We start from the raw sequence: 230,686 nt of genomic DNA, 5'->3' as shown, positions 1-230,686 counted from the left end.
ACAGGCACCAAGGAATCTGTGGTCCAGCTCCAAACAGATGGATGGTCAAGTGGCAAAAATAGAATTAAAAAAAGGAACAGCCATTACGACTGAAATGGTGTACGAGGATAGCCCGGCGCCGCCGGATTTAAGAAACCGTGAACTACAGGTCGTTTTATTGCCATCTTCACTCGTCAAAGGAGATAACATTGATATTCGTATTCAGTTTCCAACGGGTCAAGACTACATTCTCCTGTCCAAAAAGAAAGTCGAAAGATTAAATGCAGCTACCCTATGGATTACGATGACAGAGGAGGAAATCCTGTCCCTTTCAAGTGCAATTGTAGATGCCTATTTACATAAAGCTTCAATCTATGCCTTAACCTATGTAGAACCACAGTTCCAGACTCCAGCAATCCCGACATACCCTGCCAACAATGAAGTGCTAAAACTGTTGGAGAGTGATCCTAATCTTGTGCGTCGGGCTGAAGTGGAGTTAGCGCGGCAAGTACGGAGTTCGCTAGAAAGCTCACTCGCCGCATCCATGTCAGCGCCATCTCAAGGCGTGGAGCAGGATGTTGCACAATCCTCTGTCTCTTACAATAACCGTCCTGGAGCCAATAACTCTTCTTCTGCGGATGGTGTCATCTGGAATGATGGTTCAGGCAACGCAGGAACGACAGGCAATGGGAGCGATAATGGTTCAGCGTCAGCTTCGAGTGCGGATGAGCAGAAGAGCTTGCTGACGGGCGGAGAGTAAAATATGCAGGGAAATCGATTGATAATTCATATAACAGTGAGTATTGGAACTTTAAGGAGGCTTTGATAGCTATGCAAACATGGATTTTTGCCGGGCTATGTGAGAAGAATGACCTGATGCTGTACCTTTGCAAAATACTGGCAGCCTCCGGTAAACATGTCTTGCTCGTTGACGGAACATTACAGCAGAAATATGGATACGGCGTTGGGGAAAGCCAGCAATCTCTGCGCATTACAGAGTTTGAAGGTTTTGATATCGCTTGTCAATTCGTAACTTCAACAGCGGTTGAGAGCCATCTTGAAGCGAGTGGCGAGCAATTGGAGACCTATGATTACGTTCTTTACGACATGGAAACATCACACTTTGCATCCCGTGATCTATGGCTCACGGCAGATATCCGTATCTGGGTTAGTGATTATGAACGCTACAATCTGGAACGGGGCAAAGGCTGGCTTATGCGGTTACTGGAAGAGCAGTCCCTGCCAGCAGAACTGCCGTTTCAGCGCATCTTGATCAATGCTGTTGATTGCAAACTGGAAGCTCGATATTTGTGGGCATATCTGGAAGATAGTCCGTTTGTATGGACAGGTGAATCGCTAATGTTGCCTTGGGATGAACTGACTGCGGCAGTCAAACTGGAGAACGAGCACCATCGTCGAATTCTCCTTGGGCCATTGTCACGGAACTATAAAAAATCGCTATGCAGATTAGTGGAGCAGTTGACCGGATGGGAAAATGTCCAGAGTCGCCGGGCCATGAAAGAAGCAGAAAGGATGAGGGCATGAGCACCATTACGTTTTGGAGTCCTTTTTCAGGAACAGGCAGCACCTCAAGTGCGTTAATCGGTGCCTATTCGATGGCACTTCAATATAGGACAAGAATTTTGCTTGTAAATACAGGTCCAGTCGGGAGCAGCACTGAAGCTGCACTTCCACCCAAAGAAATAGAGGATATGGGTTCAGTATTCACATTTGAGGAGGGGGGATGGGATGCTATAGAACGGCTGCATATAAGCGGGAGCCTGAACAAGCATAATTTGAGGGATTATACGAAGCCACTCCTTAAAGACCGTCTGGATTTGTTGACTGGCAGAATTAACCGGTTGGAGCGTACCTCACAAGAGCATGTGGAGACTTTAAAAAGGCTGCTGGATGTAGCCAATGAATACTATGATCTCGTTCTTCTGGATGCAGACCGCGCAGGCACAAGTGCCCAGATTCTGCTGGATCAAGCTGACTATGTTGTGGTAAACCTGAATCAAAATATGAGGGACCTGGAGCATTTTTTTGAAAAAATCAGACCTGAGAGTATGAGTGATCAAAAGCTGCATGTCGTACTGAATAAGTATGATCCACATTCACGCGCAACCATTACCAATATTCGTCGGCGTTTTCGATACAAGGGTTCGATATCGGTGCTGCCGTATACCACCGGATTTCTGGATGCCTTCAATCGTCGTGATGCGGCCGCGTACTTGCAATTGGAAGGTCTTAGCAACCATAAAGACATTCGTAAAGGGAGCTTTGCCGCAAGTATGGCTGAACTCGCTCGCCTCATTATGGACGGCGCAGGAATGCGTACCGTACTAAAGAGGTTGGAAAGGGGAGCCTGAACCTCCGATGCTCTGGAATTCCCTATGGTTAATATTAATTGTGCTGTTATGTCTTGCGTATGTTTGGTTCAAATATAGAGCTTTCCATCGTGAAAAGAATAACCGTGCTCCTGAGCGAGAATCCTTCACGATTGAAGTGCTGACAGAGAAAGTAAAAAACTCGCTTCATGAGCTTAGTCATAGCCAACTTGCTGATGCCGGGTTGCATGAAGAAGAATATCGTCGAAGAATCAATCAGCGTGCCGAGATGCGCAAGGCTCTTAAAGGTTGTGTATCAGGAAGCATCAGTGACAAAACGTATGTCAAAAATCTGATCGGTGATCTGCTCACTCGCAGCATAGGACTGAACAAGTCAAATATCGATGAAGTCATTTATTTTGGAGAAACGGAGTTGCTGACGATTCAGGATCAATTCGAAATCGTGTTTTATCTATACCGGCAGCAATTCGGTGTCGATGCCTTGTCACGCATGATTGATACTTATGACCTTGGCAGACTGAGGCTGGATGAAAATGCAGATGACGGAGGGAGTTATTATATCTCCGAAGAGGATATCCGATATGTGTTTGAGTGTGAGTATAGAGAGCTTGGATTTAGAGAAAAAACAGATATCATTGTTCAACGCATCTATCAACATTACAAAGGCTTCTCGGTTGTTGATGAAATAAGAGATCAACGGATAGATGGCGTTAGTGGTGGTGTTAGCGGCATGCTGGATGCAGTTCAGGATATGGGGCTACGACAGCCAGCTTCGTGGAACGATCTGTTGGAGGATGGACTTGAAGACGCTCCCCTCCAAGAACCACTTAGCGGAATGGAAAGTGTCTGGATTTTCTATAAAGGTAAGTCTATTCATCTGTCCTTCCTGTCATTTGGCAGTATCCGTGAACTGAAGAGGGTATGTCAAAATATTTATAAGTATAACTATCCGGGACAGCTTTCGGAAGCGAATGGGTACAAAGTGAACGAGATGAAGGACGGATCACGTGTCGTTGTTGTCCGACCTCCTTTTGCCGAATCATGGGCATTCTTTGTCCGGAAATTCGATATTCCCAATGCTTCACTGGAGCAGCTGATTACCGGAAACAACGCAGATCTGCCCATTACTTTGCTGCAATATTTGATGAAAGGCAGTCGAATAACAGCTGTAACTGGAGCACAGGGGTCGGGTAAAACGACGCTGCTTATGGCAATGGTGAAGCATATTTATGCTTCCTATACGCTGCGTGTACAGGAGATGGCTTTCGAGCTGCAGCTGCGGCGTATATACAGTCGGCGTAACATTCTAAGCTTCCGGGAGACGGAGCACATTTCAGGTCAACAGGGACTGGATTTACAGAAAAAGACGGATGGTACTGTTAACATTCTTGGTGAGGTTGCAAGTGACGAAGTAGCCGCGTGGATGATTCAGATGTCCCAGGTTGCCAGTCTGTTCACCCTGTTTACCCATCATGCCAAAACGTTTCGTGATCTGGTCTTCTCCCTCCGCAATTCACTGCTCAAAACAGGTATGTTCCAGCATGAACATATTGCTGAGGAGCAAGTAGTTAGTGTCATTAATTTCGATGTACATATGAAGAAGGATGCTGAGGGACGAAGATATATAGAACGAATCACGGAATGTCTGCCACGTGCGAATAAAGGAGACAGCGTTGAAGAACGGGCGGGTTTTACGTTTCGCAATGTAGTCGAATACAGGGATGGCAATTACGTCGTCACAGCTCCAATCTCAATGGGCAGTATCACAGATATGCGGGATCAGATGACACTACAGGACGCTGCGCTGTTCGAACAGTTCATCAAGCAACATTGGGGTGATATCTATGACTGTTAAGTTAGTTCTTCTTTTGGTGCTGGCGATATGTGCAGGTGGTCTGGTAATCACGCTACTTGTACTGAATCTGTTACGTCATAGAGGAGGTGATACTGCTAGTAAATCCATAGGGATCGCTACACTGAACGGAAATCGTACGCTGCGGTGGGGATCGTTCCTGCTACAGTCTTATCGCTGGGGCATGAAAGTGCCGCTGCTCTCTGTTTATATTTTACAAGTACAGAAACGAATCTCATATCGACATGTTGGCGACGAACCAGCATTAAGACGAATGACGATGAGTGTGGTTCTAATTATTTTCGCAGGATACGGGAGCATCAGTGTAATCCTGTTCCTTATGCAGCCGGGTATCGGCTTTGTCATATTGTCTGTACTCTGCGCTGTAGTTCTGAACAGTCTTGTGCTGGATATGTGTCTGAATCGTATGGAGAAGCGACTGTTGGTACAGATGCTGGATCTGTTTGCCGACGTGAGGCATCGGTACCACCAGCATGGAATGGTAGAGGAAGCACTGTATGAAGCAGCGGAAGCAGGTAAAGGAGAGGCTGCGGAGCAAGTGCTGTTGATCTATGAAGCATTGACTTCGCCGGACCCGAACGAAGCTTTGGAACGTTACTATGAGATTGCACCTAATCGTTTTCTTAAAGGTTTTGCCGGTATTTCATATATGGTGATGGAATTCGGTGATAAAGACAGAGCACAGGGTTCGATTTACTTGAAAGGTCTGGGGAATCTGACGCAGGAAATTCATCTGGAGATTTTGCGGCGGGACAAATTGGACTATCTGTTAAAAGGGTTAAATATCATTGCCCTAGCCCCCGTTCTGTTCACAGCTCCAATTGAACGCTGGGCCAGAGGAAGTTTTCCGACTATGGATGAATTCTATCGCAGCAAAATCGGGTTTGTTACCAAAATTTCAATCTATGTCATTATCATACTTGCCTATCTGCTTTTGCAAAGACTGCAGCAATATGATGAAACCCGATATCGGACTGGGCGCAAACACTCCAGGATCGATCAGTTCTTATACAAGCAGACATTCATCCGTAAAGTCGCGATGTTGTTCGCGGCCAAACCTGGCAGTACCAACTATAGTCAAACCGTAAGACTAATGCGGGAAAGCAGTTCGGAACTGAAATATGAATGGCTTGCAATACGAAGGCTGATGTTATTTGCAAGCTGTTTTGTCCTGACCATTGGCTGCGTCTTTCTGCTGCATCAGGTTGAACGAAATCATATCTTACATGATCCTGGGAGAGATGACCGGATGTTTGGCGCGATGGGAGAGGCGGAACTGAAGCAGGCTACGGAAAAGACAAACTTGGATCAAGCGGTACTTGAAAGCATCGAAATGAAGCGTGGAGCAACTTTTGATGAAGTCTCCAATGCATTGCAGTCTATGAATCCCGTGCAACTGGATCATGATACTCAGACGGAAACCGTTGCGCGCATCCTGCAGAAGCTGGAAGTATACAACAAGCAGTACCTCCACTGGTGGGAGCTGATTATTGCGATGATGATAGGTATAGCGGGTTATCACATGCCGATCTGGCTCTTGCTGTTCCAGCGCAAGATGCGCAGTATGGATATGAAACATGAAATCTATCAGTTTCAGACGGTAATCTCGATCTTGCGGGAAATGGACCGTATGTCTGTCGAGGAGATGTTGGAATGGCTCAATCGCTTTGCAGTCATTTTCAAAAGGCCGCTGCAAAAATGTTTGTTGCATTTTGAACATGGGCCGGAGCATGCACTTGAACAATTAAAAGAGGATGCAGGTTTACCTGAATTTCAGCGTCTGGTGGAAAAACTGCAACTTGCACTCGGGAAAATTTCAATTCGGGAAGCTTTTGACGATCTGGATAGCATGATGGCCTTTTATTTTGAACAACGCAAGCAGGAATATACCAAGATGATTGATGTCAAAGCATCCTGGGGTAGAATGATCGGATTTACACCGATGTATGCCTTGATCTTCCTCTATCTGGTCATTCCGTTGGTAGGTATGAGTTTCCTGCAAATGAACATTTATTATGAACAGATTCAGAAACTGTAACGGTCATGTACGTCACAGTCTGAAATAAATTAAAAACAATATATTTAGGAGGATTTATCATGAACAATGCATCAAGCGCTTTAAAGGTGGCAGCAGGCATCTTTCTGACCATCGCCCTTATTACGATTGTGGTTCTGTTGTTTATTTCGGCTCAGGAGGCGACCAAAACGGCACAAAACAATTTTGCGGATATTCAGACCGAGTTATCCCAAGCTGCATTTACGGTCTATGACGGAACTACCATTAGCGGATCACAGGTTACAAACGCGTTGCGTAAATATGCGGACAAGGATCAGTTCGGTATTCAAGTTATTACAGGTAAAAATAAAGGAGGCCAATGGTACGGTAATCAGTTAAACATCTCCCAGGATCTCAATAATGCGGATTATGGTTCAGTGATTTCTCCAGATGATAAAGTCGGCATTATTAATCAAACCATGAGTGAAAAAGATAATCAGTATGTCAATCCAAGCGGTAAATTCAAAGCGATTATTGTAAAAGACAGATCTAATGTGGTAAGAGGGCTTATTTTCCAGCAATCCTGACAGGAGTTGGTTTAAGATGTCCCAGAATACACAGCAGCTTATGTTGTTCTGTACGGCGGTTGTCCTTTTTGTGACAGCCTGCCTGTACGGGCAGCAAAATGTTAGGGGTCTATCAGACGCTCTGAGTCACATGGTGCAGACGACAACAGAGATGGAAGGGCGGCTGAACACTACTTTACGCATCAGTGAACCAACCCGTTATAGCGGTGCTGAGGTTTTACACACTGTGAGGCAGATGACAGGGACAACGGTCAGCGTAGAGGTAGACGGGAATGCATACGTCATTGATCCCCTTGTAAACAGAAGAGGAACCATACCTGTCCAGCTTGCAGCCTCGTATAGACCTGAGTTCATAAGAAGTGAGGCTGGTGAACTGCTGAAGATTGCATTTTGGAAGGAGGTCAGTACACCTTGATTAATGCCGCATCCAAGCTGCTAGCAGTTTTGCTGGCAGTGATTTTGCTTTATGTATACCCGGCAGCAGAGACTGCGGATCGACAGGATGACATGGCACGAATGACCGTTGTTCAGACGGTTACACGTTTTGTTGATGCGGTCAGAACAAAGGGATATATTTCACCTGGCATGTATGCAGAGTTCGAAGAGCAGATGGCTCGAACGGGTAACGTCTATGAGATTGCCATGGAGCATTTGCACAAAAAATATGTACCTCATTATTCAGATCCGATGGATCAGAGCACATTCTCAGGAACCTATGAAACTGTGCAGGATGGCTATTATTCAGCTCAGATTAAAGCAAAGCTGTTTCCTTCTTCTGGTTTGCTGGCTTCAGACGATCCAGGGCGTAGATATACACTGGCAATGGGGGATTTCTTCACAGTAACCGTCAAAAATACCAATCGTACACCTGCCATGCTGATTCGTGAGTGGTTGAACCGGTCTGCGCAGGCTGCAGCGGTGTTTACCACATATGGAGGTATGGTGCTCAATGAAGATTACGTGTGACTTGTTCCGCTATAACCGAACAATTCGGGAAAAGCGGGGACTTAACTAAATAAGTCCAACTTTGCGACCGAGAATTGGAAAGAGGGAACCATGTATCCTGAAACAATTCCGTTAATCTCCTGCGTGCGTGACACGGACAGCGTGTCGGGTATGAAGCACAGGTGAAGTCGGCAGAAGGGAAGCTGGAGCCACTCTATTGAGAAGGTATGCTAACTGATATGCCGGATGGCTGAAAAGCGGACTATGGTGAGAATGGTTGTAAAAAACCTGACGAACCTCCGAATGTACGGGTCTAAATTCATAACATATGGAAACATATGTACTGACAGAAGTCAGGGTGGATAGCGTAGAGTACGATTGTAGTCTAGGAAACACGCTATATCGAACAATGGCGATATCAAGTCCACAGGCTCAAAGGAGGCACCTAAGGTCTAGCAAGCATAGCTAGGTCACAAGGTACAAGGAAAGCAAGGAACGTCGATTTACAGGACTGTCATCCTAGACGTCTACTATAAGGCAGAAATTTGCTGAAATGTACTAATCCTTGTGAGAGTAGAGGCACGACCAATGAAGTGGCTGTAATGGCTACGGAGGAACAGCCTCAAGTCTTTTTAGATAATAAACAATTTTTCCGAAAAGTGAATTGCACCGATCAGGTAGGAACGTGGGGAATCACCGTAAGGAGGTGAAGCCACAGTGCAAACTCTTCGATACTGGGACTACTACGACATGACGAGTACTTTTACTGATTTACACGAAAAAGCACTAGGAAGAAAAAAGTTCGATAATTTATACGGGCTAATAAACTCACATCAGAACATCCTCCTAGCTTTTCGAACAATTAAATCAAACAAAGGCTCACTTACACCAGGAACAGATGGCAAAACCATAGAGAATATAAAGACACTAACAGAAGAAGAGATTGTGAGCCACGTAAGAAACAAGCTTTTGAATTATCAACCCAAAAAGGTTAGGCGAGTCCTTATACCAAAACCTAATGGAAAGAAAAGACCGTTAGGCATTCCATGCATAGTTGACAGAATCATTCAGCAATGTTTTAAACAAATTATTGAACCAATTGCGGAAGCTTACTTCTATAAACATAGTTACGGGTTTAGACCGGTAAGATCAACACACAACGCTCTAGCGAGAGTACAACATCTTATAAACACAACCAATCTCCATTATGTCGTTGATGTTGATATTCAAGGATTCTTCGATAATGTGAACCACACATTGCTTTTGAAACAACTATGGAATATGGGTATTAGGGATAAAAGAGTACTTCGAATCATCAGCAAAATGCTTAAAGCTGAAATTGAAGATGAAGGGATACCGTTGAAAGGCACACCACAAGGTGGAATCTTATCTCCTCTCCTGTCAAATGTAGTATTAAATGACTTGGATCAGTGGGTTGCAGGACAATGGACAAACTTCGAAACTCAATACGCCTATGCAGGAGACTATCACAGGATCAGAGCACTCAAGAAAACCAATCTTAAAGAAGGATATATTGTGCGATACGCCGATGATTTTAAAATTCTTTGTCGGGATTGGAAATCAGCTCAGAAGTGGTATCACGCTGTAAGACTCTATCTTAGAGACCGCCTTAAACTAGACATCTCACCCGAAAAATCACAGATTGTAAACCTCAGGAAACGTAAATCTGATTTCCTGGGATTCACAATATGGGCTGAGAAAAAAGGAAAAAGAAGAGTCGCCTATACGGGTATAAATGAAAAGAAGAGAGCAGAAATCAAGAAGCAAGCAAGAGAGCGCATTAAGAATCTGCACAAAGCACCAATTACTCAAAACGCTCTTCTCTTCAATAGCTTTGTACTTGGTTTACACAATTACTTTTCACGTGCAACACATGTTAGTGTAGAGTTCTCACGACTTGCCTTTGATCTGAAAGCATTCACATACAATCGTCTCAAAGTTATTGGTAAATACCAATATCCTGATAATGCCCCGCCAACCTTCAAGAAGTTCTACAGGAACAGATATAGAACCTTTAAGGTCGCAGGTGTATATCTCTTTCCGTTCAGAGATGTAAAAACGGTTAACAACCTATGCTTTCAGCAGACGTTAAATCCGTATACATCAGAAGGAAGAAAGAGACTTCATAGGGATTTAAAGACGGATATTAGATATGAACTAATTAAACTAATGCAGTCAAACATACCAAACCGTAGCATTGAATACCTGGATAACAGACTGAGTAGATATAGTATGCAGGGTGGCAAATGCGAGATATCTGGCATTTTACTAACTGCTGATTACGTGCATTGCCATCATCTTTTGCCAATCCATTTAGGTGGGACAGACGATTTTAGCAATCTACGTATTCTACACAAAGATATCCATAAACTTGTTCATGCTACAAAATCAGAGACGATTGTCAAACTCATGTCGCCGTTTGGATTTTCAGACTCTACGATTCAGAAAATCAACCTGTACCGAAAAATGAGTAACTTGGAACCTATTGTAATAAAAATCTAAAAAGATGGAGCGCCGTGTGCGATGAAAGTCGCACGCACGGTGTGGAGAAGGGGAAAAGGCGGTGATTATATCAAATCCTTACCTATTTCTATTGATCTTTCCATTGTGTTTGTGCTTATCTTTTTACCTATATTTTGGGTTATATCTCACCATACAAACAATGCCCAAGAGGCTCAATATTTAAGCAATCGATATAAGATGGCACTTCAGACTGCTGTACTGGATGCAGGGGCTGTGATGCATCAAAATGAGAAGCAAAACGATGAAGCAGGGTATGATTCAACCAAATTTGTTAAAGCGGACAAAGAGCTTGCTTTGACTACATTTACCCAAACCATGGCACTAAATATGGGGATTCAGGATGACCCTGCTGCTATACGAACCATGTTTAATTACATTCCTGCAATAGTCGTGCTGGATTATGATGGTTACTATATTTTGGCGAACGAAACAGAAATGACCGGTAACCTTGAGGATACCTTCCGACAGGTTTGGAGTCCCAAAAAGCCCTATACATATTCGGATTCAAATGGTAGCAGTATTAACTTCACACTCGATGGGTATGTGTATGCCTATGATGCAGGCATGGGCAAGTGGGTGGAGGGTTTCCAGAAAGAATTGGCCTCCAGCACGCAAATCCCTCTGCTTCAGAATTCCGAGACGTTTGAGCAGGTCAGACGAAGCCGGATCGTGACAAGTGTGCAGGAAGATTTGGCAGATGTTATTAACAGGCATAATGAGTTTGCAAGAAGGAATGGTGTTTCCTACACCTTTACGATGCCTTTGATTTCTCAGGAAGATTGGTACAACTCGATTAATGATACGGGACTTATGGCTTTTATCCAAGGAATACCTGTAGGTAACCAAAAGATTAACAATTATGCCATTGGTGGTGGCAGACTGGTGAAGAAAACAGCGATTGTTGGCGGAGTTGATCCGTTGAGTGGAATCAAATATTATTACCCTTCCACATGTAGCAATGGTTACAGAGCCGAAGAAGTATTTATAAGTGCCAAACAAGCGGCAGGGCAAGGTTATTTTGAGTATAACTGTTCCAAGAATTAAAGGCAGTTTGTTTGTAATATAAAAGCGAGGTTGCATGAGATGTTTACATTACTTTCAGAAAAGGCAACACCTGTGCTAAAATAGGGTTTCGGAACGATAGTAATGTCCAATAGATAGGAGCAACCTCATCTTATGAGTTTATTGTCAGTAGAGAACGTGAGTCACAATTTTGGAGACCGTACTTTATTTAAAAATGTATCTTTTCGTTTACTTGCCGGAGAGCGTGTAGGCCTTGTTGGAGCAAATGGTGTGGGCAAGTCCACACTAATGAACATCCTTACCGGGAAATTGTTAAAGGACGAAGGGAAGGTCGAATGGACCCCCAAAGTTCGTTATGGATATCTGGATCAGCATACCAAGCTCACGCCTGGAAAAACGATTCGTGACGTGTTAAAGGATGCGTTCCTTCCCTTGCTTGAGTTAGAGAAAGAAATGATGTCCATCACGGATCAGATGGCAGACGCCGATCCGGACAAGCTCGAATTGTTGCTGGAAGAAATGGGTGACATTCAGGAGCAATTGGAGCAAGGTGATTTTTATCTGATTGATGTGAAAGTGGAAGAGATGGCGAATGGACTTGGCTTGTCAGCCATCGGTCTGGATCGTGACGTGGCTGCGCTTAGTGGTGGTCAGCGTACAAAGGTATTGCTTGCCAAGCTTTTACTCGAGAAACCCACTGCTCTTCTTCTGGATGAGCCGACGAACTATCTCGATGTGGAACACATTGAATGGCTGACGCGCTACCTGAAGGATTACCCGTACGCGTTTATTCTGATCTCGCATGATACGGAGTTTATGAATGAGGTCGTTAACGTTATTTATCATTTGGAGTTTGCCAAGTTGACGCGTTATGCAGCCAACTATAACAAATTCCTTGAAATGGCTGACATGAATAAGGCCCAACATATTGATGCTTATGAGAAACAGCAGGAGTATATCAAGAAGCAGGAAGATTTCATTCAGCGGAACAAAGCCCGCGCTTCCACTTCCGGTCGTGCCAAGAGCCGTGAGAAGCAGCTCGGCAAGATTGAACGGATTGATCGTCCAGACGAAGCAGCCAAACCCACGTTTAATTTCAAGGATGCCCGTGCGAGCAGTAAAACGGTCTTTGAGGGTATTGATTTTGAGATTGGATATTCGTATGCATTACTGCCCAAAATGACGATGACGATTGAGCGTGGCGAGAAAATTGCCATTGTTGGATGTAACGGTGTAGGTAAATCAACACTGCTCAAGACCATTTTGGGGAAAATTCCACCCCTCAGTGGTAAGACTTTCTTGGGTGATTATCTGGAAACCGCTTATTTCGAACAGGAAGTACGTGCAGGTAATATTACCCCGATCGAAGATGTTTGGAATGAATTCTCTCATCTGACACAGAATGAAGTCCGGGGCCATCTTGCACGTTGTGGATTGAAAAATGAGCATATCACCCGTCCGCTTAACGCGCTTAGTGGTGGAGAGCAAGCGAAGGTTCGTTTGTGTAAGCTTCTGATGCGTGAAAGCAACTGGATTTTGTTCGATGAGCCTACGAACCATTTGGATGTGACGGCCAAAGCAGAGCTGAAACGTGCCCTGCAAGAATTCAAGGGTACCGTGCTGCTTGTATCCCATGAACCTGAATTTTATGAAGGCTGGGTAACCAAAACGTGGGATGTTGAGGCGTGGTCCGAGAAACAATAGTTACTTCATACCAGACGAGCTATTTCGATAACTAGATTGTCTTCAGCAATGGATAAAGAACGTAATAAATGGAAAATGTACGGTGACAAAAAAAGATGTCTATGGTAACATAGGCTACAGCTTCATATGAACACTAGGGGGGCCGCACGATGCGGCTGAGATGGAAGAATGCGATTCCGGACCCTTTGCACCTGATCTGGATCATACCAGCGTAGGGAAGTGGCGCGTTTCAGCTAATGACAAAGGGCGTTATCGTTGACTTTGCGATATTGCCTGCAAGATGAATCATGCGGTTTCTAGGTATACTACGTTGCGACTATGGATGGTTTTTATAGTTGGTTATACGTTATGTATAGAGTAATTGCATGCGACAGTCATTCAGTTGATCATGAATTTTAAATTCGTGGCCACTCCTCTACGGGAGTGGCTTTTTTTGTTGTTTTATACCAGCTTAAAGCACGCAAGAGGAGGGCGAACAGGACGGCAATCTTCCATGAACATGTAGGAGCACAATCATTTGAACTGCATGTCATTTCGCTAGGTAAGGGAGACATGTACTCTTTTCTAGATACGGCTAAGAAAGTATGGCGATGGATCGATTATATCCACATTCGGGAAAAAAAGCTGACCCTAGAGCAGCAGATGTATTGGGCGCAAAGTCTAAAAACACAAGGTGTTCCATCTAAACGAATCGTTATGAACGGCTTAGATCAGCTGGCTCAACATGCGTGGTTGGGTGGTGTGCATTGGGGTCAAGCAGCTATTGAAGGCTATGATCTGGCTGAGTTAAATCGACTGAACCGGCTTCGTGTAGGCGTGTCAGTTCATTCTCTGAAAGAAGCAAAAGTTGCAGAAGAACGTGGAGCCGATTATCTCTTTTACGGGCATGTATACGAATCCGATAGTAAACCGAATTGCGAACCTAGAGGTCTTATTGCGTTGGCTGAAGTATGCTCCAATGTTTCGATTCCAGTGATTGCGATTGGCGGGATTAGACCGGAGAATATCAGGGCTATTCGTACTGCGGGTGCCAAAGGTGCTGCGGTAATCTCAACCATTTGGATGAACAGCAAGCCGGAGCTGGCTGCCGCTTCATTGCGGCAGGCAATCAGGGATTCAGAGAACGCCGAACCAAGGAGATGAGAACATGAGAGAGGAAGCAAGAAGCCAGAGCAGGAATCGTTCGGGTTATCATCCAGGAACAGTATTCAGGAGTAAAGGTGGAACAGAGATTCGAGGCAAGCTTCATGCGGAAACGATTATTGTTGGTGGAGGAGTTATTGGTAGTGCCATTGCATGTGAACTCGCCACCCGCGGTCACGACGTTCTTCTGGTTGAGCGTGCAAGAATAGGCGGGGGAACTTCCTGTGCAGCTGCCGGGATGCTTGCTGCGGACAGTGAGGAATTCACTCATGCTGTGATGGCGAAGCTTGCGCGGCAGAGCAGAGCATTACTTCACGAGCAGAAGGAGCGAATCCATTCACTTAGCGGAGTGGAAATGGGTTTGCAACAGCATGGATTTATTACTCCTTTTCGTTCATACAGTGAGGTCAGCAGCTACAAGAATAAACGATCGTCTTCCTTTTCTACAGAACATATTTGGTGGGATCGAGTGGCTGTCCAACAAGAAGCATCATGGTTAAACAGGGATACGTATGGCGCATATTACAGACCTTCCGAGAGCGAGGTTCTTCCTGTCAATCTAACGCAGGCTTATGTCAGATCGGCTCAGGCACTGGGTGCCAGGGTGATGGAAGGTGTACAGAATGTCTGTTTGCATACGGACATGAATGGAGTGCAAGGTATTGAGACTTCAATTGGAACAATGACTTCGAGAAATGTCATTATCGCTACAGGGTTACAAGGCGAAGAATTGATGAGACAAGTGGGCCTTGATACACCTGTTTTGCCTGTGAAGGGTGAAATTGCAGCCGTGCAGTTCTCACCCCACCATGTCGGTTACAGACCTGACAAAACGGTGTATGCAGAGGATATATATATTGTTCCCAAAGCGAATGGAGAAGTGTGGATTGGTGCAACAAGTCTTCCTGGAAGAACCGACATAAAGGTCTCCGTTCAAGGGATTCAGAAGCTGCTTTCAGCCGCGACAAATTGGCTGCCTGGTATGAAGGAAGCGCATTTTATCCGAGCGTGGGCGGGAGTACGTCCTTCGACTCCGGATGGGTTGCCTTATGTGGGTGCTTGTGAAAGTGTTCCGGGTTTATTCGCTGCTTTTGGACACTATCGTAATGGCATACTGCTTAGTGCGATCACGGGCAGCTTAATGGCTGACTTAATTGATGGTAAAACCTCGGAAGAGCTGGGTATTCAGGACCTAAGTCCGGAACGGTTACACCGAAAGGAGATATTGCAGTGAATATCATTGTCAACGGACAAAGCATGCATATTGAGGATCGTTTAAATCGTGTGGACAAATTACTCCATTCGTTTAATCTGCAAGTGAAAACCGTGGTAGTTGAATTGAATCGGCAAATTTTAACACGTGAATATCATGAAACGACAACGTTAAGAGACGGAGATCGAATTGAAATTGTACATTTTGTGGGAGGCGGTTGAACCATGTTGAGGATTGGAAAGTATACGTTTGAGTCCAGGTTACTGCTGGGTACAGGCAAATTTTCGGATTTGGAAGTGCAGAGCCAAGCGGTTGAAGCCTCGGGAACGGAAGTATTAACGTTTGCAGTTCGGCGTTTGAATCTGGAAGATCGCAACAAACAGCATTTTCTGGATACACTGGATTTGAAAAAGTATACCCTGCTTCCTAATACAGCGGGTGCTTCAACGGCAGAGGAGGCGGTGCGAATCGCTGAATTAGCTCGGGCTTCAGGACTTTGTGATATGATAAAAGTGGAAGTCATCGGCGATGGAATCACATTGCTTCCTGACCCGATTGAAACCTATAAAGCTTGCGAGATCTTGCTTGAAAAGGGCTTTACGGTACTGCCTTATATCTCGGATGATGTTATTCTGGCCAAACGATTGCAACTACTCGGCGTACATGCCGTTATGCCTGGGGCTTCGCCCATAGGGGCGGGGAGAGGAATTATTAATCCCTATAATCTGGAGATTATTATTGAACAAGCCGTCGTTCCTGTCATTGTGGATGCAGGACTTCGTGCACCAAAAGACGCTGCTCATGCGATGGAGCTGGGAGCTGACGGTGTATTGTTGAATACGGCTGTCTCCGGATCTGGGGACCCGGTAAAGATGGCAAAAGCAATGCTAATGGGGGTTGAAGCAGGCAGACTGGCTTATGAGGCAGGCATGATTCCCGTCAAGCGCTATGCAGCGGCGAGTAGTCCGGCGGAAGGAATGGTTCATACATGACTAATCAGACACAATCCTCTGAGCAGGGAGACCGCTATTCCAGACAGGAACGGTACACACCTATCGGTAAGGAAGGTCAGCATCGATTGAGTAACAGCAGAGTATTGATTGTTGGAGCTGGTGCGCTTGGCACGGGGATTGCAGAAACACTGGTGCGTTCGGGAATTGGCCATATTACCATTGCAGATCGTGATTATGTGGAGTGGAGCAACCTGCAGCGACAACAGTTATATACAGAGCAAGACGCCACTGAGCGAATGCCTAAAGCGATGGCAGCGAAGAAGCGCCTATCGGAGATTAACTCTACTGTTGAAGTTGTAGGTAGAGTGATGGACGTTAGAGTGGATGAACTGGAAGAATTGGTTCAGAATGCAGACTTAATCATGGATGCAACAGATAATTTTGATACCCGGCTTTTAATAAATGACATGTCTCAGAAGTATCGCATTCCCTGGATTTATGGCGGATGTGTGGGCAGTTATGGAATCACCTACACATTTCTGCCTGGAGAAACCCCTTGTCTAAACTGTTTGTTGGGTGAGGTTCCGTTAGGTGGGGACACCTGTGATACGTCAGGCATTATCCCTCAGGCAGTGCAGATGGTTACGGCGAATCAGACTGCTGAAGCGATGAAGTTTCTTAGTGGTAATCTAGATGCGCTTAGACGCAAATTGCTATCATTCGATGTGTGGAGAAATGAATATATATCCATTAACGTTGACGGTGCCAGAAAAGAAGATTGTCCTTCCTGCGGAGTAAAGGCAAATTATCCGTACCTCTCAGCCTCAAACCTGGAGAAAACAGATGTATTATGTGGCAGGGATACAGTACAGATTCGTCCTTCCCGGCGAATGAAACTGGATTTGCAGCATACGGCTGATCGCCTCGGCAAGCTGGATGAGGGCAAAGTGGAGGCCAATCCATTTTTGGTTTCTTTCACAACTGGAGCGTACAGGATGGTTATTTTTCAGGATGGGCGCGTCCTTGTTCATGGAACAAAAGACACGGCAGAGGCGCGTACGCTGGTTCATCGGTACTTTGGTTAAAGATAAAAACAAATGAATTCTTCGAGTCCGTTCCTTCCGGGAATGGACTTTTTCATTTTACGGCATGATAAACATACAAGAATGCTGCGATGCACAGTGGTCACAAGTATGTGGAGACCAGCTGTAGTTGAAACTAACCAAGGTAGCAGCGTATAAGACAGGCCGGGTGAAAACATGAAAACATCCATATTACTGGTTGGCAGGGGTGATCTGGTTTCTTTTATTCAAGGCATATTGGGTGCTGAAGGGTACCAAGTCGAGCAAATGGAATGGACCAAACTGCACGATCTTTCTGAACTAACACTAACGAATCTCAATATGATCATATTAATAAATGAAGGCTGTCATGAAGATAACCTGAAGAGTGGACTGGAATCTTTGGTACACATGGGTGTCACCTCTCCATTACTTGTGATTACTCCCAAGATATCGCCTGAATTAATTGTGGAATTACTCGATTACGGGGCTAATGATGTGATGGAAGCACCTATTCATGGTAATGTGATGATGGCCAGAATACGAAATCTTTTACGTGTGTTCTCACATGCTGCACAGGAAGATGAAGAAATCATTGTTGTGCATGATCTCAAGGTCAATCTGCGTTCACGTCGTGTAAGTCGTGCAGGTGAATATCTGGTATTGACTCCGAAAGAATACGAATTGCTGGAGTTTCTGGCCCGTCATGTGAACGAGGCATGTGCCCGGAGCGTTATTTTAAGGGAAGTGTGGGGGTATGATTTTGCAATGGATACCAATGTGGTGGATGTGTATATCAAACATTTGCGGGTGAAGGTGGATAAGGGGAGGAGCGTCAAATTAATTCATACCGTTCGGGGGATCGGCTATATGCTTCATTCTCATTAAAAAGGGTCGTAGCGGCGAACTCCATTTCTGTTTTCCACATTACTCCTGTTTGAACAGAGAACTTTATCGGGTAAATATAAAAGGACCGGATCATCAGATCCGGCCCCACTCGCTCGTTTTTTCTGAAATGTGAACTACAGTACGCGGCGAGCTTTAATATATGTTTTTTTCCAGTTTCCCGAGTTTAAGTCGGAAAGAGTAACACCTGGTGATCCGTACGTGTGCAGAACTTTTCCGTCTCCTGCGTATACGCCTACGTGAGTAATATTGGACCCTGTGGAACGACTGCCGCTGGAGAAGAAGACCAGATCTCCCACTTGCAGATTAGCTTTGGATACAGCTACGCCTTCTTGGGATTGCTTAACGGATGTACGTGGCAAATCAACACCATACTTTTTGAAGATGTATTTCATAAAGGAAGAGCAGTCAAAATTTTTGGTTGTAGAAGTTGACGCCCCAAATTTATATGGAGTTCCTGTAAAGGTTTTACCATAGTTCACGATTTGTTGTCCTGTGGATACAGAAGCGCTTGCTGCTTGTGCAACAGGTGCGTTAGTCATTAATACAGCTCCAAAACCTAGTGTAGCGCACAACCCGACGGTTACGGCCTTTTGGACAAAGATGTTTGTTTTCATGTGAGTACCTCCAAAATTCGTTTTCGTTTAGTTGCTAGAGCGAGTATAACAGCTTTGTAACAGCCTAGAAATTGGATGGAACCTGTTCGTCCTTAGAGCCGCAACGGTTTGGGTTTGTTTATTAAAATACCATTAAAAATGTCAAAAAATTAATCATTGACGAATCTTGAACATTATAAACATAGAAAAGACCCTTGATATATCAAGGGTCTTTGTTGTTTTATGCGATTATTTTTGATCTAAATCACAGGTTACAAAAACGTAATAAGTCTGCGCTAAAGCTTAATCTTTGCTCTGAATAATGAGTAACAACCCACTATCGATCGAGACGGTTCCAGACTTTCCGAGCAGTTTGTTGCTAATCCCCAAAGATTGCCCCATACGTATAGTGGCTTGCTCCAGCGGGTACATGAAACCTTCCAGCGTGATACCTGTAACTTCATTGGTGAGAGGGAGCAGGGAGACGTACTCATATCCACGGTCCTCCACAAAAGCTTCGGAGGTCGTTAGCATCATATAATTGTGTTCATCCTGCAGAGTACAGGAAATATGATGCTGCATAGCGCGGACCATAATATGTACGTTAGCCAGTGTATGATCCATGCGTGTACCCGTTGCGCCCAACAAGAGAATGTCTGTAGGCTCAAAATCCAGTGCTGTTTCGAATGCCATCTCGGTATCCGTCAAATCCTTATGCACAGGATCACAGGTGATTATCCGTTCGCTGTTATCTCGTACACTCTCCCGTTCCTGTTTGGTAATGGAATCAAAATCTCCTACAGAAATATGCGGCTGGATCCCATGTTCTATTAAAAATAAAGCTCCACGGTCGGCCGCAATAATGATGTCATCCTTACCGATTTCTTTCAGAAATTGAGGAGATAGGGTTCCACCCGTAAAAATAACAACTCGTTTCTTAGTCATTCTATTTCATCCTTCCTGATCAATGAAGAAACTAAATCACTTCTAATAATGTGATGAATTGATGTAAATATCATTCACAAAACCAGTATAATCCACAAAATGTGGTTGCACAATTTCAGCCTGCGCGGATACAATGGGTAGAGCAACATGGAGATGACTTGAAAAGTGAGGTTTGGACGGGTTGGACTTGCACATTTTTGAAGTATTCAGCATTATAGGTACCATTGCATTTGCAATGTCCGGTGCTTTCGTGGCAATGGAAGAGGAATATGATATTTTGGGCGTTCTGGTATTGGGACTCGTGACTGCATTTGGAGGCGGAGTTATTCGTAATGTTCTCATTGGTGTTCCTGTAACCATGCTGTGGAGCCAGGGAGCGCTGATTATGCTTGCCTTAGTATCTGTAGCGATCGCGTTTGTATTACCTCTTAAGTGGATTGGTCACTGGAAGCGAACAGAAGCGCTGTTCGATGCGATCGGACTTGCAGCATTTGCGATTCAAGGGGCGTTATATGCGGCAAATATGGGACATCCCATTAGTGCGGTGATTGTTGCCGCAATGATGACTGGTATAGGCGGTGGGATCATTCGTGATTTGTTGGCAGGCAGGAAGCCACTGGTACTGCGGGATGAAATCTATGCCGTTTGGGCAATAATCGCTGGTTTTGCCGTAGGCATGGGCTGGTTCACAACGAACGTTGGACTGTTAATATGTTTCGCTGCTGTTGTGTTTTTCCGGATGTGTTCTGTTCATTATAAATGGAAGCTGCCCCGTCGTTCTCTGGTACAAACGGAGAGTGTGAAACCTAAGACAGCAACAGCGCCACTTAACCGCACCTTGAGTAAGGGGGAATAACATGATTAACGTTTTGTTTGTATGTTTGGGCAATATTTGCCGATCGCCGATGGCTGAGGCCGTCCTCCGCCACAAAGTTAATGAAAGAGGACTGGCTCAACAAATTCGAGTGGACTCGGCAGGTACAGGCGACTGGCATGTCGGTAAACCTCCGCATGAAGGGACTCGGAAATTGCTTGATTCACGTCAAATTTCTTATGCAGATATGGCTGCAAGACAATTTGAGAGTGAAGATTTCGTACAGTTTAATTACATTATATGCATGGATGATTCCAACGCTGCTAACGTAAGAAGTGTTACCGGTGGTGAAGAAGCAGAAATTATCAAGATGATGGATATGCTGCCGGACGAGAAACTTCGTGAAGTTCCAGACCCGTATTATACGGGGAATTTTGAAGAAGTGTACAGGCTGCTTGATGCGGGCTGTGACGTGTTGCTGGATCGGATTGCGAAGGAGCATTCACTGGTATAACCAATGTGATATTTGCTGAACATTGACACATGTAATACAGGAGAAGAAGCTGGACGACCAAGCAGGAGAGCCTGCTTCTTTTTTGAATGTTTATGTAAGCGATATCATTGGATTGTAAAACAAAAGCGGCATTTCAGCCGCCTGTTCTATGATTGTGTTAGTTTTCCTGAAGAAAGTAAAGCAAAGCTTCCGGCAGTTCATTCTGCCAGAATCCCCATTGGTGACGCCCGTCTTTCTCCTGATAGGAGACGAGTGCACCTCGTTTTTCCAGCAAATCACGGGTATCCCGGTTTAATTGAACGAAATTATACGTTCCGGTGTCGGCTTCAAAAGCCGTCTCCTGCAAACCAACAATCATCCAAATGGATAACCAGGACAAGTCTTCAGCTGCAGCGTAGATTTCCTGAGAAGCGGAGTAGTAAGCACCAGACATGCTGATGACACGTGTGAACAGGTTCGGATAGAGTAGAGCAAGGTGAAGTGAGACGCTGCCACCCAGTGAGTCGCCGGCAAGAACACGTTCCTGCGGAGAGCGGCGCACAGGATATTTCTCTTCTACATAGGGAATAATCTCTTCAGCGAAGCATGCGGTATACGCCTTGAACCGATCGCCGAAAGGGGCGTATTCCTGAGTTCTTACAGACACGTCGACCTGAACTCCTACTATAATGAAAGGTTCGGCTCCCTCGTCGAGAATGATTCGGTTGGCCGTGGTGGCGATACGTCCAAAGTTGAAAAATTCTTCACCGTCCTGACAATAAACGACAGGGTAGCTAAGCAACTCGTTATAGCCAGGCGGAAGATAAATTCGAAGTGTGCGCTTCTCTCCGAGATAGCGGCTCTCAATCTCTTCCTTTACAATCGTGCGTTTCAAATAGCGGGAATCCGTCATAAAACGTCACCTTTCTCGGTAAATTTTTGCATTCGACCGCGCAATACGGTAAGATTAACCTTGTGCGAAGATGGGTCAAACACGCAAACATGTATTATGCTGTTATACCAATATTAAGCCCCTGTTATACATACAATCCGGAAGGAAACATAAAAAAATTACGGATATCTTTGACGTATGCAGTGAAACAGGTGTATAATAATATTATAACAGCGGAACTTGATATTCAAATTTTTTGTTGAGGTGAAGAAAAAAATGAGCAAGGTTCCTTATGAAGTATATACGGAGGATGTAGAAGCTCTGTCCGTGCTGTCTCCTGACGGCGAAATCGTTAACAAAGACATGATGCCTAAACTTTCCGACGATCAATTAAAAGAAATTATGTACCGCATGGTATTTACCCGTACTTGGGATGACCGTGCAGTAAACCTGGGCCGTCAAGGTCGTCTTGGTTTCTATGCTCCAGTATCTGGTCAAGAAGCTACAATGGTTGGTAGTGAATTTGCAATTGAAAAAGAAGACTTTGTATGTCCTGGCTATCGTGACATTCCGCAACTCGTGTGGCATGGACTTCCTCTTTATCAAGCGTTCCTGTACTCCCGTGGACACCAACATGGTGGACAAATTCCGGATGGCGTTAATGTATTGATGCCGCAAATCATCATTGGTGCACAAATCCTGCACGCAATGGGTATTGCTATGGGTTACAAGTTGAAGAAACAAAAACAAGTAGTTATTACGTACACAGGTGATGGCGGTTCTTCTGAAGGTGACTTCTATGAAGGTCTCAACTATGCTGGCGTTTACAAACTGCCTGTTATTTTCTTCGTACAAAACAATGGTTATGCCATCACAACTCCTTTTGCTAAACAAACGGCAGCTCTGTCCATCGCTCACAAAGCGGTAGCAGCAGGTATCAAAGGTGTTAAAGTTGACGGTATGGACATCTTTGCAGTTATCAAAGCGGTTCAGGAAGCTGCTGAACGCGGTCGCAACGGCGAAGGCGCAACATTGATCGAGGCTGTAACTTACCGTTTCCGTCCTCACTCCCTTTCTGATGATGCTTCCAAGTATCGTACAAAAGAAGAAGAGGCAGAATGGAACACTAAAGATCCAATCGCACGTTTCGCTAAATATCTGGAGAAAAAAGGTCTTTGGACTGAAGAAGATACAGCACGTGTGAAAGAAGAAGCAAAAGCTAAAGTGAACGAAGAGATCAAAAAAGCGGAAAAAACCGAGAAAATGACGATTTCAGGCTTGATCGACAGCATGTTCGAACAAACGCCTAAGCACTTGGAAGAGCAAAAAGCTGATTTCCAATAAGTTTTTTCCGATAAAGCATAAACATCCGGGACGGGTTCCGGTGTCCCGGTATACATGTATGAATTCAAATGTGAACTGTCAATGTTTAAGGAGGAAATGAAGCAAATGGCACAAATGAACATGAAAGAAGCAATCCGTGATGCGCTTCGCGTTGAGTTGAAACGTGATCCTAACGTTCTGCTTTTCGGTGAAGACGTAGGTAATGTAGGCGGCGTTTTCCGTGTAACGGAAGGTCTGCAAAAAGAGTTTGGCGAAGAGCGTGTATTTGATACTCCACTCGCTGAGTCCGCTATTGGTGGTCTGGCTGTAGGTTTGGGTGTTCAAGGTTTCCGTCCGGTTGCCGAGATCCAATTCGTTGGTTTTATCTTCGAAGCACTTGACCAAATGGTAGTTCAAGCCGCTCGTATGCGTTTCCGCTCCGGCGGTAAATACAATTCTCCAATCGTATTCCGTACACCATTTGGTGGCGGTGTAAAAGCGGCAGAATTGCACACAGATTCCCTGGAAGGTCTGCTTACGCAAACTCCGGGTATCAAAGTGGTAGTTCCTTCTAACCCTTACGATGCAAAAGGTCTGATGATCGCTTCTATTCGCGATAACGACCCTGTATTCTTCATGGAGCACTTGAACTTGTACCATGCATTCCGTGCAGAAGTACCTGAAGAAGATTACACTGTTGAGCTGGGCAAAGCGAACGTTGTTCGTGAAGGCTCTGATGTAACTATTATTACTTACGGTATGATGGTTCACACTTCTGTGAAAGCAGCAGATGAGCTCGAAAAACAAGGAATCAAAGTTGAAGTTATCGACCTTCGTACGGTTAGCCCGATCGATATCGATACCATCGTTGCTTCCATTAAGAAAACAAACCGTGCAATTGTTGTGCAGGAAGCTCAAAAGAGCGCAGGTGTTGCAGCTGAAGTCATTGCCCAAATCAATGAAAAAGCAATCCTGCACTTGGAAGCACCGGTTCTGCGTGTAGCTGGTCCGGACACTGTATATCCATTTGCACAAATCGAAGATACATGGCTGCCTAACCCGGCTCGTATCGTTGCCGCGGTTAATAAAGTCGTAAATTTCTAATTTAATCATCTGACATGCCGCAAGGCGCAGTATGGTGATCCACACCGCAGCGCAAGCTGCACTGTAAACAGCCATTAGCCCCTTGAGTAACAGTTTATTGCACTAGCAGTAACGGTTGTTTCTTGGAGTTAAGGGTTGTTTTCAGGATTGAGACATAATCAAGGAGGTTTTTCAGTTGGCTAAATTTGAATACAAATTCCCTGAACTGGGCGAAGGCCTTCACGAAGGCGAAATCATCAAGATGCACATCAAAGTCGGTGACAAAGTAACTGACGACGACATCATCATGGAAGTACAGAATGACAAAGCGGTCGTTGAAGTACCTTGTCCAGTTAACGGCACAGTAACAGAAGTATTCGCAAAAGATGGTCAAGTTTGCCACGTAGGCGAAGTTGTTGCAATCATTGACGCTGAAGGCGAGCTTCCTGAGCAAGACGATGCTCCTGCTGGCGATCAAGGCGAGCAAGAAAAAGATGCAGCTCAAGGCGGAGCTGACACAAGCGGTTCTTCTGCAGCAGCTTCTAGCTCGGATGCAGCTAAAGAAGGCGGCAACAACAGCGTTCCGGCAGTACCTGCTAAAGACGTTCTGGCAACACCAAGCGTGCGCAAATTTGCCCGCGAACAAGGCGTAGACATCGCTCAGGTTAACGGTACTGGCAACAACGGTAAAGTTACCAAAGAAGATGTTGAATCCTTCAAAAATGGTGGCGGTTCTTCCGCAGCGGCATCTTCCGCAGCTCCGGCTCAAGAAGAGAAAAAATCCGCAGCACCAGCAGCAGCTGCAGCTGATCAACGCCTTGAAGAAGAGCGCGTACCATTCAAAGGTATCCGTAAAGCGATCTCTAACGCAATGGTTAAATCGGCGTACACAGCACCTCACGTTACAATCATGGACGAAGTGGACGTAACTGAACTGGTTGCTTTCCGTACTCGCATGAAACCAATTGCTGAGAAAAAAGGAACAAAAGTTACTTACTTGCCATTTATCGTTAAAGCATTGGTTGCGGCTTCCCGCCAATTCCCTGCTCTGAACGCAATGATCGATGAAGAAGCTAACGAAATTGTTTACAAAAAATATTACAACATCGGTATCGCTACAGATACAGAAAACGGCTTGATCGTTCCTGTTATCAAAGACGCTGATCGTAAATCCATCTGGATGATCGCTGATTCCATTCGTGATCTGGCAGCTCGTGGCCGCGATGGCAAACTGAGCGCGAACGAAATGAGAGGAAGCACAATCTCTATCAGTAACATTGGTTCTGCTGGCGGTATGTTCTTCACTCCGATCATCAACTTCCCTGAAGTTGCAATTCTCGGAACTGGACGCATCAGCGAAAAAGCCGTTATCAAAAATGGCGAAGTTGTTGCAGCACCTGTAATGGCTCTTTCCCTGAGCTTCGACCACCGTATTATCGATGGCGCAACAGCACAAAACTTTATGAATTACATTAAACAGCTGCTCGCTAACCCTGAGCTGCTTGTTATGGAGGTGTAAGATATGGTAGTAGGCGACGCTTCTCTCAATATCGACACATTAGTAATTGGTGCGGGTCCTGGTGGCTATGTAGCTGCCATCCGTGCCGCTCAACTGGGCCAAAGCGTATTGATTGTAGACAAATCGGAACTGGGCGGCGTTTGTTTGAACCGCGGATGTATTCCATCCAAAGCTCTGATCTCGGCTGCACATCAATATGAGTCTGCACTTCACGGTGAAGCATTTGGTATTTCTGCTGAGAACGTAAAAGTGGACTTCAGCAAAACTCAAGAATTCAAAAACGGCGTTGTTAAGAAAATGACTGGCGGCGTAGCTGGTTTGCTCAAAGGCAACAAAGTTGAAGTTTTCAACGGTGAGTGCATGTTCATCAACGAAAACGAAGCTCGTGTATTTAACGATCACGAGTCACCACGTTACAAATTTAAAAATGCAATTATTGCAACAGGTTCCCGTCCAATCGAACTGAAACCTTTCCCGTTTGGCGGACGCATTCTGTCTTCAACAGAAGCTTTGAACTTGCCTGAAGTTCCAAAAAGCATGATCGTTATCGGTGGCGGTTATATCGGTGCTGAGCTTGGTCAAATGTATTCCAAATTCGGTGCAAAAGTAACAATCATCGAAGGTTTGGATACAGTACTGCCAGGTTTTGATAAAGACATGACTAGCCTCGTAGCTAAAAACATGAAGAAAACAGGCATCGAAATCGTGACGGGTGCAAAAGCTGAAAGTGCTGAGCAAACGGATAAAGATGTAACTGTTAAATATTCCGTAAATGGTGAATCCAAAGAAGTAACTGCAGATTACCTGCTCGTTACTGTTGGACGTCGTCCAAATACGGACGGAGAGCTTGGTCTGGACCTGATTGGCGTAGACGTTGACGAGCGTGGATTCGTTAAAGTTGATCACCAAGGCCGTACCAGCATTCCTCACATCTTCGCAATCGGAGATATCGTATCCGGTCTGGCACTTGCCCACAAAGCTTCTTATGAAGGTAAAGTGGCTGCTGAAGCGATCGCAGGACAACCATCTGTAGTTGACTACAAATGTATGCCGGCAGTTGTCTTCACAGATCCTGAGTGCTCCAGCGTAGGTTACACTGAGAAAGAAGCTAAAGAAAAAGGCTACAAAGTAAAAGCTGGCAAATTCCCTTATGCGGGTAATGGCCGTGCTGTATCTTTGAACCACGCTGAAGGCTTCGTGAAAATCGTAGCTGACGAAGAAAGCGGCCTCGTATTGGGTTGCCAAATCGTAGGTCTGGAAGCTTCCAACCTGATTGCTGAGCTTGGCCTTGCAATCGAAATGGGTGCTACTCTGGAAGATTTGGCGCTGACTATTCACGCTCACCCTACTTTGGGCGAAATCGTGATGGAAGCTGCGGAACTGGTTATGGGTCACCCGATCCACATCATTTCCCGCTAATATCGTCTAAGCTTCGGATTCGTCCGGCATTATACGTAAATCAAGAAGGGATGGATAACGTGTTACAGCGTTGTCTATCCCTTTTTTTGTATAAATACCTCAAGTGAGTCTGTTAAGACTCAAAATTACGGGTTTTACGTATATCTTTTTATCGATGAAGCATCATGCAATCTGAATCTCAATGTGGTACACTGTAACAACGAATATGACAGCATTGACCTTAACTCTGTGCTGTTTCAATAAGGCAAATTGGAGCAAACACAACCACTGTGAATGTTCTCGTTTGTTTTTATTGCTGTGAAATAAGAAGTGCGAGGGGATTATAATTTGAAGAACTATCTTGATTTATTACAGGATATCCTGGATAACGGCGTGCATAAGGGAGACCGCACCGGAACGGGAACCCAATCCGTTTTTGGCAGACAGCTCCGATATGACCTATCCGAAGGGTTCCCGCTTGTAACAACCAAGCGAATCCATCTGAAATCAGTCATTCATGAGTTGTTATGGTTTTTGAGCGGGGATACGAATATATCCTATCTGAAGGAAAATGGTGTGAAGATCTGGGATGATTGGGCTGACGAAAATGGTGATTTGGGTCCGGTATACGGATCTCAATGGCGTACTTGGGAAGCACCCAATGGAGAGAAGATTGATCAGATTGCAGCTGTTATTGATTCAATTAAAAACAATCCGGATTCACGACGTCACCTCGTTAGCGCCTGGAATGTGGCGGAGATTAACAACATGAAACTGCCCCCTTGCCATTTCGCGTTTCAGTTTTACGTGGCTGAGGGTAAACTATCATGTATGCTCACAATGCGTTCCGTGGATACGTTCCTGGGGCTGCCATTTAACATTGCCAGCTATGCATTGCTGACACATATGATTGCCCAGCAGTGTGATCTTGAAGTGGGAGAGTTCATCTGGTCCGGTGGGGATGTACACATCTACTCAAACCATGTGGAACAAGTGAAAACCCAGTTGGAGCGTGAACCATACGCATTGCCTAAACTGGTCATCAAGCGTAAGCCGGATTCCATTTTTGATTATACGTTTGAAGATTTTGAGTTTGAGAACTATCAGCACCATCCGGGTATTAAAGCCCCGATTGCAGTATAAGTACATGCTCAAATAGTCTGGTTTTCAGTGCCGAGAAGATGGAATGAAGCTAGAAATGAAGTAGCGGAGCGTAGGGAAAACTACGTTAGCAACGGACATTTCGGCTGAATTTCCATATTCGATGCTGATGATGCCGCTAGGCATCATTCGTAATCAAAAGTGGACTTTTTGAACAACCTATAAACAGACTGAAGGAGTGTGTAATCTTTGAGCATAGAACTGGTATGGGCGATGGGCGAGAACAACGTCATTGGATTGAATAATTCCATTCCATGGCGTTTGCCTAAAGATATGGCCTTTTTCAAGCAGCGTACGCTGAACAAAACGATTATTATGGGACGTAATACATGGGAGTCCTTTGGGGCCAAGCCACTTCCACAACGTCGAAATATTGTCGTAACCAGAGATCTGAACTACAAAGCGGATCAGGCTGAAGTGGTGCATACGATCGAAGAGGGGCTGGAAGTGACAAAAGGCGATGAGCTTTGCGTTATTGGCGGTTCCCAGGTCTATCGTGAGTTTTTGCCGCTCGCAGATCGGCTGGTGGTGACCAAAATCCATGAGGATTTTGAAGGGGATACCTTTTTCCCGGAAGTGGATTGGTCGGAATGGGAGCTAAAGGAACAGATTGAAGGCGAGCAAGACGAAAAAAATGTTTATGCGTATACGTTTGAGTTCTATGAACGAAAACGGTAACAGGGACATAAGATGAAGTAGAAGAGCCCAAACATATGCTGTAAACGAAATATAAGGGCGCTGATTTACGAAATATTCGTGAACAGCGTCTTTCTTTTTGAAAATAAAATGAAATATATGTGGAGTAACATATAAATAACACAAATATGACGTTAAAATAACGAACAATATAAATATAATACATAACAATAATCACGAAGTGGTAAAAAAGTATAAAAGTTATAGGGTTTCACCGTTGTAAAGCCCTAAAATGGAATGATATTCGGAATTGATCCCGCAAAGCTGCAAAATTTGTTGTATTAAATGGCAAATTACCTCACATTTAAATGACATTTTGTCGGTTTCTCCATTAATTAAAGACTTAATTTTGTGTATCCATACCTGATAAATAACCAATTTAAGGGTATTGACCATGGGTAGACTTGGGCGATATGATGTATAAAATACAAATAATTATGCGGATAATCCATTTAATATTCAGCAAGCAAAGTGCTACTATAATTGAAATATCTTCGAGAAGCTTTTGTGATACAATATACAAAAAAACTCAAACATGAGTAATCCATTTCATATAGAACCATGCAGATGAAGGGATTAAGACAAGAACGGATGGGGGAAAACGTAAGATGTCTACACCTACTGGATTTATGGAATACAAACGGCAGCTGCCTGCGGACCGCCAACCAGCGGAGCGGGTCAAGGATTGGGAAGAGTTTCATAAACATATGGCTGAAGAAGAGCTCAGAACACAAGGTGCGCGATGCATGGATTGTGGCACCCCGTATTGCCATACTGGTATAGATATGACTGGCGGAACGTCGGGCTGTCCTGTGCACAACCTGATTCCAGAGTGGAATAATCTGGTGTATCGCGGTTTGTGGAGAGAAGCGCTTGATCGTCTGCATAAAACGAATAATTTCCCTGAGTTTACAGGTCGTGTCTGTCCTGCTCCTTGTGAAGGATCATGTACAGTAGGTCTTATCGGTGAACCTGTAACCATCAAAACAATTGAAGAAGCAATAATTGAAAAGGGTTTTGAAGAAGGCTGGGTTGTTCCCCAACCTCCAGAGAAACGTACGGGTAAACGTGTAGCAGTTGTAGGTTCAGGTCCTGCGGGACTGGCTACGGCAGCTCAGTTGAATAAAGCAGGTCATTCAGTAACGGTATACGAGCGCTCTGATCGTGTAGGCGGATTGCTGATGTACGGTATTCCTACGATGAAATTGGATAAAAACGTCGTTCAGCGTCGTGTTGATTTGCTGGAAGCAGAAGGCATTCAATTTGTAACCAACACAGAGATCGGCAAAGATATTGCTGCACAGCAGCTGGTAGATGATTATGATGCAGTTGTCCTGTGCGGCGGTGCAACCAAACCACGTGAGTTCAACATTGAAGGCAGTGATCTGAAAGGTGTGCACTACGCCATGGATTTCCTGAATGGCAGCATCAAAAGTTACCTGGACTCCAATCTGGAGGATGGTAATTACCTGTCAGCACAGGACAAGGATGTTATCGTAATCGGTGGCGGGGATACAGGTTCCGACTGTGTAGCTACATCGCTTCGCCACGGTTGTCGGAGCATTACCCAATTTGGTACACATACTCAAGCTCCTATGGAACGTGATCGCATTAACAATCCTTGGCCGCAATTCCCGAACGTATATACTCTTGATTATGCACAGGAAGAAGCGAAAGCACTGTTCGGTGACGATCCGCGTGAGTTCTCCATTATGACGACCAAATTTGTGGGTGATGACGAAGGTAATCTCAAAGAACTTCATACCGTTCAAATCGAGCGTATTGTAGATGAGACAGGGCGTAAGATCTATCAGCCGATTCCGGGTACAGAGCGCGTGTTCCCAGCTCAAATGGCAATGATTGCTATTGGCTTTGACGGACCGGAACAGACTCTTGTGGAGCAACTTGGACTTGCAACAGACCGTCGTACCAACGTTAAGGCACGTTACGGCAAATACAATACCAATGTGGATAAAGTATTTGCAGCAGGTGACATGCGTCGTGGTCAAAGTCTGGTTGTATGGGCAATTAATGAAGGACGTGAAGCTGCCCGTGAAGTGGACAAATACTTGATGGGTGCTACAGTTCTCGTATAACGAGTCGATAAGACACAGATCAGTATGGATTTGCAATATATGAATAAATTATAAAATTGATAAAGTGGAAGTCCTCGCAGTTTGCGGGGGCTTTTTTGTTATTTTATGATATTCAGATAAAGAACATTGACATTTATTTAGGCAAGTGTGCGGTATAGCATTGCTTTTTAGCTCCTAAAGATTTATTATTAGATTATAATGATTATAAATAAGAAACGCCATGACATTTAAAAACGACACGAATTGTGAAATGATAATATCTGGAGGTGCAACCTTATGACAAGTAACCGGGGCAAATCCATTTCAGAACAGATTGATGACATTAAGAAACAGTTGGTCGCAAAAGGTTATAAGCTGACACAGCAACGAGAAGTTACGGTACGTGTATTGCTTGAACATGAAAAGGATCATTTTAGCGCAGAGGAAGTATTTCTGCTAGTCAAGGAACAATTCCCCGAGATTGGCTTGGCTACGGTATATCGTACGCTTGAACTGCTTAGTGACCTTCAGGTCGTAGAAAAGATTAACTTTGGGGATGGTGCTGCGCGCTTCGATCTGAGAAGTACGGATGGCTCACATCACCATCATCATTTGATTTGCACGGAGTGCGGCACTGTGGAAGAGATTATGGAGGATGGCTTGCTTCGTCTGGAACAACAGATCGAGCGTCAGTACGGCTTTGCCGTTACAGACCACCGGCTTGATTTTCAGGGCGTATGCAAGGAGTGCAGAGCGAAGCAAGCTTTGAATGAACAGGCAGCTGGGTAAATGCAGCGGGGAGGATGCTCCCGCAACCAAAATCTGATATAATAAGTTTTAGAAGCAAGGGGCTTCCGTGGGCGGAAGGCCCCTTTTTGCCGTCATGCGGACGGTGAAGGAGGAGAGATGGACGGATGAAGACACTGGTTATAGCGGAAAAGCCCGACATGGGCCGAACCATTGCCGCCGTCATAGAACCAAGAGCCAAGAACAATCGCAATTATTTGGAAGGTGAGCATTACATTATCACCTGGGCGATTGGTCATCTATTGGGACTTGCTGAACCGGATGCCTATGATTCAAAGTACAAGCGCTGGAATATCGGCGATTTGCCGATCATTCCGGATCAGTTCAAGATTGTGCCCAACCCCAGAACGAAAGATCAACTGAAAATGATCGGAGAACTTGCAAAAAGGGCATCGGCCATCGTTAATGCTTGTGATGCAGGACGAGAAGGACAGTACATTTTTGCCTTAATTCAACAACAGTTGAAACTGCGTCAGCCTGTAAAGCGTCTGTGGATATCGGATCTGACCGCAGAGAGTATTAAACGTGGTTTTGATGGTTTGAAAGATGCCTCGGAATTTGAGAATTTGACTCATGCTGCCCGGGCTCGTAGTGAAGCGGATTGGCTGATTGGTATGAATGCATCCCGGGCTTTTACGACTCGACACAATGCCTTACTTTCTGTAGGCCGGGTGCAGACTCCCGTGCTGGCTTTGATCTATGATCGGGAAATTGAGATTGAAGCGTTCCAGTCCCAGACCTTTTATGAAGTGGCCGCATGGTTTCGTCAAGAAGGAGTGGAGTACAGGGGATTACGTCAAGGGGACAAGCTGACCGACCCCGCCGTTGCTGAGTCGATTGCTGCCAGTGTGAAGGGGAAGACGGGACAGATTACCAAGTACGAAGCAAAACAGACCAAGGAGTATCCATTCCGATTATATGATCTGACCCTTTTACAGCGTGAAGCTAATGCCAAGTATGGTTATGGGGCGAAGAAAACGCTGGATATTGCGCAGGCGCTTTATGAGAAACATAAGGTGATCTCTTATCCACGGACCAATTCGAACTATGTTACGGAACAGAATATTGAAGGTATGCACAAAACGCTGAATTTGCTTAAAAATGGATCTTACAGTGAATTGGCGCTAGGAGCAAAACCTGAACTCGTTCATAAAAATAACAAGGGTGTATGTAACCCGTCCAGAGTTGAAGATCACCATGCGATATTACCTACTTTGAAACGACCAGGTACGTTATCCAAGGATGAACAAAATATCTATGACCTGATCGTAAGGCGTTTCTTATCCCATTTTTATCCACCAGCAGAGTACAAGCAGCATACCGTGCTCACGGAAGTGGAGAAGCACCAATTCAAGACATCTGTGAAAGAACTGCTCTCGCTGGGTTGGAAAGTGGTATTGGGATCTGCGGATCAGGAGCAGACAGGCAAGAAAAAGACGAAGAAAAACAGCAACGAAGAAGAGGAAGCAGAAGAATGGACGGACAAGGCATTTGCCGTTCAACCTGAATTGCCTGTTCAGTGTTCCAAAAGTGAATTCAAGGAGAAGGCGACACAGCCTCCTAAAAGTTATACCGAGGGTACATTACTGAAAGCGATGGAAAGTGCAGGTAAGCAGATCGAGAATGAAGAGCTGCGTGATGCAATGAAGGACAGTGGACTGGGTACACCAGCGACTCGTGCCGCAACGATTGAAAGACTTAAAAACGTGGGTTACATTACGATGCAGGGTAAAAAGATGCAACTGACGCTGAAGGGCCGGACAGCCATTGAATTGATCCGTAAGGCAGGTGTAGATTTGTTGACTTCGCCTGAGATGACGGGCCAGTGGGAAAGAAGATTGTATCAAATTTCCAAAGGTGAAGCCGGCCAGGACAAGTTTATGGAGAACGTCAAGAAATTTACCATGTCCATCATTGATAAAGTACGTGTGCAGGCACCGGCACCAGCTGATGCTTTTGGGGAAGATACGCGTGGGGGGCGGGGTAAAGGCAAGGGAGCCGGAGCCCAGAGAACCAGCGCCAGAACATCCGCCAAAACATCAGGTACCGGCGCGGGCACAAGTGTAGGTGCGAAGACTACACGTCAAACGTCGAGAGCGTCATCCAAGACTGGCAGTACCGCGAACTCGACAGCACAAACACGATCTTCGACTTCTAGCCAACCGGGTGTCCGTGAAATGCTGGCCTCCTGTCCATCACCGGGTTGCACGGGTCAGATTATTGAGGGCAAGAAAGGTTATGGATGTACACGTTTCAAGGAAGGCTGCGGGTTTGTCATTTGGAAAGAGTACGTCGGCAAGAAAATCACAAGTACGATGTTGAAAGCGTTGATTGAAAAGGGGAGTACTCAAGTACTTGCTTTTAAACGAAAAGACGGAAGTACGGTGAAGGCGCGTATTATTTTGCAAGATAAGGTAACAGGCAAACTATCCGCGGAGAAGCAAGATGCATAAGTTTTTGGATGTAATGTCTGAAAGAAGAACGAGAAGCCTAATGTACTAGTGCCACGTTCAATCATCATTAAATAAAACAAAAAATGACCCTTATCCAAGGGTCATTTTTTGTTGCTGCTGTTGTATATTTTCATGGATGACCTTCGGTACCTCTTCTAGAGCAGTGATGGTATACATCGATGTCTCGGGATTAGGTTGAAGCTCGACCATGTTGTATTGCCACTCGTTCGGCTGTTTAATATAGATGCTATGGATGCCGGCCGTCACGGCTGGCATAATATCCGTACGCAGTGAATTCCCAATCATCCACGTTGCACGACGCTCAAACGGGCCAGTAGAGAGAATACCTTCAAGTGCCTCAATGTTCTTATGTTGCCGAATGTAGATTCGGTCATCGAAATAAGCCGATAGCTTCATCTGATCAATCTTCCGCTGCTGAATGACAGTTTCTCCGCCCGTGTACAGGTAGAGGGCATGTCCAGCTGATTTAAGATTCTCTAGCGTTTCCACCATATGAGGATAAGGCTCAACCTCTTGGTCATATACACTCATTCCTAATTTGGTGAGGTAAGATTCCTCTTGGGGAGAGGTGGGTTTTGCGAACATCTGGGAGAAGTAACGGTAGGTATCAATAAGGGATTGCGGGAAATGGTGACTTGCAAATCCCAGTTTATTGACCCCGGTTACATCGATCTCCAGCTGTTTCTCCCTAATTTGTTGAACCGTCAGGGCATGTCCGTCAAACCACTCCTGCATGTTCTCGAAGAATTCACCAAGCACCAGATTGAAATATTTATTGCAGTACACAAGTGTATCATCGAGATCAAACAAAATATGTTGTTTTATTATTTTCATATCCAATTCACTCCTTGCAGCCAGCAGCACAGTTGTTCATATTTTATATGCGAATATAAGATTCCAGGAACATGTTCAACTCCGATACGCCATCTGGTCGAATACTGTACTTCTCTTTGCGATTACTGCCGAGCAGATGGGTTCGCAGCAGTCCAGCGATGCGCAGTGCCATAACCTGATCTTTAACCATATCCTCGTCCTTGCCCAGCTCTTCACACATCTCAGCGAGCGACTTTGGTTCACCTGACACGTAACGGAGCAGACGAAGTCTTTCCGGATCGGCCAGGGCATGTGTGAAACGAAGCAAACAGGTTGGTGGTTGGTCTTCATCCTCTTCAGGTGCATCCACAGGATACTGCATAATCATCATGCCCTCATAGAAGCAGTACATATTAATGGGACGGTTGTGAACGGTTGGAAACAGGATAACTTCATCCAGTCCAGGCATCGGTTCAACCAGAACACCCGCAGTAGCGTATTCAATAAGTAATTCAGGTCCCATTTTATCCAGCAGTATGCGCTTCTCTTCAGCATCTTCCTCCAACCAGATACGATAATCCTCACTCATATGCTGGCAGTAATGCTGATCCCAGAGTCGCAAAAGTGGTACATAGCTGTCCCGAATACGTGTAGATTCTTCTATTGTAAGATGGGGTAGCAGAGCAGAAATACGTGCGAACAGCTCTTCGGCTGTCTGTCCTGCAAGCATATCCAGAAAATCAATATTTTCATTGGAATCGTTCCGATAGGCCGCCCATGCAAACAAAACGTCAAAGTCATCAAAAGGCCATGTGGCAGCAGGTGCGAGCGCAGCTCGAACATTGGAACTTAGTTTGCCTTCCACCTCAATGATCCATTCAGGGCCAACATCCAGATGTTGAATCCACTTCTTCGTTACATATACCAAAAAGCTATTGAGCATTTCATATATCGGCGAAACATCGATTTTAACATGATAAGCCATATGATGCAGAATCCTCCCGTCACATCTAAATGTACGCAGCGACTTAAGTACTATTATGGCTTGTTTTGCAGGGCGTTGTCCACTATAATGTTCAAGTCCAGGGCAAAACCCCTGGCGTAACCATGCATGATCATCAGAATAGTTATAACATGCGAAAGGTCGTCAGAGATGGCGATTTTTCTTTGTATGCTTGCAGGAGGAATGATTCTTGTGTCATTGATAACCACCCCAAAATTGTCACATTCAACATCTAACTATCTTATCCTGATAACCGTTATAGTTGTGGCGGGGATCAGCCAGGGGCTTTTATTGCCTGTGCTATCCATATTTTTAGAGCAAAAAGGAGTCTCACCGGGTTTAAACGGATTGAATGCTGCCGCATTGTACGTGGGGTCCTTTGCGATGACCTTGGTGGCCGAACGACTGCTGGGAGCTATCGGTTTCAAAAAGCTGATTATTGGCGGACTGTTATTTGTCATGATTCCCCTAATCCTGTTTCCTTATTTTCCGGATATCAAAATTTGGTTCATTTTACGTCTCGTGGTCGGGATTGGTGATAGTGCACTCCATTATTCTGCCCAGTTGTGGGTACTTCTGGTGACCGCACCCGAAAAACGAGGACGATACATTTCTTTATATGGCATGTCCTATGGTTTGGGATTCAGTATCGGGCCACTGGGAATCAAGCTGCTCGGGTTTGGTGCTGCTGTTCCATTCTGGGTATTGTTTGTTTGTATGGCCGCAGTGCTGGTCCTTGTATTATTGAAGCTTCCCGATACGAAGCCGGAGAAGGCAGAGCATGGACAACTGCCTGAACGCCGTTTCCGTCGCAGTCTGGCCTGGGCATGGTATGCACTGTTGCCTGCTTTATTGTACGGGTACATGGAAGCCGGGATGAACAGCAATTTTCCCGTATACGGACTGCGTATTGGTTTGGATGCCAATCAGATATCGTCTTTGCTGCCATTTGTCGGAATCGGGGGTCTGTTCCTGCAATTACCTCTAGGCATGTTGAGTGACCGTTATGGTCGAAAGCAAACGTTGATGTTTGCCGGTATTACTGGTGGGATCATCTTCATGCTCGTACCATTGGCCGGCACACATTTCTGGTGGACGCTTGTGCTGTTGACCATAGCAGGAGGTCTCGTAGGTTCATTTTTCTCGCTAGGCCTGGCTTATGCCGCAGATATTTTGCCCAAAGCGCTGCTGCCCGCAGCGAACGTTGTGGCCTCATTTCATTTTACAATAGGAAGCATTATTGGACCGAATCTGGGTGGGCAAGTGATCAACTGGATTTCACCCGGAAGTATGTTTATTTTACTTGGATTCATGTATCTTCTTTTTGGTGCAGCAGGTGTATTATTTCATCATAAACCTATGCTTGAATCTGTGGTAAAATAGAAGCTGGTGTTCGCATGGAAATTGATGTCCATTTCCGAGTACACTAGTAGTAGGGAAAAACATGGACAAGAGGAGACATCGCGATGATCAGAGTTGAGGGTTTAAGCAAATCCGTTGGAGCGGATCGGGTTCCGGTTCTGCGGGATATACGATTCGATATGCAACAGGGAGAAATGATCGGCGTAGTAGGCTCAAGTGGAAGCGGAAAAAGCATGCTGCTTAAATGCCTTGCTATGATGGAAAAATGGGACAGTGGTCGATTTACGGTGGATGGAGCCGAGATTATAAAAGAAGGTTGGTCCGGAAAACGGAAAATTAAACGGGAATGGGCATACTTGGAGCAGAATCCGCAATTGTATCCGAGACGTACAGCTTTGAAAAATGTATTGATCGGTCGGTCTGGTCAAACCCCTTTATGGAGAATGGTGACAGGCATGGTTCGTTCCGATGATTATATGGGAGCAATGGATTATCTGGAAGGACTGGGGTTGCTGGATAAAGCACACCAGACGGCAGAGAAGCTCAGTGGTGGCGAGAAGCAGCGTGTTGCGATTGCCAGAGCGCTTGCACATGGTGCAAAAGTTGTTTTGGCGGATGAACCTGTCATTGGGCTTGATCCTCATACAGCAGATACGGTGCTGGAAACGCTGCGCAAATTGTGCGAAGAGGAACGTGCTACCGTAATTGCAGTATTGCCAATTGAATTGGCAGAGAAACATGCAACCCGCATCTGGGGTCTAGCGGAAGGCAAGATTGCTTTTGATATACGGGGACGTCGGTTGACACAGCAAGAAAAAAATATGATTTAAACTATTGAAAAGAGTGATGAATTTGCTTAATTCACGGTGGGGGCGCCTGTTAGCGGGGGGAGCATTAACGATCCTGCTCGGTTCAGTCCTTAGCGGATGTACTGTCATAAGCGATCCTAAGGGTTTGATGAGAAAACCAATGATGTCTACAGATAAGGAAAAATTATTAAATGTGGTTCAGCGGGAACAGCCACCAGAAAGCAAATTAATTCGTCCCAAAGACATGAATAACACCAGTATGATTCGTGTTGAAGACTTAAACGGAGATGGTACTCGGGAAGCCATCGTTTTCTATGAGACCCCGAATGAGAATGTGCGAATTCATGGCATGTTATTGGAGGAGCAGGGGGATTCTTGGGTAAAGAAATTGACATTTGATGTTCCAGGAAATGAACTTCAATCGTTCAAAGTTTTGGACATTACCAATGATGGGAATCCGGATATCATCCTCGGTGTAAGTTTACAAGAACAGAGAGCGTTAACTGCTTATTCTTATAAAGCTGGGGCACTTGAACAAGTATTGGGTGGTGTTCCGTATAACCAATATATTATAGATAATGTTCAAGGGAACACCCTCGACTTAAACGGGGACAAGAAAAATGATTTCGCAATCGTATCTCTGAACAATAGCGGATTTGCATCTATTGCGTTGTATCAGTACGACGAAGGCAGCTTCAAGGAAGTTGACAGAATGCAGACGGATTACACTGTGAAAGAGATATATAATGCTCTCGGTGGTCAGATTGCCAAAGATAAAGTCGGTATCGTACTGGATTCGGAGCTGGATGACCGGAGTACATTCTCACAGATCATATACGTTAAAGATAACAAACTAGTGAATGCTTTTAAATCGCCTGATCAAACCTACAGAGATGACAAAATTTTAAGCGGTGATGTCGATAATGATGGTATTATTGAGTTTGGATTAAAGGAATCGCCAAAAGGATGGGAGCATTATGTATTTGATTCCCGGATGTGGTTTTATACCTTTTATCAATGGGATGGCAAGGATGATAAGAAATTTGTGTCATTCCAATATCGGGATGATGCTGATTTATTCCACTTGAATCTGAAGCCCGAGTGGTATGGGAAGATTACCATTGATACCAAATCGGAAAAAGAAAAATACATTCGTTTCAAAATGATTGATACCGATGAAACCGTAGGTGAAATTAAATATTTCACACTTTCCCAGTGGGAACAGGAAAAAGGAAAAGGTTGGAAGGAGATTACCCGGACAAATGATCGGGTTATTGCTTCGCGCGGTGCACAACTGGATGCCAACGATGGATTGCTTGACAATATACCGCAACTGAATAGAAAGGAAGAACTTAATGAGTAAAGTACTTATTCTTGAGGATGAAGAATCCATCCGCAGTTTTATTGTTATTAATTTGAAGAGAAACGGGTTCGAAGTGCTCGAAGCGGGAGACGGACACGAAGCGCTTCGTATTCTGCAAACCGTTCCAGATATTGATCTAGCTTTGCTGGATGTTATGGTTCCTGGCATTGACGGATTTGAAGTGTGTCGTCGCATTCGTGAAACGAATGAGCGGTTGGGTATTATTTTCCTGACAGCCAAAGTGCAGGAGCAGGACAAGGTATATGCACTCTCGGTTGGAGCAGATGATCACGTAAGCAAGCCGTTCAGTCCCACCGAGTTGATTGCACGCATCCAGTCCTTGTTGCGTCGGGTGAACGTTCACCGGGAGACGGCTGCCAAGGTAACGTTCCAATCGGGACCATTTTCACTGGATTTGATCTCCAAGCAATTCAAGAAGCAGAATGAATTAATTGAGTTAACACCAACCGAATTTTCGTTGATTCAATTCTTCCTGGAGAAAGAAAACACACCGCTTAGTCGAGATGTACTGCTGGATCATGTGTGGGGCAAAGAGTATATGGGTGATCCCAAAATCGTGGACGTAAACATCCGCCGCTTGCGCCAGAAAATTGAAAACAATCCTTCCGAACCTGAATACCTGCAAACTGTATGGGGTCACGGTTATAAATGGAAGGGCCGGGATCAATGATCAAAAAAGGCATCACACGGCAGATCGTACTACATTACTTTATTGTAGTTTTTCTAGCTCTGCTGTTGGTCGAATTCGTATTTATGCTGGCGGTGCAAAGATATTATTACGAAAGTATTTATAATACAATCAGTACCCATATCTCCAATTCAAAGGATTTTTTTGAGCCTCTAGCCCGAGAAAGCAATTCAGAAGATGGGAATAATCTGTCCAAACTACTTGTAAATTTGGAATTATCTAATACAGAACTTGAGATTCTAGATCTGAACGGTCATGTGCTGGCTAGTTCAACTGCTTTTGAATCTGACCGTGCCGTTCTGCAAACGAGTGATATTCAACAGGCTTTAAATGGCGCTATGGGACGTTGGGTAGGCAGACAACCAGCCACAGGGGAACAGGTCATGGCCGTTTCCCACAAGTTTGATCTAGGCGGCGAAAATACGTACGTTGTTCGATACCTAACATCGCTCGAAAATGTAAATTCCAAGTTGTGGTTCATGGGAATGCTTGCGATTGGAGTAGGTGTTGGTGTACTTGCAATTGTCTTGATCATTAGTATTGGTATGGCAAATTCCATAGTACGTCCAATCAACAACATTACGGCAGTGTCCGCTCAGATGGCCCGAGGACGTCTGGATGTTAGAGTTAAGGGGAATTACAAGCATGAATTAGGCGAACTCGCATCCACTCTGAATTTTATGGCACATGAAATTGTGCGCAGTAATCAGATCAAGGACGATTTTATCTCTTCGATTTCTCATGAATTGCGGACACCTCTGACCAGTATCAAAGGGTGGAGCGAAACCCTGGATTCTGGCGGATACGATCCGGATGAGACGAGAATCGGGATGAGTATTATTTCCAAGGAAACCGAGCGTCTGATCGGTCTTGTTGAAGAAATGCTTGATTTCTCCAAGTTGCAGCAAAATCAGATGAAGTTGGTGAAAGGGACAGTCAGCATTCGTGAGATTGTTCAGGAAACCATGTTGAATGTTTGGGCAAAAGCTGAACAAAAACAGATACACCTCAAGTTGGAAAGTGATGAAAATCGGGCTTTCAATGTTTTTGGGGATGGCAATAGGCTGAAACAAGTCTTTCTTAATTTGGTGGATAATGCAATCAAGTTTTCACATGAGAATTCCTGGATCTTCTTAACCGTTAAAGAAGAAGAGGGTCAGATTTTGGCCTCTGTGCAGGATACGGGGATTGGAATCAGTGAAGAGCATCTCATTAAAGTACGTGACCGATTCTTTCAGGTGAATCATCAGAACGGGGGAACAGGGCTGGGACTTGCGATAACTCAGGAACTGGTCGAATTGCATGATGGAACAATCACAATGCAAAGTGAACTCGGGACGGGTACAACTGTCACGGTGTCGTTACCAGCTTTACCGGAGTATGAGACGGTGGTAGATCCCATTTTGCAGAATGATGAAGCCGAAGTGATTGTCGATCCGACAATAACTCAAGCAGAGTCTAATGAGAAAAAGCTTTGAATTCTTTATAAAGATTGTTTTTACATCAAAAAGGCGAGCCATAATGGCTCGCCTTTTCTTTATGTTATGAAGAAAGTTCACCTGTGCGCAGGCGTCCGCTTTTTTCATAAACATCTTTTAGCATACGTACCGGTTGTGTGCGTACAGCCGGTTTGGCGGAAACAATCTCATTAGGTCCGACAACCATAATTTCATCTGCTGTACCTTTGACAATGGCGCCGTCTTTGATAATGGCACCTTCACCAATAATGGCGCGTTCGATATGAACACCACGACCTACCCGTGCATTTGGCATGATCACACTGTCTTTCACCTCAGAACCTTTACCAACTTCGGCTCCGCAGAAAATAACAGAGCGTTCAGCACGGCCATCCATGGCGCAGGATTCATGTATCATGGATTGCAGAAGCTCAGCACGTGTATGACGCGCTTTATATGCACTCGGTTTGGTTCTCCAGTCACGAGTATACATCGGCCAGTCTTCTTTTTGCAGGCTCCAGCCTTCCTCATTGTGAAGCAGATCCATGTGTGCATCCCATAAACTTTTCACCGTACCCACGTCTTTCCAATAACCATTGAAGTTATATACGAAGAGGGGAGTGTTTTCATTCAACATTTGAGGAATTACATCTTTACCGAAGTCATGGCTGGATTCCGGATTAGCGGCATCTTCGAGCAGGTGGCGCTTCAGATATTCCCATTTGAACATGTAAATTCCCATCGACGCCAGATTGCTTTTTGGTTCGGCCGGTTTCTCGGCAAATTCCGTTACTCTCAGATTTTCATCAGCTGCCATAATGCCGAAGCGGTGAGCTTCTTCCCAAGGAACTTCCATAACGGAGATGGTCGCTACCGCTTGGTTAGCTGTATGAGCTTCCAGCATTTCACGATAATTCATATGATAAATATGGTCACCCGACAAAATTAGAACATTTTCGGGGTTTTGTTGGTCGATATAGTCGATATTTTTATAAATAGCATCCGCGGTTCCCAAGTATTCGTCATTTCCTGTATGATAAGATGGAAGTAAGGAAATTCCTGCCTCACTTGAAGTCCCATGTCCCCAAGGTTCTCCGCCACCAATGTGATCATGCAATGAATCAGCTTGGTACTGCGTCAAAACACCTACAGTATCGATGCCTGAGTTTACGCAGTTGCTGAGGGGAAAATCGATAATCCGGTAGTGCCCGCCAAACGGTACAGCGGGTTTTGCGATACTTGAGGTTAAAGGGGCTAATCTCTTCCCCTCTCCTCCCGCCAACAGCATAGCGATGCAATCTTTATTAAACATAATCGTTTCCCTCCCAAGATATTTGTCCAGTGTAGTACATACATAAACGCAATGCGGAGCTATTGAAACGATGTATACTGTAAAAATCCTGAAAAATTACAACATTTTTTTACACACCGCATTTTTCTTTTCAACTTGGCTAGAATGGGGTAATGGTTACTGTTAAATCTATTTTCTGGAGAAGAAGGTGATCTCTTGGCCATTCAACCGTTAGCAAATCCGGAAATTTCGCCGGAGCACATTTATTTATTTCATGAAGGAAACCTTCATCACAGTTATCGAATAATGGGCGCACAGCCTGCGTTCGAAGATGATCGTCAGGGGTACCGTTTTACTGTGTGGGCTCCGAATGCCACAGAAGTAGGCCTGGCTTTAGACCGAAATGGATGGAAAGGTGAACAGGAACCTTTATATAAGATACCCGATTCTGGATTTTGGAGTCGTTTTATTCCGGAAATCGGTGAAGGAACTTTATACAAATTCCGTATATTAACGGAAGATGGTACAGAATTGCTTAAAGCTGATCCTTATGCTTTTCAGGCAGAAGTTCGCCCACGTACGGCATCTGTCACCAGTTCCATTGAAGGTTACAAATGGAATGATGGAGCATGGAGACGCAAACAACGAGGCGTGTATAACAAACCTCTACATATTTATGAAATGCATGCTGGAACCTGGAAAAGGAAAGAAGACGGTTCTCTTTACAGTTATCGTGAAATTGCGGACTTGCTTGTTCCTTATTTATTGGAGATGAAATATACCCATGTAGAGATGATGCCCCTGAGTGAACATCCTTACGACCTTTCGTGGGGATATCAGAACACAGGTTTTTATGCACCAACAAGCCGTTACGGGCAGCCTAAAGATCTGATGTATCTGGTGGATACTCTACATCAGGCGGGAATAGGCGTATTGCTCGATTGGGTCCCTGCACATTTTGCCAAGGATGCTCATGGCTTGCGTTTGTTTGATGGAACCCCTTTGTATGAATATGCTGATCCGCTGTTAGCAGAGAGACCAGGCTGGGGCACCCTCAGCTTTGACTACTCTAAACCCGAGATACGTTCGTTCTTAATTTCCAATGCGCTATACTGGATGGAAATGTACCATTTCGACGGACTCCGGGTCGATGCAGTAACTAGTATGCTCAAATTGGATTTCGAAAAGCAGCCAGGACAATACCGAACCAACAACGAAGGTGGCCTGGAAAACAAGGAAGCTGTTGCTTTTTTGCAGCAGTTGAATGAAACAGTCTTCAAGTACTTTCCATATGCACTGATGATGGCAGAAGAATCCAGTGCATGGCCGATGGTTACGTCGCCAGTGGATCAGGGCGGGCTGGGTTTCAACTACAAATGGAACATGGGTTGGATGAATGACACGCTCGATTACATGGAATCGGATTTTCACGAGCGTCCTTCCAAACATCATTTGCTGACATTCCCGGTCGTATACTCCTTTGCTGAAAATTACGTGCTTCCTCTGTCTCATGACGAGGTCGTTCATGGCAAAAAGTCACTCCTAGACAAGATGCCAGGAACATACGAGCAGAAATTTGCCGGCATGCGTGCCTTTATGGGGTACTTTATGACATTCCCAGGCAAAAAACTGCTGTTTATGGGTGGAGAATTCGGCCAGTTTATCGAATGGAAAGATGAAGATCAACTGGACTGGTTTTTGCTGAACTATGACAGTCACCGTAAACTCCACAAGTTTGAACGGGATCTGTCTGAGCTATACTTGGGCGAAAAAGCTTTGTGGGAGCTTGATCATTCCTTTGACGGTTATGAATGGATCACTCCGGATGATCAGGACCAAAGTGTCATTTCATATGTGCGCAAAGGAAAAAAACCTGCGGATACACTCCTTGTGCTCATTAACTTTCAGCCGATCAAGCGGGAGCGTTACCGGATTGGTGTCATGCGTCCCGGTATGTATACCGAAGTTCTGAACAGTGATCATTCCGATTACGGCGGATCAGGCATTATCAATGATATGCAGCTCACTACTGAAAAGATTCCTTTTCATGGGCAACCACATAGTCTGGAAGTTGTTTTGCCACCGCTAAGCGTAGTTATTTTAAAAAAGAACACACGTCGGAAAACGGATGCATCACCCCTTGAAGTTCAATCCGTCAGATCAAAAGCCAGTACAACTAAAACCAGTAAAACGAAGGATAGCACTGCAGTTAAACCCAAAAGGAGGACGAAGGCATGAATATTCTATTTGCTGCTGCTGAAGTACATCCATTTATTAAAACCGGAGGTCTTGCTGACGTCATTGGTGCGTTGCCACAGGCACTAAAGAAGAGTGGAGCAGATGTTCGTGTCATTTTACCCAAATACAAAAGCATTCCAGATGAATACAAAGAAGCGATGGAGCCTGTCATTACAACGGATGTGCCGCTTGGCTGGCGCAGACCTTATTGTGGAATAGAGATGCTGGTCCATGACGGAATTCCTGTTTATTTTGTGGACAATGAATACTATTTTGGACGGGATGGCGTGTACGGATATATGGATGATGGCGAGCGTTTCGCCTTCTTCAATCGTGCTGTACTGGACGTGTTGCCGCAAATCGAATTCAAGCCGGATGTGCTACACAGTCACGATTGGCATACAGGAATGATTCCTTTACTGCTGGAGGCTCACTACGCACATGATCCGTTTTACAGTGAGATGAGAACCGTATTTACGATACATAACCTGTTATATCAAGGTGTGTTTCCACATGATTTATTCAGTGATCTGCTTGAGCTGGACGATCGCTATTTCACGGCAGATGGCGCAGAATATTACGGTAACGTCAATTTTCTGAAAGCTGGAGTCGTTTTCGCGGACCATGTAACGACCGTCAGCCCTACCTACGCCAAGGAAGTACAAACCTCCTATTATGGCTATGGTCTGGATGGATTGCTCAGTTCTCTGGGGGATCGTTTCACAGGGATTGTCAACGGTATTGATACCAAGAGTTACAACCCGGCAGCGGATAACAAAATTGCAGTTAAATACAGAACGAGCCTGTCCAAGAAAATCGAGAACAAGATCGAACTGCAGAAGGAGTTAGGTCTGCCTTTACGTCCGGATGCCCCACTTATGGTGATGGTTACAAGGCTGGTCGATTCCAAAGGACTGGATTTGGTCTGTCGTGTATTGGATGAATTATTATATTATGATGACATTCAATTCGCAGTATTGGGCACGGGAGATCCGGCTTATGAGCACTGGTTCCGTGAAGCGGCTAATCGTTATCCACTGAAAATGTCTGCCCAGATTACATTCAACGATGGGTTATCCCGCCGATTCTATGCAGGCAGTGATCTGTTCCTGATGCCATCAAGGTTCGAGCCATGTGGTATTAGCCAGATGCTAGCACTCCGTTATGGCAGCGTACCGCTTGTCCGGGAAACAGGGGGTCTGAACGATACGGTGCAGGCATACAATGAATTCAGCGGTGAGGGGAATGGGTTCTCTTTCACCAGCTTTAACGCCCATGACATGATGAATACAATCCGCCGCGCCGAGGCGTTTTACCGACAGCCCGAGCACTGGAAAAAGATCGTGAAAAATGCAATGAGCGGAGACTATAGCTGGAACGTCTCAGCTGAAGAGTATATGGGTATTTATCGCCGCATAACGCTTGAATCTGTGAAATAGTTTGGGACAAATGAGCCGCAGTATATTCGTACTGCGGCTTTTTTGTACGATCATAAGAGGAGGCGAATTTAAAATGAACAACTACATTAATTTTACCTCTACTTACAATCCTAATTTGCAGGCTTTAAGCAGTTCCGACGGTTATGATGCCGTCAAAATGAATGACATGTTTGGTCAGATTATGGGCAATATCGCAGCCGTCCAATCTACGCTGACAGGCAGCATTATTGATGTCAGGAATTTTGCTCCAGGAGATGGAAGTGATCAGACAGCCCAGATCAAAGCTTTTTTTGACTCGGCACAGGAAGGGGATGTTTTATTATTAACGCCAGGGCATTATAAAGTCGTCAAGACGGGCTGGTTCTATACGTTTAGCGGCAGATCCGTGATCATTAAGTCCCTTCCAGGAGCAATCTTGGAGGTCTCGGATCAGGGAATCCGGATTGAAGGCAGCAATCATGTAGAGATAAGTGGTTTGACCTTGGTACGCACGACTCAAGCAGCTTGGAGTAAGAACAAGACAGGGCTGCAGATCGAAAATTCGAGCAATGTATTATTGCAGCACAATGATATCAGCAAGTTTACGGATGGGATCGGAGTCAATGGTTCAAGCAGTCAAGACAATCCCGCCCGAAATGTCGTTATACGAAACAACAAGCTGCATCACTTGGGAGAAGAACCGATTGCAGTTCGGAGTCATTTGGTTTTTGTGGTAATTCGTGAGAATGATTGTCACAGATATCTTGGGGATGGCATTTTGGTCAAGGCAACATGGCATGTTTCGATCACCGACAACTTTCTGCACACCCCTGTATTATCGAGTGATCCAGATTATGCTGCTTTTTCAGGCGGACAGCAAGTGAATAATATGCCTAAAGTCGGTGGTGGGATTACCTGTAACAATGAGGGAGGAGAGACCGGAGCCAAAAACCTGCATATTCATGGCAATAGCCTGATCGGAACAGCATTTGGTGTGGGGCTTATCGGATTCGAAGGCACGTTTGTGACCTCCAATTATTTTTATGATATCAAATTAACTTCTGTCATCTCCGTGTCTTTCTCCTCATCCATATATAATCCAAATAACGTAAGCAACCATCTCTTTGTAATCCAGGGTAACCTGATTGATACCATCACCAGACCAAGTGCTACCGCTGCCATTGAAGCAAAAACGAGTACGGGTGCAGAAGGCATGGACATCGGAATAATATCAGATAACATCATCATTCCAAGAGGGAAACACTGGGGAATTGTCGCGGATGGTCATATTATCGTAAAAGGCAATTATATTGCCGAAGCGGGCATAGCCATGGATATTGCCAATGGAGTGATTGCATCAAGCAACATCATCGAGCCTGGTTTTGAAACGACCAATCCTGACCGAATGGTGAGTTTGCATAATGACTGTACATTTTCTCATAATTCAATTACTGGAAAAGGTACGTGTCTTCAATTACGAGGCTCCAACAATATCATTACTGGAAATCGCTTGAAATATGAAGGGACATGGTGGGCGGTGCATCTGGACATTGTGAATAACACGGTGGAAGGCAACCTCATAAGAGACAACATGCTGATGGTTACCGCAAGTGCGGCGGGACGTTATCTCTTTGGCGCAACTCCTTCGAATAATGGGAAAAACGTAGTGGTTGATTTGGTTAAGGATACTAACGGGACGTTTTATCAGCTCGTCAATGAAATTGTTATGACGGGTGCGAATTCTACGCGATGGAGAATAACCGTGGATGCAAAAGGGGATTTGAAAACGACAAAGTTATAGCTAAGTTCAGTTCTTTGCTAGAAAACTCCTGAAGTATCCGAAGATCATTGAAGGTGTTTTCAATATTTCAGGAGTTTTAGGCATATGATCAGCTCGGTTCCAATTGTCTATACAAAATGCGGTAGCCGTAAGGATCAAGTTTAATATTCATCATGCCATTGGTAGGAACAACGGCATCCTCGGTAAGGGCATCCTTCCAGTCTTTGGTTTCCATCGGATGTGACAGGGTACGTTCTTGCGGAGTATTGTTCATCCACACCGTAAAGTGGAGAGTGTCATCCATACGCTCGTAAATGATGCATGGATCATTGTGATCGGCCTTCAGGAAACGAAAGCGACCTTTGCGCAGCGCTTCATTACTTTTTCGTAAATCAATCATCAGGCGGTAGAAGTCATATAGCTCCTGATCTTGCTTGGCAGGGTCCCACTGCATACATTTGCGGCAATCCGGATCACCTTCTCCACGTAGACCAACCTCATCCCCATAGAATATACAGGGCGTACCAATATAGGTGAAAAGAAATACAACCGACAATTTTAATCTGCGTTTGTCTTCTCCAGCCCGAGTTAGCAGACGTGGGGTGTCATGACTGCACAGCATGTTAAAGATGACTTCATTGGTTTGTTGCGGGTAACGCATAATGAGTGATCCCATCTCGTTTGCGAAGTTATAACCATCCATAGAACCGCAGAAGAATTCGAGTACTTTGTCGGCAAAAGGGTAGTTCATCACGGAATCAAATTGATCCCCCATGAGCCAGGTCAGGGAATCACTCCATACTTCGCCTACAATGTAGGCTTCCGGATTGGCGGTTTTGACCACTTTGCGGAAATCGCGCCAGAAGTGATTATCCACTTCATTGGCTACATCCAGACGCCAGCCGTCGAGTTTAATTTCCTTGATCCAGTATTCAGCGACATCGAGCAGGTATGCTTTGACCTCGGGGTTGGCGGTGTTGAACTTGGGCATATTGCCATAAAATCCAAATGTATCGTAGGTAGGAATACCATCTTTAATCCGCACTGGATATTCATTGATATGAAACCAGTCTGCATATTTGGAGTTTTTGCCGTTCTTCAGTACGTCCTGAAAAGGAGGGAAGTCTTCGCTGCAGTGGTTAAAAACCGCGTCAAGCATGACACGAATCCCACGGCGATGACATTGTTCGGCCACTTTTTTGAGCATATCATTGTCCCCGAAATGCGGGTCTACTTTTTTATAATCAATGGTATCGTATTTGTGGTAGGAGTTTGCTTGAAATAGCGGGGTAAAGTAAATCGCATTGACACCGAGTTTAGTTAGATCGTCCAGGTGATTGAGCACACCTTGCAGGTCTCCGCCAAAGTAGTTATCCAGTTCAGGTCGGCCACCCCATTCCTGGGTTCCTTCCGGGTTCAGATCGGGATTGCCATTGGCAAACCTTTCCGTCATGATCTGATAGAACACGGCTTCCTTGGCCCATTCGGGAACTTTAAATACATCAATTTCATGAATGTAGGAAAATTCATAATATCCTCCGGTAGCATATGGGAGAGCATAATGAATTCCGTTGTCAGCGAGATAAATATTCTCGGTACCGGCGGTAATGCGGAAGATGTAAGTCAGACGTTTGAATTTGGGCTTAACTGCAGTTTCCCAGTAATCAAACATACTGTCGGAAGCAGCTTTCTCCAATTGAATTTCCTTATAGGTTCCATTCCAATCGTATTTATCACCAGTCAGTGCAGTCACATATTGTACATCGTCTCTCTTCGTTCGTACACGCAGGTGGATTGTCGAGGGATTATAAGCATAAGCCCATTTATCGCGGGGAACGTGATACATCGCTTCGAGCAGCATGACAACACCTCCTGATTTTAAGATAAAGTTATAGCTATAAATAACCAAGTTAGACAGCATTTGAACCATGTAAACAGCGTGGGATGCAAAAATTTCAACATTTTTCAACGCTTTCTTTTCACAGCATTTCCAGCTGGTGTCCGTATATACGTGTTTATTATAAACCAAAAGGGTGCTCCTTAAGACCTTATATGCAGGTCTTGCGGAACACCCTAGTAATATATACAGTAGTTTGCGAAAAACTTAGCGACTTGCTTGCTTAAACTCGGTTTGAATGGTTTGCAGCAGCTCAGGCTTTGTAAGAACATCATAAGCAGTTGCAGCAATTGCCTTGGCTCCAAGAATCATGCCATCCAAGGCCCGTTCCTGTAGTGCCAAATCACGGAATTCAATGGAATGGAGGGTATGAACTTCGTCCACAACACGAATATAAGGGTGAATTGCAGGACAGCGCAAGGAAACGTTGCCGATATCCATGGAACCATGATCGTTACCCGTTACGATTTCCTCTTGAGAAATACCGAGCTCTAGCAGATTAGCACTGAAAGCGGCAGATAACGTTTCATTTGTAACCATTTCATCATAGGAAGTCTCGTAATTGGATGTAACCAGACGGCACCCGGTTTGGAGAGCAGAGCCTTCGGCAATCTGAATCACACGTTGGGTCAGGATATTTAATTCTTTTCTGGTCGAAGCACGTACATAGAACTGGGCCGAAGCATAATCAGGAATGATGTTGGCTGCCTGTCCTCCGCTATTAATAACCCCGTGGATTCGAACCGTACTCTTCACTTGTTGGCGGAATGCATTAATCCCATTAAACGTCTGGATGACCGCATCCAGTGCATTGATGCCTTCATGTGGACTTGCAGCAGCATGTGAAGATTTCCCATGGAATTCAAATTGTACGGCATCAATAGCCAGGGAACTGCCCGATTTCTCATAGGCGTAATAAGGATGAGCCATCAGCGCAACATCACAGTCATCAAATAACCCTGCCTCAGCCATAGGCACTTTGGCGCCCCGGGTTTCTTCCGCTGGTGTACCGAATACTTTCAATGTACCGCCTACTTCATCGAGTATGGACTTCAGACCTACCGCAGCTCCGAGGCTCATCATGCAGATTAGATGATGGCCACAGGCATGACCGATTTCAGGCAGTGCATCATACTCACAGAGAAGGGCAATAGTCGGACCAGGTTTGGATGCAGCATATGTACCGATAAATGCAGTGTGCAAGCCAAGAACAGGAGCTTCTACGGAAAAACCATGGAAGACAAGTTCTTCCCTTAACCGAGCAGAGGCGAGATATTCTTCATTACCAAGTTCGGGATTGGCACCGATGTATGATGAAATCTCCTTAAAACGGGAAGCATATTGATCAATTACAGTTAGAATTTGAGTTTTGGTATGTGTCATGGTGGACTCCTTAAGCAAAAATGAAAATAATTTAATAATTATATCATAGATGCAGTTATTTTTCAGAAACTAGTCAAGATTTATAATGTCGAAATGCATTGCATAATCATGCATTCTACTTTATAATGACTCAGGCATCAACAACAGAAAGCATACAAAGTATTATAAGGGGAGAACAGGGTTGAAATTGATTAGTCGTTACACCATGATGCTGATAGCTCTTGTGGTTTTGCTAACTACGGTTACACCGGTTGCGTCGGCAACGGGAACTACAGGCGACTCAGGCAGTAAAAAGCTGGTGCTCGGTACAAGCGCCGATTTTGCACCATATGAATTCCATAAAGTCATTGATGGTAAAGATCAAATTGTCGGCTTTGATATTTCGATTGCCAAAGAAATTGCTGCCGATCTTGGGGCAGAACTTGTAATAGAGGATATGGGTTTTGACGGACTTCTTCCTGCATTGCAGAGTGGTCGTGTGGATATGGTCATCTCGGGAATGACGCCAACGGATGAGCGTAAAAAAAGCATCGACTTCTCCGATACCTATTATAAATCGAAACAAGTTATCATGATTCGCAATGAGGATAAAGACAAATATTCAACCATGGCTGATCTGGAAAATGAAAAAATTGGAGTCCAAAAAGGTTCCATTCAGGAAACGATTGGTCAGGGAATCCCAGGCGCCAAACTGACAGCACTTGATAAAATATCTGATATCGTACTGCAATTACAGACCAATCGTGTGAATGCTGCGATCGTCGAAGATACAGTAGCTGCCGGCTATCTGGATGATGTTATCGGACTATCTGCTGCGATCCCGGATGAAGAGCAGGTCGAAGCGGCGATCGGGATTCGCAAGGGCAATACGGAATTACTGAATGCAGTCAACGGAACGCTCGAACGTCTGAAAAACGAAAATAAAATCGATCAGATGGTTACAGAAGCAAGCCAGTTGATGGCAGACAAGGTTAATAAAAGCCAAAACATTTTTGAAGTGTTCTGGCAGTACAAAAGCTTCTATGCGACAGGTGTGGGCTATACGCTCTTACTGTCTGCTCTCGGTGTAATATTCGGGGTCATTATTGGTTTGATCATCTGTCTGTTCCGTCTGCATGACGTCGCAATTCTGCGCTGGCTCGGAACAGCTTATGTTGAGGTTATTCGTGGTACACCAATGCTGGTTCAATTGATGATTATCTACTATGGACTTGCGTTGACACTTGGTATTAATTTTACGCCGCTTCAGGCGGGTATTATTACCCTTTCCATTAATAGTGGTGCCTATCTTGCCGAGATTTTCCGTGCAGGTATACAGGGTGTGGATCGCGGCCAGCTGGAAGCAGCCCGTTCCCTGGGGATGGGAAGAGGCGCCGCAATGCGCTACATCATCCTTCCACAAGCGTTCAAAGCGGTGTTGCCGGCGATCGGTAATGAGTTCGTGACAATTATCAAGGAATCCTCCATTATCTCGGTTATCGGTATGGTGGACATTATGTACCAGGCAAGTGTGGTCAAAAACATTACGTACCAAGGAATGAACCCATTCCTGATTGCAGCAGCCATTTACTTTGTGCTGACGTTCATTTTGTCCAAGCTGATGGGTCGACTGGAAAGGAAGTTGAGTGCAAGTGATAGACGTTAGACAATTACACAAATCATATGGAAGCAACGATGTGCTTAAGGGCATCAACGTAACAATAGGCAAAGGTGAGGTTGTCGTGGTCATCGGTCCGTCCGGATCTGGGAAAAGTACCTTCTTACGTTGTCTGAATCTACTGGAGCAGCCTACTTCTGGGGAGATTGATTTTGAGGGAGTATCGATCACGGGTCCCAAACATAACATTAATGCGACTCGTGAAAAAATGGGGATGGTATTCCAGCATTTCAATCTGTTTCCACATAAAACGGTGCAGCAGAACATTACGATTGCTCCCATTAAAGTGAAAAAACAGTCTGCACAAGAAGCGGAACAAATCTGTGAAGATTTGCTCAAAACGGTTGGCTTGTCCGACAAAAAAGATGCCTATCCAAACCAGCTGTCCGGTGGACAGAAACAACGGATAGCTATTGCAAGGGCACTTGCGATGCAGCCGCATGTTATGCTGTTTGATGAACCTACCTCTGCACTGGACCCTGAAATGGTCGGTGAAGTGTTGGATGTCATGAAACGCCTTGCAGTAGGCGGCATGACCATGGTCATCGTGACTCATGAAATGGGCTTTGCCCGTGAAGTAGGTGACCGCATTCTGTTTATGGATGGCGGGGTTATTGTAGAAGAAGGAACGCCGGATGAAGTGTTTGGTCAACCCAAACATGCACGTACACGTGACTTCCTCGCTAAAGTGCTTTAATACAACCAAATCCTAAAGGATGATGGTCAAGGTGGAAACAAAAATTCGTTCTGCGGATGAGAGTTCATCCGATTCATGCATCCCTGTCGACGCCCAGTCGGCAGGGATGTTTTGTTATGTGAGGATACGAACAGATTTACATAAAAAGTAACGTTTCTGTCATCAATGATTTAAGTCCAAATAGACAATTTATTGAAAAAAGTCGCTTGAATTCAGCATAAAAGTTGAAGTGAATTAGCCAGATGGTAACATTTACTACGACTCTTGGTTACAAAATTGTGATATATTTGTTCCTGCCGAAACTTCCGGAGGTGGGAGTGTGGGGGATGTAACGATGCAGAGTGTGCTTGGGGAAGAATCATTTGCACACGGCTTGGGGTGAATTAGGGCTACATAAATTATTCATGTAATTGAACCTATAGGGTGGTTTCCTCCATCCGAATCCGACAACTAACTTCGCAGGCATAATGAGGGAGGAAGACCATGATTAACAAGAAACGTATAGCCAAAACAGCAACAGCTTTGCTGACAGCAGCAATGCTCATTCAAGCCGTTCCGGCTCATGCTGATTCAGTTCATGTGGCCAAAGAGGGGGATACCTTCTACACCTTATCCAAACAATATGGAGTTGGACTTAACGCACTTATTAAAGCTAACAATGACATTTCAGCCTACAACATTTATGGGGGATTGAAAATTACGATCCCTGGTAACACAACGAACACAGCTTCTGCTGCAGCAGCAAAAACAGAGGCCAAAACGGTGACTGCCGCAAGTCTTGACGTAAATTCGGATAGCAAGGTGGTACAGGCCTGGGGGAAAACGTTTGATTACAGCAAAACTGTCGACGTAAAAGCAACAGCATACTCCGCGGATGCTTCCGAAAATGGAGGATGGGGTGCAGTAGATTACTTCGGTAATCCGCTCGAACTTGGCACGATCGCAGTAGACCCTAGTATCATTCCACTGGGTACAAAAGTACTGGTAACGGGTCATACACATCCAGGACTACCTAAACAGGCATTTGTTGCTACAGCCCGTGATGTGGGTGGTGCCATCAAAGGCCATAAAATTGATATCTTTATTCCTGGCAGCAAGCAATCCGTGAACACATTTGGTATTCAGGATGTTGAACTTTACATTTTGAAATAAAATCAAAAGAGTAGCTGCACATGAACATGTGAGACTACAACTGAACCTACATCAAACCGTAAAGGGTGTCCTTCAATCACAATATTGTGATTGAAGGACACCCTTTTGCATATCCGATTTCTGTAGCAACCCAAGCTGCTGGCGCTGCTGCTGAACGCGCTGCGCAGCGAATCTTGATCCTACTTGCCCTTGGGCAGTTCCAACAGTTCATCCAAAGTTACGAGCTCATACCCGCGGTTTCGCAGCTCCTCGATGACTTCAGGCAACGCCTCAATAGTACCATTTAATATCGATCCGACCCCGCCTCCTGCATGCTGCAGAACAATGGAACCAGGTTTGACGGCAGACAGGATGTTTTGTTTGACTTCCTCTTTGGAGAGACCCTTCCAGTCCAGGGAATCGACGTTCCAGTTCACAATGCTGTAATGTTGTTTGGCCGCCCATTGCAGCTGCTGCTCGTTAATGTCGCCATAGGGTGGACGAATCATTTTGGGTGTGTAACCTACCAGATTGCGAATAATATCCCCGGTATGTAAGATTTGTTTGCGAAATGCATTCATGGATAGCTTACTGAACTGGGGGTGATTGTAGCTGTGATTGCCAACAATATGCCCTTCCTTCACCATGCGTTTCACCAAATCCGGATGTTTCTCAGCGCGATGTCCCACGATGAAGAAGGTAGCCCGTACCTTGTATTTTTTTAAAATATCCAGCACTTGAGGGGTGAACCGCGGATCAGGTACATCATCAAAAGTCAGTGCGACCTTTTTTGTTGAAGGGCCGTTGGTTTTGAACGTATCCGCATATTTCTGTCTGAGCTGTCCCAGTGTCAGCTGTTCCTCTTCGGAAGAATCAGACTTCGAAGCAGGTTCGGTTTGCGGGCTTGTAGATGCCCATATCTGAGCAGGGGCGTAACTTCCTCCCAGAAGAATGAACATGATGGATATCATTATGAGGCGTATGCGCATGTTAGTGCCTCCTTTTCCCAAATTGCGTTCTCTTTGGTATGCCCGGGGGGATCCGTATTTATGCATGATGTGAGATGTTTCATTGTTGATTCATTAAATTGTAGCCATAATTCCACCATATATATTACATATAGAAAAGGACAGGTGGAGCAGGATGAATACATACGATTTAAATTCCGTTCGTTTACAGGTGATTGAGGCAGGGGAAGACAAAGTGTTTATGGTAACTGGAGGAAGATCACATATTGGGGCGGTAGCAACATTTTATCCGGACCGGGAACGGGTGAACGGGGCTACGGTGCATATCCCTGGGCATAAAGAACAAGAGCTGTGCGAGAGACTTGCACGTAGAGCTTCTCTGCATTTAAAGGTAACCGTGACTGTGATTATGGGCATTCACTTTGATGCTATTACGCGAATGCAGATTGATGAGATTGTGCAGACTGCAGAGAAGCTGCTGGATGAAGAGCTGTTGAGCCAAACCGGTCCACTGATCCAATAGCTCCAGGTAGGCTAAGTAGCTAAAATCGTTTTTTAAGATTTTTTTTGTTAAAATTGAAACGAGTAGAACATTGCCACGTATGTATGATTATATACAAGGATGAACTATCGACTAGGAGGAATACCATAATGTCCATTTTCAAACGATTGCGCGATTTAACGATGTCTAACATTAATTCCATTATTGACAAGGCAGAAGATCCAATCAAGATGACAGATCAATATATCCGGGATATGCAGGAAGATCTGGAAGATGCGGAGAAAGCTGTTGCCGCACAGATTGCTATTGAGAAGAAATTTAAGCAACTGTTCGAAGAACAGGAAGCTCTCGTGAAGAAACGTGAAGAGCAAGCACATACAGCTGCGCGTGCACAGAATATGGATCTGGCCCGTCGGGCACTGGAAGAGAAAAAAGTCGCTGAAGAGAAGATGGCTGAATACAAAACAAGCTATGATCAAAATAAAGCGTCTGCCGATAACCTTCGTGGCAAGCTGGACGAAATGCGCAAACAATTGACGCAAATGAAAAATAAACGCGAAACATTGGTTGCGCGCTACAATGCAGCAAAAGCTCAAACCGAAATCAACAAGGCACTGAACGGATTTGGTTCAGATACTGCTAGTGCCGGCATGAAGCGTATGGAAGAAAAAATGATGCAGATGGAAGCTCAGGCTGAAGCCAGCAATGAAATGTCGTCCAAAGGAAAATCGCTGGATGATGAGTTTGAGAAGCTGGGCAAGGATCAGGCTGTTGAGGATGAACTGGCAGCGTTGATGAAGCAATACGAAAATAAGAACTAAACCTTGTATGTAAGCAGGGCACCAGCGGAGGAGAGACCAGCGTTTCTCCTTCGCTTTTAATTGCGGTTCATGTTGATATGTGGGGGCTATGGTAATGGATTTGAACATTTTGGCAATGCTGGTCTGGACGTTATCGGGTTCGGTTTTGCTGTTTGTCTTGATGTATGTGGATTCGTTGTTCACGAAGTATAAGGATTTTGCCGAAGTAAAGGCGGGCAATATGGCTGTTACGACACGTATGGTAATGAAGCTGTTTGCTCAGGGTTATGTACTTGCTACCTCCATTTCGACAGCGGGTCACCTTGGAGAAGCGTTGTTGGTATCCGTAGTTTCATTTATTATTTTGCTTATTCTGGAGAGTGTGGTTCACTATATGATTCGGAGATGGGCGAACCTGGATCTGGATACGGGAATACAGCAGGGCAAGACAGGTTATGGCTTGTTCTCGGGTGCACTTCATATCGTGGGCGCATTAATTATTGCAGCTTGTTTATAAGATAAAGAACAGGAGTAATGGGCATGAGTGTGTGGAAACGGATTAAAGGAATACTAGCCAAACCTGAACCGCCCCAGGCAGAGAAAACAATGCTTCAGCTGGCACCTGGTGATATCTGTGAGGTTTCGCTGGTTACTTATGAAGTTGTTGGGCGGGTACATCATCGAGCACGGAATGCGGCAGTCCTCACGTTGCAGGATGGTACGTCTATCCGACATTTGCATATAGAAGAACGGGAAATGACCCGATATGCCCTCTATACACCAATTGATGGTCGTCTTGATGCACCGGATGAGGTGCCTACGTTACTGGATCTGGATGGACGTGCGTATCATCTGGAGGAAGAATACGGAGGAATGGTAACCACTACTGGCAGGACACCCTATGGTCAGGCTGGCGAACAATTAGTATGGCAATATCAGTCTGATGATAACATGCTTTTGCGTGTGGAGTGGCAAGACAGAAGATTTACGCTGTATGAGGGTGAGTCCATTCTTCCTGCGGATATCAAAGTGATTCGTTCGAGCTAGGAGAGGTTCCAATGAAAAAGCGCTTGGCACATGGATTAAAATTAATGCTGGTCCTCAGCCTTGTGATGTCGCTGCTGTCCGCGTGCGGAGCACCTTCCGTTCAGGACACATACCCGCTGGAATCGGTCAGCGGCAGTGGTAACACGACATCCTATGTGTACCGAGCTGCCGATCGTACCGTTCCAGAGGTCGCGCAGGAATTATCTGAACAGCGGAAGCCGGATCAGATCTCGGCGGAAAATACAGAGCGGATGTTCCTGGTATATCAGGACCAGTATTATCATTTGCAGCAAGATCCGAATAAAGCGGAAGACACCTTGGTTGAGGTGGATTCCAAGGAATATGTTCGGCAGAATTATGATTCGTCCTTTTTGCAAGGGTACTTAACCGCAACATTAATCGGTAGCTTGTTTGATTCTTTTGGGGGCAGCGGGTCTGGTAAGTATCGGGGATATACGAATAAAGACACGTACAAACCGAGTGCAGGTTCCTATCGAACACCGACGAGCAGCGATAAAAAGGTTGCCCCGCCCATTACTGTTGACCGTAAAGGGTCGATTACCCGGCGAGGCAGTGACAAGGATTCGAGCGTAGGCTCCGGTGGTGGATTATTCAGCCGAAATAAGGAGCAAAGCAAAGGCACAATTGATCGCAATAAAAGCAGTGGTGGCCTTGGCGGATTGTTTGATTCACCGAAGAGCTCTTATAAAAAGCCCAAAACGAGGGTTGGGGGCGGCCGAATTATGAGGCGTAGGTAGTACTACTCATAATCGGCGGTCCGCAATATTATTCGCAGAAGAACAGTGAAAAGGTAAAGTGGAGCGAGCTCTGCCACTGCAATATTACCTTGGCAGCTGTTCTTTTTGTTTTATGATTTGCGGACATGATGGGACTTTCGCACACGAGGTATGGTTGTAGCCGGCTGTTTGCGAATCCAGCGGATATAAGGAGCGATGCGCTCATCTTGCCTCAGTGCCTGCACGTCAGTTAAACCGTAGGTTATTATATCGCGATTGGTATATAGAGAATGAATTTGTTTATGGCAAGGGATACAGAGGTTGGCCTTAGGCATGTGCGTTCCGCCCATTTCTTTGGGTGTCAGGTGATGGACGGTTGTCTCGACAGGTTCCCTGCCACATAATTCGCATCGTTGGTTCATAAAGAGTCAGCTCCTTTTCTCGTACATATTATGGGCTGTCGATTTGTCTTTCATGTGGAACGTAATGGGGGAGTACTTGTCACAACCTGGCTTTCGGGCTACACTTTCTAAAACGATCAAATGTCCCAGGGGGTTCGAACACCATTGAAAATAAATTCTCATTCAACTGATATGACAACTGCGAAATTTAACCGTACAGCTATACAAGTCCCAGATGCGCAGGCTAAAGTTGCTGCTCATGTCAGTTCAGGTTCAATAGAAAAAGTAACACTTGAGCAAGCACATGGTCGAACGCTTGCGGAGTCGATTTATGCTCCCCATCCTTATCCCTTCTTTCGTCGCTCCGGAATGGATGGCTTCGCAATTCTAAGCTCGGATACGATTGGAGCATCCAGCGAGCAGCAGATTTGGCTTCGTATCATTGATGAAATTCCATGCGGGTATACATCGGATCAACGGATTACATCCGGTACAGCTGCCCGGATTATGACAGGAGCTCAGGTACCGGAAGGTGCAGATGCTGTTGTCATGATGGAAATGACTGAAAGTAAAGAAGAGAACGGGGAACAATTTATTTCCTTGAAGCGCCATATTCAGCCGGGGGCCAACATTACGCCAATAGGATTGGAAGTTGTTGAGGGACAGTTGCTGCTTGAAGCAGGAGTGATCATTCAGGCGGGTGAACAATCCGTGCTGGCAACATTCGGTGTAGGCCAAGTGCCTGTATACAAACGACCGAAGGTAGCCATTTTTGCAACAGGTACAGAATTGTTGGAAGTGGACGAGCCGTTGCAGCCAGGACGTATTCGGAACAGTAACAGTTATATGCTTCGTTCTCTGGTGGTTGAAGCGGGGGGCGAACCAGTTATGTATGGTTCAATCGCTGATGATGTGCATACTGCACGTACGAAGCTTGCGGAAGCACTTGAACATAATGATATGGTGGTCACAACAGGCGGAGTATCCGTAGGAGATTATGATATTATGGGAGACCTGGTTCGGGAAGGGAATATGGAGATGCTGTTTAACAAAGTAACCATGCGTCCCGGCAGTGTTACAACGGCTGCTTTGGTCAATGACAAGCTGCTTTTTGCGCTTTCGGGCAATCCTGGAGCTTGTTTTGTGGGCTTTGAGTTGTTTGTTCGGCCAACGATTCGTACGATGCAGGCCGATGCTCATCCATATTTGGAAGAATGGACAGCCATATTGGATGATGACTATACCAAGGTCAACAATTTCACAAGATTTGTACGCGGACGGACAGAGATACGTAACGGAATGGTGTATGCTAAACCTTCTGCCTCGCGTGTGGACGAATCCAGTGTCATGATTACCATTAAAGATAGTGATTGCCTGATCGTTGTTCCGCCCGAGAAAAAAGGGATTCCTGCCGGTGAACAGGTTCGAATTCTCAGACTTCCCACGGGTCATGTCAGGTAGGCATATATGACTGAAATAAGCAGTATGCCGTATATCATGCAGATTGTTGGATATAAGAACACAGGCAAAAGCACCTTAATTGCTGCGCTTACCCGGTACCTTACCTCTACTGGACGAAGTGTAGCTGTAATTAAACATGATGGACATGATCATTTTGAGATGGATCACGAAGGAACCGATTCCTATAGCTTTGCTCAGGCAGGGGCCGATGCTGTCGTTGTCATGTCGGAGAAACGCACAGCACTGATTGAACGACGAGCGACTCCACTGGAAAATATGGTGAATTATCTGTCAGCGTACGACTGGATTCTTATTGAGGGATACAAGCAAGCTCCTTACCCCAAATTGGTCATGGTCCGTCAAGAGAAAGACCTCTCTCTGGTCGAAATGTTACAGGGTGTAATCGGGATTATCTCATGGCTAACGCATGACAAGATAGAGTACACGGGGCCCAAGGAGAACTGCGTTTGGCATTCTGTTCATGAGACAGAACATGTAGCAAGATGGCTGATCTCGCTTGAACATGATGAAGAGAAAAGAAAATTGTGACGAATGAAATATTATGTAAACTAAAATGAAAATGAGATGGAATGTAACGAAACAAAACGAAAATGCTTACTTTTATTATGCCAATGAATGAATATAAAAAAGCGATCCTTGCCAGGACATTTTCCTGGAAGAATCGCTTTTTTAAGTTACCTTGTAAGGAATCCAATCCATGCTTGAGCTGTTAAAGTAAATTAGATTACATACCCTCATCAGTGCGACGTTCAATTGCTTCAGACATCGTTTTATCCGTGAGATGCGCGTAAATTTCGGTCGTTTCCGTAGAGGCGTGTCCGAGCTGTTCTTTCGTTTTATAAATATCATTTTGCAAATAATAGTCAGTCGCAAAAGAATGGCGCAATTTATGCACAGTCAGGTACGGCTTGCCGAATTGCTTGGCATACTTCATGATCATAGCCTGTATGGCCCGTTTGGTCATTCGACTTCCCTCGGATTCTCCATTGCGAAGAGCGATAAACAACCCTTTTTCCCGCTTGGGTGTACAGTAACGTGACTGGCGCAGATTGATATAGGTTGCAAGCTCATCCTTGGCTTGTTCTCTAAAATAGACGGGCGTTTTAAATGTCTCATCATTATTACCTTTACGATATACATACAGCAGCTTATTATTCAGATCCAGATCATCCACGTTCAGGTTCACCACTTCAGACACGCGCAGCCCCGAATTCAGAATAAGGCTGGCAATGCAGGCATCCCGTTCTTTGTTTAGCTCATGCGAGTAAAGAGCCTGTTTGTTCTTTTCCATATCTACGGCATATCCCTCAAGAATATATCCAATAAACTCCAATAGCTCTTCTTCTTCCAGAAGTTTACCCTTTAATTTGGCTGCTGTATCTTTGGGTTTATGAGTACGTTTGATCTCAATCTTCGCCATAATGTTTCGTTTCAGAAGTGGGTAGAAATCTTCATCTTCCGCAATCTGACTTAAATAATGAAAGAGGGAACGAAGGGAAGAAAGCTTACGGGAAACCGTGATTCTGGAGTTCGCTCCTTCACGCTTGGTGGTCAGAAACAAACGATAAGATGTCACTGATTCCATTCGAAGTACTTCCAGCTCAGTCAATGTTACTTCCTTGTTGGAGCTGGCCACGGATAAACCTTCTGCGCGCAACCAGCCAAAGAAGGCTTCATAATCTCTTAAATATTCAAGCAGAGTAGAAGGAGATAAATCGGGTAATTTATAGTCAATGAATTGCTGAACGAACCAGGGCATGGAAGGTAGTTTGTCATCCAGCTTTCGTCGGTCAATCTCTTTTTGCACATTGGTCAAGTTCGGCACCCCCATGTTAAAATATTTTCAAAAATATGCTATATCTCAGTGTACCATATTTATATCGTAACAGCCTGTTCACGGAACAGGCATAATGCAGATTCATGCTTCCTTGCCCTTGTGGCTGTAAAGCTTTAAAGTATGAATTATAAGTAGAGCAGAGGAGGTGAACCGGATGAATATAAAAATAGAGCTGGTTCCCCGGGAACGCAGTCAGGTGATTCGGCATTTAATGCAATTTTATTTGTATGATTTTACCAAATATTTGAATATTGACGTGGATAGCAATGGTATTTTTCCGGAATATCCTGGATTGGACGCGTTCTGGTCAGAGGAAGACCGGAAGTTTCCTTTTTTGATTACAAGTGATGATGCGCCAGCTGGGTTTGCATTGGTAGAGCGTTGTGAACCAGGCAGCAAAGATAATGACTATTATTTGACCGAGTTTTTTGTAATGCAAAAATACCGACGTAGTGGAGTGGGTACCCGGGCAGCGTATGAGCTGTTTGAACGGTTTCCGGGAAGGTGGAAAGTAACTCAAGTTCGCAACAATGTCATTGCACAGGCATTCTGGCGAAAAATCATAGGGGAATATACGGGAGGCCGTTTTCGCGAGAAATTTCATCCGGAACTGGGGAACCCGAGTCAGTTTTTCGTAACCTGATTCAACCGATCAATCCCGCGTTCGAGGAAATAAGTAAGTTGAAAGAGTGGGTGTAATATCCAGCATAAGGGTAATACATACCGAAGGGGATTTGTACTATATATACTTTCATTATCTGTACCCAATTCACGAAGCTCGGAGGAGATTATCCATGGAACTGCGTAATTACGGAAACACTGGCATGAAAGTAAGTACACTTGGATTTGGTGGAGCGGAGATCGGCAAAAACGTATCCAAAGCAGATGTAGAAACATTGCTTAACAGTGCGTTGGATGCAGGGTTAAACGTCATTGATACGGCTGAATGTTATGGGGATAGCGAAGAGTTAATCGGAGATGTGCTCTCCCATCGCAGAGACGATTATTATTTATTTACCAAATGTGGACACGCTGCTGGGGTAGAAGGCCCCGATTGGGATGCCAAAGTATTAGAGCAAACGATTGACCGTAGTCTTAGAAGACTAAAAACGGAATACGTTGATGTGATTCACCTTCATAGTTGCTCCGAAGAAGTACTTCGGCAAGGAGCGGTCATTGAAGTGCTGCAGAGAGCCAAGGAGGCTGGGAAAACAAGGTTTATTGGATATAGCGGCGATACGACGGATGCTCTTTATGCGATACAGACAGGCGTGTTTGACAGCTTGGAAACATCGCTGAACATTGCCGATCAGGAAGCTATTGATCTGACGTTGCCTGAGGCGAGAAAGAGAAATATGGGTGTCATTGCCAAACGCCCTATTGCCAATGCGGCATGGACGTATGACTCGCTTGCCGAAGAAGCCTATCCCTTTGTATACTGGAAACGCTTAAACGAACTTGGCTATGGTTTTCTGAGCGAAGATGCACAAGCAGCAGTTGAAACCGCATTACGTTTTACGCTCAGTACAGACGGTGTAGACACGGCTATTGTGGGTACAGCCAAGCCCAACCGCTGGCAACAAAATGCCGATCTTGTCGCCAAAGGTGCGCTGACTAAGGAGTTATATGATGAGATCAGGGAACGCTGGAAAGAAATTGCGGGAGCTGATTGGACTGGACGAACTTAATCCATTTGGTTGGAAAATAGCTTGAGATTTTGTCAAAGTCGCCAAGGAGGCGGCTTTTTTCTTTGCAATAACCTATTATTTCATTATATGAAAAATTCACAACAACAAAATACACTGGTTATGTCCACTGGAGCGCATTCTTCCTTCAGATTTTGCCCCACGAATGAAGGGAAATTTACTTATGTAGCTTCAAATGTCAACTCGCTGTCTTTAAACAATATATTATTATTTCATTATATGAAAAATTCACAATAGAAAAATCAATTTACTCTCCCTAGCTCATACCTGCAATTCCACTACGTCATCTCACCAACATGTTACAACGAACTGCCTTATCCTCAGCTTCATGTCAACTGATTTGTAGTTAATTTTGCAAAGTTAAGTACAGAAAGTAAACCTTAGAGGGGCTCTGCGCCCCGGTGGATTGGTTAGGTTCATAAGCTTAGAGCGATTTATAATCACGAATAATGACCTCTATTACATGCTTTCCCCAGTTCGAGGCTTCCGAGCCTTGTTCATTCCAATCGTAAGAGATGAGTGCTTTCCACAAAGCCCATCCACGTGCACGATCAACCGTATCCTGGTCAACATTCATACAGTTTAGAAATATCTTGCGACTTACATCATCAAAAAAGTTCCATGCCATCACCAGATCACTTGAAGGATCGCCCACGCCCATAGTTCCAAAATCAATGACCCCGCAAAGTCGCCCCTTTTGCACGAGCAGATTGCCTACTGCAACATCACCATGCAGCCATAAAGGTGCCGCTTGATATTTCGTTGCAAGGGCAAGCTCCCATATTTCTGTCATGAGCTTAGGATCGTATTGGCCGGATACCTTCTCAATGACGGTCCTAGTATCCGTATCGTAAACCGCCAGGTTCCCTCCACGATGAAAGTTTTGAATGCCTGCTGGTATGCCGTGACTTGCATCAATGGCTTCTAATTCTCTCAGAAATCTAGCGAGGTCTTCGGCAAATGCACCTAAATCGAGTACGTTGGCAGGCGAGACAGTTTTGCCCTCAATCCATCGGTTGATGGACCATGGAAGGGGGTATTCATTCGAAGGTTCACCTTGTGCAATGGGAGCAGGAATGGGCAAGGACAGGAGAGGCTTGAAAACAGGGAGCCACTTCAGTTCTTTTTCTACAGCAGAAGCGTAACGTTCGTGACTCGGTAAACGAACCGTCATTTCGTCTCCCAATCGATAGGTACGGTTATCGTGCCCGCTTTTTTCTACGGGGATTATCGCCAAGCCTTTCCATTTTGGAAATTGACGATCAATTAATTGCCGAACCAGTTCAATCGTAATTTCAATCATGTGCTCGCCTCATTTTCTATAAATGGTTGGGTCGTAATCGATAATACATAAATTTCAACCATTTGTCTTGATCGAATCAAAGGGGAAAAATTGTACAAAACGAAGGAGAGGACCTGATCCGAGAAAATTTCCAGAAAATCGCTTGAAATCCGCCCTAAATGGCGGTTTTTTAGTTGCTAAAAGCCTTGTTGTGAGTGTAATATCACAGGTTTTTATCCCTTGACATAAAATGTCATTATAAAGATAATAATTGTAACTTTGGAAGAGGGAGGAGAAAACAAAGCCGAAATCAGGTTTGATTTGAATGGCATCTGTAAGCGTAATAATTTCGGTTGTACCCTCACACAATTATCACTTTAAAGGAGTGTAGTCATGTACGATCAAATTGTAGATATTTTGTGCGCTATTAAAGAAGACCAACCGGAACTACGCCAATCCCTATCCCCAGCAACGGAACTGAATAACGATATTGGTCTTGATTCTCTGCAAATGATCCAGTTTATGCTCAAAGTCGAGGATCAATTAAACGTAATTATTGACTATGACGAATTTGATTATGAACACCTCCAGTCGATCGACACATTTATGACATTTCTGAAAAGCTGCCAGCCTCAAGAGCAATCATTGTACGAAGATGTCCAGAAGTGAAGCCGGTGTGACTCCAACGATTGTTATGGGGACATTTGATCCGGAAACGCGATGGAGGGATGAGAATTTAGCGAAGTTACCCGCTATGCCTGATAAGGATCGGGAATCCATTGTTTTATGTATGGACGAGCTGTTATTTCCATTTTGCGGACCAGACGATATTCTCTACAGCCGCTGCAAAATTGATCCAGGACTGTATGAATATCTGAACGGGTTAGGTTTTTATTTTCGTAGCCGTCATTACTTTGATTTGAGCGATGAGGAGAGGTCCCTACCCGAACCGGACCTTTTCAAGCAGTGCATGTTCAGTCTTGCATTAGACGGTCAACAGCATGAAGAGATATTAATTCACAACGTGAAACATCTCTCTCCTTATGCGATTACGGCTGATACGGAGGAGTACCTGCATGCGGCCGGATTGTTGGGTTCTTTGCCGGATCATGAGACGGTTAAACGTGTAAACTCCAAATTCTATTCCAACCGACTCCTCTCCAGGATCGGAGAGAAGTGCTATGGCACGGAAGTGAACAGCGCACTAGAAGTGCAGGCAGTCGGAAATACGCTGCTGAAGCGAGGGGCATATTTACTTAAAGATCCATTCGGGGTTTCCGGCAAGGGCAACATGCTCATTGAAAATGAAGCTATACAACGAAGGATAGCAGAGCACCTGGAAAAGCAGGAGAGAAGAGGATTGCGCTCGCAATTCCTGCTGGAACCTCTTCTGAGGAAAGAGACTGATTTCAGCTCACACTGGTTCATTCGAGAGAGTGGTGAGACCGATTTCATATCCGTTCAGCGCATGCTGAACCAACAGCAGAATTACGGCGGGTCTATCAGAGCGGATGAGGCTATGATCCTTTTACTGAGGAACGCGGGTTATTTTGACACGATGGAAAAGGCACTTCGGATATTGGCTGAGGACGGATATCACGGTTTCGTTTGCTTCGACTCGATGATTCTGGAGGGCGGGGATGTCGTACCCATTGTGGAGATTAACGCCCGTAAGTCGATGGGTCTCATTAATGCTTATCTCGATAAAGGCTGGGAGACATACGGCCATACCGGCTTGCTTACCTTCTTGTCTCTCGGTCTACCTGCAGGCTTTGCGTTCGAAAGGCTGCTGGACGCTCTGCATATATCCGGTCTTCTATTCACAGGTCAAGGTGCGTACGGAATTATTCCTATTTCATCTAACACCGTAATGGTGAACGAAATCCTGACCTCTAGACGTATAACCGAAGGAGTTCAGAGTAAGCGGGGCATGCCAAAGGGACGTCTGTATTTCTCGGTGGTGGGCCGTAATGACGAACATCGCAGTGAGCTGATTGTGAGCCTGAGGCAGGTACTCGCCGACTTGTCTATTAAAGTGTACAACTAAATCTGGAATGCGGAGGCTGCGCATGAATCCATCTTCGGTTACCCTGCTTGCGTCGGGCAATTCGCTTGGCGCATACATTCCGGCTATGCATCTGCACACGTACCTGCAAGGTAGAGGTGTCAGGACAGACGTTCATGTTCTGGAGAACCTGTACCATGATGAAATCAGGCGCAAGATTCATGCCACCAAAAAAGCATTTCATGCCGATTTTTCTGTTGCCCTTATGGGTCATAAATTGGCCAAGCCTGTTGACGCCTCATTGAATGAGGCGGAAGTCCAGCTGCTGTTGGACACCTGGATACGCGACGGTGTATGTCGCTTTGCTGTGTTTACCGGTTTTTGGCTCCCGATCCTGGAGCGTTACAAAACCATGGCGCAGACACCTCTGGATATTCAACTGATCCGGTTGGATGCATGCGATACACCATCGTTTAAGGTACACAAGTCCTTGTATCCCGACTACAATAACGTCTGGCTTTACGATGCTTCGAGGCTATCTCCAGACGGCTATATTGCTTCAGATGATATGGAACTCCTGCCTTATGCACAGCGAGCGGGACGTATTTTGATCCATGGCGGCGGCTGGGGGATCGGGACATACACAGCAACGATCTCAGAGCTTCGTCAACTCGGTTACCCATTGGATGTGATCGTGTATGATCCTTCCGAGGTGGAAGAGGACGATGGGAGCACACGCTACTTCGGAACAGATGCTTCATGGAACCCGTGGAGCAGAGATGCTCAGGGAAAGCATTCGTTTCCGCCAATGAACCGATATGTGCGTGAAGATGGCATTCTCCGGGCCATTCCGCTCCGAGATTACTCTGTTTACACGGACCTGATGCGCAATTGCGCTGCAATAATCAGCAAGCCGGGAGGAGCGTCACTGAACGACTCGCTGTCTTACGGAATCCCTTTTGTCATGTTGGAGCCGTTTGGCGAGCATGAGCTTCAGAATTCAAACTATTGGGAGTCCTGCGGTTTTGGTATCCGATTTGCAGAATGGAAAGCCCGAGATTACTCGGGACAACATCTGGAGGAAATGTACAGACGTTTGTTGGAACAGCGATCAAAAATCATCCATATGGGGAGGAAAACGCATGCAGCCGAAAACAGCAGTTACGTTTGACCAGCAGACATTCCAAAATATGAAAAGAACCCTCGTTCCCTTAGCAGAAACGGGAAGGAAGCGCCGGGAAGACCCGACGTATGCCGCACCTGTGCCTTATGAGATCGGAATCAAGCTTAATAACGGTTGTAACCTGCGCTGCAAGCATTGTTTTGAATGGAACCCGGATGGTTTCCATCACGGCTTTGCCAGTGAAGTGAAGAGAGACGAGATTGAAATTCCCGTCGTGGAGAAACTATTGGCCGAAACGAGAGAACGCAAATCACGTGTATTCCTGTGGGGCGGAGAACCGCTATTCTACTCCAAGTTCGATGAACTGGCAGAACTGCTGGCTAAGGAAGATCGGCACACGACCATTTGTACGAACGCAATTCTTATTGAACAAAAGCTGGATTCTATTTTGAAAATGTCAAAGAATTTGGTCATGCTCGTCAGCCTGGAAGGCTTCGAGAAGGAGAATGACGCGATCCGGGGCAAAGGCACGTTCAAGAAAGTGATTCACGCCATACAGCTGCTGTTGGATCTGCAAAAGCAGGGCTTGTACAAAGGAAAAGTGTCCGTAGCTCTGACTGTAAATGACCAGATGGTCGACCAGCTGTATAACTTGATGGAATTCTTTGAAGAGATGGGCGTGGATTCCGTTTACTTCTGCTTCCCATGGTACATCCCTTCGGATACGGCGGAAAAAATGGACACCTACTTTGATGCCCACTTCCCGCATCTTGCCTCCCGCTTTGCAAGCGACCACAAGAACAGCTGGCACTCTTTCACGTTTCACATCTCGCCTGACCGTTTCGACACGTTAATCGAGGAATTTAAACGAGTCAATTCACGTGTGTGGAATGTACGTATCCGCTATCAGCCTGCGCTGGAGCCCGAAGAGGTAGAAGGATTTATTCGCGGTAGTGAAAAGCCAGCGATGAATCGGACCAAGTGTTTCTCAATTTCAAACCGGATGGATGTAATGCCAGACGGTAAAGTCAATCCATGCAAATTTTTTCCGGAATTCAGTGTCGGTAATTTGTACGAAGAAAGTGTGGCAGATATTTTCCACGGTGAGGATTTGCGAAAACAGCGGGAGATTCTGGCCTGTGGTCTGACACCGATTTGTTCGAAATGTGTGCTTCTGTATAATAACGGAGTTTAATCGCTTTAACTTTCAGCCGCCCAATAAGGGAAAACATGCAATCATTCAGGAGGAGCGGGGATGGACTTTATCCGTGTGCGGGAACTGCACAAATCGTTCGTATATTACCGGAAAGAAGCTGGACTCAAACATTCACTGAAAAACTTGTTTGCTCGCAAATCACTTGTGAAGGAAGCGGTTAAATCCGTTTCCTTCGATATCGGCCCCGGAGAGTGTGTTGGATTTCTGGGTCCAAACGGAGCAGGTAAAACCACGACTCTCAAAATGTTGTCAGGCATTCTATATCCCACAAGCGGAAAGGCTGACGTACTTGGCTATGTACCTTGGGAGCGAAAGAACGAGTTCAAACGGCTTTTCTCCATTGTAATGGGCCAGAAAAATCAGCTTTGGTGGGATCTTCCCGCCAGTGACTCGATTTATTTGAACAAATGTATATATGACGTGGAGGATGAGCTCTACCGTCGAAGTCTTGCCGAACTGTCGGAAATGCTTGATGTGCAAGACCTCCTGGATGTGCAGGTACGCAGGCTGTCCTTGGGTGAACGTATGAAAATGGAGCTGATCGCCGCTCTGATCCACCGACCGAAGCTGCTATATCTCGACGAGCCGACGATCGGCCTGGATTTTCCCTCGCAGAAGAGGGTGCGGGAGTTTCTGAAATACTATAATGAGCAGTTTGGCGCGACAATCCTGCTGACGAGCCACTACATGAAGGATGTAGAGGACCTGTGCAAGCGGACGATTATTATTAACGAAGGAAGTCTTCTATATGACGGAGATCTTCACAAGATTAATGATCTGTTTGGTGAGCACAAAATTGTGAAATTGCGATTCTCGGAGCCAGTTGCCGAGCAGCGGTTGGTCAAATTCGGGAAAGTAATCAGCGCAGACGAATATAGCGTTGTTCTGGAGCTGCCCAAACATCGCTTAAAAGAAGTGTCGCGGGCTGTGCTCGATTCGTTCCCGATTGTTGACTGGACGATTGAGGACGTGCCAATCGAGGAGAGTATCTCGATGCTCTACCAAAAGGAATCCGTCGGATGAATGGACGCAAATTGTATACGGCTGTTTTTTCGATGGGTGTGCAGCAATCGATGGAATACCGCTTTCACTTCTTTCTCGGTCTTCTCGGAGCCGCGTTTCCGATTCTTGTTCAGTATTTTATATGGACAGCGGTGTACCAACATTCTGGCGAAGCAGCGCTGTTCTCGTATTCATACAATCAAATTATATTGTATACCATCTTGGCGGGCTTGGTATCCAAGCTGATTGCTACCCAGTTCGAGCACCAGATTGTCGATGATATCAAAAACGGCGGTCTCAACAAGTATTTGATCAAACCAGTCAGCTACTTCGGGTATCGGCTAGTATCCTTTTTCGGACAGAAGGCGATTTATTACGGAGTTACAGCTGTGCTGCTCGTTGGAATTATATGGCTCGCATCTGCCGGGGGCGTGCTTGAGTTCCAAGTCATACGGCTGATCCTCTTCGTCGTCACACTGTCGGGGGCACTTTTGCTCAATTTCTTAATCTCCTACTGCATCTGCGCAAGCGCTTTTTATCTGAATGAAATCTCTTACTTTTTCGTCATTACCAGCCTGCTCATCAATATTTTGAGTGGAGGTATGTTTCCGTTGGAGATTTTCGGGGATTCGATTGTGGAGGCACTTCAGTACACGCCATTTCCATATACCATTTATTTTCCAGTTAATGTTCTCAGCGGCAAAACGGAAGTGGCGGCGATGTATCAGGGGGTGCTCATCCAGTGCGGATGGATACTCCTGTTCTTATGGCTATCCCGTCTAACGTGGCGGATATCTATGAAGAAATATTCGGCGGTTGGGGGGTAGCTGGCATTCCATATGTTTAGAACCATGAGAAAATACGCACATTTGTACGGCATGTTCATCAAAAATTGTCTCATTGCCCAGATGGAGTTTCGGGGAAATTTCATGATGAGCCTGCTTGTGGAATCCGTCTACCTGCTCGCCAAACTGTTATATGTGCTCGTCGTGTTCCGCACCGATCTTCACGTAGACGGCATACCGCCTGAAGGGCTGCTTCTATTTATAGGCATGCACACTGTGGTGACAGGAATTTACGTGGGACTGTTTTTCACAAATTTCACGAAAATCCCGGAATATATTAAAGACGGCTCGCTTGATTTAATGTTAACAAAGCCGATTTCTCTTCAATTTATGGCTTCCTTGCGTTATGTCGATCTGGCACTGCCAATCCCTGATATTTTGGTTGGTTTCGTCATGATAGGTATTGGCTGGCATGCCATGGACATACCCCTGACATTTCTCCAGCTTGCCGGGTTTATGCTGCTATTATTCGTCTCCGTTATCATCACATACTGTCTAATGATTATCCCTGCGTTACTGTCATTTCGGTTCGTTCAGACGGGGTCTGCATCAGAAATCGCCCATTCCGCCTGGGACGCCAATAACTTTCCGATGGCGATATACCCGACTTGGGTCCGTCGGATTGGTACCTTTGTCATTCCGCTGTTCCTGATTACCAATTTCGGACCGATGTTCCTGCTGGGGCAGCTCAGCTGGCTCTATACAGGACTGGTGCTGGTCGGTGCGGTACTGCTCTTCATAGCTGTACGATTGCTTTGGAAACAGGCCGTGAAGGGATACAGCAGTGCAAGCAGTTAAGAAGGCTTCTGGGTCATAAGGTAGAGTAGCCGGGTAAAGTCTAAAAACTCAGAAGGGGGAGAAAGAATGAATGCTGTTCAGCTTCCTGTGTTGAGTCCGCCGCTTAAAGGATTTCTGCGGTGGGCTTACACGCTTTCGATTACCAGTGCACATGAGGAAACGATTCCTTGGTATTACAGCAATTTCATTCAGTTGTCCTGCAAGAAAACCTTTCTGGAAGATGGCAGACAGTTTTATATCGATTTTTTCCGGGGCAAGCCCAATGAACTGAATTTCAACAATCCATTTCTACTGACATGCTCTGTGAATTATACGATTCTGGAGCATTTGGCGTTGGACGCTTGGCCTCAATTTTTCGCGGATCAGATTCGCAGCGGTTATTATTGCGTCGTATTTTTGGATGAAGCTCAGCTACCGCCAGCGGCGGCCTATCAGAAAGAACCGTTTCCTCATCATCTCTTTCTATACGGTTTTGATTGGGACAAACGTATTTTTGATGCTTCCATGTTCGATCATACAGGAGTTTACCGCAATTTGCAGATTTCGTTCACAGACTTCCAGGATGCTATCCATTCCATGAGACATCTGCTGAGAGAGGGGCTCACGGCAGATCACCACACGTATTTTTACAAATACGAGCCGCATTCCCCTTATCCTTTTGATCGAATCGTAGCGCTCGACCAGCTGCATGATTATCTGAACGGAGAGACCCATCTGAACCGCATTAATTACAATCCTGACCAAGAACAGGCTTTTGGCCTTGATGTCTATGACTATTTACAGATGTATTATGATGCCGTAGAGAGCAATGATCCCCGGCTTGGTGAACGTAACGATGTGAGACATCTTCATGTACTCTGGGAGCACAAAAAAATGATGAGCGAGCGGATTGGCTACTTGGTCGATGAGGGGATCATCCCTTACGACGAACAACTTGTGAATGGTTATCAGGATATAACTACAAGGGCAATGAAGTTAAGGGATCAATACATCCGACATGAAATACGTAAAGACAATGAAATATTTGCAAAGGTAAGACTCCGATTGGAGCAATTTCGAAAGGAAGAGCCTGTTCTCCTGCAAAGACTGATTTCATTTCTCGAAGATTAAATAAAGAAGGCTATTCCTCTGTGGGGAACAGCCTTCTTTATTTATATTCATTGGCTACACGTAGTCATTGTAATCAAGTAATGGCTTATTCGAACTTGAAATCATCATCCGTCAGGGGTTCCACATTCAGTGTGCGAATATAGCCGTTGCCTTTTTTAGAGAAAAAGTCATGCTGCTTAGTATGGGTACTGATTCCATTTAACACAATCGGGTTGACTTCCTCGTCTTCAAATAATGGCTCAAAACCGAGGTTCATCATCGCTTTATTAGCGTTATAACGAAGGAATGCTTCCACTTCCTCGGTCAAATGAATAGGGGTATATAATTCCTGCGTATATTGCAACTCATTTTGATGAAGAAGCTGTATTAAATCAACCAAACCTTGGTACACATCATTCCGCTGTGTTTCATCAAAGCTCGCGTATATTTCCTGGGCCAACACACCCACATATACACCATGAATACTTTCATCCCGCAGAATCAGATCAATGATCTCACCACTGCAGGTGAGTTTGCCTTGTCCAGCTAAATAGAGTGGATAGAAGAATCCGCTGTAAAACAAATAACTTTCCAAAAGTACGGAAGCGGCCATCGCCATATACAAATCTTTTGAAGTTTCAATGTTCATATAATACTGACGTATAACCGTCGCTTTGGTTTGCAGATATGGATTTTCTTCCACCCATTTAAATACACTGTCAATTTCTTCGGTTGATGCCAATGTGGTAAAAATACTGCTGTAGGATTTCGCATGAATCTGTTCCATCATCGCCATAAAGCTCAGTACAGCCTTGCGTTGCAGTCCATCCACATGCTCCATAATCTGCGGCATACCTACACCGCCCTGAATGGTATCCAGAAGGGTTAGGCCTCCCAAAACTTTCATATAAGCGTCTTTTTCTGTATCACTGAGCATACCCCAGGTCTTTTTATCATCGGATAAAGGAATCTCGTCATCGGTCCAAAATTGCATAATATTCTGATTCCAGAACATGAGAGTGAAATCATCATCTGCCCGATTCCAGTTCACAGCTTGAATTGCCGGCATGTTATATCAAACTCCAATCGTAATACCCAAAAAGGGGATTTGTTTATATTGAGCAAGCAATGCATTCTTCCATCGTTAGCTTGTTGGTTCTTGTATAATACAGAGATTTCAACCCTTTATGAGCAGCATACAGGTAGCAGCGAGCCAATTCTCGAGTGGATACATCACTGTTTACATGAAGAATTGTGGAGATTCCTTGGTCCACATGCGGCTGAATTTCCGCAATCAAATCGATCACTTTGAATTGATCCATCTGATACGCTGATTTGTAATAGAAGACGTTATCCTTTTGCAAATAGGGCATCGGATAATACGTGGTTGAATTGGCATAAGTTCGTGTCTCAATTTGTTCTACGATGGGCATTACACTGGATGTTGCATTTTGGATATAAGAGATGCTTGCTGTTGGAGCAATAGCCATGCGATAAGCATGATAGAGGCCATTTTCCATCACTTTAGATTTAAGCTGTTTCCAATCATCGGGCGAAGGAACATCAATTCCGTTAAACAATTGTTGTACTTTCGATGTGTTGGGACGGTAATCCGTGGTCACATAACGATCGAAATATACACCAGTCGCATAGTCGGACTTATCAAATCCATGGAACCGTTGGCCGGTTTGCATTGCAAACTCCATACTTTTCTCCAGAGAATGATAATTCATGGTCATAAAGAAGGTGCGTACAAAATCCTTGGCTTCCGTGCTCTCATAAGCAATCCTGTTTTTGGCTAAATAACCGTGCAGATTCATGGCACCCAAACCAACGGAATGCATTTCGGAGTTGGCTTTGGCTACACCTGGAGCATTGGCAACATGCGTCATGTCGCTAACGGAGGTCAGTGCGATCATTCCCTCATGAACGGATTCCTTGATCTTGCCGCTCTCCATAACATTAACAATATTGAGGGAGGCCAGGTTGCAGCTAATATCTTTGCGGATAATATCCGGTTGACCATAGTCTGTAATTTCAGAAGTCTCCTGAAGTTGGAAGATCTCTGTGCAGAGGTTGGACATTTTGACTTGTCCTACGTTTTTTAAGGCATGTGCTTGATTGGCATTGGTTTTATTAATGATATAGGGATAGCCGGATTCAAGTTGAATCATCGCTATTTTGGTCAGCATATCCCGTGCACTCAACGATTTTTTCTTCTTCACACGATCGTCAGCCAGCAACGTATCATACATCACATCCAGATCCATATCATCCAAATGTGTTCCATACGCCTTATAGACACTATAAGGTGCAAAGAGATACAGGGGCTCATTATCTTGAGCCAGCTTATAAAAACGATTAGGTACAATAAGTCCGATAGAGAGAGTTTTCAGACGGATTTTCTCGTCCGCATTGATCTTTTTACTGTCCAGCAGCTCCATAACGTCCCAACCGAAAATATTATAGTATGCTGCGCCAGAACCTTTCCGTTGACCCATCTGATCAGCGTAGGAGAAACCATCCTCCATCAGCTTGAGAACTGGCGTAATGCCTTTCGCAGCACCTTCGACACCTTTAATGACTTCTCCGCGAGCACGCAACTTCGACAGGTTGACAGCCACTCCACCACCGATTTTGGATAACTGCATACAAGTGTTCAGTACATAGTTTATGGAGTTCAGTGAATCATCCATTTCAAGCAGGAAGCAAGAAACCAGTTCACCGCGTCGACTTTTTCCGGCATTCAGAAAAGTGGGGGTCGCGGGTTGAAGACGCTGCTCCATCATAGAACGAGACAGCAAACAAGCCGTATCAAAATGTCCTTGACCCAGATGAAGTGCTACGGCTGCGACTCGATCCGCATATTGCTCAAGGTATGTTTTTCGGTCATATGTTCTCAACGCATAATCGGTGTAGAACTTGGACGCTGCCATATAGGAAGGAAACTTATACTGATAGCCGCGTGTAATTTCGAATACGGTTCTAACTTCGTCGGTTGTATAGGAAGCATAGAAATCCTCGTAATAATCATGTTCAATCATGAATTGGACTTGTTGATCAATGTTGGCGAATGCCATACTTTTATCTTTGATTTCTTTCATAAACTCCTCTACAGCCTCTTGATCCTTATGTAACTGGAAGAAGCCATTAGAGTCGCGCTTTAACAGCATGTTATTCAATTCAATATGGCGCAATGCGGCTCACCTCCTGTTCAAAATACTCCACATCTCTTTTGGAACCAGATAATTCAAATTTACTGATAACCGGGACGTTGTAAGAAGCAGATATCAAATCTGCACTTTTGGCAAAACGCTCACCCCAGTTACGGTTACCGCTGGCGGCCACGCCAATCAGGTATTCAGAGTTTTTTTGCAAAAAAGAAGACACCTTATCAGGTATCTGTCCAAAACCTGTTGTATATGTCACAAGTACGTACGGTTCATCAATCGTCATTTGATTCTGAATCTGAACAGCCGGCAGTTGAAGCTTGGAAATAAACCTCTTAACATTCCCGGTTATTGAATCATACACAATTAGCACTATCATATCCTCCTTGACAAATGAAAGGTGATCAAAAACAAACACTATATATAGATTATATTATTAATTTTATATCAATATATAGCTTTGTCAAATGCATTTCGGTATCGATTTTGTGAAAAACCTGAGGAATGGGCTCTATTACTAGGTTTAAAAAATTTGGGGCTTAGTAGATATCCATATTCGAAGCCATGATAATTGGTGCATGTGAGAATTGGGATTGTCATTGAGAATGATTAAGGTTGCCGACGATGTCGTAACAGCCGTCACCGGCAAGAAATAGCCTGAACATAATCGTTCATACATTGTCTACAATTCGAAAGTAGATTATCAAAAGGCATGGCTCTATGGAGTCATGCCTTTTAAGTGTGATGAAGGTATGCTGATTACATATCACAAAGAAGTGGAGGTAAAACATGAACGGGACCCTGCCGCAACATAGAATATTAATTGTAGATGATGATGAACGGGTCCGAAGACTTCTTCGAATGTATTTGGAGAAAGAACAATTTATCATCGAAGAGGCTTCGTTGGGCTGGCAAGCCTTAAGTAAGCTTCATCAGGAGTCGTATGCCATGATCATTCTGGATTGGATTCTTCCCGATGTTAAGGGAATTGAAATATGCCATTACCTGCGGACAAACTTCAGCATACCCGTCATGTTTCTGACAGCCAAGTCAGAAGAAGGAAATCGGCTTGAAGCTTTCAAAGCAGGGGCGGATGACTTTGTGATGAAACCATTCAGTCCGAGGGAAGTGGTGCTCCGTATCAAAACCATGATGGCTCGTTATAACGGATTGGTCGAGCCTGCGCCAAAAGATCATTCAGCGAGCGAGGTGCTGATTTCCTCCATTTTAATCAATCCAGCTTCCCGAAGGGTCACAATAGAAGAGGAGGAAATTCATATGACGCCCAAAGAATTTGATTTGCTTTATCATCTGGCGACACACTCGGAAATAGCTTTCTCCAGGCAGGACCTGCTGCGAATTGTTTGGAAAGTGGAGCATGAGGAAGATCTGGATTATCGAACTGTAGATACTCATGTGAAACGGCTGCGTGACAAACTATCCGAGCATGTGCCGAATCGGGAAGAGTTGATTCAAACCCTGTGGGGATTTGGTTATATTCTTCGTTTGCCTCACTGATTCTTATCTTGATATGTAGGAGGAGAATATGTCTTACAAACAAATCAAGTGGATGATTCTGCTCATTCCTACCTTGACCGTTGGACTCTGGGAATATGTACGACATCAGTTTTTGCTACCCTATATATCAATGGATCTGGGCAACTGGCTGACGCCTGTCATTGTATATGTTGTGAGCATAACGTTGTTAACTCGGTTGTTTCTCATGTTGGAACGTATCCAAAAAGAGCTGGAGCATGAGCGTGAAGTCAAAGCCGCATTTGAATCTCGGGAAAAGATGGCCAAGGAACTTCATGATGGAATTGCGCAATCCCTTTTTTTATTATCGGTGAAAGTCGGACGTCTGGAGGAGCAAGCTAAGCAGGATCAACAGCTGGACGATGTGTATTCAATCAAAAAAACGGTTCATGAAGTCAATCGTTATGTGCGTCAGGCCATTGCAGATTTGCGTTATGATCCTAACGTTGATCAAGCCTTGACTATGAACGAATCGGTCACATGGATTGGTCAAATTCGAAGAATTTCCAAAGATATCCCTGTCCGAATTGAACTGGACTGGAGCATCCCGGAGGATGCATTTACTGACAAAGAGAGAGTAGAACTGCTCGCTTGTATTCGGGAGGCTCTTTTTAATATTCAAAAGCATGCATCAGCATCCCAAGCATGGATTCAGGGAAAGGGACATAAGCAGTGCTGGAATATTGCGATTCGAGATAATGGAAAAGGGTTTGAGATGAATCCTTTTGAACGAAAGGATCGATATGGATTAAAAATCATGCGAGAGCGGATGAATGAACTGAACTTTAATATGCAATTCCGAAGGGAACAGGAGCATACCGTTGTCGAATTTTCAAAGGATGGTGAGATGCAATGAGCCATACTCGCGTACTTGTTGTGGACGATCACGCTCATGCGAGAGAAGCCATATGTGAAATTTTATCCATGGATCCCAGCTTCGAAGTGATTGGCGTCGTATCGGACGGTCAGCAGGCGATTGATTATACAGAACAGTGGCTTCCCGATCTGATCCTTATGGACATTCAGATGCCGATCCTGAACGGTCTGGAAGCAACACAACGGATCAAATTGGCCTTTCCTTATGTGAAGATTGTCATGATTACCGTCTCGGATGATGTACTTCACCTTTTGGAGGCGTTGAAGCGGGGGGCTCAGGGCTATCTTCTCAAAAACCTTGAACCGTCCATGTGGCTGGAATATCTTCATTCCATCGTTACAGAAGAAGCTCCTTTGAGCCGTGAGGTGGCATACCAAATCCTGAAGGACGTCTCACTAACGGAGAAAAAAGAGCCTGATGTTCCATTAACCACAAGAGAAAAGGATATTCTATATGGTGTAGCTGCAGGATGGACCAATAAAGAAATCGCTGCAAATTATACGATTTCAGAGTATACCGTCAAGAATCACTTGAAAAACATTTTGCAAAAACTACAGGTTCAAAATCGTGTTCAATTGACACGGTATGCACTGGAGCAAGGGCTTATTACAGACCATAATCGTCTGTAATAAGCTTTTTTATTATATCCGGGCGTTCTTTCTGGTAGTGGAATGTCATTCTTTTTGCTTTTAACTCCAACGACCTCACAAATTGGACACAAAAAGTACAGTTCTATAGCCAGAATGAGCTATATGGTAAAAATTTGTTTTTATGTACACTATGGGCAGTGTGTTTCATGAAGGAGGTTATGATGTTGAACAAACGGATTGTCCTAGGAATATTACTCATTCTGGGTATACTGGCGATCCTATTACCTTATCCGCTTGATGCTGCAAACGCTGCTTCTGGAACAAAAGACGCTATTCCACTCCAGCCACTCATTGATGGTTCTAAACCTGGTGAAGTGCTTGTACTTGAGCCTGGTATGTATGCTGGTCCCGTAAGTATAGACAAGAGTATATCCATTCGAGGGGACTCGTCCGTAACAGTATTGAATACAGAAGCTGAGTCCACGATCACCATTCATTCAGATGGAGTGACATTACAGGGGTTCACGATTCAGCACTTAACGAATGAACCCACTGCGGCGATTCAGGTTGAAGGAGATCGTGCAGAGATCAGGGACCTTGATATTCAGAGTCAAAGTTTCGGAATAGTGCTGCGGGGTTCCCGCGATGGGCTCGTACATAGCAATAACATTTCATGGGCTGGATCAGAATCGGCTTCCAGTGGTCAAAAAGGGAATGGCATTGACTTGTACAATTCCCATCGTAACACCATTGAAGAGAACCAAATTACGGGCATGCGGGACGGGATCTACTTGGAGAACAGTCGCAATCTTACGGTTAAGGGTAACACGCTGCTGCATACCAGGTACGGCATTCATTGTATGTATATTGATGGTTCTTCTGTTGTGGACAATGTGGGAGAGAACAACAGTACAGGGGCCATGGTGATGGGCGTCAAGAATACGGTTGTATCCGGGAATTCCTTTCGTAAACAGAGCGAAAATGTGCATTCACAAGGGATTTTATTGTATGACGTACAGCGATCCTCAATTCATAACAATGTTGTGGAAGGTAATCGTGTGGGCATGAACATTGCCGAATCCTCAGGAAATGAAATTCGCAGCAATGCGGTGCTTCGCAATTTCATTGGTATCCAGCTCGTTCTGGCAGAGGACAACCAGTTTACTAGAAACCAATTTGTTTCGAATGTGATTGAAGCTTCAGCGATGGACAGCCGGAACAATGAGATGAAGGAGAATTACTGGGATTCCTTTCAGGGTCTCGACCTGAACGAGGATGGAATCAGTGAACTTTCCTATGAGATTAATCCTTTCTATGAGCAAGTGGTCAACCGAAATTCGGCTTATCAGCTTTTCTTTCAATCACCAGGCATGCTCTTTATGAGCAGTTTGTTTACGGAAGGCAAGGAAGAGTGGACAACCGACAGATCACCGTTAATGAGCATGAAAGCGGAATCACTGACGACGGAAACAGGTGCACAAGCGGTGAAAGAGACAACTGAGGTTTGGATCATCGGATGTATCCTGCTGGGCATGGCAACTTTTATTATGATCTATATGGGGGGATTACGAAAATGAAAATGAGAACGAAAACAACAACAAGTTTGAAAACAGTCATGGTGCTTCTCTTTGGGGTGCTGTTATTAACAGCCTGCGGAAAAAAATACGAGGCGTTGCCCATTAATGAAGACGTGGATATCTGTGCCATATGCAAAATGCAGGTGAAGGATGATGCCTATGCCACGCAGCTTACCACGAAAGACGGTAAAAATTATAAATTTGATGATATCGGTTGCATGCACCAGTGGAAAGAAGAGAACGGAACAGATAACATCGGGATGGATTTTGTTCGTGACTATAATGACAAGGAATGGATTGAATACAGCAAAGCTACTTATGTATACGATGCTTCACTGCGTACACCCATGGCCTATGGCATCCTGAATTTTAAGGATAAACAATCTGCCGAAGCTTTTGTTACTGAGCAGGGTGTGGGAACGATCATGACCGCTGAAGACCTCGCCTCCCACGACTGGAAACAAAACACAGAGATGATGGATATGATGGGTGAGCATGGCCATTCCGAAGAGGGAATGGGTGAAGGCATGCATGAAGGAACACATGAGGAAAGCGAATCCACGGAAGATTCAGGCCACAAGTAATGGTCAATAAAGATGGTGATCCATGATGGGAGATATGTTGCAAGTCGTTCGACGAGAAATGAAAATGGGGTTTCGCAATCCTTGGGCCTATTCATTTTTGATTCTTTTCTGCGTATTTAGTCTGAGTTTGCTGATCATTAATTCTCAGAATTTTGTAGCAGGATACTCTGGCACGACAGGTTCCATGTTAAATCTTATTCTTTATCTTTTGCCGCTGATGACTCTCTTTCTGGGTTCGTTCTCGTTGACTTCTGAAAAGGAAGAGGGCAGTTGGCAGCTGTTGTCCACATACCCCATCGGCACGATGTCTTTTATCGTAGGAAAATATCTAGGTCTCTCGGTGGTATTAATGACTATAGTTACATTCGGATATGGATTGATGGGACTTCTTAGTGGATGGGTTGGCAGCCCTTTAGATGTGATGACCTACCTTTTGTTTCTGGTATTTTCCTGCGGACTGGTGCTGCTATTTCTGACGATTGCATTGTTCATCGGTTCGTTATCCAAAAATCGGTGGCAAGCGTTAACGATATCCGTATCCGTTTGGTTTTTCGCTGTGATCGGATGGCCGACACTTCTAATCTCCGTACTGGGACTTATGCCTTATCAGTGGGTAAAACCCTTACTCACCGTTCTAACCTTTATCAATCCGGCTGAGCTGGTACGATTGTTTGTTGTGATCAAACTTGGCGGAGGCTCCATACTGGGTCCTGAATATTATCAGTGGGTTGATTGGGTACAACCATCCAGCGGAAGCTGGATTTTTACGGGGATATGCCTGCTGTGGATAGCATGTTCTATTGTGGCAGTCTACGGGATCTGGGAGAGGGGGCGTTCTCATGGATAACGTGGAAGCAGAGATTGTTGGACTGTGCAAATCCATCAAAAAACAACAGATTGTTGAAGATATATCCTTTCGCGTTTCTTCTGGCCATGTGCTTGCCTTATGTGGAGGAAATGGGGCCGGAAAGAGTACTGTGCTGCGTATGATGGCAGGTATTCTTCAACCTACCTCGGGTGAAATCATGGTAAACAAAATGCGCTGGTCCAAGGAACGAAAGCGGTATTCGGAACAGATCGGATATATGCCGGATGATTATCATTTCAATCAGGGTCTGACAGCAGAGGAAGTGCTCCAGTTCTGGGCGGCGCTAAGAAAGGTCCCCAAAGCGCGAGTATCGGAAGTGCTAACCCTGGTAGGCTTGGCCGAGCAAAAAAACAAGCGGGTCACGACCTTTTCCAAGGGAATGCGGCAGCGTGTGTTATTTGCCCAGGCTCTGTTGGCCAAGCCTCCGCTGCTGATCATGGATGAGCCGACGAATGGACTGGACCCCTTCTGGATGCAGGAATTTGCAAATCTCATCAAACAAATCAAGGAGGAGGGACATATGGTCGTGTTCTCCACCCACCAGCTTGAGATTGCAGATGATGTTGCCGATCACATTGTTTTTATGAACAAAGGACGTAATGTAGGAGATGGCTCAACAGAGGACTTTCGTCAACAGTTTGGGTCGCTTCATGCCGCTTTTCATCATAGTCTCGGCTTGAAATGAAGGTGAATCAATTGGGAAAAAAAAGTGCAAAAAAAAGCGCGAGAATAAGACGTTTCATCACAATCCTGATTGGAATCGCTGCTTTGCTGACCGCTGCGTGGGCAATTTACCAAGGGAATTTATCATCAGATACCCAAAGAATCGGTGCTATTGAAATCGGTGCAGTTGCTCCTGAATTTACTGCCGTTAATTCAGCCGGAGAACAGGTGAAGCTCTCCGATTATCGGGGCAAAGTTGTGATGATTAACTTTTGGGCTTCCTGGTGTACCCCTTGTGTGAGGGAGATGCCGATGATTAATCAGATCGCTCAGACATATCAAGAAGACGTGCAGACCCTGTTTGTCAACGTAGGGGAAGCGAAGGGGACCATTCGTGAATTTATGAATAAACAGCAATTCGATTTCCCTGTAATCATTGATGTGACCGGAAAGGTCTCCGGCCTGTATCGCATCACCGGTCTGCCAGCGACCATGATCATAGATCAGGAAGGCATGTTCAGTCACATTTTGCTCGGTGAGTTGACCAAGGATATTCCCTTGCAGCAATGGCTGGAGGACACCGTCCAACAAAAGAATTGAAACCTTGTAAGATTTAAGAACAAAAGAAGCCGCTATATGAGCGGTTTCTTTTGTTTTTTTTGTAAGCTACAAGAGCCAGAACAACTGCAAACGGTTGGGTTTCGAAAACACCTTTCACCCATAGTGGAAATGAAATGCAATACCACGGTTCTGCCCAATGAATCAATAGCCCCTTTGGGTGCTTTTTACGCTTTTCACCGAGTTGTCGGAAAGAGTTGATCCTTTCTTGAACATTTAGGGACGAAGACGTGTCAGTGATTGAATTGCTCATTCACAAAGATATAATAATTTTAACTATTAGGTCTCGTTCAGAACTTGGTTGGGCAAAGACTCCTTCGTCACTAACTTTGTGAAAAAATTCTCTTTATACATACAACATCGGAGGAGCGCTTTTTAAACCAATTCTGAACCAATGGCGTAGCCGCCCAATCCTGATATTGAAAGTAGTTCAAGGGCTGACTGACCTAATGATTAAAAGCATCAAATCATTGCAAAAATCGAACAGAGTTTGAAAGGAGGCAGTAAAGAATGGCAATTGATACGGTGATGTGGAGCAAGCTGGTGACAGGCATGACGCTAGGGTTCCACGTTATTTTTGCGACACTTGGAGTCGGTGTGCCCCTAATGATCGCTATTGCAGAGTTCATGGGGATCCGTAAAAAAGATCCTCACTACACACTAATGGCGAAGAGGTGGTCACGAGGGTTTGTCATTTCTGTGGCGGTAGGTGTTGTGACCGGCACAGCGATATCACTGCAACTGGCCCTGGTATGGCCGAATTTTATGAAATTGGCGGGGAACGTCATTGCACTTCCGCTATTTATGGAAGTGTTCGCGTTCTTTTTTGAAGCGATCTTCCTGGGCATTTATTTGTATACGTGGGATCGATTCAAAAATCCGTACATTCACTGGCTGCTGACGATTCCGATTGTTGCCGGGGCAGGTATGTCTGCCGTCTTTATTACGACGGTGAACGGCTTCATGAACCAGCCTGGGGGCTTTGTCATGGAGGCAGGCCAATTCACAGCGGTTGACCCAATACAGGCGATGCTGAATACGGCGACGTTTTCCAAGGTGTTCCATGTATTAAGCTCGGCCTATTTGACAGGAGCTGCCCTGTTAGCCGGAATTGCAGCCTTTGCAATGCTGAGAAAAGGGGTATCCGCATACCACAAAAAAGCCTTGAACCTCATGATGGCGGTGGTGCTGCTGTTTGGCGTGCTGAACACGTTAGCTGGAGATGTGTCCGCCAAGTTCTTGGCAGAGCATCAGCCGGAGAAGCTAGCAGCGGCAGAGTGGCATTTTGAGACGGAAAGCGGCGCGGATTTGATTTTATTAGGCTGGCTGAATGCAGAGCATGAAATTATAGGAGCTCTTCACCTGCCGAAACTGCTCAGCTTCCTGGCCTTTAGTGACTTTAATGCCGAGGTAACCGGACTGGAGGAGTTTCCGAAGGACGAATGGCCGCCGCTGCTCGTTCACTACTTGTTTGATTTGATGGCTGGAATCGGATTTACTCTGCTGGCGATCTCGGTTCTGTATTTCCTGTTTGTGTTCTGGAAAAAGCGCAATGAACTGAACAAGTGGCTGCTTGGAATCATAGCCCTGGGCGCGCCAATGGCTTTTCTCGGGGTTGAGCTGGGCTGGTTCTATGCTGAACTTGGACGACAGCCGTGGATTATTCGAGGATATATGCGTGTAGAGGAAGCCGCCACTTCATCACCCAACATAAGAATGATCTTTTTCTTCTTCCTGCTTCTCTACATCGTTCTGGGAGTCATGTGTGTTCTCGTGCTAAGACGTTTGTTCAACAATAATCCGGCAGAAGTCGAGATGGAGAAATGGATGAGGGAAAAGGAGAAGAGCAATCCGACTACAGAAAAGGGTGAAAATGCATGATGAGTTACGAGCTGATTGGCATCTCGGTGCTCTGGCTGTTCTTGTATGGCTATTTAATTGTAGCCTCCATTGATTTCGGGGCGGGCTTCTTTGCCTTTTATGCACGCTTGACGAAACAGGATCACCTGATTAATCGTCTGATCTCCCGTTATTTATCCCCGGTATGGGAGATTACGAATGTATTTTTTGTTTTTTTCTATATTGGCATCGTTGGATTCTTTCCGGACACGGCATATTATTACGGATCAGCACTGCTCGTACCGGGAAGCATTGCGGTCATTTTGCTCGCCATTCGTGGTTCGTTTTATGCCTTTGAGAACTATGGCTCCAAAACTAATATCGTGTATCTGTTTCTATACGGGGCGTCAGGTCTGCTTATTCCTGCTTCGTTGTCAGTAGCGCTAACACTGTCTGAAGGCGGCTTTATCGTGAAGGAGGGTTCGACGGTTTCTCTGGATTTCTGGACGCTGTTTACCAATCCGTTATCATGGAGCATCGTTGGACTGGCGATTGTGTCCGTCTTGTTCATAAGCAGCTCATTTCTGGCCTTTTATGCATCTCGGGCAGAGGATCACTCTGCGTTGAAGCTGGTACGGAACTATGCCCTGTTCTGGAGTACACCGACGATTATTATCGCACTGACTGCATTTATATATTTGGGGCAGCACAATGAGCGACATTTTCAAAATATGATGGATTTATGGTGGCTGCTTGCGCTTTCCGTTGCATTTTTCATGATTGCGATGTGGCTGTTATACAACGGACGCCGTTACGGATTAGCGTTTATATGTATCATGCTGCAATTTTTCTGTGCCTTTTTCGCTTACGGAATTGGTCAATATCCTTATATCCTTGATCCGTACATTACAATTCAAAACAGCGTCACCTCACCAGCGATGGGCTTTGCACTGGTTGTTGTGTTTATCGGTGGCATGTGTATGTTGATTCCTTCCCTGCTCCTGGTCTTCAGACTGTTTCTGTTTGATGCGGACTATGTAAAGGGAAAAAAATAGAGTGAATTTATTTATGCAAAGTGAGGGAGTAGCCTGCCTCATAGGTTCATAGAAAGGAGGAGCGTTTGCATGAAGAGGAAAACAAGTCTGCTTGCTCAACAAATGTCTGGCCAGCGAAAACGTCTCGTGCTCATGGCTCTTATTTCACTCGCACTCGGTATAGCCATTGTGAGTCAGGCCGCACTGCTTGCTGAAGCAGTTCAACGGATTTTCGTGGAGAAAGCTTCCCTCTCGTCGGTCGTCATGCTGCTCGGGTTACTTTTAGCTGCCATGGTCGTACGTACAGGGTTGTCTTATGGGAACGGGAAGGTTGGTTTGCATATGGCTGCCAGTGCCAAGACGAATATGCGGGCAGCCGTGCTGCAACATTTGACCCATGCGTCGATGCCATCAACCCTTCGTGGGCAAACAGGGGGAAAGGTCAGCGTTGCTCTAGATGCTGTGGATGAGGCTGACAGTTATTTCAGTCTGTATATGCCGCGTATGATGGAGGCTGCCATCATTCCGATTCTGATTTTAATTGTAACGTTTATGCAGCATGCCAATTCAGGCTTCATTATGCTGTTTACGGCCCCGTTTATTCCCTTGTTCATGATTTTGGTGGGACTAAAAACGAAAAACAAATCAGAGGAAAAATATGCGCAGCTGGCCGAGTTCTCCGGTACATTCCTGGATTCTCTTCAAGGGCTGGTTACGTTGAAGATATTCGGACGGGCACATCGCCAGCAGAAGAAAATTGAACGCAGCAGTCTGGATTATCGTGATGCCACGATGGGCATTTTGCGGATTGCGTTTACAAATACCTTTATGCTGGAATCGATCGTCATGTTAAGTATCGGTATCGTTGCTCTCGAACTGGCAATCCAGCTGCTTGTATTCAAATCGATGTCGTTCCACACCGCGTTTCTCGTGTTGCTGCTCGTTCCCGAGTTTTACAGTTTGTTGAAAAATACGGGAACCGCCTTTCATAGCGGGCGAACAAGTATGGGAGCGGTTCGTAAGGTAGAGCAGATGCTCGAGACAACGGCTGGAGAGAGCAAGTCGGTAGATGGAAAAGGAGGATTAGGTACATCCGATGGAATCGACGAGGTCGACAGCATGAATCGGATGGAAAGGGAGAACGGGATAGGTACATTGCAAATGGACATTTTCAATGACAGTTCCATGCCACCATCCATGACATTAAACCATCTCCGATTTCGATACGCGCTAGAATCATTTGAGCTTGAAACTGGGCGGGTCCAGCTTGATCCGGGAGAACATATTGCCATTGTCGGCAAAAGCGGCTCAGGGAAAACGACGTTACTTCATCTCATTGTGGGTTTGCTGAAACCAGCATCAGGAGAGGTTCTGGTCAATGGACAACCGCTATCCAAGTATGATGAGGCTGCATGGTTCGAACAGGTCAGCTACATTACACAGCATCCGTATATTTTTGCAGGTACATTTGCGGAGAACATTGCGATTGGTGCGGGTCGGAACGTCTCCAGGACTGAAATTGAGCAGGCGGCAGAAGATGCGGGGCTTGCCGAAGTGGCTGCACAATTGGAGCAGGGCTTTGATACCTTGGTTGGTGAAGGTGGCCGAGGTCTGTCTGGTGGGGAAAAACAGCGGCTTGCCTTGGCACGTGCTTTTTTGAAGCGGCCTTCCATCATATTGTTTGATGAACCCACGGTGGGTCTGGATCTGCACACAGAGCAGATCCTGCAACGCTCCATTGCCGCATTGGCAAAGAGGGCGACGATGATTACGGTGGCTCATCGGCTATATACCATTCAACATGCCGACCGCATATTGTTTATGGACCACGGTGTGTTAGTGGATACGGGACGCCATGAAGAGTCTCTGAAGCGACTACCCGCGTATGCGGAGATGATTGATGTTCAACGAAAAGGGGGCTTAGCATGAATGAGCTAGCGATTTTATCCAAAGCATTGATTCAGGAGCGAAAGGATATTATCCTTTCGATTCTAGCTGGGTTTATTGCCGGAATAGCAGGAGTGGCCCTCTTTTCCGCGAGTGGGTATATGATTTCGCAAACGGTCTTTGCTCCACCGCTCTACACCTTAATTGTACTCACCTCAATGGTCAAGCTGCTTGGCCTGCTTCGGGCTGCGAGTCGTTACGGGGAGCGCTTGTATTCCCACAGGGCAACGTTCTCCATGCTTAGCCGTTTGCGTGCATCCTTCTTTGCCCGACTCATTCCTTTAACGCCGGGTATATTGAACAAAAAGCGAAGCGGGGATCTGCTTGCCCGAATCGTTGGGGATGTGGAGAGTCTACAGCATTATTTTTTACGTGTTGCTTATCCACCGATCATTGTGGTCATGGTCTTCTTGGCTACGGTGTTGTTTACTTCAGCCTTTTCATTCTGGATTGCGGGTCTGTTTGTATTAGGCATGCTCACAACGGCATTGGTTGTACCGGGAGTGGTTTTGCTTGGGCAGCGGAAAATACATGGACGTGTTCGCGAGCAACGGGCGCTGCTTTCCACGGAAGTCACCGAAGTATTGTATGGATTTCGGGATTTGAAAGTGTACGGACAACTGGCACAGCGGGAGCAACAGCTTCAGCAGGCTTCTACGGCGTTGACGGTTCAGCAGCAGCGGGCTGCCGGACACTTGCTGCGCGGGCAATCCATGCACACATTGGTTACGTTTCTTATTTCGTGGGGCGTGCTGACGCTTGGAGCCTATCTTATTATTGACGGAGCGCTAGCTGGCGTGTTTCTTGCAATGCTGGTTATGGCCTCACTAACCGTTTTCGAAGAAGCTGCAGCAATGGCTACATTACCCTATTATAAGCAGGATAGCGAGCATGCTGCGAAAAGACTGACGGAAACCATACAGACCTCTGATGTACAGTCTGAGTCTGCGCAGCCCGACGGCGCGTTATCTGGTAATCAGGCGGTATCGCTTGAGCTCTCCAGTGTTACGTTTCAATACGAAGGGGAGTGGAGACCGGCACTAAAGGACATTTCGCTGCATATTTTACCGGGCTCCAAAACGGCAATTGTCGGACCGAGCGGATCAGGAAAATCAACGATTATTGAATTACTGCTTAAACTGCGAACACCCACGACCGGGGAGATCCGTTTAAACGACATTTCGGTGAATGAACTGGATGAGACAAGCATTTGGCAATCGGCTAATGTCGTGCTGCAGCAAAGTCATTTCTTCCGGGGAACGATCCGGGATAACCTGCTGTTGAATGATGAAGAACATTCGGATGAACAACTGGTAGATGTGTTGGAAAAAGTACAGCTACCCAATACATCTTTAACGGATGTAGTCTATGAAAAAGGGGAAAACCTGTCGGACGGCGAGAAGCAGCGGCTGGCTCTGGCACGGGCGATGCTTCGCAAGGGACGGTTGTGGCTTCTCGACGAACCTACTTCCTCACTGGATTATGTTACAGAAGAACGTGTGATGAAACACCTCTATGCACAAGCGGCAGAGGATACGCTTCTAATGATCTGTCATCGCCTTACGGGTCTGGAAGAGATGGATCGGATTGTGGTCATGGAAGAGGGAAGGGTAGTGGAGGCCGGCCCCTATGCGGAGTTAATGGAGCGAAAAGGCTATTTTTATGAAATGAAGATGATTGAGCGGCAAATGATCGGAGTATCTGGAGTGTAAAGAGCAAGATATGCACTGATGCAAATGAAAGAGTGTACTTCATCGCAGATTTAACATTCGCCATACAAAAAAATACACTCGCACACGTTTACACTGTTATCACATCGTACGTGTGCGGTTATCCCAGAGCTGCCGGTCGCCGTAGACGTTGTATAGCAGAGAAAACCTGTTGTGGGATACGAGTAGAACGCGAGTTCCAAAATGATGAAATAAATAATTTTTAGTGATCACTTGATTTTTTTTAATGTATCTGATATCGTAAGACCTGTGATTTTGGAAAGCAGATATATCAACATAAATCAGGTCTTTCCAGCAGATAATTTTTGACCACTTCCCCAAAAGGAAGTTAAGGCCATACGGACAGCCGGGTCAAACGCCGATTGGCAACTTATGTTGCCTTATTGATTGAGTTAAAAGCTCAAATTTTATAAGTTGGTTACTTTACAACCAGTGCACCTGCACATCAACTTGTGAAACGGTCAATAAGAGTGGTAAAGGCGAATTATTTGCTATATAGACTCTGATCTGATATTGATATACATGAAGAAGCTTTCCGCTGGAGGAGTTCTTTTGAACTTTTTTAGTTATGGAGACTTTGCGTCTTTTTTATGATGTATATCGACAAGCAAGTGTGATGATGCGCGATTGTGGCATTTTTCACCTTGCTTTTTTTGTTGCTTCAAAACGGGCGAAAAGTGAAAAATGAGAAAAATAATAAAGTTAATTTTTAAAAAAATTCATATTGGGTTAGGAGAATGGAAAATGGGAAAAGCACTAATCATCGGCGCCGGCGGCGTAGCTTCAGTAGCAGTTCATAAATGCGTTCAAAACAGCGAAGTATTCGAGGAAATCTGCATCGCAAGTCGCACGAAATCCAAATGTGACGACCTTAAAGCCAAGCTGGACGGCGGTAAAACAAAAATTACAACAGCTCAAGTGGATGCTGACAACGTTGACGAACTGATTGCCCTCATCAACGAAGTTAAACCGGATATCGTCATGAACCTGGCATTGCCTTACCAAGACCTGACAATCATGGATGCTTGCCTTGCAACGAAAACAAATTACATGGATACAGCTAACTATGAGCCGGAAGATACGGCGAAATTTGAATACAAATGGCAATGGGATTACAAAGAGCGTTTTGAAAAAGCCGGAATTACAGCTCTGCTCGGCAGTGGATTTGACCCAGGTGTTACGGGTGTATTCTCTGCTTATGCGCTGAAGCATTACTTTGACGAAATTGAGTATATTGACATTCTGGACTGCAACGGCGGGGATCACGGCTATCCGTTCGCAACCAACTTCAACCCTGAAATCAACATCCGCGAAGTTTCGGCTAACGGAAGATATTGGGAAAAAGGCGAATGGATCGAAACTCAACCAATGGAAATTAAACGTGTCTATGACTTCAAAGAAGTTGGCGAGAAAGACATGTACCTGCTTTATCATGAAGAACTGGAGTCCCTGGCTAAAAACATGCCTGGTCTGAAACGTATCCGTTTCTTCATGACATTTGGTCAAAGCTACCTTACGCACTTGAAAGCCCTTGAAAATGTGGGCATGACATCGATCGAACCGATCGAGTACGAAGGCAAACAAATCATTCCGCTGCAATTCCTGAAGGCGGTACTGCCAGATCCGGCGTCCCTTGGACCACGTACTGTGGGCAAAACGAACATCGGCTGCATTTTCAAAGGTAAAAAAGACGGCCAAGACAAAACGTACTACGTGTACAACATCTGTGATCACCAAGAATGCTACAAAGAAGTCGGTTCCCAAGCTATTTCTTACACAACAGGCGTTCCAGCTATGATTGGTGCAGCAATGGTGATGACTGGCAAATGGAACAAACCAGGCGTATACAACGTTGAAGAGTTCAACCCGGATCCATTCATGGAAGAGTTGAACAAATGGGGTCTCCCATGGGTTGAAGATTTCAATCCGGTACTCGTTGACGAACTGCCAGAAGAAGCCAAAGAATCGGAGCTCGTTCGTTAAGATGCGGTTTGAGCAATTACCGACGCCATGCTTTGTTGTTGATGAGGGACTAATCGAGAAAAATCTCAAAATCCTGAACGGTGTCATGCAACGTACAGGAGCCAAAATCGTGCTGGCTCAAAAAGCATTTTCCATGACCACAATGTATCCGCTCATTGGAGAATACCTGAGCGGTGCAACGGCAAGCGGGCTGTATGAAGCCCGCCTCGGTCATGAGGAGATGGGCAAAGAGAACCATGTCTTCGCCCCAGCCTATCGTGAAGATGAGATCGATGAAATCCTTTCGATTTCCGATCATATTATTTTCAATTCATTCTCCCAACTGGAGAAATTTAAGGGCAAGGCACTTCAGGCTGGACGCAAAGTGGGCCTGCGTATTAACCCTGAATGCTCGACACAGGAGGGGCATGAGATTTACGACCCATGTGCTCCTGGTTCCCGTTTTGGTGCCAAACAAGAGGATTTCCGCGCAGAGCTGCTGGAAGGTGTCTCTGGACTGCATTTCCATACATTGTGCCAGCAAAATTCAGACGATCTGGAAACGACGCTGAATGCGGTAGAAGAGAAGTTTGGACAATGGCTGCCACAAATGGAATGGATCAACTTCGGCGGTGGTCATCACATCACACGCGAAGATTACGACATTCCAAGACTGGAAGCTTGCATCAAACGCATGCAGGAGAAATATGGCCTGGAAGTATATCTGGAGCCGGGCGAAGCAGTTGCTCTAAACGCGGGCTTCCTGGTCACTTCTGTGCTCGATTTCCACAAGAACGGTATGGACATTGCCATTTTGGATACCTCGGCCACATGTCACATGCCGGACGTGCTGGAAATGCCGTATCGCCCGCCGCTTATCGGTTCGGGAGAAGCGGGAGAAAAACCACACCTGTATCGTTTGGGTGGGCAAACTTGCCTGTCGGGTGATGTAATCGGCGATTATTCATTTGACCAACCACTCAAAACAGGTGACAGATTGGTATTTGAGGATATGGCGATCTACTCCATGGTCAAAACCAATACATTTAACGGCATGCCGTTGCCAGCCATTGCCGTGAAAAGAAAAGATGGCGATTGCGAAGTGGTTCGCGAGTTTGGCTATCAGGACTTCAAAATGAGACTGGCTTAATACTTTTTACAGATATAGCAAGAGCAAAAGGGAACCTGATCACAGGTTCCCTTTTGACGTTTAACATAGGATGGGTTAACGGCTATGTTTATGATTATTCGTTGGGTTTCGAGGCTGCTCTCGTTGCATACGGAAAGATCGGTTCTTTCAATTCAAATTCATAGGTTAATCCATTTACAATACCGACGACGCTTTCGCTGTCATATAATTCAAGCAAAAATCCAGCCATTTGTTCTGCTGTATGGAATTTGGGAACACGGCCCTCATATTCGAACTGGTCTATATCAAAAGATCGTTTTGCAAATTCCGTTTCCGTTGCAGCAGGCGCGAGTACTTTTGCTTGCATTGCTGCATGATTGCCTTTTAATTCTTGTGCAAGTCCTTCCGTAAAGGCACTTACATAGAACTTTGTTGCACAGTAGGTTACTGCATCCGCCACGATCGTATATCCACCACCAGAAGAAATGTTAATGAGCTGTGTGCCCTCTACCTCTGCATAATCACGTACATACAGGGAAGAAAGAATGGTTAATGCTTCTATATTCAGATGAAGCATCTGTTCGATTTTAGGTAGATGTTGTTCACCAACCGAAGCAAAATTTCCGAATCCTGCGTTGTTAATCCATGTTTCGATAGAGTAATGATGGAGACTTTCGTAGAATGCATGGACATTGGCAGCGATGGACAGATCCACCATGCGAATGACGATGTCCAGCTCAGGATCAATTTCAATTACTTTCGATTTTAACTTCTCCAGTTCGTCGCTTCTGCGTGCAGCCAGGATCAAATGTTTGCCGCGAGCCGCAAAAGCCAAAGCTGCTTCATAGCCAATGCCCGAACTGGCACCGGTAATCACTGTATATTTCATGGATATTCCTCCTGGATTTCAGTTCATTATTTATTGTGATATGACTACGTGTTGATTATACTGATTAGAGCTTACTCTAAGTCAAGCGGAATATAGAAGGAGGATCACCATGCATACAATCGGTGAAGTGGCTGAACTACTCGGTATCAGTGCCCACACATTGCGTTATTATGAGAAGGAGCAGATTATCATACCGCTCCGTGATACTAGTGGAGATAGACGATACAACGAATCGCATCTGAAATGGTTGCATTTTGTAATCAAACTAAAAGAGACTCAAATGCCCATCGCTATCATCAAAAAGTACGCATCCTTATTTCAGGAAGGTGAGCATACGGCTGCAGAGCGTTTAAAGTTGCTGGAAGAGCACAAAGAGGCGATTCAACAGCAGATGCACACACTTCAGTTAGCAGATCAGATGCTGGAGAATAAAATTACGGCATATCGAGTATTAATCGGGAAATAATGTAATCTGATCGAGGAACGAGCAGAGCGAATTCAGTGGTTGCATATATGACGATCTATTGCCAAAATAGTGAATTTTGTTATAGACTATTTTTTATGTTTGTTCATCAAGGGGGAAAAGGAATGAATCAAAGGAACGTGCAAAAGTCTAACAAGCTGAAAATCATCTCCAAAGTATTGCTGATTATGATCGGGGCTTTTATTACCTCATATGGTCTGGAAGCCATATTAATTCCAAATAATGTATCAGACGGTGGTGTGACAGGTCTGAGTATCGTAGGCTCACAACTGTTTGGTTTACCGTTAGGGATGCTGATTGGTATTATCAATATTCCATTTGTCTGGTTAGGTTATAAACAGATCGGTAAAAGCTTCGCTATTTATTCCATCATCGGTATTGCCTCGTTAGCCGTGGGTACAAGCCTTATGCACCATGTACCTACGATTATTCAAGGGGATACGTTGTTAATTACCGTCGTGGGTGGTATTATCATCGGTTTTGGTATGGGTTTGGCGTTGCGTAATGGTGGGGCATTGGATGGAATAGATATGTTGGCTGTCCTGCTTTCACGGAAATTACCTTTTGGAACGAGTGATTTAATCTTATTCCTGAACATGTTTGTCTTTATTGTTGTTTCAACCGTATTTGGTCTTCAAGGGGCGATTCTGTCCGCACTTGCTTATTACATTGCTTCCAAAGTGATTCATATTGTTGAAGAAGGTTTGAGCGGATCCAAAACCTTTAAAATTATCACAAATCAACCTGAGATCATGGTCGAAACGATTCGCGACCGTTTAGGTCGTGGAGCAACCTATACCGATGCTTACGGGGGTTACTCCAATGAACAATTCAAAGAAATCACTTGTGTAATCAACCGTATGGAAGAAAGCAAGATCAAGGATATCATTCACGAAATTGATCCCAATGCTTTTGTTGTAGTTTATGATGTAGCCGAAGTGAAGGGTGGCAATTTCAAAAAGAAAGATATTCACTAATCCCTAAATATACATAGAAGTCGCTAATATAGCGGCTTTTTTGTTTTGGGAATAGAAGCTATTGTCTCAAGCCGAATCAATAACTTCTACTCCCTGTGGAGTTCTTCATTCCTTGGCAATCCGTAACTGTATTTCCGTCAGAAATTGCTCGGTAATGATCGTATCTCGATTATCAATTTCATAAATTTCAAACGGATCTCCCATTAAACGGAACCCATTTTCGTTGGCATATGCAACGACCTCAAGCATTTTTTCATGACTTTGACGGTAGTTACCCCGATAAAATAATGACAGATAATCGCCAGCTGGCAGGAAATAATCATATTCGATTTTTCCAGAATCGTCAGGACTAAAGATAAAGAAAACGGAGTTGAAAACATCCCGTACACCATGCTTTAATTCCTCAAGTGAGACGGATGCACCGTACAATTGGTTGCCGAAGTCGGGAATGTGACTATTATGCTTTTGATGCAGTTTTTTAATGGCATAATCCATCTCCTCGTCCCGCGTTATACGTGTATTGAGCTGCAGACAAGGCCGATCAGGATACGTTTTGATAGAGTAAACCCCCGTCTGAATGCTGCTTGCGTCAGTCAACACCTTGATTCTGCCCTGGATAATACGCTGCGTAGTTTCGAGCTTGGCGATTTGTTCCTTAATCAGCTCCTGTTCCGTGAATAACAATTCAAGCGTATTTTCGACACTTTGCTGATCCAAATACGCTTTGATCTGTTGCATAGTGAAATCCAACTGACGCAGGTCCCGGATGATATTCAGTTTATACATATCCTGGAGGCTGTACAGCCGATACCCGTTTCCGTCTCGCCGGGGCTGCAGCAGCCCTAATTTTTCGTAATAGCGAAGTGCGTCAACACCTATTCCGTAAAGCTTAGAAATCTCATTGATTTTATAATCATTTTTCATCGTTTTATCCTCATTTGCACTTAGCTATTATATGTGTGCGCGTAAGTTGGAGGCGCGCCATACACTTCCTTATACAGCAATTTTCTAACCATTTCAAATTGTGTCGAGGTCAACTTTGCCGGATAACTCATGATCTGTAATGACAAGTTTTGCTGCCTTACAGCACGAAGAGGTGGTTGAACATAAGAATGATCTCCCAGGTAGAATCCCAGGCGCTCATAAAATCCGATCCTTCTCCGCTTCAGCTCGTCTTCTGGCAATTCGACTTCCAATATAACCGGCTTGGCGGACTGCTTCATGAAACGCTCCATTAAGCGCTTGCCTATGCCGCCTCCACGAATGTTCGGGGAAACAGCGACATGCTCGACGTATCTGAACGACTCGAACTCCCAGCCTGCGAGAAAGCCAATCACTTCATTATGCTCATTCTCTTCTGTGAGAAGGTGATAGCATGAATTGGACAGCAGCTTCTTCTGTTCTGAATATTCCCGATATTCAGCTTCGGGAAACGACTGCTTCATAATTTCAAACACTTGGTCAAACTGTTTTTGCAACATCAACTGAACCACTCCTAATTTGTAAAAGCCATATTTGCGCTACATTCACGATAAACCCTGGTACGATACCAGAGTCAAGCAATATGGCAGAGATCACAATTCCTAAAGTAAGTTTACTTATTACAACTTTTTTTAGTCGGGGTCAAACTCTTTCATTGTACAGACATTGTTTTACTTGGTTCAAAACGTTTCTCTAGACCCACACAATATCGTGATGATACCATCGTAAAGTGCTAGAAAACAGTTAGAATCAGGGGGATTACGTTAGTGGAGCAAATAAAGTACGACAACTTAAAACTGGGAGAAAAGGGAGCAATCATCAGTATTATTGCTTATATTTGTCTGACTGCAATTAAAATGGTCATCGGTTATATGTCTAATTCGGAAGCTTTGAAAGCGGATGGGTTAAACAATGCTACCGATATTATAGCTTCAATCGCGGTTCTTATCGGTCTGAGACTTGCTCAACGTCCGGCTGATAAAGATCATACATATGGACATTGGAAAGCAGAGACCGTTGCCTCACTGGTTGCATCTTTTATCATGATGGTAGTAGGTTTACAAGTGTTATACGAAGCTATGACATCCGTATTCCAGGGGAAAAGCGAATCTCCGGACATCTTCGCAGCATGGACAGGCATTTTCTGTGCCGGAGTGATGTATCTGGTTTACCGATATAATAAAAGACTTGCTTTAAAGATCAAGAGCCAAGCGGTTATGGCAGCTGCAAAAGACAATATTTCGGATGCCTGGGTTAGTATAGGAACAGTTATCGGCATCATCGGTTCCCAATTTGGCCTGCCATGGCTCGACCCATTAACAGCTGTAGCGGTGGGCTTTCTAATATGTAAAACTGCTTGGGACATTTTTCGGGAAGCTACACACCATCTTACGGATGGGTTTGACGAAGAACTCATCAAGGTATACAGAAACACGATTGCCAATATTGATGGGGTAGAGGCAGTTAAAGATTTAAGAGCTCGTAGTTACGGTAATAATGCTGTTGTAGATGTTGTCATTCTTGTACGATCGGATCTGGATCTTCAGAAGGCTCATGATATTTCAACAAATGTAGAGGACGAATTGTTAAGAGAACATGATGTGTACACTGTTCATGTTCACGTTGAGCCAGACGAAGCTCCTAACGAAGCGCTTTTATTATAAAACATGAGCGACACTACAAGGACTTTCCAGTAAACAGGAATATCGTTTTCTCTTCTTGATGTAAGACAGAACAGGTAGCCCGATGGCTACCTGTTTTTTTAGTTGAAAGGGTCTCCGAACATGTCCTTTTGATTCTTCTTGCGGAAACTTCTCGGAGACTCACCAACCGTTTTGGTAAAAAGAATCGTAAAGTAGTTTGGGTTCTCGTACCCGACCAACTTGGAGATTTCCCATATTTTTTTCTTGGTAGAAACCAACAATCGGGTCGCTTCTCCCATTCTTCGTTGAATGAGGTAATGATAGGGGGAGGTACCGTAGCAGTTCTTATACATATGAATTAAATAGTAGAAATCAATATGGAATTGATCAGCCAAGTCCTTCAGCTTAATATGCTGCCTGTAGTTCGTATCCAAATAGTCTTTGATGCTTTCGGCGAGGGTATTGCTCGGAACGATCTCACTTGCTGTGCGCTGATGGTGCGACATCCGATCGATAATCAGCAGAATGGCATGCAGCAGATGATGGGAAATAGAGACGTATCCTTCTTCCCGGATTGAAAATTCATTGAACATGGTCTGCATTAACGAACGGATCTCTTCCGAATAACGGTTGGCACGAACAACTGGTTCACTGCCGGGAGGAACAACCCAATCGCTGTTGGCGCGAGTACCCTCTTTGAAACGAAAGCCACAATAGAAGGTGGATAAAGGGGATTCGGGATCTGATTTTTCCTCGTGAAGTGTTCCTTTGTTATATACAAGAAGATCTCCCTTTTGGGCGGAGTGCTTGATCCCATCAATCGTGAACGAGCCACGGCCGTCATTCACGTAAATAATCTCATGCACATCGTCATGCTTATGGGTTGGAAAACTCCAATGGGGGTTGTCTGCCAACTTCCCAACATAAATAATAATACAATCTTGATCTTCATCCATTGGTTCGGATTCATGGCGTGTATTCATTAATGTCTTCCCTTCAAGATTCTGTGGTGAAATGACAACATGCATAATGTTTTGGAAGAAGACCACAACAACCTTTATTGTCGCTTGGCATGTCTGACAGTACAATTTCACTATTAATAATATGTACTATATAACGATCGGAAGGGATGTGGAAGCAAAATTTGATAGGAATGGATTCTAGTTTAAGAAATTGAAACGCTTGCAACATTAGAGAGAATTGTGAGGGCTTATGCATGACTAGAAAAAGAGAGAATTTACTTATTTTAATACTTACATTCGTTAGCTTTGTATTGGGAACAACCGAATACGTGATTGTGGGCGTATTGAAGGAAATCGAAACCTATATGAAAGTATCGCTGGCTGCCGCAGGTGCGCTCGTATCCGGCTTCGCCATTGCCTATGCGATTGGAACACCGTTTGCTGTTGCATTCTTGGCCAAAATTCCCCGAAGAAACTCCATTTTAATTGGATTTGCAGTCGTGCTTGCCTTGAACGTATTAACGATCTTCTCAACGACATTCTTTTCCCTGATGATTATTCGGATCGTCTCGGCTGTCGCTTGCGGACTTACGATATCGCTTTCGATTTCAATTGCAAGCGACGCAGTCAACCGGGAACGAAGAGGGGAAGCAATTGCTTGGATACTGGGCGGGTTTTCCATCGCCAATGTGCTTGGCGTCCCGCTCGGCACCTTCATCGGACAGCATCTGAACTGGTCCATGACGTTTGTTGTTACGGCCTGCATCGGTGTGATGCCATTCATATTCATGTTCCGTATTCTTCCACGACAAACGATGACCATTGCCGGTTCATTCAGCGACCAGATGGCTCTATTTATGAAGCCTCGCATACTACTGGCCTGTTTGATTCCGGTCCTTGGAAACAGTTGTATTTTTGTGATCTTTACGTATATCACTCCGTTGCTGGGACAGTCCATGGGCATACCCGCAGGTTGGATTAGTGCTGTACTCCTCATCTATGGTGCCTGCAGTATACTGAGCAACTGGATTGGGGCCAAAATAGCAAAGGGAGATTTCTTACCCAAGCTCAAATGGCTTTTCGTTATTCAAGCCGCTATCTTTTTGGGGCTGAGTTTCACCGTATCTCATCTATGGCTGGGATTGGCGTTTCTGTTCCTGATCGGTTGTCTGTCATCCTCCATGAGTGCGGCTTCTCAACTCTATTTGTTTGATGTCTCCGGAGCAATAGCGCCAAATTCCAGACCGTTTGCTTCCACATTGCTTCCCGTAGCGGCAAACGTGGGTATAGCGCTTGGCTCTGGAGTCGGAGGTCTTGCTGTCGATTTGGGTGGTGTAGAGTGGGTGCCTCCTGTAGCTGTGGTGCTCGCTTTATTAGCCTTTGTTATTACAGTGGTGTGCCAACGTTCCATTCAATTGAAGCCGGAAGAAGCAGTTTCCCCTAAACTGGATTACAGCATTCCAAGTACCCATTAGTAGATCCCTGAAGACTGCTCTTTGATCCACGATTATATTTTTTCATAGAGTGAAACCAACATAATCATACATGTTCGAGTATGAAAGTCGCTAATCTAGCGGCTTTTTTTGTTTTTACGGATCAATTGTTTACCCGGAAATTACGGTAAGAATGAGCTGAGCAAATAACGTTTCTTTAAGAACACTCTCTGTTCAAAACAGGAAGTGGAAAGACGGAATTAAAGAAAACGGTTGACGCAGGAAGTGATCCTGTATAAAATGAAGCCGTGATTTAGTAAATTAGTAATTTAGTAAATTAGTAATTTAGTAAATTAGTAAATCTAAAGTTTGTGGATAGGAGGGGGAAATTGTTCAGTTCTTGCCTTGCAGAATGATGAAATAAATAGGGAGCGGCTGCACACGGTAGTAAAAATCTTAAAGGATAAGGGGAATTGAAAATGTTTGCGAATCGATATGTTCGAACCATTATCCTTTCCAGAGTGCTGCTACAACTGGGAATATGGATTCGGAATTATGCTGTGCTTCTTTATGTTTCCGAATTGACACATAACAATCCGGTTGATATATCACTGATTTCGGTTGCGGAATTTGCACCGATCTTTATATTTGGCCTGATTGGCGGGACCTTTGCCGACCGATGGAGGCCGAAGAGAACCATGGTCTGGAGCGATGTGTTATCCGGCTTGTCTGTCGGGGCCGTACTTCTTGCAGTTATGAATGGCGGATGGATTGCACTTCTGATCGGATCATTTGTTTCTGCCAGCTTATCGCAATTTTCTCAGCCTTCGGCGATGAAACTGTATAAACGGCATGTACCCGCCGAACAATTGCAGGGTGTTATGGCGATGTCCCAAACGCTGGTCGCTGTCTTCATGGTGCTTGGACCGGTGATCGGTACCTTTATTTTTATTAAGTTTGGCATTAACGTATCCCTGTTCTTGACAGCAGCTATGTTTCTGGGATCCTCGCTTGTATTATCCTCTCTTCCCCGGGATGTAGAGGAAGCTAGGTCAGGGAATACCGGCAGCTTCGTCAAGGAGATGACCGACGGACTGCTATATATTGGGGCCAATAAATCCTTGAGAACACTGGGATTAACCTTCTCTGCAGTCGGATTAGCATCAGGATTGACTCAGCCGCTTCAAATTTTCCTTGTCATTGAGAATTTGGGACGGGATAAACCTTTTTTGCAATGGCTGGTGATGGCTAATGGGGGGGCCATGTTGGTTGGTGGTGCTGCAATCATCGGAATCTCTAAAAAAGTAAAGCCACAATTATTGCTTTTGGTCGGTTTACTGGTTAATGCTGTCTGTACTGTCGGAATGGGTGCGTCTAAGCAAGTTTGGCTGACTATTGTTCTGCTCGTGATCAGTGGTCTGTTCTTTCCTTGTATCCAAGGTGGAATTCAGACGCTTCTTATGCGAAACACGGAGGGGGCATTTATTGGCCGGGTATCCGGAGCGATCATGCCGATTTTTATGGGAATGATGGTAATTGGCATGTTTATCTCCGGATATATCAAGGATACCTTCTCCTTGCTTAGTGTATTTATGACGAGTGGTGTTTTTGTGGTTATCGGAGCGCTGTTACTGCTCCCTATTGTCAAGGAAAAGGAGAGAGCGACATGGATATGAATAAGCGCAAGGAGCTGCTGGAGGAATACAAGCAGATCAAGACTTATATGGGCGTAGCCCAAATCAAAAACAAAATAAACGGTAAAATCTATATTGACAGCTATCCCAACTTGAAAAACAAATGGTTCACTCTGAAAATGCAGCTGGATCAAGGGAGATTTGCAAATCCTCAGCTGCAAAAAGAATGGAGAGAATTTGGAGAAGATGCATTCACTTATGAGGTTCTGGAGCAGAAAGATATCGATAAGGTGACGGATATACGCTGGGAACAAAAGCAGCTCCTGAAGTCTTGGCTCCAAAAGTTACAGCCCTATGGAGACAATGGCTATAATAGACCTCCTAAGGATTAAAGGATGATGCAGTTATTGAGGTTTGACTAACGATGAAAATCAAGATAAGATGAAACCGTCGTTTAGTAAATTAGTAAATAAGTAGACGGAATGAGGGAATAAAATTGAAAATACCTACAACGTTAAAACATAAACCGGTTATCGTGTCGGATAATTATGAGAAGGTTGACGGCCGAATGGCTGGGAATACCGACGCAAAGGGTCTTTCCCTGGGATTGGCTCAGTGGAACGACAGAGGAAAGGTTGATATTTCAGCCAAGGTATGGAGGTATACCGGAGAAAAATGGTCAAGACAATCCGAGGAACTGCCTCTCCATCGCGTGCTTGATTTGTCCATCCTCATTTGTCGGTCCCTGGAACATTTTCGCGAGGCCTATAGATATGAGCATTTGTATGACCCAGAGCAGCCTGTCATTGATCGGGTTGGCCTGCAAGGAGATGCGATGTCTGTGGAGATCTGTACGGACAATGAGAGAATTAATGAAGACATTAAGCTGTTTAGCCAAGCGCTTAGTGATGATGATGAAATGATTGGTGAGCGTTTACGCACATTATCCAAAATATTAAAGGATATGGGTTATTAAAAAGAAAACGTACACAGAAGTGGATTGATCAACAAAGACCTAAACGGCTAAAGCCGTTTAGGTCTCTTTATTATGTTGAGCATAATTCAATCAATTGGCGATGAAGTTTCCCATTCTATGATTTTTATGAATCTCTTCCGTTCCAGCATTAAGGGCAGTCCTGTAGTAGGCACGCTTATGTTCAATCACTTCCATCGTCTTTCTAAGTTCTTCCATTTGCGCTTCCACATTAGCCTTGCGTTCTGTGAACATGTCATATCGCTCCTGTAAGGTGGAATCTCCCTCGGAGCACCATGCAATAAAATCCTTGATATCCTTAATCGGCATTCCGGTAGATTTCAGACATTGAATGATCTTTAAAAAATCGATGTCGGATTCTTTAAAGTTTCGTGCTCCGCCAGGGGTTCGTTCAACAAAAGGCATGAGTCCTTCCTTGTCGTAGTAACGCAAGGTATATACGGTTAGATTCAAATCTTTGGCAACTTCGCTAATCGAATATGACATTCATTTTCCCCTTTTCTTACTAGTATAGACTTCGAGCTAACTCTAGGATCTTTCGGAGATTCTATCATGCTGTATGTGGGATGTCAAAGTTTCTAATGACATTTGACCTAGAGTTAACTAGAGGGGTTAAGATCGTATTGTAGGAGAAAAGCAGGGCTGAATTCAATGGAATTCAAGCCAAGTCATGACTTGTACCCTATGAGCGTGACTCTCTTGGAAGAATGATAATCTTAGGAGGTTTTTAAAGATGATAACTGCGAAAGCACGAGCTGTTGACGGTCCGGACCAATTGTTTCGGGCAGCCGAGATTAAACGACGTGATCTTGATTTGCACGATGTCCTGATCGAAATTAAATATGCAGGCATATGCCATTCTGATATTCATACTGCTCACGGCGAATGGGGACCCGTAAACTATCCGCTCGTTCCTGGACATGAGATCGCAGGATTTGTCACAGATGTAGGAGCTGAAGTTTCAAAGTATAAGGTTGGTGATCGAGTAGGGGTCGGATGCATGGTTGACTCTTGTGGCGAATGTGAAAACTGCCGCCAAGGTGAAGAGCAGTACTGTCTCAAAGGAAATATTCCTACCTACGCGGGCGTTGACAAGTATGGCGAACCCACACAAGGCGGGTACTCCACTCACATTGTCGTAACAGAGGACTTCATCGTCCGGATTCCTGACAATATCGAGCTTGATGCAGCTGCACCGCTGCTTTGCGCAGGTATTACAACATACTCGCCGCTAAATCGTTGGGGAGCTGGTCCTGGTAAAAAAGTAGCGATTGTGGGTATGGGTGGACTTGGTCACATGGCTGTCAAAATTGCACACGCTATGGGTGCAGAAGTAACTGTACTGTCACAATCTTTGAAGAAAAAGGATGATGGCTTGCAATTCGGGGCAGATCATTATTTCGCGACAAACGAACCGGAAACTTTCGACAAACTTGCCGGGTATTTTGACCTGATTATTAACACCGTAAGTGCGAGTATCGACATCAATGCTTACTTCTCACTGCTTACTCTGGATGGTACTCTGGTGAACGTGGGTGCTCCAGGGGAGCCGTTGTCTGTAAACGTGATGTCGCTCATCGGACAACGTCGTTCGTTCGCAGGCTCATTGATCGGAGGCATTCGTGAGACTCAGGAAATGCTGGATTTCTGTGCAGAACACAGTATCGTTCCTATGATCGAAGTCATCTCAGCCGACCAAATTGATGAAGCTTACAAGCGTGTGTTGGTATCGGATGTGAAATACAGATTCGTCATTGACACGAGCACAATTTAAGTCAATTAAACTATAAGTAAAAAGAAGAAAATCCAATCGCTCATAACATGGCGATTGGATTTTCTTCTTTTATGGTGAAACAAACTGAAAGAAAGAGCTAAAGGAACATGCAATTTTTTAATCTGAAACGACGAATCCATCAAAGTTCTCAGGACCAACACGGATCGTACCCAACAAGTTGGAGCTTACGAATGCAGAGTATGTCAATTGAGGGGTAATTGGAGGATTGAAATCATCCGCAGAGAACGTAATAACTTGAGGCGCCAAAACACTCAAACTAAATGTGGAAGTGGCTGAGTATATTACAGGGTCAGTCGGCAAAGTACCTCTTACAATAGTAATCGTTACGCCGACAAGAGCTAATGGCAATTGTACAGAAACCGTCCCCTTAAATTGAGCTCTAGGGTTAGTACCTGCGCCTGCTGTCTGAAGACCAATTTGACCAAACAATTGCGGCGTGTTAATTACGAGGATCGGAATAGCAATCGAGTTAGCCAAACTTGCGTTTTGCGATGTTCTCGCATCAAGAAATGTTGTCATTGAATCTACCTCCTAATCAATGGAATAGAATAGTATATTCGAGGGTTATTAGTATGCTTGGACTTCTGGATATAATCAAAAAAATTGCATTTTAATAAACGAATAGGCAAAATTTCAGATAAATACAGATCGATGAAAATTAGAGAACATGAACAAAAACGCTTTAGGGAATGAACCCAAAAGCGTCTCTAATGTTATTTCTTTATAAATAAATATTCACCCTTTGACTGCTCCTGCCGTAAGTCCGCTAACGATATATTTCTGACCAAACAGGTAGAGGATAAAAACAGGCAGTGAAGTCAGGACAAGGTTAGCAAAAATCAAATTCCAGTCTCGGCTGTATTTACCGTAGAAATTGTAGATCGAAAGCGGCATCGTCCACGTTGAACTGTTCGTAAGGAAGTATACCGGAATCGTGATATCATTCCATACCGACATAAACACCATGATTGCAACTGTTGCGTTTACGGGCAGGATAAGCGGTGTAACGATACGGAAAAACACCCCAAATACACTGGCGCCTTCCAGAAACGCGACCTCATCCAGCGCTTTCGGGATGGTTTTGATAAATCCGCTATATAAAAATACGCTGAAAGCGGTATTTAGTGCTGCGTAAATCAGAATGACACTTGATATGCTGCCGTAAAAGCCCAATCCCTGCACGACCCGAATCGTCGTAATGATGGACATCGGTGCAATCAGTCCCATGAAAAAATACATATATATTGTGTTTGAGACTCTGGTGTCTCGGCGTGCCAGAATGAAAGAAGCTGCTGATGAAGCAACTATGTTGATGATGGACGAAATGCCCGTAATCCAGATGCTGTTCAGGAATGCCCTGGACAGACCACCCTCTTCAAATACCCGGACATAGTTTGAAAATTGCCATTTATCCGGCAAGCTCAAGGAGAAGCTGAGTACTTCAGCGCTCGTTTTGAACGAACCGAGAATCAGAATCACCAGAGGCAGCAGAATGAGTAAAGAGGCGAGGAGCAGAAATCCTTCAACAATATAGTTGCGAATAGCGAGTTTGCGTGTATATCCCATGTTATTCCGTAACCTCCTTACGCCGCATGAAAATCAGTAGCGGTATAGCAATAATCGTGACAACCACAAACAGGAGGGTATTGACTGCGGTACCAAGTCCCCAATTCCCTTCACCGAAGGAGCGGAGAATAATCGTACCCACAACCTGTGAAGCGTTGCCTGGACCTCCGCCGGTCATGACATAGACTTCCGAGAATACTTTGAGTCCGCCAATCAGTGTCAACATCAGATTAATATTGATGGCTGGCAGCAATAGGGGCAGCGTAATTTTGAAAAAACTTTTCCAGGAGCTTGCGCCGTCAATCGTCGCCGCTTCATAATTTTCTTGTGAAATGGATTGCAACCCAGCCAGATAGATAGCCATTTGGAATCCGGCGCTTTGCCAGATGGACACGATGGCAATCGTCCAGATGACAAGGGAAGGATTGGTCAACCAGGCCTGACTCAATGAATGTAATCCAACCGCCTCCAACACGCGATTGATCGTACCCTCCGTGCGCAGCATGGGTGTGAACAGGATGCTGATGACAAGAATGCTCAGTATGGAAGGGGAGTAGAAGATGGCGCGCAGCAGGTTCTTCGTTTTTAATCTCATATTTAGGGCCACGGCCAGCAGCAGGCCAATAATATTTTTGCCAGCAACTGTAACAACGGCGAAAATCGCCGTATTTTTAAGCGCCAGGATAAGCGTTTTGTCCGAGAAAATTTTCTCGAAATTGTCCCATCCGATAAACTTCAGATCAATTCGATCCAGACGCCAATCCGTGAAGGAGTAGTAGAAAGCAGCAATAGCCGGGATAACAAAAAAGATGGAGTAAATAAGTAGTGCCGGAAATACCATGTAATACGAATATAAATTTTTTGCCCTTTTCATGTCTCACGCTCCGTTATGGCTAGGCAGCACATCATTCAGGAATGACCTGCTGCCCTGTATTTCACTTCTTAGAAACCGGAAACGCCTTTATCCTGCATCAGTTGACTGAACTTCTCATCCCAGGATTTCAATACTTCCTCCGGTGTCAAACCGCCAGCGAATTGATCCTGCAGTAACCTGTACAACTCGCTGCGATCTACCAGCATGTAAGCATCCGTGGTCAACACGGTTTTCTTCGGCAGGATGTAATTGTCGACGATATCCTGTTTGTATGCAGGTAACTCTGGTGTCGTGACGTCGCTAAAATTGGATACATAACCTTTGGAATCGACGATTTGTTGTGCGATCTCTTTGGAGGCGATAAAGTCCAGAAACTGTTTGGCTTCCTGCAGATGCTTCGCTTTCTTTGGAATGAACAGTTGTCCTCCAAGCGGACTTGCACCCAGTTTGGCATCATCGGAGGACGGAATTGGGAATACGCCGAGTTCCATGCTTGGATCCTGCTGTGCTACGCCTTCGATTAACCAGTCTCCCATAAACATCATCGCAACTTCTTTGTTCAGGAATTTGCCAACCGCCATGTCGTAGCTATCGCTAAGCACATCCGTGTTCGTATACCCCTTGGTGTACACTTCGTATTGCTGCTCCAAAAATGTTTTAAACTCGGGAATATCGGACCATTTCTTCTTGTTGCTGTTGAGCTCATCAAAAAAAGTCGGATCATTTTTGGCTACAAAATCGGCAAATGCTGCTGCAGGCCAAATGTTCGCAGCCCAAGCATCTTTGTAGGGCATGAATACTGGAGTGATGCCGCTGGCTTTGATTTTTTCACAAATGGCCAGAAACTGTTCATAGCTTGTCGGAATGGACAGACCCAGGTCGGCAAAAATCTGTTTGTTGTACACGACTCCTTGCATGCCCGTGTCCTGACTGACATGGAAGCTGTAGACATGGCCGGCAGCGGAGAGCACATCCTTGTTTACAATTCTGCTGGCCCAGGACTCGTTATCCAGAATTTCGAAATTGCGTTCAAGATTCAGGTCCGTAATCGCGCTGGCCAAATTGTATTGAATGATATCGGGCGTTTCGTCTACAGCCAGCTTGGTTTGCAGCACGGTCGTTGTTTGCTCAGCCGGAATGAGCTGCAGATTGACAGATATGTTGGTCTGTTTTTCAAACTCATCGAGAACATCCTGCTGAATAAACGCGGAATCCTGAGAGCTCTTGGAAATAGCCAGTTCGAGTGTGACCTTGGCGTTCTTGCTGCCATTGCTCGTAGACGTACCAGAATCCGTACCTCCTGATCCGCAAGCGGTCAGCGAAATGGACAACAGGCTGGCCAGAACAATGGATGCTGCTTTTTTTCTTTTATGCAGTTTCAATGCAAATCCCCCTCTGAGACATTTAATGAATCCGTTTACAAGTCCAATTATAAAATCCAATTCTACTCCGGTACATGTCTGTGCTTGAATGTTTATGTGTAAAATCCTGAACTTGAAATCGCTATCATTTCATTCAAACGCATGCTACAGTTAGACATGATGCAGACGAGTTACACAGCATGACAGGACAGGAGGCTACACGAAGAATGATTAAACTTATACATAAAGCAACACAATTCAGTTTGCAGACCAAAGTGTTTTTGACATTTCTGGCTCTGCTTTTGTTCGTGTTAGGCTGCTTCATCGTATATGTGAACCTTGTCGTTATCCGCCCGCTTACACAAAAAACGGAGGAGGACACACGTATCACTGCTACAAAGGTACGTGAACAAGTTGACTTGTACGTAGAGCAGCAAAACCAGATGTCCCAGCGTATATTGTCCAATAAGGACATCTTTGCAACGATGGACAAGAGTTCCTTGGCTCCAAGTAATTATGAAAGACTGAAACAAATCAGGAAACTAAAAGATATCATGTTCCAGGCGATCGGCCCCAGCATGAACATCAAGGACATGTCCATTTATGATAAACAAGGTGTACTGCTCACATCGTATATTGGTTCAGGACATGCTCCAACGATCCTGAGTACCATGCTGGAAAAAAGCAGGAGTGGACGAGAATGGAACGGGAATGGTTATATCCTGCTTCGACAGGCAGACGTCATCTCATTTGTCCGAACAATAAACGATCAGAATGGGAAGCTGTACGGATACCTTAGTATTCAAATGGATCAGGCTTACATTCAAAAGCTTACGGAAGGAATTACAGCAGGGGATGTTTTTATTCTAAACAAGCAAGGGGAGCAGATGACCGGCTCCGAAGTGAGAAAGCATGCCTTAGAGTGGACGGAGCCATTATCCGACGAGGGACTGGCAGTTGATGAACAAAATAATTATGTGACACATGCCACATCTCACGAAACGGGTTGGATTACTTTTATCGTAACACCGAAAAATTCAGTGTTAGGCTCGATTCATTCTGTACAAAGCATGTCCATTCTGCTGATTACAGCGTTAATGCTCATTTCTTTTGTGTACATTTTCTTCTCCACGCGCAACCTGCTGCTTCCGATTCGCAAGCTTCGCAGCCAGATTTGGCGCATCAATTACAGCAATATGAAGTTGAAAGTAGAGGATCGGCCCAAAAATAACGACCTGCTCCTGCTGAATGAAGCTTTTCAGGATTTGATGGAGCGATTACAGGAGTCCATTGACCGCGAGAAAAAGGCATTACATGAAGAAGTCACCGCCAGGAATTCCGCCCTGCAAGCTCAGATTGCTCCTCATTTCCTTCATAACGTCCTTTATTTGATCAGCATAGCTGCTCAAGAGGGGAAAACCCGGGTCGTGTCTGACATGTGTAAACATCTATCAGACAGTTTGCGTTATATTGTTTCATCCCCTTATGCACATGTGACAATGGCTGATGAGCTTGAGCATACGAGACATTATTTGTCGTTGGTACAGCAGAAGTATGAAGAAGATTTGGAGTGGAACATCCATGCTGATGAACTGGCGAGTGAGGTCCGGCTACCTCGGCTGGTGATTCAGCCTTTTGTGGAAAACTGCATTGAGCATGCTTTTTTTAATATTACACCGCCTTGGCGTATTCAAATTACCGTGAAGCAGTATAACGGATTATGGGCTTTGGAGATCAAAGATAACGGAGAAGGCTTCCCGCCAAACAAAATAAAAGAGATTTTATCCAATATCCAGAAGTCCGGTACCGGAATGAATCAATCCCCCGATCGCCAAACCGCACTTGGCAGCATGGGGATCGTCAATAGCGTTAATCGGCTTAAACTGATGTACAGCAATCGGCTAATTTTTAACATGTACAACAATCATGCTGAGGAGGAAAAAGGGGCAACCATTCAAATCATCGGCTCAATGACGAAGGATTTTTACTGATCACAGGAGGAGCAAATTATGTATAACATCATGATTGTTGAGGATAGCAAACCCATATTACGCAATATTAAAATGCTTTTGGATAAGCTGAATTTTCCAATTCACGTGGCGGTTACGGCTACGAATGGGAAAGAGGCGCTGGCAGTGCTCCAGAAGGAAACAATCGATCTTCTGTTGACAGACATTCGGATGCCCAAGATGGATGGTTTATCCCTCATTGAGCAAGCGAAGCTCGCCCAGCCGGAGTTGAAGGTCATACTCATCAGTGGATATAGTGATTTTGAATATACGCGAAAAGCATTAAATTTACAGGTGTTCGACTATTTGCTGAAACCTGTTGAGCCAGAGGCGCTGGAGGAAGTCATGGGCAGAGTTATTAAGGAGCTTGATCAATTGAGGTCAAGGAACGTTCATCAGTTACAGGAGATCGTTGATTCCCATAGCTATGCTGAACTCAAGCCAGGAGAGAATTTTACTTTTTTTGCCCAAATGATGATCATTGTACGCAGACAGCCCTTCACCCGGGAACGGGAACGATGGGGACAAAGGGCGTTACAGGCTTCTTTGGAGGATTTTTTTGCTCCACGTTCCTGTAAAGTATTTCAGAGCCAAACTCCGCATCAATTCATCGTTTTTGTGAATAAGGGGATTGTTGATTTGTATTCTTCTGTACATGAATGTCTCGAATCGTTAAGACGCCATTTGGCTGTACAAGGTATGGATACAATCATCGGGGGACAAGGGGTAGGGGCTGAAACCGTTAATTTGCCCGAGCTTTACCACCAAATTTCGTCCATTTTATCGACGCATCAGCGACTGAACCATGGAATGGTGCTGGACAGCGGAAATCCTGTGTCTATGGCAAGATCTGAGGCAGGCTCCCTGAATAACATATTGGAATCTGATTTTGTCCACATGATACAGGCTCACCAGAAGGAACGGTTTGCCCTTAAGCTGTCTGAGCTGATGAATCGATGGACAGAGGAAAACGTTCATGTAAAAGAAGTGGAACGATTTATCAATTTAGTCGTGGATACGTTCGCACATTTGAATGAAGAGCAGGGGGCGGGGATTAGGCTTGGTCTGGATCTTAGAGCAAAAAAACTATTTGATGAAGAAACATATGCCGATTTCTGCCGTGAATTAACGGAATGGATCGGTCAATGTTTTGAAATGCTTCAATCCCATGATCGGAAGAGCAGAGAAGTTCTGTTTGAGCAAATGGATGAGTACATCAAACGGAACAAGTATACCCCAATATCCATCAATGACATTGCCATGAAGTTTCACGTCAGCCCCTCTTACGTTAGCAGAGTGATTAAAAACGTAACGCAAGTCACGTTTGTTCAGTACTATACGAACCTTAGAATTAAGGAAGCATGCAGACTTATGGAGAGTCAGCCGGAGATGAAGTTTAAGGAGTTATCAGATCTGTTATCGTTCAGTGATCAGCATTATTTCTCCAAAGTGTTTAAGGAATACACAGGACTTAGTCCGACAGAATATAAAGAAAGACTGCTTAAATAGTCCGTTCAAGGAAAAAGGTATTCAAATTCCGAAAACGTTTACCAACTATTTCAAGCTGTCTGATTTCATTATTTTATGTTGCAAACTATACAAAATTAGCGTAAATTAAGGATATAATAATTGTTGTATTTGCAACAAAATATTCTAAACAAGCTATTGATTCATAGAAGGAGCGATACATCATAATGACAGTGGAAATAAGAGCGTGCAGTCGCGAGGATTTACAAAAACTACAAGAGATTAGTATAGAAACATTTAACGATACATTTAAAGATCAGAATTCTCCTGACAATATGAGAGCCTATCTGGAAAGAGCATTTAACGCTAAACAGTTGGAGGCTGAATTATCCAATAGCTGTTCAGACATCTTTTTCGTCTACTATAATGATGAACTTGCGGGATATTTGAAGCTGAACAGGGATGAAGCTCAATCTGAAAAAATGAGTGATGCATCACTTGAAATTGAGAGAATCTATATCAAGAAAAAATTCCAAAAGCATGGACTTGGTAAATATCTGTTAAATCAAGCCATAGAAACCGCATTGGAACACAATAAGAAGAGAATCTGGCTCGGGGTATGGGAAAGAAATGACAATGCCATAGCTTTTTATCATAGAATGGGGTTTGTTCAAACGGGATCGCACTCTTTTTATATGGGGGATGAGGAACAAACAGATTTCATTCTGGTCAAAACACTCTAGTCGTCGTACCGATTTTAAAAAATGTAGAGATCGTTTATAAATAGCTTTCTAATAGGTAGTGGTCAATGCACGCAAATGGTCGTATATTAAATATAAGTGGGTCATGTGGATGAACACAGATCCACTTGTGCATTGATATACGATTCTACATAGAAGGACGGGGAAATATGGACTTTAAACCGCTTGCTTCATTTATTGACCGTATCACAGCATGGAGAATTCCATGGGCAGAGGTGCTTGTGATGCATCAAAATGATACCGTTTTCCGTTACCGTAATGGTTACGCCAACCTGGAGGAGCAGACGCCTATCGGCGAAGATGCGATCATTAATCTCTACTCCATGTCAAAAATCATGACCTGTGTGGCAGCGCTTCAGCTCGTTGAGAGAGGGCAAATGCTGCTGAACGATCCAGTGTCCGATTTTCTGCCCGAATATGCCGAAATGACGGTAAAGAAAACATTACCGAACGGCGAGATCAGACTGGAAAAAGCGACAAGAGCGATTACGGTACGCGACTTGTTTACAATGACTGCCGGATTCTCCTATGACATTGGCTCACCAAGCATTCAGGAAGCTGTGCAGAGCACCAACGGCAAACTACCGACACGCGATTTCGCGAAAGCGCTCGCCAAGGAACCGCTTCTGTTTGAACCAGGTACGCAGTGGAACTACAGCATGTGTCATGATGTCCTCGGAGCTTTGGTGGAGGTTGTAAGTGGCAGACGCTTTGGAACGTATCTGCAAGAAGAAATTATCGGACCGCTCGGCATGAATGATACGGCATTCGACCTGAACGCTGAGCAGCAAGCACGCTTGATCCCGCAGTACGCATACAATGATGAGCTTGAGAAAGCCGTTCGGATGGATGGAAACGGATTCCGGGTAGGGACTGAATTGGAGAGCGGCGGTGCCGGACTATTATCCACTGTCAGCGATTATGCACTGTTCCTGAACGCACTGACTGGACGTGGGACCAGTCCGGAAGGCGTGCGCATTCTGTCAAAGGCTTCAGTGGACCTGATGCGCACGGACCATCTGAATGATCTTACCCGTGGCGATTACTCCTGGGATCAAATGGGCGGGTATGGTTATGGGCTGGGTGTACGTACACATGTCTCCAAGTCGCGCAGCGGCTCGTTAAGCCCACTTGGCGAATTTGGATGGAGTGGGGCTGCCGGCTGTATGGCCATCATTGATCCGGACTCCGAGCTCACCGTCATGTATGCGCAGCACCTGCTGAACAGTCAGGAGCCTTACGTTCAGCCCCGGTTGCGAAATGTCGTTTACTCTTGTTTATAATGCGGAAAATTGAAGTCGTAATACACAAAAAAGTCGCTATCTTAGCGACTTTTTTTGTGTTTAGGGAGTTAGTTCTTGTCCAAATCAAAGTGGGTAATCTCCATTCGTTTGCACAGAAGAACACATTATTTTAATGAGGTTACTCGATTGACCATATAAATACCGATCGACACGAACAGCAATGCGATCAGATTTTTGAGTTCCATAATCGTTTCTCCCAGAAATAACGCCGATAGCAGAGTGCCGAACACAGGGATAAGAAAGTTATACACCGATACTTTCCCCACTTTGTTGTATTTCAGAAGCAGATTCCACAAGCAAAATGCAGCTGATGAAAGTAACACTAAATAAATCAGGATTCCCGTTGATTCAAATGTAAAATGTGTAACCCTGCCGCCAAGCAGGAGGCCAAGTAGAGTGAGTGCCAGTCCGCCGACAAACAGGCTAACTCCGGTAATAACCAGGACGTCGATGGAGCCGGTTAAATGTTTTGCATATATGGCTGTAATGGAAAAAATAAGAGCTGCAATAATAACGAAACCTTCACCTGTGAGAGAGAAGGAGAATTCCAACAGATCGGAGTGAAAATTAACAATAATTACGCCAATAAATCCTAGCAAACAACCGACTATTTTATTTTTGCTCAGTTTATCATTTTTATATAGAAAATGAGCTAGAACAACACTGAAAAAGGTCGTTGTCGCATTCATAATCGATCCTTTGACACCTGTTATATTGGCTACACCTACATAAAAAAACATATACTGCAGCCCCGTTTGGAACACGCCAAGTAATATTAAGCTTGAAAATTGCCGTCCAGACAGCTCAAATTTTCGTTTAGTCATAACACGAAACAAGAACAGAAGCAGTAATCCAGCTAAAACAAATCGGTAACCCGCAAATACAAATTTTGATGGAATATCTTCTGACAGGATGTCAAAAGCAATATATCCAAGCTTAATAAACGGGTAGGCACTTCCCCATAACAAGCAACATAGACTTGCAACTAGCGTTACAAATAATGGGTCGCTAAATTTGATTGGTTTCTCCATTGCTTTTATCTCATTCACTTTCAATCTTCTCCTCGCATGATATGTAAATGTGTATGGGCTCATCGCACCTCACTGACCATATCATAAACTGCCAGTAGCTGTAACAAAAAAATGAAATTCCATTTCATAACAAGACTAAAAGGCTTATTCCTTCGGAGAAGATTTAAATAAATCAGCTGCGCAAACACAAAAGTGGGAACAATAACTGCCGTACCGCTGACAGCGACCATGAGCATACCTTGACGCACTACTTCGTAATTCAGATTGACGCCGATTACGGCATTGGCTCCCATCTGTGAGGCTTGCTGTGTCATTATAATCAAATCGTTTCCTCCTAAAACAAAATAGATTTGCCGCGGTTTCTCATTTCCTATGCTAACAGCGTTACTGAAACAGAGCCTAAACGCGTTGATGAACAAGCGCTTAAGATTGCTCAACCTGTTTAGGTTCTGTTAATGTGAGTATGCTACGATGAAATGGGTGAAAACGATGACCAATCAAAATGATATTAAAATCGCAATTGTCGACGACGAGCCCTCGATTGTTACCATGCTGCAGATGGTGCTTCGCAGGGCAGGGTTTCATCAGCTGTACGATGCTTCCACCTGTGCGGAAGCTCTTCATCTGGTACAGCGCGTTGCCCCGGATATCGTCCTGCTCGACATTACGCTCCCAGACGGGAGTGGACTGGAGCTCGTCTCCAAGCTCCGTGAATACGGAAATCCGCATATTTTGTTTCTGACAGCTAAGGCATCTGATCTAGATGTGCTTAGGGGATTCGCCATGGGCGGGGACGATTATATTACCAAGCCCTTCAATCCATTGGAGGTAGCTGCAAGAATACAGGCACGCATACGCCGTTTGGAGTCAGAAGCTCCAACTGCAAATCAGGTGAAACGTCCTGAACCGGGGATATACCGATTCGGTCGCTTCATCGTCAACGAGGCGGAAGGGGAGTTACTCGTGGAGGGACAGCCGGTTCCTTGCCCTGCCCAAGTCTTCCATCTGCTGCTGCACTTCTGCAAGTTTCCGGGGGTCGTATTTTCCAAAACACAGCTCTATGATCAGGTGTGGGGGATCAACGGACACGGAGATGACTCGACGGTAATGGTACACATTCGGCGCATACGAGAGAAGATCGAGATCGATCCAGGAAATCCAAAGCTGGTGCTGACTGTACGAGGGCTCGGCTATAAGCTGTCAAAGGAATTTCAGGAGCAATGAAGATACAACAGCGCATATCCTTCCACTTCACGTATCAATTGATCTTTTATGCCCTGATTATTCTGGCCATTACTCTCGTTGCTTGCATTATATTTTTTCAAAACACGACAAATAGTGAGTTACGCCGGAACTTTCCGGTTGGCGCCTTGCAACTGATTGCTCAAGAAGCTTCTTCAAAGGATGGGACGATTCAGATTTCCCCCAAGTGGAATAAGCTCATTGAGGAAAAAGGAATGTGGATGCAGGTTGTAAATGCCGAAGGAGAGGTCATCTACAAAGTAAATACAAATTCGCATGATGGACTGTCGGCTTCGTATTCTGTCGACCAACTTCTTGATATTCAGGAGACAAGGACACTTGGGACGTATGCCGTTCAAACTCATCTGAATTTTGCTTTTAATGTGCCGGTTCTGTACATCCTTGGCTACCAAAATCCTGACCTTGACCAGCTCATGACCTGGTTTGACGCTTACGGGCAGCAGGGGATGGTATCTGGCGAGAAGGCTTCCATTCTGGATCAGCAGCTGCGTGAAACCGGCAGCTATCTACAGGTAATCAACTCTGCGGGGCATACCGAGCAAGCCATCGGTGATGAAACGTACTTGCAGAAGGGGTACCGTCCACTGGACATTCTGGCGATCCAGCAATCGCCCAGCAACTATGATACGAATATTGTCGCCCATCGTGATGAGCTCAGCGGAATGACCTGGGTCCTTTATACGCCCAATCCAACCGGAGATCCTTTGAAACATCCGGCGATGGATACGGCAACCCGCGGACTCATGTGGTTTGCAGGCCTAGCGCTGCTCTTGGCAGTACCCTTATCGATCTGGCATGGCTATCGTTACGGTCAGCCGCTGATTTTATTCGCAGGCTGGTTCGAACGGATGGGACGTGGGCAGTACGATAAGGTTCTCACCGCCAAGGACAAGCGCAAGATTTTCCGCCCCAATGGCACGATGCGAAACCGCTATAGGCTCTTTAAGGAAGTCATTGAATCCTTCTATAGAATGGCTGATCAATTGGCCCAAACTGAGAAGGAGCGTGAGAGGCTGGAGAAAGAGCAAAGGGAGTGGATGTCAGGAATTTCCCATGATCTGCGCACGCCACTGTCCACCATTCAAGGTTATGGATATATGCTGGAGAGCTTACCGGAACAATGGAGCCAAGAGGAGATGCGAACCATGGGATCGACGATCCGGGAAAAGGGGGATTATATGCTTGAGCTGATCTCTGACTTTTCCATGATCCATCAACTCAAGCAAGGCGACTCAATGATGCAGCTTCGGAAGATCGATTTGGTTGAGCTGGTGCGCTGCTCTGTACTGAAGTACGTTAACGACGTTACCCTGTCTGAGTACCAGTTTCATTACATCGGGGAGGAGCGTCCTCTATGGGTACAGGCTGATGAAACCTGGCTGCTGCGGTTAATGGATAACTTGCTTTCCAACGCAGTGAAGCATAACCCGTCAGGCGCGAATGTTACCGTCTCCATCGGTAGAATGAACGATAAGGCATGCATACGTGTATTAGATAATGGCAAAGGCATGGACGAGGAAACGCTGCAGCATTTGTTCAATCGCTATTATCGGGGAACCAACACAGAAGAATCAACGGCTGGTTCTGGACTCGGGATGAGCATCGCCAAAACGATCGTGGAAGCGCACGGCGGAGAAATTCATGTACAGTCCAAAGTGTGGCAAGGTACCAAAATTGAGATTTTATTGCCCTGCTGAAATGTTTACCCGCCCTGGGAAAATGCCCTTACAGAAAAAGCAGCCTACCTCATTCGAGGACAGGCTGCTTTTTTCGTTGGCTTCTACATCTGTGATACATAACATGCTGCACGACAGTAATCTGGTTGAGGAGAGCCGTGTTGCTATAGGATTAATATTATTTGAAATCAAAAAAGAACCTGGATAATTATCCCAGGTTCTTCGATATTGTATATAAACAAACACAATGATATAATCAGATTACATTTATTTTGATGTATAATACATAAGTATCGTATCTTATATTTAAATCTTATCATGGCGGTAAACTCTTTGTCAAATGTTTTTTTCTCAATTTATTGGTTAGGGGAGATACGAATGAGTTCTTTGGTTATCGGATTTCAGGAAATGGAAAAATTGCAGCTTGCACTCGTTGGCGGAAAAGGGTTAAATCTAGCGAAGTTATCAAAGATTGAAGGCGTACTGGTCCCCGAAGGATTTTGTGTGACAACCGTTGGATATCAACAAGCCATTGAACAAAACGAAACGTATCATTCTTTGCTGGATCAATTAACCTTGATGAAAGGTGATGAACGAGAGCAAATAGGTGAAATCAGCAGAAAGATCAGGGAACTTATTATGGGAGTAGACATTCCTGCCGATGTTGAAAAAGAAGTTGCTCACTATCTCTCCAAGTTTGGAGAAGGACATGCGTATGCAGTGCGTTCCAGTGCGACCGCTGAAGATTTACCACATGCCTCTTTTGCTGGTCAACAAGACACGTACTTAAATATCATCGGCAAAGAAGCAATTATGCAGCATATTAGCAAATGCTGGGCTTCCCTGTTTACAGATCGTGCGGTAATTTATCGTATGCAGCATGGATTTGATCATGGTCAGGTGCAGTTATCCGTTATCATTCAAAAGATGGTTTTCCCAACGGCCTCAGGAATTTTATTTACAGCTGATCCGGTTACGTCCAACCGGAAAGTGCTATCCATTGACGCCAGTTTTGGACTGGGTGAGGCGCTGGTATCCGGCCTGGTATCTGCCGATTGTTATAAAGTACGGGATGGTGAAATTGTCGATAAGAGGATAGCTACCAAAACGTTGGCGATCTATGGACGGAAAGATGGTGGGACGTATACACATCAGGTTGATCCCGTTCTGCAGCAGACGCAAACACTTACTGAACAACAGATTTTAGAACTGGCAAGCATGGGAAGACAGATTGAAGCACATTTTGGTTTTCCGCAGGATATCGAATGGTGTTTGGCGGATGATACGTTTTACATTGTTCAGAGTCGTCCAATCACTACTTTGTACCCGATCCCTGAAGCGAGTGACCAGGAAAATCATGTGTACCTATCTGTTGGGCATCAACAAATGATGACTGATCCCATGAAACCCCTGGGCTTATCTTTCTTTCTATTAACGACTCCGGCACCCATGCGTATAGCTGGTGGAAGATTGTTTGTTGATATTACGCCTAGGCTGGCTTCGCCTGTCATGAGAGAAAACTTCGTAAATACCATGGGACAATCCGATCCGCTCCTTAAGGACGCACTTACAACCATACTCAAGCGAGAGAATTTCATAAAATTGTTACCTGCTGATGAGTCAGCATCAAGTCCTCGTACTGACAATAAACCGAGCACGTCAGAGGCTTTCCAAGCAGATATTGAAAATGATTCAACGATTGTCTCTGATTTGATTAAGAGCAATCAAGCCTCAATAGATGAGCTAAAACGTAGCATCCAAAACAAATCTGGATTGGAATTGTTTGATTTTATCCTTGAAGATCTCAAAGAATTGAAGAGATTTCTATCTGACCCACGAAGTTCAAATGTGTTCATGACTGCCATGAAGGCTTCAGCATGGATCAATGAAAACATAAAAGAGTGGTTAGGTGAGAAAAATGCGGCAGATAAGCTCTCTCAATCTGTACCTAACAATATCACTTCGGAAATGGGTCTGGCGTTACTCGATGTTGCAGATGAGATTCGTCCGTATCCGGAAGTCATTGCTTATTTGCAGCATGTGAAAGAGGATAACTTTATCGATGAGCTGGTTAAGGTGGAGGGCGGACAGGAAACCCGAGACGCCATACAGGAATATCTGGACAAATACGGAATGCGATGTGCCGGAGAGATTGATCTTACCAGAACCCGTTGGAGTGAAAAACCCATTACGCTTGTGCCAATGATTCTGGGTAATATCAAGAACTTTGAACCTAATGCAAGCAAACGGAAATTTGAGCAAGGGCGACAGGAAGCGTTGCAGAAAGAACAAGAAGTATTGGATCGATTGAAGCTATTGCCTGACGGTGAACACAAAGCCCGGGAAACGAAACGAATGATCAACCTGGTTCGCAACTTCATCGGTTATCGGGAATATCCCAAATATGGCATGATTAATCGCTACTTCGTATACAAACAGGCTTTAGTAAAAGAAGCCGAACGACTTGTACAAGCGGGCGTTATTATTGAAAAAGAGGATATATTCTATCTCAATTTTGAAGAACTTCGTGAGGTCGTACGAACTAATAAATTGGATGAAAAGATCATCAGCCAGCGGAGAGACGATTACAAATACTATGAAAAACTAACTCCACCTCGTGTGCTCACGTCTGATGGCGAAATCATCTCAGGTCAGTACCAACATGAAAATCTGCCTGTCGATGCTATTGTAGGTCTGCCTGTTTCTGCCGGGGTCGTAGAGGGACGAGCACGCGTCATCTTCAATATTGAAAATGCAGATCTGGAAGATGGAGATATACTCATCACCCCCTATACGGATCCCAGCTGGACACCCTTATTTGTATCTATTAAAGGTCTGGTCACTGAAGTGGGTGGAGTGATGACCCATGGAGCTGTGATTGCACGTGAATATGGGCTGCCAGCCATTGTCGGAGTGGAGAAAGCGACCCAGCGCATAAAAGATGGGCAGCAAATTCGGGTGCATGGAACAGAAGGATACATCGAAATTTTGTAATGGTACATGGACTAAAATGGTATAGTAAACGACCGTTCATCAGACCTGATGTGCGGTCGTTTTTATTTTCTAAATCCATAACGAAACCGCATGGTACAAATTCAATTACTAATCAGAGCACTTAATTCTGCCTGAAAAACCTTTTCATTATGTTGATTAAAAGTAGTGAGCAATATGGTAACGATACCACCATAATTCCTTTTTGGAGCCAAATCAATTACTTCTGCCAGAACGTGAATTTCATCATCTGGGAACACAGGTTTAATGAACTTTATATCATTCATGCCCGTTCCTGCAACAATATCTTCTCCATATACCCCTAGTTCCACCCAAAGCTTGAAGGACGTGCTCATCGTCTGCATACCTGAAGCAATGAGGCTGCCGAAACGGCCTTCTTTGGCTTTTGCTTCGTCTACATGCATATATTGTGGATCATAAATTTTCGCAAAATCAATAATATCCTTCTTTGACAATTGGATAGAATCTGTTCTATAAGACTCGCCTTTAACAAACTCGTTAAATTTCAATGATGTACACCTCCAATAACTACTCTAATGGATAGGTCGAATTTAAGGCAAGCCGATCATGAAGAATATTCAAATTTTCGAATTCCGAAATCATTGATCCCTATAAAAGGAGAATCCCCTACAATTCGTTTGCTTATTCCAGGTCAGCAACTTCTGTAAGGGAGTGAATTCACCCCCAAGATATCGCAGTATCTCCGTGAAGCAGATGATTTTAGTCCATGATTCTGAGAACCAACGAATGAAGACGATTTGATTTGCTTTTGTATACATAGACCCATTTAGAAAGATGATATATCTTGATGATGAAGCTTAATTCCCGGCTTTTTCTGGCTACTTGGATAAATTTCCAGTAATAAAAGCATTGTCAAACTTAAAAAAATATGATATTTTCATATCTGTAACCGGTTACACATAGGAGTGAACGTTCATGACAACCATTAAAGATGTAGCTAATTTGGCTGGCGTTTCGGTAGCCACTGTATCAAGGGTCATTAATGAAAGAGGTTATGTTCATGCGGACACTCGCAAGAAAGTGGAGGAAGCGGTTAAGCAGCTTAACTTCTCTCCCAATGAAGTGGCCCGCTCTTTATACAAACGCAAGTCCAAACTGATTGGCCTGCTGCTACCGGATATTGCAAACCCTTACTTTCCGCAGCTTGCCCGCGGTGTAGAGGACCGGATGCAGGAGCAGGAGTTCAGACTGATTTTTGGAAATAGTGATGAGGACGAACAGAAAGAAAAGGATTACATCCAGACTTTTATCCAGAATAATGTGGTGGGCGTAATCTCTTCAACGAATTACCCTCATTCTTCAATATATGAAAACTTGAAGATCCCCGTGGTGTTTCTGGACAGGACGCCGCTGGACAGTCCCTCCGTATATGCGGACGGCAGAGAGGGCGGACGCCTGGCTGCGCGAGAGATCATCAAGCGTGGAAGCCGCCGAATCACGGTTATGCAGGGACCGACACATATCAAACCTGCGCAGGATCGTTTTGAAGGCGCAATTGAGAGCATACGTGAGGCCGGTCTGGATTACCGCGTCATCCAAACGACATCCTTTTCCATTAACGATGTTGGGTTATGGGCGGATGAACTTTTTAGCAAGTATGGTGATACGGATGGAGTGATTGCCAGTAATGACATCGCTGCTATGGCGGTGCTACATGAGGCATTGCGAATCGGAAAAAAAGTTCCGGAGGATATGCAGATTATCGGCTTCGACGATATCCCGATGAGCAGCCTGCTATCTCCCGCGTTGTCGACCATTCACCAACCGGCATACGAGATGGGAAGGGAAGCCGCCGGTTTGCTTATCAAACTTGTGGAACAAGCTCCAATCGAAAATAAACACATACAGCTGCCGGTCAGTTTCATTAAACGGGGCACAACAAGAAAGGTGAATTCAGATGGCTAAAATATGCGTAATTGGCAGCAGCTCCATGGATCTGGTTGTCACTTCATCAAGACGGCCGGGGGCGGGTGAAACCGTCCTTGGCGATAGCTTCAAAACAGTGCCGGGGGGCAAAGGAGCAAATCAGGCAGTCGCTGCGGCAAGGCTGGGGGCCGAAGTTACGATGATCGGCCGGGTAGGCGATGATGCTTTCGGTACGGACATTTTAAATAACTTCAAAGCAAACGACGTAAATACGCAGAATGTGAAACCGGTTACACATATGGAAAGCGGTACGGCTCATATCGTGCTGGCAGAAGGTGATAATAGTATCGTGGTCGTAGAAGCGGCAAATCGCGAAGTTACACCAGCTTATATTGATGAAGCGGCAGAAGTGATCCAACGTGCCGATATCGTGCTAATTCAGCAAGAGATTCCGGAGGAAACGGTAGTTCGTGTCAGCGAGATTTGTGCTCAAAGCGGAACCCCTCTGTTGTTGAATCCGGCTCCGGCCAGAACAGTGCCAGATGAGGTCATCGACAAAGCTGCTTATATCACGCCGAACGAGCATGAGGCGGAGATATTGTTTCAGGGCATGACTCCGGCAGAGGCGCTGCGCAAATATCCAAACAAGTTGTTTATTACAGAGGGCAGCAACGGAGTTCGTTACTTTGACGGGGAACGGGAAATCGTTGTACCTACTTACAAGGTGGAACCCGTAGATACAACAGGAGCGGGGGATACATTTAACGCCGCATTCGCTGTCGCTTTGGCAGAAGGTAAACCGCTGCAAGACAGTATTCGATTCGCCAACCGGGCTGCTTCGCTATCGGTGACCAAGTTCGGGGCGCAAGGCGGCATGCCGATGCGGAGTGAAGTGGAGGAAAGTCTGAAATGAAGAAGCAGGGAATATTGAACAGTCATATCTCCAAGGTGCTGTCCGATCTGGGGCATACGGACACGATTGTCATCGCGGATGCTGGCCTTCCAGTTCCGGAAGGAGTACTCAAAATCGATTTGTCCCTGAAACTGGGGACACCGAGTTTTCAAGAGGTTGTGGAGCTTATTGCGGACGATATGGTTGTCGAGAGAGTAATTTTGGCAGCAGAGATCAAGGCAGGGAATCCAGAGGCTTTACAATTTATTACCGAGAAATTTGGCGATGAAGCCGTTGACGCTTCCATCAGTCATGAACAATTCAAGGCATTAACCCGGAATGCCAAAGTGGTCATTCGTACGGGCGAAGCTACGCCATATGCTAATTGCATTTTACAATCGGGCGTCATTTTCGGTTAAAAGGGGGACGGCATCATGCATATTCAGATGCAAGACATATATAAAGCCTTTGGCACCAACCAAGTACTGAGCGGGGTGGATTTCGAACTGAAGGAAGGCGAGGTTCATGCCCTGATGGGTGAGAACGGGGCCGGCAAATCCACACTTATGAACATTTTGATCGGTCTTCATGGACGGGATCAGGGAACCATCTCCATTGACGGCAAAGAAACCTATTTTGCCAATCCGAAGGAAGCTGAAAAGATGGGGCTTGCGTTTATCCACCAGGAATTGAACGTCTGGCCGGAAATGACAGTGCTTGATAATCTCTTTATAGGCAAGGAAATAACCTCGTCATTTGGGTTGCTGAACACAAAACAAATGAAAGCGTTTGCCGCTGAGCAGTTTGCCAAGCTATCCGTACAAATTCCACTGGATCGTCCTGCTGGGGAATGCTCTGTCGGTCAGCAGCAAATGATTGAAATCGCCAAAGCACTGATGACCGACGCCAAAGTCATCATTATGGATGAGCCGACAGCAGCGCTTACGGAGCGGGAGATACAGAAATTGTTCGGCGTAATCACTTCGCTTAAGAAAAATGGTGTTTCCATCGTATATATCTCGCACCGGATGGAGGAAATTTTCACGATTTGTGATCGCATTACGATCATGCGTGACGGCAAAACGGTAGATACGAAGTCGATCCCGCAGACGAGTTTTGATGAAGTGGTGCGGAAAATGGTTGGACGGGAGCTTACGGAGCGATATCCGGCAAGAAATCCTTCGTATGGTGAAGTAGTTCTGGAGGTACGGGACGCCAGCAGCAAAGGGTTGTTCCAGAATATTAGCTTTACGGTGAGAGCAGGCGAAATCCTCGGGTTCTCCGGGTTGATGGGTTCTGGACGTACAGAGATCATGCGGGCCATCTTCGGTTTGGAACCCTTGGACGGTGGCGAAATTATGATTCGAGGCAAAAAGGTTCACATTCGGAAACCTGCCGATGCGGTTAAACATGGAATTGGATTCATTACCGAAGACCGGAAGGATGAAGGCTTGGTATTGGATTTCTCCATTCGTGAGAACATGGCATTACCGAATCTGTTCAGCTTCTCAAGTAAAGGGTTCATTTCGACGCAGAAAGAACAGGAATTCGTCGATACGCTCATCAAACGTTTGCAAATCAAGACGCAATCATCCGAAACGGCGGTACGAAACCTGTCAGGGGGCAACCAACAGAAAGTAGTAATCGCCAAATGGGTCGGCATTGGCCCGAGTGTGCTTATCCTGGATGAGCCGACACGCGGCGTGGATGTTGGAGCCAAACGGGAGATCTATCAGTTGATGAACGAGCTGACGGACCGCGGAGTTGCAATCATTATGGTATCTTCCGAGCTGCCTGAAGTGCTCGGCATGAGTGATCGAATCGCGGTTGTGCATGAGGGACGCATTAGCGGTGAACTGGCAAAAGAAGAGGCAACACAGGAAAACATTATGACAATGGCTACAGGGGGACAATGACATGACAACTTTGCAGGAAAACCAACCCGCCAAAAGCGGCTTCCGCTTGACGAATCTGACACAGAAATTAGGTCCGCTGCTCGGGCTGATCATTCTGATTATCATCGTATCGGTATTAAATCCAAGCTTTTTGGAACCGCTTAACATTCTGAATTTATTGCGTCAGGTTTCAATTAACGCGCTGATTGCTTTTGGTATGACATTTGTCATTCTGACTGGGGGCATCGACTTGTCGGTGGGCTCTATACTGGCTCTATCCAGCGCCTTTGTAGCCAATATGATGCTGTCCGGCCTGGATCCGATTCTGTCGATCATTATCGGGGTTGCGCTCGGCGGTGTTATGGGTATGGTGAACGGATTGATGATTACGAAGGGCAAGATGGCTCCGTTTATTGCTACATTGGCAACGATGACGGTGTTCCGGGGATTGACGCTGGTGTATACGAATGGTAACCCAATTACAGGGTTGGGCGACAGCCTGCTGTTCCAACTGTTCGGTCGTGGTTATATGCTTGGTATCCCGGTGCCAGCGATCACAATGCTGATTACCTTTGTAATTCTGTGGACGATACTGCACAAAACGTCCTTCGGTCGTAAAACGTACGCGCTTGGTGGCAATGAGAAAGCATCCATTATCTCAGGTATTAAAGTTCACCGTGTAAAAATCATGATTTACTCCCTGGTAGGTATGCTGTCAGCGCTGGCAGGCGCAATCCTGACCTCCCGTCTGAATTCCGCGCAGCCAACAGCAGGTACTTCATATGAGCTGGACGCCATTGCTGCTGTAGTTCTGGGCGGAACAAGCCTATCAGGTGGTAGAGGACGGATCGTTGGTACATTAATCGGGGTCCTGATCATTGGCGTGTTGAACAATGGTTTGAACCTGCTCGGAGTGAACTCATTTTATCAAATGGTTGTAAAAGGCGTCGTTATTGCCATCGCTGTCCTGTTGGACCGCAAGAAAACGGCTTAAGGAGAGAAGCGAACATGAAAAAACTAACCATATTGCTTGTAAGCGTAATGATGATCGTTCTGGCTGGATGCTCTCTGGAGCCTCCAGGCTGGGCCAAGCCCGACTCTGCCGGAAGCAATGGACAGAAGAAAATCGGCCTGTCGGTTTCCACGTTGAATAATCCCTTCTTTGTTTCTCTCAAAGACGGAGTAGTTGCTGAAGCCAAAAAACAAGGAATTCAGGTCATCGTGGTTGACGCGCAAAATGATTCGGCCAAACAAACGAATGATGTGGACGACCTGATTCAACAAGGTGTGGATGCCCTACTGATTAACCCGGCGGATTCCGCGGCAATCTCTACGGCTGTTCAGTCTGCCAATAGCGTGGGCATTCCCGTGATTACACTGGACCGTTCAGCAGACAAAGGCGACGTGGCTGCTTTGGTGGCGTCTGATAACGTTAAGGGTGGACAAATGGCAGCGGAATATTTCGTAGAACACCTTGGCGAGGGAGCGAAAGTAATCGAACTTGAGGGTGTACCTGGAGCTTCCGCAACAAGAGAGCGGGGGAAAGGTTTCCATGAGGTTGCCGATCAAAAACTTAATGTAGTTGCCAAGCAGTCTGCCGATTTCGATCGTTCTAAAGGCTTGAATGTAATGGAGAACTTGCTGCAGGGCAACCCTGACGTGCAAGCGGTATTTGCCCATAACGATGAAATGGCACTGGGCGCGATCGAAGCAATCCAAAGCTCTGGTAAAGACATTCCCGTAATTGGATTTGATGGCAACGATGATGCGATCAAATCCATTCAGGACGGAAAGCTGACGGCCACCGTCGCTCAGCAGCCGGTACTGATTGGCCAGCTCGCGGTACAAGCTGCTCTGGATGTGCTGGACGGCAAGCAGGTAGAGAAATCAATCCCGGCTGAATTGAAGCTGATGACCAAGGAAAACGCAAACAAGTAAATGATGATATGCATCCCGTTTTGGACGAAAATGTCTAGGGCGGGATTTCTTTTTATTCGTCCGGTATGGTGGGAACGATAGTTATCCATTGAAACCTGTGGTAGTTTTGGCCCATTATAATATTGATCACATCTCGTTGGGCATGTAAATTAGTTGTATGCATGAGAAAAGGAGTGACAGCACCACATGGAAAATGTATCAGATGAAGAAAAATTGGAATCCATCCAAGCCTTCCAATCGACAATTCGTAAATCGGAAAACGCCTTGACTAATTTGACCCAGAAAGGTAATAACACGACTCTGTTAAAGAAACGTCTCAACGCTTTATACATCGGCTTAGCGATGCTGGAAACGACTTGGAACCAAACACCTCATCAGTATACAAAGGAAGAGATAGCAGAAGCTCGCGATGTTTTGACTGGTTTATTCCCATCCCTTGAGAAAATGTATGGTAAGTCAAAAGCGGGAAGCCCTCAAAAGACGCTTTTAAAAAGAAGAATTAAAGCATTCGAACGAGCTGTTCGAGCGATGGATGATGTTGCAATTCAATAAATCCCTCTTGATTCATGCCTTACCTGTAATCTATCCCTTTTTCATTTCCAGTTTGCCGATTGTTGGCTTCAATGTATAATGTGTATTCGAGGTGATGACAATGGCAAGATCCAAAGAATTTGAAGTAAATGAAGTATTAGATAAAGCCATACATTTGTTCTGGACACAAGGATATGAGAAAACTTCAATGCAGGATTTGGTTGAGTTTATGGGCATCCACCGAAGAAGCATCTATGATACGTTTGGGGATAAGCATGCTCTATTTATGAAAGCTCTTGAACGATATGAAGCAAAGCAGACCAACAAAATGAGCTTTTTGATTGATACACATAAACCAGTTAAAGAGATCATTCGGGCTTTGTTTGAGTCGACAATAAGAAATGAAGGACAACCTTTAGGATGTTTTCTTGTAAACTCAGGGGTGGAACTGGGCGTGTTGGACCCTGAAGTTGCATCTTTGGTTAATGAGAGTAATTTGCGAACAGAGGAATTCTTAAGAAACCTTGTACGGGAAGGCCAACAAACGGGTGAAATCAACGCTAACCTTGACCCTGTAGTTATTTCTCACTATTTAATGAATGCATGGGTGGGGATACGTACGTTGGTTAAGACCACTACGGATCAGCAAAAATTAAAAAATATTATGGATATGACATTATCCGTCTTAGACTAATAGAGGTTTACAGCATGACAAGCAAAGGAATTGCCTTCATGAAGGTGGCTTTGTTTTAGTGATACAGGTTCTTGTCCTCTTAACCTTATGGAGAACTTGTATCGCATGTCTGGAAAAACTCAAAGTTCCCGTTCCAACAACATGAAATATGAAGCAGAAAATAATTCTTTACTGTTCGTTCTAAAAATGCTATTCTAAATAGCAAGTTAGATCTAACTGTTTTTTTTGCACTATTAAGAACGATCGTTCTAAATTAATTTTGAAAGCTTATCTAACTAAAATACATGTTGAGAAGGAGAAAACAGGATGAACTATACAGTTATTACAGGTGCAAGTTCAGGGATTGGATATGAGACAGCATTGGCGTTTGCGGCACGAGGCAAAAACTTAATCTTGGTCGCTAGAAGATTGGACAAATTAGAAGAACTCAAATCAACAATTCAAAGTAATGATCCGTCTGTAAATGTTATTGTTCATACAAGTGATCTATCGGATACAAGTCAAGCATACACACTGTATAACACGCTTAAGGAATACCAAATTGAGACTTGGATTAACAATGCCGGGCTGGGGGAAGGTTCTTTTGTAGCAGAACAGAATCTGGAAAAAGTTGAAACGATGCTGCGTGTGAACATTGAATCCTTGACCATCCTTTCTACACTATATGTGCGAGACTATGCAGACGTAGAAGGAACTCAGTTAATTAACGTTGCATCCGCACTCGGATATGCCATTGCTGTTGGAAGCGTTGCTTATTCGGCATCGAAATATTACGTGAGTGCCTTTACAGAAGGGCTGGCTAAAGAGCTTGAAATCAAAGGTGCAAAACTTAAAGCAAAGGTCCTGGCTCCAGCTATAACGGAAACGGAATTCGTGAAGAAATCTTTAGATACAGAAGAATTTGATTACAAAGCAAACATGTCTAAATACCACACCGCCAAGGAAATGGCTGGCTTCATGTTAGATTTATTTGATAGCAGTGAAACAGTAGGGATTGTAGACCTGAACTACAATTTCAATCTGAGAGGTCCAATCTATCCAATCATATCTGAATTGAATTAATATCTCATAAACATGGCGTACAATTCAACATTGTGCGCCATGTTTTTAATTTTTAAATAACCCACAGAAAACAACTATTATTGATTAATTTTTCCCCAGCGATGTGTACCATTCGTTCACCTCTTCAGTTATCTTATCACCGCCCAGCTCATGCCATCTAGAGACGACGAGATCGAAGCTTGACAGGGGCTCCTGTCCGTACACGATTTTGAGCATCGCATCATGCAGTAACTCGTCAAGGGCGTCGCCGATTTTTTCCATCGTCGGCGTCGGCGCTCCGGTGAAGGCGTCTGTCTTGTAGACAGAAGGATTGCTCTCGACGATTTGCCAACCCTTCAGCTCCTGTGGTGTACGCAGTAGCTTGTTTTTGATGTCATATGACGTCTGATTGGATGCACCGCTGTTGATGCGAGCAATGGATTGACTGAGCAAGTTAGGGACCAAGGGGAGCGACAGGCTAAGGAGATACTTTTGGGGGTCCGCAAATCCGCCTGGAACCTGGCTTTCCAGGAATGTCACCTTGCCCTCTTCATAGCCGTAGTCGTAGCCTTCAGCGATACCCCAACGATAGGGCGAGCCAGAGGGAGGATCGACGAAGTTGTCATAAACAAAGTTCATATAATTGAAAAAAATTTCAGGATTCGCCATTTCTGCGTTGATGGCAATTGCACCATACTCCGGCGGCGTGCCGCGCGTACCGGATAAGCCGCTTGGCCCGACGGGGATCGGGTATGCCTCGAACCGGGCATCCGGCACGTTCGCAGTCACATCCCCTAGCGGCCATCCTGCGGCCCACAGCGGCGCCACAATCATACCTGCCTTGCCCAGCTTCCATGATTCCGTCGCTTGAACCTCATCGAGAATCTCAGCATCCTTTGGCACGTAGCCTCGCTCCATCCAGCGCTTCAACGTCGTTAGACCCTGCCGAATACTTGGCTGGACCGATCCGTAAGACAGAATTCCATTATCGTCTGTGCTCCAAATGTCTGGCATCTCCCCGTAAGCACCAAACACGAAGCCCGCATCCGACATCCAGGTGAAAAACGAATTTTTGAGGCTGATGCTAAGCCCATAAGTGTCGTCTTTACCATTGCCGTCCGGGTCAAGATGAACGAATGCATCCATGACATTCTCCATCTCATCAATGGTGGAGGGGGCCGACAAACCAAGTTTATCGAGCCAATCCTGACGGATGTACAATACCTCGTTCGAGTTCATGTTGCCGTCGAGGATCGGTATTGCCATTTTTTTGCCGTTGATCATATACCGGTCCCACGACTCGGGCGCCTGTGCCATGGCTGCTTTCCACTTGGGTGAGGCATACTGCTCGAACAGCTGTCCTACGTCGCGGAAAGCACCGGAGCGCAGCAGCGGATACATATTTTGTCCACCCTTGAATGTGACGATGTCGGGAAGTGACTGACCGGTCGCGATCAAGGTGTTCAGTTTATTGATGTAGACGTCCTCATCACCCGTCGTCGTCCAGAGGTAATTGACCTTGATGCCAAGCTTGTCCTCAAACAATCGGCTCAGTACGTTGTTCTGAAGATCTTCACCGTTTTTGAAATCGATGTCCGGGTAGAGATGCCCAACGGTCGTCAAGACCACCGGAGACTCATATTTCCCACCGATGAATGAAGGGGCAGGCCCTGTAGGCGTGTTCTTTTTTTCCTGAAGTTGGGAGGGTACTGTTGGATCTTCCCAAAAGATGAACGAAAAAATCATGACGACGAGGAACAAGATCATCGCGAGGCCAAACAGCCCTGTCTGCTTCAACCATTTCCAGATTAACATATCTCGGTAACCTCCTGTTCACGGACAACTTTCCAGCGCAATGTCACCTGAAGTCCGCCCAATTCTCCATTAGCCAGCTCCATATCGGCCTCTGAGCCGAGCACCGCTCTCATCCGCTCATATACATTGTGAAGCGCCCACGCAGTATTGGCGTCCGCGTCATAGTAGATTGCATTACGGAGCGTGTCGATGCGACCAGGCTCGACACCACAGCCGTTATCCGCCACAATCAGCTCACAGTATTCTCCGTCGGAATGACCTGTAATCTGGATGTCTCCGACCGTGCGAAGCGACTCAATGCCATGCAGAATGGCATTTTCCGCGAGCGGTTGCAGCAGAAGCCGCGGTACCTGTAAATCGAGAAGATGCTCCTCGACGTCAATAGTGAAAACGAAGCGGTCCATCTGAAGACTCTGGATCGTGAGGTATAACCGGACAAGCTCAAGCTCGTCCCGCACCGTTGTATACGTGTTCTCGAACTTGATCGTTTGCCGGAAATAACGACTTAAGCTTATGGACATGTCAATGACGGCCTGCTTCTCGTCAAGTTCGGTCATACTTTTAATAAACGCAAGCGAGTTGTACAGGAAGTGCGGCTGGATCTGGGAGTGGAGCTGTCGCAGTTTTGCCTCCTTCGAGCGAATCTGTTCCATGTAAACCCTTTCAATTAACTCTTTGATTTCTTTGGACATCTCGTTGAAGCGGTCAAACAAATACATGAATTCGTCATTACTCTCCTGGCGAAGTGTGATGGAATATTGACCGGATGTGATTTTCCTGACGCCCCAGAGCAGTTTTCGTATCGGGATCTGCACGTCCCGGTACAACAACAGGGCGAGCAGAATGCTGAACAGAAGAAGGAAAACACTGGAGAAATAGTAGAGACGCTGGTTGGCATAGATCGGATTGAGCACCTCACTGATCGGGGTATAATCCACGATGTACCAATCTTTGAAGTTACTCAGAACAGAGAAATTAACGAGGTATTGCTCACCGTCCAGTTTAATAAGTCGGTTACCACTCATCTCTTGGCCAATCTCAAGCCGCCGTGTCAATTCATGGATGAAAGGAAGCTTTTCTGTGTCGCTTGCCAGCACATCCCCAGCTGCAGACAACAAAATTGCGCTGTTGTCGTTTGTTCCCTTGGCACGGTCCAAGTAAGCAAGTACATTTTTGGTATCGATCTTGGCCCTGACGACATAAGACACTTCCTCCGGATCAAACCGGAAAGTGTACGGATGCGCCAAATAATACGTCAAATACCCACCGTCGCCCGTCTGCTCATACTGCCAGAACGGGCGGAAGTGTGTCTCCAGGTACAGTTCGCTTAGCTTCGACGAAGAGGATGTTGAAGAGAAAGCTGAGCTGTCCTCATCGTAAATCACCATAAATTCGGCGTTCCAGTTGTTCAGGGCATGCAACAGGTTCAACTTGTCCGACACCCGCAGCTTCAACTTGTTCAGTTCAAAATCTCCTTCCAAAAAGGAAGGAGTCGCAAGCAGTCGAACATCTTTGTCGAGTACGAGAAAATCGCTAAAGGACGATACTTTGGACAGATTATTGTCGATGTCTCCGGCCAAGAAAGTGAGCTCATTCAGCTTCACGCGTTGGATTTCCTGCTTGATTAGCCGTACGCTGGAGCGATTGGTCAGGTAGTACAGAAGCAGGGTAGAGACAAGCAGTAGAAAGATGACAAGCACAATTTTTGTGAAAATGGTTAGTTTCATTAAAGTGTCCCCGTTCGGTCAGGAGGATTGGTGACGGAAGTCTTGCGGTGTCAGCCCAAAATGCTCTTTGAACAACTTGATGAAGTACTGCGGCTTATGGTAGCCGATCGCCGTCGCAACGTCGCTAACCTTGAGCTCTGGCTGCTCCATAAGTATTTCCCGCGCCCGCTGCATGCGCACTTTGTACAAGTACTCGCTAATATTCTCGCTTGCCTTGCTTTTAAATAGAGCAGACAGGTAGGCGGGGTGCAGACCGACGTGGTCCGCTGCCGTCTGCAGCGTGGCATCCGCGAGATGCGCGGTGATGAATTGCTGGACCTTACGGATGAGCGCCACTTGCTCGTTGTTCCATTCACTTTTGGTCATCTCCCGCAATTGCTCCAGCGTGGACATTATCCAATGCTGAAGCTGGTGCATATGGCGGAACCGGTTGGTTTCAGCGGCCTTGTCCAGCTCCGGGGGGAGAATCTCAAGCAGGCTGAGTCCGTTTTTGTGGGCAAAAAAACTGAAGGCGCCCATCGCGTGATAATAGAGCTCAAGCAGCGTCTCCCGTGAATCCATTCGCTTGTTTGTCACCTCAAGGAAAATGGCGTCCCACTTGGCAGCGATCGCCTCCCACTGGTAAATTTCGAACAACTGGATCATCGTGGGCGATTCGTAAAGGCTATGGACGCGGTAGGGCTTTTCGGGCACTAAGGCGTCCTGCAGGCGGATTAAGAGGTCCGTCTCACCGCCAAGATGGCGGGTAAGTATAGCCAGTGAATCCTGGTAAGTCTCACGCAGGCCGTGAGCCATTACCTGCCAGTGGCTCACGACGATTGAGATGCTGCTTTTGAGAAAGTGTCTGACGTGTTGCTGCAGTCTGGCAGCCAAATGTTCGAGGGACCGCTGTCGATGAACCTCCGGTTCCGTCTCCCGCGCTAGCCATGACTCTTCCCGCACCTTGAGAACGAAGACTTCATGCTCGTACGCATCACGTCCATGCCACACATGGAATAACTCGGAGAATGTTTCCTCAGCGATATTTGCGACGGCTGAGGAGAGCAGGGACTGGTCCATCCAGTTCGACTCCTCAGCAGACGATTCAATGCGGAGGAGGCATATTGCAGTTTCGTCGCTCGGACAGAACGGCAACCGGTAATAGGCCATTTTTTCTTCGAGCAGCTTGGGAGGCAGCTTTCTTCCTTGAAGCAGATCAATGAGCAGCTTCTCTCGAAACAAAGGCATATGTTCGCTGAGCATGATCATGGCCTTCTCCTGCTTGCCACGTTCGTCCCATTCAAGGCGGAGCACTTCCGTGAGTTGGCGCAGCATGTCGGCCAGCTCCCTTTGGTCGACCGGTTTGAGCAGGTAACCATCCACCTGCTGTCTGATGGCCTCCTGCGCGTAGTCCCATTCACTGTAGCCGGATAGCAGAATGCTTTTGAAGTGTTTGTCGTATTTTTTTATATGCTCAATCAGCTCCAAGCCGGAGATTCCGGGCATTCGAATATCGGTGATGATAATATCGACGGGATAGCTCTTGCAATGTTCAAGTGCCTCTTCGCCAGAGAAAGCCTTGTGAACCTTGCCGATGCCGAGCGCTTCCCACGGCATGGTGCGTTCGAGACTGTCCACGAGATGAGCATGATCATCAACGATTAAAAGCTCATACATGCTTAGATCCCCCAGTCAGTTTTCGGTTGTTACGGTTGGCGTATCTTCAATCTTTTTATTATCTGAGCATAACTGTTCCTTTGTCAATTGGAGTTCGAAGAGTGTAGCAAGCAGTTCTCGGATGCCTGCAACTATCAGGGAAATCTTATATTTCTTGGAGATATGCCTCCTATTGAATTTTGCGATACCAGGGCAGACGTGAGAGGGGAGCATCAACTTGCAATTCAATTGGCCCATGGATGACGTTTCCATCATCGTCTTGCCATTGACCCTCAGGGAAAACTACGGTTCTGGACGTCAGCCCCTTAACGACGACTGGCGCAACGAGCAGATTCTGACCGAGGAGAAACTGATCATTTATGAGCTCATAGCCGCAGTCGGGATATTCGAACTCTAGGCTGCGCAGTATAGGCAGGCCGTCTGAAGCGGCTTGGCGAGCAAGGGCGAGCAGTTCGGGGCCAAGCTCAGATCTTAGCCTTACGGCGTCAAGGCTCCAGGTTAACTCCTCACCGTTCAACACACGCCAGGGTGCCATGGAAAACTGCATAACAGGAAACAATGCGGCACACTGGGTATACCTTACGAACAACTCGCTGTCAAAGTGAAACTCCGGGGAGTTGATGTCGCCGTCCATACCGCCGCCGATCATGTCGGGGCAGTTAAATGCATAGCCAAGCAGTCCCTGAGCAATTGCGTTCGGAATGAGTCCGCTGAGCCCCGTAGCGTCCCACGTATGTGTCTTGTCCCGCTGGCGCTGGATGAGTCCCTGGCCACCGAGCTTCCAACACATCCGCAGTTCAACCAGCGAGTAGCCAACTCCGAGGTTGGCGTAAGCTTCGCAGTCCTCAAGCAGGCGCAGGGGACGAGTCCATGCAACGGGCTGGGTCGTGTACGTTCCGCCCGGCAAGATCGGCTCGCCAGCATCAAGTTTAAAACCATCAACGCCGTAATCCGTGATCAGACGATCCATCTGCCGCTTGAACCAAGCTGCACCTTCCTCTTTCGTATAATCCACAACTGCGCTGTAACCATTCCACCAATGTCGGATTAATGGTGCGTTGTCCACACCTTTTAGAAGCAGATCTGCCGCCCGCAATTCCTTAAACATCGTGCAGTCCGGACTCACGTATGGGCACATCCAGAGCATCACCTTGAAGCCCATGCCGTGAAGCGTATCGATCATCTCCCGGGGATTCGGGAACCTGTGCTTGTCAAAGTCCCACATGCCATAATCCATCATCCAATTGTCGTCGATAATAAGGACGCCGGGCGGTAGTCCGTTCGCTAGAATGGATTCGGCATAACGGATGATTTTCTCCTGTGTGGGGTTATAGAACATCTCGACCCAGGTACAGTACTGCGGAGCTGTGAATACCAGGGCGTCGGGTACCTGCTGTGACGGCGGGAAATGTGTGCCGGCAGCATGACGGTATGCACCCTGTAGTGTGTTGAGCTCCTCCTCCACGACGACCTCACCAGCAATATCAAAAACGGAAAGCCCATTCTCGTCCACATGGAAAGCAAATGGCTCCTCGCTCCAAATATATCTGCCCTTATTGGAGAGCAGCAAAGGCGAGGCCTGATTGTCGTCTGTCATGCGCAAATCCCTCGTATACGCAGTCTGGCCAAACGGCATCGAGCTGCCATCGTTGATTACACCGCCCCACCAGTATTCACCGGGCAGACGGGTGATTGAGATATTATTCATGGGAGAATTCTCCTTTGGAATTGCGGACAAAATCTTGTGGAATATTTGCCCCAATCGTTTGAATTTTGATACGGCTTTTATTATGCAGAGATCCTCTGCCCTTTGGAAGGGGATCTTAAAAATGTGGTTTGAATCTTAAAATTTGGGCATTTAAACCGGATTTTCCCTGATTTATGATGAGAACGTCAAGAGCTCACGACGATCGACTGGCGGAAAAAAGCGCAATTTTTCCGTCCTCCAGCTTTTTGAACACGACTGCTGAAGTAAAGGGACAATCTTCATTTTTCAAGAAAAGTCGAGGGGAGTATTACGATGAACATAAGAAAAAAATGGGCCGCAGGGCTCGCCAGCTTGCTGCTCGTCTCGTTGATGGCCGGCTGCAATAATTCTAACGACGGAGGCGGGGCTGCCGACAGTGGTGCCCAGAAGAAGGTTACGATTTCTTATACGATCTGGGACAAAAACCAGCAGCCGGCAATGGAGGCGATCGCTGATGCATTCACAGAGCAGCACCCGAACATCGAGGTGAAGGTTGATGCTATTCCGTGGGGCGAATATTGGACGAAGATGTCCGCCGCAGCACCAGCAGGAATGCTGCCCGATGTATTCTGGATGCATGGTGGTCAGTTTATGAAGTACGCAGAAGGCCAGTTCCTCGAGCCGATTACGGACAAGGTGCAGGCGGGCGAAATCGATCTGGACAACTACGCGTCCAACCTCACCTCTATCTATACGGTGGATGGGCAAAACTACGGTATTCCAAAGGACTTCGATACCATTGGACTCGCCTACAACAAGGAGCTGTTCGATCAGGCGAACATTGCGTACCCGGACGACACGTGGGATTATGCCAAGCTTGCTGAAGTTGCCAAACAGCTCAGCCAGCCAGACAAGGGCATTTACGGTTTTGGTGCAAAGCTGGACACCCAAGCGGGTTACTGGAACGACATGTTAGCGAACGGTGGTTTCATTTTAAATGACGATATGACGAAATCCGGTTACGACGAACAGGCATCGATTGAGGCACTAAAGGCTCGTTATCAGATGATTCTTGATAAGGCTTCGCCGACGCACCAGCAGATGACCGACACGGATTCGGTCGAAATGTTCAAGTCCGGCAAGCTCGCGATGATTTTCGACGGATCTTGGGACAACGGCAATTTGGCAAGTAGTGAAATTATCAAAGGAAAGTACGATTGGGCACCTCTGCCGAAGGGCAAGGTCAAACGCGGCAATATCATTAATGGCATCGGCAACGTCATGTCTACTAAGGGGAAGCACAAGGATGAAGCATGGCAGTTCCTGAAATTCCTCGGCTCCAAGGAGGCCGCTGAGATCACGGCCGAGATGGGTGCGGCGATTCCGGCGTTCAATAACACGCAAGACGCATGGGTGAAGAACAATCCTGATTTGAACCTGCAGGTATTCATTGATCAGGCGGCGGACGCGACTCCGTACCCGAGTGGCTCAAAATCATACCCAGTCTGGTTCTCGAAAGAAGCAGAAATCATGTCACAGGCATGGGGCGGCGCGATATCAATCGAAGAAGGCGCCAAGAAAGTGGCGGAAATGATGAATCAGGCGATTGAGGACGCAAAGTAAGCTCCCTACGCCAGGCAAAATTGTCGATGGTATTCCGGTTAACGGAATACCTATGGCACAAATGAGGTGAAGGCAATGCATTCGAAAAGCAGATATATATGGGCTTATATGATGATCGCTCCGACGCTGATCGGAACGCTCGTTTTTTGGAGTTGGCCAGCCGTGTATTCCATTTATCTGAGCTTCCTGAAGTCCGAAAACTTCGGCCTTGTCAACCACTGGGTTGGTTGGGCCAACTACGAGAGATTATTTATGGACGAGGAGTTCTGGCAAAATCTACGTAATACGATACTTTATGTCGTGCTGTTTGTGCCTACGACGATTATACTTTCCACGTTTTTTGCCGTACTGCTAAACGCGAAGATCAAGGGCCAGTCTGTCTACCGGGTCATTTATTTTCTACCGCAGGTTACGATGGCGGCCGCGGCTGCTATGGTGTGGGTCATTATTTTTGCGCAGGATTACGGACTACTAAACTCCGTACTCGGCACCCACATTGCGTGGATATCTGACAAGCGCTTCGCCATGTATGCTCTTGTCATGGTCGGTGTTTGGGGCGCGATCGGCTTTAACATGCTGCTGATTTTAGCCGGGCTTCAAGGAATTCCACGCATTCTTTATGAGGCTGCTGAGATTGATGGCGCTGTCGGCTTTCGCAAGTTTCGATCCATTACGCTCCCGCTATTAACACCGACATTATTTTTTACATCGATCGTACTTGTGATCGGTGCTACACAAATTTTTGACAGTATCTATCTGATTATCGGTAAAACGAATGTTGCACTACCCGCGGTGCGTTCTCTCGTATACGCGTATTACCAAAATTCGTTTATCTACTACGATCAGAACTATGGAGCTGCCATCGTCAACATCTTACTAGTGATCAACCTGGTTTTGACGGGTATCCAGTTCATGCTGCAAAAAAAATGGGTGATTTACGATTGAGGAGGTTCGAAAGTGAGCAGAGTTGTCTCTTTGAAGCATAGAAACAACCTTATTATTCATTTGGTTCTGATCGCTGGGGCAGCCGTCATGGTGCTTCCATTTCTCTGGATGATCCTTACGTCGCTCAAGACGACGACGGAGGCGACCCAGATTCCAATCACCATACTCCCTGCGGAGCCAAGCTTCAGAGGTTATGTGGACGCCCTCAAGCAATCAGCCTTCCTGCATTACTATGCGAACACGCTGATGGCTGCGTTCATGAAGACGTTGTTCCCTGTCGTCTTCAGCGCGATGGCGGCCTTTGCGTTTGCACGGATTCGTTTTCCGGGTAGAGGACTGTGTTTTTTTCTGATCATTTCGGTCATGATGATCCCCAACCCGGTGTTCTATACACCGCAATATTTGATGATGAGCAAACTTGGATTGGTGAATACGACGACTGCACTTTGGATCACCTCGCTCGTCAGCCCATTTGCGACATTTTTGCTGCGTCAATTTTTCCTCGGCATCTCCAAAGAGTTGGAGGAAGCAGCAGTGCTCGACGGGTGCAATCCGTTCCAAATCTTTCGCTATATCATGCTGCCGCTTGTCAAGTCAGCGCTGGTTGCAGTCGTCATCATCCAACTGCTCTGGTCATGGAATGAACTACAGTGGCCACTAATCATCAACAGTTCACCGGAAAAATTGACGCTGTCAGCAGGCCTCGCGACACTTGTCTCCATGTTCGGTACGGATTATCCTGTATTGATGGCTGGTGCGTTCATGGCTGTCGTTCCGATGCTCATACTGTTTTTCATTTTCCAACGGAGATTCATCGAGGGTGTCGCTTTTAGTGCCAGTAAGGGATGACCCGATGACCTTTTGGATCATGTACATGCAATCTGAGAAAATTGGCTGGGCGCGTACCACCACGTTTACTAGCTATTTGCAACAAGTAGAAACGAGATTTGTGCTCACTAATGCGTAGAATTCCGAGCTGGAGAGGGGGTGAGTATGGCTGGGGAGTAAGTACATTGCCCTTTTTAATAGATAATCCCATACGGATAGGAGTGAACGATGCAATGTCGAATGCAAGACTTGCAAGGCTAGGATTGATGATGGCCGTCTTTTGTCTACTAGGCTCGATCGTGTTTATGAACTTCAAGCCTACACATGCTTATGCGTCCGGAGAGTGGCAGGCCCAAACCTATGATCCGAACAAAGCGGGGCTGGAGCTAAATCCACTGAAGGGCTTTTTACCCTTCTCCAAGCTCCCTTCGGAAAGTGTTGATCCGAACAACAGTTTCCCGCACAGTATGGAATGGTTCTACGTTTCGCTTCGCGACCTGATGACGGACTGGAACACGTACAACTGGGCACCGCTGGATGCCTATCTGAATGACATCGCTAGTCGGGGTAACCAAGCGGCTTTCCGCGTCTACGTCGACTATCCGGGTCGTACGAGTGGTATTCCGCAATTTCTAATCAACGGGGGGCTTATGACCCGGGATTATGACCAGAATGGCAACCACGATACATCTACGCACAGTTTGGCCCCCGATTGGAACGACGCTAATCTGAATCAGGCGTTGCGCCAGTTCGTCGCCGCACTTGGGGCCCGCTACGATGGCGATCCGCGGATCGGCTTCTTGACGACAGGATTATACGGCTTCTGGGGAGAGTGGCATACATGGCCCTACAATACCGATCCAACAAATTGGGAGATGAACCAGAGTAACCGTGACGGGCTGCTTTCCGCATTCAAGGGTGCGTTTCAGAAGACCCAGGTCCTGGCCAGGTACCCTTATTCGGCGAGTACAGCAGATTTGAAAAACGCTTTTGGCTACCATGATGATTCATTTTCGTACGAAACGCTGTTCGAAAATGACTGGGGATTCTGGAATTTGATTACGCAAAACGGCCTGCAGAACATCTGGAAGACTCATCCGATTGGCGGCGAACTCTATCCACCGCTCCAGCAGGATGCGAGTTTTTGGCAGCATTGGCCCAACCAAAACGGTGAGGACTTCCAGACCTCAGTCGAAACGACTCACGCTTCTTGGCTAATGTACGATCGTGTGTACAAAAATTCTCTACCGGATGAGACGGCTAAGCTTAATGCGCTGCGAGCTCATAAAATGCTTGGCTACACGCTGTACAATTCCTCTGTACAGTTGAGCGATTCATCGGCGTCTTCACTGCAAGTCAACGTCAAACTTCAGAATAAAGGTGTCGCCCCCTTTTACTACAATTGGAAGGTTGAGTTTGGTGTACTGAATGCTGCTGATACATGGGTTAAGTCACTCGGCACGGAATCGTGGAATCTGAAAAGCATCTTGCCTGGAGCCACGGACTATTCCTTCTCGTATAGTGCGAATCACAACCTTCCAGCCGGGGATTACAGGCTGGTCATGCGAGTTGTCAACCCACTTTCCGGCGGCAAAACCCTTCGCTTTGCGAACACCCGTCAGGATGCAAATCGAGATGGCTGGCTGACACTGTCCGGTTTCCATGTTTCTGCGAGTGCTACGACTTCTACAATACTGACTGATCCACCCGTGACGCCGGTTACACCTCCGACTTCTGGTGCTAACAGCTATGAGGCAGAGGCAGTAGGGAACACATTAGGGGGCTCTGCAGTCATTGCGGACTGCACGACTTGCTCAGGCGGTGGAAAAGTGGGATATCTAGGCAACGGTAGAGGCACGCTGAAGTTCAATGGTGTAACTGCACCGTCCGCAGGCAACTACAAATTGACCATCCAGTATCTGAATGGCGAGGCTTCCCGAGCCGCCATATTAAGTGCGAATGGAGCGGCGGGTACGACGCTCAACTTCCCAAGCTCCGGCGGCTGGACAACAGTGGCCTCTCAGGAGACGACTGTGCATCTGCAAGCGGGGTCCAATACGCTGCTATTTTCCCAGCCGACGGGGTACGCGCCGGATATCGACCGCATCTTAGTGAGTGTTACGGGTACGGGAGGGTAAAAAGAGGACCTGCGACCCCTTTCCAGTAAAACAGTGATGAGAATGACTCTTACCATTGGAGTGAATGGAGCTGACCTCCACATGCAGACTATCGAAAAGATAGTTCTCTAAATATGGAACATTAAGGAAATATTATTGATTATATTCTATAAGTAAAAGGGAAAAAGACAAAGAATGGAGGACAAGATTCTCCTTCTTTGTCTCTAAATTAAATTTAACTAATCTACTGTTTAATCCAACTTGATCCCCACATAATGAAAAGAATGAATATGTGTTTTTGACAGTTCGATCACGTTTTTGATAAACATATCACGTGATTCGCGAAAATCGCTTAATATCCAATTGTTTAATATCCCAAAAAAGCCGTAAGCCGTGTAGTACTTAAAATACTCCATGTTCACAGGGGAATCGTTGATCGTCTCGAAGATAAACTGCTCTTCATATATTTTCAGAATTGTTTGAGGAAAACCTGTATGCAAACCAGGTAATGTGTCATCATATCGAATCAGTTCGAAGAAGTCTCGGTTTTCATAGATATAATTAACGATTTGAAAGGATTCCAAATTAAGCTTGTTGGTGTAGACCTTTTGACCGTGCGAGTATGACTTGCCTACGGCGAGTCTCAGACCTTCGAGCTTCGTATCCAACAAGTCTTCGGCGAGCACAAATTAATCTTGGTAGTGTAAGTAAAAAGTACTGCGATTATAACCCGCCTGATCAACGATGTCTTTGACAGAGATGGCATGATAGCCTTTTTTCTTAATGAGCTGAATCAGAGCGCTTTTAAGATGCTCCTCGGTTCGATTGCGCTGTTGAGATTTCATAATTTGTTCATCATTCATACATAAAAACTCCTATAAAAATAGACATTGTTTCACCAAGTGTCTATGTAGTAGACATATCAACGTATCTTAATGATTGGATTGTTACAATTTTAAGCATACAATTATATTTGTAAACGTCATATAGCACATATGTGAATAGGTGCTATTCAAAATAGTATACTGGAGGATTTAATCATGGGCAAACTTCAAGACAAAGTGGCAATTATTACGGGAGGGGCATCCGGAATCGGCGCAGCGACAGCACGTTTATTCGTTTCAGAAGGAGCCAAAGTGGTCTTGGTGGACCTAAATGAAGAAAAAGGTAAGGCGTTTGAGCAAGAACTGAAAGCGCTTAAAGCTGACGCCCTTTTTATTAAAGCGAACATCACAAGTGAACAAGAGGTTGCTGAGATTTTCAAAAAAACCGTAGAGGTTTTCGGTAAAGTGGATATCGTATTTAATAATGCAGGAATCGGGCGTGTTCATCCATCGCATGAGCTTGACTATGCTGAGTGGCGCAATACGGTGAATGTAGATCTGGACGGCGTATTCTTGGTCGCACGTGAAGCGATCCGAGAAATGCTCAAAATTGGCGGAGGGACTATCGTCAACACGGCTTCCATGTACGGATGGGTTGGTTCACCTGGTTCTGCTGCCTACAATGCAGCAAAAGGTGGCGTCGTGAATCTTACTCGTTCACTCGCACTCGAATATGCTGAGAAAAACATTCGGGTGAACGCACTTTGCCCAGGCTTCATTGATACACCGATTATTCCAGAAGAGAGTAAGCAGGCTCTTTCCGCGGCAACACCAATGAAGCGGCTCGGTCAAGCAGATGAAATGGCCAAAGCTGTACTGTTCCTAGCTAGCGACGATTCATCCTATATGACAGGAAATAGCCTGATCGTTGATGGAGGATATACTGCCCAATAAGAGGATTACATTTGCCGGAAATGAGAGGATTAACATTTTGAAAGCCGCGATTTTGCGGCTTTTTTATCGTTACAAGATCTTTTTCTGTTACGAGTACTTTTATAGAGTTGATATGAAACACCTGCAGTGGAATATAGCTGCTAAATGAACTTCATTTGCATGATAAAGCACTAAAATTCCCGTCCATATATTTGCAAAAATTGATACATATGCTATGTTTACAATGAAAGCGCCATCATGAGTGAACAGAGGAATCATTCTTTATCATATTTTAAAATGGGAAGGAAGATGATAATGAAGATTTTGCTCAAAAAGACAGGCGTATTAATGCTGGCATTGACTCTGCTTCTTGGATTGATGACCGTACCCGTTCATGCAGACTCACCACTTTTTACGATCGAAAGCGAAAACGCTTTACTTTCCTCCGATCTTCAAGTGACGACAGAAATTTACGGACAACCCAAGCCCGGATTTTCGGGGAGTGGATTTGTCTGGATGCAGAATTCCGGCACGATAACCTTCACAGTGACTGTCCCGGAAACGGGCATGTATGCGATCTCCACCCGATACATGCAGGAGTTAAGCGCTGACGGCAGACTACAATATTTATCCGTTAATGGCGTTACCAAGGGCTCATATATGCTGCCTTACACAACCACATGGTCTGATTTCAATTTTGGATACCACAAGCTGAACCAGGGAAGTAACACAATTCAGCTGAAGGCTGGTTGGGGATTCGCTTATTTCGACACCTTCACTATGGATTATGCCAATTTGGATCCGCTGGAGGTTCAGCCTGTCCTCACCGATTCTCAAGCCACACCCGAAACACAACTTCTAATGAATTATTTAACCGAGGTTTATGGCAATCACATTATCGCCGGTCAGCAGGAGATTTACGGAGGTGGGAATGATGGCAATACGGAGTTGGAGTTTGATTGGATTCATAATTTAACCGGGAAATATCCGGCTATCCGCGGATTTGATTTTATGAACTATAATCCACTCTACGGATGGGAAGACGGTACAACGGATCGAATGATCGATTGGGTGAATAACCGGAATGGAATTGCGACCGCATCATGGCATATCAATGTGCCCCGAAATATCACGACCTACCAGCTTGGGGATTATGTGGATTGGAAGGAGGCCACCTACAAGCCAACAGAAACCAATTTTAATACAGCCAACGCGGTGATTCCAGGTACGAAAGAATATCAATACGTAATGAGTACTATTGAGGATCTGGCGGAGCAGCTGTTGATTCTGCAAGATAATAATGTGCCGGTTCTTTTCCGGCCATATCATGAGGCAGAGGGCAACGGTGGGTTAAATGGGGAAGGCGCGTGGTTCTGGTGGGCTTCCGCAGGTGCGGATGTGTACAAACAACTATGGGATCTGCTCTATACTGAACTTACAGAGACATACGGACTACACAACTTGATTTGGACTTACAACAGCTACGTGTATAATACCTCTCCTGCATGGTACCCTGGTGACGATCAGGTAGATATTGTCGGTTATGATAAATACAATACGATCTACAACCGGAATGACGGTCTGTCGGGTGTACCGAATGAGGATGCTATTACCTCGATCTTCTATCAGCTGGTTGATTTAACTAACGGCAAAAAAATGGTGGCCATGACGGAGAACGACACCGTCCCAAGTGTACAGAATCTGACGGAGGAAAAATCGGGATGGCTTTACTTCTGCCCATGGTATGGAGAGCATCTCATGAGTTCCGCCTTTAATTATCCGGCCACTCTGAAAACGCTTTATCAAAGCGATTATGTGATTACGCTGGATGAACTGCCTAATTTGAAGGTTAACAATCCATCAACAAATGCGTCCCTCACACCTACAACCGTTGAATTTGACAAAAACACGCCCAATCCAAGCGACAAAGCCATAACCGTGAATTTTAACGGTAATACGTTAGCCGCTCTCCGGGTAGGTACAACTACATTGACTGCAAATCAGGATTATACGTTAAGCGGTAGTACGTTGCTGCTGAAAAAAGAATTCTTAGCCGGACTGCCAGTTGGCGACCATTCCATCGTTTTTGATTTTAATCAAGGGCAAGATCCTGTATTAAAAGTTAAAATTGTTGATTCAACACCAGGCGCAAACGCTGTAATTTCGCCCGTGAATGCAACATTTGATAAAGCAGCGAATCTAGCGCAGGATGTTTCCTTGTCCCTTACCTTAAATGGAAAACAGCTTACGAGCATAACGAATGGAAATTATACACTTGTATCGGGCCAGGATTATACGGCATCAAGTACGGCTATCGTTTTGCGCAAATCTTATCTTTCCACACTGCCGCTAAGTCAGCATGCGATAACCTTTCATTTTAGCGGAGGAAATAACGCTGTTCTTACAGTAAACGTAGCGGACAGCAGCGTTTCAGTACCCTCTGGGGACTTGACGATCCAAGCCTTTAATGGTAATACAAGTGAGTCCACCAACGGAATCTCACCTAAATTCAAAGTAGTCAACAACGGTAATTCGGCGATTCAATTGAGTGATGTGAAAATAAGGTATTATTATACGATTGACGGGGAAGAAGCACAGAGCTTCTGGTCTGACTGGGCAAGTATTGGGAGTGCAAATGTAACCAGCAAATTCGTTAAATTGGCAACGCCAGTTACCGGAGCGGATTATGTTTTGGAAGTTGGTTTTTCGAGTTCTGCTGGAACACTTCATCCCGGACAAAGCGCAGAAATTCAAGCACGGTTCTCCAAAAACAACTGGTCCAATTACAACCAGGCTAACGATTACTCGTTTAAGGCATCCAGTACTCAGTTCGCAAACCATGAACAGGTTACCGGGTATATCAACGGTCAACTGGTTTGGGGGATCGAGCCGTAAGCAGGCAAGAATAATAAAGGTTGGAGCGGGGTATTCCCTGCTCCAGCCTTTTATTTTGGGGATGGCTAAAAGTCCGAGAAAAGAATATAAAGAGGAGTCTACGAAAGGAACATGTTATGATGGGGAGGATGCTAATTTTTCAGAAGGAGATCAAAATCAATGGTTGTAAAAAAATGGTTAGGTGCTTTGCTTATTATTCTGGCGACCATCCTGTTCACAGGCTGCTCACTCGAAACGGTTTCATTAAATGGCTCATCTCAAGAGAATGCCGCTCTTACGCAGTTTGATGAAGTAGCCAAGTATATTTCGGAGCATAATGAACTTCCGGAAAATTATATAACCAAGAAAGAGGCTAGAGTATTAGGATGGGAGCCTAGCAAAGGCAATTTGGAAAAAGTGGCCCCAGGCAAAAGCATAGGCGGTGACGTATTTCAAAATCGGGAAGGGCTGTTACCCAAGAAAAAAGGAAGAACCTGGTACGAAGCAGACATTAACTATTCGGGAGGAACGCGGGGGAGCGATCGGATTCTATACTCCAATGATGGTTTGATCTATAAAACAACTGATCATTACCGTACGTTCGAACAAATCGAATAGAGAAAGGGTGATATTATGAAAACCGTAGTCATCAATGGAAAGGATATTCATGGTAAAGAAGAATTACATGACGTGCTTCAGACCAGACTCGAATTAGGACAAACGTATGGTCGGAATTTGGATGCATTATGGGATTGCTTAACTGGCTTCATGCCCATGCCACTTACCATTCAGTGGATTGATTTTGATGCAAGCCGCAACTCCCTGGGAGAGTATGCAGATCATTTGTTGGACCTGATGCGTGAAGCTGAAGAAGAGTTGGAAGGATTTACATTTGAGACTTTTAAAAGTTAGTACCTGCAAAAGAACGAACGTAAAAAAGGTTAATGCCAGCATTATTCTCAAGCAATTGGTAAATAATATAATTTAAAACTAAGGGAGAATAACTGGCATGCACCGTAAGCAAAATTTAAAAATGAAAAAAGTGGATATATCCCATTTAGAGCAATACAGTCAGCTGTTACGTTATGTATTTCAGGTCACTCATAATGATCTTCACAAACATGGATGGAAAGAAAGCGAAATCCTCCATGAGAAGTCACCTGTTTTACAACAAGCAGATGTACTTGGATGGTTTGATGGAGAAAAACTGATTTCTCAGGTATCCATATATCCATTTGAGGTTCGGATATTTAACCAAACTTACGCTATGGGTGGCGTAACAGGTGTAGGTACTTTTCCTGAATATTCCGGTCAAGGCTTAATGAACAAACTGCTGCTGCAAGCTCTCACCAATATGCGTGAAAAGAAACAATCCATTTCTTACTTGTATCCTTATTCCATACCGTATTATCGCCGTAAAGGGTGGGAGATCATTTCTGATAAAATTGTGTTTGAGGTTCAAGATTTCCAATTACCCAAAAACAAACCTGTTCCTGGTGATGTGGCACGTGTAGAACCCGAAAGCGAAGATGTGAGGACGGCTTATGAACGTTTCTCCATACAAACCCATGGGGCCATGCTGCGAAAAGAACTTGCGTGGAGTGAGTACTGGCGATGGGATTCCGATGACTTAACTGCAGCTGTCTATTATGGGGAAGACGGTCAACCTGATGGCTACATATTATATTGGATTGAAGAAGAAGTATTTCACGTCAAAGATATGATTTTCATTCATGAAGAGGCGCGAAGTGGGCTGTGGAATTTCATTAGTGCGCATTTTTCAATGATTTCCAAGGTGGTTGGCAATATTCATACCGATGAACAGCTAGCCTTTCTGCTGGAAGATGCTGATATTAAGGAAACGATTTCCCCATACTTTATGGCACGGATCGTGGACATAGAGCAATTTATCTCAAAATATCCGTTCAAACCCGCAGCGATGGAGAGAGAATGGACCTTTACATTGCAGGACCCTTTGCTGTTCTGGAATCAAGGCACATTTACACTACACATTGAACCGAATGGAAGCGGAAGAGTGGTTCGAAGTCAAAGCCGACGCAGTGAAGACAGCATAAACATCCAAACCATGACAACCATGTTGTTAGGCTATAAGCGTCCGGAGTACTTGCATAAGATTGGCCGCATTAAATGTGATCCAGAAACGCTTGATTTGTTAGAAGATGCTATCGAGCAGCAGGCGCCTTACTTTTCTGATTACTTTTAAGATTCAAAGTAGTGAACAGCATTCCCTTATGAATGGTGGATTAGCATGATTTCGTTCTCCTTCTGGAGATCTCTAGTTAAAGTTAAAACAACCCGTATTGAGTTTTATCAATACGGGTTGTGTTTTATTTCCAAACCAATCTGACTCACTATATCAGACTGAATGTATTCATAGGTCTTAGTAAGATGTGCTTTTGTTTAAGTGGGTACGACCATATTTGCGAGTGTATCCGACAGCCTTTGTTTTGCTTTCTCGGATGCGCCAGTCAGCGGCAGACGCAATTTTGCAGAGGCGATCAGCTGTTGCTGAGCAAGCCACCATTTGATCGAGGCTGGAGCAGGTTCTGCAAATACATCACTAATCAGCGGTTGCAGTTGCTTAAAGCTGTCTCTAGACGCATTCACGTCACCAGATGCAAAACGCTGATATACCTCCACATACCGTTGGGTATGAATATTGGCAGAGGCCACCATCCCGCCTGCGGCGCCTTGACACAGCATCGCATGGAAATACGCATCCTCGCCGCATAGTACAGGTTTCGTCTCATATTGGGTTAGAGCAAGCAGCAGATCCAAACCGCCAGTGCTGTCCTTCAGGCCAATAACCCCGTCCAGATCCAAGACTTTTCTCATCGTATCTAAGGTCATTCGACTTCCGGTTCGAGCCGGAATCTCATAGACCAGAATCGGCAGTCCTGTCCGGGACGCGCTGGAGAAATGCTCCAGAATACCTTCTTGCGTGGGCCTGTTGTAATAGGGAGTGACCACCAGAGCAGCATCTGCTCCTAATTCTGCGGCCATTTCGGTCCGATGGACCGTCGAATAGGTATCATTTGTTCCTGTCCCCACAACGATGGGGATGGTTTTGTTCAGACTTATCAAAATCTCTTTGGTTACCTCAACCATCTGCTTTACTTCATCCCAGGAGACGGTCGGAGATTCTCCAGTCGTGCCGTTTACGACCAAACCCTGAATGTCATGTTCCGCAAGATGGGTAACATACTTCCGATACGATTCAATGTCCAACTTGTTGTCATCCGAAAAAGGGGTAATTACCGGTATATAAATTCCTTGAACATGTTGTTCGTTCATCATAATCAACGACCTCTTCCCGTTATATTGAAACTAATGTATCATAGGAACCAGCATCACAGTTACCTATAACAAATGATGGTTGTCATCAATATTTTCGATGAGGTGAGCAAGTTGGATTTAATCTATCTTCAGACGTTCAGAGAAGTTGCCATTCGCGAGAGCTTCACCAGAGCCGCAGAAGTGCTGGGTTATGCACAATCCAGTGTTACTACGCAGATTCAAAAGCTGGAAAAAGCATATCAAGTCAAACTGTTTGAACGCTACAGCAATAACAAGATTCGCTTAACTTCTGCCGGGGAAGAGCTGTTCAAGCTTGCCGGACAGATGTTGGAATTGTTTGAGCAGTCCAAGGAAAAAATGGCGAAGCAGGGCGGTGGCTCTTTGACGATCGGTACGATGGATTCCATCGCTTCTTACTTTCTACCTCCATATATGCAAGCTGCCCGTAAGGAATACCCGGATCTCAACATACGATTGCATACGAATCGTGAGGGATTGATTTTGCATCAGGTCAGAGAGGGTGAAGCCGATATCGGGCTTATTCTTGCAGATGATTCGAGTGATCCAGCTTTGCAGTGGATTACCATTCGTCAAGAACCGCTATTGCTGATCGTGCATCCGCAACATCCGCTGATCGCCAAAGCACAGCTTGAATTGAATGATCTAAAGGACATGGAATGGATCATGCCTGAAGATACCTGTAATTACAGGCAGCTGCTTGAACGGGTGCTTCGTGCAAATTCAATCCCCTATCGGATTGGTCTGGAACTTGGCAATCCGGAAGCAATCAAAAGAAGTATTAAGTCAGGAGAGGGTATCTCAATTCTGCCGCAAATGGCTGTAATGGAGGAAATCGAGCGGGGGGAACTGAAAGTGTTGCCCCTTGAACATGCAGAACTTCAACTCGAAATTCAGCTCGTTCTTCATCCAAAGAAGTGGGTATCCAACGCACTGCACTATTTTATGGAAAGCTTGAAGGAATAAAGCACTATAAGCTTGGTTGAATCATTTTTTAAAAGCGGGAAGATAAACAAAACAAAAGCCCATTGACCGAACTGGTCAAGACCCCATTTAGTAGACATTATAAAAAGACCCTAGGCTGCAAACTGGCGTCGGTACTCTACCGGCGTCAGTTTTTTTAGTTTCCGTTGTGGCCGTTTTCGGTTGTAAAAACGGATATATTTTTCGATTTTGCTTTGTGCTTCGCTAAGCGTTCGGATATGATAAGGATAGAGTCCTTCCGTTTTGAGATGCGAGAAGAAACTCTCCATCGAGGCATTGTCATAACAATTTCCTCGGCGAGACATGCTGATTCGGGCGCCAACCTTTGGCAGCATGTCGTGGTAAGCATGAGACGTGTACTGGAATCCTTGGTCGCTATGAACGACCAGTCCGGTCACGTCTTTTTGCTTCGCAAACGCCTTGCTGAATGTGCGAAGCACCAGTTCATTGTCGTTGCGTTCGCCTATTTCGTAAGCCACAATTTCGTTATTAAACAGATCCTTTATGGCTGAAAGATATATCCAGCGCTCTCCTACACGATACTGGGTAATGTCCGTTACCCATTTCTGATTCGGTTTTTCTGCACTGAAATCTCGCTTCAAGAGGTCCTCTGCTACACGCTGCGCAGGTGTATACGAGCTGCTGGAGCGCCGTTTACGACGGATTCGAGATTGAATACCGAGCATTTGCATCAGGCGGAGCACCTTTTTGTGGTTCATCCAAATCCCCTGATCTTGCCAAAGGAACAACTGGAGCTGCCGATAACCATATTTGCCTTCATATCGTTGATACGTTTGAAGCACTTGTTTCTTCGCCTTTGCGTCGCGATCGAATCGTTTACGTTTTACATAGGCATAAAATCCACTCCGTGACACGCCAAACACATCACAAAGTTTCTGGATATCACCGTATGCCGCTACTTTTTCTATGATCTGAAATCTTTCTTGTTTGCTTCCTCCTTCCAGATGACCAAGCACTTTTTTAGCAACTCATTCTCCCGTTTCAGTTTTTGTACAAAGCGGTCTTGATCCAAGTATTCTTTACGTCGACCTCGCTGATCCATCAGTCCAAACTCACCTTGTTCCCGATATTTTCGCATCCAGCGCTTCATTCGTCCTGGATCATGAATCCCCAGATGTTCATTAATCTTTCGATAAGTCCACCCCTCAACCGTATGCAAACGAATAGCCTCATTTTTTATCTTCTCCGAATACGTTTTAAACTTTTGTCCCTTAATCGCCATAAAAAAATACACCCCCTAGAATTTCATCGGCTAAACCCAGGGGTTTTTCCAATGTCTATTCTAAGGGGTGCACTTCAAACTGGTCAACGGGCTTTTTTGTACTATCATCAAATACTTGACGATCAAGACTTAGAGTTGGAATGATCTTTAGCATTAAGTGTAGCAATCAGCTTCTCGCCCTCAACGTCCAGATTCGGTAGAATGCGATCCAGCCATTTTGGAAGCGACCAAGCCTTGTCACCGAAAATGGCCATGATGGCAGGGACCAACCCCATCCGAATAATGAAAGCATCAATCAGAATTCCTACAGCTAATGTGAAACCAATCTGTTTGATCATGACGTCATCTGTGAAGATGAACCCAGCAAATACCGAGACCATGATCACCGCTGCGGCAACAACTACACGACTTACCTGGTTATAACCATGAACAACAGACTCTGTTCCTCTGTGACCGTGTACGTATGATTCCCGCATCGAGCTGACAAGGAAGACTTGATAGTCCATTGCCAAACCATACAGGATACCTGTCACGATGATCGGCATAAAGCTCAGCAGCGGGCCGCCAGTGTCGAAACCAAAGAGTGAATGGAGCCAGCCCCACTGGAATACAGCAGTAGTGATCCCGAATGTAGCCAGAATACTAAGAAGGAAGCCGATCGTTGCTTTAATTGGAACGATAATCGAACGAAATACCAAGAGAAGAATGATAAGCGACAGCAGGATAATAATTCCTACATAGATCGGGAATACCTGCGCCAATTTGGCTGACATATCAATGTTAACGGCAGTGAAGCCGGTAACACCAATCTTAACGTCATTCGTCTGTGCAACGCTCGATTCAGTAGATCGCAGCTCATTCACCAGATCTTTGGTGATTTTATCGTTGGGACCCGTTTCGGGAATAAGACTAAAGATAGCCAAATCTTCTGTCATACCTAGCGGTGTAACCTGTGCAACGTTATTTTGGCTTTGGAGTTCCTGCATAAGACTGCCCAAGAGTTCCGGAGTCACCTGAGCGGAAGAATTGTTAGGCTCTGCGACCAGAATAAGGGGTCCGTTAAATCCTTCTCCGAAGCCTTCGGATATGGCGTCATAGCCTTGTCTTGCTGTTGTGTCCAGATTCGCTGAAGAAGCTCCCGGGATACCCATTTCCATTTTTGTTATAGGTGTGGCTGCAGCCCCGAGAAGCACGACGATGGCAATAATGGTGATCCAACGATACTTGATAACGAATTTCACCCATCTGTGAGCAATCCCGCGGCCAGCAGCTTTAGGATGTTTGGTGCTTTTCTCGCGTGCTTTAGGAGAACAGATGCGTTCACCAACTAGTCCAAGTAAAGCGGGCAATAGCGTAAGGGCAACAAATACGTTAATAAGAACGGTAGCCGCCGCAACTAAAGCCATCGTAGATAAGAAGGTGAGATCGATGACAAGCATACCGCACAGTGCAATGATGACGGTTAATCCGGCAAAAAATACAGCGCTGCCCGATGTGCCAATGGCTCTTGCAGTCGCCTCTTGTGCACTCAAGCGTTGATCAATAATCATTCGTCGCTGGCGATTGACAATGAAGAGAGCATAATCGATTCCGACGGCGAGACCAACCATGAGAGCCAGGACGGAAGTAACGCTTGGCATTTCTATAAATTTGGAAATCGAGAACGCTCCACCTACTCCAATGGCAACACCGAGGAGTGCAGTGACAAGAGGCAGACCTGCCGCAACGACGGAACCCAGGGTGATTAGCAAAACAATGATAGCAATGATCAGTCCGATAATCTCTGCCGATCCCACACCGATCGCTACCGTTTTGAGTGTTTCGCCCGGTAACACGGTGATGTTGGTTCCTTGCTGGGCAGTCATAACGGAGTCAATTACAGAATCAAAACCATCTTGAGTAATTGCAGACTGCTCAATGGTAAACTGAAATTGAAACAGGGCAACCTTTCCGTCAGAAGAGAGAAGGACACCAGGTACAGGAACACCATCCATCATTAGAGGACCATAGGGAGGAGGAGAGGCTGCAGCTGATTGCTGCTGCATATTCGAAGCCTGAGCCATGTCTGCGGTTGCTCCCGAACTGCTAGCTTCAGCTGCATAATCCGCAGGATTAATCACATCCTTCAATGCGTAAACTTCACTAACAGCTTTCGTTATTGCAGCCAAACGCTCAGGTGTATCCAAACGCTCGTTGTTAGGTGCTTTGAACACAACACTTCCTTGCCCGCCGGAGGCGGCAGGTAATTCTTTAGCTAATTGATCCAAGACCTTCTGTGATTCCGTGCCTTCAATTTTCATTTCAGAACTGATATGAATACCATTGATACTGATCATAGAAATGACAATACCCAGAATCAATACCCAACCAATGATGAAATACCCCGGTTTACGAAAAGCCGTTTTCCCCAATCTATACAATAATGTAGACATATATCTATTTTACACTCCCTCTATGGTGAATATGGGTTGCTGGCGCATCAGAATCCTTTGCGCAAATAACTAAACATGGTTTCTAAAAACTCATCAAACGGTACAGCTTCAGTGGTTGGATAGTCATTCTTCTTTTGTCCAGGGAGCAGCACATTAAGCCTTCCGTCAATTAAAGGAAGAATAATCCCATAAACTGCGTTTATAAGAAGATAAGTATATACCTCGTCATCATTTCCGTTAGACAAGTCTAACAATGTTTCTTGCGCAGTCGTCTGCATCTGGTGCAATACTCCAAGGAAATGCGGCTCTAACACCGGATATTTTTTTGAAAGTACCAAAAGCTCACGCAATCTTCCTATGAGATCCGCTGTAAGCTGCATCTGGATGAGTTGATACAGAACGTCAAGCAAGGAGGTATTTGGGGGAATCTGGGTGAGTAAATTCTCGAACTCAGTAGTGTTATGAACAGCTGTAGCTCCCATCGCAACAGCTTCTTCCTTACATGTGAAATAGTTTGCGAAAGTTCTTCTGGAGTAACCGGCTTTTTGCACGATATCTTCAACAACGAAGCCGTCCAGACCATGTTCAACTGCAAGTTCAAATGCTGCGATCGCTAGCGATTGCTCTGTCGCTTCTTTTTTTAAATGCCGCAAAGTTGGTTTGGCCATCATTTTCCGCTTATGCGTACACCTCCAACATGGCTGTTTCTGTGGGGAAGCAATCGTAAGTTGTTGACTTCATTTGGGGTTCACACGACTCCTTTCTCAGGATCATCTTAACTTAAGTTTGCCCTTTAGGCAAATTTGCTCAAAGGGAAAGTTTATACCTGTGCGATAAACGTAAAGCTTCGTCCTTTGTCGGTTTCCGACATCTGACCACGAACAGGTTGAAGGCCCTTGTTTCGAACTGTATTATGGAATGGCAGAGCATTAAATCAGCGAGCCACATCAAACAGGCTCGCTGATTTATATTAGAGCACCAAATAGAGGAGGTTCCATATGAGTTCCATTCTAAACGTTATAGAAAAGCTAAAGTTGAACGTCTTAAATATTGAAGATGTTCCGGAATCATTTAGTTCGGATGTATATAAACTTACTCTTGCTAATGGAGAAGACGTTTATGTAAAGATTCCATTTAACAAGGATAAGCTTTTTCGTGAATTTCAGATGCTCGAAACATTGAAGGGCGTATTACCTGTTCCTAAGGTATTGGACATTTGGTATGGGGATGAAATGACTACGGGGGCGTTGCTTCTCTCAGCAATTCAAGGTGTACCTTGTACAGAAAATATTGATGAAAAGCTATCTTTTCAAATGGGGGTGTATCATGCAATGCTCCATGAGGTGAAAACGTCAGGATATGGTTATCATTCAGCCGGCGGCTTTCATTTTTTTGACCAAAATAATTGGCGTCTACACATCAAAAGTAATTTTGAAAAGTGGAAAGAGCCCTGTAAAGAGCTCCTCGATTCAGCATTGTATGAACGTTGCATTCTTCATTTTGATGGTGATTTCTCTGCTTTACCAGATCCTGACGGACCATGTTTTGTACATATGGATTTTAGACCAGGCAATATACTGGTGAACGGTAACAAGGTTGCAGGTATTATTGATTTCGAGAGTGCTCGCGGTGGCTCCACTGAAATAGATTTCACTAAAATCAATAGATATATTTGGGAAGTGAACCCGAGAACAAAATCCCCGTACATTGAAGGTTATGAAACGATTCGTACGATGTTAAATCTCGAACTCGTATTGCCATTTTATAATTTTTACGATGCTTTTAGCGCCGTTTCTTGGTGTGAAAACAGAGGAGTTGAAAAAAATCAATCGTTCCTTCAGGAAAGTATAGAAGTTTTGAAGAAATCAGTAGGTTATTGAATTGAATAAACGTCCAACAGGTTTGGCTGTTTTTCCTAAATGGAAAGAATCCAGTTGGAAATGTCATTTATCACTTTCTTATCAACATGCTGCACAACTTTATACTCTTTTTTCATTTTTAATATTTCACCGTAAACAGCTGGCATAAATAAATGATTTAAGTTGGGGTAAAGTTTAAACGTTACATTTGGCTTTTCACATAATAAGTCTTTGTAAGCCTTAAAATCTTTGTCTACGGATACATGGAAATCTCGATCTCCCTGCAAAATGAGTACGGGTTTATCTAATACGTTGAGGTAATGAATGGATGGATGTTCTCCCATCTCTTTGAAGTAGTAGGCTCTCGAATATTTCCCCAAAACTACAGTTGATTTTGCTTCTTCATCACTTAACGTATAGATTTTATCAAACTTGGATGATAGTGCTGCGATTTGTTTCTTAGCAATCATTTTCAAAAACATATTCAACGACGCTAAAACATCGTTATTTTGGTCCATCAAAATTTTTTCTAATCTTCGTGGAGACCCACCCATAATAATGATACCAGCAAAATGTCCACCTTCTGCATCAATTCGTGGAGCTAACATCCCGCCTAAGCTATGACCGATAATAAATATTTGGTTTGAATCAATACGTGAGTCTTTACGTAATAAATCAGCAGCAAGGATAGCATCTTCCATGGTTTCTTCTTTAACGGATAATCCGGTTTCGTTTTTCATTTCTTTTCCGTAGACGAATGTTCTTTTATCGTATCGCAGCACAGCAATTCCTTTTTCCGACAACCCATCGGCAAGGTCTTTAAAAGGGTAGTTATTGCCGACTTTTTCATCCATATCCGCAGGGCCAGAGCCATGCACCAATACCACGGCTGGAACTTTGGATGAGCAATTCTCTGGCAATGACAAAATGCCATTCAAAGGATATTTCGTTTCTTGGCCAATGATTAGCTTCTCATTCATACCCATAACCTCCGATCAACTTTTTTCTTGCAAAAAATGATTCATTTTTTGAATTAGTCTTTGATACTCGGGTACTTCACGTAACGAATTGAACGCTGGATTCATTAGAACATCCCTCATCATGCTATCCTTGATAACCTGCTCGCTGCGGGGAGCGGTGACGTCGAAATCTTTCAGCCACGGATCAATCAGATCAAAGAAGGAATCTCCACGAAGCTCAAAAGGAAAGAAGCCTTCCACGCAGGTATCCACATATTTTTCAAGGAGTTCAATCGATTTCTCAGGAAATTTGTTCACACAATATAGATGAGCGCCTAGTGCGTAAAGCAGGACGACATTGTTTGGATTTAGCCGTTTCATATCAAAAATCCGTGCAAAATCCGACGCTTTCTTAAAAGCTTCTTCGGCTTTTTCGATATGATCCATATTGAATTGGAGGACGTTCAGCAGCCCTTGAAAGACTGCCATTACGTGCTGATACAGTTCAGCCTGCAAGGTTTCTTTGGCTTTGCTGATATTGCCCATATGCTGATATGCCTGTGAAATTAACGCGCCCTTTGGCATCATGGGCCGGACGGTCTCCCCCAGTAATCTAAGACCCGCTGCGGACTCCTTAGCGATAGAAAACAAACGGATTGATACAAAACCGCATCGCTCGAAAGCTGCATATCGCCACTTTCGGTTTGAATCCGTTCACATAGCGTCACGGCTTCGTTAAGAAGCACCTCTTTTTGCTCTTGTGTTCTCGCCAGCGTGAAGTGATTTGTGTACAGCCTGACCATCTGCAATAAGAGTGGAAAGCAGGCGTAATATTTTTTGATGATCGCCGTACATTCTGCAATCACCTCATCAAAAGGGAGAGAAGCAAAATCATTAGCGAGTCGGGTGTAGAGATTCGCGATGTCCGACTGCTCCATTTGCGGGGAATAGCCCATCAATTCTTCAATGCTGATGTTAAAATAGGCCGCAAGGCGTGGAAGAAATGTGATATCAGGATAGCTTTGTCCCGTTTCCCACTTGGAAACAGACGCTTTGGAAACACCGATAAATGCAGCAACCGCATCCTGTGTTAATCCTTTTTCTCTGCGTTTTGCTACAAGAATCGATGATAAATTAATTTCGTTCATTCAACATCACCTCTGATTATGATTATACGGTTTATAAAATCAACTCCCAAGCGACTTGTCGTTGACTTATGTTAAAAAAATCAACCATTGAGAAACTTAATGGGGAAAGAAACTGGTCGATTAGGGATACTAAGGAAGAAGGAGTGGAGGACATGAGAAAAGTATTAATTATAGTTGTTAGTTGTATTCTAACGCTAAGCCTAAGCGCATCAGCATATGCAGAGCATGGTACAGTGAATGAGGAGGAGTATAAGTCTTTATCGTTAACTTTACTTAATCCATCCATACAGCTGGCGATTAATCAGTATTATCAAAAAATTCACAAGCCGCAGCCAAGTTATGGTTTATATGAAATGAAGGTTCTAGAACTAAAAAGGAGATTCCCTGGAGCTTATGCCTTTCGAGTGATTGTTGAAGTCAACACGTACTACGGTCCACACAATCCTCCAAATGCAAAAGAGTTTATTACATTCGATATCGATACCAGTAAAGTAAAGTTAATTAAATATATCCATAGGAACGACTAACTTTTAATCTTGAGATGGTCCGAAGTGATTATATACTTTGCATGGGGGTAAATCTTTTCTAACGCTAAATAAGCTTTTCTAATGTATTGGTTTTGCACCTTATTTTCTAAAATAAGGAATGAAGCAGAGTGAAATATACAAACGCTAAAAAAATATTGCCTGAAAAGTTAATTATAATGATTCAAGAGTATGTCTAGGGAGAGACGATTTACATTTGCCAAACAACTTGCCTTTGATGGTGTCTTAATCGAATTGCAAGTACTCCCTGGATATCATCATTTGGCTCCAATGTTTCCGAATGCACATTTTTCTCAAATAGGTGCCACCTCTAGTGAGTACGCTTTGTTGAAAGCTCTGGAGTTACTTTGATTATAAGACTGATTTAGAGATGGAATCGAACCGAGACAACTGGGGAGCAAACAGTATAGATGACACAAGTTAGAGCATTAAAAGATACAAGCCGCGTTAATGCGGCTTTTTTCGTGTCTTTAAAGATAAACAAGAACTTGACCTTTTGCCACTCAACCAAAGTTTAGATAATTGTGCATATCGGATTTGTAACTTGTGTATTCAAATTTGATTAAATCCTTGCTAAACTTTGTTTTGATAATGAGAATCATTATTATTATTATTAAATAGAGGCTGGATTTGACCGGAGGGCTTTCTAGGAGCAAATCAATGATAAGAAAGGTTGGTAGAAATGAGTTCAAACAGACAACTATGTATTGGATTGTCCTTAAATGCAACGTGGAATAAAGGCGACGGGTGGCGACACCGGGATAGCGGAGTGGAGCAAACGGGATCCATTGACTATTATATTCATTGGGCGAAAATGGCGGAGAACTCAAAGCTCGATTTTCTTTTCAGAGCGGATTATCTATATATTAGCCCGCAGATGTTAGGCGATTCTTCTAATTTCGGCAGCCCGGACCCTACTTTGTTTTTTGCAGCTATAGCTCGTGAAACCGATCGGATCGGACTGGTTACGACCATTTCTACGACGTTTAATCCACCGTATATTGTTGCTCGGCAGCTTCAATCCTTGAACTGGCTAAGCAATGGACGTGCCGGCTGGAATATTGTCACTTCTATTGAGGGCGCCGATAATTTCGGCAACTCTCCAATGCCATCCCCGGAAGAACGGTATGCGAAGGCAATAGAATTTACGGATGTGGTATGCAAACTTTGGGATAGTTTTCCGAGTGAGGCTATCGTTATTGACCGTGAGTCAGGCATGTTTTCTGATAAGGAAAAAGTGAATGCTATTCATCATTCCGGTGAATTTTTCAGCGTAAAAGGGCCGTTAACTCTACCTTCTCATCCATCGGGAAGCATTCCTTTGTTTCAAGCGGGAGCTTCGGATATTGGACGGAATTTTGCCTCTTCCGTAGCGGATGCTATTTTTGCGGCAATGCCAGATCTGGAATCAGGCGTGGAATTGCGAAGTGATTTGAGAAAAAGGGCTGTAGAACATGGGCGCGATCCGAACACGATTAAAGTTTTGCCGGGGTTATATTTTTTCCTTGCCGATACGCACGAAGAAGCGCTTGAATTACATAAGGCTGCTCATGCCCATTTAAGTCTTGAGCGCAGACATGCCTCTCTCCAATCGTTAATGGGCCTGGATTTAAGTGGTTGTTCCTTGGATCAACGCGTAACCGAAGATATGCTTCCAGATCCTGATCATGCTGTCCGCAGCCGTACACATGCTGAGCTGTTGCGTCGATATATTACAAAATATCAGCCTACAGTGAAGGAGATTCTGGACCGGCCGGAGGTTGTCGGATCTGCCCATTGGGTATCTGTGGGGACAGTCAAGACGGTAATGAATGATATTATTGAGCGGGTTGAGGCTGGTGCTATAGATGGGTTCATCGCCCTGCCAGGCGGTTCAGAAAAATCGATGAAGATATTCTTTGAAAAGCTGATTCCAAAGTTGGTTGAAAGAGGTTTGTTCAGAAGTGAATATACCGGGGAAACGTTGCGTGATCATTTGGAGGGTTCATAGGTCATTACTGTTTTTTTATTTTTAGAGCGAGAGCATGGGTACACACAATATGGATAACGTATCGTAGGGGAGAACATATGAAAAGACTAACAGGATTGATTTTATCTGTAATTGTATTTGCAGGGGGGATACTGGCTGGATGTTCCGAAACGCCCGTTGCAGTTACTCCTGAACCCAGCAAGATCGAGGGTGAAGGATGGCCAAGAACCATTAAGGATGCCAGCGACAATGGAGTGGTGCTTGAGAAACGACCAGAGCGTATAGCGGTGCTTCATCCCTTATACTTGGATTACTTTTTTGCTTTGGATACTCCTCCAATCGCATCAATCAGCGCGGGGGAAGCATTGGAAAAGTTTGCTACGTTACAGCCTTACGCCAAATCTGCTGATATTATTGATTTGGGAAGCGACTCAGCGAATTTGGAAAAGATTATTACCGCTCAGCCTGATGTAATTGTAACCTTCAAGGGGTCTGTGGACACCATTTATGATGAGTTGAACAAGATTGCTCCAGTCATCTTAATCGACTACACGGATACCTGGGACAAAACGACGATGCTTCTTGCTGAAGTTGTTGAAAAAGAGAAGTTGGCGAAAGAACTGATTAAGGAAACCCAAGAAATGATAGCAAATACGAAAAAGCATTTAGGTACTCTTGAGGATAAGACCTTTGCCTTGTTGCGGGTTGATGGAAAAGCAAATTTTTATGCTCAAGGATCTAAAAATACAATGTACTATAATCAAACTGCGGGCTTTGGGTTGTTGGCACCGAAGGGGTATCCTGAGGGTGGTGAGTCGCTTACGCTGGAAGGGCTATACGACATGAATCCCGATTATATTATTATCCAGCATGATATTGACGTTGCAAAGGCAGCAGTGAAGGAAAAGGAATCTTCGAAGGTATGGAATTCACTGGAGGCTGTAAAAAACAACCGTGTTGTTATATTTGATAATTCCCTCAATAGTGCGAGTATCCTGGCTGTCCGTCTGGCCTCAGAGTATTTTCTGAAATTGGCTGAACAATAATTATTATACAAAAGATCCGATTGCTGATTCTGAGCGCAATCGGATCTTTTAATGTAGGATGACAAGAACATTATCGTATTGATGTATCCATAATATTGGGATTAAAGGAAATTATAAAGTGACAAAAAGTGGTGAACGGCCGCACCGCCCGGAGTAACCAGGCAAGCGAAGACGATGACACTTGCGTCAACGATCCACAGCAGCTCCGATGAACTCGGATGCAGCCCGCTGACCGAGAGCATTGGAACCGCCAGATTGATGGCGGCAACAAGGCCAACGACCAGGATGATACACACGCAAACGCAGGCCAGAATCAGCCCCCGTTGTCGTGACGTTTTCACGGCAACTGGAGAAACTATCTTTGGGGCACTTATGGTTTTCCGACATGCTTGTACGCACCAGCCATGATGTCATCAATCAGAGTTGGCGAAGCTGGCGTCCATCCGAGAAGTTCGCGAGTATGTGCACTGGAGCCGGTCATGGATAGTTTAAAGAAGCTGCCGACCAATCCGAAGTGCGCATCGGCGTCTTCTGCTGCAATCGAGGCTACCGGGATGTCGAGGGTGCGCCCGATTGCTTCGGCGATCGCTCGAGTGGTGATGGTTTCCTCTGCGATCGCATGTAGACGCGATCCGGCCGGCGCCTTTTCGAGTCCCAGCCGGAGGAGCCGGGCTGCGTCGGAACGGTGCACTGCAGACCAAGCGTTGGAACCGTCACCGATGTACCCGGACACGCCCTGCTTGCGGGCTGCGGACATTAGGAAATTAATGAATCCCCAATCTCCAGTCCCGTGGACGGTTGGAGCGAACCGGGTGATAATGGTCCGCACTCCGCGACCAACGTAGTCGAGAGCAAGATTCTCGGAGCCGCCCCTGTCAGAGCCCGGGCCCACAGCTGGGGACGGGTCAACCTCCAACACCGGACGCCCTTGAACCAGACCGGAGATGGCATTAGCGACTATGAAAGGCCGGTCAGTACCGATCAGTGTCTCGGCGAGAGTTTCGACTGCAGCCCGTTCAGCACGATCCGACTCCGTAGGATTCGCCCAGTCATGCTTGTTCGCCAGGTGGATGACAGCCTCAGCTTCGGACGCCCCCCGGCGGAGGACGTCGAGGTCATCGAGATCCCCGCGCAGTGCAGTCGCGCCTTTTTCTTCAAGTGAAGCCGCAGAGACGTCCGACCGAGCCAGTCCGACGACCTTGTAGCCTGCTCTCAGCAACTCATCTACGGTGGCCGATCCAATCCATCCCGTTGCTCCAGTAATAAATACATTCATCTGTGTTACCTCCTTGTAGCCCTTCCACAGGCTACACTTCATATTTTTTTACGGTTACTCGCATTGTCAGGATTCACGACAATGTCCGCTTCTGACAATTACGAGACACTGTGTAACTTAATATAACAGTTACAATACAATGTGTCTAGTAATTATTTTGGAGTAGGGACAAGACGCGTGGGAAGACCTATGGATGCATGACGTGAGCGAATGTCGGCTTAGTGACGAGCGGGTTTGGAGCATCATCAATCAGTGTTGCGTGATCGCCAATGGGCAAGTTTGTTTTAGAAGGCATTCCCACCATAGTCCGTGTTCTTGTCGCGCCACACAGCGTGTGGATGTGGGTCTGAAAGGATTATACCGCTGTGCATAGAAAACTCGATCCACACCGAAGGACCGTCGATACGGATATAGTCCTTCGGTTTACTCACGGAGGTTGAGCCCGAATAAGCGACGTACGTGAAATCGAGCTCGTCCTCATAGCCAGCGAGGATTCTCGCAGCGTTCTCGTCGTCGATGCTGCTGACATAGGTTTCAATCGCTGCTAGCAGCAGGGCTCTCTGGTCTTCGCGTAATTCGGAACCCCGAATGCCCTCAGCCGTCGTAGGGAACGCCCAATCCTTGCCTGGGCCCAGCAAGAGATCCCGGTACTTGTCGCGGAGTCTGGATAAGGCTAACTGGTCATTGTCAAATGAGGCGAGTAGAGCTACGAATGTTCTCTGTGCCTGCTGCTGGGGTTGATTGCTTATGCCGTTGTACTCGAAGGTCGAGAACGGTTCAATACCACGGAACGAGGGGGTTGCTCCAACGAGGTTACCATCTGTGTAAGTGTTGGCGACTGCGAGGTGGTGTCCGCCGAATTGCAGCTCCCATGTCCCCGAATCGGATGGCGTACCAAGGAAGGCAACGTAGAAGTTCTCCCGCCCGTAGTCCCGGGTCACACCGTAATCACGAAGATAGTCGTCGGCATTAAGGATCTGTTGGATCTCGTCATAGCCCTTGTTCTTGCCTGAACCGGTAGCCGCCGCGAGTAAGACGTTCAGCGATGTCCATTGTTCTTCCGAGAGGGTGCCGATCCGCAGACCGTTTCGGCCGTGGTGACCCATCGTTGCCTGGGGATAGTTCGACCAGTTCATTACATTCCTCAGCGAATAGTCCTGGTTCAAATCGCGGAGCTGGTCATAGGAGAGTGTAGCCGCGAACGACTTCGCGAGCTCGACGACTTTGCCGTTCAATGTTGTTGGGCAGTTGTACGTATGTGCCACTCTAGCCGTAGATATGCGCATAATAATTGTTATCTCCTTCGTAGCCCTCTTAGGGCATCAATTGAAATGATCGACACAGTTTCGAGTCACCGTGCACCGAAAATATATCATATACGAGACACTGTGTCCACATATGTGGTTTGGAATTGGACAAAGAGGACTGTCTCCGTGTATAGTTGAGACATGAAAAAAGAACATTATCATGGCGGTCGTCCCCGAAGTGAGCAAGCGAGGGCGGCTATTTTGGATGCGGTTGATGACCTCTTGGTCGAGGTCGGATATGCGGCAATGACGATGAAGGGCATCTCCGAAAGAGCAGGAGTGTCCCGGCAGACTTTGTATCGTTGGTGGTCACACAAAGCGGAAATCCTCTTCGAGGCCAGTGTAGCCGATGCCGAGGAAGAATTGGAGATTAGTCCCACAGGGACTCCGTTGGATGATCTAAGAGCGTACCTGGAAGCACTCGTTCGCTTCCTTACGCACTCGCCGGCAGGCGCCGCTTATCGGGCTCTCCTGGGTGAAGCACAGCACGACTCTGCCGTGGGGGAACTGCTCTCTGCGAAGGACCTGCTCGGCGACAGCGCCCGGGTCGTGATTGAGCGCGCGCTAGGGGAGGACACACTTCCAATTCCAATCGATCAGGCCACAGCCTTGTTGATTGGACCGACATTTTTCTGGATTCTGAGCGGACGCAATCCCGAACAACTGGTCCCACTTAAACTTGCCGAAGACTTCATGAGCGACCTTCGTGCAAGACAATTGCGCTGAAGAGGCGCTTAATTGTAATGACCGTCTGCTTGAACGACTGGACAAGATGAAGAATGGAATCCACCTACTCAAGGCTCACGTGGTTATACTGCATAGAGAGCTTAGAGTAAACGAGGTACTATTAATAGCAAGATAGCGACTTGAAGGTCGGTATCTTGCTATTAATAACTTGATCGTTGGAGATTGAGACGCGCTTTTCTGCAGATGGACACTCAATTCCTTTATAACATTTTCTTATTGTGTAAATTGCTGGGGATCAAAAGGGCGGTACACAAGTACAAGTTCTTGTTCACCGTCAATAGATTCGTAGATTATAGAGATGGGTAATAGGGATATTTGCGGTACAAAACATATACCAGAAAAAGTCGCTAATTTAGCGGCTTTTTTTTATTTTAGCCTTTACTTCTTTCGGTTTCGGAAAGCATTGCGTTGAAATATAACAAGAGTTCATTCCTCTGTTTTGAATAATTGATGATTTCATGATTGCGGGTACCACTTTTCTTTCCAAAATCAAAACTCATTTGCCAGAGGTCTCCGATACGACGACTAAATCCGAAATGTAATCTGACGCGAGCTGAGGCAGCTGTTTTATTTAGCAGATTATTAACGTATTTCTCAACGGACAAATCTGATTTACCTAGTTTAAAAATATTCAAAAGGGCAGACCGACTTCCGGTTTGCCTTTTGGCTATGCAAACGTATAATGAGAGCTTGAAGGGAGAGGATCGTCATGACCATCGAAGCCAGCTTTCGCCGGGCCAATCACATATGCAATCGTTATATTACAAAAGTGGAGCAGACGGGGCTTTCCTTATCCATTTTGTACTGGGGATTCATGCCCGATCATTTCGACAATGCCTTCCACCGGCATTCCTTTTTCGAGGCCTGTTATGTGGTGGACGGTGAAGGAAGCTACATAGAACAGAATCAGCATTACGCTTTAACTAAAGGAACAGCTTTTCTATCTCTTCCAGGCACATGGCATCAAATCCGCAGCCAGACTGGGTTGACGCTTTGTTATGTTGCTTTTGAACTGGATGAAGCACACACCGATGCTTATTATACCGAATCCTTCCGTCGTCTTGCCGAGCTTGGGCAAAGCGTAGCCCAGCAAGCGGACCTTACGCCGACTGGGCATTTATGGCAAGCGCTCATCGCTTCTTTCGACTTACCCGGGGCAACTCTTCCTCTTGCTGTAAAGCAAATTTCCGCTTCTCTTCTGTTATCCATAGCGGATTTGCACGTTCCTGCCAGAACAGACTCGGCCGATACAGGAGAGCAACCCGTGGAACCCAATACGTTGTTCCGCCAGGCTAAACGGTATGTTGATGATAATTTGATCAATGAGCTTACACTTATGACGGTGTCGAGACACCTCCACATTTCGTCGCGTCATCTAACCCGATTGTTTCAGGAGAATCTGGGGCAGTCCTTCGTCCACTACATTCAGGAACGACGTGTGCAGAATGCCGCTTGGCTCCTGTTAAATGAACAGACGCCAATTAAAGATATCGCCATCCAGTGCGGGTTCCAATCCGTACACTATTTTACCCGAATATTTACCCGTGAGCTTGGCGTTTCCCCGGCTAAATTCCGCCGCATTCAGTTTGCCGAAGGCCGTTCTGGCAAAATGTATTACCCACCCCAAATGTCCTGATTGTACAAAAACACAGCTTGATCGTTTAAAGACACCATCTCCAACTCCCTATAGAATGATGACATAAATCGATAGAGAGTTGGAGGTTTAAACATGCCCCGAATAGCCCCCTTGCCCTTTCATGCCAATCCAGTCAATTTCATTCGGCTTCGGCCCGACCAAGAGACAGAACCCGGGATCTGGAATGGGTATGAAGAATGGCTTGGTCAAATTTGGCCCGACTGTGCCCGGAGCAGTTCGCTACCCTTTTATATTAATATGGACGGTACGTATGGCGCCGCATTCAGCGAGTGTCTGGAAAAGCTCCGATCGCGCTGCCGTCAGGAGAACAGGATAATCATTGAAATAGATAGCGCTGATTATTTGAAACCTTCAGCAGATTTGCTACAGCAGTTTCACCCTTACCTGACGGATAACCGGGCTTTTGGCGTTGTGGCCTCGGACGTCAGCGTCGAGGATTATTTCCAGCCAGATGCTCAGTCGGTTTGGCTCAGTGATGTAGAACATCAATTGCAGCTGTATAATTCCGCTGAAAATGCAGAGGCCCAGTCACCCAAGGCAGATCAGTTGGCCCCCATCGTTGTGACCTTTGGGCCAGGCTCTGATTTCCTTTCTAGAGTATCAGCTCCGGCCAACGTTTCTCTTTTTTGCGACTTATCCAGAGAGGCTCAGCAGTATCTGCACCAGCAGGGGATGGGTTCGCTAGGATTAGGCCCATGTCGGGATACGGTTGAAACCTACAAACAGGCGTTGTTTTTGGAGTGGCCCGTTTGGGAGGAATATCGGAGACGTCGCTTGTACGATTTTGACTACTATGTGGATACGAACAACCAGGAACGGCCCGTTCTGGTCACCGTTCCCATGCTGCGCCGACTGTTGGCTTCAGTAGCCCGGCAGCCTTTTCGAGTAAAACCATTCTTTGCACCGGGAATTTGGGGTGGACAGTATTTGAAAGAGCTGTGCGGCCTGCCCCGGGAATGGAATAACTGCGCCTGGGGTTTTGAACCGATCGCACCGGAGAACACGCTTTTAATCGGCTATCGGGATTTTATATTGGATCTTCCTTTTCCACTGCTTCTGTCGGCTCATCCTGAGGCAATTATGGGGGAGCGAAATGTACGGCTGTTCGGTGACTATTTTCCGATCCGGTTTGATTATCTCGATACGATAGACGGGGATCATCTGTCTGTGCAGGTCCACCCTCAGCAGGTTTACATCGAGCAGACCTTCAATGAAACGATGACACAGCAGGAATCCTATTACATTATGGAGCAGAAGGAGGGCGCCAAACCTTTTGTGGGGCTGGGCTTCACGGAGGGAACAACCGGGGAGGAGCTGCTTCAGGCGGTTGAATCCGCCCATTCCTCGGGAAAACCGCTAAAGGTCGAAGAATATGTGAATATCCTAGATGCGAATAAGGGCGACCTGTTCCTGATCCCGCCTGGAGCCGTACATTTTTCGGGCAAAAACAATCTGGTGCTGGAGATCTCTTCGACAACCTGGTGGTTTACCTTCAAAATTTACGACCATTTGCGGGTCGATAGAGACGGTCGGCCGCGACCGATCAACAGCGATCATGCCAGACCCAACATGAAGGAACAATTTGACACCCAATACGTTCAGGAACATTTGATAGCGGTTCCAAGGGAGTGCCGGGTACAGGGAGCCAGCAGCGAAGAGCTGCTGGGTGAACGGGAGGATCTGCTTTTTCAGGTCAAAAGATTAAAGCTGGACGGAGAGTGGATTGACGATACGTTTGGAGAGTTTGTCATGTTCAACCTCGTAGAAGGCGACCGGGTGAGGCTCACTCCGCTTGATGATGAGGCAGCGGCTGTGGAATGGGGGTACGCAGAAGCGTATATCGTTCCCGCCTCCGTTGGAGGCTTCCGAATGGAGTCTTTGGGTGACCGATCGTGCACCCTGATCCGGGCACAGGTTTCGCCAGAGTGGAATATGCCTCTGCTTCCGCATCACTGGAAATCTGGTGGACACTTATGAATCCTGACGTCACGATCGCCATTGATGCAGGCGGGACTTTCTTGAAGGGTGGCGTACTGAGTGACGGGGATCTTTTGCCTCAATTTTATGTCAAAAGGTCGTCCCGCTCCAACAGCAGTGCGTATGAAATTGCCGCCAACCTGGCCGATGTGATTCAGGAGCTTGCCGCCGGATACGTTGCCTACATGGAGCAGCTTAGCTCCGATAAAGAGACCGCGGTCGGATTTCCCAACTTTCATATCGGCTTTGCTTTCCCTGGGCCTTTTGAATACGAAACAGGTGTTTCCCGTATTCAGGGATTGAATAAATACGAGCAGCTCTATGAACGCAATTTAAAAACGCTGCTGCGGCGCAAATTAACGGCACTTGCAGCGGAACACTCTGCTCCTACATGGATGACCCGGCTTGCCGCCGCAAATATTTGTTTTGGCAATGATGCTGCTATGTTCGCCCTAGGGGTCAGTCGGCTTTTTCCACAGGACAGGTTGCTGTGCCTTACCCTTGGAACGGGCCTAGGCTCCGGCTTTGTTGAGAACGGCTCTATGGTTAGCGGGAAATGGGGAATTCCTGACTCAGGCATGTTATATGCAGAGAAGTACAAGGGAGAAACCGTGGATGATCTGTTCGGAAGCCGAGGGATTTTAGCTTTGGCGGACAGCCATGATGCTCGAAAGGAGGGCGAAGACGTGTACGATCTGGCCATAGCGGCAAGACAGGGGGGTTCCTCCGCCACCCTTGTATGGCAGCTTTACGGCCAGCGGCTAGGAGAAATGCTTCGTCCGTATGTGGAAGAGTTTCGCCCCGCCCGTCTGATCCTGGGCGGACAGATTGCGGGCACCTATGATTTGTTTGGCGAGGCGCTTTCAGAAGCGCTCTTGCCCGAGGTGATTCCTCTGTACCATGAGAAGCAAATGCAGGAGCACGTGTTTCACGGGATTTTCCAGCTCGTAAAAAATACCTATTCGACCAACAAAGGAGAAAATAAATATGACGCTCGAACAACAAATCAAGCAAGCCGCCATCCCGACGCTTGAACGAAAATGGAAAATATACGTCATTCACCATTCTCACACAGACCTTGGTTATACCGACAGGCAGGAAAAGATTGAACAATATCATGTCGACTTTATCTGTCAGGCGCTGCGTATTGTTAATAATTCTCAAAACGGCGTAAAGCCCGAGTGGAAAGGGTTCCGCTGGACCTGTGAGACCTTCTGGGCCGTGGAACAATTCCTGAAGCAGGCCGGGGACGAGGAAAAAGCTGCATTTGCCGATGCCGTGCGGCGCGGCGATATCGAGCTGTCCGGCACGTATCTGAATATGACTGAGCTTCCCGACCAGCAGTTGCTGAACAAAATACACAGCAAGGCTCAGACATATGCCGGCTCGATCGGTCACCAAATAGACAGCGCGATGACAGCGGATATCAATGGCTACAGCTGGGGATATGCCGACAGCCTGCTGGATAACGGAATCCAGCATTTATTCAGCTGTATACATACCCATCACGGCATGTATGCGCTGGGCCGCAAGCATTCTCCGTTCTGGTGGGAGGCCCCAAGCGGGGAACGCCTGCTGGTCTGGAATGGAGATCACTACATGCTTGGCAACGAACTCGGCTTCTGCCCTGGTGCGCTGGGCAAATACATGATTCGTGATGAATTCAACCATAGACTTGTTGAACCGGCAAATATTCACGATCAAATCGCCAATACTCGCATCCATCGATATTTAGCCCAGCTTGAGGCCGAGCAGTATCCGTATGATTTTGTGCCGGTGATGCTGTCCGGACTGCCTACAGACAATGGATCGCCCAACAGCGCAATCATAGAATGGATCGAAGCGTGGAATCAGCAAAACGGTGAGAGAATTATCGTAGAGATGAGCACATTGAGTGGCTTTTTTGCCCGGCTGAAGGAGGAAGGAACAGATGGATTACCGGTGCATAAAGGGGATTGGCCGGACTGGTGGTCGGATGGCGTAAGCTCCACACCGATGCACACCCAGATTTACCGGGACGCACAGCGGACACTCCGCAAGGTGGAAAAGCTCGATCCCGAACAAAACAGTGTCAGTCTCCAGGAAATTGAGGCTGTGGAGCAGGCGCTGGCTCTCTATGCCGAACACACATGGGGTTATCATTCTTCTATTTTTGAACCGTGGCACAAAAATGTTCAGCTGCTGGAGGTCCGCAAGACGGCGCATGCTGCAGAGGCAAGCAGGCTTGCTTACCGGGCGCTGGATCAGGTGCTGCTGGCCGATAACGCTGCTACCTTGTACCCGGGGCGTCCTTACCGCTTCAAGGTCACGAACCTGTCCGAGCGAGAGGTTACCGAGTTAGTTGAGCTGAAGCTCGAAGGCTGGGAACCGGATGAACTGTTGAACGGAGTGGAGGTGATCCGGGAGGACACGGGAGAGGTGCTGATTAAGCAGTCCACCCACGCGCAGACGATTATTGCGGAGCTTAAACTTCAAGGGATGGAGAGCTGCATACTGATCCTGCGCCCGCTTCAGGCAGCACAGCAGGGGTCTTCTTCCTTAACATCAACTTCCAATTCGAAGCTGATCGGCGCTGATCAGGTGTACGACATGGAGGATATGTACACCTTAACACCGGGCGGGCTGCAAGGGCCGATCTCTGTTTTTCAAAACGGGCTGGAGTCGCCTTTTGTACGCTTGACTTGGTCCAAAGAACGCGGCATCGTGTCGTGGATTGATAAGGAGACAGGCCGCGATCTGATGCAAGCGGGTGATCTGTATGGGGCGTTCACACCCATCTATGAGGTGACAAATCCGTCGAACCCTTTGGATGCTTCTCAGGTATGGAGTGTCCGTTCAAAAATGGGACGCAACCGTAAGGGTATAAACGTGGAGCGTTCGGTCGGTCAGCTCATCTCTATCCGCGCGGTAGATAACGGACCGCTGTATGCTACTGTTGAGCTTGGTTATCAGCTAAAAGGCATCGCCTATTTTTCACTGTTCCTGCGGATATATACCCGTCAAAACAGAATGGACATTTCGGCACGGTTCCATAAAGAAAGTGTTTGGAATCCGGAGAACGTATATCTGGCTCTGCCGTTCACCCCGGGAGGAAGTGGGCCGGTTACCCTGTTTGCCGATAAGCCGGGAGGCCTCGTTCGCCCCTGGAAGGATCAGATTCCGGGAACCTGCCTGGATTATTCCTCCGTGCAGGCGGGCATCGCCTGGCAGGATAACGAGCGCAGCTTGCTGCTTGCCGTACCGGACACGCCGCTTGTTCAATGGGGAACACTGGATTACGGGCCTAGAAAGGTCCACACCCAGCAAGCATCTGATGCCCAACCGGAAGCGTATGCCTGGCTGATGACGAATTACTGGGAAACGAATTTCAAAGCGACCTTGGGTGGATTCTATGAGTTTCAATATCATATATCGGCTGGCGGCAGACTTTCGGCTGAAGAACTAACCACTGCTCTGCAGGCGCTGAACGAGCCGTTTGTAGTTACCCGGGTTAATGAACAATAAACCGAATAGTAAAGGCTCTTCTTATAGTCAATAAACCAACAACCAGCAGGCCTCCATATGGAGGCTTGCTGGTTGTTGGCGTCCGGTCATTCTGTAGCGTATGGAGATTTCCAGCTTTGCTTACTGATGTAGGAGACGGGAAATGTATCTCTATGTTTACTCTTGATTAGCTTCCAGTTCGACAATTTGTGCCTTATATTGCTTCAACAGCTCGGCAAGAGAAGTCTTGATTGCGGCTGAATCCTTGGCAGATACAGCATTATTCAAGTTAGTCTGAGCTTTGAAGAATGCACTGGCAGTAGGATCAACACCGCTGATTTGAAACGTTTCTGCATCAGCGATTACCGCGCTTGTTACTCCGGTTGTTTGTTCGTCAAGTTCCACGGTGCTGATGGCTACTGCCTCTCCAGGTTTGGCGTTTTCCACTAATTTCTTCAGATCAGCACTACTTGTGGTGATCGAAAAAGACAGGGTGTTCTTGCTTTCGGAATGAGGTATTTGTTCGGCTTTTACGGCCTTTACTCCCTCAATCTTCAAAGTCTGCATTTCTTTCATCTCATCTGGTTTGGCGTTCTCGGAAGTTCCCTTCCATTGGTCAGAGTCTATGTCAACAGCAACCAAACTGGCCAATCCAGCGGACATAGAAGTCTGTGAAAGAAGTTTATCATAATTGGCCAACGTTTTTTCCCATTCGCTTACGGTATCTGGTGCGTATTTTTTAGCCAGTTCCACTGGATTGGCCATTGTGAAGGCTGCAATGGAGAATTTGGCTTCTTTCAAAGTAGCTGTTCCGTTTGTGGCAGCATTGGCGTTTGCATCACTGTCGGCATTCGCGACAACCGGTGCAGAGATCGCAGTGAGCAGCAGGGCGGACAGGGCAACATTTCTGAATTTCAAACTGTAGTTCATTTCGTAACACTCCTTATGGTTTGGTTTGTCTTACAGTTATCAATTTACCGAAGGAGTGTGGCACAATATTGGTGTAATTGTGGAAAAACAATGGCAAAGCTCTTTCCTTCCATCTACCTTTGGTATACTCACTATAGAGAAAAGTACTGGAGGTCCGTTCATGAATAACGATTACCTCATCGCGGTTGTAGACGATGACGAGAATATACGCACACTGATTCAAGCTTATTTGCACAAAGAGAACTTTCGGACGATAGGCCTTGCGAATGCGGAAGATGCCTGGTCCTTACATAGAATAAGTCCACCGAGCATGTGGGTGATGGACATTATGCTTCCCGGCATGGATGGCTATGAATTATGCAAACGCATCCGTAATGAAGGAGAGGTTCCCATTATTATGATCTCGGCAAAGGATAATGAGGTGGACAAGATCCTTGGCCTTGAGTTGGGCAGTGATGATTATTTGGTGAAGCCTTTCAGCCCCCGTGAGCTGGTAGCCCGCATCAAGCGGCAGCTGGAACGCTGGATTAGAATTACCGGAGCGGGAGAAAAAGCGGTTGTAAGCGACGCTGCGACGCCACGAATTGATGCCGGAGAGCTTCAATTAATGTTGGAAGAGAGGCGCGCCATATGGCGCGGGGAAGAAGTGGACCTGACCAGTAAAGAGTTCACTATGCTCAAGGTACTGGCTGAACATCCGAATCGTGCGTTTACCAGGGACGAGCTGCTCAGCTTTGTCTGGGGGGAAGATTATTTTGGCAGTGACCGTGCCGTAGATCATTTAATTAAGCGGATTCGCAAAAAGATCGAGGAACTTCCCGTCGAGTCCGTGTGGGGACACGGATATCGTATGCGAACAGATCGGAGTGAAGTTTAATATGAAACTCGTTCATCAAATCAACCTAGCGTTTGGCCTGTCACTGGTTCTGATTCTCTCCGTCACGGCCGTTCTACTCCATTATGTGCTGTTGGATCATTTCATTGGGACAGAGAAAAATGATCTTAAGACATTAAGTGTCGCGATGTCTGCTTCTATAACTGAAGCGGGTGATTTTGCAATGAGTCCTGTTCTTTCCACTGGAAATGTCACTCTTCCTAATTCGAATATTACGGGTTTGCAGTCCGTCCAATTGGTAACAGGGGAGGTTGCGAGTGCTCCCACAACACTCATTCCTGCCGATGTTGAAGCTTTTGTCACCGATTTTAACGGCAATGTGCTGTCGGGTACGACTTTGTCTGTGAATGGAATAACCGGAAAGGCGAGTAGCGATACATTGATTGAAGCAGTGCCTACCAACTTGCAGCAGTATACAGCGGTTACGTCCTCCAGCATCAAGGACCTATGGTCCGGAACGGACGGGCGTTATGTTATGGATGTTAGTCCCATTCCTCAAGGGACTCTGACCCTGTTGACTCCCATGAGCAAGATCAAAGCCATTGAACAGGCTCTTCTGGGCCGGCTCATCCTGGTAATCGTTATCGTTGGAGCGATGATGTTCCTGCTGAGTCTATTTATTACGAAAAGGCTGATTCAGCCATTGATGAATCTGAAACAGGAACTAAAAAAGGTCAAAGAACGTCATTTCACGGATGTGCAGCTGGTCAGGGGTGGCGGTGAGATTGGCGCTGTCGCACAGACGGTATATGAGATGGCAGGCGAACTGAACAGGTTTAACGAGGTACAGAAGCAGTTTTTTCAGAATGCGTCTCATGAGCTGAAGACGCCTCTGATGTCCATTGCAGGCTATGCGGAGGGCATCCGGGATGGAATCTTTGAAGGTGATAATGTTCGTAAAGGGCTGGACGTGATCCTGGGGGAAAGCGGCAGATTAGGGAAGATTGTCACCGAAATGACGCTGCTCGCAAAGCTGGATAGTGAAGAGGATATTTTCAAGTCTTCCGAGGTCAGCCTGAACGAATTGCTGACGGAAACGTCAGAGCGTGTTAATCCACTACTTGTTAAGAAAGGACTTACCCTTCATATCACCTGCCCGGAGAATCAAGAGCTGTTCATTATGGCTGATCAGGATAAACTGCTGCAGGCACTCCTTAACGTCGTGACGAATGCCGCAAGATACGCAAAAAAAGAAATTCGCATCAATGCAAGCTTGGAAAAAGGTAAGATTGCGCTATCCGTCTCGGATGACGGTCCCGGATTTCCACAGGAGCTGCTGCCCACCTTATTCCACCGCTTCGTCAAAGGAAAAGACGGGGAGTCCGGACTGGGACTGGCGATTGCCCGGGCTATTGTAGAACGCTGCGGCGGACTGATTCAGGCCACCAACCGTAAAGAGGGAGGAGCTGTAATCTCGTTCTGCTTCCCCGCTGCCCAACGTGTCTGAAAGGAAAGGACCGCGCCATATGCCCATAGATATGCTGCTCTCCCTGAGGGCTAATCAGATTATCAATGCGTATCCTGCCAATGACGTGTTTATCAACAAAAATACAAAAAATCTCGATTCCATTTTTGCTTTTGTTGCTTTTGCATATTTATGTGGTGGTAAGGACATTAAATAAATGTGAATCAAGAATTAGAGGGGAGAGAGTGATGCCATATTTCTCGGCATTATCTAATAAATAGGTGCAGCGTATTCATTTCAGTGCTAGACTACCAGTAAGATTAATTGTATTAGAGGAGAGGAAAAAATGATTAAAAGTTTAGATCGCATTAATCAATTGGCGAAAAAACAGCGTGAAGAGGGTCTGACAAATGCGGAACGAGTTGAACAACAAGTTTTACGAGAAGACTATTTACGGGAAATTCGAGGGCAGGTCTTAAACACTTTTTCAGCGCTTACAGTACTCGATCCAGATGGAAATGATGTAACACCGGACAAAGTACGAAATGAAAAGGGAATCGATTTATAGGGAAGGATTAAGCTTGTTCGAAAAATGAAAGTTGATACATGTATTGAATAAGAACACACAAATAAGAAACCGTCCCTAGAAAAGAGGAATGGTTTCTTATTTTGCTTTGTTAGATGGGAAACTTATTGTTTATTTTCTAATGTACTAGATTTTCCAATTCAGGCTGCAATTTGTTTCGCAGAATATACAGCATAATAGCTCCAACAAGGAACGCGACGACATCTGCAATGACGAGGGACCAAACGACCCCGTGGAAGCCATTAAGTCGGTTGGCGATATAGAGCACAGGAATGAGAGTAATTCCTTGAATGACTGACATAATGAAGGCGGCGGTACCTTGCGCTGTTGCCTGGAAGATCCCCACAAACAACGAGGTCATTCCTGTAATAAATAAGGATAAGAACGTGACATGCAGAATGTAGCTGCCCATTTCAATTAATTGAGGGTCATTTGTAAATAAACCAATCAAGTGGTCGGATATCAGATAGACGACAACGCCGAACACAACAGCTAACGCTACAATGGCTTTGATCGTAAATCCAATGGTATGCTTCATGCGTAATTTATTCGCTGTAAAAGAGAAGGCGATCAACGGCACAACTCCCTCGCATAAGCCCATCAGAATAAACTCAGGAAATTGCAACAAACGTGATGAAATTCCGTACCCCGCTACGGCCTGATCCCCATACTCGACAAGAAAATGGTTCAAAATGAGTGACATTGCACCCAAGAAGATACTCATTATAAAAACGGGAACTCCGATTTTGAAAACATTGCTCATAATTTCCTTGGAAGCTCTGAACCATTTTACGGAGATAGTCAAAAACTGGCTCTTATATCCCATATGGAATGCGTAAAAAACACTTGCAATCAAGTTAGAGATGACCGTAGCAGAAGCAACGCCGATCACACCCCAATGGAAGATGAAGACGGCTATCGCATCAAGAATAATATTTACAACCACACTGAGAATCATACCGACCATCGACGTGATCGCTGAACCCTCGGAGCGCACAATATTCTCCAGTGTGAAAAATAAGATGACGAATGGTGAACCAATAAGCATAATCGTGACATAGTCCTTCGTAAATCCAAAGGATTCAGGCGTTGCTCCCAAGCCCTGAACGATTGGATCGATCAAAGGAAGGCCAACGGCAATCACAATAACACCAAGAACTAAGCTGCTGTAAAAGGCGAATGAAGACACATGCTTTAGATCATCATATCTTTTTTCACCGAGCAAACGGGAGATGAATGTACCGCTACCCATACCAATCAAGTTACCGAGCGCCATAATCACCGCGAATAACGGCAAGGTTAGAGCGAGTGCGGTTAACATGGCTGTATTGCCCAGTGTCCCAAGGAAATAGGCATTTAAGATGGAGTAGATGACACTCATCGACGTGCCTAACATCATGGGTACGGCGAAGTGAGCTACGGCTTTTGCAATCGGTGCTTTTTCAAAATAATGGAGGTTTTCTGCATCCATGGGTTTCACTTCTTTCTTCATTTATTTTTAAAATGGTCTGGAATTCGAACAATATATTCAACTTCCAATCTAACAGTGTTAGTTTGTACCTTACAGTGTTAGATGGTATCATGAACTTATGAACCTGTAAAGCATAATCTTACACTGTTAGATAAAAGGGCGGATATCCATGAAAAAACAACAGCCTCAAATTTCGGAGGATAAGATTTTGGAAGCTTCGTGGGAGCTTCTCGGTGAGGAGGGTATCGAGAAATTCAGTTTGAGGCGGTTGGCCGATCGGCTGGGGATTCAGGCACCCTCCTTGTATTGGTACTTCAAAAGCAAGCAGCATCTCTATCAGCGTCTGGCCAACCAGGTTTCGAAAATAATTCTGGAGGAGTTCCACTCCGAGGGAGACTGGAAGGAGCAGCTAACGGGTCTTGCGGAAACGATACGTAGTGTTCTCAGCCGGTATCCCTGCTCCACGCAGCTCATGATGATGACGCTGCCTCACGAACCGGACATTATTCGGTTCACCAACCGCATGCTGCTCTGCGTAGAATCGACGCCGCTTGAGCAAGATCAGAAAATGCAAGTGGTTACTACACTTGTGAACTATGTCTTCTACTTCGTTCTGGATGATTATCAGCATCAGCGCAATGTCGCCGCAATCTTTAAGGACCAAGCAGCACTTCCTGGTGAAGAGATGATTCGCCTTCTGGACTCCATGGGCGAAGCGGAAGCGGGATTGTTCCGGAGAATGTTCACGAACGGCTTGTTTGAACTGATGGGAACCGACGGAGCGTTTGAATTCGGCTTGAAGCTGATTCTTTTGGGAATTGAGCAGGTAATTAAGGAACAAGAGAATTAGAATGTAAAAAATCGCACATCCGGATATTCGGATGTGCGATTTTTGATAAGGCTTATTGTTAATCCTATATTGCACCGTTACCGTCAAAATCGACTTGATGATGCAGGACTACTCAGCAACAATCATGATGAGAAAAACGTTTATATACACATCCTTTTAAATTTTATGATTAGGATCAACAGAGAATGAACAGAAGGAATTTGCACATGAAGTTGCTCCGAAATCGGTTACATGATATGTATTGAATGAAACATATTTAAGGAGGATAGCTAACGTACATGAGTTTATATCTGGAAATCCCGGAACTTGACAAACGACTCCCATTTCGGAGCTTTATTCACAAAGGGGATGTGCTCTGTTATCCGCACTGGCATAAGGAAATTGAAATTATTTATGTTACCCAAGGAAGCTTGGATTTGGGCTTGAATGATAAGGTGATTCGTCTGAAGCAGGGGGAAGTCCAATTCATCAATGGCGGTGACGTCCACTTTTTTTTGTCATCCCCAGACAGTGAGCGAATTGTTATTCAATTTGACCTGAATCTGTTTCAAGACGTATCCACACTAATTTACGATGATCGGTCGCTTCGTGACATTTTTACTCAAATAGAGCAATCCAGCAGGAACTGGCCTCATGAAACGGCAACCAGGCTTCTTCCTCTTCTTCAAAGCATAAGCACAGAAGATGATGAGCGCAAAGAGGGCTATGCATATATGATCAAGGCTAGGCTTTACGAAATGTTGGCTTTTATTCTAAGAGAAGTACCAAGGGGGAATGAGACACATCGACCCCAAATTTCGGAACATATCTTGACTCCGACCAAAGAAATGCTTTTAAAGCTGGAACGAATTTTCGAATATGTAGAAAGGCATTACCAGGAATCAATTATATTAAAGGACGTTGCCGACTATATAGGGTTCAGCCCGTATTATTTCACTAAGTTTTTCAAGAAAAATACAGGAATGACCTTCATAACCTTTCTAAATGAATATCGACTTAATAAAGCGAAATGGATTTTGCTCAATGAAAATTATTCAATTACCGAAATAGCTGAGCAGTCGGGATTCAATAGCGTTAAGACGTTTCATCACTTCTTCAAGGAAGCAACGGGGACATCGCCTTTAAAGTATCGCATGACAATATCCGGGAATAAAACAGCAAGAAAATAGGAAGATAGTCTTTTATCAGACTTGTATGATAAGGGTATTAAACAAGTTGAGGTGCTATACATCTTGCATAGAATCAAGGTCGCAGCCACTCATCTTTTTTTACATAAAGTTTGCTGTGAGAAGTCTATGTAGGCATAGTCAAAATGGGAAAGGACGATGAAGATGAATAACCGAATTTATAATATAGCAATTGTTGGCTTTGGGGGGATGGGCGGCTATCATTGCCAGTTAATTGAGCCTGTATCACAGATTTCCGTAATCGGAGTATACGATACGGTTGCATATCGGATGGAATTGGGCAAGGAAGCCGGCTATAAAACATATGCAAGTCTGGATGCTGTTCTAACAGATGAGCTGGTGGATATCGTTTTGATTGCTACACCTAATGATGTTCACAAAGATATAGCAATTCAAGCTCTGCAGGCTGGTAAACATGTAATTTGCGAAAAACCGGTTACAATAACCAGCAAGGACTTTAATGATATCGTCGAGGTAGCGAACCAGGAGAAACGCGTGTTTACGGTCCATCAAAATCGTCGCTGGGATGAAGATTTTCGGACTGCCAAGGACATCATCGAGAAAAAGACTTTGGGCGAGCTGTTCCATTTGGAATCCAGGGTTCAAGGAGCCAACGGCATACCTGGCGACTGGCGCCAGCTGAAGGATTACGGTGGAGGTATGCTGCTGGATTGGGGCGTGCATTTGCTGGACCAACTGCTGCAGATTACAGATAGCCAAATTGAAAGCGTTGCGGCTAATTTAAGTTATATTTTAGGAACTGAAGTGGATGATGGTTTTACGAGTTATATAACGTTTAAAGATGGCCTGACGGCACTGATTGAAGTGGGAACGACCAATTATGTGAAGCTACCGAGATGGTATCTCAAAGGAACGGAAGGTACTGCAGTGATTCGGGACTGGGATTTAAGTGGAGAGATTATCACTCGAAATCCGGATGTTGCTCATATAGAGCCGAAACCTATCCAAGCGGGGCAGGGATTGACCAAAACGATGGCGCCGCCGTCCGAACAGTCCACGCTAAAGTTTGCAATACAAAAGCCGGACTTGGAGGAGCAAAGCTTCTATGAAAATTTTGTCTCTGTACTCGAAGGGAAATCTGAAATTGCAATTAAGAATGATGAAGTTCACAGAGTACTTGTACTAATTGAGACTATTTTTGAGGCAGCCGAGACTAAATCTGTGATCCATAGAAGTATTTAACACGCTTTCTGTTATTGCTGTAACTACCAGATATGCATTAAATCGTGTAAGCCGTCAATAATGACGGCTTTTTGTCTGTCTAGATTTAAATTTACAACAAAATGTGACCAAATGCCGTCCTTGAGAGTGTTAGAGATATAAAGGAGGGCAGAACAACCATGCAGCGATCAGTGCCCCAACGGGGAGATCATGTGATGAAAGTCTATGAGACTTACGCGGATACGCTGTTCCGGATTGCCATGGTGCACCTCGGCAGGCGAGAGGACGCGGAGGAAGCCACTCAGGATACCTTCATCAAGTTAATGGAAAAAGCCCCTACGTTCAACGATGCAGAACATCAGAAAGCATGGTTGATCCGGGTCATCACCAATCATTGTAAATCCTTATTAGGCAGAGGCTGGCGCAAACGGGAGGTCAAGTTGGAGGGAGCAGATTCCCATACGACAGACGACCCCGAAGATCAGGCGCTGATCGAACTCGTACTGTCACTGCCCGTCAAGTATAGATCGGTGGTTCATTTGTACTATTACGAAGATTATCCGATCCGGGAAATCGGCGAGATCCTGCAGATCAGCGAGTCTGCGGTGAAGATGCGATTGAAGCGGGGAAGACAGCTGTTAAAACTGGAGCTGGAAGGAGAAGAACCCCAATGAAAGAGGAACAATTCAAACGAAACTATAAGAAAGCGGTGGATCAGATGAAAACAAACGATCAAATGAAAAAAAGGATAGAGCAGACTTTGAACACACAACGTCATGAGCAAAAACGCCAGCGAAAATCTCTTTATATTGCAGCAAGCGTCGTCATCGCTGCCAGTATTGGACTTGCGGCGCCAAGCATATGGCAGCAAGTGAGCGGACCGGCCGCGCCAGTGACACAGGTGGCACAGGTCACTCTGGGCGCGTCATTCGACCCGGTGGTGATTCCGAAGATGGAGCTTCCAGATTCGAAGAGTAATGGCGTAAAGGCCGATATGCTTCAACTGGTGGTCTATCAGGGCAATGTCTACACACAGTCCGCTACTTCGCTTGACGGTCCGGATGCGCTTGCTTTGCGCGGACAGAAGTTAGGCACTACAACAGGCGGCATCCATGAGCTGAGCGACCAAGATGAGTACACGGAGCTGGCCTCCAACATTGGAGAAGCGGACATCTATGCCGTCAACGGCTACGACACGAATTTCCGCATCATGTCCTACACCGAGATCGATGGTCAGGGGTATGCCCAACTGTTTGACCAAAGCAACGGCATCACTATCGGCAGCGGCGAAGACCTGATCGGCAAGCTTCATCTCGAAGGCAACTTCGCTTCGGCGCAGTGGGAGACCTTCGCCAGCTGGAACAACGGCTTGCAGCAGCTGCAGTCGCTCGCATCGGACAAATCGCTGAACAACTTTATCTCAGCGCTATACGCTGCAAAACCGATAGCAACGAGCCCGGAACTGGAGGAGCATCTTTACGGGCAGGAAGATCGCAAGATCATCTACCTGACGCTCGAAGATAAGACGCAGGTCCAATTAGTCCTGTTTGGGGAAGGTCTGGTGCGTTACGGCAATGTACCGGTATTCTTCGAAATCGAGAAAGGTGCTTTCCAAGCGTTCTGGAACAACCTGGGTGAGTAATCATGGAGTTTTACTCAACAATCCAATAAAGCAACTCCACCAATCAAATCTTTTTGAATGATAAAATTTCAAATGATCATTGATTGATAAGTTGGAAATTCATTTCCGATTTCGATCATGTCGCTTGCTATTATTAAACACCTCACCTGAACATTCAAGGTGAGGTGTTTTGGGTGTAAAGGCGTCCATTGTCATTCCAATTGCCATACATTTTATTTTGTTTGGTGTTTGTTATAAATTTATCTAATCTTTTGTTAAATAACTCAGGTTGAGTTTTATAGCTTTGGATGGTGTCGATTCGGATTCTTTTATAAAGATCTGGGAATGCCGCAAAATTCTGATACACATCCGTGTCCTCTTTTAACCTCTGCTCAATAATAGGGTCAATTCTAAATGATTCGTAACTGAGATCAGGGAGAACCTTTCGACCTTCATCTGTCATCAATCCCAACGCTTCAAGGCGACGGGCTCTTTCTTTATTCAATTCAGTCCATGAACTTTTTTTGCTTCGAGGAGATAGTCTTTGAGCTAATTGAGTCTCGGAAATTTTCTTTTTTGTCCATCAATCCATCCAAAACACAAGGCTTCTTCAACAGCATCCAGATACAGCATCGTACCTGGAGTTGATTTCATACTCACAACGATCCAGCAAGAATTTTCAGTCAGGCAATGTTGTTGAAACCAAGATCTCAATTCGCTTTTTGACTTTGCTGGAAGCAGTTCATTAAGTCGCATTAGAAATTACGCTATCCAGGAATGTATTAGCGTCGCTATTAAACTTCCAAACGATACCAAATTTATCAACCAACATTCCGAAGCAGGAAGACCAAGGCATTTCTGATAAAGGCATGATGACATAGCCACCTACAGACAAATTAGAAAAGTAATTGCCCATTGTCTGTTTATCATCAATAATGATGCTGATGATTACATTGTTACCTTTAACCAACTCCCCCGTTACGTTCTTCATCGAAGGAAGTATATCCGACATCATTATTTTTCCTCCAGCGAATTCTAACGATGACTCCATAATCATGTTTAACTCATTTTCTGGTATAGGGTAGTTTGGATCTTGTGAAAAATTCTTGAATTTCACTTTTTTTACCTCACTTGCGTTTAAAGCTTCTGAATAAAACGCGATGACTTGCTCAGTGTTCCCATCAAAATTTAAATATGCAATAACTGACATGATAAAACCTCCTTCTTGTAATACATGAAGTGTAAGCTATAATAGGTGACAGCTATATTGTCACCTATTATAGCTTTGTTCAAAATTTATTTACTTAAAGAGGACTATCATGAACAAAATTGAAAGATTAATATCTATCATAATGATCTTGCTGCAAAAGAATGTGGTATCAGCCACCGAATTTGCGAAATTATTCAATGTATCCAAAAGAACGATTCTACGTGATATGGAAACACTTGGATTATCTAACATTCCCATTTATTCTATAAATGGAGTGAACGGTGGATACGGGATTATGGATGAATACAAAATAGACAAACGACTTTTAAGTAGCAAAGACTTAGAAAATATACTAACTGCACTCGGTGGATTAGGAAAAATTCTATTTAGTGACGAAGTAGAATCAACGCTTAAAAAAATTGAATCGATGATAGGTTCAACAACTTTGGGAGGTACAATTCAACTGTCATTCTATAATTGGGATGGTCGTCCTGAAATTGTGCAAATCTTAAAGACTTGCCAGGAAGCAATAGTGCAGGGAAGGTTACTTACATTCGATTATATAGATCAAAGTGGAGTCAAGTCGCAGAGACGGGTCGAGCCATACCAGCTTCATTTTAGTGAAATGAGTTGGTATTTGAAGGGGTTTTGTTTAGATCGAATGGAATATCGAACTTTTAAATTGTCCAGAACGGATAATCTGAATATCGATATTAAAACATTTGTTGCTAGAGATTATATGACTGAACAGAAATCAGAGCAATATTATCAACCGAAACTAATTACAATTAAAGTATTGATCTCACATCGAATAAAAGATCAATTTATTGAAAGATACGGTCAAAAAAGGATTGAAGCTTACAATTCTGAACTCCTTATAGCCGAAATAGATATGCCACAAAACCACTTTGGATTTCGGTTTTTAGCTAGTTTCGGGACGGATTTGGAAATCATAGAACCTAAAGCATATGTTGTAGAATTTCGAGAGTTTCTAAATGCCATGATAAATAAATATGTCTAAGAACCCATGTTGAATGTTTCTTCTTTGTATAGGCTGGGCTCTGTTTATGATAAGAAGGAGGTACTAAGTTATGGAAAAAGCGATCTACTTAATTACAGGCGTAATGGCTTCTGGTAAGTCAACAGTGTCGGAGCTGCTGGCTTCCAAGCTGGGAAAAGCCGTGCATCTGCGTGGTGATATATTCCGTCGTATGATTGTATCCGGCCGCGAAGACATGTCCGCTGAACCGTCGGAAGAAGCAGTCCGTCAATTATATTTGCGTTATCAGCTAGCCGCAAATGCCGCAAAAATCTATTATGAGAATGGTTTTTCTGTAGTTTTGCAGGATAATTACTACGGTGCGGAATTAGTCTATATGATGGAGCAGTTAAAGGATTACCCAGTTCAGTTAGTTGTGCTGTGTCCTAAGGTAGAGGTGGTAAAAGAGCGTGAAAAATCAAGAGGAAAGGTCGGGTACACTGGCTTTACGGTAGAGAATTTGTACTCGGAATTTTTGAAAGAAACGCCTCAAATCGGATTTTGGCTGGATAGTTCGGAGCAGTCCCCTGAGCAATCCGTGAATGATATTTTATTGCACTTTAGATGAAATCAAATTACTGAACTCAAGCCGCCAAAAAGTCACAAGATGCTCGACATGGTGTAAGATTAGTCAAACAAGCTGAGGAATCTCAATCCGTGCCCGATTTCAATACTAATATTAAGTTTTTCGAAGAGCTTAACAATAACAGATGATGTAAGCGAGCTATAGATCACCAGAAAACGTGTTGAGGAGATAGTCCTCAATACGTTTTTATTTTATGAATCGCTAAATATTACCTTAGGCTTCTTCTTCCGATGGATAATTGGGATAATGTCCCATAGTAGATCTCAGTAAAAACAGCAGATAATAAAAGCACGGTCAAACTCCAAATGATCAGGGATTAAACGGTCCACTGGATTAGGAGCAATATAAGCTAAATCTCTCTTGTACATCTGCTAAGACTTCTTCGGGCATCTCCTTGACTGTGATATCTCCTCCCAAGAAAAGCAACCAATTGGTTATTTCGGTTAATTCTTCTGGATGATGAACGTTGATAGACGCCTTTATAACGGCTGTGGTTTGGTAAGGATTCGTATAAGAAAGGGAAAACTTTAAAGGGTGATACTTCTTGAACTGTGCAATTGCCTTTGGACCAAGCTCTAGGACAAGATTGATGACCTCTTCCTTCTTGTTTAGTTGTTCTAAAATCTTTTTCTTACTGACCCTTTTCTTCGGTGGGTATGGTTCTACATGGGTGAGATTGTCAACAGATAAAATTCGCCTCTTTTCTGCATCTAAGTCAAAGCCTTCAATGAGCCATAGACTTTTTTCACGATAAAGGTGCAAGAGATAAATGGGATAAGACTTTATTTCCCTGTCTTCTTTGACGGTAACCAATAAATAGCTCTCTAAAAGAAGAATCTGGATGATTTTTTCCAACATAGGGTGGGGCAGGTCTGATAAATCAAGCAAGTCGGGATTATGAGGGTTGGTTCCTTCAAATAACAATATTTGATTTAAAAGAACCAGGTCGTCCTGCTGATTTTTGGAGATGAGACCCAGTAATTTTTCGGTTAAAGACTGACGACTCTTCAGATAAGGAAGTTGTTGATTTCTAGTGGCCATAAAGGCAATAAACAGAGCTTTGATCTCATTATCAGTAAAGCGGACCGTGGGAAGGACAGAGTTGTTCATGACAAAATAACCCCCATCCCTCCCAACTTCAGCGACAAGTGGCATGCCCATGGCTTCAATTTCCCTGATATCTCGAATAGCGGTCGAACGTGAGATGTTAAATTCCCGCATGATTTCAGAAATGGTAAAGTGAGCGCGGTTGTTGATATACCTCATGATGATATTAATCCGTTCAACTTTTTTCATCGGGCCTCCCTAAACAGTATCATAATTTGACATGATTTAAGGTTATTATAAACCCATCAAGTGAAAAGACAAACCACTGATAAATTTAAAGAGGACGGTGTTCATGATGAGTAATTATCAATTTGAAGAAAAAGACAGCTTTGTCGTTTTGGGTATTGGAACTGAGCTTAAGAGCCACTACACAGATTTTGCTGGCATTAACAAAGAAAAAGCGGATTTTTGGTCGGCTGTGAAACAAGATGGAAGTCTGGATGCTTTAAAAGCTGTAGCGACAAATGACTACATTTTTGCTGTGAACGAAGCGGTGAATAACAAAATGATGCATTATGCTGGCGTCATGACCGAAGCAACATTGCCAGAAGCAACTAGAGTAATTCAATTCCCTAAGGGAGAATATCTGGTGATTAAGGGGGAAGGGACAACGGCAGAAGAGTTGAGTAATAACCTTACTGGCGTTGCTTTTGGGCAAGTTCTGCCACAAGAAAAGAATTACGCTTATGTAGGTGGCCCAAATACAACGGTTGAGATGGGGCAGCAAAACGGCTTGCTGTTTGGTGAAATGTGGATTCCTGTAGTTAGGAAATAACAAGAAGGAGAGATCGTGATGTCGTATAGCGTTGATTTCAAAAATGTGTCTACGGTTGGTTTAGAGTCTTCACCGGTAGCTGAAGCACTGGCTGGTTTACGTGCAAACGAAGCCCGTTATTTTATGAACAAATATAAGCATGAATTCACGGTTGTACCCGCTAGCGAAAGTCAGGATACTCTTGAATATGTAAACCGAATATTGAAGGAAGAACGAGATATTGAGTTTGCGGCCAAGCCCTTGGAAACGTCGGCTTTTCAAGTGGAAAACATTCGATTTTCCTACGTCTTTTATGAAGATGGACTTGCTCTCAATGTCATGTATACGGTTGATGACCCGAAGAAGCGGGCTGTTGGTTTTAAGCTCTCTGAGGGGATGGAGATACCAAAAGAGTTAGAAGAAAAGTTCAAGTTTGCCAGGCAGAAATCGAAGTTAGCTGGAACCATTCGGGGTTCGTTTTTCGTAATAAAGAAAGAGTATTAAAGTAAGCAAAAAGCACATGTGGGGGATTTCATCCATTGAAAGTCGCTGTAATAGCGGCTTTTTTTTGTTCTATTTGCAGGAGTTCTTGACCCGATGACTGAAAAAGACAAATAGAGTTAGAATACGATCTATCTGAAATGGTGATATGTAGCATCTGATTTACGGATTATACATGATGGGTAAACTCGATGTAAACTGAAGAAGAACCCAATCCAATGAATGAGGAGAACATATCGATGTCTATTCAATTAAACAGCAAGCTCTGTGAAAGCTTCAATATTCGTTATCCCATCGTTCTTGCGGGCATGGCGGGTATCGCCAACATGGCACCCTTAGTCGCTGCGGTTTCCAATGCAGGTGGGTTAGGTACGCTAGGCGCTGCGTATATGAGCCCTGAAGAGCTAAGAGATGCCATACACGAGATTAAAAAACGAACTAAAGCACCGTTTGCCGTAAATATTTTTGCCCATGTTGGACCAGATCAATATACGAATTTTGATGCAGTAAACGAAGAGCTGACCTCGATTCGAGAGTCCTTGGGTGTGAAGCGGCGGACTAAAGATGAAATCAGTTCATCTAATCATTTTGAGGAACAGTTCGGTATCTTGTTGGACGAAAAAGTTCCGATTATTAGTACAACGTTTGGATTGCTTTCTGAGCATCATATGCAGAAGGCAAAATCGTTAGGGATCAAAATCATGAGTAAGGCCACCACGGTAGAGGAAGCTATTCAAGCGGAGAAGCGCGGATGTGACGTTATTGTTGCACAAGGTAGTGAAGCAGGAGGACATCGAGGAACTTTTAATGTATCATCTCAGCCCGGCGGAGCGAACATCGGAACCATGGCACTTGTTCCACAAATTGTAGATCATGTCCATATTCCAGTCGTTGCTGCAGGTGGAATTATGGATGGCCGAGGGCTGGTGGCTTCACTTGCTTTGGGAGCACAAGGTGTACAGATGGGGACTCGTTTCTTGACATCCGCTGAGTCTGGCGCACATGAGGTATATAAACGTGCGTTACTTGATAGCACAGAGGAAAGTACCGTAATAACAAATGCATTTTCTGGACGGCCAGCGCGTGGTATAAAGAATGATTTTATACAACATTGGGAAGCATCCCGTACTAAACCGCTACCCTTCCCTACCCAAAATACATTAACTCGAGAGATCAGAAATGTTTCTGCTCGCCAAAATAATTCAGAGTATATGGCCCTTTGGGCAGGGCAGGGAACGAGAATGTTAACAGATAACCAATCTGCAGGTGATATCATTAATCAAATTGTAGAAGAGGCCAGAACTATTATTTAGTTGTGATTATAAGTTCACATCCAGCGAATAGCGATCGCGAAGTACTGACAGATGGTGGAGCTCATGTCCAACCATAATACAGGCTATCGATCTAGCAGAAGCAGGATTATCACTAACAATCCCTCTGCAGAGCCAAGCTTCCGGCGTGAGGCGACGGAGCATAAGTATGGTTGAGCGGCGTGTAACTGCATATTCTTCGTTCAAATCGGATACTGTATACGCATCGAAGGGATGGCTTTGCATAAGCACGTCCTGATCATAGCCGGGATGATTCGCTTTGTCGCCTCTGGCGATGCGAAGCAATCGACTGCTCATGATGCGTTCATTATCCAAAAGGTGGCCGATGACCTCCTTCACGCTCCATTTGCCTTCGGCGTAACGATGATTTGCTTGCTCCTCTGTCAATGAAGAAAGCAACGTTTGTACGATGTTGGCCTGTTTCTCTAACAGTTCGATGATGTCCCCTTCTGGAACAAGCTGCATGTACCCTTCATAGAAAGCTGCATACTCCTCTGTAGTTGGTCTTTCAACCATGAAAATGCCTCCTTTGAGATTCATATAGTTGGATTATATACTAGCATATATCTTGCGTGCAGCATGAAATTGGCTCCTCCGCTTTATGGACGGAAGGGCCTTTTCATGTGAGTTCACAGTTTTATAATTTGATTGTTCCATTTTCAATCCGTACGTCGTATCCCCTTTTTTTGAACAAACTTCTCCAAAACCGAAAAATCCTCTGTTACTTTTTTGAACGGTAATGTTTCCAGCACCTGTTTCCGGTAACTCTTTTTTGCCCCTGCGCTAAGTCGGGAGTCCAGTATGCTGAGTATGCCAAGGTCCGTTTCACTGCGAATCAGACGACCGGTTCCTTGCCGTAACCGGAGCAGCATGTCCGGTACAAACACCTCCATAAACGGATTCTCCGTTACAGATGCCTTATATTCATAAATGGGATCCGAAGGAACAGGGAAGGGCAGACGGAAAATAACGACCTGCGACAGGTCGGGACCCTCGATATTCACGCCTTCCCAGAATACACCGGTACTTAGGAGTACACCTTTGCTTTCCCTGAATTCGGCGATGACACCGTCCTGGGAAGATCCCTCTTTTTGAACATGGACTGTCCATGTATACTCATTAGTTCTTGAAACCAACTGCTTATGAATGTACTTCATGTCCTCCTTTGCTGAAAAAAGGACGATTGTTCTTCCTTGTGTTAAATTACAGAGTTGAACCAGTTCTTTGTAGGCTGCTTCAAGATAGTTTTCGCGCTGTTCATGGTGGTAATAAGGAACTTTGTTCGAGATGTACATCATGGCATGGTTGGTGTAGTCAAAAGGGGAGGATTTGCGATCCAAAAAATCACCCTTATAACCGAGGGATTGCGTCATATAAGAGTACTGTTCCTCCAGCGTTTCCCCGCCTTGGCAAAGTGTTGCCGACGTTAGGATAACAGGCGCCTTGCCATTAAATAAAGCGTACTTCAGAAATTGGCTTATATCTTTGGGACAAATACTGATCATGGCTACTCCAAGAGGACTGCTTGCCCATATGAGATAGTTGTCCTCTATTTCAGCCAAGACATTTATGAGGGTAATAAGCCCGTTTATGGCTTCAAAAGCGTCATCAATCTCCCGCTCGTGGCGGGAGGTCAAAATGGAAAGGCGAAGACTGAGATCTTTCAAATCGTTCGAGACTTGGTTTAACGGTATACCCTTGATCTCGGATACTTTTATACGGTCGCTATCCTGTTTGGCATGGTGGAGCAGGTCCGCGTTTATCTGTTTAAAGATACGCTGGGCGCAGTTTTTTATGAACTTGGATTGTGAAAAGAGACTTTTATCCCCGGACTGCTTCGTGAGAAGCTGCACAGTGGTATCGAGAGTGCGGCAGACGCCCCGATAAGTGAACTCGAGCGTTCTGGCATCTCGAACTTTTGCTTCCAGATTATGTGCTTCATCAATGACGATGAGAGCAGGCTGTTCCGAGATGATGCTTCTGTTTCCTTCTTTTTTCTTCATCAAATCCCGTATGAGCAGGTCCTGGTTCACGATAATAAAATCAATCTCGTGAGCCTTTGCATTCAATTTGGCTCTCATATCGTAAAACAAGCAGCCATTTTTATGATGACAACGTTCATATTGGCAATCATTCACGGAAACATTGGACCACTCGGCATCGCGAATTCCACCTTTAATATCCGCTCGTTCATCAATTTCATAAGCTAAAACGCGCTGGGCAAGGGTAGACAATGAGGAGTTCGGATCATCTGGCCTGAACAATTCCGCCGCTCTGCTTCGGCAGGCATACTGGGCCATGCCTTTTCCCACGACGGAGCGAACCGTTGTGAATCCCAACCGGCTGCCAATTACCCTTAAATCTTTATGTATCTGTTCCGACAGTTGAATGGAGGATGTAGCTATAATGACCGGTTGATGGGACATTTGATTCGTGAGCAGGCTTGGTATCAGGTACCCAAAAGACTTGCCGATTCCGACACCGGCTTCGATCATGGCGTTACGTCCATGGATATAAGCATCGGCTATATCGAGAGACATTTCTTGCTGTCCGATTCGCTCTCTAAGTCCAATCCGTGGAAAGCGGTCATACACCCGAAAGATGGCATCAACCAAAGAACGTTCGAGGTCCTTTTTCGACTCACGCTTCTGTGATGTATAGAGTTCATTCAACCAATTCATAATGATCACCTCACTCCCAAATGTAAAATGAACCTGTATGGATATTTTTAGTGAAACCTTAATTATCTTTGAAGCTGCCATGACAGTCAAGTATTCATAAGGAGGCTACAGGAAATAAAATGTATATACGCAACAAAATGTATATCGGAAGCGTCTAATTATCTTACATAAAACAGCAGCAGGAGTGAGATAGATGCAACTGAAAATGATGACAATATGTGGTGCTGTTCTCGGTTCTTTGCTCATATGGGCAGGAAGTGCAGCTGCGGAAGAACGTTTTAATGATCTGCAGCATTCAAAGTGGGCAGAAAACGGCATAGAGTATATGGCCAAACGGGGAACAGTCGCAGGATACGGCAATGGGAAATTTAAGCCCGAAGGGTTGGTAACAAGAGCACAAGCCGTCACTTTTCTGGTACGTGAGCTTTATCCAGAACAGTTAGAGAAACCGGTGGAGGGCACGACATATTCGGATGTTCCAACAACACACCCCTTCTATCGAGAAATAACTATAGCTGCAAAAAACGGGCTAGCTAGCGGGTTGCCAGGTGGCACCTTCCTTCCAGATAAATCGCTTAGTCGCGCTGAGACCGCGGTATTCCTTACTCGCGCGTACTCACTTTCGGAAGGCAAACAATCCGCCCATTGGTCAGATACAGAAAAACATTGGGCAGCAGCACCTATTCTCATCATGAGCTCGAACGGTTTGGTCGGCGGATATTCGGATGGCACCTATCGTCCGAATCAGACGGTCACGCGGGCCGAATATGCCGTATTTATGTCACGAGTGATTCGGTTCGAACGCCAAGCTGCGATACAGTCCCAAGATTGGGATAAGCTAATTTCATATATGACGGTTAGCGAGCAAGTCGGCCAAATGCTCATGCCTGATATTAGGCAATGGAATGGTAAAGCGACCACGACTGTTCATGATGGGCTGAAAGATATCATCCACGATCAAGATTTGGGCGGACTTATTCTTTTTGACAAAAATATTGTAGACACTAGGCAAGTCATGACATTCACGAACGCTCTGCAAACAGAAGCAGGGGACATACCTATGTTTCTTGGCATTGATCAAGAAGGAGGCGTTATTCAGCGAATCCCAGGTGGAACCAATTTGCCGGGTCAAATGGCTCTTGGTGCAGCCGGAGACACAACGCTGGCCGAAGCGGCTGGAAAACTGACGGGGGAGGAGCTGAAAGCACTTGGACTGAACATTAATTTTGCGCCAGTGCTCGACATTAACAGCAATCCGGACAATCCGATCATCGGTATGCGGTCGTTCGGCTCGAATGCGGATTTGGTAACGCGGATGGGTCTCGCAACCATAAAAGGACTACGACAATCAAACGTAATCGCGGCGGTCAAGCATTTCCCAGGGCATGGGGACACGATGGTAGACTCCCATCTCGGAATGCCGGTGCTGACACATAACCTTGAGCGGCTGAATTCGGTAGAGTTAAAACCATTTCGGGCTGCGATCGAGAACGGTGTGGAGATGATCATGACCGCGCACATTGCTTTCCCTGCCATAGATAACGAACAAGTCATTTCGCTCAAAGACGGTAGCAGCGTGCCGATACCTGCTACGTTATCCCATAAAGTATTGAATGGACTGCTTCGTGAAGAGATGGGATATGAAGGTCTCATCATTTCCGATGCGTTCACCATGAAGGCAATTGCGGAGCATTTCGGTGAAAATAAAGCGGTAGAACGTGCAGTCTCCGCAGGTGTGGATATTGTACTTATGCCGCAAGATTCGGCTGCCGCACATCAAACCCTAGTGAATGCTGTGGAGGGTGGGACGGTTCCGATCGAAACTGTGCATGCGTCCGTAAAGCGTATTTTGGAGTTGAAATCGAAATATGGTTTATTTGAACGCAGCGAAAGTCTTTCACATAAGTTAGCCAAGCTTAACACGGTCATTGGATCTGAGGAGCATCGCACGGTGGAGAGCAACATTGCAGAACGAGCGGTCACATTATTGTCCAGCCGTGACGGCGTGCAACCAGATCAACTTCATCAAGGAGACAGGGTGGTTATTGTCGCAGCTGAGGAAGAACAGGCGAAGCAGCTCGAGAAGCAACTGAAGCAAGCCTCAAATAGCCTGTCGTTAAAGACGGAGATTTCCATTATCGGACAAGGCAAAACGAATGAGGCGGTTGCGAAGGCGGATTACGTTATCCTGGCCTCCTATCAGTTCCGTAACGTGGCAAGTCAGTTCGGATGGAACGCTTATCAAACCTTGATCGATGCGATGAATAGTCGTAATCAGAGGTACACGCTTTTATCGCTCGGTAATCCGTACGAGATGATTTATTTGCAGAACGTGCGCTCTGCACTGGCCGTTTATGGCAAGCAGGAGCCCAATACAACAGCCGGGATTAACGTACTGGTTGGCAAAAAGGAAGCTGGAGGAATCTTGCCCGTGAAAATGGAGTAAGCAAAGTTAGTAATTAAAAGAATACGGATTCCAACTTAGGGAATCCGTCTTTTTAGTCTTTTGATTTTGATCTCTGGTTTAATCGGTTGTTGGAATAGAAGGTGTATTATCCAATGGGAAAACGGTTTTGTGACATCTCCTCTGGATTAATATGGAATTGTAGGATAAGATTTAACCATCTGAACAAAAAGGAGCGAATTTCAATGACTAACAAGGTGATTGTGCTTTAGGTTCACAGAAGGATATTTGCGTAACAGGGATTCCTTTTGTGGACATTGCAGTGCGGGAAACCGTCCCATCAATGTTTACTGGAGGAGATCATTATTAACTTTAACGAGGCTGTTAACATCGGTAATACGCATGTACTGGCTAGAGTATCCGAATTGTTCGAATTGGAAGGCTACGAGATTCAGCTTGTTCCTCCTCTTGAGGGAGGACGCAATATCATTTACACCTGTGAGCAGGAGGAGTGTAAATCGCTCATTCTCCGAATTTCATTCTTGCCTGACAGAAACCGCGAAGATTACATTGCCGAACTGGAATATGTCCAGTATCTGTTTGATCATGGAGCCAGCGTTTCGAATGTAGTGAGTTCCAAGAAGGGCAATCTGCTGGAAGAGATTACTAATGATCATTATACCTTTTTTGTCAGCCTGTTTAACATGGCCAAGGGCAAGATGCTAGTAGAGAACAATTATCAGTACCGGGAAGGCGTTCCAATTACCGAGCACTATTATAATTGCGGTAAAGTCCTGGGGAAAATGCACAAAATATCAAAAGGGTATACTCCCGTCCATCGCCGGCATCATTTATTTGATAATTACAAGGGTGAATATATCGATAACATGATACCTGAGTCATTCTCTCCGCTTAAGGAGAAGATGGTCGAGCTCCTGAATACCTTAAAAGGGTTGGATACAAACCAGGAAACATTCGGGATGATCCATTTCGATTATAACGATGGGAATTACTCAATCGATTTTGATACCGGCCAAATCACGGTGTATGATTTTGATAATTCATGCTTCGGCTGGTATATGTATGATCTGGCAGATCTATGGACACACGGTGTGGGCTGGATACAATTTGAACCTGACGCCGATAAACGCAAAGCGTTCATGGATCATTATTTTGAAACCGCCCTCGCGGGTTATACTTCCGAAACCAAAATCGAAGATTCGATGATGGAGAAGCTGCCTTTATTTATTCAAGTGACCCTCTTGGAGAATATTTTAGGTCAATTTGAGGAAATGCAGCGTACCGACGAAGAACCGGAAGCTGACGAACAACTGTTGTATCTCATTAAATGTCTGGAAGAGGACATAGCGTACAAGGGATTTTTCCATGACATGTATTCGAGTGAAGCACCTTTTACGTATGAGGAACGCTGAAGAGACATACACCTGAAACATGAATAACCCATGACTAATCAAGTGTGGAGGCAGCCGGCATAGACCGGTTGCCTCCATGTTTGTCTACGACACGCTATTCAAATTTGGATGGAGGCACGTTGTAAAATTTTTTGAATGCTTTGGAGAAGGTGAAGGGATCGGGATAGCCCAGAAATCCGGCAATCTGCTGGATCGTATAATTTTTCTCATACAGATAATCACGTGCCCGGTTCATCTTGATTTGATTGATGTACTGTCCCGGCGTAATACCCAGAATTTTCTTGAACAAAGAAATGAAATATTTCTCAGAGACACCTGCAATGGCTGCTAGCTCGTTAACTCGGATGACACGGTGCAGATTCGCATCCACGTATGGGAATACGTTCTGCAGAACCTCCAGACTTCCTTCCGTCTTCCTCGGTTTTCGGTCTTTTAGAAATTCACCGTTATACAGACCTTGCCCGTGAAGCTCCAAAATTTTTGCAATAACGAGAAGCAGAGAAGCCTTCAAGTAGAGCGGACTTCCGGAAGCGCCGCTTTCCTGTTTGAGCCTTCGATAGGACGAGGTGAACTGCGTGGATTCCTCCCGAACCAGGTTGCCTGGTACGATGCCTGGCAGTTGAAATTCGCCCAGAATTCGCTTTTGCTCAGCGATGCTGAAATCAAAGTGCATGTATACGAATCGGCACAGCTCTCCGGTTGTGGAAGCAATATAGGGCATGTCCGGATAAAAAAACACGACGTCACCCGGGGCCGCCATATGTTCTATCCCATCGATGGTAATCTTGACGGAGCCTGCTGTAATGAACCACAGATCATAATCGGAATGTGACTTGTGCTCCATCCAATTGCTGTCGTGAGTTTGTTCCAAATAAGAGCTCATGCGAAGTGTGATATACTCCGAAAGTTCTTCGATTATACTCATATTCACGGTCCCTGCATGCATATGATTCAACTCATTCCTCTCCACTTTGTGACATCCTTCGGTTTTAATCTAATATAATCAAGAGTTTATCTCTTATTAATGATCGTACCATATGACATGTTTTGAAAACTATCACCCATTCCGATCTCAGGCCACTCACCTATAATGAACGTATATCGTTAAGAGGAGGGGTTTGTAATGAATGGTACCAACATACAACACCCAAAGGTAGTCGTTATTGGAGCGGGCAGCCTGTTTTTCGGTCGTCAATCCATCTGGCAGATGGTTCACTCACCATACTTGAACCAGGGAACTTTGGCTTTAGTGGATACGGATGAAGAGCGGCTTTCAAAAATGGTAAGCCTGGCAGAGATGGTCGCGCGGGAGAACAATGTATCCTTAAAGATTGAGGGCTCGGTGGACCGGAGACAAGTGCTGCCGGGAGCTGACTTCGTTGTGCTTAGCTTTGCAGAGCAATCCGTCAAATACCGGGGAATGGACTGCCAAATCTCTCTAAAGTACGGCATTCGCATGTGCTCCGGCGATACAATTGGCCCGGGTGGAATCTTTAGGGCCATGAGAGAGCTCCCGGTCATTATGGAATGTGCCAGAGACATTGAAGAGCTATGCCCTGATGCCTGGGTGATTAATTATATTAACCCGTCTACCGTTCATGGCATTGCGTTACATCGTTATGCACCGAAGCTAAAATCGTTTGCGCTGTGTGATAGTCATCATATGCCGCATAAGAAAGCCTATTACGCTGTACGAGCAGGCATCATCCAAGAGACAGGTGAGTTCACCCATGAGATCGACCGGAAATTTGATTTCCGTATCGCAGGCGTCAATCATTTCACTTGGCTGCTCAAAGCGGATTTCGAAGGGGAAAATGTGATGCCCCTAATCGCGGAAGCCATGCGCAAAATGGCTGGTGATGAGAACAACGGCGGTGATCGCGGTGCAAAAGCTATTTTTAATGATGCCATTACCTATGAGCTGTATGACATTTTCGGAATCATTCCCACTTGCACGGCGCATACGAAGGAATACATTCGGTATTGGCAAGGTCTCGGCAAAACTACAGACCCGATCCCGCCACTATCCATCTGGGAGACAGAAGACAGGTACCAGCGTCACAACGAAATGTGGCGTCAAGTGGATGACTTTCTTGCCGGAAATGTCCCGATTGCCGATTACATGAGCACCTTTGGCCCGGATCATGCGACTGATATCATAGAGAACATGGTAGGGAATTTGGGGAAGAAGTTTTTCATCAATACACTTAATCAAGGTGCGGTAACCAATATGAATTCCGATTCGTTCCTGGAGCTGCTGTGCGACGTGGACATGGATGGAGTGAAGCCAGTTCCTGTAGGCGAGATGCCGCGCGGAATAAGAGGTATGCAAGAGCTTGTATTGGATACGCATGAGCTTACGGTCGAAGCTGTTTTGGAACAGAGCTACGAGAAGCTGAGAAGGGCGATGCTCACCGATCCGCTTGTGAATTCCATCAGTGACGCGGACAAGATCATTCATGAATTGTTGGAACTGGAGCGGGATATGATCCCAGACGTCTGGTACAAGGACAGACTGCAGTATAGCTAAGGAATAGGTAACGATCCAAAGACCACGTTGTTTCCTTGCCAAAGGGTAACGTGGTCTTTGATTTTATTATGAGTCCTTAGTCCACACCATTGCTGGCCAAATATGCGTTCGGTGTGTACATTAGCTAATGTTCAGTTTGGAAAGACGAGAGAGGCGAGGTACCTCATAATGGAGCTGTGACAGCATTTTTTAATTTGGATACGCCATTCTGTAACTGAACTTCTGACAAATGTGCAAATGATAAATATATACCATACTTCGTACCTTCAGGTGTTGAACTGCTGACTTCTGAATATACAACCCCTTCTGATCTGGCTGATGCGCGAAAGGTTTCATAAGTGGACGCATCACCTCGCCACCAGCCAAACACGTGAAGACCCGCTTCATTTTCCACCCAATCAAACCATGTCGAGAGCTGCTGGTTCAATAGTGTGAGTAAAAGATGAAATTTGCGACTGTATAGACGATTCATTCTGCGCAGATGACGCTCATATTGACCGCTTGTCATGAATTCAGCTAATGCCCGTTGCTCGATCAGATTGACGGGTCTTGGCTCGTATAATGCTTGTGCCTTTCTAAAAGTGTCTGCCAAGGTGGGGGGAAGGACCACATAACCAAGTCGTACTTCAAGAGGCAAGGTTTTCGTGAAGCTGCCAAGGTAGATTACACGCCCCCCTTTATCGAGTGTTTTCAGAGGTTCAACATGCATCCCGCGATATCGGAATTCACTATCATAATCATCCTCGACAATCATAGCGTCATGACGATGTGCCCAGTCCAGCAAGGTTTGTCTGCGTTCCAGACTAAGCATTTCGCTAGTAGGAAATTGTCTTGAGGGCGTCACAAACAACATACGCGCTTCCCAGTTTTGGGGTACAAGTCCCTGACCATCAAGATTGGCTTCAATCAACTTTGCGCCCGCAGCTGTAATCGCTTGAGAAATCCCGACATAACAAGGACTTTCCGTAACCACATGATCCCCGTGATCTGCAAGTAATTGAGTGAGTAGAGCTATAGCTTGCATAGAGCCTGCAGTCACTGCGATATGACCCGCATCGACTTGAATCCCCCGCATCCTCCGAAGGTAGGCAGCAATCGCTTCTCTCAATTTCGGCTCCCCTGTTGAACTAACATAAGCAGAGGTTGTATTCATGTGATGCTCACGATGTCGTATCTCTGCATACAGTCGATTGTTCCATTCATCATAAGGAAATTTGGATAAATCAGGCTGATATTTGCTGAAATCTATAACTGCGTCGCTCTCTATTCTGGCATCGGTTGTTTGAGCATTTCTTAGAGTCGTCTGCTGTTCAAACTGCTGAATACGATTTCCCCAGGCGGATAAGTGATGGGTACAAGCTTTTTCTGTGGAAGAATCTTTGCTCAAATCCAACTGATAAGCAACAAAGGTTCCTCTTCCATGCTCTGAATGAAGGTAACCTTGAGCAGTCAACGTATCATATACCTGATTCGCTGTTCCTCGGGAAATGTGATACGTCGCAGCTAACTCTCTTGTAGAGGGTAACTTCTCGCCATATGCGAGATTACCTTCATGAATAGCATCACGAATCGCATGATAAAGAGCCTTCATCTTGGTATATGGTCGGTTCAAATATGAACTGTAAGCTACATGAAATTGCATAGGTCCTCCTATGGTCGTTTGAAGTGGTACAATAAAAACCGAAAATATTGGATCTTTTTAGTTGTCCATTCTCATTTTATACTAAATTATAGATTGAAGTGAAACAAAAAAAGTAATTAGGAGGAATACAAATATGCAAACAGGTACAGATCGTGTAAAAAGAGGAATGGCTGAGATGCAAAAAGGCGGCGTCATCATGGACGTCATGAATGCAGAACAAGCTAAAATTGCTGAAGCATCAGGAGCAACAGCTGTTATGGCTCTTGAGCGGGTACCCTCTGATATTCGCGCAGCCGGCGGTGTAGCTCGCATGGCAGATCCAACCATCGTTGAAGAGGTTATGAAGGTTGTGTCTATTCCAGTTATGGCCAAGGCTCGTATCGGTCATTACGTAGAAGCCAAAGTGCTTGAATCTCTAGGGGTAGACTATCTTGACGAAAGTGAAGTTCTGACGCCTGCAGACGAAGTGTTCCATATTGATAAGCATGAGTTCACTGTACCATTTGTATGTGGAGCCAAAGATTTGGGAGAGGCTATTCGTCGTATTGGCGAAGGTGCATCGATGATTCGTACAAAAGGTGAGCCTGGAACAGGCAATATTGTTGAGGCCGTTCGTCATATGCGTCTGATTAACAGCCAGATTCGCAAAGTGCAAAACATGTCCAAGGACGAGTTATACGCTGAAGCCAAAAATCTGGGCGTAGCTTACGAACTACTGCGCGAAGTTCATGAAAATGGAAAGCTTCCTGTCGTTAACTTTGCAGCAGGCGGTGTAGCTACTCCAGCAGACGCAGCACTAATGATGCATTTGGGAGCAGACGGCGTGTTTGTAGGATCTGGTATTTTCAAATCAGATAACCCTGAGAAATTCGCTCGTGCAATCGTTGAAGCTACAACACATTACACAGATTACAAACTGATTGCCGAAGTATCCAAAAACTTGGGCGCTCCTATGAAAGGGATTGAAATTTCCAAATTAGCTCCAGAAGAGCGTATGTCCAACCGGGGTTGGTAAGAGTGAATAGAACAGCTTTTTAAAGTAGTGTTATGATTCTGCACAGTGCGGTAAATGAGCATTGAGCTTAAATAGAGTATAAATAGATATTAGACAAAGCCGATCAGTGGAGCAAATTGATCGGCTTTGTTGTTATTTTTGACAATAATGAATTGAAAAGGGAGAGGTTTAAGTTGATATAGCGCATGATGATATTAATCCGTTCCACTTTTTTCATTGTGCCCCTAAACAGTATCATATTTTGACATGATTTAAGGTTATTATAAACCCATCAAGTAGACAATTAAATTTTCCTATGTCTTTTATGAAGATGGTCTTGGTCTCAATGTCATGTATACTGTTGATGACCCTAAGAAGCGGGCCGTAGGTTTTAAGCTTTCTGAGGGTATGGAGGTACCAAAGGAGTTAGAAGGGAAGTTTAAGTTTGCCAGACAGAAATCTAAATTAGCTGGAACCATTCGGGGCTCGTTTTTGTAATTAAAGGAGCGTATTAAAGTAAACAAAAGTGTATGAGAAGGGGTATACCTATGAGAACATTAGGGTCAATGAATGTTGATGTTATAACGTTGTTTGTGGAGGACTTGCCTAAGGTGAGGGCATTCTATCAAGACGTATTCGGAATGTCCGCTGTATATGAAGACAATGTTTCTGCCGTATACAACTTCGGAAATATGAGTATTAATCTCCTGAATATCTCCGAAGCACATGGTCTGATCCATCCTGGAACAGTCGCAAGTCGAGAATCCGGATCTCGTTTCCAGTTTACCATCCGAGTGGAAGATGTGGATGCAGTGTGTAACGAATTGAAATCACATGGCGTTGCTCTGCTTAACGGTCCAGTGGATCGGCCTTGGGGAGTACGTACGGCCGCCTTCACAGATCCGGCAGGACATGTCTGGGAGATTGCGCAGCAATTAACGTAGAGATAATGTATGGACATTAACTTATATTCATAGCTGATCAGATGATGTGTCTAATGTTGATTAACACGAGATAAGTCGACAAGAGTATACACGATCAAAAGCCGCATTGTTGCGGCTTTTTTGAGTTTTAACGCTATATGTCCTTGTCCAAACCGTACAGACAAACACAGAAGTGCATTCAACATAGTAGTATAATTAAAACACTACCTTTACAGACACAGTAGTGTATCGTATGATGCAGATGTGGAGGTGCTTACATGAGCGATAACAAAATCACATCCGACCTGCTGCGCGGCCATACCGACACAATGATTTTACGACTTTTATCCGAAGCTGACCGGTACGGCTATGAAATTGTCAAGCTGATTGGCCAGCGCTCGGGTGGAGAGTATGAATTAAAAGAAGCCACGATGTACTCCAGCGTACGTCGGCTTGAAGCCGACGGTGATATCGAGTGGTATTGGGGCGATGAATCTCAGGGCGGACGGCGTAAATATTTTAGGATTACTGAAAAGGGCAAATTGGCTTATGCTCGCAACAAAAGCAACTGGGAGTATGCAAAGCGTGTGCTTGAAAATTTATTATAAGGAGAGTTGATGTGATGAATGACAAATTGAACAACTATTTGAACGGCGTGTTCGCACCGTACGATGGGGTAAAAGTGTATTGGGATTTTGCTCGTAGCGTACTTTTTTGCAATGAGGGCGTACAAAAAGGGAATATGAACTAACTAAGGAAGCATTTAAAAGAAAACGCCAAGCTGGGGACATAATCGCAGGCTTGTGTTGAGGGGCAAAGAAACATTATCCCATTAAAAGTCGCTATTTTAGCGGCCTTTTTGTTTTATTGGGATACGTTCTTATGGGTCCAGCATTTTAGGGTCTGAATAATGCATTTCATCCCATATTCGCTCCGAAACCTATGATAAAATAGTATATTCGAGAGTGAAATTCAGAGTCGATGTCAATGAAAGGCGGATGTTCAGACATGTTCAATGTTGCAATCTGTGATGACGAGGAGAAACAAAGAGAACTTGTGAAAACGATGCTGATCTCCTTATCTCTAAAAACGAATATTGATTTCCAAGTTACCTTATTTACATCCGGTGAACAGTTGGTCTCACACTATAAAAACGTGGGGGACACGTTTCATATTCTCATCATGGATGTGGAGATGAGCGGAATGAACGGAATTCAGACAGCCAAAGAAATCAGGAATATGAAGTATCTGGATGTGCAAATCATGTTTCTGACCAGCTACCCTGAGTATATGGTAGAGAGCTTTGATGTGGTGACGTTTCAATACCTGATCAAACCGATCAAGCCACAGATCTTCGAGGAGAAAATGATTAAGCTGTGTCAATATTTTAAAGCGTTGGACAAAAAGTATGTACTCATCAAGTCAGACTATGAAGAACTTCTGTTGAAATACGATGATATTCTCTGGATTGAGGTCATGAAGAGTTTAACAGTCAAGAACAAATTGAAATTTGTGACCCAGGAAAACTCGCATGAGAGCAAAGGCATTCTATCCAGTTATGCCGCCGCCCTGAAAGACCATGGTTTCTTGCAAATTCATCGCTCGATTATGATTAACCTGCTGCATGTTCAGAAGTTTGTCGGGACCCGGGTCGTCATGTTGAATGGAACCGAATTGCCCATAGGCCGCTCCAAAGTGAAGGAAGTCAAGGATGCCTATACGAAATATATGATTATGAGGATTCAATGATATGGATATTTATGTGATCTTGTCTTTCATCGTCGTTCCCTTACTTATGGCATTCCAGGTGAATTTTTATTTTGATTCAGTTCTGGGTAAGTCCAAACGAAAACCACACAGGGCAATCTATTTCATTGTATTTGTCGTAGTGGGGTATTTCTATTTGGCATCTTCATTTTCACCTGTCGTTTCGTCCGCCGTTGCTTTGTTATTTATCTTCAGTCTGGCGCAATCCTATGAGGTGGAATTCATACTTAAACTTGCTTTTACCATCCTGTATGCCGTACTACTCACAACGGTTAATTACATTGCTATATATATTATAGGGGTACTGGACTCCAAAGATTACAGCATATGGGATCATTTCAATGTGGAGCATCATTGGGAACTCTTCAAAGTGATGCTGCTTGGTTGCAGCATTATGTTCATTGTCACCCTGATTGTGCGTTTGATTGCCAAACGCAGAAGTTTTGCTGTGCACTATCGTTATTATTTCTTGTTTCTGATCGTACATACCATTACGATATATCAGATCAATGTGGCCTCAGCTTATAGTGAAAAAAATATCTATTATGTCGTTTCCGTGCTAGGCTCCCTTTTTCTTAATGTGTTCATTGTATATGTAATCGATAATATGGTAGAAAAGGTACAGCTTGCCCATGAAAATGCCCAGTTTCAGCGTCAGATGGATTATCAGGATGCCAACTATGAGAAGACGGTACACAGTTTCAAAAACATTAAAAGCATCATCCATGATATCAACCAGCAGTTTCTGTACATTGATGAATGTATCAAACGCAACGAACTGTCCGCAGCAGGTGATCATATCAAACTCACGTTGAATAAGATTGAAGGAGCGTACCAGCGGGTGAACTCCGGCAATCTCGTTATCGATGCTCTTGTTACGAATATCATTGCAATTGGGCAGGCAAACGGAATCAAGATCGATACCCGGATTGGGCTTCACTCGCAACATATCCACATTGATCGTTATGATCTGTGCGTTGTGCTTGGTAACATGCTGGATAATGCCATTGAGGCTTCCAAGAAAGTCAGACTTGCCGAAGACAGGTATATGCTGATCGCGATTCACTCCACAGCGTCTGCGCTCGTCATCCAGATTATGAATCATGTGGAACAAAAACTGACTCACTTCAAGAGTGAGAAGCCCAATTCGGAGTATCACGGGATCGGCCTAACCAACATATCCAGAATGTGCGAAAAGTATGGTGGACATATGAGTATCGAGAATCATCAACGGTCATTCAATAACATGGTCGTGCTTCCTTTTAACATAAACAGTCGCTGAACATACCGTTCGGGGATTGTTTTTTTCCATTCAGGGTCTTTTATCGTTCCATTTATTTCTTCTCCGATATGATGAATGCAATCAGATGAGCAGCATCATAAAGGAGGAAGTTATTAGATGAAAAAACTGATCAGTATGTTATGTACGGCTGTGCTTGTGGTCACACCGATGACTCATGCCATGGCAGAGTCGAACAAGGGCTCAACAATTGAAGTTCAGACCAACAAGATCGCCACAGAGATGGTGCAGAATTATGGTGTCACAGGTTTGCAATATGCCATTATGGATGAAGGAAAGATTATTTTGTCCGACAGTGTTGGATTCCACGACAAGGCATCCCAGACACCCATAGACAAGGATACGATGTTCGGAATTGGTTCAGTTAGCAAAATGGTAGTCACGGCTGCCACCATGATGCTGGTTGATTCCGGTAAGGTGGATCTGGATCAGCCCCTCACTTCGTATATTAAAGATTTTGAAATGGCGGATGCCCGATATACCCAAATAACGCCACGCATGCTTATGAACCATTCTTCCGGACTCTATGGTACCCATTATGGAAACAGTATGTTATTTGACGATACCGATACCCGTAATCATGACGAATTACTGCTCAAATTAAAGTCAGAGCAACTGAAATCGAACCCGGGAGCCTTTTCTGTATATTGCAATGATGGTTTCCAGCTCCTTGAAATATTGGTTGAACGGGTAAGTGGACTAAGCTACAGCGAATTTATTGCCAAGTTCATCAGCGATCCGTTACAGCTGGAAGCAACCAAGACACCACTCGATTCGTTTGATAGAGAACGATTATCTGAAACCTATTGGCCTACAATTGAAACGAAACTGCCTGTCGAAAATGCCAACATCTTTGGTGCAGGTGGAATCTACTCGACCGCAGAAGACTTAAGCCGATTCGCTGAGGTATTGATAGGAAACAGACCGGAAATACTGTCCACATCCTCGGCAGAGTCCATGCAAAATGATGAGTATCGTCGGGGAATATGGGTGTCTGAAGAGAGAAATACCTTCAACTATGGCCTTGGATGGGATGCCGTTTCGCTTGCACCGTTTAGCGATTACGGCATTACTGCACTTTCCAAAGGTGGAGACACCATGTTATATCATGCATCGTTAATAACTATACCTGAGCATGATATTTCGATGGCTGTTCTTTCTTCGGGTGGGTCTTCCATCTACAATCAGATGTTTGCCAGTAAAGTTCTGCTGGAGGTTCTTGAGGATCAAGGCATCATCGACGAGATAGAGCCCGATCAGACATTCACACCACCTGTCAAAGTGAAGATGCCCACGGATCTGGCGGCATACTCCGGCCTCTATGGGACGGTAGGCACAACCCTGGATATAGAGGTTAAGGATGGTGAGATCACACTTCCAGCCATGCAGGGAGGACTTATCCCGGGGCAGAATTACGTGTACACTGGTGAAGGACAATTTACGAGTAGTGACGGAAGTGTGAAAGTCAGCTTTGAGAAGGAAAGTAACGACAAGATAAATATTAAAGTTCTGGCGAACATAACGTTGCCTGGATTAGGCCAAACGGTGATGAACACATATGATTATCAAAAATTGGATCATCATTCGCTAGATCCGGCAACGAAAGAGAAATGGAAGGCTCGAAACGGCTCGAAATATTACGCGCTGGATGAAAAAATAACGTCGATCTTCTATCTGGTTCCAACCATGCTGATCAAAAATCTGTCGGTAGATGCAGAGAACGGGTATGCGAATGGCACCCGAGTTGTTGACCCGGACAATGCAGTGAATGTTGCCCAGATTCCTGTGATGAACGGAAGAGATGCGTTCGATCTGCACTTCCGTACGAAGAATGAAACGGAGTACTTAATTCAGGATGGACAAGAGTACATTGCGGAGAATGCGATTACACCCATCTTCGGTGGGAAAAAAGGAATCACCACCATCCCGTCAAACGGTCAAGCACGCTGGTATGCCATCGACGCCCGCTCAGCGAATAAATCGTTAAAAGTGGATTCCCCGGAGAGCGGAGGTTATGCGGTATATAACGACAAAGGTGAAGTGGTTCAATTTTCGAAAGCAACCAATCAACAATCAACGCTGCTTCCCAAAGGTGGTTTTATCGTATTTGGCGGTGAAGCCGGAGATATCTTCAAGATCCAACTAAAGTAAATGGTTTGGCAAAAGTGATTTCATTTGAAAATATCGGATCACGAGCTTACGTTGCTCGTGATCCGATATTTTCTTTTTTTTATACGCCCAAACTCATTATGATTCTCCTACATAGGTTATATGGAATCAGCCTAATTTGTTAATGAAAAGTATGTGTTTTCATTACTAAGGAGTTGGATAGAAGCGTGATTTCAAAAGTTAAGCTTACAGGGCGAGTGGTGTTTAGAGGTGATCCTGGTTATGAAGTAGCTCGGAAGAACTGGGATCCGCATACGGACAGATTTCCTAAGGTTTTTGTGTTCGCTCAAAAAACACAGGATGTTGCAAATGCCATAAGATGGGCACGCCAAAATAAGGTCCCTATTCGGCCGAGAAGTGGCAGGCATGCCCTAGAGCCCAACCTTTCACAAGTCAATGGAGGCATTGTCATCGACGTTAGCGAAATGAAGAGAATCAAGTTGAACAAAAAAAGCGGAACGGCCGTCGTTGAGACAGGTAATCGGGTAGGAAGACTCATGGATACGCTAGCTCGACAAGGATTTATGGCCCCATTTGGTGACAGCCCAACGGTTGGGATTGGTGGAATAACACCTGGTGGAGGGATTGGTCCACTGCAAAGGACAACGGGTCTCATCTGCGATAATCTAATCGAACTCGAAATGGTTGACGCTAAAGGGCGGATCATTCGGGCAAACAAAAAACAAAATTCTGATCTTCTGTGGGCTACACGTGGCGGTGGCGGTGGTAACTTCGGCGTATATACCAAATATAAATTCAAAGTGCGGCGCTCACCAGTCAAAGCTACTGTATTTAGTATCACTTGGCCATGGGAACAGTTCGAAAAAGTCGTTAAGAAATGGCAAGTGTGGGCGCCTAAGGCCAGCACCAAGCTGGGCAGTGAATTAAGTGTTGGTCCCAAAAAAGGCGGTAATGTTAGCATGCTAGGGGTATACCTCGGATCGAAGAGCGAAGCTCTCCGTCAGTTGGAGCCTATTCTTAGCGTAGGAACGCCTACTAAAAAAAGCATTCTGTATCTGCCATACAGGGCAGCGACGAAATTTCTGCTAGCCCCAGATCCTGTGCTCACCCAAAGATACAGCAACCAGTTTTCCAGTGGCTTTGGCAGACAGCCATTCCCGGATAAAGCCTTCAAAGTCATGCGCGAGTTTCTGGAAAAAGCAGAGGAAGGCACACCAGCCGGTTTCTATTTCCTTAACTGGGGCGGTGCTGTAAGTCGAGTCGCTCCTCAAGCCACTGCGTTCTATTGGCGAAAAGCTGAATTTTATGTTGAATGGAACAGCTCATGGGTGAAGCCATCCCATGCCGCTAAAAATATTGCCTTAGCTCGGAACACCAGAAAGAAACTACAGCCTTATATTGTAGGGTCCTACATTAACGTACCAGACCAAGGTATTAAAAATCCAGGGCCAACCTATTATGGTAAGAACTACCCGAGACTGCGGAAAGTAAAAGCGAAATATGATCCGAAAAATGTATTTAATAACCCGCAAAGCATTCCACCGGCTAAATAAAAAAAGGCAACGAATTCAAAATCAAAAGGGATAGCGGGCTAAAGGATTGTAATAAACTAAAATTTTCAAACCGTTAATTCTAAAAAAAAGGGTTAACGGTTTTTTTGTTGTAAGAGGAAACGAGGACTCATGTGTTTCGTTCGGAAAAGCTAGTGACTAACATGCGCCAAAACAGGCTTAAAGCTGGAGTAACCAGTTTATTGCGATGTCTTACCGCATAGATCGTTCTGACTGGAGTCCAGTCGGGAATGGGAATGGCTTTTAACTCTCCCTTTTGCAGTTCCTGAATAATCGAGGCTTCAGAAACCATACCGATGCCGAGATTAAGGCGTACAATGGATTTCAGTGCCTCGGAACCGGATATTTCAATAGCATGGGTAAACTGGACATCATGTTCATCTGCCCATTGATCTATTAGCTTACGACTACTTGAGCCCTCTTCATGGGCAACGAGCGGATATGACTGCAAATCCTTGGGCTGGACTAGAGTTTGATGAGCCAGCGGATGATCGGGATGGAAAATAATGACGAGATCATCTTTCATCAGCGGCTCAAAGATCAGATCAGCGTCATCCGGGGAAGTATGGGAGACGACACCCACATCCAATTCGAAATACTTTATTTTCTCCATGATGTAGCGTGCCGGTTTTACATCAAGACTCAGCAGCAGATTATGCTGCTGTTTGAATTCGGATAATAATACTGGAAGCATATATGTGGCCGGTGTGTGAGTGCTTCCGATCAGCAATCGACCAGCCGCGGAGCCCCTGTGGTCATCCAGAGTACGGAGCATTTCCTCATTCAGGGCTACAATCTGGGTGGCATAGTGATACAGAGCTTTGCCCGCTTCCGTCAATTTGATGACGTGATAGGTTTTGGTATGGAATAGAGCAACCCCTGCATCCTCCTGCAGCTTGTTCAGATGGAATGTCACTGTCGGTTGTGTGATATTCAACTTATGAGCGACTAAGTACAGCTTTTGCAATTCAACCACGTAGACAAACACCTTCAATTGCTGCAAATTCATCCTCTAACGACTCCTTTACGTCTTAAACATTGATATCATCTATTATATCATACAATACATTAATATCATTTAAATTAGCGTTTACTTTCCCCTAATATGAATCTCCAATAATAGCTTTAGGATAAAGAGAGGTTGAACAAGCAACATATTGAGGGGGAGAATTATGAAGAACATTTTGGGAAAAAGTTTAGGTTCAATGAGTTTGCTGCTTGTATTAATCACGGCAGGGTGCGGAGGAGGAACGGTAACAACGGGAAGTGGATCGTCTAATGGCGAAACTGCTGCACCTGTCTCGTCTACAGCTGTAAACAGCAGCACAGTTGAACGAGAAGAGGACACAGGAGAGAGCATCTATCTGTATGGAAATGACTTTGTTGATATTGTTGCACCCGAATTTGCCAAACAGACCGGATACAAAATCGAGGCTGTACATTACGGCGGCGGAGAGGCCTTGGCCAAAATTGAAGCCGAGCAAGGCAATCCGCAGTGGGATGTCGTCATGATGGATGGTCACGGATCGATTCGCAATCTGGCTGACAGGGGATTTCTGATGACGGATTGGACGCCTGAGAATATTGGCAATCTGACCGAATACGGCTCCTCCCTGGTTCCAGAGGATCACGCTTATACTCCAATCAGTATCCATGCATCAGCAGTTATCGCCTACAACACCAATCGTCTTACCAAGGAACAGGCGCCTAAGACCTGGGATGAGTTTTTTGAATACAAGGGCACAGCGGGTCAGGCTGATCCGGCTGTTGCGGCACCTGCATATCCGCTCGTTTCCGCACTGTTTTACAAGTGGGGCATCGATCAGGGCGAGCAAAAGTATGCACAAATGATGGGGAATGGTCTTAGAGTTTATCCCAAAAATGGTCCTCTGGGCAGTGCCCTTGTTTCAGGAGAAATCGATATTGCAGCATTGCAGGAGAGCAATGCATATGACCTGAAGTTGTCGGGGGAGCCCGTCGATCTAATCTGGCCGGAAGATGGTGCGCCGGGAAGTCTGCGTGTTGCTGCCATCAGTAAATACACCAAAAATCCTGCTGCTTCAAAGGCTTTTGTAGAGTTCATGCTCAAACCGGAAACACAGCAGATGTTAGCGTCCTTCGATTCATCTGACAGCTTCTTTACACCATTGGTTGAGGGAGTAGAAGCGAGGAAGGAACGGGAAACCAATGCAGAATTCATTCTTCCGCCAGCTGAATGGGCCGCCGAGCATGAGGTACAGATCAAAACCTGGTTTGCCGACCAGAATGTAAAATAAGAGGAATAACCTATGAAAAATTCCGGAACTCGTTGGGGAGTCGGCTCAGCTCTTCTGTTATTTATCATGATTTTTCTGCCGCTGCTTGCGGTTCTGTTGAACGCGGTTTTGCCAGGATTGTTTTTTGGCAACATACAATTTCAGGGCTTCGGATTGCTCGGGGAGATTTTACACCGTCCCTTGTGGCGCCAGTCGTTGTTTAACTCCTTGTGGCTTGGCATAGGAACAGCACTGCTGGGCACGTTGATTGGAGCTTCGTTAGCTATGGTAAGAGCACGCTGGAACTTTGCATCTGGACGTTTATTGGATGCCGGAGTCTGGCTGCTGCTCATCGCGCCCTCGTTCATGCTGGCCCAAGGGTGGGTGCTATTTGCTGGTGCCGACGGACTTGCCAGCCGATTACTGGGTATGAACTGGGTGACAGCTGCTCTGTTTCAACCATACGGGCTTATGGTCATCATGGCTCTGAGCAAATTTCCTCTGGCTTATCTGACGGTTCTTGCCGCTACCGAATGGAATGTCAGCCAGTATGGACATGCTGCCCGTTTAAATGGCGCACGCCCATGGACCGTATGGCGTACTGTGGAGCTGCCACTTGCAGCTCCTTCCATTGTAGCGGGAGCCACGCTGGTATTTATAGATACTGTCGGTGATTTTGGATTGCCGGCAGCATTGTCCACCGTCTACCGTTTTCCTACACTGACGTATTCAATCTATTCTGCTATCTATCAATCTCCTGTTCGATTTGACATGGCTGGGGTACTTGCTTTTTATTTGGTCGTCCTACTGGCAATCGCCATGACGGTACTCCTGTTGTCCCTGCGCAGGTCCAGGTTTGATTTTTTGAATGCCAGAGCGGTCAGAATGCTTAAAGTCAGACCGAAGAGAACAATCCTTGTAAATGCAGTGACCATTATATTTTTAATGATGAGTATCGGTATTCCGGTGGGCAGCAGTCTGTGCGTTTCCCTGATGAAAAAAGCGGGTAACGGATTGGTTCTGCAAAATTTGACCTTCGAGCATTATTTTTCTCTGTTTGCAGCGTCGTCCATGGATCACAAACAGCTCAGTTTTTTGGAAGGGATGCTTCATTCATTAACGATTGCTGCAATCGCGGCAGGCATTAGTATCATCATTGGATTTATCGTAGCTTATGTTCTTACATTTACGGAATTTAAAATGAAGATCTGGCTGCAGTTATTTTCAATCATATCGCTGGCTGTACCCGGGATTGTAATGGGTATTGGTTACATTTTCATTTGGAATCAAAAGTGGCTGGAAGCAGTCAATCTGCATCTCTATGGGACTCCCTCGCTGCTAGTGATCGCAGTTATTGCAGGCGCCATTCCGTATGCCGTACGTGTTCAGTTGGGATCTTTCGGCACAATCTCGTCTTCGATCCTGAATGCTGCAGCAGTACAGGGAGCAGGAACAATGGCCCGAATGTTGCACATTGTTCTTCCCTTGGTACGCAGATCATTGCTGCTTGCCGTCCTGACAGCTTTTGGCACAAGTGTATTTGATCTTGCTCTGACTTCAATGCTGCAGCCAGCCAATTATGTGCTGATGCCGCTTGTGATTGATCAAGCCTTTGAGTTTGGCCGTTACGGTTATGCAACCGCAGCAACTCTTCTCAGCGGAGGTATGGTTCTCCTAATCATTGTACTCACTCAATTGGCAGGAGAGGCCTTATTTAGATGGAGTGATCGCCGAGAGGGTAAAAGAAGCAACTTACAGGAAAGGCATACCCATACGGGATAACAAGGAGGCTTAACCATATGAATTCAATTCTTAAACTGGACGGGGTGCACAAATCCTTCGATAAACAGGTCGTGCTCAGGCCGCTGTCTTTTACCATGAATCACGGGGAGAGGATCTGCATTCTCGGCCCTTCGGGATGTGGAAAATCCACCTTGCTGCAACTGATTGCTGGACTGCTGAGGGTGGATGGAGGAAGCATTGAAATGGACGGAAAACGAGTGGACAGCCGCCAGCAGTATATCCCTCCTGAAAAGCGTCCCGTAAACATGGTGTTCCAGGATTATGCCCTGTGGCCTCATATGACGATTCGTCAGAATATCGAGTATGGCATGAAGCGGGGAAAAATCGACTCCATTACTCGTAATCAGCGACTGGATCGCCTGCAAGCGATGCTGCAGCTGGACGGGCTGCTGGACCGTCTGCCCTCCCAATGCTCGGGTGGGCAGCAGCAGCGCGCCGGAATGGCGCGAGCACTGGCAACGGAACCATCCATACTACTGATGGACGAGCCGTTATCCAATCTTGATGTGAAGCTGAGGACCGAAATGAGAAGTGAACTGGGCCATCTTTTGTCGGACCTGGAGACCACCGTGCTGTATGTTACCCATGACATGCTGGAGGCTTTTACTTTGGCTGACCGGATTTTGGTGCTGCGTGAAGGGAAAATCGATCAATATGCCGAACCTCAGCAATTATTTACCCGTCCGGCAACACCCTGGGTTGCCCGATTAATGGGTTACCATAACCGGCTTAACGGGATCTATACAATAGGAGCATCATCCGTAATGATTGCAGGCCAGTGTATAGGCGGGAAAATGATGGATCAAGGTGTGGGCGGACAGCAAGCGGTAATTATGCTTCATCCGGATCAATTAGCGCTTCGTGCAACAGAAGAGGAAGGAAATCATAATGAGATCAGAGGAACGGTTACACAAACTATTTTTGAAGGCATACATTGGAGAGTAATTATCGTTACAGAGGATAATCAACGTATCCATGCTTTTCATGTTGAACCTTTGGAACCGGGCTCGGCATGCTGGGTTCAATTTTCCCCCGAGCAAACCATGATCTACCGGGGAGGAGCACACACGGAAGATGAGTAGACTACTGGCCGTGTCTGATATACACGGACATGGACATCTTCTGGAGCAGCTGTTGGTTGCTTCAGGTTATAATTCTGAAAGGGACCGCCTCGTTCTTTTGGGAGATTACGTAAATAAGGGGCCGGATTCCTGGGGAACGCTCCAGTTGGTGCATGAGCTGACTAGAAAAGGGGCTGTTGCCTTACAGGGGAATAATGAACGCAAGTGGCTGCGTTCCATGCCGGATTCAATCCCAGCAAGCAACGATGAGATCACATCTGTTCGCCAATTTCTGGATCAAATGCCGTTATGGCATACATGTGATTCTTATTTGTTTGTACACGCTGGCATTCGTCCTGGAATCCCACTGGACCTTCAAACTGCTGAAGATCTGACGGAGATTAGACAACCATTTTTTGAAAGCCCGGTTAACCCTGAGTATACGATTGTATTCGGTCATACCTCGACGTACCGTTTTCTTGTTCCTCCATGGCAAATATGGGTCGGAGCAGGAAAGATAGGAATTGATACAGGTGCGGGTCACGGATATTATGTCAGTCTGATTGATCTTACACATCGGTTACAATGGTACGTTTCTGTCCATTCCCCCTCCATAATCAGGTGTACTGTCATCCCCGGCTCTTCCGACCTGGAAGACAAGAGTTTATATTCATAGCTTTTTCATAGCTTTCAACTTAAAGCCGTCAGAAACGTATTCCATGGATCTTGCAACTTGATCCATGGAATGTTTAATTTAAATTCAAATCTGAGAAGTTATGTGGCCGTGTTTACTTCGCTTCTAGGCTCCATCAACATGATATGACATTCCTTTTCGGAGGAAGGCTTGATTTCGAGTCCTTTCGGGACAATAAACATCTCATCCTTGGAAATTCTCACTTGACCATCACGAAGATCAATGATCATTTCACCTTCGATCACAAAAAATAACTTATCGGTTTCGTGATGAACGTGCCATTCATATTCCCCAGTAATCTTAACGATTTTAAATTGGTAGTCATTCATTTCACCAATTAATTTCGGTGACCAATGATCGTTTAATTTAGATAGTTCTTCACTTAGTTTAATCGCTTGGTAATGGATAGTAATCCCTCCTTGTTTGGCTGACTACAACATCTAGCATGATGTTTTATTTGGCCTGCCGTAAGTATACTCATTTAATGATTTGTTTAAAATGGATGCCTGTTGAAGTTAGCATGGATTATTGATGAACTTCTGTCGATATTCTGTAGGAGAAAAACCAAATTGTTTCTTGAACACTTTACTAAAATAAAAGGGATCAGTAATGCCAACAGTTTGTGCAATTTGCTGTACTGGCACATCACTTGTAAATAGCATTTTTTGCGCCATGTTGATGCGGTATTTTAATATATATTCTGCTGGCCCCATACCTGAATACTTTCTAAATACGTAAGAAAGCCGATTTCGATTAACGTTATATTGTTCTGCGAGCGATGCTATTGTAAGGCTTTGATAATAGTATTCATGAATATAATTAGATACCCGTTCGAATAGACCATGTGATTCACTGCTAATTTGCCTATTCACAACACATATTAAGGCTTCGTTCAGTACATCGCGAAACAGCATCTCGGTCTGAAACATCGAAATGCCTCCACGCTGATTATACACATGCCAAAGTCGCATAATTAATTCGAGAAGACGAGGAGATTGTCCGGTTAATAATTCAAAATGCTGATGAGAAAAGCTCGAATCTTCAAGTTCTGAGTTACAGATCCGATATTGAACAAGGATATACTCCCAGTTGGTGTTATCAAACATTTTTTTATCCAGTTTCATTTTCGCTCCCCCGTGCATAACTTTTCCTGGCGAAAGAACATAAGGCATTCCATTAAAGTGAAATTGGATCTTCCCTGTAAGTGGAAAAACAAACCCGGGAAAAGAGCTTGTATAGTCTGCGTGAGGCACCCCTGGATTTGTAGCATATCGATATATTCCTTCTACTTGAAAAGGAATGTGTGCAAAATGCGCTGCTAATTGATTCACATCTATTTTCACATTGCGTACCTCATTTCGATAGTAGTAAGCCGATAAATCTGAAATTAATCGTTGAACATCCTACGTCCACATTATTGATAACGATTATCACTGTCAACATATAAAAACAAAAGGCAGTTGATCATCGTGATCGACTACCTTTTGTTTGTTCAACGTCTGTCTTATGCTAATGCTTAAATTAATAATTTTCACCACGATAATAGCGCTCCAGTTTGTTATCCAAATGAACAAGCTGTGCCTTTTTCTCCTCAATATCGTCCAGCAGCTTCTGCCTTTGATCCTGAATGAGTTTGGTTCTTTCCGGCAGGGTAGAGGTTCCTTCATTTACTTTATCATGATAGGTTTTGATGTCCTCCACACTCATTCCGGTTTCGCGGAGACATTTGATAAAAACGAGCCAGTTCACATCATCTTCCGAGTACAGACGGTTATTCTGCTCGCTTCGCGCAGCTGGTTTCAACAGTCCCTTTCTCTCGTAAAAGCGGATCGCTCCGATCGCGATCTCGACTTTTTTAGCCACTTCTCCAATCGTTAACATGCTAACCCTCTTTTATCAAAATTTATTGTTGACCTACACTAAGTGTAGCATAGTAACTTAAACATTGTTAAAGATGAAATCAAATCAGAGAAAGAAGGATTCGCATGAAAAAGACCGCTTTTGTAACCGGAGCAAATAAAGGAATAGGATTCGAAGTTGTTAAGCAGTTAGGACAAGCAGGCTGGAAAGTCGTTCTTGGTGCACGCAGTGCCGAACGGGGAGAAGCCGCCGTTTCCGAGTTAATCTCCGAGGGATTAGATATCGAATTTGTACAAATCGACATGGCTGACTTGAAAAGCATTGAACGGGCAGTCGATATGATCACCAAGAATTATCAGGACTTAACGCTTTTGATTAATAATGCAGGTATGCCAGGTGCTTTCTCCCGTTCTTTTACGGATACCAAAGAGGAGAATCTGCGGAACGCCTTCGAAGTCAACTTTTTCGGAACCTTCCGTCTGAATCAGCGATTGTTCCCGTTAATTAAAGATAATGAAGGCACAATTATCAATGTATCGACCGACATGGCTTCTCTGGATTATATGCAAAACGCTGGATTTGCTTTAAACGCATTCGATTATAATTCATCCAAAACGGCCAACAATGCCATGACCGTTTCGATGGCTTATGAACTCAAAAGCAGCAGGGCTCAAGTATTTGCGGTAACGCCTGGATTCACATCAACTGATCTTAATGGCAATGCTGAAGGCGGCAAAACAAAAGAAGCAGCCGCTGCGATTATCGTGGGGTATGCGACAGATGGCAAACATCATAACGGTGAATTTTTGGATGAGAAGGGTGTATACGCCTGGTAATTCATAGCTGCTTAAGCGCGCTATAATCATTGAGAAACAGACGTACTAAGCCGGAGAATCCGCTTAGTACGTCTGTATTTTTTAGAAAGATGAATAGTAAATAATATGATTTTATCCAGTGTCATTTGTGCTTTTCAACAACCTGTACTGATGATTACCACGTTAAAGAGATCAAGTGTCCATTTAATGGAACGAAATGCTCTAATTTAGATTATGCTGGAGCTCCTTCGTGCTCTCCTTTTTGAGATGGGGCATGAAAGCAGTGGCTAAAATGACGACGATACCCGCAAGTCCGATCCAAATCAGAACGGATAACGGTGTATTCCAGGTCAATCCATGACCGAAGAAGAATAACTCCCGTAAACCGTCTACCATATAACGCATTGGAAGCCAAGAGTATACCCAATCCCGGTAAAAGGGGGACAACATCTCTGGAGCTAGAGCAAGCAGCGGCCCGCCAAAGAATAGCAGTAGCGCAAAAATGGAAATTCCGCCAAATCCAACTAGGGAAACCACAGCCGAAATCAAGAGGAAAAAGCTGAAGAAAGAGATGGACAGGAACCAGGCGATATCTGTAAATTGTGGAATTTGCAGCCCGACCATTCCATCAGCAATCCAGGCAAAGCCGAATCCCACCACAACGGCGATGACCGCTCCTGTTACAATCTGTCCTATTTTTAAAGAAAGACGATCTCTTCTTGAACGGGACGGCATTTTTTTTATCGCCATAAAAATAATGGCTGCACTCGCCAGGCTGGACATCCACAGAGGCTGGAACAAAGAAATCGGCGCGTTACCATTAGCGCTGTGTGTACCAATTTCGTTCACATTGGTGACTTTCTTGGTGATAGGATTTACCAGAAGAGATGCCTGTTCTACGGTTAGTGTCGCTCCTTGAGCTTTGAATCCCTCCATCAATTGGGAACGAACCGTGTTATTCATATTATCGACGATTCCGTTTAGCATCTGTCCTGCCAAAGTGGAGGCCGCCGTGTTCATGCCTTGGTTGATCATAATTTGCACCTCAGGCGAAGAAGGGGCTGTTGTCATGAGGGATGCCTGCTTAGAGCTAAAATCCGCCGGAATAACGAATGCTGCATAATACTCCTTTTGGTCCAGCCCCTTTTGAACTTCCGCCAGGCTGTTTACGTTAACCCATTTTACTGCCGGTTCTTCATCCTTCCCTGAGTCTGCTGTTTTTTGTATCATTTCCACGATGTTCTGTCCCATATTCATTTTTGGTTGATTACGGATCTCAGCTCCCTCATCTTCGTTTACGATTGCAATGGGCAAGTTCTTGGGCTGGGGCTGAACCGACGGAAACAACGTCAACGAAAAGACAAAGATGATGACCAAAGCAAGAATGGGCGATATCAGCACCATCTTATTTTTGAAAAGATTCAACAAACTTCACTCCTTATAATGATCATTATGTTGATTAACATTCACATTGTTGATTATAATAACTGCACCAAGAAATACAATAATCACATTTTTATAAAATGGGCATTAATCAACACCATTCAAAAAGGTGTTCAATAAGGAGTGGAGCGAAGTGAATCATCAGGAAGATAAGATGGATCGACGCAAGATCCGAACGAAGAAATTGATTCGTCAGGCCTTGTTGGAATTGACGATGGAAAAGGGGCTTAACAAGATCAGTGTGATGGATCTGGCTGAACGAGCAGAGATTAACAGAGGCACATTTTATCTGCATTATCGTGACGTAGCTGATCTGGTAGACCAATTGAAGCAGGAGATTTTTGAAGGAATCCAGTTGCTGGCGATTGATCTTAATCCGATGGAAGTACGGCCATATGCGGAGCGTGGAGAACCCTATCCTTCTATTCTTAAAATATTGGAATATCTATTGTCGCACGCAGATTACCTGCGCGTTATGCTAGATCCCAAGGGTGATTTGCAGCTCCCCATTCAGCTTAAAGAACTGATGGCGCAGCGCATGATTCAAAAATTCGAATCCCACCTCCCAAGAGAATCGGTTATTCCATGGGATTACTTCTTAGCTTTTACTGCCTCGGCCAATATCGGACTATTAACGCATTGGATGGCCCAAGGCAATGATCTATCAACCCGGGAGGTTGCCTTGATTATGACTCAAATTACAAGCCAAGGACCTTTGGAAACACTGATAAGAGGAATAGGAAGTACAAAGTAGACGGTTTTTCGCTGGATTTTTGAACTCAATTGTTCAGTCCAGCCGCTGTAAAAGGGCCTTTCACGGTAATCGTAGCAAGGATACGGGCCATCTCAGCCGGAGATTCTGTTCCGTCACTATTCAACCATTGCTCAATGACGCCGATATGGGCAGAGGCCAAATAAGCAATTAAATACTCACTCGGGACAAGCAAATTTTCTTGCTTAATCAGAGGAAATTCTTTTCTTACAAACAGTGTATTCCACAAAAAGTCTTTCATCTTGGTTTGGAAAGACTGACCGCCATTGGGACCGGATACCGCTCTCATGAACCTTCTGTTTTGGTCCAGATACTCAAACATGGAAACCATGACATTCAAGGGAACCGTAGCGGGAACGTTTGACTTAAAATCCCCATTCGTATCCGTAACGTTTTGTTTAACGATTTCCCTCATATTGCTCATAAACTCTTCTTGACTTCGTGCCATCAGATCAAATTTGTCCTGATAATGCGAATAAAAGGTTCCGCGATTAATTCTGGCCTTTGTCGTAATGTCCTTTACCGTGATGGCTTCGAATCCTTTTTCTTCAATTAAATCGATTAATGCTTCCCGAATGAGCTCCCTGGTTCGAATAATTCGTAAGTCGTTGCTTGGCTCACGCATCAATAATTCAGCTCCTATATGAATAAAATATACACAATCGCAAAAAGTGTTGGATATCCGGCACATCGCATGATTCTGATTATTGTTGATCAGTTACATAGCCATTATAATTAAAAACATCAAGATAAACAACACGTTGTCCTTTTAAAACGTGAATTAGAGAAAGGGTGGATCTGAACATGCCCGTCATTGAGATTGAGCATTTAACGAAGGATTACGGCCATCAGCGCGGGATTTTCGACGTTTCCTTTAGCATTGAAAAAGGGGAAGTGTATGGATTTTTAGGACCAAACGGAGCCGGTAAAACGACGACGATTCGACATATTATGGGCTTTTCCCGTCCGCAGCAGGGAAAAACTCTCGTGAACGGCCTGAAGAGTTGGGAACGTGCGGCTGACATTCAAAAGCAACTGGGATATTTACCGGGTGAAATCGCTTTGCCCGAATCTCTTACGGGGACACAGTTCATTCACATGATGGCAGGTTTGCGAGGAATTACGGATATGTCACATACGCAGGCTTTAATGGAGAAGTTCGAGCTGAATCCTGCGGGGAGCTTAAAGCGGATGTCTCTTGGCATGAAAAGAAAGCTGGCCATCGTCACCGCATTCATGCATGACCCAGACGTACTGGTACTGGATGAACCTACGAGCGGATTAGATCCGATTATGCAAAATTTGTTTATTGAGTTCATTAAGGATCAGAAGGAAAAAGGTAAAACCATTTTGATCTCAAGCCATATTTTTTCCGAAATTGATGCGACTTGTGACAAAATTTCCATCATTAAGGAGGGACGTTTAATCTCGTCCTTTGTAGCGGATGATTTACGTCGTAGCGAAATCAAGGCATTCAAGATGGAATTGCTAACCGCAGAAGCATTCAATCGCTTTGAGGATGAGGTAAAAGCACAACAAAACATAGAAGTTGTTTCCTTAACGCCTCAAAAACTACAAGTGATATTGCGTATCCATGATCAGAATATCAACACTTTTATTTCCTTCATTTCCGATTATGAAGTGAAGTTTTTCTCCGAAATCAAATTCACTTTAGAGGATTATTTCATGAAGTTTTATGACCGCAACTCGACGGTTACAGGGGAGGCCACACCTAATGTCTTACATCGAAATTAAACATTTGACTAAAAATTATGGAAACGGACAGGGCGTATTTGACCTCAACCTGACGATCGATAAAGGCGAGGTATTTGGCTTTGTTGGTACAAATGGAGCTGGTAAAACAACGACCATTCGGCACATCATGGGCTTTTTGAAGCCTCATAACGGGACTGTAACTATCAATGGAATGAATAGCTGGACGGAATCTGCCGAGATTAAGAAATTAATCGGTTATATTCCTGGAGAGATTGCTTTCCCGGATGCACCGACGGGCACAGAGTTTCTAAGAAGGCAAGCCGAAGTCTTAGGATTAACGGACATGTCTTACGCTGAACGTATCATCAAAAAATTGCAGCTTGATCCCACAGCCAATCTGAAAAGAATGTCTAAGGGGATGAAACAGAAAACGGCGATTGTTGCTGCTTTGATGGCCGATCCTGAAATTTTGATACTAGATGAGCCAACGACAGGGTTAGATCCTCTGATGAGGGCTGAATTCGTAGATATTTTGAAAGAGGAAAAGAAAAAGGGCAAAACGATATTTATGTCCAGCCACATGTTTGAGGAGGTCGAGGATACATGTGACAAAGTAGCTCTAATCAAAGGAGGAAAGCTGATTGCGGTCAAGCGCACCTCCGAGGTAAAGCATAATGAAAACAAAGAGTATAAAATCGAATTTTTAGCTCGTGAAGATTACCGGCAATTTTTATCGGAGCCGTTTCATTTCGTTAAGAAGCGTGATGAACATAATCAAGTGGTAATTCAAATCAACGATGCGGAGATCAACGTGTTATTTGGAACCTTGAAGAGGTACCAGATCAAATTTATGAAAGAGATAAAGTATACGCTTGAAGATTACTTCAAAGGGATTTACGAGGAGGAAAACATCAATGCTTAGCAAACCGATTTTCAAGCAAACGCTAAAGGCCAATATCAAATTATGGCTCATTTTTACAATCATTATGACGGCATTACATGTCATTCTCATAGCTGTGTTTGATGCAAGCACCATCTCTGATATGTCGGGTATGGTCAAAGACACCCCGCTAGCCAGCCTGTTAGGAGAGGCTACATTTCTGGGAATGATGTCCAAAACCTTCTATGGGATTCAGGGTGTACTTTTGCCCATCGTATTTATTATCATGACCGCTAACAGTCTCATCGCATCACAGGTTGATAGAGGGTCTATGGCCTATCTGCTCTCGACTCCGACCAAGCGGAGTACGGTTGTTCTAACTCAGGCCGTGTACTTGATCACATCACTCATCGTGATGATCCTGATTATCACTTTGGCGGGATATACGTCAATCCATGTATTCCAGGGTGATGTGGATATTAATATGACGAATTATTTCATGCTGAACCTCGGTTTGTTCCTTTTAATGTTTGCAACCAGCAGTATTTCATTCTTTTTCTCCTGCGTATTCAATCTCACGAAAAATTCCTTGGCGTGGGGAGCGGGCATTCCAATGGCATTTTTCCTTCTTAAATTGATGGGAGATGTGGATAGCAGTTTGGAAAAATTAAAGTATCTATCGATGAACTCGCTATTCGACACACATGCCATTTTAAACGGAGGCAGTTATACGATTCAGTTTGTCTCACTGGTCGTGGTTGGCATAGTACTTTATTTCCTAGGCATTCGCATCTTCAAAAACAAGGATTTGCCATTATAATTATTACTCACTGACAAACACAGATGTCCTATTCGCACAGGCAAGAAGTCCACTTATCGCGTAAACTGAAGTAAATCAGTGGAGTGAGGTGAAATTCCATGGCTAAAACCAACGAGATACGTCTAAAGGCAAAACGGTATAAGACCCGTCCCGTCTACGTGACTCTTCATAGTGGTGAAACGTACATCGGTTACATCTCTGACGTGAATAACGGAGGCCTGGTGCTTACCGGGGGAGGAACAATATCGCCCACGGTGACCAAAGAGGGCAGTTCCCGTGCTTCCAACCGAAAGGTCGTTTCACGCAACAAGAGTGGTCGTTCCCAGGACCGGAAACGGGTGAATGGCACACGCAAGCCGTCTACTCGTTCACGCACAGTGTCGCGCGCAAAGGTTTCATCCTTTCTGCCTATGATGGGTTCGCTGTTTGGCGGGCTTGGCGGGGCTTCGGCTGGAGGCATGCTTGGCGGCGGTTTGCGGATGTTCGGCATGATCCAGCAATTCATGCCGGTTGTGAAAATGGGCTACGGCATGATTAAATCCATCCATCCGTTTATGGGTGCCGTCAAAGGTCTGATGGCTCCGCCTAGTCAGGCCGAAGAGCAAGAGAATTAATCCGATATTGCAAAGACAACGGTACAATATGAAAAGCAGTCCATCACCAAAGATGAACTGCTTTTTTATATCCAAAAAAACATATACCGAAAAATCGCCTATATTCAGGCCTGTAACCGTTTCGCCATCTTTCTCAATGACACCGGATACGTCTGGTGTAATCAGATTGTGAACAAAAGATAAATCCAAGCTTCATTCCCATTCAGAGCTGGAACAACAGGTAAGTCAGCGTAATTGACAACGCTTAAAGTATTCTCTTATACTGATAGCAACGAAACAGAATATCCACAAGCCTCTATGGGTTATGGCTTTTCTCAAAAAATTACTATTAACGCTACACGATAGCCTTGCTGGCTGTCGTGTGTTTTTTTTGCAAAAAGTAGCAATAACACAGACCAGAAAGGATTTGCTGTATGTATCAAGGGAAGTCACGGAGAATCGTCGTTATACTGTTGGGGTTATACACGATATTAACTTTATTCTTTTTATTTGTAGGTTTTAATAGGTCCTCTTTTATCCCTGACCAAGGTCTAAGATACCATTTAACATTTGAAGGTATTCCTTTGCATTTTCCTATGGGAAGAGACTTTCAAATTTGGTTCTTTGACTTAGGCAATTTTCTTGCCTTTATCCCATTTGGAATGGTCATCCCGCTTCTGTATCGTTGCAGTTTTACCCGATTTATCTGCTTTTTTATGATGGGCATCACGGTTATAGAGTTGATTCAAATGTTCTCCCGCTTGGGGGCGTTCGATATCAACGATATCATCATAAATACATTAGGAGCAGCAGTAGGGTATTGGTCACAGCGAATCATAATACAGCATAGAGATACATTTAAGGGAATGCTTAAAATTGCCCTGACAGCGGTAGTCATTTCTACCGGAATGATTCTTGTTGTAGGAGGCATCAATCATTATTTAGATAACGTGGACGGAGAAGTTGTGGTTCTGAATGAACTCGCGGTCAACGAAGGGACTGTGAAATGGGATGCAAATCTGACCACCTTTGCTGCGGGAACGACCAAGGTTGAACCTCAACTCAATCTGTACAGTCTGGAAAACAGAAAAAACAATGTGTTTTCATATCTATTAAACGGCAATTATGCAAAGATGGAGGGCTATGTCGCCATATCAGGAAATGCTGACGACACTGCAAGCAGTGATAGAAACGAAATCATCTTTATCGCAGACGGATCAGAAATCTATTCCATCAGTTTGGGAGGAGAGCGTGAGCCGGACTCTTTTCAGTTTACTGTGAAGGGTACCAAAGAACTTATCATCAAAGTTCTCGACAACGGTACAAATCCGAACACCAATATCGTGATGTGGGATGTTACTCTAACCGAGGTGAACACAGGCCAAAGAATGATAAACATAATTACTGATCCGATTAAAGAAGTATTCAAGCAAAACTGAATGCCCTTTGTATGCAGTGCGAAAACAATTTAGCGATCAAAAGATAAGATGACCATTCTTCTTTTAATAGAAGATCGGTCTTTTTTGTATTTACAGAACATTAACATGATGCAGATACGGGTCTGATTTTTTTCCCGTAACATAAGTGATAGATGTGGGAACGGTCCCACACTCATCCAACTTTGCATCACGAAAGCCGTGCGAAGACAACGAAAAGATGAAAGGCGGTGCGGCGTAATGGAGCTGCTGGATCTACAAGGATATGCGTCTCCTGAGGATTCAAAGACACATATCCGCATTCCTTTTGAGTTAAACGAGGGCTGTGGGAAGCTGAACCTGCGATTACAATATGCACCGAAGACGCTCGAGAATCGGGAGAAGGCGCTGCAGCTACTTAAGAATAGTTATGACTTATACATTTTGCCGGAAAATCGGGAATTCGCAATGGAGAATGCCGACAGGCACCTCCCCCTGAAAAATTTGATCACACTTTCGCTGGACGACGCGCAGGGATATCGCGGAGCGTGCCACCGCCAGGATGAGGTGCAGGAGTTGTTCGTATCGGAGCGAGATGCTTCACCCGGTCTCATGCCGGGTGAGCTGGTTCCCGGCTCCTGGAGCGTCACACTCAGCCTGCACTGTATCGTGACAGATATCTGCGATTACCGGCTGCAAATCTGGACGACGGAGGTCGACACCATATGAAATGGCTCGCCTGCGAACTGCATACACATACGCTGCACAGCGACGGCAGCCAGACGCTGGAGGAGCTGGCGGCAGGAGCGGCCAATCTGGGCTTCGACGCCATCGCGCTGACCGACCACAACACGATGTCCGGCCTGATCGGCAAAGAAGAACTGGAGCGGAAATACGGACTGCGAATTATTCCCGGCATGGAGTGGACGACCTTTTACGGTCATATGGTGACGATAGGATTGAACGCTTTTGCCGACTGGCGTCAAGTAGATCGGGATAGGATCGATGAGGGGATTGAAGCCGTACATCGGCTCGGGGGAATCGCCGGGCTTGCCCATCCGTTCCGCATCGGCAGTCCGGCTTGTACCGGGTGCTTCTGGGAATACGAGATCGGAAATTGGTCCGCCGTCGATTATATCGAAATCTGGTCCGGAACGTTCCCTTCCATACAGACAAACAATCGGCGGGCATTTGATCTGTGGACACAAAAGCTGAATGAAGGGTATCGGATCGCCGCAACTTCTGGCCGGGACTGGCATGCGCAGGTCGAAACGGAAGAGCCGATATCGGTCACATACCTCGGCATCGAGGACAACGCAGTTGAGGCGAGTGGTGATTCGGTATCTCTACCCATACATGAACAAACCCTGATTCAGGCGCTGCGGGAAGGGCGCGCTTCCGTAACCATTGGTCCTCTGCTGACCTTGAAGCTAAACGCTGGTGGTTCTGACTATCCGATCGGCTCTACGGTTCCATCGGTAGTCGAGAGACCGGAAGCCGCAGTGCAGCCGATCCAGGTGAACTTGACGCTGGACTTCTCGGTCCGCGCCGGACTGTGGTCGCTGCCGACGCAGGTCTGCAGATTGAAGCTGTGCTCCAATCTGGGCGAGGAACTAAGCCTGGAAGTACCCTATTCATTGGACGGACAGATGATGCAGTTCGAAGCCCAACTGACGGAGTCCACACCTGATATTCCCCGCAAGTGGATTCGCTCCGAGTTGTGGGGAACGGTGCAAGGCGCTTATGTTCGAATCGCCTTTACCAACGCGATTTATTTCGAAGAAGGAGGATACCCGCGATGAACAAATTTCCGCTGGTCACGGCCCACACCGGCTGCATGGGGCATCCCGATCATTCTTATGAGTCGCTTCAGGCGGCTCTGACACTTGGCGTGGATATTTACGAAGATGATATCCGGTCGACTCGGGACAGCGTACCGGTACTCGCACATGACGACGATATTACTTTGGCAGATGGAAGCCGCGTCAGCCTAGCAGAATTAACACTGAAAGAGTTGAATGCCAGCTTGTCGGTGCCAATTCCGACCCTTCAGGATGTGCTTGGGCAGATCCGGGAAGCCGGTAAAATCATGAATCTCGATATCAAAACGGACAGCGCCCTCGAGCCCGTGTCCATCATGGTCGAACGGATGGGTATGACGGAAATGGTGTTTCTCAGCGGCTGCAATTATGGAACGGCGGTCAAAGCTGGTCGCTACGCTCCGCACATCCGCAGGCTGCTTAATGTGAACATGCAAAGCTTCGCAAGTCTGCCCTACGACGAGGCAATGATCCAGGCCTGTGCAGAAGGCCGCGAAGCCGGCTGCTTCGGGCTTAACGTACCATATCAGGCAGTACGGCCAGAACTAATGGAAGCGGTACGGGGGAATGGTCTGGATCTCTACGTCTGGACAGTTACGGAGGCGGACGACATGCGGCGACTTGCGCAGTTGGGCGTCAATTCGATAACAACCCGCGATCCGGCTAAGCTGATCGCCGTCCGGGGAGAAATGGAATGTGCAGAGGAGAATAGGGATTGGACAATAAACTGAATCATAGTCTGCGGGAACTGGCGCAGTTGGCCGGCGTATCGAAATCTACCGCATCTCGGGTCATCTCCGGAAATGGATACGCGAGTCCCGAAGTCAGGGAACGAGTGCTTAAGGCGGTCGAGCAGCTTCGTTACAAGCCGAGCGCCGTCGCACGAGCGATGGTCGCGAAGCGGACGCACAACATCGGAGTCATCGTTTTTCGCGACAGGCTGCCGATCGTATCCCACACACTGTACGGCAGAATCATCGACGAGATTCTGATGGCTGCTGAAGCACTGGGCTACTCGATCTTCCTGAAGACTGACCGGGAGATGTCGCTGCGCTCCACCGATTATATGCTGGAGCAGCGGGTCGATGGACTCATTCTGGTCAGCAGGCTGCAGAAAAACGTCATCGATTACGTCAAGAACTTCAATATCCCTTACCTGATGGTGAACGGATCGACCGAGGATCCGGATGTGGTGCATCTTGTGAGCAACGACGAAGCCGGCGGAGAACGGGCGGCAGAACATCTGTATGCGTGTGGACACCGCAAATTCTTCATCATCGCCGGACCGGGTGAGCATCGGAGCCACTCATTGCGATTGGCGGGCTTCCGCAAGCGGCTCGAATCCCTCGGCGTTTGTTCCGGCCAGGACGGGTTTACCGTCGTCGAGTCTTCGGAATCCAGTTTCGATTCAGGCAGGAAGCTGATGGAGGAGCACTATGCGGCATTCCTGGAGGGAGAATATAGCGCTCTGTTTAGCACGAATGACATGCTGGCACTGGGCGCCATGAAAGTGCTGATGGAGCGCGGCGTCCGCATCCCGGAGGAAGTATCCGTAATGGGTTACGACAATACCGAAGTGGCGGGGATGTATCACCCGTCGCTGACGACTGTCAGTGTGGATGCGTCCGGTATAGGCCGAGACGCGGTATCCATTCTGAACCGCCTGATCAGCGGCGAGGGGAGCGTGCCGCGCCTGATTGAATACGAAAGCGAAGTGATCGTTCGTCAATCGACAAATGGAAAGGAGGATGGGACATGTTGTGGTACTGGAAACACGTAGGCCCGAGAAGAATTATCGAATTTGTGTTACTTACCGTGTTCGCCGTTTTTTTCGCGGGTCCGCTGGTCAACCTGCTGGTGCTTGCTTTTAGCGAAAAGTGGAATTATCCGGACATTCTGCCCCAGGTATGGGGTTTCAAATGGTGGGAGTTCGTGCTGGCGAAGGACGATATCGTCTCGTCTATCTCACTATCGTTCCTCATTGCCACCCTGGTGACTCTGCTGTCTATCGTCGTTTGCATCCCAGCAGCGTACGCCTTCGCAAGACTTCAGTTTCCGCTGAAGCGGATGTTTCTGTTTTCGTTCCTGCTGACGCACGCCTTTCCGAAAATGGGGTTGTACGTCTCCATCGCAGTCCTGTTCTACCGGATCGGACTGATGAATACGCTGCTCGGCGTTGTGCTGATCCATAT

208 protein-coding genes, 4 pseudogenes and 2 riboswitches (2 of these 214 running past the window's edge) are annotated in these 230,686 nt (G+C 45.3%); of the genes and pseudogenes, 154 read left to right on the top strand and 58 right to left on the bottom strand.

Annotated elements, in window-relative coordinates; translation table 11 throughout:
- From Q0V21_RS02030 to Q0V21_RS01950, 17 genes are all read left to right on the top strand, one after another.
- On the top strand, nt 1-739 hold the 3' portion of the coding sequence (locus Q0V21_RS02030) for an SAF domain-containing protein (protein ID WP_024630380.1). The gene continues 284 nt to the left of window position 1, outside the view; the window shows 739 of its 1,023 coding nt (coding positions 285-1,023); the start codon falls outside the window, past its left edge; its stop codon occupies nt 737-739.
- A 71-nt stretch (nt 740-810) separates the two neighbouring features.
- Nucleotides 811-1,524, top strand: coding sequence for a hypothetical protein (locus Q0V21_RS02025; protein ID WP_301877338.1), 714 nt, complete (start codon nt 811-813; stop codon nt 1,522-1,524).
- Nucleotides 1,521-2,351 carry a CpaE/TadZ family protein gene (locus Q0V21_RS02020; RefSeq protein ID WP_079349240.1) on the top strand — a complete coding sequence of 277 codons (831 nt, stop codon included), beginning with the start codon at nt 1,521-1,523 and terminating at the stop codon, nt 2,349-2,351. The genes Q0V21_RS02025 and Q0V21_RS02020 overlap by 4 nt, the downstream gene beginning before the upstream one ends.
- Before the next feature lie 7 nt (nt 2,352-2,358).
- The gene (locus tag Q0V21_RS02015) at nt 2,359-4,185 is read left to right on the top strand and encodes an ATPase, T2SS/T4P/T4SS family (protein WP_301877336.1); all 1,827 of its coding nucleotides are present in this window, start codon (nt 2,359-2,361) and stop codon (nt 4,183-4,185) included.
- Nucleotides 4,175-6,241 carry a hypothetical protein gene (locus tag Q0V21_RS02010; RefSeq protein WP_301877335.1) on the top strand — a complete coding sequence of 689 codons (2,067 nt, stop codon included), beginning with the start codon at nt 4,175-4,177 and terminating at the stop codon, nt 6,239-6,241. The genes Q0V21_RS02015 and Q0V21_RS02010 overlap by 11 nt, the downstream gene beginning before the upstream one ends.
- A gap of 59 nt (nt 6,242-6,300) precedes the next feature.
- A complete protein-coding gene (locus Q0V21_RS02005) occupies nt 6,301-6,786 on the top strand; it encodes a hypothetical protein (RefSeq protein WP_063562843.1) in 486 nt (161 codons plus the stop codon).
- 16 nt (nt 6,787-6,802) lie between these two features.
- Nucleotides 6,803-7,201: a hypothetical protein gene (locus Q0V21_RS02000; RefSeq protein ID WP_301877334.1), complete on the top strand. Its 399-nt coding sequence runs from the start codon at nt 6,803-6,805 to the stop codon at nt 7,199-7,201.
- Nucleotides 7,198-7,752: a hypothetical protein gene (locus Q0V21_RS01995; protein WP_301877333.1), complete on the top strand. Its 555-nt coding sequence runs from the start codon at nt 7,198-7,200 to the stop codon at nt 7,750-7,752. The genes Q0V21_RS02000 and Q0V21_RS01995 overlap by 4 nt, the downstream gene beginning before the upstream one ends.
- A gap of 696 nt (nt 7,753-8,448) precedes the next feature.
- Nucleotides 8,449-10,254, top strand: coding sequence for a group II intron reverse transcriptase/maturase (gene ltrA / locus Q0V21_RS01990; protein WP_285080847.1), 1,806 nt, complete (start codon nt 8,449-8,451; stop codon nt 10,252-10,254).
- A gap of 21 nt (nt 10,255-10,275) precedes the next feature.
- Complete coding sequence (locus tag Q0V21_RS01985) at nt 10,276-11,319, top strand: hypothetical protein (protein WP_301877331.1); 1,044 nt, start codon at nt 10,276-10,278, stop codon at nt 11,317-11,319.
- A gap of 132 nt (nt 11,320-11,451) precedes the next feature.
- Nucleotides 11,452-13,002, top strand: a complete 1,551-nt coding sequence (locus Q0V21_RS01980) for an ABC-F family ATP-binding cassette domain-containing protein (protein WP_024630371.1) — start codon at nt 11,452-11,454, stop codon at nt 13,000-13,002.
- A 125-nt stretch (nt 13,003-13,127) separates the two neighbouring features.
- A riboswitch (TPP riboswitch) is annotated at nt 13,128-13,237 on the top strand.
- A 317-nt stretch (nt 13,238-13,554) separates the two neighbouring features.
- Entirely contained in the window at nt 13,555-14,145 is a 591-nt protein-coding gene (locus tag Q0V21_RS01975) for a thiamine phosphate synthase (RefSeq protein ID WP_301877330.1), read from the top strand.
- 4 nt (nt 14,146-14,149) lie between these two features.
- Nucleotides 14,150-15,379 (top strand): glycine oxidase ThiO, encoded by a 1,230-nt coding sequence (gene thiO / locus Q0V21_RS01970; RefSeq protein ID WP_301877329.1) that lies wholly within the window; start codon nt 14,150-14,152, stop codon nt 15,377-15,379.
- Nucleotides 15,376-15,579 (top strand): sulfur carrier protein ThiS, encoded by a 204-nt coding sequence (gene thiS, locus Q0V21_RS01965; protein WP_079349231.1) that lies wholly within the window; start codon nt 15,376-15,378, stop codon nt 15,577-15,579. The genes thiO and thiS overlap by 4 nt, the downstream gene beginning before the upstream one ends.
- A gap of 3 nt (nt 15,580-15,582) precedes the next feature.
- Nucleotides 15,583-16,350 carry a thiazole synthase gene (locus tag Q0V21_RS01960; protein ID WP_301877328.1) on the top strand — a complete coding sequence of 256 codons (768 nt, stop codon included), beginning with the start codon at nt 15,583-15,585 and terminating at the stop codon, nt 16,348-16,350.
- Complete coding sequence (locus Q0V21_RS01955) at nt 16,347-17,396, top strand: MoeB/ThiF family adenylyltransferase (protein ID WP_301877327.1); 1,050 nt, start codon at nt 16,347-16,349, stop codon at nt 17,394-17,396. Before Q0V21_RS01960 ends, Q0V21_RS01955 begins: the two co-directional genes overlap by 4 nt.
- A gap of 174 nt (nt 17,397-17,570) precedes the next feature.
- The gene (locus Q0V21_RS01950; RefSeq protein ID WP_301877326.1) at nt 17,571-18,260 is read left to right on the top strand and encodes a response regulator transcription factor; all 690 of its coding nucleotides are present in this window, start codon (nt 17,571-17,573) and stop codon (nt 18,258-18,260) included.
- A 134-nt stretch (nt 18,261-18,394) separates the two neighbouring features.
- Here the strand turns inward: Q0V21_RS01950 and Q0V21_RS01945 are convergent, their stop codons facing one another.
- On the bottom strand, nt 18,395-18,895 hold the full coding sequence (locus tag Q0V21_RS01945) for a C40 family peptidase (protein ID WP_053780904.1): 501 nt from the start codon (nt 18,893-18,895) through the stop codon (nt 18,395-18,397).
- A 282-nt stretch (nt 18,896-19,177) separates the two neighbouring features.
- Nucleotides 19,178-19,819, bottom strand: a complete 642-nt coding sequence (locus tag Q0V21_RS01940; protein WP_301877325.1) for a thiamine diphosphokinase — start codon at nt 19,817-19,819, stop codon at nt 19,178-19,180.
- 187 nt (nt 19,820-20,006) lie between these two features.
- Between Q0V21_RS01940 and Q0V21_RS01935 the strand changes: the two genes are divergently transcribed.
- On the top strand, nt 20,007-20,675 hold the full coding sequence (locus Q0V21_RS01935) for a trimeric intracellular cation channel family protein (protein ID WP_024630362.1): 669 nt from the start codon (nt 20,007-20,009) through the stop codon (nt 20,673-20,675).
- A 1-nt stretch (nt 20,676) separates the two neighbouring features.
- Nucleotides 20,677-21,147 carry a low molecular weight protein-tyrosine-phosphatase gene (locus Q0V21_RS01930; RefSeq protein WP_301877324.1) on the top strand — a complete coding sequence of 157 codons (471 nt, stop codon included), beginning with the start codon at nt 20,677-20,679 and terminating at the stop codon, nt 21,145-21,147.
- A 157-nt stretch (nt 21,148-21,304) separates the two neighbouring features.
- Here the strand turns inward: Q0V21_RS01930 and Q0V21_RS01925 are convergent, their stop codons facing one another.
- Nucleotides 21,305-22,039, bottom strand: coding sequence for an alpha/beta hydrolase (locus Q0V21_RS01925; protein ID WP_301877323.1), 735 nt, complete (start codon nt 22,037-22,039; stop codon nt 21,305-21,307).
- Between the two features lie 255 nt (nt 22,040-22,294).
- Between Q0V21_RS01925 and pdhA the strand changes: the two genes are divergently transcribed.
- From pdhA to Q0V21_RS01880, 9 genes are all read left to right on the top strand, one after another.
- On the top strand, nt 22,295-23,362 hold the full coding sequence (pdhA, locus tag Q0V21_RS01920) for a pyruvate dehydrogenase (acetyl-transferring) E1 component subunit alpha (RefSeq protein ID WP_024630359.1): 1,068 nt from the start codon (nt 22,295-22,297) through the stop codon (nt 23,360-23,362).
- Nucleotides 23,363-23,467: 105 nt separating this feature from the next.
- The gene (locus Q0V21_RS01915; RefSeq protein WP_024630358.1) at nt 23,468-24,445 is read left to right on the top strand and encodes an alpha-ketoacid dehydrogenase subunit beta; all 978 of its coding nucleotides are present in this window, start codon (nt 23,468-23,470) and stop codon (nt 24,443-24,445) included.
- A 175-nt stretch (nt 24,446-24,620) separates the two neighbouring features.
- Nucleotides 24,621-25,943, top strand: coding sequence for a dihydrolipoamide acetyltransferase family protein (locus tag Q0V21_RS01910; protein ID WP_301877319.1), 1,323 nt, complete (start codon nt 24,621-24,623; stop codon nt 25,941-25,943).
- 3 nt (nt 25,944-25,946) lie between these two features.
- Nucleotides 25,947-27,362 carry a dihydrolipoyl dehydrogenase gene (lpdA, locus tag Q0V21_RS01905; RefSeq protein ID WP_024630356.1) on the top strand — a complete coding sequence of 472 codons (1,416 nt, stop codon included), beginning with the start codon at nt 25,947-25,949 and terminating at the stop codon, nt 27,360-27,362.
- Between the two features lie 327 nt (nt 27,363-27,689).
- The gene (gene thyA / locus Q0V21_RS01900; protein ID WP_024630355.1) at nt 27,690-28,484 is read left to right on the top strand and encodes a thymidylate synthase; all 795 of its coding nucleotides are present in this window, start codon (nt 27,690-27,692) and stop codon (nt 28,482-28,484) included.
- Between the two features lie 207 nt (nt 28,485-28,691).
- The gene (locus tag Q0V21_RS01895; protein ID WP_301877317.1) at nt 28,692-29,180 is read left to right on the top strand and encodes a dihydrofolate reductase; all 489 of its coding nucleotides are present in this window, start codon (nt 28,692-28,694) and stop codon (nt 29,178-29,180) included.
- A 626-nt stretch (nt 29,181-29,806) separates the two neighbouring features.
- A complete protein-coding gene (locus tag Q0V21_RS01890; protein WP_024633996.1) occupies nt 29,807-31,294 on the top strand; it encodes a glutamate synthase subunit beta in 1,488 nt (495 codons plus the stop codon).
- 300 nt (nt 31,295-31,594) lie between these two features.
- A complete protein-coding gene (fur, locus tag Q0V21_RS01885) occupies nt 31,595-32,062 on the top strand; it encodes a ferric iron uptake transcriptional regulator (protein WP_024633997.1) in 468 nt (155 codons plus the stop codon).
- Between the two features lie 125 nt (nt 32,063-32,187).
- A complete protein-coding gene (locus tag Q0V21_RS01880; RefSeq protein WP_301877316.1) occupies nt 32,188-34,533 on the top strand; it encodes a type IA DNA topoisomerase in 2,346 nt (781 codons plus the stop codon).
- Nucleotides 34,534-34,623: 90 nt separating this feature from the next.
- Here the strand turns inward: Q0V21_RS01880 and Q0V21_RS01875 are convergent, their stop codons facing one another.
- Nucleotides 34,624-35,388: an HAD family hydrolase gene (locus Q0V21_RS01875; RefSeq protein WP_301877315.1), complete on the bottom strand. Its 765-nt coding sequence runs from the start codon at nt 35,386-35,388 to the stop codon at nt 34,624-34,626.
- 43 nt (nt 35,389-35,431) lie between these two features.
- Nucleotides 35,432-36,352 (bottom strand): ArsR/SmtB family transcription factor, encoded by a 921-nt coding sequence (locus Q0V21_RS01870; protein ID WP_024634000.1) that lies wholly within the window; start codon nt 36,350-36,352, stop codon nt 35,432-35,434.
- A gap of 201 nt (nt 36,353-36,553) precedes the next feature.
- On the opposite strand from Q0V21_RS01870, the gene Q0V21_RS01865 reads away from it, so the two are divergent.
- The 5 genes from Q0V21_RS01865 (at nt 36,554) to Q0V21_RS01845 (ending at nt 42,091) form a co-directional block, all read left to right on the top strand.
- A complete protein-coding gene (locus Q0V21_RS01865; protein ID WP_443145628.1) occupies nt 36,554-37,753 on the top strand; it encodes an MFS transporter in 1,200 nt (399 codons plus the stop codon).
- Between the two features lie 83 nt (nt 37,754-37,836).
- Nucleotides 37,837-38,562 carry a phosphonate ABC transporter ATP-binding protein gene (locus Q0V21_RS01860; RefSeq protein WP_079349217.1) on the top strand — a complete coding sequence of 242 codons (726 nt, stop codon included), beginning with the start codon at nt 37,837-37,839 and terminating at the stop codon, nt 38,560-38,562.
- A 139-nt stretch (nt 38,563-38,701) separates the two neighbouring features.
- The gene (locus Q0V21_RS01855) at nt 38,702-39,904 is read left to right on the top strand and encodes a hypothetical protein (RefSeq protein WP_301877311.1); all 1,203 of its coding nucleotides are present in this window, start codon (nt 38,702-38,704) and stop codon (nt 39,902-39,904) included.
- Nucleotides 39,897-40,595 carry a response regulator transcription factor gene (locus Q0V21_RS01850; protein WP_024634004.1) on the top strand — a complete coding sequence of 233 codons (699 nt, stop codon included), beginning with the start codon at nt 39,897-39,899 and terminating at the stop codon, nt 40,593-40,595. The genes Q0V21_RS01855 and Q0V21_RS01850 overlap by 8 nt, the downstream gene beginning before the upstream one ends.
- Nucleotides 40,592-42,091, top strand: a complete 1,500-nt coding sequence (locus Q0V21_RS01845) for a sensor histidine kinase (RefSeq protein ID WP_301877307.1) — start codon at nt 40,592-40,594, stop codon at nt 42,089-42,091. The genes Q0V21_RS01850 and Q0V21_RS01845 overlap by 4 nt, the downstream gene beginning before the upstream one ends.
- 64 nt (nt 42,092-42,155) lie before the next feature.
- Here the strand turns inward: Q0V21_RS01845 and Q0V21_RS01840 are convergent, their stop codons facing one another.
- Nucleotides 42,156-43,382, bottom strand: coding sequence for a glucose-1-phosphate adenylyltransferase (locus tag Q0V21_RS01840; RefSeq protein WP_301877306.1), 1,227 nt, complete (start codon nt 43,380-43,382; stop codon nt 42,156-42,158).
- A 195-nt stretch (nt 43,383-43,577) separates the two neighbouring features.
- Between Q0V21_RS01840 and glgB the strand changes: the two genes are divergently transcribed.
- The 3 genes from glgB (at nt 43,578) to Q0V21_RS01825 (ending at nt 48,818) form a co-directional block, all read left to right on the top strand.
- On the top strand, nt 43,578-45,599 hold the full coding sequence (gene glgB / locus Q0V21_RS01835; RefSeq protein ID WP_301877304.1) for a 1,4-alpha-glucan branching protein GlgB: 2,022 nt from the start codon (nt 43,578-43,580) through the stop codon (nt 45,597-45,599).
- Nucleotides 45,596-47,038, top strand: coding sequence for a glycogen synthase GlgA (glgA, locus tag Q0V21_RS01830; protein ID WP_301877303.1), 1,443 nt, complete (start codon nt 45,596-45,598; stop codon nt 47,036-47,038). The genes glgB and glgA overlap by 4 nt, the downstream gene beginning before the upstream one ends.
- 73 nt (nt 47,039-47,111) lie before the next feature.
- Nucleotides 47,112-48,818 carry a right-handed parallel beta-helix repeat-containing protein gene (locus Q0V21_RS01825; RefSeq protein WP_301877302.1) on the top strand — a complete coding sequence of 569 codons (1,707 nt, stop codon included), beginning with the start codon at nt 47,112-47,114 and terminating at the stop codon, nt 48,816-48,818.
- 88 nt (nt 48,819-48,906) lie between these two features.
- Here Q0V21_RS01825 and Q0V21_RS01820 read toward each other — a convergent pair whose 3' ends face one another.
- Together Q0V21_RS01820 and Q0V21_RS01815 are read right to left on the bottom strand one after the other, a co-directional pair.
- Nucleotides 48,907-50,658: an alpha-glycosidase gene (locus Q0V21_RS01820; RefSeq protein ID WP_301877301.1), complete on the bottom strand. Its 1,752-nt coding sequence runs from the start codon at nt 50,656-50,658 to the stop codon at nt 48,907-48,909.
- A gap of 243 nt (nt 50,659-50,901) precedes the next feature.
- Nucleotides 50,902-52,077 (bottom strand): M20 family metallopeptidase, encoded by a 1,176-nt coding sequence (locus Q0V21_RS01815; protein WP_079349210.1) that lies wholly within the window; start codon nt 52,075-52,077, stop codon nt 50,902-50,904.
- A 181-nt stretch (nt 52,078-52,258) separates the two neighbouring features.
- Here Q0V21_RS01815 and Q0V21_RS01810 point away from each other — a divergent pair, with 181 nt between their 5' ends.
- The 3 genes from Q0V21_RS01810 to Q0V21_RS01800 all read left to right on the top strand — a co-directional run bounded on the left by Q0V21_RS01810 (nt 52,259) and on the right by Q0V21_RS01800 (nt 55,583).
- On the top strand, nt 52,259-53,722 hold the full coding sequence (locus tag Q0V21_RS01810) for an ABC transporter substrate-binding protein/permease (protein WP_301877300.1): 1,464 nt from the start codon (nt 52,259-52,261) through the stop codon (nt 53,720-53,722).
- A complete protein-coding gene (locus Q0V21_RS01805) occupies nt 53,709-54,431 on the top strand; it encodes an amino acid ABC transporter ATP-binding protein (RefSeq protein WP_024634013.1) in 723 nt (240 codons plus the stop codon). Before Q0V21_RS01810 ends, Q0V21_RS01805 begins: the two co-directional genes overlap by 14 nt.
- 284 nt (nt 54,432-54,715) lie before the next feature.
- Nucleotides 54,716-54,912, top strand: a riboswitch (cyclic di-AMP (ydaO/yuaA leader).
- A gap of 2 nt (nt 54,913-54,914) precedes the next feature.
- The gene (locus Q0V21_RS01800; protein ID WP_079349208.1) at nt 54,915-55,583 is read left to right on the top strand and encodes a 3D domain-containing protein; all 669 of its coding nucleotides are present in this window, start codon (nt 54,915-54,917) and stop codon (nt 55,581-55,583) included.
- Between the two features lie 179 nt (nt 55,584-55,762).
- Here the strand turns inward: Q0V21_RS01800 and Q0V21_RS01795 are convergent, their stop codons facing one another.
- A complete protein-coding gene (locus Q0V21_RS01795; protein ID WP_079349207.1) occupies nt 55,763-56,551 on the bottom strand; it encodes a polysaccharide deacetylase family protein in 789 nt (262 codons plus the stop codon).
- Between the two features lie 154 nt (nt 56,552-56,705).
- On the opposite strand from Q0V21_RS01795, the gene lpdD reads away from it, so the two are divergent.
- The 5 genes from lpdD to Q0V21_RS01770 all read left to right on the top strand — a co-directional run bounded on the left by lpdD (nt 56,706) and on the right by Q0V21_RS01770 (nt 59,637).
- Complete coding sequence (lpdD, locus tag Q0V21_RS01790; protein WP_079349206.1) at nt 56,706-57,053, top strand: prenylated flavin chaperone LpdD; 348 nt, start codon at nt 56,706-56,708, stop codon at nt 57,051-57,053.
- A 128-nt stretch (nt 57,054-57,181) separates the two neighbouring features.
- On the top strand, nt 57,182-57,853 hold the full coding sequence (locus tag Q0V21_RS01785) for a PspA/IM30 family protein (protein WP_024634017.1): 672 nt from the start codon (nt 57,182-57,184) through the stop codon (nt 57,851-57,853).
- A gap of 94 nt (nt 57,854-57,947) precedes the next feature.
- Nucleotides 57,948-58,349 carry a DUF350 domain-containing protein gene (locus Q0V21_RS01780; protein WP_024634018.1) on the top strand — a complete coding sequence of 134 codons (402 nt, stop codon included), beginning with the start codon at nt 57,948-57,950 and terminating at the stop codon, nt 58,347-58,349.
- A gap of 23 nt (nt 58,350-58,372) precedes the next feature.
- Nucleotides 58,373-58,879: a DUF4178 domain-containing protein gene (locus Q0V21_RS01775; protein ID WP_079349204.1), complete on the top strand. Its 507-nt coding sequence runs from the start codon at nt 58,373-58,375 to the stop codon at nt 58,877-58,879.
- A gap of 11 nt (nt 58,880-58,890) precedes the next feature.
- On the top strand, nt 58,891-59,637 hold the full coding sequence (locus Q0V21_RS01770) for a DUF4247 domain-containing protein (protein WP_024634020.1): 747 nt from the start codon (nt 58,891-58,893) through the stop codon (nt 59,635-59,637).
- Nucleotides 59,638-59,747: 110 nt separating this feature from the next.
- Here the strand turns inward: Q0V21_RS01770 and Q0V21_RS01765 are convergent, their stop codons facing one another.
- Entirely contained in the window at nt 59,748-60,038 is a 291-nt protein-coding gene (locus Q0V21_RS01765; protein WP_079349203.1) for an HNH endonuclease, read from the bottom strand.
- 120 nt (nt 60,039-60,158) lie between these two features.
- On the opposite strand from Q0V21_RS01765, the gene Q0V21_RS01760 reads away from it, so the two are divergent.
- Both Q0V21_RS01760 and mobB read left to right on the top strand, forming a co-directional pair.
- Nucleotides 60,159-61,478, top strand: a complete 1,320-nt coding sequence (locus Q0V21_RS01760) for a molybdopterin molybdotransferase MoeA (protein ID WP_079349202.1) — start codon at nt 60,159-60,161, stop codon at nt 61,476-61,478.
- A 6-nt stretch (nt 61,479-61,484) separates the two neighbouring features.
- Complete coding sequence (mobB, locus tag Q0V21_RS01755) at nt 61,485-62,027, top strand: molybdopterin-guanine dinucleotide biosynthesis protein B (RefSeq protein WP_079349201.1); 543 nt, start codon at nt 61,485-61,487, stop codon at nt 62,025-62,027.
- A 196-nt stretch (nt 62,028-62,223) separates the two neighbouring features.
- Here the strand turns inward: mobB and xerS are convergent, their stop codons facing one another.
- On the bottom strand, nt 62,224-63,330 hold the full coding sequence (xerS, locus tag Q0V21_RS01750) for a tyrosine recombinase XerS (protein WP_301877296.1): 1,107 nt from the start codon (nt 63,328-63,330) through the stop codon (nt 62,224-62,226).
- Nucleotides 63,331-63,490: 160 nt separating this feature from the next.
- Between xerS and Q0V21_RS01745 the strand changes: the two genes are divergently transcribed.
- Both Q0V21_RS01745 and Q0V21_RS01740 read left to right on the top strand, forming a co-directional pair.
- On the top strand, nt 63,491-63,979 hold the full coding sequence (locus Q0V21_RS01745; RefSeq protein ID WP_301247761.1) for a GNAT family N-acetyltransferase: 489 nt from the start codon (nt 63,491-63,493) through the stop codon (nt 63,977-63,979).
- A 151-nt stretch (nt 63,980-64,130) separates the two neighbouring features.
- Complete coding sequence (locus tag Q0V21_RS01740) at nt 64,131-65,024, top strand: aldo/keto reductase (RefSeq protein WP_301877293.1); 894 nt, start codon at nt 64,131-64,133, stop codon at nt 65,022-65,024.
- 442 nt (nt 65,025-65,466) lie between these two features.
- On the opposite strand, the gene Q0V21_RS01735 is transcribed toward Q0V21_RS01740, so the two are convergent.
- The gene (locus Q0V21_RS01735) at nt 65,467-66,345 is read right to left on the bottom strand and encodes an aminoglycoside phosphotransferase family protein (protein WP_301877292.1); all 879 of its coding nucleotides are present in this window, start codon (nt 66,343-66,345) and stop codon (nt 65,467-65,469) included.
- Between the two features lie 372 nt (nt 66,346-66,717).
- Here Q0V21_RS01735 and Q0V21_RS01730 point away from each other — a divergent pair, with 372 nt between their 5' ends.
- The 8 genes from Q0V21_RS01730 (at nt 66,718) to Q0V21_RS01695 (ending at nt 74,423) form a co-directional block, all read left to right on the top strand.
- A complete protein-coding gene (locus Q0V21_RS01730; RefSeq protein WP_079349196.1) occupies nt 66,718-66,993 on the top strand; it encodes a phosphopantetheine-binding protein in 276 nt (91 codons plus the stop codon).
- Between the two features lie 7 nt (nt 66,994-67,000).
- On the top strand, nt 67,001-68,371 hold the full coding sequence (locus Q0V21_RS01725) for a hypothetical protein (protein ID WP_301877290.1): 1,371 nt from the start codon (nt 67,001-67,003) through the stop codon (nt 68,369-68,371).
- Nucleotides 68,372-68,393: 22 nt separating this feature from the next.
- Nucleotides 68,394-69,500, top strand: a complete 1,107-nt coding sequence (locus tag Q0V21_RS01720) for a glycosyltransferase family protein (RefSeq protein ID WP_301877288.1) — start codon at nt 68,394-68,396, stop codon at nt 69,498-69,500.
- Nucleotides 69,472-70,647, top strand: a complete 1,176-nt coding sequence (locus Q0V21_RS01715; RefSeq protein ID WP_024634099.1) for a radical SAM protein — start codon at nt 69,472-69,474, stop codon at nt 70,645-70,647. Before Q0V21_RS01720 ends, Q0V21_RS01715 begins: the two co-directional genes overlap by 29 nt.
- 60 nt (nt 70,648-70,707) lie before the next feature.
- A complete protein-coding gene (locus tag Q0V21_RS01710; RefSeq protein ID WP_094936151.1) occupies nt 70,708-71,691 on the top strand; it encodes an ABC transporter ATP-binding protein in 984 nt (327 codons plus the stop codon).
- A complete protein-coding gene (locus tag Q0V21_RS01705) occupies nt 71,688-72,497 on the top strand; it encodes an ABC transporter permease (RefSeq protein WP_301877287.1) in 810 nt (269 codons plus the stop codon). The genes Q0V21_RS01710 and Q0V21_RS01705 overlap by 4 nt, the downstream gene beginning before the upstream one ends.
- A gap of 12 nt (nt 72,498-72,509) precedes the next feature.
- Nucleotides 72,510-73,313, top strand: coding sequence for an ABC transporter permease (locus tag Q0V21_RS01700; protein WP_301877286.1), 804 nt, complete (start codon nt 72,510-72,512; stop codon nt 73,311-73,313).
- Nucleotides 73,314-73,379: 66 nt separating this feature from the next.
- Nucleotides 73,380-74,423, top strand: coding sequence for a hypothetical protein (locus Q0V21_RS01695; protein WP_301877285.1), 1,044 nt, complete (start codon nt 73,380-73,382; stop codon nt 74,421-74,423).
- Nucleotides 74,424-74,508: 85 nt separating this feature from the next.
- Here the strand turns inward: Q0V21_RS01695 and nrdF are convergent, their stop codons facing one another.
- The 3 genes from nrdF to nrdI are packed head-to-tail and all read right to left on the bottom strand — an operon-like array spanning nt 74,509 to nt 77,945.
- Nucleotides 74,509-75,471, bottom strand: a complete 963-nt coding sequence (nrdF, locus tag Q0V21_RS01690; protein ID WP_301877284.1) for a class 1b ribonucleoside-diphosphate reductase subunit beta — start codon at nt 75,469-75,471, stop codon at nt 74,509-74,511.
- Nucleotides 75,472-75,514: 43 nt separating this feature from the next.
- A complete protein-coding gene (nrdE, locus tag Q0V21_RS01685; RefSeq protein ID WP_301877282.1) occupies nt 75,515-77,599 on the bottom strand; it encodes a class 1b ribonucleoside-diphosphate reductase subunit alpha in 2,085 nt (694 codons plus the stop codon).
- On the bottom strand, nt 77,586-77,945 hold the full coding sequence (gene nrdI / locus Q0V21_RS01680) for a class Ib ribonucleoside-diphosphate reductase assembly flavoprotein NrdI (RefSeq protein ID WP_301878391.1): 360 nt from the start codon (nt 77,943-77,945) through the stop codon (nt 77,586-77,588). The genes nrdE and nrdI overlap by 14 nt, the downstream gene beginning before the upstream one ends.
- Before the next feature lie 416 nt (nt 77,946-78,361).
- Between nrdI and Q0V21_RS01675 the strand changes: the two genes are divergently transcribed.
- The 14 genes from Q0V21_RS01675 to nspC all read left to right on the top strand — a co-directional run bounded on the left by Q0V21_RS01675 (nt 78,362) and on the right by nspC (nt 94,547).
- The gene (locus Q0V21_RS01675) at nt 78,362-79,090 is read left to right on the top strand and encodes a response regulator transcription factor (protein WP_301877281.1); all 729 of its coding nucleotides are present in this window, start codon (nt 78,362-78,364) and stop codon (nt 79,088-79,090) included.
- A 28-nt stretch (nt 79,091-79,118) separates the two neighbouring features.
- Nucleotides 79,119-79,964 (top strand): sensor histidine kinase, encoded by an 846-nt coding sequence (locus Q0V21_RS01670; RefSeq protein ID WP_301877280.1) that lies wholly within the window; start codon nt 79,119-79,121, stop codon nt 79,962-79,964.
- Nucleotides 79,961-80,614, top strand: coding sequence for a response regulator (locus Q0V21_RS01665; RefSeq protein ID WP_024634089.1), 654 nt, complete (start codon nt 79,961-79,963; stop codon nt 80,612-80,614). Before Q0V21_RS01670 ends, Q0V21_RS01665 begins: the two co-directional genes overlap by 4 nt.
- Before the next feature lie 179 nt (nt 80,615-80,793).
- Nucleotides 80,794-82,152, top strand: coding sequence for a right-handed parallel beta-helix repeat-containing protein (locus Q0V21_RS01660; protein ID WP_301877279.1), 1,359 nt, complete (start codon nt 80,794-80,796; stop codon nt 82,150-82,152).
- Nucleotides 82,149-82,736: a nitrous oxide reductase accessory protein NosL gene (locus tag Q0V21_RS01655; protein ID WP_367620501.1), complete on the top strand. Its 588-nt coding sequence runs from the start codon at nt 82,149-82,151 to the stop codon at nt 82,734-82,736. The genes Q0V21_RS01660 and Q0V21_RS01655 overlap by 4 nt, the downstream gene beginning before the upstream one ends.
- 25 nt (nt 82,737-82,761) lie before the next feature.
- A complete protein-coding gene (locus tag Q0V21_RS01650; protein WP_079349182.1) occupies nt 82,762-83,583 on the top strand; it encodes an ABC transporter permease in 822 nt (273 codons plus the stop codon).
- Nucleotides 83,576-84,289: a heme ABC exporter ATP-binding protein CcmA gene (ccmA, locus tag Q0V21_RS01645; RefSeq protein ID WP_301877278.1), complete on the top strand. Its 714-nt coding sequence runs from the start codon at nt 83,576-83,578 to the stop codon at nt 84,287-84,289. Before Q0V21_RS01650 ends, ccmA begins: the two co-directional genes overlap by 8 nt.
- A gap of 11 nt (nt 84,290-84,300) precedes the next feature.
- A complete protein-coding gene (locus tag Q0V21_RS01640) occupies nt 84,301-84,867 on the top strand; it encodes a TlpA family protein disulfide reductase (protein ID WP_301877277.1) in 567 nt (188 codons plus the stop codon).
- Nucleotides 84,868-85,395: 528 nt separating this feature from the next.
- A complete protein-coding gene (locus Q0V21_RS01635; protein ID WP_301877276.1) occupies nt 85,396-86,766 on the top strand; it encodes a cytochrome ubiquinol oxidase subunit I in 1,371 nt (456 codons plus the stop codon).
- Nucleotides 86,763-87,779: a cytochrome d ubiquinol oxidase subunit II gene (locus Q0V21_RS01630; protein WP_301877275.1), complete on the top strand. Its 1,017-nt coding sequence runs from the start codon at nt 86,763-86,765 to the stop codon at nt 87,777-87,779. The genes Q0V21_RS01635 and Q0V21_RS01630 overlap by 4 nt, the downstream gene beginning before the upstream one ends.
- 69 nt (nt 87,780-87,848) lie before the next feature.
- Nucleotides 87,849-89,687, top strand: a complete 1,839-nt coding sequence (cydD, locus tag Q0V21_RS01625) for a thiol reductant ABC exporter subunit CydD (RefSeq protein WP_301877274.1) — start codon at nt 87,849-87,851, stop codon at nt 89,685-89,687.
- Nucleotides 89,684-91,417 (top strand): thiol reductant ABC exporter subunit CydC, encoded by a 1,734-nt coding sequence (cydC, locus tag Q0V21_RS01620; protein ID WP_301877272.1) that lies wholly within the window; start codon nt 89,684-89,686, stop codon nt 91,415-91,417. The genes cydD and cydC overlap by 4 nt, the downstream gene beginning before the upstream one ends.
- A gap of 762 nt (nt 91,418-92,179) precedes the next feature.
- Nucleotides 92,180-93,418 carry a saccharopine dehydrogenase family protein gene (locus tag Q0V21_RS01615; protein ID WP_094936163.1) on the top strand — a complete coding sequence of 413 codons (1,239 nt, stop codon included), beginning with the start codon at nt 92,180-92,182 and terminating at the stop codon, nt 93,416-93,418.
- 1 nt (nt 93,419) lies between these two features.
- Nucleotides 93,420-94,547, top strand: coding sequence for a carboxynorspermidine decarboxylase (nspC, locus tag Q0V21_RS01610; RefSeq protein WP_079349174.1), 1,128 nt, complete (start codon nt 93,420-93,422; stop codon nt 94,545-94,547).
- Between the two features lie 94 nt (nt 94,548-94,641).
- Here nspC and Q0V21_RS01605 read toward each other — a convergent pair whose 3' ends face one another.
- Nucleotides 94,642-95,415, bottom strand: a complete 774-nt coding sequence (locus Q0V21_RS01605) for an SDR family NAD(P)-dependent oxidoreductase (RefSeq protein WP_301877271.1) — start codon at nt 95,413-95,415, stop codon at nt 94,642-94,644.
- Nucleotides 95,416-95,524: 109 nt separating this feature from the next.
- On the opposite strand from Q0V21_RS01605, the gene Q0V21_RS01600 reads away from it, so the two are divergent.
- Both Q0V21_RS01600 and Q0V21_RS01595 read left to right on the top strand, forming a co-directional pair.
- A complete protein-coding gene (locus Q0V21_RS01600; protein ID WP_301877270.1) occupies nt 95,525-95,881 on the top strand; it encodes a MerR family transcriptional regulator in 357 nt (118 codons plus the stop codon).
- 122 nt (nt 95,882-96,003) lie between these two features.
- Nucleotides 96,004-96,876: a YitT family protein gene (locus tag Q0V21_RS01595; RefSeq protein WP_079349171.1), complete on the top strand. Its 873-nt coding sequence runs from the start codon at nt 96,004-96,006 to the stop codon at nt 96,874-96,876.
- 105 nt (nt 96,877-96,981) lie between these two features.
- Here Q0V21_RS01595 and Q0V21_RS01590 read toward each other — a convergent pair whose 3' ends face one another.
- Nucleotides 96,982-97,800 carry a MerR family transcriptional regulator gene (locus Q0V21_RS01590; RefSeq protein WP_301877269.1) on the bottom strand — a complete coding sequence of 273 codons (819 nt, stop codon included), beginning with the start codon at nt 97,798-97,800 and terminating at the stop codon, nt 96,982-96,984.
- 20 nt (nt 97,801-97,820) lie between these two features.
- Nucleotides 97,821-98,357, bottom strand: a complete 537-nt coding sequence (locus tag Q0V21_RS01585) for a GNAT family N-acetyltransferase (protein ID WP_301877268.1) — start codon at nt 98,355-98,357, stop codon at nt 97,821-97,823.
- Nucleotides 98,358-98,624: 267 nt separating this feature from the next.
- Between Q0V21_RS01585 and Q0V21_RS01580 the strand changes: the two genes are divergently transcribed.
- Nucleotides 98,625-99,521, top strand: a complete 897-nt coding sequence (locus tag Q0V21_RS01580; protein ID WP_301877267.1) for a cation diffusion facilitator family transporter — start codon at nt 98,625-98,627, stop codon at nt 99,519-99,521.
- Between the two features lie 98 nt (nt 99,522-99,619).
- Here Q0V21_RS01580 and Q0V21_RS01575 read toward each other — a convergent pair whose 3' ends face one another.
- The gene (locus Q0V21_RS01575; protein ID WP_179132790.1) at nt 99,620-100,483 is read right to left on the bottom strand and encodes a helix-turn-helix domain-containing protein; all 864 of its coding nucleotides are present in this window, start codon (nt 100,481-100,483) and stop codon (nt 99,620-99,622) included.
- Nucleotides 100,484-100,716: 233 nt separating this feature from the next.
- On the opposite strand from Q0V21_RS01575, the gene Q0V21_RS01570 reads away from it, so the two are divergent.
- The 4 genes from Q0V21_RS01570 to Q0V21_RS01555 all read left to right on the top strand — a co-directional run bounded on the left by Q0V21_RS01570 (nt 100,717) and on the right by Q0V21_RS01555 (nt 104,505).
- Nucleotides 100,717-101,937, top strand: coding sequence for an MFS transporter (locus Q0V21_RS01570; RefSeq protein ID WP_301877266.1), 1,221 nt, complete (start codon nt 100,717-100,719; stop codon nt 101,935-101,937).
- A 437-nt stretch (nt 101,938-102,374) separates the two neighbouring features.
- Nucleotides 102,375-103,571, top strand: a complete 1,197-nt coding sequence (locus Q0V21_RS01565) for an MFS transporter (protein ID WP_301877265.1) — start codon at nt 102,375-102,377, stop codon at nt 103,569-103,571.
- A complete protein-coding gene (locus Q0V21_RS01560; protein ID WP_301877264.1) occupies nt 103,562-103,921 on the top strand; it encodes a GIY-YIG nuclease family protein in 360 nt (119 codons plus the stop codon). The genes Q0V21_RS01565 and Q0V21_RS01560 overlap by 10 nt, the downstream gene beginning before the upstream one ends.
- Nucleotides 103,922-104,025: 104 nt before the next feature.
- Nucleotides 104,026-104,505, top strand: coding sequence for a DUF6530 family protein (locus Q0V21_RS01555; RefSeq protein ID WP_024634065.1), 480 nt, complete (start codon nt 104,026-104,028; stop codon nt 104,503-104,505).
- Between the two features lie 90 nt (nt 104,506-104,595).
- Here the strand turns inward: Q0V21_RS01555 and Q0V21_RS01550 are convergent, their stop codons facing one another.
- A complete protein-coding gene (locus Q0V21_RS01550) occupies nt 104,596-105,009 on the bottom strand; it encodes a MerR family transcriptional regulator (RefSeq protein ID WP_301877263.1) in 414 nt (137 codons plus the stop codon).
- A gap of 247 nt (nt 105,010-105,256) precedes the next feature.
- Here Q0V21_RS01550 and Q0V21_RS01545 point away from each other — a divergent pair, with 247 nt between their 5' ends.
- Nucleotides 105,257-106,297, top strand: coding sequence for an NAD(P)-dependent alcohol dehydrogenase (locus Q0V21_RS01545; RefSeq protein WP_079349161.1), 1,041 nt, complete (start codon nt 105,257-105,259; stop codon nt 106,295-106,297).
- 117 nt (nt 106,298-106,414) lie between these two features.
- Here the strand turns inward: Q0V21_RS01545 and Q0V21_RS01540 are convergent, their stop codons facing one another.
- The 4 genes from Q0V21_RS01540 to Q0V21_RS01525 all read right to left on the bottom strand — a co-directional run bounded on the left by Q0V21_RS01540 (nt 106,415) and on the right by Q0V21_RS01525 (nt 110,140).
- Nucleotides 106,415-106,837, bottom strand: a complete 423-nt coding sequence (locus Q0V21_RS01540; RefSeq protein ID WP_024633183.1) for a hypothetical protein — start codon at nt 106,835-106,837, stop codon at nt 106,415-106,417.
- A gap of 216 nt (nt 106,838-107,053) precedes the next feature.
- Nucleotides 107,054-107,884, bottom strand: coding sequence for a carbohydrate ABC transporter permease (locus Q0V21_RS01535; RefSeq protein WP_079349160.1), 831 nt, complete (start codon nt 107,882-107,884; stop codon nt 107,054-107,056).
- Between the two features lies 1 nt (nt 107,885).
- Nucleotides 107,886-108,758 (bottom strand): carbohydrate ABC transporter permease, encoded by an 873-nt coding sequence (locus Q0V21_RS01530; protein WP_301877262.1) that lies wholly within the window; start codon nt 108,756-108,758, stop codon nt 107,886-107,888.
- 68 nt (nt 108,759-108,826) lie between these two features.
- Nucleotides 108,827-110,140, bottom strand: a complete 1,314-nt coding sequence (locus tag Q0V21_RS01525; RefSeq protein WP_301877260.1) for an ABC transporter substrate-binding protein — start codon at nt 110,138-110,140, stop codon at nt 108,827-108,829.
- Nucleotides 110,141-110,346: 206 nt separating this feature from the next.
- Between Q0V21_RS01525 and Q0V21_RS01520 the strand changes: the two genes are divergently transcribed.
- The 4 genes from Q0V21_RS01520 to Q0V21_RS01505 all read left to right on the top strand — a co-directional run bounded on the left by Q0V21_RS01520 (nt 110,347) and on the right by Q0V21_RS01505 (nt 115,639).
- Entirely contained in the window at nt 110,347-112,110 is a 1,764-nt protein-coding gene (locus tag Q0V21_RS01520; protein ID WP_301877257.1) for a cache domain-containing sensor histidine kinase, read from the top strand.
- An 18-nt stretch (nt 112,111-112,128) separates the two neighbouring features.
- The gene (locus Q0V21_RS01515; RefSeq protein WP_301877255.1) at nt 112,129-113,637 is read left to right on the top strand and encodes a response regulator transcription factor; all 1,509 of its coding nucleotides are present in this window, start codon (nt 112,129-112,131) and stop codon (nt 113,635-113,637) included.
- 185 nt (nt 113,638-113,822) lie between these two features.
- Nucleotides 113,823-114,338, top strand: a complete 516-nt coding sequence (gene paiA / locus Q0V21_RS01510; RefSeq protein WP_301877253.1) for a spermidine/spermine N(1)-acetyltransferase — start codon at nt 113,823-113,825, stop codon at nt 114,336-114,338.
- A 167-nt stretch (nt 114,339-114,505) separates the two neighbouring features.
- Nucleotides 114,506-115,639, top strand: a complete 1,134-nt coding sequence (locus Q0V21_RS01505) for a serine hydrolase domain-containing protein (protein WP_301877251.1) — start codon at nt 114,506-114,508, stop codon at nt 115,637-115,639.
- Between the two features lie 125 nt (nt 115,640-115,764).
- Here Q0V21_RS01505 and Q0V21_RS01500 read toward each other — a convergent pair whose 3' ends face one another.
- Together Q0V21_RS01500 and Q0V21_RS01495 are read right to left on the bottom strand one after the other, a co-directional pair.
- Nucleotides 115,765-116,709 carry a DMT family transporter gene (locus Q0V21_RS01500; protein ID WP_301877249.1) on the bottom strand — a complete coding sequence of 315 codons (945 nt, stop codon included), beginning with the start codon at nt 116,707-116,709 and terminating at the stop codon, nt 115,765-115,767.
- 179 nt (nt 116,710-116,888) lie between these two features.
- Nucleotides 116,889-117,005 (bottom strand): annotated as a pseudogene (locus Q0V21_RS01495) (heavy metal-binding domain-containing protein); the annotation flags it as partial.
- 157 nt (nt 117,006-117,162) lie between these two features.
- Here Q0V21_RS01495 and Q0V21_RS01490 point away from each other — a divergent pair.
- The 3 genes from Q0V21_RS01490 to ppsA all read left to right on the top strand — a co-directional run bounded on the left by Q0V21_RS01490 (nt 117,163) and on the right by ppsA (nt 122,624).
- Nucleotides 117,163-117,915 (top strand): response regulator transcription factor, encoded by a 753-nt coding sequence (locus tag Q0V21_RS01490; RefSeq protein WP_301877248.1) that lies wholly within the window; start codon nt 117,163-117,165, stop codon nt 117,913-117,915.
- Nucleotides 117,912-119,651 carry a HAMP domain-containing sensor histidine kinase gene (locus tag Q0V21_RS01485; RefSeq protein WP_301877246.1) on the top strand — a complete coding sequence of 580 codons (1,740 nt, stop codon included), beginning with the start codon at nt 117,912-117,914 and terminating at the stop codon, nt 119,649-119,651. The genes Q0V21_RS01490 and Q0V21_RS01485 overlap by 4 nt, the downstream gene beginning before the upstream one ends.
- A gap of 357 nt (nt 119,652-120,008) precedes the next feature.
- Nucleotides 120,009-122,624, top strand: coding sequence for a phosphoenolpyruvate synthase (gene ppsA / locus Q0V21_RS01480; protein ID WP_301877245.1), 2,616 nt, complete (start codon nt 120,009-120,011; stop codon nt 122,622-122,624).
- Nucleotides 122,625-122,725: 101 nt separating this feature from the next.
- Here ppsA and Q0V21_RS01475 read toward each other — a convergent pair whose 3' ends face one another.
- Nucleotides 122,726-123,151, bottom strand: a complete 426-nt coding sequence (locus tag Q0V21_RS01475) for a MaoC family dehydratase (protein ID WP_301877243.1) — start codon at nt 123,149-123,151, stop codon at nt 122,726-122,728.
- 427 nt (nt 123,152-123,578) lie between these two features.
- Here Q0V21_RS01475 and Q0V21_RS01470 point away from each other — a divergent pair, with 427 nt between their 5' ends.
- The 9 genes from Q0V21_RS01470 to Q0V21_RS01430 all read left to right on the top strand — a co-directional run bounded on the left by Q0V21_RS01470 (nt 123,579) and on the right by Q0V21_RS01430 (nt 131,541).
- Nucleotides 123,579-124,568 (top strand): LacI family DNA-binding transcriptional regulator, encoded by a 990-nt coding sequence (locus Q0V21_RS01470; RefSeq protein ID WP_079349149.1) that lies wholly within the window; start codon nt 123,579-123,581, stop codon nt 124,566-124,568.
- A complete protein-coding gene (gene rbsK / locus Q0V21_RS01465) occupies nt 124,561-125,442 on the top strand; it encodes a ribokinase (RefSeq protein ID WP_079349148.1) in 882 nt (293 codons plus the stop codon). The genes Q0V21_RS01470 and rbsK overlap by 8 nt, the downstream gene beginning before the upstream one ends.
- Nucleotides 125,439-125,840: a D-ribose pyranase gene (gene rbsD / locus Q0V21_RS01460; RefSeq protein ID WP_301877240.1), complete on the top strand. Its 402-nt coding sequence runs from the start codon at nt 125,439-125,441 to the stop codon at nt 125,838-125,840. Before rbsK ends, rbsD begins: the two co-directional genes overlap by 4 nt.
- A gap of 15 nt (nt 125,841-125,855) precedes the next feature.
- Complete coding sequence (locus tag Q0V21_RS01455) at nt 125,856-127,337, top strand: sugar ABC transporter ATP-binding protein (RefSeq protein ID WP_301877238.1); 1,482 nt, start codon at nt 125,856-125,858, stop codon at nt 127,335-127,337.
- A gap of 1 nt (nt 127,338) precedes the next feature.
- On the top strand, nt 127,339-128,310 hold the full coding sequence (locus Q0V21_RS01450; protein WP_063562749.1) for an ABC transporter permease subunit: 972 nt from the start codon (nt 127,339-127,341) through the stop codon (nt 128,308-128,310).
- A 14-nt stretch (nt 128,311-128,324) separates the two neighbouring features.
- Nucleotides 128,325-129,254 (top strand): ribose ABC transporter substrate-binding protein RbsB, encoded by a 930-nt coding sequence (gene rbsB / locus Q0V21_RS01445; protein WP_301877228.1) that lies wholly within the window; start codon nt 128,325-128,327, stop codon nt 129,252-129,254.
- A 186-nt stretch (nt 129,255-129,440) separates the two neighbouring features.
- Nucleotides 129,441-129,806 (top strand): hypothetical protein, encoded by a 366-nt coding sequence (locus Q0V21_RS01440; protein WP_301877227.1) that lies wholly within the window; start codon nt 129,441-129,443, stop codon nt 129,804-129,806.
- A 100-nt stretch (nt 129,807-129,906) separates the two neighbouring features.
- Nucleotides 129,907-130,479 carry a TetR/AcrR family transcriptional regulator gene (locus tag Q0V21_RS01435; RefSeq protein ID WP_301877226.1) on the top strand — a complete coding sequence of 191 codons (573 nt, stop codon included), beginning with the start codon at nt 129,907-129,909 and terminating at the stop codon, nt 130,477-130,479.
- A gap of 306 nt (nt 130,480-130,785) precedes the next feature.
- Entirely contained in the window at nt 130,786-131,541 is a 756-nt protein-coding gene (locus tag Q0V21_RS01430; protein ID WP_079349144.1) for an SDR family NAD(P)-dependent oxidoreductase, read from the top strand.
- Nucleotides 131,542-131,625: 84 nt separating this feature from the next.
- Here Q0V21_RS01430 and Q0V21_RS01425 read toward each other — a convergent pair whose 3' ends face one another.
- The 4 genes from Q0V21_RS01425 to Q0V21_RS01410 form a co-directional block, all read right to left on the bottom strand.
- A complete protein-coding gene (locus tag Q0V21_RS01425) occupies nt 131,626-133,335 on the bottom strand; it encodes an extracellular solute-binding protein (protein ID WP_301877224.1) in 1,710 nt (569 codons plus the stop codon).
- Nucleotides 133,329-135,062 carry a sensor histidine kinase gene (locus tag Q0V21_RS01420; RefSeq protein WP_079349142.1) on the bottom strand — a complete coding sequence of 578 codons (1,734 nt, stop codon included), beginning with the start codon at nt 135,060-135,062 and terminating at the stop codon, nt 133,329-133,331. The genes Q0V21_RS01425 and Q0V21_RS01420 overlap by 7 nt, the downstream gene beginning before the upstream one ends.
- 18 nt (nt 135,063-135,080) lie before the next feature.
- Nucleotides 135,081-136,718 carry a response regulator gene (locus tag Q0V21_RS01415; RefSeq protein WP_301877223.1) on the bottom strand — a complete coding sequence of 546 codons (1,638 nt, stop codon included), beginning with the start codon at nt 136,716-136,718 and terminating at the stop codon, nt 135,081-135,083.
- 169 nt (nt 136,719-136,887) lie between these two features.
- Nucleotides 136,888-138,057 (bottom strand): glycoside hydrolase family 31 protein, encoded by a 1,170-nt coding sequence (locus Q0V21_RS01410; RefSeq protein ID WP_301878388.1) that lies wholly within the window; start codon nt 138,055-138,057, stop codon nt 136,888-136,890.
- A 681-nt stretch (nt 138,058-138,738) separates the two neighbouring features.
- Here Q0V21_RS01410 and Q0V21_RS01405 point away from each other — a divergent pair.
- From Q0V21_RS01405 to Q0V21_RS01390, 4 genes are all read left to right on the top strand, one after another.
- Nucleotides 138,739-140,028, top strand: a complete 1,290-nt coding sequence (locus Q0V21_RS01405; RefSeq protein WP_079349139.1) for an ABC transporter substrate-binding protein — start codon at nt 138,739-138,741, stop codon at nt 140,026-140,028.
- Nucleotides 140,029-140,103: 75 nt separating this feature from the next.
- The gene (locus Q0V21_RS01400) at nt 140,104-140,973 is read left to right on the top strand and encodes a carbohydrate ABC transporter permease (RefSeq protein ID WP_053781005.1); all 870 of its coding nucleotides are present in this window, start codon (nt 140,104-140,106) and stop codon (nt 140,971-140,973) included.
- 12 nt (nt 140,974-140,985) lie between these two features.
- On the top strand, nt 140,986-141,822 hold the full coding sequence (locus Q0V21_RS01395; RefSeq protein ID WP_301247712.1) for a carbohydrate ABC transporter permease: 837 nt from the start codon (nt 140,986-140,988) through the stop codon (nt 141,820-141,822).
- 212 nt (nt 141,823-142,034) lie between these two features.
- The gene (locus Q0V21_RS01390; RefSeq protein ID WP_301877221.1) at nt 142,035-143,939 is read left to right on the top strand and encodes a DUF4832 domain-containing protein; all 1,905 of its coding nucleotides are present in this window, start codon (nt 142,035-142,037) and stop codon (nt 143,937-143,939) included.
- A gap of 230 nt (nt 143,940-144,169) precedes the next feature.
- Here the strand turns inward: Q0V21_RS01390 and Q0V21_RS01385 are convergent.
- Nucleotides 144,170-144,781: pseudogene (locus Q0V21_RS01385) on the bottom strand (TetR/AcrR family transcriptional regulator).
- Nucleotides 144,782-144,958: 177 nt separating this feature from the next.
- Between Q0V21_RS01385 and Q0V21_RS01380 the strand changes: the two are divergent.
- The 5 genes from Q0V21_RS01380 to Q0V21_RS01360 all read left to right on the top strand — a co-directional run bounded on the left by Q0V21_RS01380 (nt 144,959) and on the right by Q0V21_RS01360 (nt 150,773).
- Entirely contained in the window at nt 144,959-145,696 is a 738-nt protein-coding gene (locus Q0V21_RS01380; RefSeq protein WP_285075304.1) for an SDR family NAD(P)-dependent oxidoreductase, read from the top strand.
- A 294-nt stretch (nt 145,697-145,990) separates the two neighbouring features.
- Nucleotides 145,991-148,570, top strand: a complete 2,580-nt coding sequence (locus tag Q0V21_RS01375) for a glycosyl hydrolase (RefSeq protein ID WP_301877219.1) — start codon at nt 145,991-145,993, stop codon at nt 148,568-148,570.
- Nucleotides 148,571-148,729: 159 nt separating this feature from the next.
- Nucleotides 148,730-149,167 carry a ribonuclease gene (locus tag Q0V21_RS01370; RefSeq protein WP_301877218.1) on the top strand — a complete coding sequence of 146 codons (438 nt, stop codon included), beginning with the start codon at nt 148,730-148,732 and terminating at the stop codon, nt 149,165-149,167.
- A 15-nt stretch (nt 149,168-149,182) separates the two neighbouring features.
- Entirely contained in the window at nt 149,183-149,461 is a 279-nt protein-coding gene (locus Q0V21_RS01365; protein WP_285075307.1) for a barstar family protein, read from the top strand.
- A gap of 97 nt (nt 149,462-149,558) precedes the next feature.
- Nucleotides 149,559-150,773 (top strand): GNAT family N-acetyltransferase, encoded by a 1,215-nt coding sequence (locus tag Q0V21_RS01360; RefSeq protein WP_301877216.1) that lies wholly within the window; start codon nt 149,559-149,561, stop codon nt 150,771-150,773.
- Nucleotides 150,774-150,970: 197 nt separating this feature from the next.
- Here the strand turns inward: Q0V21_RS01360 and dapA are convergent, their stop codons facing one another.
- Entirely contained in the window at nt 150,971-151,867 is an 897-nt protein-coding gene (gene dapA, locus Q0V21_RS01355) for a 4-hydroxy-tetrahydrodipicolinate synthase (RefSeq protein ID WP_301877215.1), read from the bottom strand.
- A 111-nt stretch (nt 151,868-151,978) separates the two neighbouring features.
- Here dapA and Q0V21_RS01350 point away from each other — a divergent pair, with 111 nt between their 5' ends.
- Nucleotides 151,979-152,851, top strand: coding sequence for a LysR family transcriptional regulator (locus tag Q0V21_RS01350; RefSeq protein ID WP_301877214.1), 873 nt, complete (start codon nt 151,979-151,981; stop codon nt 152,849-152,851).
- Nucleotides 152,852-152,961: 110 nt separating this feature from the next.
- Here the strand turns inward: Q0V21_RS01350 and Q0V21_RS01345 are convergent, their stop codons facing one another.
- The 4 genes from Q0V21_RS01345 to Q0V21_RS01330 form a co-directional block, all read right to left on the bottom strand.
- Entirely contained in the window at nt 152,962-153,846 is an 885-nt protein-coding gene (locus Q0V21_RS01345; RefSeq protein ID WP_301877212.1) for an IS3 family transposase, read from the bottom strand.
- Entirely contained in the window at nt 153,795-154,112 is a 318-nt protein-coding gene (locus tag Q0V21_RS01340) for a helix-turn-helix domain-containing protein (protein WP_079350485.1), read from the bottom strand. Before Q0V21_RS01340 ends, Q0V21_RS01345 begins: the two co-directional genes overlap by 52 nt.
- A gap of 122 nt (nt 154,113-154,234) precedes the next feature.
- Nucleotides 154,235-156,544 carry an MMPL family transporter gene (locus tag Q0V21_RS01335; protein WP_301877211.1) on the bottom strand — a complete coding sequence of 770 codons (2,310 nt, stop codon included), beginning with the start codon at nt 156,542-156,544 and terminating at the stop codon, nt 154,235-154,237.
- Nucleotides 156,545-156,591: 47 nt separating this feature from the next.
- Nucleotides 156,592-157,215 (bottom strand): TetR/AcrR family transcriptional regulator, encoded by a 624-nt coding sequence (locus tag Q0V21_RS01330; RefSeq protein ID WP_301877210.1) that lies wholly within the window; start codon nt 157,213-157,215, stop codon nt 156,592-156,594.
- 327 nt (nt 157,216-157,542) lie between these two features.
- On the opposite strand from Q0V21_RS01330, the gene Q0V21_RS01325 reads away from it, so the two are divergent.
- Complete coding sequence (locus Q0V21_RS01325) at nt 157,543-158,424, top strand: phosphotransferase family protein (RefSeq protein WP_301877208.1); 882 nt, start codon at nt 157,543-157,545, stop codon at nt 158,422-158,424.
- A 35-nt stretch (nt 158,425-158,459) separates the two neighbouring features.
- On the opposite strand, the gene Q0V21_RS01320 is transcribed toward Q0V21_RS01325, so the two are convergent.
- Genes Q0V21_RS01320 through Q0V21_RS01310 form a run of 3 tightly spaced genes read right to left on the bottom strand, consistent with a single transcriptional unit; the run spans nt 158,460 to nt 160,510 of the window.
- Nucleotides 158,460-159,383: an alpha/beta hydrolase family protein gene (locus tag Q0V21_RS01320; RefSeq protein WP_301877206.1), complete on the bottom strand. Its 924-nt coding sequence runs from the start codon at nt 159,381-159,383 to the stop codon at nt 158,460-158,462.
- Between the two features lie 15 nt (nt 159,384-159,398).
- Nucleotides 159,399-159,950, bottom strand: a complete 552-nt coding sequence (locus Q0V21_RS01315) for a tetratricopeptide repeat protein (RefSeq protein ID WP_301877205.1) — start codon at nt 159,948-159,950, stop codon at nt 159,399-159,401.
- The gene (locus Q0V21_RS01310) at nt 159,947-160,510 is read right to left on the bottom strand and encodes a helix-turn-helix domain-containing protein (RefSeq protein WP_301877204.1); all 564 of its coding nucleotides are present in this window, start codon (nt 160,508-160,510) and stop codon (nt 159,947-159,949) included. Before Q0V21_RS01310 ends, Q0V21_RS01315 begins: the two co-directional genes overlap by 4 nt.
- A gap of 152 nt (nt 160,511-160,662) precedes the next feature.
- Between Q0V21_RS01310 and Q0V21_RS01305 the strand changes: the two genes are divergently transcribed.
- The 3 genes from Q0V21_RS01305 (at nt 160,663) to Q0V21_RS01295 (ending at nt 164,070) form a co-directional block, all read left to right on the top strand.
- Complete coding sequence (locus tag Q0V21_RS01305; protein WP_301247699.1) at nt 160,663-161,037, top strand: DUF3888 domain-containing protein; 375 nt, start codon at nt 160,663-160,665, stop codon at nt 161,035-161,037.
- A 700-nt stretch (nt 161,038-161,737) separates the two neighbouring features.
- Nucleotides 161,738-163,045 (top strand): NtaA/DmoA family FMN-dependent monooxygenase, encoded by a 1,308-nt coding sequence (locus Q0V21_RS01300; RefSeq protein ID WP_301877203.1) that lies wholly within the window; start codon nt 161,738-161,740, stop codon nt 163,043-163,045.
- Between the two features lie 77 nt (nt 163,046-163,122).
- Nucleotides 163,123-164,070, top strand: coding sequence for an ABC transporter substrate-binding protein (locus Q0V21_RS01295; RefSeq protein WP_301877202.1), 948 nt, complete (start codon nt 163,123-163,125; stop codon nt 164,068-164,070).
- 186 nt (nt 164,071-164,256) lie between these two features.
- On the opposite strand, the gene Q0V21_RS01290 is transcribed toward Q0V21_RS01295, so the two are convergent.
- The 3 genes from Q0V21_RS01290 to Q0V21_RS01280 all read right to left on the bottom strand — a co-directional run bounded on the left by Q0V21_RS01290 (nt 164,257) and on the right by Q0V21_RS01280 (nt 166,632).
- Entirely contained in the window at nt 164,257-164,457 is a 201-nt protein-coding gene (locus Q0V21_RS01290) for a hypothetical protein (protein ID WP_301247696.1), read from the bottom strand.
- The gene (locus Q0V21_RS01285; protein WP_301877201.1) at nt 164,441-165,346 is read right to left on the bottom strand and encodes an SDR family oxidoreductase; all 906 of its coding nucleotides are present in this window, start codon (nt 165,344-165,346) and stop codon (nt 164,441-164,443) included. Before Q0V21_RS01285 ends, Q0V21_RS01290 begins: the two co-directional genes overlap by 17 nt.
- Before the next feature lie 284 nt (nt 165,347-165,630).
- Nucleotides 165,631-166,632: a DUF3500 domain-containing protein gene (locus Q0V21_RS01280; protein WP_301877200.1), complete on the bottom strand. Its 1,002-nt coding sequence runs from the start codon at nt 166,630-166,632 to the stop codon at nt 165,631-165,633.
- A gap of 162 nt (nt 166,633-166,794) precedes the next feature.
- Here Q0V21_RS01280 and Q0V21_RS01275 point away from each other — a divergent pair, with 162 nt between their 5' ends.
- The 5 genes from Q0V21_RS01275 (at nt 166,795) to Q0V21_RS01255 (ending at nt 174,538) form a co-directional block, all read left to right on the top strand.
- The gene (locus Q0V21_RS01275) at nt 166,795-167,379 is read left to right on the top strand and encodes a TetR/AcrR family transcriptional regulator (RefSeq protein WP_301877198.1); all 585 of its coding nucleotides are present in this window, start codon (nt 166,795-166,797) and stop codon (nt 167,377-167,379) included.
- 730 nt (nt 167,380-168,109) lie between these two features.
- Nucleotides 168,110-169,036, top strand: coding sequence for a helix-turn-helix transcriptional regulator (locus Q0V21_RS01270; protein ID WP_301877197.1), 927 nt, complete (start codon nt 168,110-168,112; stop codon nt 169,034-169,036).
- A gap of 93 nt (nt 169,037-169,129) precedes the next feature.
- Nucleotides 169,130-171,034 (top strand): class I mannose-6-phosphate isomerase, encoded by a 1,905-nt coding sequence (locus Q0V21_RS01265; RefSeq protein WP_301877195.1) that lies wholly within the window; start codon nt 169,130-169,132, stop codon nt 171,032-171,034.
- Nucleotides 171,031-172,068 (top strand): ROK family protein, encoded by a 1,038-nt coding sequence (locus Q0V21_RS01260; protein WP_301877188.1) that lies wholly within the window; start codon nt 171,031-171,033, stop codon nt 172,066-172,068. The genes Q0V21_RS01265 and Q0V21_RS01260 overlap by 4 nt, the downstream gene beginning before the upstream one ends.
- Nucleotides 172,022-174,538, top strand: coding sequence for a glycoside hydrolase family 38 N-terminal domain-containing protein (locus Q0V21_RS01255; protein WP_301877186.1), 2,517 nt, complete (start codon nt 172,022-172,024; stop codon nt 174,536-174,538). Before Q0V21_RS01260 ends, Q0V21_RS01255 begins: the two co-directional genes overlap by 47 nt.
- A gap of 156 nt (nt 174,539-174,694) precedes the next feature.
- On the opposite strand, the gene Q0V21_RS01250 is transcribed toward Q0V21_RS01255, so the two are convergent.
- On the bottom strand, nt 174,695-175,447 hold the full coding sequence (locus Q0V21_RS01250) for a hypothetical protein (protein ID WP_301877185.1): 753 nt from the start codon (nt 175,445-175,447) through the stop codon (nt 174,695-174,697).
- A gap of 160 nt (nt 175,448-175,607) precedes the next feature.
- Between Q0V21_RS01250 and Q0V21_RS01245 the strand changes: the two genes are divergently transcribed.
- The 3 genes from Q0V21_RS01245 to Q0V21_RS01235 all read left to right on the top strand — a co-directional run bounded on the left by Q0V21_RS01245 (nt 175,608) and on the right by Q0V21_RS01235 (nt 178,315).
- On the top strand, nt 175,608-176,324 hold the full coding sequence (locus Q0V21_RS01245) for a response regulator transcription factor (protein WP_079349116.1): 717 nt from the start codon (nt 175,608-175,610) through the stop codon (nt 176,322-176,324).
- 1 nt (nt 176,325) lies between these two features.
- Complete coding sequence (locus tag Q0V21_RS01240) at nt 176,326-177,789, top strand: sensor histidine kinase (protein WP_301877184.1); 1,464 nt, start codon at nt 176,326-176,328, stop codon at nt 177,787-177,789.
- 304 nt (nt 177,790-178,093) lie between these two features.
- Nucleotides 178,094-178,315: a DUF896 domain-containing protein gene (locus Q0V21_RS01235; protein WP_301247685.1), complete on the top strand. Its 222-nt coding sequence runs from the start codon at nt 178,094-178,096 to the stop codon at nt 178,313-178,315.
- Nucleotides 178,316-178,451: 136 nt separating this feature from the next.
- Here the strand turns inward: Q0V21_RS01235 and Q0V21_RS01230 are convergent, their stop codons facing one another.
- Nucleotides 178,452-179,804, bottom strand: a complete 1,353-nt coding sequence (locus Q0V21_RS01230) for an MATE family efflux transporter (RefSeq protein WP_079349110.1) — start codon at nt 179,802-179,804, stop codon at nt 178,452-178,454.
- A 169-nt stretch (nt 179,805-179,973) separates the two neighbouring features.
- On the opposite strand from Q0V21_RS01230, the gene Q0V21_RS01225 reads away from it, so the two are divergent.
- The 5 genes from Q0V21_RS01225 to Q0V21_RS01205 all read left to right on the top strand — a co-directional run bounded on the left by Q0V21_RS01225 (nt 179,974) and on the right by Q0V21_RS01205 (nt 184,665).
- Nucleotides 179,974-180,654: a TetR/AcrR family transcriptional regulator gene (locus tag Q0V21_RS01225; protein WP_301877183.1), complete on the top strand. Its 681-nt coding sequence runs from the start codon at nt 179,974-179,976 to the stop codon at nt 180,652-180,654.
- 278 nt (nt 180,655-180,932) lie between these two features.
- Entirely contained in the window at nt 180,933-181,823 is an 891-nt protein-coding gene (locus tag Q0V21_RS01220) for an AraC family transcriptional regulator (RefSeq protein WP_301877182.1), read from the top strand.
- 156 nt (nt 181,824-181,979) lie between these two features.
- A complete protein-coding gene (locus Q0V21_RS01215) occupies nt 181,980-183,044 on the top strand; it encodes a Gfo/Idh/MocA family protein (protein WP_301877181.1) in 1,065 nt (354 codons plus the stop codon).
- Nucleotides 183,045-183,202: 158 nt separating this feature from the next.
- Nucleotides 183,203-183,697 (top strand): RNA polymerase sigma factor, encoded by a 495-nt coding sequence (locus tag Q0V21_RS01210; RefSeq protein ID WP_301877180.1) that lies wholly within the window; start codon nt 183,203-183,205, stop codon nt 183,695-183,697.
- A complete protein-coding gene (locus Q0V21_RS01205; protein WP_301877179.1) occupies nt 183,694-184,665 on the top strand; it encodes a hypothetical protein in 972 nt (323 codons plus the stop codon). The genes Q0V21_RS01210 and Q0V21_RS01205 overlap by 4 nt, the downstream gene beginning before the upstream one ends.
- Before the next feature lie 154 nt (nt 184,666-184,819).
- Here the strand turns inward: Q0V21_RS01205 and Q0V21_RS01200 are convergent.
- Together Q0V21_RS01200 and Q0V21_RS01195 are read right to left on the bottom strand one after the other, a co-directional pair.
- Nucleotides 184,820-185,400: pseudogene (locus Q0V21_RS01200) on the bottom strand (YdeI/OmpD-associated family protein).
- The gene (locus Q0V21_RS01195; protein WP_301877178.1) at nt 185,390-185,854 is read right to left on the bottom strand and encodes a VOC family protein; all 465 of its coding nucleotides are present in this window, start codon (nt 185,852-185,854) and stop codon (nt 185,390-185,392) included. The pseudogene Q0V21_RS01200 and the gene Q0V21_RS01195 overlap by 11 nt, the downstream one beginning before the upstream one ends.
- A gap of 109 nt (nt 185,855-185,963) precedes the next feature.
- On the opposite strand from Q0V21_RS01195, the gene Q0V21_RS01190 reads away from it, so the two are divergent.
- On the top strand, nt 185,964-186,875 hold the full coding sequence (locus tag Q0V21_RS01190) for a helix-turn-helix transcriptional regulator (RefSeq protein WP_301877177.1): 912 nt from the start codon (nt 185,964-185,966) through the stop codon (nt 186,873-186,875).
- Between the two features lie 70 nt (nt 186,876-186,945).
- Nucleotides 186,946-187,461 carry an AAA family ATPase gene (locus Q0V21_RS01185; RefSeq protein ID WP_301877176.1) on the top strand — a complete coding sequence of 172 codons (516 nt, stop codon included), beginning with the start codon at nt 186,946-186,948 and terminating at the stop codon, nt 187,459-187,461.
- 351 nt (nt 187,462-187,812) lie between these two features.
- Here Q0V21_RS01185 and Q0V21_RS01180 read toward each other — a convergent pair whose 3' ends face one another.
- The gene (locus tag Q0V21_RS01180) at nt 187,813-188,775 is read right to left on the bottom strand and encodes a helix-turn-helix transcriptional regulator (RefSeq protein WP_301877175.1); all 963 of its coding nucleotides are present in this window, start codon (nt 188,773-188,775) and stop codon (nt 187,813-187,815) included.
- Between the two features lie 106 nt (nt 188,776-188,881).
- Between Q0V21_RS01180 and Q0V21_RS01175 the strand changes: the two genes are divergently transcribed.
- From Q0V21_RS01175 to Q0V21_RS01165, 3 genes are all read left to right on the top strand, one after another.
- Nucleotides 188,882-189,361 (top strand): GyrI-like domain-containing protein, encoded by a 480-nt coding sequence (locus tag Q0V21_RS01175; RefSeq protein ID WP_301878387.1) that lies wholly within the window; start codon nt 188,882-188,884, stop codon nt 189,359-189,361.
- Nucleotides 189,362-189,379: 18 nt separating this feature from the next.
- Nucleotides 189,380-189,844, top strand: coding sequence for a phage tail protein (locus Q0V21_RS01170; protein WP_293017282.1), 465 nt, complete (start codon nt 189,380-189,382; stop codon nt 189,842-189,844).
- Between the two features lie 215 nt (nt 189,845-190,059).
- On the top strand, nt 190,060-191,154 hold the full coding sequence (locus Q0V21_RS01165; RefSeq protein WP_301877174.1) for an NAD(P)H-dependent flavin oxidoreductase: 1,095 nt from the start codon (nt 190,060-190,062) through the stop codon (nt 191,152-191,154).
- 6 nt (nt 191,155-191,160) lie between these two features.
- Here Q0V21_RS01165 and Q0V21_RS01160 read toward each other — a convergent pair whose 3' ends face one another.
- Together Q0V21_RS01160 and Q0V21_RS01155 are read right to left on the bottom strand one after the other, a co-directional pair.
- Nucleotides 191,161-191,688: a DinB family protein gene (locus Q0V21_RS01160; RefSeq protein WP_301877173.1), complete on the bottom strand. Its 528-nt coding sequence runs from the start codon at nt 191,686-191,688 to the stop codon at nt 191,161-191,163.
- Nucleotides 191,689-191,831: 143 nt separating this feature from the next.
- Nucleotides 191,832-193,853, bottom strand: a complete 2,022-nt coding sequence (locus Q0V21_RS01155) for an ATP-dependent DNA helicase (RefSeq protein ID WP_301877172.1) — start codon at nt 193,851-193,853, stop codon at nt 191,832-191,834.
- Nucleotides 193,854-194,046: 193 nt separating this feature from the next.
- Here Q0V21_RS01155 and Q0V21_RS01150 point away from each other — a divergent pair, with 193 nt between their 5' ends.
- Nucleotides 194,047-196,299 (top strand): glycoside hydrolase family 3 N-terminal domain-containing protein, encoded by a 2,253-nt coding sequence (locus tag Q0V21_RS01150; protein ID WP_301877171.1) that lies wholly within the window; start codon nt 194,047-194,049, stop codon nt 196,297-196,299.
- Nucleotides 196,300-196,565: 266 nt separating this feature from the next.
- Complete coding sequence (locus Q0V21_RS01145; RefSeq protein WP_301877170.1) at nt 196,566-197,690, top strand: phosphotransferase enzyme family protein; 1,125 nt, start codon at nt 196,566-196,568, stop codon at nt 197,688-197,690.
- 94 nt (nt 197,691-197,784) lie between these two features.
- Here the strand turns inward: Q0V21_RS01145 and Q0V21_RS01140 are convergent, their stop codons facing one another.
- Nucleotides 197,785-198,636 carry a helix-turn-helix transcriptional regulator gene (locus Q0V21_RS01140; protein ID WP_079349737.1) on the bottom strand — a complete coding sequence of 284 codons (852 nt, stop codon included), beginning with the start codon at nt 198,634-198,636 and terminating at the stop codon, nt 197,785-197,787.
- A gap of 177 nt (nt 198,637-198,813) precedes the next feature.
- Here Q0V21_RS01140 and Q0V21_RS01135 point away from each other — a divergent pair, with 177 nt between their 5' ends.
- Entirely contained in the window at nt 198,814-200,220 is a 1,407-nt protein-coding gene (locus Q0V21_RS01135; RefSeq protein WP_079349096.1) for a family 4 glycosyl hydrolase, read from the top strand.
- A gap of 163 nt (nt 200,221-200,383) precedes the next feature.
- On the opposite strand, the gene pdxR is transcribed toward Q0V21_RS01135, so the two are convergent.
- Nucleotides 200,384-201,862 carry a MocR-like pyridoxine biosynthesis transcription factor PdxR gene (pdxR, locus tag Q0V21_RS01130; RefSeq protein ID WP_301877169.1) on the bottom strand — a complete coding sequence of 493 codons (1,479 nt, stop codon included), beginning with the start codon at nt 201,860-201,862 and terminating at the stop codon, nt 200,384-200,386.
- A gap of 133 nt (nt 201,863-201,995) precedes the next feature.
- Here pdxR and pdxS point away from each other — a divergent pair, with 133 nt between their 5' ends.
- The 9 genes and pseudogenes from pdxS (at nt 201,996) to Q0V21_RS01085 (ending at nt 210,529) form a co-directional block, all read left to right on the top strand.
- Nucleotides 201,996-202,877, top strand: coding sequence for a pyridoxal 5'-phosphate synthase lyase subunit PdxS (pdxS, locus tag Q0V21_RS01125; protein ID WP_024633266.1), 882 nt, complete (start codon nt 201,996-201,998; stop codon nt 202,875-202,877).
- Between the two features lie 282 nt (nt 202,878-203,159).
- Nucleotides 203,160-203,371: pseudogene (locus tag Q0V21_RS01120) on the top strand (phage tail protein); the annotation flags it as partial.
- Between the two features lie 33 nt (nt 203,372-203,404).
- Nucleotides 203,405-203,800, top strand: coding sequence for a VOC family protein (locus tag Q0V21_RS01115; RefSeq protein WP_024633267.1), 396 nt, complete (start codon nt 203,405-203,407; stop codon nt 203,798-203,800).
- Between the two features lie 257 nt (nt 203,801-204,057).
- The gene (locus Q0V21_RS01110) at nt 204,058-204,387 is read left to right on the top strand and encodes a PadR family transcriptional regulator (protein WP_079349093.1); all 330 of its coding nucleotides are present in this window, start codon (nt 204,058-204,060) and stop codon (nt 204,385-204,387) included.
- Nucleotides 204,388-204,401: 14 nt separating this feature from the next.
- Nucleotides 204,402-204,530 (top strand): hypothetical protein, encoded by a 129-nt coding sequence (locus tag Q0V21_RS01105; protein ID WP_301877168.1) that lies wholly within the window; start codon nt 204,402-204,404, stop codon nt 204,528-204,530.
- 257 nt (nt 204,531-204,787) lie between these two features.
- Complete coding sequence (locus Q0V21_RS01100) at nt 204,788-205,528, top strand: LytR/AlgR family response regulator transcription factor (protein WP_301877167.1); 741 nt, start codon at nt 204,788-204,790, stop codon at nt 205,526-205,528.
- A 1-nt stretch (nt 205,529) separates the two neighbouring features.
- Complete coding sequence (locus Q0V21_RS01095) at nt 205,530-206,828, top strand: ATP-binding protein (RefSeq protein ID WP_301877166.1); 1,299 nt, start codon at nt 205,530-205,532, stop codon at nt 206,826-206,828.
- A gap of 117 nt (nt 206,829-206,945) precedes the next feature.
- A complete protein-coding gene (locus Q0V21_RS01090; RefSeq protein ID WP_301877165.1) occupies nt 206,946-208,997 on the top strand; it encodes a serine hydrolase domain-containing protein in 2,052 nt (683 codons plus the stop codon).
- A 185-nt stretch (nt 208,998-209,182) separates the two neighbouring features.
- Nucleotides 209,183-210,529 carry an FAD-binding oxidoreductase gene (locus Q0V21_RS01085; protein ID WP_301877164.1) on the top strand — a complete coding sequence of 449 codons (1,347 nt, stop codon included), beginning with the start codon at nt 209,183-209,185 and terminating at the stop codon, nt 210,527-210,529.
- A 127-nt stretch (nt 210,530-210,656) separates the two neighbouring features.
- Here the strand turns inward: Q0V21_RS01085 and Q0V21_RS01080 are convergent, their stop codons facing one another.
- Nucleotides 210,657-211,556, bottom strand: a complete 900-nt coding sequence (locus Q0V21_RS01080) for a LysR family transcriptional regulator (RefSeq protein ID WP_301877163.1) — start codon at nt 211,554-211,556, stop codon at nt 210,657-210,659.
- A gap of 163 nt (nt 211,557-211,719) precedes the next feature.
- On the opposite strand from Q0V21_RS01080, the gene Q0V21_RS01075 reads away from it, so the two are divergent.
- The 4 genes from Q0V21_RS01075 to Q0V21_RS01060 are packed head-to-tail and all read left to right on the top strand — an operon-like array spanning nt 211,720 to nt 216,342.
- Nucleotides 211,720-212,823, top strand: coding sequence for an ABC transporter substrate-binding protein (locus tag Q0V21_RS01075; RefSeq protein WP_301877162.1), 1,104 nt, complete (start codon nt 211,720-211,722; stop codon nt 212,821-212,823).
- A gap of 12 nt (nt 212,824-212,835) precedes the next feature.
- Nucleotides 212,836-214,584 carry an ABC transporter permease gene (locus Q0V21_RS01070; RefSeq protein WP_301877161.1) on the top strand — a complete coding sequence of 583 codons (1,749 nt, stop codon included), beginning with the start codon at nt 212,836-212,838 and terminating at the stop codon, nt 214,582-214,584.
- 17 nt (nt 214,585-214,601) lie between these two features.
- Nucleotides 214,602-215,687 (top strand): ABC transporter ATP-binding protein, encoded by a 1,086-nt coding sequence (locus Q0V21_RS01065; RefSeq protein ID WP_079349085.1) that lies wholly within the window; start codon nt 214,602-214,604, stop codon nt 215,685-215,687.
- A complete protein-coding gene (locus Q0V21_RS01060) occupies nt 215,680-216,342 on the top strand; it encodes a metallophosphoesterase (protein WP_301877158.1) in 663 nt (220 codons plus the stop codon). Before Q0V21_RS01065 ends, Q0V21_RS01060 begins: the two co-directional genes overlap by 8 nt.
- 98 nt (nt 216,343-216,440) lie before the next feature.
- Here the strand turns inward: Q0V21_RS01060 and Q0V21_RS01055 are convergent, their stop codons facing one another.
- The 3 genes from Q0V21_RS01055 to Q0V21_RS01045 all read right to left on the bottom strand — a co-directional run bounded on the left by Q0V21_RS01055 (nt 216,441) and on the right by Q0V21_RS01045 (nt 218,241).
- Nucleotides 216,441-216,767 (bottom strand): cupin domain-containing protein, encoded by a 327-nt coding sequence (locus tag Q0V21_RS01055; RefSeq protein WP_079349083.1) that lies wholly within the window; start codon nt 216,765-216,767, stop codon nt 216,441-216,443.
- A gap of 108 nt (nt 216,768-216,875) precedes the next feature.
- Entirely contained in the window at nt 216,876-217,703 is an 828-nt protein-coding gene (locus tag Q0V21_RS01050) for a helix-turn-helix transcriptional regulator (RefSeq protein WP_301877157.1), read from the bottom strand.
- Between the two features lie 178 nt (nt 217,704-217,881).
- Nucleotides 217,882-218,241 (bottom strand): MerR family transcriptional regulator, encoded by a 360-nt coding sequence (locus Q0V21_RS01045; RefSeq protein WP_301247658.1) that lies wholly within the window; start codon nt 218,239-218,241, stop codon nt 217,882-217,884.
- Nucleotides 218,242-218,345: 104 nt separating this feature from the next.
- Between Q0V21_RS01045 and Q0V21_RS01040 the strand changes: the two genes are divergently transcribed.
- The gene (locus Q0V21_RS01040) at nt 218,346-219,056 is read left to right on the top strand and encodes an SDR family NAD(P)-dependent oxidoreductase (protein ID WP_301877156.1); all 711 of its coding nucleotides are present in this window, start codon (nt 218,346-218,348) and stop codon (nt 219,054-219,056) included.
- A gap of 201 nt (nt 219,057-219,257) precedes the next feature.
- On the opposite strand, the gene Q0V21_RS01035 is transcribed toward Q0V21_RS01040, so the two are convergent.
- Nucleotides 219,258-220,439 carry a YhgE/Pip domain-containing protein gene (locus Q0V21_RS01035; RefSeq protein WP_079349736.1) on the bottom strand — a complete coding sequence of 394 codons (1,182 nt, stop codon included), beginning with the start codon at nt 220,437-220,439 and terminating at the stop codon, nt 219,258-219,260.
- Nucleotides 220,440-220,611: 172 nt separating this feature from the next.
- Between Q0V21_RS01035 and Q0V21_RS01030 the strand changes: the two genes are divergently transcribed.
- Nucleotides 220,612-221,232: a TetR/AcrR family transcriptional regulator gene (locus Q0V21_RS01030; RefSeq protein WP_301877155.1), complete on the top strand. Its 621-nt coding sequence runs from the start codon at nt 220,612-220,614 to the stop codon at nt 221,230-221,232.
- A gap of 25 nt (nt 221,233-221,257) precedes the next feature.
- Here the strand turns inward: Q0V21_RS01030 and Q0V21_RS01025 are convergent, their stop codons facing one another.
- Nucleotides 221,258-221,875 (bottom strand): TetR/AcrR family transcriptional regulator, encoded by a 618-nt coding sequence (locus Q0V21_RS01025; protein ID WP_079349078.1) that lies wholly within the window; start codon nt 221,873-221,875, stop codon nt 221,258-221,260.
- A 179-nt stretch (nt 221,876-222,054) separates the two neighbouring features.
- Here Q0V21_RS01025 and Q0V21_RS01020 point away from each other — a divergent pair, with 179 nt between their 5' ends.
- From Q0V21_RS01020 to Q0V21_RS00975, 10 genes are all read left to right on the top strand, one after another.
- Entirely contained in the window at nt 222,055-223,005 is a 951-nt protein-coding gene (locus Q0V21_RS01020) for an ABC transporter ATP-binding protein (RefSeq protein WP_301877154.1), read from the top strand.
- The gene (locus Q0V21_RS01015) at nt 222,986-223,888 is read left to right on the top strand and encodes an ABC transporter ATP-binding protein (RefSeq protein ID WP_079349076.1); all 903 of its coding nucleotides are present in this window, start codon (nt 222,986-222,988) and stop codon (nt 223,886-223,888) included. Before Q0V21_RS01020 ends, Q0V21_RS01015 begins: the two co-directional genes overlap by 20 nt.
- Nucleotides 223,881-224,666 (top strand): ABC transporter permease, encoded by a 786-nt coding sequence (locus Q0V21_RS01010; protein ID WP_079349075.1) that lies wholly within the window; start codon nt 223,881-223,883, stop codon nt 224,664-224,666. The genes Q0V21_RS01015 and Q0V21_RS01010 overlap by 8 nt, the downstream gene beginning before the upstream one ends.
- A 98-nt stretch (nt 224,667-224,764) precedes the next feature.
- Nucleotides 224,765-225,280 (top strand): hypothetical protein, encoded by a 516-nt coding sequence (locus Q0V21_RS01005; RefSeq protein ID WP_079349074.1) that lies wholly within the window; start codon nt 224,765-224,767, stop codon nt 225,278-225,280.
- A 413-nt stretch (nt 225,281-225,693) separates the two neighbouring features.
- Nucleotides 225,694-226,698: a VanZ family protein gene (locus tag Q0V21_RS01000; protein ID WP_079349073.1), complete on the top strand. Its 1,005-nt coding sequence runs from the start codon at nt 225,694-225,696 to the stop codon at nt 226,696-226,698.
- Nucleotides 226,699-226,935: 237 nt separating this feature from the next.
- The gene (locus tag Q0V21_RS00995) at nt 226,936-227,403 is read left to right on the top strand and encodes a hypothetical protein (protein WP_079349072.1); all 468 of its coding nucleotides are present in this window, start codon (nt 226,936-226,938) and stop codon (nt 227,401-227,403) included.
- The gene (locus Q0V21_RS00990) at nt 227,400-228,476 is read left to right on the top strand and encodes a CehA/McbA family metallohydrolase (RefSeq protein ID WP_301877151.1); all 1,077 of its coding nucleotides are present in this window, start codon (nt 227,400-227,402) and stop codon (nt 228,474-228,476) included. Before Q0V21_RS00995 ends, Q0V21_RS00990 begins: the two co-directional genes overlap by 4 nt.
- Nucleotides 228,473-229,225: a glycerophosphodiester phosphodiesterase gene (locus Q0V21_RS00985; protein WP_301877150.1), complete on the top strand. Its 753-nt coding sequence runs from the start codon at nt 228,473-228,475 to the stop codon at nt 229,223-229,225. Before Q0V21_RS00990 ends, Q0V21_RS00985 begins: the two co-directional genes overlap by 4 nt.
- The gene (locus Q0V21_RS00980; protein WP_301877149.1) at nt 229,210-230,274 is read left to right on the top strand and encodes a LacI family DNA-binding transcriptional regulator; all 1,065 of its coding nucleotides are present in this window, start codon (nt 229,210-229,212) and stop codon (nt 230,272-230,274) included. Before Q0V21_RS00985 ends, Q0V21_RS00980 begins: the two co-directional genes overlap by 16 nt.
- A protein-coding gene (locus tag Q0V21_RS00975; RefSeq protein WP_024633298.1) for an ABC transporter permease crosses the window boundary here: on the top strand, nt 230,250-230,686 show its 5' portion. The gene runs 388 nt beyond the window's last position; only the first 437 of its 825 coding nucleotides appear in the window; it begins with the start codon at nt 230,250-230,252; the stop codon falls past the right edge of the window. Before Q0V21_RS00980 ends, Q0V21_RS00975 begins: the two co-directional genes overlap by 25 nt.

Origin of the sequence: Paenibacillus sp. 11B, from assembly GCF_030487755.1 — a bacterium.
GTDB lineage: Bacteria > Bacillota > Bacilli > Paenibacillales > Paenibacillaceae > Paenibacillus > Paenibacillus vandeheii.
This window is presented reverse-complemented; position numbering and strand designations above follow the sequence as displayed.

Coding starts and splice junctions, on each gene's coding strand:
- Q0V21_RS01310 (WP_301877204.1), bottom strand. CDS start 160,510: ATGAACGAAATTAATTTATCATCGATTCTTGTAGCAAAACGCAGAGAA.
- Q0V21_RS01925 (WP_301877323.1), bottom strand. CDS start 22,039: ATGACGGATTCCCGCTATTTGAAACGCACGATTGTAAAGGAAGAGATT.
- Q0V21_RS01330 (WP_301877210.1), bottom strand. CDS start 157,215: ATGATGGCCAAACCAACTTTGCGGCATTTAAAAAAAGAAGCGACAGAG.
- Q0V21_RS01975 (WP_301877330.1), top strand. CDS start 13,555: ATGTACTCTTTTCTAGATACGGCTAAGAAAGTATGGCGATGGATCGAT.
- Q0V21_RS01390 (WP_301877221.1), top strand. CDS start 142,035: ATGTCGAATGCAAGACTTGCAAGGCTAGGATTGATGATGGCCGTCTTT.
- rbsB (WP_301877228.1), top strand. CDS start 128,325: ATGAAAAAACTAACCATATTGCTTGTAAGCGTAATGATGATCGTTCTG.
- Q0V21_RS01185 (WP_301877176.1), top strand. CDS start 186,946: ATGGAAAAAGCGATCTACTTAATTACAGGCGTAATGGCTTCTGGTAAG.
- Q0V21_RS01585 (WP_301877268.1), bottom strand. CDS start 98,357: ATGTTGCAAAAACAGTTTGACCAAGTGTTTGAAATTATGAAGCAGTCG.
- Q0V21_RS01115 (WP_024633267.1), top strand. CDS start 203,405: ATGAGAACATTAGGGTCAATGAATGTTGATGTTATAACGTTGTTTGTG.
- Q0V21_RS01635 (WP_301877276.1), top strand. CDS start 85,396: ATGGCAATTGATACGGTGATGTGGAGCAAGCTGGTGACAGGCATGACG.
- Q0V21_RS01780 (WP_024634018.1), top strand. CDS start 57,948: ATGGATTTGAACATTTTGGCAATGCTGGTCTGGACGTTATCGGGTTCG.
- Q0V21_RS01220 (WP_301877182.1), top strand. CDS start 180,933: ATGAGTTTATATCTGGAAATCCCGGAACTTGACAAACGACTCCCATTT.
- Q0V21_RS01090 (WP_301877165.1), top strand. CDS start 206,946: ATGAAAAAACTGATCAGTATGTTATGTACGGCTGTGCTTGTGGTCACA.
- Q0V21_RS01590 (WP_301877269.1), bottom strand. CDS start 97,800: ATGAAAAATGATTATAAAATCAATGAGATTTCTAAGCTTTACGGAATA.
- Q0V21_RS01560 (WP_301877264.1), top strand. CDS start 103,562: ATGGATATGAATAAGCGCAAGGAGCTGCTGGAGGAATACAAGCAGATC.
- cydD (WP_301877274.1), top strand. CDS start 87,849: ATGAAGAGGAAAACAAGTCTGCTTGCTCAACAAATGTCTGGCCAGCGA.
- glgA (WP_301877303.1), top strand. CDS start 45,596: ATGAATATTCTATTTGCTGCTGCTGAAGTACATCCATTTATTAAAACC.
- Q0V21_RS01720 (WP_301877288.1), top strand. CDS start 68,394: ATGAATCCATCTTCGGTTACCCTGCTTGCGTCGGGCAATTCGCTTGGC.
- Q0V21_RS01945 (WP_053780904.1), bottom strand. CDS start 18,895: ATGAAAACAAACATCTTTGTCCAAAAGGCCGTAACCGTCGGGTTGTGC.
- Q0V21_RS01520 (WP_301877257.1), top strand. CDS start 110,347: ATGATTAAACTTATACATAAAGCAACACAATTCAGTTTGCAGACCAAA.
- Q0V21_RS01045 (WP_301247658.1), bottom strand. CDS start 218,241: ATGTTAACGATTGGAGAAGTGGCTAAAAAAGTCGAGATCGCGATCGGA.
- Q0V21_RS01420 (WP_079349142.1), bottom strand. CDS start 135,062: ATGAAACTAACCATTTTCACAAAAATTGTGCTTGTCATCTTTCTACTG.
- Q0V21_RS01820 (WP_301877301.1), bottom strand. CDS start 50,658: ATGCTGCTCGAAGCGATGTATCACGTTCCCCGCGATAAATGGGCTTAT.
- Q0V21_RS01705 (WP_301877287.1), top strand. CDS start 71,688: ATGAATGGACGCAAATTGTATACGGCTGTTTTTTCGATGGGTGTGCAG.
- Q0V21_RS01985 (WP_301877331.1), top strand. CDS start 10,276: ATGAAAGTCGCACGCACGGTGTGGAGAAGGGGAAAAGGCGGTGATTAT.
- Q0V21_RS01180 (WP_301877175.1), bottom strand. CDS start 188,775: ATGAAAAAAGTTGAACGGATTAATATCATCATGAGGTATATCAACAAC.
- Q0V21_RS01865 (WP_443145628.1), top strand. CDS start 36,554: ATGATTCTTGTGTCATTGATAACCACCCCAAAATTGTCACATTCAACA.
- pdxR (WP_301877169.1), bottom strand. CDS start 201,862: ATGCAATTTCATGTAGCTTACAGTTCATATTTGAACCGACCATATACC.
- rbsD (WP_301877240.1), top strand. CDS start 125,439: ATGAAGAAGCAGGGAATATTGAACAGTCATATCTCCAAGGTGCTGTCC.
- Q0V21_RS01450 (WP_063562749.1), top strand. CDS start 127,339: ATGACAACTTTGCAGGAAAACCAACCCGCCAAAAGCGGCTTCCGCTTG.
- Q0V21_RS01850 (WP_024634004.1), top strand. CDS start 39,897: ATGAGTAAAGTACTTATTCTTGAGGATGAAGAATCCATCCGCAGTTTT.
- dapA (WP_301877215.1), bottom strand. CDS start 151,867: ATGATGAACGAACAACATGTTCAAGGAATTTATATACCGGTAATTACC.
- Q0V21_RS01860 (WP_079349217.1), top strand. CDS start 37,837: ATGATCAGAGTTGAGGGTTTAAGCAAATCCGTTGGAGCGGATCGGGTT.
- Q0V21_RS01800 (WP_079349208.1), top strand. CDS start 54,915: ATGATTAACAAGAAACGTATAGCCAAAACAGCAACAGCTTTGCTGACA.
- nrdF (WP_301877284.1), bottom strand. CDS start 75,471: ATGCCGGCAATTCAAGCTGTGAACTGGAATCGGGCAGATGATGATTTC.
- Q0V21_RS01660 (WP_301877279.1), top strand. CDS start 80,794: ATGATGTTGAACAAACGGATTGTCCTAGGAATATTACTCATTCTGGGT.
- Q0V21_RS01430 (WP_079349144.1), top strand. CDS start 130,786: ATGAACTATACAGTTATTACAGGTGCAAGTTCAGGGATTGGATATGAG.
- Q0V21_RS01370 (WP_301877218.1), top strand. CDS start 148,730: ATGGTTGTAAAAAAATGGTTAGGTGCTTTGCTTATTATTCTGGCGACC.
- Q0V21_RS01325 (WP_301877208.1), top strand. CDS start 157,543: ATGAGTTCCATTCTAAACGTTATAGAAAAGCTAAAGTTGAACGTCTTA.
- Q0V21_RS01425 (WP_301877224.1), bottom strand. CDS start 133,335: ATGTTAATCTGGAAATGGTTGAAGCAGACAGGGCTGTTTGGCCTCGCG.
- Q0V21_RS01230 (WP_079349110.1), bottom strand. CDS start 179,804: ATGGATGCAGAAAACCTCCATTATTTTGAAAAAGCACCGATTGCAAAA.
- Q0V21_RS01775 (WP_079349204.1), top strand. CDS start 58,373: ATGAGTGTGTGGAAACGGATTAAAGGAATACTAGCCAAACCTGAACCG.
- Q0V21_RS01960 (WP_301877328.1), top strand. CDS start 15,583: ATGTTGAGGATTGGAAAGTATACGTTTGAGTCCAGGTTACTGCTGGGT.
- Q0V21_RS00995 (WP_079349072.1), top strand. CDS start 226,936: ATGGAGCTGCTGGATCTACAAGGATATGCGTCTCCTGAGGATTCAAAG.
- Q0V21_RS01565 (WP_301877265.1), top strand. CDS start 102,375: ATGTTTGCGAATCGATATGTTCGAACCATTATCCTTTCCAGAGTGCTG.
- Q0V21_RS01890 (WP_024633996.1), top strand. CDS start 29,807: ATGTCTACACCTACTGGATTTATGGAATACAAACGGCAGCTGCCTGCG.
- Q0V21_RS01470 (WP_079349149.1), top strand. CDS start 123,579: ATGACAACCATTAAAGATGTAGCTAATTTGGCTGGCGTTTCGGTAGCC.
- Q0V21_RS01570 (WP_301877266.1), top strand. CDS start 100,717: ATGACTAGAAAAAGAGAGAATTTACTTATTTTAATACTTACATTCGTT.
- Q0V21_RS01175 (WP_301878387.1), top strand. CDS start 188,882: ATGAGTAATTATCAATTTGAAGAAAAAGACAGCTTTGTCGTTTTGGGT.
- Q0V21_RS01770 (WP_024634020.1), top strand. CDS start 58,891: ATGAAAAAGCGCTTGGCACATGGATTAAAATTAATGCTGGTCCTCAGC.
- Q0V21_RS01440 (WP_301877227.1), top strand. CDS start 129,441: ATGGAAAATGTATCAGATGAAGAAAAATTGGAATCCATCCAAGCCTTC.
- Q0V21_RS01650 (WP_079349182.1), top strand. CDS start 82,762: ATGGGAGATATGTTGCAAGTCGTTCGACGAGAAATGAAAATGGGGTTT.
- Q0V21_RS01600 (WP_301877270.1), top strand. CDS start 95,525: ATGCATACAATCGGTGAAGTGGCTGAACTACTCGGTATCAGTGCCCAC.
- Q0V21_RS01255 (WP_301877186.1), top strand. CDS start 172,022: ATGACGCTCGAACAACAAATCAAGCAAGCCGCCATCCCGACGCTTGAA.
- Q0V21_RS01530 (WP_301877262.1), bottom strand. CDS start 108,758: ATGAAAAGGGCAAAAAATTTATATTCGTATTACATGGTATTTCCGGCA.
- Q0V21_RS02015 (WP_301877336.1), top strand. CDS start 2,359: ATGCTCTGGAATTCCCTATGGTTAATATTAATTGTGCTGTTATGTCTT.
- pdxS (WP_024633266.1), top strand. CDS start 201,996: ATGCAAACAGGTACAGATCGTGTAAAAAGAGGAATGGCTGAGATGCAA.
- Q0V21_RS01455 (WP_301877238.1), top strand. CDS start 125,856: ATGCATATTCAGATGCAAGACATATATAAAGCCTTTGGCACCAACCAA.
- Q0V21_RS01950 (WP_301877326.1), top strand. CDS start 17,571: ATGAAAACATCCATATTACTGGTTGGCAGGGGTGATCTGGTTTCTTTT.
- Q0V21_RS01930 (WP_301877324.1), top strand. CDS start 20,677: ATGATTAACGTTTTGTTTGTATGTTTGGGCAATATTTGCCGATCGCCG.
- Q0V21_RS01415 (WP_301877223.1), bottom strand. CDS start 136,718: ATGTATGAGCTTTTAATCGTTGATGATCATGCTCATCTCGTGGACAGT.
- pdhA (WP_024630359.1), top strand. CDS start 22,295: ATGAGCAAGGTTCCTTATGAAGTATATACGGAGGATGTAGAAGCTCTG.
- Q0V21_RS01105 (WP_301877168.1), top strand. CDS start 204,402: ATGAATGACAAATTGAACAACTATTTGAACGGCGTGTTCGCACCGTAC.
- Q0V21_RS01410 (WP_301878388.1), bottom strand. CDS start 138,057: ATGTTCTATAACCCCACACAGGAGAAAATCATCCGTTATGCCGAATCC.
- Q0V21_RS01785 (WP_024634017.1), top strand. CDS start 57,182: ATGTCCATTTTCAAACGATTGCGCGATTTAACGATGTCTAACATTAAT.
- Q0V21_RS01285 (WP_301877201.1), bottom strand. CDS start 165,346: ATGAATGTATTTATTACTGGAGCAACGGGATGGATTGGATCGGCCACC.
- Q0V21_RS01025 (WP_079349078.1), bottom strand. CDS start 221,875: ATGCGTGAGCCAAGCAACGACTTACGAATTATTCGAACCAGGGAGCTC.
- Q0V21_RS01065 (WP_079349085.1), top strand. CDS start 214,602: ATGAATTCAATTCTTAAACTGGACGGGGTGCACAAATCCTTCGATAAA.
- Q0V21_RS01840 (WP_301877306.1), bottom strand. CDS start 43,382: ATGTTTAATAAAGATTGCATCGCTATGCTGTTGGCGGGAGGAGAGGGG.
- Q0V21_RS01040 (WP_301877156.1), top strand. CDS start 218,346: ATGAAAAAGACCGCTTTTGTAACCGGAGCAAATAAAGGAATAGGATTC.
- Q0V21_RS01815 (WP_079349210.1), bottom strand. CDS start 52,077: ATGACACATACCAAAACTCAAATTCTAACTGTAATTGATCAATATGCT.
- Q0V21_RS01695 (WP_301877285.1), top strand. CDS start 73,380: ATGAATGCTGTTCAGCTTCCTGTGTTGAGTCCGCCGCTTAAAGGATTT.
- Q0V21_RS01315 (WP_301877205.1), bottom strand. CDS start 159,950: ATGATGCCAAAGGGCGCGTTAATTTCACAGGCATATCAGCATATGGGC.
- Q0V21_RS01375 (WP_301877219.1), top strand. CDS start 145,991: ATGAAGATTTTGCTCAAAAAGACAGGCGTATTAATGCTGGCATTGACT.
- Q0V21_RS01435 (WP_301877226.1), top strand. CDS start 129,907: ATGGCAAGATCCAAAGAATTTGAAGTAAATGAAGTATTAGATAAAGCC.
- Q0V21_RS01035 (WP_079349736.1), bottom strand. CDS start 220,439: ATGGTGCTGATATCGCCCATTCTTGCTTTGGTCATCATCTTTGTCTTT.
- Q0V21_RS01225 (WP_301877183.1), top strand. CDS start 179,974: ATGAAAAAACAACAGCCTCAAATTTCGGAGGATAAGATTTTGGAAGCT.
- Q0V21_RS01245 (WP_079349116.1), top strand. CDS start 175,608: ATGAATAACGATTACCTCATCGCGGTTGTAGACGATGACGAGAATATA.
- Q0V21_RS01760 (WP_079349202.1), top strand. CDS start 60,159: ATGTCCCAGGGGGTTCGAACACCATTGAAAATAAATTCTCATTCAACT.
- Q0V21_RS01740 (WP_301877293.1), top strand. CDS start 64,131: ATGGAACTGCGTAATTACGGAAACACTGGCATGAAAGTAAGTACACTT.
- Q0V21_RS01160 (WP_301877173.1), bottom strand. CDS start 191,688: ATGGTTGAAAGACCAACTACAGAGGAGTATGCAGCTTTCTATGAAGGG.
- Q0V21_RS01855 (WP_301877311.1), top strand. CDS start 38,702: ATGATGTCTACAGATAAGGAAAAATTATTAAATGTGGTTCAGCGGGAA.
- Q0V21_RS01665 (WP_024634089.1), top strand. CDS start 79,961: ATGAGCCATACTCGCGTACTTGTTGTGGACGATCACGCTCATGCGAGA.
- Q0V21_RS01275 (WP_301877198.1), top strand. CDS start 166,795: ATGAAAAAAGAACATTATCATGGCGGTCGTCCCCGAAGTGAGCAAGCG.
- Q0V21_RS01060 (WP_301877158.1), top strand. CDS start 215,680: ATGAGTAGACTACTGGCCGTGTCTGATATACACGGACATGGACATCTT.
- Q0V21_RS01280 (WP_301877200.1), bottom strand. CDS start 166,632: ATGCGCATATCTACGGCTAGAGTGGCACATACGTACAACTGCCCAACA.
- Q0V21_RS01135 (WP_079349096.1), top strand. CDS start 198,814: ATGAATGGTACCAACATACAACACCCAAAGGTAGTCGTTATTGGAGCG.
- mobB (WP_079349201.1), top strand. CDS start 61,485: ATGACTGAAATAAGCAGTATGCCGTATATCATGCAGATTGTTGGATAT.
- Q0V21_RS02020 (WP_079349240.1), top strand. CDS start 1,521: ATGAGCACCATTACGTTTTGGAGTCCTTTTTCAGGAACAGGCAGCACC.
- Q0V21_RS01915 (WP_024630358.1), top strand. CDS start 23,468: ATGGCACAAATGAACATGAAAGAAGCAATCCGTGATGCGCTTCGCGTT.
- Q0V21_RS01845 (WP_301877307.1), top strand. CDS start 40,592: ATGATCAAAAAAGGCATCACACGGCAGATCGTACTACATTACTTTATT.
- cydC (WP_301877272.1), top strand. CDS start 89,684: ATGAATGAGCTAGCGATTTTATCCAAAGCATTGATTCAGGAGCGAAAG.
- Q0V21_RS01190 (WP_301877177.1), top strand. CDS start 185,964: ATGAACAAAATTGAAAGATTAATATCTATCATAATGATCTTGCTGCAA.
- Q0V21_RS01875 (WP_301877315.1), bottom strand. CDS start 35,388: ATGAAAATAATAAAACAACATATTTTGTTTGATCTCGATGATACACTT.
- Q0V21_RS02000 (WP_301877334.1), top strand. CDS start 6,803: ATGTCCCAGAATACACAGCAGCTTATGTTGTTCTGTACGGCGGTTGTC.
- Q0V21_RS01210 (WP_301877180.1), top strand. CDS start 183,203: ATGCAGCGATCAGTGCCCCAACGGGGAGATCATGTGATGAAAGTCTAT.
- Q0V21_RS01195 (WP_301877178.1), bottom strand. CDS start 185,854: ATGTCAGTTATTGCATATTTAAATTTTGATGGGAACACTGAGCAAGTC.
- Q0V21_RS01575 (WP_179132790.1), bottom strand. CDS start 100,483: ATGAATACACGCCATGAATCCGAACCAATGGATGAAGATCAAGATTGT.
- Q0V21_RS01485 (WP_301877246.1), top strand. CDS start 117,912: ATGAAGATACAACAGCGCATATCCTTCCACTTCACGTATCAATTGATC.
- Q0V21_RS01670 (WP_301877280.1), top strand. CDS start 79,119: ATGTCTTACAAACAAATCAAGTGGATGATTCTGCTCATTCCTACCTTG.
- Q0V21_RS01240 (WP_301877184.1), top strand. CDS start 176,326: ATGAAACTCGTTCATCAAATCAACCTAGCGTTTGGCCTGTCACTGGTT.
- Q0V21_RS01870 (WP_024634000.1), bottom strand. CDS start 36,352: ATGGCTTATCATGTTAAAATCGATGTTTCGCCGATATATGAAATGCTC.
- Q0V21_RS01365 (WP_285075307.1), top strand. CDS start 149,183: ATGAAAACCGTAGTCATCAATGGAAAGGATATTCATGGTAAAGAAGAA.
- Q0V21_RS01320 (WP_301877206.1), bottom strand. CDS start 159,383: ATGAATGAGAAGCTAATCATTGGCCAAGAAACGAAATATCCTTTGAAT.
- Q0V21_RS01295 (WP_301877202.1), top strand. CDS start 163,123: ATGAAAAGACTAACAGGATTGATTTTATCTGTAATTGTATTTGCAGGG.
- Q0V21_RS00985 (WP_301877150.1), top strand. CDS start 228,473: ATGAACAAATTTCCGCTGGTCACGGCCCACACCGGCTGCATGGGGCAT.
- Q0V21_RS01745 (WP_301247761.1), top strand. CDS start 63,491: ATGAATATAAAAATAGAGCTGGTTCCCCGGGAACGCAGTCAGGTGATT.
- Q0V21_RS01550 (WP_301877263.1), bottom strand. CDS start 105,009: ATGTCATATTCGATTAGCGAAGTTGCCAAAGATTTGAATCTAACCGTA.
- Q0V21_RS01605 (WP_301877271.1), bottom strand. CDS start 95,415: ATGAAATATACAGTGATTACCGGTGCCAGTTCGGGCATTGGCTATGAA.
- lpdA (WP_024630356.1), top strand. CDS start 25,947: ATGGTAGTAGGCGACGCTTCTCTCAATATCGACACATTAGTAATTGGT.
- paiA (WP_301877253.1), top strand. CDS start 113,823: ATGACAGTGGAAATAAGAGCGTGCAGTCGCGAGGATTTACAAAAACTA.
- Q0V21_RS01340 (WP_079350485.1), bottom strand. CDS start 154,112: ATGGCGATTAAGGGACAAAAGTTTAAAACGTATTCGGAGAAGATAAAA.
- xerS (WP_301877296.1), bottom strand. CDS start 63,330: ATGGGGGTGCCGAACTTGACCAATGTGCAAAAAGAGATTGACCGACGA.
- Q0V21_RS01535 (WP_079349160.1), bottom strand. CDS start 107,884: ATGGGATATACACGCAAACTCGCTATTCGCAACTATATTGTTGAAGGA.
- Q0V21_RS01630 (WP_301877275.1), top strand. CDS start 86,763: ATGATGAGTTACGAGCTGATTGGCATCTCGGTGCTCTGGCTGTTCTTG.
- Q0V21_RS01020 (WP_301877154.1), top strand. CDS start 222,055: ATGCCCGTCATTGAGATTGAGCATTTAACGAAGGATTACGGCCATCAG.
- Q0V21_RS01540 (WP_024633183.1), bottom strand. CDS start 106,837: ATGACAACATTTCTTGATGCGAGAACATCGCAAAACGCAAGTTTGGCT.
- Q0V21_RS01615 (WP_094936163.1), top strand. CDS start 92,180: ATGGGAAAAGCACTAATCATCGGCGCCGGCGGCGTAGCTTCAGTAGCA.
- Q0V21_RS01260 (WP_301877188.1), top strand. CDS start 171,031: ATGAATCCTGACGTCACGATCGCCATTGATGCAGGCGGGACTTTCTTG.
- Q0V21_RS01795 (WP_079349207.1), bottom strand. CDS start 56,551: ATGCGCATACGCCTCATAATGATATCCATCATGTTCATTCTTCTGGGA.
- Q0V21_RS01360 (WP_301877216.1), top strand. CDS start 149,559: ATGCACCGTAAGCAAAATTTAAAAATGAAAAAAGTGGATATATCCCAT.
- ppsA (WP_301877245.1), top strand. CDS start 120,009: ATGAGTTCTTTGGTTATCGGATTTCAGGAAATGGAAAAATTGCAGCTT.
- Q0V21_RS01715 (WP_024634099.1), top strand. CDS start 69,472: ATGCAGCCGAAAACAGCAGTTACGTTTGACCAGCAGACATTCCAAAAT.
- Q0V21_RS01305 (WP_301247699.1), top strand. CDS start 160,663: ATGAGAAAAGTATTAATTATAGTTGTTAGTTGTATTCTAACGCTAAGC.
- Q0V21_RS01335 (WP_301877211.1), bottom strand. CDS start 156,544: ATGTCTACATTATTGTATAGATTGGGGAAAACGGCTTTTCGTAAACCG.
- Q0V21_RS01825 (WP_301877302.1), top strand. CDS start 47,112: ATGAACAACTACATTAATTTTACCTCTACTTACAATCCTAATTTGCAG.
- Q0V21_RS02010 (WP_301877335.1), top strand. CDS start 4,175: ATGACTGTTAAGTTAGTTCTTCTTTTGGTGCTGGCGATATGTGCAGGT.
- Q0V21_RS01940 (WP_301877325.1), bottom strand. CDS start 19,819: ATGACTAAGAAACGAGTTGTTATTTTTACGGGTGGAACCCTATCTCCT.
- lpdD (WP_079349206.1), top strand. CDS start 56,706: ATGAATACATACGATTTAAATTCCGTTCGTTTACAGGTGATTGAGGCA.
- Q0V21_RS01265 (WP_301877195.1), top strand. CDS start 169,130: ATGCCCCGAATAGCCCCCTTGCCCTTTCATGCCAATCCAGTCAATTTC.
- Q0V21_RS01735 (WP_301877292.1), bottom strand. CDS start 66,345: ATGATTGAAATTACGATTGAACTGGTTCGGCAATTAATTGATCGTCAA.
- Q0V21_RS01165 (WP_301877174.1), top strand. CDS start 190,060: ATGAATGAGGAGAACATATCGATGTCTATTCAATTAAACAGCAAGCTC.
- Q0V21_RS01015 (WP_079349076.1), top strand. CDS start 222,986: ATGTCTTACATCGAAATTAAACATTTGACTAAAAATTATGGAAACGGA.
- Q0V21_RS01545 (WP_079349161.1), top strand. CDS start 105,257: ATGATAACTGCGAAAGCACGAGCTGTTGACGGTCCGGACCAATTGTTT.
- Q0V21_RS01700 (WP_301877286.1), top strand. CDS start 72,510: ATGTTTAGAACCATGAGAAAATACGCACATTTGTACGGCATGTTCATC.
- Q0V21_RS01380 (WP_285075304.1), top strand. CDS start 144,959: ATGGGCAAACTTCAAGACAAAGTGGCAATTATTACGGGAGGGGCATCC.
- Q0V21_RS01155 (WP_301877172.1), bottom strand. CDS start 193,853: ATGAATTGGTTGAATGAACTCTATACATCACAGAAGCGTGAGTCGAAA.
- Q0V21_RS02025 (WP_301877338.1), top strand. CDS start 811: ATGCAAACATGGATTTTTGCCGGGCTATGTGAGAAGAATGACCTGATG.
- Q0V21_RS01215 (WP_301877181.1), top strand. CDS start 181,980: ATGAAGATGAATAACCGAATTTATAATATAGCAATTGTTGGCTTTGGG.
- Q0V21_RS01290 (WP_301247696.1), bottom strand. CDS start 164,457: ATGTCGGAAAACCATAAGTGCCCCAAAGATAGTTTCTCCAGTTGCCGT.
- Q0V21_RS01515 (WP_301877255.1), top strand. CDS start 112,129: ATGTATAACATCATGATTGTTGAGGATAGCAAACCCATATTACGCAAT.
- Q0V21_RS01010 (WP_079349075.1), top strand. CDS start 223,881: ATGCTTAGCAAACCGATTTTCAAGCAAACGCTAAAGGCCAATATCAAA.
- Q0V21_RS01250 (WP_301877185.1), bottom strand. CDS start 175,447: ATGAACTACAGTTTGAAATTCAGAAATGTTGCCCTGTCCGCCCTGCTG.
- Q0V21_RS01880 (WP_301877316.1), top strand. CDS start 32,188: ATGAAGACACTGGTTATAGCGGAAAAGCCCGACATGGGCCGAACCATT.
- Q0V21_RS01080 (WP_301877163.1), bottom strand. CDS start 211,556: ATGAATTTGCAGCAATTGAAGGTGTTTGTCTACGTGGTTGAATTGCAA.
- Q0V21_RS01955 (WP_301877327.1), top strand. CDS start 16,347: ATGACTAATCAGACACAATCCTCTGAGCAGGGAGACCGCTATTCCAGA.
- Q0V21_RS01075 (WP_301877162.1), top strand. CDS start 211,720: ATGAAGAACATTTTGGGAAAAAGTTTAGGTTCAATGAGTTTGCTGCTT.
- Q0V21_RS01110 (WP_079349093.1), top strand. CDS start 204,058: ATGAGCGATAACAAAATCACATCCGACCTGCTGCGCGGCCATACCGAC.
- Q0V21_RS01730 (WP_079349196.1), top strand. CDS start 66,718: ATGTACGATCAAATTGTAGATATTTTGTGCGCTATTAAAGAAGACCAA.
- Q0V21_RS00990 (WP_301877151.1), top strand. CDS start 227,400: ATGAAATGGCTCGCCTGCGAACTGCATACACATACGCTGCACAGCGAC.
- thiO (WP_301877329.1), top strand. CDS start 14,150: ATGAGAGAGGAAGCAAGAAGCCAGAGCAGGAATCGTTCGGGTTATCAT.
- Q0V21_RS01300 (WP_301877203.1), top strand. CDS start 161,738: ATGAGTTCAAACAGACAACTATGTATTGGATTGTCCTTAAATGCAACG.
- ccmA (WP_301877278.1), top strand. CDS start 83,576: ATGGATAACGTGGAAGCAGAGATTGTTGGACTGTGCAAATCCATCAAA.
- Q0V21_RS01070 (WP_301877161.1), top strand. CDS start 212,836: ATGAAAAATTCCGGAACTCGTTGGGGAGTCGGCTCAGCTCTTCTGTTA.
- Q0V21_RS01595 (WP_079349171.1), top strand. CDS start 96,004: ATGAATCAAAGGAACGTGCAAAAGTCTAACAAGCTGAAAATCATCTCC.
- Q0V21_RS01490 (WP_301877248.1), top strand. CDS start 117,163: ATGAAATGGGTGAAAACGATGACCAATCAAAATGATATTAAAATCGCA.
- Q0V21_RS01095 (WP_301877166.1), top strand. CDS start 205,530: ATGGATATTTATGTGATCTTGTCTTTCATCGTCGTTCCCTTACTTATG.
- Q0V21_RS01000 (WP_079349073.1), top strand. CDS start 225,694: ATGTATCAAGGGAAGTCACGGAGAATCGTCGTTATACTGTTGGGGTTA.
- Q0V21_RS01005 (WP_079349074.1), top strand. CDS start 224,765: ATGGCTAAAACCAACGAGATACGTCTAAAGGCAAAACGGTATAAGACC.
- Q0V21_RS01765 (WP_079349203.1), bottom strand. CDS start 60,038: ATGAACCAACGATGCGAATTATGTGGCAGGGAACCTGTCGAGACAACC.
- Q0V21_RS02005 (WP_063562843.1), top strand. CDS start 6,301: ATGAACAATGCATCAAGCGCTTTAAAGGTGGCAGCAGGCATCTTTCTG.
- Q0V21_RS01100 (WP_301877167.1), top strand. CDS start 204,788: ATGTTCAATGTTGCAATCTGTGATGACGAGGAGAAACAAAGAGAACTT.
- Q0V21_RS01140 (WP_079349737.1), bottom strand. CDS start 198,636: ATGCATGCAGGGACCGTGAATATGAGTATAATCGAAGAACTTTCGGAG.
- Q0V21_RS01980 (WP_024630371.1), top strand. CDS start 11,452: ATGAGTTTATTGTCAGTAGAGAACGTGAGTCACAATTTTGGAGACCGT.
- Q0V21_RS01710 (WP_094936151.1), top strand. CDS start 70,708: ATGGACTTTATCCGTGTGCGGGAACTGCACAAATCGTTCGTATATTAC.
- Q0V21_RS01675 (WP_301877281.1), top strand. CDS start 78,362: ATGAACGGGACCCTGCCGCAACATAGAATATTAATTGTAGATGATGAT.
- Q0V21_RS01270 (WP_301877197.1), top strand. CDS start 168,110: ATGACCATCGAAGCCAGCTTTCGCCGGGCCAATCACATATGCAATCGT.
- nspC (WP_079349174.1), top strand. CDS start 93,420: ATGCGGTTTGAGCAATTACCGACGCCATGCTTTGTTGTTGATGAGGGA.
- Q0V21_RS01400 (WP_053781005.1), top strand. CDS start 140,104: ATGCATTCGAAAAGCAGATATATATGGGCTTATATGATGATCGCTCCG.
- Q0V21_RS01235 (WP_301247685.1), top strand. CDS start 178,094: ATGATTAAAAGTTTAGATCGCATTAATCAATTGGCGAAAAAACAGCGT.
- Q0V21_RS01170 (WP_293017282.1), top strand. CDS start 189,380: ATGTCGTATAGCGTTGATTTCAAAAATGTGTCTACGGTTGGTTTAGAG.
- rbsK (WP_079349148.1), top strand. CDS start 124,561: ATGGCTAAAATATGCGTAATTGGCAGCAGCTCCATGGATCTGGTTGTC.
- Q0V21_RS01405 (WP_079349139.1), top strand. CDS start 138,739: ATGAACATAAGAAAAAAATGGGCCGCAGGGCTCGCCAGCTTGCTGCTC.
- Q0V21_RS01150 (WP_301877171.1), top strand. CDS start 194,047: ATGCAACTGAAAATGATGACAATATGTGGTGCTGTTCTCGGTTCTTTG.
- Q0V21_RS01205 (WP_301877179.1), top strand. CDS start 183,694: ATGAAAGAGGAACAATTCAAACGAAACTATAAGAAAGCGGTGGATCAG.
- Q0V21_RS01505 (WP_301877251.1), top strand. CDS start 114,506: ATGGACTTTAAACCGCTTGCTTCATTTATTGACCGTATCACAGCATGG.
- Q0V21_RS01655 (WP_367620501.1), top strand. CDS start 82,149: ATGAAAATGAGAACGAAAACAACAACAAGTTTGAAAACAGTCATGGTG.